We start from the raw sequence: 230,686 nt of genomic DNA, 5'->3' as shown, positions 1-230,686 counted from the left end.
GTACCGCTGATCGTTGCGGTGAACAAGATCGATAAAGAAGATGCTAACCCGGACAACGTGAAGAACGAGCTGGCCCAGTACGACGTGATGCCGGAAGAGTGGGGCGGCGAGAACATGTTTGTTCACATCTCTGCCAAGCAGGGTACGAACATCGATGGTCTGCTGGAAGCGATTCTGCTGCAAGCGGAAGTTCTGGAACTGAAAGCCGTTTCTGAAGGCATGGCGAAAGGCGTAGTGGTTGAATCCCGCCTGGATAAAGGCCGTGGTCCGGTTGCGACTGTGCTGGTTCAGGAAGGTACGCTGCGCAAAGGCGACATCGTACTGTGTGGCCTGGAATATGGTCGCGTTCGTGCGATGCGTGATGAGCTGGGTCGTGACATTGAAGAAGCGGGTCCGTCTATCCCGGTTGAGATTCTGGGTCTGTCTGGTGTACCGTCTTCGGGTGACGAAGCGACTGTGGTCCGTGATGAGCGTAAAGCGCGCGAAGTGGCACTTTACCGTCAGGGTAAGTTCCGCGATGTGAAACTGGCTCGCCAGCAGAAAGCCAAGCTGGAGAACATGTTCTCTAACATGACTGCAGGTGAAGTTGCTGAACTGAATGTTGTACTGAAAGCCGATGTACAGGGTTCAGTGGAAGCGATTGCCGATTCACTGCGTAAGCTGTCAACGGAAGAAGTGAAAGTGAACATCGTCGGTTCCGGCGTAGGTGGTATCACTGAAACTGACGCCGTACTGGCTGCCGCGTCTAACGCGATTCTGCTGGGCTTCAACGTCCGTGCTGATGCGTCTGCCCGTAAGACCATCGAAGCTGAGAACCTGGATCTGCGCTACTATTCCATCATCTATCAGCTGATTGATGAAGTGAAAGCAGCGATGGGCGGCATGCTGTCTCCTGAGTTCAAGCAGGAAATCATCGGTCTGGCTGAAGTACGTGATGTGTTCAAATCACCGAAACTGGGTGCGATTGCAGGTTGTATGGTTACCGAAGGTACCATCAAGCGTAACAACCCGATTCGTGTCCTGCGTGATAACATTGTTATTTACGAAGGTGAACTGGAATCACTGCGTCGCTTTAAAGATGACGTACAAGAAGTGAAGAACGGTTACGAGTGTGGTATCGGCGTGAAGAACTACAATGATGTTCGCGTTGGTGACCAGATTGAAGTTTTCGAAATCGTTGAAATTCAGCGTACGCTGGATTAATCAGGTTGCTCGCTGACCTGGAATGAACACTGGGGAGCTTCGGCTCCCCTTTGTGTCGAGGTAGGCGGCCGACTTTTAGAGAGAGAATCAAATGGCTAAAGAATTCAGCCGTACACAACGTGTTGCTCAGCAGCTGCAAAAAGAGCTGGCAGTGATTCTGCAACGCGAAATTAAAGATCCCCGTATTGGCATGGCGACAATTTCCAGTGTGGAAGTCTCCCGTGATATGGGATACGCCAAAGTTTATGTCACCTTCCTGACTATCGGTGAACAGACACCGGAAGACAGCCTGGAAGCGTTGCGCGAAATGGCGCCTTACATTCGTTCGCTGCTGGGTAAGCAAATCCGTCTGCGAGTGACGCCTGAGCTGAACTTTATTTTTGACCAGTCACTGACTGAAGGCATGCGCATCTCCAACCTGGTCAGCAAGGTTGTTCGTGATGACGAAGCACGCCGCGTTGACGAACCTAAGGACGAAGGTGAGGATAACTGATGGCGCGTCGTCGTAAAGGGCGTCCGGTAGACGGTGTTCTGCTGCTGGATAAGCCGGGCGGCATCACATCAAACGATGCCCTGCAAAAAGTAAAACGTCTCTTTTTTGCGGAAAAAGCCGGTCACACCGGCGCGTTGGATCCGCTTGCGACGGGTATGCTGCCAATCTGCCTGGGAGAAGCGACCAAGTTTTCCCAGTTCCTGCTGGATTCCGATAAGCGTTATCGGGTGATCGCCAAGCTGGGTGAGCGTACCAATACTTCGGATTCCGATGGCGAAGTGGTCGAAACCCGTGAGGTCAAGGTAGATCGTGGTCTGCTGGAGCGTTGTATCGCCAAGTTCCGCGGTACAACCAAGCAAATTCCGTCTATGTTTTCGGCGCTGAAATATCAGGGACGTCCGTTGTACGAATATGCCCGCGAAGGCAAAGAAGTACCCCGTGAGGCCCGCGATATCACAGTGTATGAAATCTCACTGCTGCGCTTTAGCGACAACGAAGTTGAGATGGAAGTCCATTGCTCCAAAGGCACTTATATCCGCACTATCGTTGATGATCTGGGTGAGATGCTGGGCTGCGGAGCGCATGTCACGTATCTGCGCCGCATCGGCGTCTCTAAGTACCCGTTGGACAAAATGGTCACGCTAGAGCAGCTCGAAGCGCTGCTGGAGCAGGCCAAAGAGCAGGATATTCAGCCGAAAGAGCTGCTGGATCCGCTGCTGTTGCCAACCGACTCGGCAGTACAGGACTTACCGGAAGTGAACTTACTGCCGGGTGTCGCCAGTTATGTGCTCAATGGCCAGCCAGTCCAGGCCGGCCGTGTGCCTGATGCCGGTACCTTGGTTCGGCTGACAGCCGGTGAGCAGCGTGATTTCATCGGTGTGGGTGAAATCAATGCCGAAAATATGGTGGCGCCTAAGCGTGTGCTGGCCAACCGGGACAAAGAAGACGAAGAAAAATAAGCCGCTCCAGCGGCCTGTCGGGTGAATCATATTCCGCTTGCGGCCTTCCGGACAGGTGCGTATAATTCGCGGCTCGGGTGTCGGCTGAATCAGAGATTGGCTGGCACAAATTTTACTATTTTGTATTAGGAATGAGTTATGTCTCTGAATGCAGAAACTAAAGCAACTATCGTTGCTGAATACGCGCAAGGCGCAAACGACACGGGTTCACCTGAAGTTCAGGTTGCACTGCTGACTGCACAGATCAACCACCTGCAAGGTCACTTTGCAGAGCACAAAGGCGATCACCACAGCCGTCGTGGTCTGCTGCGCATGGTTTCTCGTCGTCGTAAGCTGCTGGACTACCTGAAAGGCAAAGATCTGGGTCGTTACCAGTCTCTGATCGAGCGTCTGGGTCTGCGTCGCTAAGATTGCTTGGAAGAAAGGAGCCGATTGGCTCCTTTCTTTTTTGCATCTGCCGGTCGGAGATGCCAATCTCTGACGGGAAAGTTGTTTTAAAACGGTACTGAATAGCGTTCACGAGTCGTTTTCGTCGACCCTGAGGTCGCGGCTATTGACAGAGGCTGCCCAAATCGGCTTTTGCCATTAGTCGCGATGCGTGAAATGTGCTTTAAAGTACCCCACTTCACATGACGCTTTTTGCTGTGTCGGATATACTTACAGACGCAAATAGAAAAGCAGATCAATATTTTAAGGAAATTCACGTGAATCCTATCGTTAAAACCTTCCAGTACGGCAACCATACCGTAACGCTGGAAACCGGTGTGATGGCGCGTCAGGCTACTGCCGCTGTAATGGCTAGCATGGATGACACTTCCGTCTTCGTTTCTGTTGTGGGCAAAAAAGAAGCGGTAGAAGGCCAGGACTTTTTCCCTCTGACTGTTAACTACCAGGAGCGTACTTACGCTGCCGGTAAAATCCCGGGTGGTTTCTTCAAACGTGAAGGCCGTCCTTCTGAAAATGAAACCCTGACGGCCCGTCTGGTTGACCGCCCAATCCGTCCGCTGTTCCCTGATGCGTTCAAAAACGAAGTACAGGTGATCGCGACTGTGGTTTCTGTTAACCCGGACGTTAACCCAGACATAGTGACCATGATTGGTACCTCTGCCGCTCTGGCTATCTCAGGTATTCCTTTCAACGGTCCAATCGGTGCAGCCCGTGTGGGTTACATCAATGACCAGCTTGTGCTGAACCCAAGCAACAAAGAACTGGCTGAGAGCCGTTTGGATCTGGTGGTTGCCGGTACAGATAACGCCGTTCTGATGGTTGAATCAGAAGCAGACCGTCTGACTGAAGAGCAAATGCTGCAAGCCGTTGTTTTTGGTCATGACCAGCAACAAACTGTGATCAATGCCATTAAAGAATTCGCTGCAGAAGTGGCAACCCCGGCGTGGGATTGGGTGGCTCCGGCCGTTAACACCGAACTGAAAGCACGCGTGGCTGAAAAAGCAGAAGGTCGTCTGACCGATGCTTACCAAATCACTGAAAAAATGGCGCGTTACGAGAAAGTGGGTGCCATCAAAGCTGACGTGGTCGCTGAACTGCTGGCAGAAGATGCCGCACTGGATGAGCGCGAAATCCGCGACATGCTGGGCTCTCTGGAGAAGAACGTGGTTCGCAGCCGCATCATTGCCGGTAACCCGCGTATTGATGGCCGTGAAAAAGACATGGTTCGTGCTCTGGACGTTCGTACGGGTGTACTGCCACGTACTCACGGTTCATCACTGTTTACCCGTGGTGAAACGCAGGCGCTGGTTTCTGCCACTCTGGGTACCCAGCGTGACGCGCAGATCCTGGATGAGCTGACCGGTGAGCGTAAAGAACACTTCCTGCTGCACTACAACTTCCCTCCATACTGTGTAGGTGAAACCGGCTTTGTGGGTTCGCCGAAGCGTCGTGAAATCGGCCACGGTAAACTGGCTAAGCGTGGTATCAAAGCGGTAATGCCATCGGTTGATGAGTTCCCGTACACTGTACGTGTGGTGTCTGAGATCACTGAATCAAACGGTTCGTCTTCTATGGCGTCTGTATGTGGTACCTCTCTGGCTCTGATGGACGCCGGTGTGCCAATCAAAGCCTCTGTAGCGGGTATCGCTATGGGTCTGGTGAAAGAAGGCGACGATTTCGTGGTTCTGTCTGACATTCTGGGCGATGAAGATCACCTGGGTGACATGGACTTCAAAGTGGCCGGTACTAACGACGGTATTACTGCACTGCAGATGGATATCAAGATCGAAGGTATTACCAAAGAGATCATGCAGATTGCACTGAACCAGGCAAAAGGCGCCCGTATTCACATCCTGGGTGTGATGGATCAGGCTATCAGCACAGCTCGCGATGACATTTCTCAGTTTGCTCCTCGTATTCACACCATGAAGATCAACCCAGAGAAGATCAAAGATGTGATCGGTAAAGGTGGTGCGGTAATTCGTCAGCTGACGGAAGAAACCGGTACAACAATTGAAATCGAAGACGACGGCACAGTGAAAATTGCAGCCACCGAAGGGACTGCTGCGAAAGAAGCGATTCGCCGTATCGAAGAAATCACCGCAGACGTTGAAGTTGGCCGCATCTATACTGGTAAAGTAGTGCGAATTGTTGATTTTGGTGCTTTTGTTTCTGTTATCGGTACAAAAGAAGGTCTGGTACACATTTCTCAAATCGCACAGGAGCGTGTTGAGAAGGTTTCTGATTACCTGCAAATGGGTCAGGAAGTACAGGTCAAAGTACTGGAAATCGACCGCCAGGGCCGTATCCGTCTGAGCATGAAGGAAGCTCAGCCAGAGCAGGCACCAGCCGCTGGTGAAGATGCTTAATCCATCGGAATAAGCTTATCTTTATCTAGTAACAAAAAAGGGGGCTGTTATAGCCCCTTTTTTATACCAATCAACGCTCAGAAGGCGAATCGCGATTTTGGCTCATCGTGTGGTGATGGCAACCGCGGATTCGCACGGGCAGGTTAGGGAGAATGGCATTGTTTGCAAAGAGGTGTAAGTACGTAGCCATTGCGATGGCCGTCATGTTGGCAGGGTGTTCTACGAGTACCTATTCCAGCTGGGAGCAACCGTTGATTGCGGTTCCGCTGCAGCCAACCATACAGCAACAAATCCAGTTAGCACGTATTGATCAGCTGTTGGGACGCAGTGATCTGGATGATGAAACCCGTTCGCAGATCTTCTATGAGCGCGGGTTGCTTCATGATGGTATTGGTCTGCGTGATCTGGCCAGACTGGATTTTAACCAGTCACTGTCTCTGTATCCCGCACAGCCCGATATTTTTAATATTCTTGGGGTGTATTTTACTCAGAGTGCACATTTTGATGCGGCCTACGAGGCGTTTGACTCGGCGCTGGAGCTGGATGTCAGCCACCCGTTTGCACAGCGCAACCGTGGGATCGCACTGTATTATGGCGGTCGGTTTGATTTAGCCAAGCAGGATTTACTGGCGCATTATCATCAGGATCCCAATGATCCTTACCGGGCTATCTGGTTGTATATGGTTGAGCTGGAATCAGAGCCGGCAGACAAAGCCAAACAGAATCTGCAGAACCGTTTTGACCGGGCAGAACGCGAAGACTGGGGCTGGAACATTGCCGGTATGTTGCTTGACGGTCAATCTGAGCAGTTGCTGCTCGACGGCATAGTGAAAGACAGTGAAACCAATGAGCAGATGGCCGAGCGTTTGACCGAGAGCTACTTCTATATGGCCAAGCGCTACCAGCATAACAATCAGTATGCGGAAGCTGTCCAGCTGTATAAGCTGGCTTTAGCTGGCAATGTCTACGAGTTTGTTGAGCACAGGTTTGCTTCTCTGGAGCTCAATCGTTTACTGGCGAACTTACAGGGTGAAGCCGATACCAGTGGCGATGTAGGCGATGAACTTTAAGCCGCTCTGTCGCTGAGTTAAGAAAAACTGACCAGCTGCAATCACTATAGTGTTAGAACAGGTGTTCTGCAGGTGGCGGTTATGTTGAAGCTTTATGTCGCTTTTACACTAATGGCAATGGCGCTGACCAGTGTAGCCAAAGCGCAACAACTGGACTACGTCTATTCGGTATCCACGCCGGGCGAAGGCCGCCTGGTGACTGTCGATAATTACTGGTTGCTGGCATTCAGCCATACCTATGATATTCGGTTACCTGAGCATGTTAGTCAGGGTGACAAAGTGATGATTGAGATTAAACAGGATGACAGCTGGCAGGCAGAAGCATTTACCGTCACAGCGATCAGCATTTTTCAGGATTTGTGTCGATTACACCGCCAGCATCCCAGCCAGGATGGCCGCTTTCCGTCAGATGCCATCTATATTCAACCTTGCCGCAGCGATTAACCGCGTACAATAATTCAGAATACCGGCTAATAACAACGCCCCGCATTATTCGGGGCGTTGTTGCTCCGGGCTTGTCAGACCAGGCCGGTACTGAGATGTACCACTATGACAGTAAAGGCCGCCATCAGCGGGATCGCCATAGTTACCACCGCAATATCACCATAGCTCTGTCTGTGAGTCAGGCGACAAACCGCCAGCAAAGTAATGACAGCACCGCAGTGCGGCAGCGTATCCAGCCCGCCCGCGGCCAGCAAGACCACGCGATGCAGCACTTCAGGGTTAATCCCGGTACTCAGAAAATCATTGCCCAGCAGGGCCAGCACCATCCCAGTTCCGCCTGATGACGAACCAATAATACCGGCAAGACTGGTTGAGGTAAGCGCCACCTTGAACAGGTCCGGAATATCAATGGCGGCAATACCGGCTTTGATAATCACAAAGGCCGACAGGGCAGTAATCACAGCACCATAGCCTACCTCAGAAGCTGTGTTGAAAATGGGCAGCAGAGAGCCTACCGAACCGTCGAAGACGTGTTTGTTGGTATCAAACAGATAGCGGCGATAGCTCACCAGCATGAAGATAATGGCGACAGCCAGCGCGATAATTACCGGCCAGGTGCCGTTGATCCGCGTATCCAGCGTTTCATATTCGGCAATCACAGCAGGTGATTTGAAGTAAATATTGGTCAGTACAAAGTTGATGACGAACACCATCAGAATCGGAACAAGCGCCATCAATACGCTCGGTGTTGCGGTGCTGTCATCCAGATCTTTATCACTTTCATCATGGTCACCGTAATTTTCACCAGCCGCAATGGCCTTTTGGGCCCGGTATTTGATCCACAATACTCCCAGCACCAGCATCATAGTACCGGCCAGTAAGCCCAGCGCCGGCGCTGCGTAAATAGTGGTGCCGAACGGTATGGTTGGCATGGTGTTCAGGTACTGCGGCGTGCCCGGCAATGCCGTCATGGTAAAAGTGAAAGCTCCCAGGGTGATCGCCGCTGGCAGCAGGCGCTTAGGAATACCGGCCGCGCGGAAAGTGGCTGCACCAATCGGATACATGGCAAAGACCACCACAAAGAGTGACACGCCGCCGTATGTCAGCAACGCAGTAGCCAGCACGACAGACAATATCGCGTGTTTGGTCCCCAGATGCTGAATGATAAACCGTGATAAAGCACGGGCAGCCCCCGATGCGCCCATCAGTTTGCCAAAGATTGCCCCGGCGATGAAGATGGGGAAGTACAGTTTGATGTAATTGGCTGCGGCGGGCATGAAGACATTAGACAGCGCATACAAAAAAGGGAAGTCACTGGTCAGCAGTGCAGCAGCCATGGCTAAAATGGGGGCGAGGATCAGCACTGACACGCCTCGGTAGGCAAAGTACATCAAACCCACAAGCGTGAGCAGTATCACGGCAACATCCATATTCTCTCTCCGTTTCATGGTTATGGTTGTAACAGGTCGTTAACATCCTAGACGTCTGAGGAGCGATTGAAAACATCACTGGTCGGTCCAAATTTTTTATTCACCGGTAAAGTGCGAGCGGCATCATGCTATACCAGGAGGAAATCGCATCACTTGCTTTAAGTGATAAGAGTGTTTTTTATTTATTTCAATATGTTACCACGTGTTCGCAGCTGGTTGCGGCCAGTTTCGAAAAACACAATTTCATCTGTAGCTATTAAAGCAAGGGGATGGGATTCATACACTTCAGGCAATTGCACGGTAAAAGGAAGTTGCGCATGGCAGTTACCCAACTTACGGCTGAAGAAGCCGCGGCATGGCTCACCGACGGGCAGTCCGTCATGCTGGGGGGATTTATCGGTTCTGTGGTACCCGAGTCGATCATCAGGGCCTTGGGTGAACGCTACGACACTGAAACTTCGCCCCGTGATCTGACATTGATCTTTGCAGCCGGCCAGGGAGACGGACAAGGACGGGCGGCGAATCATCTGGCCAGACCGGGTATGGTTAAGCGGGTGATTGGCGGCCACTGGGGCCTGGTACCCGACCTGCAGAAACTGGCCCTGAGCAATGAGATTGAAGCGTACAATCTGCCCCAGGGGGTGATTTCACACCTCCTGCGTGATACGGCAGCAGGTAAGCCCGGGACTGTGACAACAACCGGGCTGGGAACCTTTGTCGATCCCCGGTTTGAAGGCGGCAAAATTAATGCGATAACCCGTGATGATCTGGTGTCTGTACTGGAGCTTAATGGCGAAGAATACCTGTTTTACCGGCGCCTGCCGGTGGATGTGGCTATTTTGCGCGGCACAACGGCAGATGAAAACGGCAATATCACGATGGAAGATGAGTGTCTGGTGGTGGAAAATCTGGCTGCAGCGCAGGCGGCCCGCAATCAGGGCGGCAAAGTGGTCGTGCAGGTCAAACGGTTGGTGCCGGCCGGTACACTCGATCCCCACAGCATCAAAATTCCGGGCATTTTTGTTGATGCTGTTGTGCTTTGCCACGATGAAGCGGAACACATGCAGACCTTTGCCACCCGTTTCAATCCCGATTTTGTCGGACGGGCAGGTTCAGGCGAACATCAGGCAGAGCACCGGGATAGTCTGCCGGAACAACTGGATGCCAAAACCCTGATTGCCCGCCGCGCCGTGCAGGAGCTGACGCCCGGCGCTGTGCTGAATCTGGGGATTGGTGTGCCTGAGTATATTGCGATTGTTGCCGGTAAGCTGGGCATCCTTGATACCATGACTCTTACCGTCGAGCCCGGGGCTATCGGCGGTCTGCCGGCCAGCGGACTGGATTTTGGTGCCAGCAGACACCCGCAGGCCATTATTACTCAGGATCAGATGTTCGACTTTTATGACGGCGGCGGGATCGATCAGGCCTTTCTCGGCCTGGCGCAATGCTCTGCCCGCGGCGATATCAATGTGTCCCGCTTTGGCGATAAATTGCCGGGCTGTGGGGGGTTCATTAATATCAGTCAGCATGCTAAATCTTTGTTTTTCTGTGGCACTTTTACTGCCGCCGGACTAGAGATCGCCGTCAGGAACGGCGAGCTGCATATTCTGCAGGAAGGCCGCCAGACTAAGTTTGTTGAGACAGTTGAACAAATTACATTTTCCGCTGCCCGGGCCATCCAGACCAGACAACCGGTGCGCTATATTACTGAGCGTGCCGTGTTCCGGCTTGAACCGCAGGGTCTGGTGCTGGAAGAAATTGCGCCCGGCGTGGATCTTGAGCGTGATATTCTGGCGCATATGTCATTCTCTCCGGTGATTGATCCCGATCTGACTCGGATGTCAGCAGAGATATTCTCTCCTCAGTTTGGGCAGAAATCCGTTTAAATCGCGGGATGCGAGTTATAAGACTGTGAAGCGAGCTGTAAGACGAGGTGCCGGTGTTAGTGCAACCAGAGTTGCACAGGCATTATTGAGGTTCATTAAACCCGGTTCTTACCTGAAAAGCGTGGCCGGGTGAGGGCTCAACCCATAAGGAATCTGCTATGACCCAGTCACTGGTCGGGATCAATCCCCGCCAGCAACAGTTAGATAAAATTGTGTTTTTCTGTTCTGTTATTCAGCATGGTTCGTTTCGCGAAGCTGCGGAAGTGTGGGGCATTTCTGCCGCCGCGGCCAGCCGGTGGGTAAAGGAGCTGGAAGGGCTGATGGCCGTCGAGCTGATCAAGCGCAGTACCCGCCAACTCGTACCGACGGATGCCGGAGAAATGCTGTATCGCCGTTTTTCTTCCCTGTTGCCGGAAATTGATACTATCTGCGCCGAAGTGGGCTGCATGGCAGATGAACAGCGGGGTATTATCAGTATCTCATCGACACCGCTGTACGCCAGCTATTATCTGCGTGAAATCATTGCGGAATACATGGAAATGCATCCCCAGGTGAACTTTCGTTTGTTTATTGAAGCCGGGGACACTGATCCGTTACATGTGGATTTTATTATCCGGGCCAAAGCGACCAACCGGGAAACGGAAGAGAAAGACTCGTTGCTGATCCGCCGGTTGTTGCTCAGTGAACCGTTATACGCCTGCGCGTCGCCAGGCTATCTGGCACGGTGTGGCAGGCCAACGGAACCGGAAGACTTAAGGGAACACCGCTGCCTGTATGCCAGTTCACTGGTTGGAGGCAATCGCTGGTACTTCCGTTTAAATGGCATTAATCGCGCTGTGGCTATCAGCGATGCGCTGGAATGTGATAACAGTGAGATACTGCGCGATATGGCAATCAGAGGCGCCGGTGTGGCCTACTTGCCGCATTCTGTGATTAAGGACGCTCTGGCGTCAGGCGCACTAACTGTGCTGCTGACCGATTATGTTGCCAGCCAGTTTGATATCAATCTGTACTTTCGTCCCAGACATCCAATGCCTGCTCGCTGTCAGGCGTTTAAGGATTACCTGCTGCGCAGGACAGAAGAGATTGTTGCACAGCAGGCCTAAAATCTGCCGCGGAAGTTTTTCATCAGTATGGTTTCCAGATCATGCTTCGGCAGCGGGCGGAAAAAGTGAAAGCCCTGTATGAAATCGCAATTGAGATTGGATAGCAGGGCGGCTTGCTGGCGCGTTTCCACACCTTCTGCGACAACACTCATATTCAGTGACTTACCCAGATTGATAATGTTTTCGATCAGGGTCAGCTGCTTGGGCACGGTTTTCAGATCTTTGATAAATGCCCGGTCGATTTTGAGCTCGTCCAGCGGGAATCGGGCCAGGTAGGACAAAGAGGAGTAACCGGTCCCAAAATCGTCAATCGATAAGGCAAACCCGAGTTTTTTGATGGCGTTCAGCATTTGTATGGTGTGTTCGTTTTCACCCAGCATGGCACTTTCAGTCAGTTCAAACGTGATATCATCCGGGTTGACGCCTGTGGCTCGCTGCAAGTCTGAGACATACTGGATCAGGTTGGGATTACCAAATTGCTGGGGTGACAGGTTGATAGCCACCCGGCCCTGAAGGAGCCCCTGTTTTTTCCAGTGTTTAACTGTGGTGAAGACTTCTTTCATCACCACCTGGCCAAGCTGTTCAATCAGACCTGAGCGTTCAGCCACCGGAATGAACTGGGCCGGACTGATGTAACCTTCTATCGGGTGTTTCCAGCGCACCAGGGCTTCGGCGCCGTGAATGGAGAAATCCCTCGCACTGACTTTGGGCTGATACCAGACTTCCAGCCCTTTGTTTTGTAAAGCTTTCTGCAGTTCTATTTCCAGCCACAGCCGCATTCGTGCTTCTTTGTTCATGGTTTCGTCAAAGGTGACCAGACGGTTACGCCCGCGATTCTTGGCTTCATACATAGCGGTATCGGCATGTTGCAGCAGCAAGCGTGCATCGCTGCCATTGCCAGGGTAGCTGACCATCCCGATCGAACAGGCCAGATGCTTGCTGAAGTGCATCAGATCGAAGGGTTGGTTCACCAGAGCAATAATTTTCTTGGAGACCTGTTCGCCAATTTCAGCATGGATGGGATCGGGCAGCAGAATGCCGAATTCATCGCCCCCCAGATGACCTATCACAGCGTTCTCGGGCAACAGATGGCGCAGACGCTGGGAAATTTCCTGCAGTACCCGGTCGCCAATATGGTGCCCCAGCGAATCGTTGATGTTTTTGAAATTATCTATGTCCAGATACAGCATGACTAACGGGGTCTGCCGGTTGATCATCTGCTCCAGACGACGACTGAATCCGTGGCGGTTATACAAACCTGTCAGCGGGTCGGTATGAATCAGCTGTTCCACCTGTTCGGGCTGGACTTGTTGTGTCTGTGGTTGCTTCAGAACAACCAGACTGGCGGGGGAGCCAACCACTTGCGTGTCTTTCAGGGTCAGTGTCAGTACATTTTCCACCTGACACCGCTGGCTGGTCAGGCAATGGTAGGCTTTGCCGTTGCTCAGCCCGGCCAGTTGCTCACCAAAAGGCCGGTTGTTTCTGCTGTCTATTAACAGCAGCCCTAAATCTTCGCCTGTCATGTCATCCGGTGATGCAAACCCCAGCAGTTGGGCGGCCATCGGGTTGGCGGACAACACTTGATTTCTTTCTATCAGCAGGCAGCCATCAGACATGATCTGGCTGAGCTGATTAAAGTGGTCTTCACGTTCAGCCACGGCATTGGCAAGCTGTAAGCGTTCAGAGGTATCCATCGCATGCAGAGCCAGGCCGGTCACTTCGCCGCTTTCATCGCGCAGTGGCGACACACTGAAATACAGGCAGGTGTGATGCCGGTGTTCATCAAGAATCACATCACCTTCCACGTATTCGCCGTTCAGTGCGCGTTCGTAGTACGGCTGCAGGGTGTGGTAAAAGGTCTCACCGAGTATTTCGCTATCACGCCGGCCCATCAGTTCTTCCCGGCTGAGGCCGCTGAGCTGGCAGTAGTGTTGATTGACTGCGACATAGTGGTGTTGCTTGTCCAGAATGGCGAACAGGAATGGGCTATTGCCTGTCAGTTGAAAAAACCAATTGTTGATGAATTCAGTCGGCATGGCGAAATTGTCTGTTACTGCTGACATCGCTCGGATGTCCCTTTCTGGGTAAGTCGTACCCGTAATATAACGTCAGAAAATGTCTGATTGTCAAAAATTCCTATTTTCATGAGAAAATTTTGATTTGAAATGTAAAAAAATGGATTTATTGACACCGGTTACAAAAAGCCAGCCGGGGTAAACGAGGCGTCTGCATCTAAAATAATGTTTTAAAAGCAGATTATTTCAGCGGTTAATATTTGCATTTGACTGGCGAGAAGAAGAAAAGCCCCGCTGGATCTGTATGTCACTGACTTTTCATCTGCATGTCTGTGACACAAATGTGAACCAGTAAACTCTGGACTGATGTTTATTCAGGCGAACAGCTGTAGTGACAGCAGGGAAGCTATCATCGCTATGAATCTGTGCTGATATCCTTTTTCTGCCCCTGAGCTGTGCCTGGCGAGAAAGAGGTTGTTATCACACTGGCCTGGCCGCAAAATAGGGCCGGATAAATGTGGCGGATACCTGCTGCATCAATGACGGTCTGACGACTGTCTCTTCGAGGATAACTATGCTGATTCGAACTGAAGTGCCGGCAGACATTCTGACTATCGATGCCTTGCTGCGACACACATTTGATACCGAAGCGGAAGCGGATCTGGTCATGACCCTGCGTGAAAATGGCCATATGACCTTATCGCTGGTGGCATGTAATGATGAAGGTGAAGTGGTTGGTCATATCTTGTTCAGTCCGGTGACCGTCGGCGGGCAGGATTTAGGCTGGCAAGGGCTGGCGCCCCTGGCGGTGAAAGCCGGATACCGCGGGCAGGGGATCGGCCAGACACTGATGCGCGAAAGTGCAGAAATACTGGCAGAGCTGGGTTACCCTGTGGTGGTGGTGCTGGGGGATCACAGCTATTACCGTAAAGGCGGTTATGTGACGGCGGCGGAGCATGGCTTGCGCTGTACCTGGCCGGTGCCGGAGGAGGCATTCATGGTTCAGGAACTGCTGCCATCCACCCTGAGCGGTCATCATGGCCTGGTTGAATACAGCGCCCCATTTTCCGCGCTCCCGGCCTAACAGAACATCAAAAGCGGTAAACACATCATGCAACAAAGAGACATGCAGCTATTGCAGGAAATGGGACTGACCAACTGGCAAATCAGAAAACCTGAGTGTTTTCCTGACTGGGTTCAGTCTGTGATTGACTTACCCGAAACCTGTCGATTGCTGTTTGTGACCGCAGATGAGATGGATGAACACGATGGCTGGCTGTTCGGCAATATTCTGCGCAGCATGAAGCTGACCCCGGAGCAGGCATTAACCCTGCCGCCACACGCTTTGTCTGAGCTGGGTGAGCATCATCTGACCTGGTGCTGGTTTGCCGGTTGTCAGGGGGTTGAACCGTCCGACTGCCAGATTCTGCACTCAGCGTCACTGCGTCAGATGCATGATAACCCCGCCAGCAAGAAAGCATTGTGGCAGCAGATCTGTGCCTTCAATGATTGAATTTCTGCCCATGACAGCAGCACACCTTGATGAGGTGTGGGCTATCGAGCAGCGTGCGCACCCGTTTCCCTGGACAGAAAGCCAGATCAGAGAAACGCCGTCCCGTATCGCCCTGAACCTGGTAATGCAGGTTGACGGCAAAGTGGCGGGCTACTGTTTCGGGCAGTCCGTGGCCGGGGAAGTGAGCCTGTTTAATATTGCGGTTGATCCCGGCTGGCAGGGACAAGGGCTGGGCCGTCAGTTGCTGGCGGCGTTTGTGACTGCCGCCCAGGCAGATGGCGGGCAGGACATCTGGCTCGAAGTGCGGGCCGGCAATACCAGGGCCAGTCAGTTATACCTGGCCAGTGGTTTCGAGCTGGTCAGTCGCCGGCAAGACTATTACCGGGCCGACAGCAGTGTCAGTGCTAACGGCCGCGAAGATGCGCTGATCATGAAAGCTCAGATCTGACGTTACAGAGCGGACGGTTCTTTGTGCTCAGACAGGGAGTCTGCCAGGGCAATAAAGGCACTCAGATAATCAATGTCCAGATCTGTTTCCCTGACCCCCAGGTGAATGTGCTTGTGAATGCCACTTTCACCCAAACGCACAGCGACGATCGGCATTTTCTCTTCGTACTCTTTGGCCAGCCATTTGGGTAGTGCTGCGACACCGCGTCCGGCCGCCACCATCTGCAGCATAATATCAGTCGTTTCAATCAGCTTGTGTTTGCGCGGGCTGCATTTGGCGGGTGTCAGAAACTGGCTATACACATCCAGCCGGCTTTGCTCAACCGGGTAGGTGATCAGGGTTTGATCCAACAGCATGTCCGGCGCTATGTATTCCTCGTTAGCCAGCGGGCTTTGCGCGCTGACCACCAGCACCTGCTCATAATCGAACACGGGAATGTAGCGGATGCCGGGCCGGAGTAGCGGGTCGGGCGTGACAAGGACATCGATGTCATACCCGAACAGCGCGCCTAAACCGCCGAACTGGAACTTCTGTTTCACATCCACATCGACATCCGGCCAGCCTTGCAGGTAGGGATGGACCACTTTTAACAGCCACTGATAGCAGGGGTGGCATTCCATACCAATTCGCAGTGTGCCCCGCTGGCCGGAAGAAAACTGCTGCATCTGCTCTTCAGCGTGTTCAAACTGCGGTAACACCCGCTCCGCCAGCCGTAACAGATAAAACCCCGCCTGGGTAAAGTGCAGGTTGCGGCCTGATTTGCTCCAGACAGGCGTACCAATCTGCTGCTCCAGTTTTTTCATGCTGTGGCTCAGTGCCGACTGGCTTAAATACAATGCCTCTGCGGCGGCCGTCAGTGAGCCGAGCCGGTGTACCTCGCGCAATATCGCCAGATGGCTCCTTTCTATCATAGGTGATCCTTAACTTATGATTAGAATTCATTGATTGATGAAATAATGCCATTTTTATTCATCACAATATAGCCATAAGATGTCTTCAACAACTTTGGAGGACGTATAGATGGCTAAAACTCATAACTTAGGTTTCCCGCGCATCGGCGCTAACCGTGAACTGAAATTTGCACTGGAAAAGTACTGGAAAGGCGAAAGCAGCCAACGCGAGCTGACAGAGCTGGCTGCCGGCCTGCGTCAGAAACACTGGCAGCAGCAGTCGGGTCTCGATCTGACTCCGGTCGGCGACTTCTCTTTTTATGATCAGGTGCTGGATACCAGTTTCACACTCGGCAATATCCCGGCCCGCGTCGAAGGTCTGGCCGGTGACGAGCTGGACAACTATTTTCGGGTAGCACGTGGCCGTTCGGCGAACGACAGCGGTTGTCACTGTGTGCATGCCGGTGAGATGACCAAATGGTTTGATACTAATTACCACTATATCGTGCCTGAATTTACCGCCGATACCCGTTTTGAGCTCAACCCAGAGCGCCTGCTGGCACAACTGACGGAAGCCAAAGCCCAGGGCGTCACCGCCAAACCTGTGCTGATTGGCCCTGTGACCTATCTGTGGCTCGGTAAGGAAAAGGACAACTCCAATAAACTGGATCTGCTTGATCTGCTGCTGCCTGTGTACGAGCAGCTGCTGACGCTGCTGGCCGACAACGGGGTTGAATGGGTGCAGATCGATGAGCCGATCCTGGTCACTGAACTGTCTGCAGAATGGCAGCAGGCGCTGAGCAAAGCCTACCAGACGTTGAACAAAGGTCAGGTGAAACTCTTGCTGGCCACTTACTTCGGTGAGCTGAAAGAGAATCTGTCGCTGGCGGTCAATCTGCAGGTTCAGGGCTTACACCTGGATGCGGTGCGTGGCCGCAATGAAGTGGATGCTGTGATTGCCGCCCTGCCGGCTGACAAAGTGCTGTCTCTGGGGGTCATCAATGGCCGTAATATCTGGAAGACTGATCTTAATGCGGTACTGAACTGGCTGGAGCCGATTGCCCGCGATATCGGCGACCGCCTGTGGGTAGCTCCCTCCTGTTCACTGTTGCACGTGCCGGTTGATCTGAACAGCGAGCAGAAACTCGATGCTGAAATTCGGTCATGGCTGGCCTTTGCGCTGCAAAAACTCGACGAGCTGGCTGTGTTGGCCCGCGCCCTGAACCAAGGCCGCGATGCCGTCTCCGCTGAACTGGCCGCCAATCAGGCCGCCATCGACAGCCGTCGTCAGTCCCGCCGGGTGAATAATCCTGACGTGCAGGCCGCCGTTGCGGCGATCACCCCGCAGCTGGGCCAGCGTCAGAATCCGTATGCCGAACGTATTGCTAAGCAAACGGCGCACCTGAACCTGCCGGCGTTCCCGACCACCACTATCGGGTCGTTTCCTCAGACCGCTGACATCCGTCAGGCCCGCCTGAAGTTCAGGAAAGGTGAGCTGGATCAGGCAACCTATGTCAGCCGGATGAAGGAAGAAATTGCCCGCGCGGTGCGTGAGCAGGAAGCACTGGATCTGGATGTGCTGGTTCACGGTGAAGCGGAACGTAACGACATGGTGGAATATTTCGGCGAACAGCTGGACGGTTATGCCTTCAGCCAGTTTGGCTGGGTACAGTCTTACGGTTCGCGTTGTGTCAAGCCGCCTATCCTGTTCGGTGATATCAGCCGTCCGGCTGCCATGACAGTCGCCTGGACCCAGTACGCGCAATCACTGACCGCAAAACCCATGAAAGGCATGCTGACCGGTCCTGTGACTATACTGAACTGGTCTTTTGTCCGCGACGATCAGCCTCGCGCCGTCTCTTGCTACCAGCTGGCACTGGCCATTCGCGCCGAAGTGCTGGATCTGGAAAAAGCCGGGGTGAAAGTGATTCAGATTGATGAAGCCGCACTGCGTGAAGGCTTGCCATTGCGCCGCTCTGAGTGGCAGGACTACCTGAGCTGGGCCGTGGAGTCGTTCCGTATCACGGCGAACGGGGTGGCCGATGAAACCCAGATCCATACCCACATGTGTTATTCCGAGTTTAATGACATTATTGCGTCAATAGCCGAGATGGATGCCGACGTGATCACCATAGAGACTTCCCGTTCCGACATGGAACTGTTGGATGCCTTTGATAACTTCAAGTATCCGAACGAAATTGGCCCGGGTGTCTATGATATTCACTCGCCCAATATTCCCACTGAAGCCCAGATGGTGAAACTGATGCAGCAAGCAGCAAAGCGTATCCCGGCCGAGCGCTTATGGGTGAACCCGGACTGCGGCCTGAAAACCCGCCAGTGGGCAGAAGTGGTGCCTGCACTGCAAAACATGGTGGCAGCGGCCAAGACGCTGCGCGCTGACAGCTAAGCAGGGCCGGAAGCCTTCAGGCCAGAACCCTAAACCTATTGCGTCCAGCCAAGGCTGCTCCTGACAACAGAGCAGCCTTTTTCATTTGAAACATATTCAGCGGATGTGGCCGTATCGACACTATAGTGTATCGGTAGGTGAAATTTTAAGGAGTGGAATATGCCGCTTACGCAACTGGATAGTCGTACTGCATTGATTGTGGTTGATCTGCAAAAAGGCATAGTGGGGCTGCCTCTGGCTCACGATGCAGGTGCTGTCGTGAAACATGCCGCCCGGCTGGCAGAGGCGTTTCGCTACCATCAGTTACCGGTTGTACTGGTGAATGTGGCAGGTGGCGCCCCCGGACGCACAGAGCAGCCCCGTGCCGGAGGCACGCCTGCCAGCGACTGGACGGAGCTGGTACCGGCAATGACGCCGCTGGCGAATGATATCTGTATCACTAAACGGTGCTGGGGGGCGTTCAGCCATACTGGCCTGGAAGACAAGCTCAGTGCTTTGTCCGTGACTCAGGTTGTGGTGGTCGGTATTGCCACCAGTATCGGCGTGGAATCGACCGCCCGTCAGGCGTATGAGCTCGGGCTGAATGTCTCTTTATGCACAGATGCCATGACAGATGTGAATGTGTATGCCCATCATAATTCGCTGGAACGCATTTTCCCCCGTCTGGGCGAGACAGGAACCTGCGAGGAACTGCTGGCCTTGCTGGACAAACGCGACAACATCCAGACGGGCTGATACTGAACAGACAATCTGGATGTTATTGAGTGATTTAAATGGTCTGGGTGTCCAGTCCCGCAAGACGATGCCAGTAACCGTTACAGTGGATGTGATCCGTTACCGGGCTGGTGGTGCCTGTTGATTCGGCCTGCTTGAATGCACTGAGTGTGGCCAGTGTATCGTCAGCGAGCGGACTGATACGGACGACATCGACCAATCCTTTCATGCTGGCGAGATCGTTGATCAGGTTATAGCAATAACCTGATTGCGTCTGAATGCCATTTAATGTGAACAGGCGCTGATTTTCCTGACTGTTTGCTGCCAGCCCCTGAGGATAATGGATGCAGCAGGTCTGACAGTCGTCCTTTACCCTGCCTTCCGCCCGGGCGGTAAAACAGCGGGCGGAGTAGGCCAGCGGCAGAAAGCCGTAACTGAATACTTCGGTTTCGAACTGCTGGCGAATCCCCATGGCCGTACAGTCGTTTAAGGTATGGCTTAACCAGTCTCGCGACAGTTCAACCGGCATGCACCAGCGCACCATTCCCTGTTTCACGAACAGCTGTAAAGTCTGGGCATTGTAACAGTTAACCGCCGGGCCAACCACAAAAGGAACGTTTTGCTGATGAGCAAGACAGATGGCTGACACATCATTGGCTTCTATACTGAATTCGCCGTTAGCAATGTATTTCTTCATCACATTGATTTCGCTGGGCGCTTCCAGCAGAGCCTGAGTCGAAAGCACAACATTTTTGCCGGCTGCCGCCAGCTCCCGGGCCAGTAACAGCCAGTCGGCGGGTTTCATTGTCCGTCGTTTGCCACACACAGTTTCGCCCAGATACACAATATCAGCATCGCTGTCTGTGGCCGCATGATAAAAGGCTTCAATGTCAGTTTTGGGCCAGAAATACAGCAGTGGTCCCAGTGAAAATTTCATGCTTTATCTCCTGTTACTGCCACTGACGCTGGTAGGCGCCCAGTGTGGTTTGTGCACCTTCAGACAGCTTGCCCAATGCCGTATCCCATTCGCTTTTTACCTGATAGTTGCCGGGGGAGGACAGAAAGCTGTCGATGGCTGCACGCCAGGTACGGGTAATCTGTTCTACATAGGCCTGGCTTCGCTGACGGCCTTCAATTTTGACTGAGGCAATACCTGCGTTGAACAACTCAGGCAGCAGGCTGAGGGTGTTGAGGCTGGTCGGCGCTTCCAGCACATGTCCTCGCTGGCTCAGTCCGTTTACTTGTGTATCAAATCGTCCTTTGCATAAGGTGGGATAGCCGGCTTTCTCATTCTGACGGTAACGGTCAATCAAAATACCGTTCAGGCGTGATTCCAGTCCGTCCCCGGTTTCCTGCCAGCGGACAAATTTAGCCGGAGAGCAGGCTCCTGCCGTGTTTGGCGACTCACCGGTCAGGTAAGAGGATAAATAACAGCGGCCTTCAGCCATGATACACAAACTGCCAAAAGCAAAGACTTCCAGCTCGGCCTCGCTATTGCGGGCAAGCTGTTTTACCTGGTGGATGGACAACACGCGAGGCAGCACAACGCGCTTTACGTTGAAGTTGTCACGGTAAAAGGCAATGGCTTCGGTATTGGTGGCGGACGCCTGAACCGACAGGTGCAGTTCCAGCTCAGGATAGCGGCGGGCGGCATAATCCAGGACTGCGATATCAGCCACAATCAGGGCGTCAACACCTAGTGCGGCGGCTTTATCGACAGCCTGCTGCCAGCGGCCGAAACCGTCGGGATGGGCAAAGGTATTGAGGGCAACATGCAGTTTCCGGTTGTGCTGGCGGACATAGTCAGCGGCTTGTTCGAGCCGCCGGCCGTCAAAGTTCAGGCCGGTAAAATGGCGGGCATTGGTGTCATCTTTGAAGCCGATGTAGACCGCATCGGCGCCGTTATCGATGGCGGTCTTGAGTGCGGGCAGATTGCCAGCCGGACAGAGCAGTTCCATACCTGAGCTCCTTGAGTGTCGAAAGAAGGGGACATCATAAAAAGCTGGCGGGAGACGATCTTGATATCACGCAGGTTTTTTCTCGTTTTTAAACGCTATACCCCTTTGGGGTGAACTGCACTTGTCCGGGTTATTGATGTATCGCAGTAAGTGCCGTCTTGATTTCCCGTAAGCTGATGCCATCACAATGATGGAAGAGGGATTCACAGTGCACTTGCAGATCTTGCCGGGCTTACCTGAACTGGCACCGCAGTTGTTGAAATACCATTGCAGGCTGACACCGTTTTTTGTCCATAAGGGACTGATAGAACAGGCACTGGCTGTGGTGTTCAAAGAAGCGTTATCCGACGGTGAGCTGGATTTTCTGGCTGACAAGACGGTGACGATCACGATAATGGATCTGGATTGGTCGTTTACCCTGACACTGAATTCCGGAAGGCTGGTGGTGTTGCCCTGTGTTCCGGCACCAGACGCGCTGATGAAAGCCAGCAGCCAGGATTTGTTGCGTATAGCCGCCCGTAAGGTGGATCCCGATACGCTGTTTTTTCAGCGGCGCCTGACGATGCAAGGGGATACCGAACTTGGCCTGGCGGTAAAAAATCTGCTGGACAGTCTCGATCTGGACAGCCTGCCTAAGTCGTTACACTGGCTGCTGACCAAAGCGGCGTTGGTGTCCGGCGCCGAATAAGCGCTCAAACAGACAGTTCAGCAAGTGTCGAACCCACGGCGACAGGAGGGTTTTACCCGGCTTGTCGCCGATTTTCGTTCAGTTATTTTGCCTGGTTCGCGTATCGGCAGCAGCTTGAGTGGCGAGTGACTGTTTCTTTGCGCAGACTTTGCGTATAATTCTGCCATCATATACCCAAGTCATCCCCTACTGCCTGTTACGGCACAGAAGAGCAAACAGAGGCCAGGATGTAACCACAGGTTAATCAGCCATCACCCGGCTTGTTCCGGGCAAGACTCAACTGACATACCGGGCGCCGCGTTTTAACGTACCTTGCCTGGGCTGACTTAATTCGATAACTGGATCTTCACTGAATATGTCTTTTTTAACTGAAGTGGGTAAACGCCGCACGTTTGCCATCATTTCTCACCCGGATGCGGGTAAAACCACCATTACTGAAAAAGTGCTGCTGTTCGGAAACGCTTTGCAGCGTGCCGGTACGGTCAAAGGCCGTGGCTCTAACCAGCACGCCAAGTCGGACTGGATGGAAATGGAAAAAGAGCGGGGCATCTCGGTTACTACCTCTGTGATGCAGTTCCCGTACAACGAGTGTCTGGTCAACCTGCTCGATACCCCGGGGCACGAAGATTTCTCGGAAGATACCTACCGTACCCTGACCGCCGTGGACTCCTGCCTGATGGTGATTGATGCGGCGAAAGGTGTTGAGGACCGGACCCGTAAGCTGATGGAAGTCACCCGTCTGCGCGACACGCCTATCGTGACCTTTATGAACAAACTTGACCGTGACATCCGCGATCCGATGGAATTGCTGGATGAAGTGGAAAGTGAGCTGAACATTGCCTGTGCGCCGGTCAGCTGGCCGATTAGCTGTGGTAAAGAGTTCAAAGGCGTTTACCACATTCATCGTGACGAAACCATTCTGTACGCTACCGGCCAGGGCCACACCATTCAGGAAGTCCGGATTGTGAAAGGCCTGGACAACCCTGAGCTGGATGCGGCCGTCGGCGAGGATCTGGCCGGTCAGCTGCGTGAAGAGCTGGAACTGGTGCTGGGTGCATCGCACGAATTTGATCGTGAGCTGTTCCTGAAAGGGGAACTGACACCGGTATTCTTCGGTACGGCACTGGGTAACTTTGGTGTTGACCATATGCTTGACGGCCTGACGGAGTGGGCACCTGCGCCGCTGCCGCGTCAGGCGAATGAGCGCGATGTTGAAGCCACGGAAGAGAAGTTCTCCGGCTTCGTGTTCAAGATTCAGGCCAATATGGACCCGAAACACCGCGACCGTATTGCCTTTATGCGCATCGTCTCGGGCACTTATACCCAGGGCATGAAGATGAACCATGTCCGTATCGGCAAGAACATCAGCATTTCGGATGCTGTGACTTTCATGGCCGGTGACCGCTCCCGTGCTGAAACCGCCTATGCCGGTGACATCATTGGTCTGCATAACCACGGGACGATTCAGATCGGCGATACCTTTACCCAAGGGGAAAGCCTGAAATTTGCCGGTATCCCGAACTTTGCTCCCGAGCTGTTCCGCCGTATCCGCCTGCGTGATCCGCTGAAGCAGAAACAATTGCTGAAAGGCCTGGTGCAGCTGTCGGAAGAAGGTGCAGTGCAGGTGTTCCGTCCGTTGCTCAACAATGATTTGATCGTCGGCGCCGTCGGTGTGCTGCAGTTTGACGTAGTCGTGGCCCGTCTGAAAGCGGAATACAATGTCGAAGCCATTTACGAGAGCGTTAACGTGGCAACGGCACGCTGGGTTGAGTGTGCTGACGGCAAGAAATTCGAGGAATTCCGCCGCAAGAACGAAGTGAACCTGGCGCTGGATGGCGGTGATAACCTCACTTACATCGCACCGACTATGGTAAACCTCAATCTGGCGAAAGAGCGTTTCCCAGAGGTGGACTTCCGCGCCACCCGCGAGCATTAATGCCTGTCTGTTGGCTTAAGGCTACGATACAAAAAAGCCCCTGATTTCAGGGGCTTTTTTGTCCGGCCGGCATCATGTCTCTTCGCTTGCTTGCTGTTACGCTGCTCCGGCATGATACTGTTCTGTATTCAAACCATTCCTGACATAATCTGCAGACACTGTCTGAATCTGAACTGCAAGGAGGAGAGCGTTGTGTTAACTCTGATCCGCCGCTGGCTTGTCCGCTATGATGCCTGGTGCGAGCGTATGGGCTTTGTGCCGGAAAACCGGCGCTGCTGTGCGCCCGTCCGCTATGATGAAGACGATGCCCGTCATCCGGCGCAGCGCGCTGCCAGGGCAAGAGCGTGTCAGTCAGTGAATAAGGATACTTCAGGTGCAGCTGATAGATAGTCACTGTCATTTTGATTTTCCGCCGTTTGCCGGTGATCCTGAGCCCTATCTGGTACAGGCCGGGCAGGCAGGCGTCAGCCATATTGTGATCCCATCGGTGGGGGCGCGGAACTGGCAGCAAATTCAGACACTGTGTGCCCGCCCGGCATCCCCTGCACAGCCGGCACTCTATTATGCGCTGGGTATGCACCCGTATTTTGCTTCCGAGCATGATGCCGGCACACTGAGCCAGCTTGAGAGCGGGCTGGAAACGGTCAGCCAGCAGGCGGGCAACCGCTGTGTGGCTGTCGGGGAATGCGGGCTGGACTTTGCTATCCCGAATGCAGACAGACAGCAGCAAATCGGCTGGCTGCTCAGGCAACTGGAATTAGCCAATCAATTTAACCTGCCGGTGATACTTCATTGCCGCAAAGCCTTTCCTGAACTGATGCAATGCCTGAAAAGCTGCCCGCCAATTCGGGGAGGGGTTTATCACGCATTCAGCGGTAGTTTGCAGCAAGCCTCTCAACTTCTTGATCTAGGTATCAAAATTGGTGTAGGTGGTACGATCACCTATCGCAGAGCGAACAAAACCCGAACTACAATGACTCAGTTACCTCTTGATGCAATGTTACTGGAAACCGATGCACCAGATATGCAGTTGGCCGGTTACCAGGGAGAGCCGAATCAGCCGGACAGAGTGGCGTTAGTACTAGCGGCTCTGGCTGAGTTGAGATCAGAATCATTGGCAGTACTTGCTGCTGCTACTAGCAAAAATGCAGAAGTTTTGTTTGCACTGCCTTCTCAAATTTGATGATTCTGACATTTCTCTGGCTTTTCTTTATGCATCAGGTGGTGTTTGTGTGTGAGTTTCGTCACACTTGATATTCAACTTTCACTCGGTTTCCAATCAAAGTGTGATGTGTGCATTACATGCTGTAAGTTGCCATGCGTATAATGCGCCCGACTCTTGAGAGAGCCGAATTGTCGAGACGCCAAAATTTAACTATAGGGATGCCATAAACTATGAGCGTGTTTATGAGCCTGGTTGGGATGGTTGTACTGCTGCTTGTGGCTGTGCTGCTGTCTGATAACCGTAAAGCTATTAACTTACGTACTGTGGGTGGCGCGTTTGCCATTCAATTCTTCTTCGGCGCATTTGTTTTGTATGTGCCTGTAGGCCGTGATGTGCTGTATGGTGCATCTCAAGCAGTTGCTAACGTCATCAGCTACGGCGATCAGGGGATTTCTTTCCTGTTCGGCGGTCTGGTTTCTGGCAAGATGTTTGAAGTTTTCGGTGGCGGCGGTTTCGTCTTCGCCCTGAAAGTGCTGCCGGTTATCGTGTTTTTCTCAGCACTGATCAGCGTATTGTACTACCTGGGTATCATGCAGGTTGTGATTAATATTCTGGGTGGTGGTCTGCAGAAAGCACTGGGTACTTCCCGTGCTGAATCCATGTCTGCAACAGCTAACATTTTCGTTGGTCAGACCGAAGCACCGCTGGTTGTGCGTCCGTTTGTACCTAAGATGACTCAGTCTGAGCTGTTCGCTGTGATGTGTGGTGGTCTGGCATCGGTCGCCGGTGGTGTACTGGCCGGTTATGCCTCTATGGGTGTACCACTGGAATACCTGATTGCAGCCTCTTTCATGGCGGCACCGGGTGGTCTGTTGTTTGCTAAAATCATCAAGCCGGAAACTGAAACCCCTGTTCATCAGATGGGTGGCGACGATGACAACCATGACGATAAGCCAGCTAACGTGATTGACGCGGCAGCAGCCGGTGCGTCTTCTGGTATGCAACTGGCGCTGAACGTGGGCGCGATGCTGCTGGCTTTCATCGGTCTGATTGCCCTGATCAACGGTATGCTGGGTGGTATCGGTGGCTGGTTCGGTATGCCTGAACTGACGCTGGAACTGATCCTGGGTTATGTCTTCAAGCCGCTGGCCTTCCTGATTGGTGTGCCTTGGAATGAAGCACAGGTTGCCGGCTCTTTCATCGGACAGAAACTGGTGGTGAATGAGTTCGTGGCTTACCTGAACTTCACGCCATACCTGAAAGATGTTGCTGATGGCGGCCTGCTGATTGCGGAAACCGGTGCAGTGATGTCTGAGAAGACCAAAGCGATTATCTCTTTCGCACTGTGTGGCTTCGCCAACCTGTCTTCTATCGCTATCCTGCTGGGTGGTCTGGGCGGTCTGGCACCAAGCCGTCGTCACGACATTGCCCGCTTCGGTATGAAAGCCGTTGCCGCAGGTACCCTGTCTAACCTGATGTCTGCAACTATCGCAGGTCTGTTCCTGTCACTGTAATTCAGTCAGAAACTGTTAGGTTGAAAACGCCACAGCTTAGCTGTGGCGTTTTTTTTGCCTCGCATTTTCTTTGCCGCTGACGCTGGCGGTAGTCAACAGAATCAGTAACTATCTGAATCATTTCCGGTAAAAGCCGGTAAAAAGCGCCAATTGACTCTTCCTTCACTCAGGCGGTACGCGCATGCTTAAGGGGTCAGCAGACACTTGGTTTACTGCGGTCTACACTCTGTGAGTATTTCCAAACCGGACTGCTTCGCTCTCCCGGTCTGGTAACAACGACGGGAGTGACAGCATGCATGAAGTGATAGTGGCTTTACTGGCCGGTGTGATAGTCGGGCTGATGTTTTCCGCGCTCAAACTGCCGATTCCGGCTCCGCCTGTGTTATCAGGGGTGATGGGCATTGTCGGTGTGTATCTCGGCGGACAACTGTATCAATGGCTGATTGAACGTTTCTTTTCCTGAGCAAGGGATCCGAAGGGGCCGGGCGGAGAGGGGACGATAGCTGCGTGCTGGGTCAACACATTATCCACTCTGGGAAACGTCTATTGTATGGTTTGCCTCTGAGCTCCTTGGTAAAATGGCGGCGTGGAATCGCAGATTGATGATATCTGCGTGTAAGTATTCTGATAATTTTGTGAATTAGGATACAAAAATGAATGGCTGGCAAGGTGATAGCCACCTTGCGCGGTGAAAAGGACGTCGATCGGGCACGCTGTAAAGGGCCTGAGTCTTCATGGAATCAAGTCCGCTTCTGTTTCTCTGAGGCTACAATCTGCAGAGTTGCCACTGTCTGAGTGGGCAAAGTGAACAGGACACTTGGTAGAACATAATCGACTGGAGAAAGTCATGAGCGATTTAAAAACGGCTGCACTGCGTGCGTTAAAACTGATGGATCTGACCACACTGAACGATGACGATACCGATGCGAAAGTGATCGAACTGTGTAAGAACGCGAAAACCCCTGTCGGCAATACCGCGGCGATTTGTATTTATCCGCGTTTTATTCCGGTTGCCAAAAAGCAACTGCGCGAGCAGGGCACGCCGGATGTCCGTATTGCCACAGTGACCAACTTCCCGCACGGCAACGATGATATTGAGATTGCCGTGGCTGAAACCAAAGCGGCCGTTGCTTACGGTGCGGATGAAGTGGATGTGGTGTTCCCGTACCGCGCTCTGATTGCCGGTAACGAGGACGTGGGTTTTGAGCTGGTTAAACAGTGTAAAGCCGCCTGCGGTGACATTCTGCTGAAAGTGATCATCGAAACCGGTGAGCTCAAAGAGCCGGCACTGATCCGCAAAGCCTCTGAAATTTCTATCAAAGCCGGTGCGGATTTTATCAAGACCTCCACGGGTAAAGTGCCGGTGAACGCAACACCTGAAGCGGCAGAGATTATGTTGACGGTAATCAAAGACATGGGCGTACAGGACAGCGTAGGCTTTAAGCCTGCCGGTGGTGTACGTACTGCCGAAGATGCACAGCAGTTCCTGGCGATGGCTGATCGTATTCTGGGTGCCGACTGGGCAGACAGCGCGCACTATCGTTTTGGTGCATCCAGCTTGCTGGCAAACCTGCTCAATACGCTGGGTGAAGGCGAGAAAGCCGCAGAAGGCGGTTACTGATACCACTGGTATCGGTTGACCGATTCTGAACCTGATCTGTGGCAGCCGGCCCGACTGGCTGCCACAGGAAACTGCCAATAAAGGGAAAGACCGCGCCTGTCGGCACCTGCCGCTGACGCTGCCTGCTCTGCCGGGCGTTATTGTCTCTCCCCAGCCATGCCGAGGCATCCTATGTATTTACCTCAGGAAATTATCCGCAAAAAGCGCGATAACATCGCACTCACCCAAGACGAAATTAACTTCTTTATTCAGGGCATCGCCAAAGACACAGTGTCTGAAGGCCAGATCGCAGCTTTCGCGATGGCGGTGTACTTCAACGACATGACCATGAATGAGCGGGTCGCCCTGACCTGTGCCATGCGCGACTCCGGCATGGTGCTGAACTGGGATCACATGAATTTCGGCGGCCCGATTGTCGACAAACACTCCACCGGCGGTGTGGGTGATGTGACCTCACTGATGCTCGGCCCTATGGTCGCCGCCTGCGGCGGTTTCGTGCCTATGATTTCTGGTCGTGGCCTGGGCCATACCGGCGGCACGCTGGATAAACTGGAATCCATTCCGGGCTATAACATCATGCCGTCGAACGAGGTGTTCGGTCAGGTGACCAAAAGTGCAGGCGTGGCCATTATCGGTCAGACCGGTGATCTTGCACCGGCTGATAAGCGCGTGTATGCCACCCGCGATATTACCGCCACGGTCGATAACATCTCGCTGATCACTGCTTCTATTCTGTCGAAAAAACTGGCGGCAGGTCTGGAATCGCTGGTGATGGACGTCAAAGTCGGTTCAGGTGCGTTCATGCCGACCTATGAGGCCTCGGAAGAGCTGGCGAAATCCATTGTGGCTGTGGCCAACGGCGCCGGCACCACAACCACCGCCTTGCTGACTGACATGAACCAGGTACTGGCCTCCAGTGCCGGTAACGCAGTAGAAGTGCGCGAGGCCGTTCAGTTCCTGACCGGCGAATACCGCAACCCGCGCTTGTTTGAAGTCACTATGGCGCTGTGTACCGACATGCTGCTCAACGCAGGCCTGGCCAGAGAGGAAGGCGAAGCCCGTGCCAAGTTGCAGGCGGTGCTGGACAACGGGGCCGCGGCAGAGCGGTTCGGCAAAATGGTTCACGGCCTAGGCGGCCCGGCGGATTTTGTTGAAAACTATAATAATTATCTGGCGAATGCAGAGATCATCAAACCTGTGTTTGCTGAAACCAGCGGCTTTGCCGGGGCGATGGATACCCGCGCACTGGGCATGGCCGTGGTGAGCATGGGCGGTGGCCGGAAAGTGGCTTCCGACAGCATTGATTATGCGGTGGGCCTGACTGACATGATACGTCTGGGTCAGACGCTGGATAAGCAGACCCCGCTGGCCGTTATCCATGCCCGCAATGAAGCACAATGGCAGGACGCTGCGAATGCTGTTCGTCAGGCTGTCACAGTCACTGAGCAGGCACCGGCGGCGACACCTGAGGTATACCGTCGCATCCGTGCTGAAGATGTCTAAATTGGAGCAATGATGAAAAGAGCAATTATCCTGGTACTCGATTCTTTTGGCTTGGGTGCCACTGAAGATGCGGTCAAATTTGGCGATGTGGGTTCGAACACCATGGGCCATATTGCCAAAGCCTGCGCCGAAGGCCGCGCCGACAATGCCGATCGCAGCGGTTTGCTGAACCTGCCCAACCTGACCCGGCTGGGGCTGGGTAAAGCCGCGGAAGAGTCCTGCGGTGAATTCCCGCAAGGGTTAGATCCTGTGGCTGAGATCACCGGCGCCTACGGTCACGCTGCTGAGCTCTCATCCGGCAAAGACACCCCGTCCGGTCACTGGGAAATCGCCGGGGTGCCGGTATTGTTCGACTGGGGTTACTTCAGCGACACCAGCAACAGCTTCCCGCAGGAGTTGCTGGATCGCATTGTCGAACGCGCACAACTGCCTGGATACCTGGGTAATTGCCATGCTTCCGGTACTCAGGTACTGGACGATCTGGGTGAGGAGCACATGAAAACCGGCAAGCCGATTTTCTATACCTCGGCAGATTCGGTGTTCCAGATTGCCTGCCATGAAGAGACTTACGGCCTCGATAACCTGATGACGCTGTGCGAGATCGTGCGCGAAGAGCTGGAAGACTACAATATCGGCCGCGTGATTGCCCGTCCGTTCATCGGCCCGGCTAAGGGACAGTTCGAACGTACCGGCAACCGCCGTGATTTGTCCCTTGAGCCACCGTCAGCCACTGTGCTGCAAAAACTGGTGGAAGAGAAGCAGGGTGAAGTGGTGTCTGTCGGTAAGATTGCCGATATCTATGCCCATTGCGGTATCACCCAGAAAGTGAAAGCAACTGGCCTGGAAGCCCTGTTTGATGCCACCCTGGCACAAATGGAAAAAGCCGGTGACAACACCATAGTGTTCACTAACTTTGTCGATTTCGATTCCGCCTACGGCCATCGCCGCGATGTGGCCGGTTATGCCGCCGCGCTGGAATATTTTGACCGTCGCCTGCCTGAGCTGCTGTCGCAGCTGAAAGAAGACGATGTGCTGATCATCACAGCCGATCACGGTTGTGACCCAACCTGGCCGGGCACAGACCATACCCGTGAGCACATTCCTGTGCTGGTGAGTGGCCCTAAGATCCCGGCCGGCTCACTGGGCCGTCGCGACACCTTTGCCGATATCGGCCAGAGCCTGGCGAGCTACTTCGGTACCTCGGCAATGGATTACGGCAAATCTTTTCTGTAACCGCACAGCAGTGTGGTGAGGTTTGATGCTGAATGCGTCACAGCCTCGTCCATAATGGATGAGGCACTCAACAAATTTAAGGAGCGAACAGATGGCTACTCCACATATTAACGCTGAAATGGGTGATTTTGCCGACGTGGTTCTGATGCCGGGCGATCCATTGCGTGCCAAGTTCATTGCAGACACTTTCCTGCAAGAGGTGAAAGAAGTCTGTAATGTGCGCAATATGTACGGTTTTACCGGCACATACAAAGGCCGCAAGATCTCTGTGATGGGCCACGGCATGGGCATTCCTTCCTGTTCTATCTATGCTACTGAGCTGGTCAAAGACTTCGGCGTGAAGAAAATCATCCGTGTCGGCAGCTGTGGTGCGGTGCGTGATGACGTCAACCTGCGCGATGTGGTGATCGGCATGGGCGCCTCGACCGACTCTAAAGTGAACCGCATCCGTTTCGGTGGTCACGATTTTGCGGCCATTGCTGATTTTGGCATGGTAAAAAATGCCGTGGATGCTGCCAAAGCCAAAGGGATTGAAGTAAAAGTCGGCAACCTGTTCTCTGCTGATTTGTTCTACAACCCGGATTTCGACTTCTTCAAGACCATGGATAAGTACGGCATTCTGGGTGTGGAAATGGAAGCGGCCGGTATTTACGGTGTGGCGGCGGAATTCGGTGCCAAAGCCCTGACTATCTGTACCGTGTCTGACCACATTCTGCGTGGCGAAGCGACGACCTCTGATGAGCGTCAGACCACGTTTTTAGAGATGATGGAAATCGCCCTGGAATCTGTCCTGCTGGGTGATAAAGACGCCTGAATTTGAGTCTACGCTTGTGGAGACAGGCGGACGCGCAAAAGAGGCTGCTGGCCTCTGACTCAAAGCAAAAGACGACCTGATGGTCGTCTTTTTTTGCTCATACCGCGTGGGACAATGCAGCTCTGCAAGTGCTTTCGCCGCACGGGAGAGAACACCTAATCCTTGGCGTTCGCTGTCAGCAGGAACGGGAAATGCCATACGTCTTTTCGGCGCCCGAAGGTATAAGCCAGAATAAAACCGATCAACAGCGCGACCAGCAACATTCCGCGTACTGTGTTGGTCATACTGTCAATCTGATCGGCAGCGTGCTGGACCAGTTTACCGTGTTCCAGCGTCAGGCGGACAAAGCCGACCACCTGACCCTCATCGGTCATCACAGGCTGAACCAGCTGCTGGCGGCCGATACTGGCAGTAGAAAGAGGGGTGGTCAGACCGGACACCTGCTCAAGCGGCATCGCACCTTCGGTTTGCGCCAGCGGAACCCCTTCAAGATCATAAATGCTGGCGTCCAGTATCAGGGGTTCATCGGAAATACGGTTGACCAGATCCTGCAGCTTATCCTGCTGTTTGTCGAGAATATCGCCAGCTGCTGTGCTGGCAGCCTGACGGGCGATAATGCGAGACAGCGACTGCGTCTGCTCACTCAGCATGTTGAAGTTATTCTGATTCAGCCGGGCGCCGTACTCCAGCATGGTAATCAAGCCGGCAAAACTAACGGCTAATACCAGAAACTGCCAGATACGCTGCATGCGTACAGTTTTGAACTTAAACATAGTCGTGACTTCTTCGATAAGGCTAACTGAGCAATATTGGGACTTGCCCTGACAAATTGCAATAGGGTACTTTGAAGGGAGTTGAATACGCCTTTACAGGGATGTGATATACAGTGCTGACCATAAAAAAACATACTTCGCTTCATACCCGCTTTCCAGACTGTGTTGCCAGCAGTAACCTGGATGTTAAACACGTGGCTTCAGTGATTTACAGTAAATCTCTGACCACAGATCGTATCGATCGCCTTGAGAGCCAGACTGGTGAGAGCCTGTCGCCGGTGGCCGCCTGGAAGGTGGGCGAGTACGACGTACTGCTGCTGACCAACCCCTTGTCCGACACCCTGATCAGTGCGCTGGACGCCGGCAAGATTGATTACGCCCATTATAAAGACTTGCCGGATTTGTCCGAGCCGGGTCTGGTGGTGTTTGATATGGACTCCACGGCGATTCAAATCGAATGCATTGATGAAATTGCCAAACTGACCGGTGTCGGTGAGCAGGTGGCGGAAGTGACAGAGCGAGCCATGCTGGGGGAACTGGATTTTGAACAGAGCCTGCGCCAGCGCGTCGGCACCCTCAAAGGCGCCAGTGCTGAGATTCTGCAGCAGGTCCGCAACCAGTTGCCACTGATGCCGGAAATGCGCGATTTGGTGGTGGCGCTGCACCACTATGGCTGGAAAACCGCGATTGCCTCCGGCGGCTTTACCTATTTCTCTGATTATCTCAAAGACGAGCTGAACCTGACCCACGCCCAGTCCAACCAGCTGGAAATCGTCGACGGTAAACTGACCGGCCAGCTACTCGGCAGCGTGGTCGATGCACAAACCAAAGCCGATATCCTGCGCGAGCTGGCAGAAGAATACGATATTGCCAGGCACAACACGGTAGCGGTCGGTGACGGCGCCAATGATCTGTTGATGATGGCAGCCGCCGGGCTGGGCATCGCTTATCACGCCAAACCCAAAGTAGTAGCAGCCGCACCCGCCGCCGTCCGCTACGCCGATCTCGGCGGCGTGCTGTGTATTCTTTCCGCTTCCCTCTGGCCGCAGAAAATCGGCTGGTAAGGTATTCTGATGCCATAACTACAAGCGAAACCGACCGGTTTCGCTTTTTTTCGGTGAGCAGACAGGCGTGATTTGATGTATCTTGCCAGGGGCTTCTCGTCATTGAATTATCAACTCAGTGCAACGGCGAGATATACGGCAGAGTTACACGGCATTATTTCGTTGAATAAAATACCAGTTTGCGAAAGGCTGGCATTTAACTAACTTAAGCTCGATCTGACATCAGCAATCGTGATGAACAATTTGCTCTCGGAATCCTGAAATGCTCGAAACCCATAACGTTCATAGAAGTGCTTTGCACCGTCTTTGGCGTCAACGATGACCACGGGGAATACCACACTATTAATAGCGGCTAATAGCTTTCGTAGCGCATCAATAAGTAACCACTCTTCGAAGTCATTTCCTTTGTAGCGTTCATCAACAGCTAAACGGGCAATGAGACCGCCGGACGTTGATGATTGGTGCTTTTCTGTAATTTGTCAGGTAAAGCCGCTAAGTCAATGGGTGTCATAGTCAACGTATAGAAGCCGATGACATGTGCGCTATCGTTATCATCTTCTAAAACGAAAGTTCTGGTATTGTCTTTCTTTGCTTGCTGGTTTGCCATTACTTTCAGCTAGTTATTAAGGGGTTCAATGCCGCAGTTGAATCGGTTTCTATCGTGTTTATCTTTATCGAGCAGTACCGTATTCATCATTGTAGTGGTCAACTAATTTACTGTCTGGAATTAGTTGACCACAAAGGAGGGGCGCAATCTCTTCAGCTACATACCACTCGTCAGCAGAAGCACCTCGTTACACTTACACCGACAAATATAACTACTTAAATAAACTGAATTTACCTGTGAACTCCTTGAGTTCACAGGTATCACCGAACATACAAATACCGAAGTACTCTAAGTCTTGCTCTGATTTTTCTGAAGTTGCTTTTATTTGTTCCGCTGATGTTCCAACTATCATTGTGTCAGTAAAATCGGTGAATGGGATATTTCGCTGTAATAGTTCTCCACGAACTTTTCTAATCTTATTGGAATTATCAGCCTTAAGGACGATAAACGGATAGTGCGAAATCGACGGGTGAATCCCCTCTTCCTTGTCTCGATACTGCAAAAAACATAGGCTATCGACATCACCAACTTGAGCTACAAGTCCCGCTGCCATATGACCAAGAGCATTATAGAGCCTTCCGGTCTCAATTTTTCCATTTAATACAGCAATAAATCGATTAGAGTTTTCATCTGGAAAGCTGGATAAATCAAGCATAAAAATCCTTATTTCTTTGAGGTGTGATGCTGTGTTGAGGCTATGGCCAACGGTATAGATTGCTTTCAGCACAGCACTTTTATTACTAAATCAACACTAATCTAGTTCACACTTTTCTGTGAAAATATGCAAGATGTTAATATGCTTGCAATGGCATACATTATCTACTAACATGCGCGCTATCACTTTGGTATGCTATATATTGCAATGCCCATTATTGCTTATTTTGTGACGGAGCACTAGAAGCACTGCTCTGCGATGCATGAGCTGTACGGTACTGTGAACGAAGCTACACTTATTGCTCTTGCCGCGAAATTTGTAGTTCTGATAATCACCATTTAGCCAGATTTGTAATCTTATCAATTAATATGACTGATAAATTTTATTTTTTTCTCTTATGACTTAGTTTTGCTAAATCGAATTTATCTAATGGATGAAGTTCGGATAATAGGTATGCATTACGCATATGAAAATATCTGGTCTACCATATTTCGAAAAGTTTAAAAGCTAATTTATTATTTTTAATAAAATAAAAGTTCACTTGTTAAATAGAGGGATATCTTATTTATATGTTTCAGAGGATTGCAGTGCACGTGAAAAAACATATTTTGTTAATCAGAGAATAAGGTAAATTTCACTATGATTATTGAGAACGAAAATCACACTAATATTTATGATGGCTATAAAGAGTTTGAAAATTCACTTATATGCCGAGTGAACGCATATCAAAAGATGAAAATTATGGGGTTTTGCAGTTTAAACTCGGAGGATTTTAGTCTTACCGATGCACAGAAATTAGATTTAAGTCTTATTCAGAGACATTTTGACTCACTTGCATTGGACCAATACGATGAAAACGCAGGTCGTTATCGACAACACAGTAAATATGTGTATTTACCTTTATTAAATATATTAGTGCCTCAATCTTCTGAAAATACATCTTGTTACAAGCAAGATATTGGTTTTAATGATGAAGTCAGAAATGAAGCGAGGAAATTTCAGCCAGTACCAAACGATATCTTGTTAAATAATCTGATTCGTTCGCTCATTTTTCATGACTTTAAAAACTCGCCGTTATATCAGTATTCCTCGACTGTTCCCATGGAAGTCGGCATTCATTTTATTCGAATGAAAGCGATGGTTGAATCGCCAAGTATTTCTGTACCCAATCGACTCCATAAAGATGGAGAGCCTTGTACATGGATACATTTGATAAACCGTGTTGGAGTATCTGGTGGTGAAAATATCATCACAGACAATACTAAGACTAACATCCTTTGTAATCAAATTATGCATAATCCACTTGATTCGATAGGTATCGTCGATGATTTAGTATGGCATCAAGTGAAACCGATTCATGTTGATGAACACAGTCAGGTTGGTTATCGCGATGTCATATTGATTGACTTCACACCGATGTTGGCAATGCCAAACAGCCCTTCATAATTAAAGAACTATATACCGTGTGGCATCTAATCGATATTACACGGTACCTCCTAATTTTATAAAAAGGTATTAACAGTGCAAGCAAAAGAAACTATTGCAGTTCACCGCGGAACAATAAAAGACGAGATGCATGGTGGAATTCTCTCTCCGCTATTTCCGTCGAGTTCCCACAAACACCTAGATATGGCAGAAGATGTGTATCCAAGACATGCTAATTTAGCCAATCAACGTGCAGTCGCAGAGAAAATGTGTGCACTAGAAAGTGGCGGTGAAGCTGCATTGGTATTCAGTTCTGGTATGGCGGCTTTCTCTACGGCTATGCTGTCTCATTTAAAATCAGGTGATCACATTGTCTTGCAAAATGGTGTTTACTCTGGAGCACTTAAATTTATACAGAATCACTTTTCAAAGTTAGGTATCACTTACAGTGTATCCAAAAGTTGCGATGTAGAGAGCATCATCAAGTGTGTAAATTCGAATACAAGAGCGATATATATCGAAACGCCTACCAATCCATTACTCAAAATTATTGATATTGAGTTATTGGTTAGTTTTGCCAAGAGTAAGGGCTTGTTCACGTTTATTGATAACACTGTGGCAACACCAATTAATCAAAACCCCTTGGAATATGGGGTCGATTTGGTGTTACACAGTGCAACGAAGTTTTTGGGTGGTCATGGCGATGTATCAGGAGGTGTTGCAGTAGGAAGCGAAGAGTCCATCGCTTTAATGACTGACTATATGAATGATTTCGGAGGCTGTTTAAATGCCCAGTCATGCCACCTTCTAGAGAGAAGTTTGCGTACATTGGCGATACGTATGGATAAAATTAATCGCAACGCTATGGAACTTGCTTCTCGCTTAAATGAACATCCAAATGTTACAAAAGTGTACTATCCAGGACTACCAAGCCATCACAATCATAAAGTTGCTGGTGAGCAGATGCGGGGATTTGGCGGGATGGTAAGCTTTGAGATTGCAGAAAGGTTTGACGCGACAAGCTTTCAGAGGAAATTAAACTTAATCATACCTTCAAACAGTTTGGGGGATCTGGAAACAACATTAAATTCTCCTTACCAAGCATCATCATCATTTAGAAGTCTTAGTGCTGAGGAGCAAAAAAAATCAGGTGTTACGACGCAATTAATACGAATGTCAGTCGGCATCTAAGACATTAATGACTTGTATGAAGATTTGCACCAAGCGCTCAAATGAATGATATGGAACTGAAAATGGAATCAAGTTTAACGTTAAATCGCGATGAAGTTAGGCACATTGAATCTCTTTATGGTTTAACTGTAAAAAGCAGTGCTTTCTTGGGTGCGGGTTCAGGCAATACGAATTACTGTATCGAAACTGATATCGGTCGCTGTGTCTTTAGTATCATTGAAGAGCAAAGTCGTGATGAAGTTGAGATCATGGCAAATACGCTTGTGTGGTTGGAAGCGTATCACTATAAGACATCTTTGCTTATCAAACCAAAACAACAGGAAAGCTATTCTATTACATTAAGGGGGAAGCCCTCTCTCTTGAGAACCTACATGGATGGCACAGTATGCCAAGACTTAAGTGAAGATATGCTTAGGCAACTTGGAGCTGCAGTCGCGAAACTACATACCATACCTGTCCCCAATTTTTTAGGAAATTCGATTTTCTATGAGCAGAAGAAGTTTATGGATGCCCTTGAAGCCGATGTCGATCAGGATTATGAGCGCTGGGCAAAGAGTAGGCTTAGGAATCTTGCTGTAGAAAGTATCAGTGGCTTACCTACCTCTGTCATTCACTCTGATCTTTTTTATGACAATATGTTATTTGACGGCGATCAGTTCATCAGCATGATTGATTTCGAATTGACTTGTGTTTACCACTCTGTTTTTGACATCGCAATGGCTATAGTCGGTACTTGTAGCACGGGGGGAGGGTTGTCACTGGAAAAAGCTGGACATCTAATCTCCGGTTACAAATCTTCAAGAGCCATGGAAGAAAGCGAGATAAAAGTTCTCAAAACATATACGGAATACGCCGCTATACTTACTTCACTTTGGCGGTATTGGAGGTATAGAATCTATCAGCCGGGTGATGATAATTCAGAAAAATACCTCGAAATGGTTAAATTGGCAAAAAGTATTGAAAACACCGATTTTACAGAGATTGATGACATTCTTACTGTCAATGTTTAATAGGATGCCGAGTGTAAATACTCGGTATTAAAGTAACCTGTAAACTTTCGGCACATAGCCCATTATTATAGTTTGGAGTAACAAAGCCACATGGAAACCAAGGACTCTAAAAAGATTTTTGTTCTCGTTGATGCCTACTCATCGGGAAATGAATTAGCCGCTGAATTTAATAAGAGAGGAGACAGGTGTGCACATATACAAAGTAGAAGCGATCTACCTCAGAAACTAACAAATAGCTATAGAGCTGGTGACTTTTTTATAAACCTGCAGTATGTGGGAACTGATACCATCAATCGATTGGAACAATATGACATTATTGCGGTGATTGCAGGTTGTGAAACAGGGATTGAACTCGCAGATCATTTGGCCGACGCCTTAGGCGTACTCGGCAATAACAAGCAAACAAGTCGTTTTCGAAGAAACAAATACCTAATGCAGGAGAGCTTGAGAAATAGTAATCTTAGTCATATACCAACTTACAGACTCACGAATCCGACTGAAGCGGTTCACCATGCTACTGATTTATTTGATAAATATCAGAAAGTTGTATTAAAGCCCGTTGATAGTGCAGGCACGGATTCCGTATTTGTTTGTAAAAACATTGAAGAAGTTAGGACTCATTCAAATAGTCTGTTCAATAAAAGTAACCAGCTTAATTTGAAAAATGAAGTCATTATATTACAACCATTCATTGTGGGCGAAGAGTATGTGGTTGATACTGTTAGTTATAATGGATGTCACAAAATCTGTGCGATATGGAAAATGGGTAAAGGCAGCTACAATGGCTCCGATTCAATCTGTGAGTTCACAGAACTAACCTCATTCGACGAGCAAGATCACTCTAAGCTTAAAGACTATGTTTTTAGCTGCCTGAATTCACTTGGGATCAAGTTTGGCGCAGCTCATTCTGAACTGTTTTTAACAGAAGAAGGGTGGAAATTAATTGAAACGGGTGCGAGACCTCACGGTGCCGGTTTCCCTGCATTATCATCCCTTGCATTGAAGCGGACACAAATTGATGAACTCGTACTGAGTATCTGTTCAACTGAAAGTTTTCTGGAATCAATTTCGGAAGAATACATGCCACTAAAATATTTGAAAATTAAAGAGCTGATATCCTTTAGCTCGGGCATTGTAGAGTCAGTCAAGCATATCGATACTATTTCTAACTTGCCATCCTATAAGAAATCGAGTATGCCTAGCATTGATCAGGAAATTAAACTCACTACAGATGTATTCAGCTCACCAGGCTGGATTGCTTTAAGTCATAGTAGTTATGAACAGCTTAATTATGATTATCAGTTAATAGTTGAACTCGAAAGACAGGGAATGTTTGAATTCTATGAAAAGTAAAATCAAGATGTCTGGCCAAAATTATATTCTTGGGTATTGTATTTTGGGGGCTGCAATAGATGTGCTGCTTTCTGGCTTGTTGCAAAGCTTCAACTTGTTTGTGTTATTGTTTTGGACCTTTACATTTACTTGGCTAGGCTTTCTCTTAGTTACACTGGTATTTATCCCTGTGAAATTAAATGTTCTATTCAATAGCTACAAGCTAATTGCATTGTTGAATATATCTACGTTAGGTTCTTGGGTCGGGCTATTCATTGGTTTAAAGTGGACAGAGCCATCATTAATGGTAGCCATAATTTTTGGATTAAGCCCAATTATTTCTGTTTTAATAGAAATGTATAACAAAAACTCAATTGACATAAAAAACATCGTTATAACAGTGCTGTTGGCTTGCACTGTTGCTGTCCTGATGATGCTTGCTGTAGAGGGTCAAAGGTTTAATCCTTTCGATTCAGACTTTATATTTTTTCTGGCGCTTAGTTTGGTTTGTATCGTAACCTCAACATGCCTAGCCATGGGTACATACATAGCAAAAAAATTGTCAAAGAGAGAGTTTAATGCCGTAAATGTACAGTCGTTCAGATTTCCGTTACTCATCTGTGTATGCTATTTACTATTGCCGAGCGAGGGCGCTCTGGCGACGGTGCAATCCAGTTTCTGGGCATACCTACCAATAATAGTGCTATTGGGGAATATGCTGCCGTTGTGGATGCTTCAGAAGGGTATTGAGCTAACAAGCGCACTGACTACCAACATTATTATTAATATCACCCCCTGTATTACTTTGCTGCTGGAGTTTTTTGACCCGTCGATAGAGTACAGTAATACGAAACTGCTAGTGTTGGTTGTGCTTCTGTCCGTAATGCTGATAGCTAATGACGATACTTACAAGTTCATCACAAGCAAAATAAGGCGCAAGTCTGCTAGACTCGCAGACTAAATATATCGAATCTTTTGTCGATTTCGTTATACAGCTTTGTGGTTAGCTTAAATAGGTGTGATGTGATGAACGTTCCTCCCTCGGCGTCAATGCGCCAGAGGTAAGCAGTTAACGCTTAGTTCAAAGTAAAGGAGCGTCCGTCATGGATATTTCAGCCAAGAATATTTTTTCAGGTCAGTGCTTGGAATCAAGATGGCCGTGTCGCCTGGAATCATAAAATCATTCGCAACAGGCTCCTTCATACAATCCGGCAGTTCCTTGAAAAATGTTAATGATCATGGAAGCGCGTGGTACCGCCATGCACTTAAGCAAACGAGAGCACCCTGCTCGTCATCTGTCTGCGTCCCGATCGCCCCAGTGGGATAGGAGCGCCTCGCGAAACACAGTCAGTTTGGCCGAATATTGACGAGATGGCGGGTAGAGTAAAGTCAGTGGCTGAGGAGGCGGTGCATTGTGGCTGAGCACTTCCTGTAAGCGTCCGTCGGCGAGATATGGCCGAACGAAAAAAGTCAGCAGTTGCACAATTCCGGTGCCGGCGACGGCTGCTTCAACCAAAGGGTCGCCATGATCAAGAATGAGATTCCCACTCACATCCATGCTGATGGGTTTACCGTTATCGGTAAACCGCCATGGGTTAATCAGCCCGTTTGAAGATAAACGAACTCTCAGGCAATTATGTTGCGATAACTCCTTGATACAATTTGGGACGCCACGTCTGGCAAGGTATTTGGCAGAGGCCACTGTGACCCAATGGGCTGACGATAAGCGCTTGGCTATCACTCGGGCATCGGCAACGGGGCCGCTGCGAATGACCGCATCAAATCCCTCATCAATAATGTCGACTATTCGATCGGTCAAAACCAGTTCGATGTTTAACTGGGGATGGGATTCCAGTAACTCACTGACGATCGGAATCAGGATAGCCCGTCCAAATGCGGAAGGCGCACTGACTTTCAGCGTGCCTTTGGGAGCATTGCCATGATGCTGCATTTCATGCTGAGCATCAGAAAGTCCGGAGATTAATGGGCGGACGCGAGACAGAAATAATTCACCGTCTGCGGTCAGGCTCAGGCTGCGGGTATTGCGATGTAACAATTTAACACCCAACTGTGCTTCCAGTCTGCTGATAGCCCTGGAAATACCCGATTGCGTGATACCTAGCTGCGTGGCTGCAACGGTGAAGCTTTGATGGTCGGCCACTTTGATGAATTGCCTGATGGCATTGAGATCAGCATCCATGATTTAAGTCATTAGTGAAATGATTTCAAAGTATTTATCGATCATATGTCATAAATGATACTGGGTGAACCTTAAACATCACTTGGAATGAATTTATGCGATCTCCTTTACCTTCAGTGGTTTACCTTCTTAGTCTCGGTATCTTTATCATGATTTCCTGCGAGTTGCAGGTGCTGGGTTTTATGCCTGCGCTGGCAGCCGATCTGGGTGTTTCCATTGCTGAGGTCGGTTATCTGGTCTCAGCCTTTGCTGCCAGTATGGCCATTGGCGGTCCAATCCTCATACTTGCACTTTCTCGCTTTCCACCGCGCACGATTCTGGCTTGCCTGTATAGCATTTTTATTCTGGGTGAGCTCTTTGGTGCTCTGGCACACAGCTATACCCAGCTGATGTTGGCACGTGCTGTTACAGGTATGGTGTCCGGCGCATTCTTTGGGGTATCGATTGGGCTTTGTTCAAGGATGGTCGCCCCCAAAGACACGTTGCGAGCCGTTGCTATGGTGCTGGCGGGTATCATGTTGGGCACCATTATCGGTCTGCCTCTGGCAAAAGTGATTGCAGAATACTGGGGATGGCGTGAAAGCTTTTATGTGGTCGTGGCACTGGCAGTGTTCAGCGCAGCCTTGACGCTGAAGGCGGTCCCGTCCTTGCCAGCAGAAGCTTCGCATCCGTTAAAGCAAGAGCTGAAAGGGGTACTGGATGTGAAGTTATGGTGGGTTTTTGCGACCAGCTTTTGTGTGATTGGTGCGGTTTATGCGCCTTTTAGCTTTATCGTGCCGATTCTGACTGATTTAGCGGCTCTGCCGGAAGGGGCTGTTACCTGGTTACTCTTGGCTTACGGGCTGTGCATGCTGGTTGGAAACTATGTCGTTGCTGGCCTGGCTGTGAAACATGCTAAAGCAACAATCATGGGCGGTCTGGCTATTATGATCACTGTTTTTGTGATGTTTGCGCTGTTTGCCGACATTGGCTGGGTAGCAGTGATTTGTCTGGTACTGTTGGGCTTTTGTGGGGTGAGCCTCAACCCGGCCCTGGTCAGCCGACTGATGTCGTTACCACAGGGGCAACGGGCCTTTATCAATACCTTGCACGCTTCTGTGATTAACGCAGGGATTATGTTCGGCAGCTTTGCGGCAGGTCTGACACTGGATTCAGGCTTCAGTCTGCATGCCACAATATGGCTGGGAGCTGCCATTGCTATCCTTGGTCTGACTGTGCTTGGAATGTCGCCTCAGCTTTGCGTATCGTCTGCCCAAACAGCGTCGCAGTTGCCTCAGACAGATTAGTCCCGTATCCATTTTCGGACAGCAGCAAAGCATTGCTGCCCTTTTAGCATGCTTCTGCTGTCAGATCCTTACCCAGATAAACCTCACCGCGGATATTGAAGCTAAGCTTGGTTAAATCAATATCATAAACCGGCTGTGGCATAGTGAATCAGGCTGGTCAGGTGCGACAAAGCCTGATCAAGCGGGACTCCATGTTACTGGTTGGGCGACTTAACGGGAGAGTTAGACAATGAGCGAGTTGACTATCTGGACGTTAGACTGGGTACCACAAGGCCCGCGCGGCTTTGTGCGTGACTTGCGCTTGCGATGGGCATGCGAGGAAGCAGGGCTGCCATACAAAGTGCAAACGATCCCCTTTGATGGCCGCGAGACTAATCATCTTGTCCGTCAGCCTTTTGGCCAGGTGCCGTTTTTGAGTGACGGTGAACTGCAGTTATTTGAAAGTGGCGCATGCCTTATGCATATTGCGCAGCAATCTGACAAGCTGATGCCGGGCGATGCTGTTGGTCAGGCGCACACGCTGCAATGGGTATTTGCGGCGCTCAATTCTATTGAGATGGTCAGCGTACCCTGGTGGTTTCTGACGATTTCCGGTCATAGCGATAATGCACTGACCGGGTGGGTAGACAAGCGCCTGGCGCAACTTGAGGATGTGCTGAGCAAGCGAGAATGGCTTGCTGGCGATCGGTTCACGGCTGCGGACCTGCTGATGGCTGACGTGCTGCGCATACCGCAAGTGCGCGCTGTCAGTAACCGCCCGGCTTCGGAAGCCTACGTGGTTCGTTTAACCAGCCGTCCGGCCTTTAAGAAAGCTTATGCGGATCAGATAGCGCATTTCGAACTGGCCGACAAGGAGCGGGCTTAACCTGCGTTTCGGCTGTGTGTCAGCCCGGATCTGACCGGCTCCGCCAAAAACACGCTCAAGCCGCTCTCGTTGCGAGGGAGGGGCCGATAGATCAACCTGGCAGTAATGCCAGGTTTTTGTGTTTTCATTCAACCTAATACGCGTTACAGGCCCAGCCTCAGCAGCACTTCATCGGTCACGTCGTAGAACTCACCGAATCCCATCAGCGAGGTAAACTCATTTTCCAGCGCTCTGGCGCGATGCATGGCCACACGGGACAGTTCAGCCAGCTCCCGGCTGATCAGTGCGGTGGTCGGATCCAGCGTAGGGACGGCGGTGATACGTACCGCCAGAAAATGCCCTTGCTCTCTGGCCTGCTGAGCAAAGCGGCGGCGGGTGTCGCCTGTCGGAAAATCACTGAGCAGTTTACTGATCACTTTGGGCTGACCGAGCGGCTGAGGCAGCACCGCCAGGTACATTTCGTGTACATAGGGTTCACTGACGGTTATCGGGCGCATCGGTTCGCTGAGCAGCGTTTTTACCCTGTTCTGAAAAATGGGCGCCAGATTGATCTGCTTGCCATCGCCCAGCTCCATCATCAGTTTACCCAGCGCCGGCAGCGGCTGGTTAGCGCCCAGTGCGCGCACTTTCACCTGATTCTCAATTTTCTCGCAGAAGAAGGGCAAACAGTTGAGCCTTGTCAGCAACATCTGGTGCATGGCCAGTAACAGCGGACCGGCTGGCATAATTTCTTCACTGACAGGCAGCCGCTCTTCGTTGTGCTTGATGAGCCGCCGCAGAAAATGTTCGCTGCGTGTGGCGTCATCACCGCGGCCGGTTTCAAGCTGCACATTACGCCTGTCGGGACTTAAACGGACAACCTGATAAGGAATGCGTTTCAGCGGGGCGTCTTTGGCCATTTTCAGCAGTTCATCGAAAGTGACTTTCAGCACATCGCCCCGCTTGGCATCCAGCGGTTCAGTCAGGCGAATGTTCAGGCCGCGGGTGGAGACATCAATACTGGAGCCGCTGAGAATACGGGCTTCTTTGTCTGCCGCGCCGGGCTGTAACAGGGTGACCGGTGTGCGGAACAGAAAGCGCGATTCGCTGCGCTGCGGCTTGGGATCAAAGTAAATGGCGTGTGAGCCGGAAACGGGATTTCGCGGATGACGGAACGTGTGTAAGTGCTTGCTGGGCAGTGCTGGTTTTTCCGTCAGGCGATAGTCGTGCTGAGCATCCTTGTTGGTTAAATTCTGCAGTACCCCGATATGGGTCAGGGTAGAGAGGGTTTCCAGCAGCTCAGGGGCGATTTCCTGCAGCTGGATTTTGTCATCCTGACTAATAGGATACAGCGTCAGGCGAACAACCCGCCAGCTCTCTCTTGTTGCCCCTATCTGCCAGAACAACTGCCGCTCTTCCACGCTCATTTCGGGCAAGGCGGCGGAATAAAAATAGGCTTTTTCTTCGTGCTGATGGGTAAAGCTGTAAATCAGCGTACTGCATTGGCTCAGGCCTTTGCGGCCCAGCGTGCGGATACGCTCTTCAGACAGCAGATGGTTGATCACCGACAGATTACGTTCGTCATGCCAGTGTTCCCAGAGATGGCGGTTATGCTCTGTCAGCAGACAGTATTTCAGCTCATTGCCGGCAAAAAACAGCGGTATGCTGCTGGTATGTTTGAGGAAGCAGTGTTCATAGCCCCGGGTGCGCGACTGAATAATTTTATCTTCATGGTTCTGGCGCGAGCGGCTGGCCGCCATTTTCTGGCGGGCTTCAATGGCATCTTTCAGAGCGTCACTGGATTCAATCAGCATCAGGCGCAGCCAGGTATAGCTGTCGTTATCTGCATGGGGCGATACCCCCAGAATCCGGTAGCTGATCCCCTGCACCAGCCGTTCGTCTTTGAGTTGCCTGGCCAGTTCGGGGAAGTACGCGGTGACAACCTGCCCGGTATGATAGCGGAAGGCGGACGACACCCGAAAGCGTGCGCCGGAAGGCGAAATATCTGAGGTGGTGCCGTTCACTTCCTGTGAATAGGGCAGAGTCAGCACAACCGGTGTGGTGATCTGGATACGCTGTTCGCTGCGGCTGAGGTGGTAACCAAAGCGCAGCAGCTCGGCCCCAAAAGGCAGCGCTTCGGTCGGCTCCTCTGGCGGCGGAGCCGGTGTGTCCTGTTGCTGCATGACCCGAAAATTATTACGGGTATTCATCAGTGATTCAAACAGGCCGACCCGGTATTGTTCGCCAAAGGTTTTGATCCGGCGGCGATAGACATTCATGGCCACATCATCCAGCCAGTGCGTCATACCGTGCATGTCGTAGGGGCGACACTCGCCACTGACCTTGCCGCGTAAATCAACGGGCTGACGGCAGGGAGCCATCAGGCGGTTGAGTTCCATTTTGATCTGCAAGCGTACCGGGCCGCTGAGATCTGCGGTCAGGTGCTGAAACAAATCATTAAAATCTCCGCTGTCATAAGCCGGGAGCAGTTGTTCTATCAGTCCTTTGTATTCATCCAGCAACATAGTGGTTTTAGCAATAGGTCTCTATCGGGTATGATCCCTATTGTGCAGTAAAACGAAGAATTGTCATAAGCTTGTAGACGGAAAGTCAGGCATGACGCATGTCCTGTCTGTTTCTTAGCCACAGATTGGCTGTCGCCTGCATTGAGTGGCCCTTTCTGGTCACAGCTTGAAGACTCAAAAGGGATACAATGGCGAAAACCAAAAGAGCTTACGTCTGCAGTGATTGCGGCGCCGATTTTCCACGCTGGCAGGGCCAGTGCAGTGCGTGTGCTGCCTGGAATACCATTACTGAATTTACCATCCCCAAAACCAAATCAGCACTCGGCAGTGCAGGTAGCGGTGCGGTCAGCAGTTATGCCGGTTCGTCGACCAAAGTGCAGACCTTGTCGGATGTCGAAAGTAAAGATCTGCCGCGTTTCAGCTCGGGCATTTCAGAGCTTGATCGCGTGCTGGGCGGCGGTATCGTGCCGGGATCTGTGCTCTTGCTCTGCGGTGATCCAGGTGCCGGTAAATCCACCTTGCTGCTGCAAAGCATCGGGGCGGTTGCGGAATCCCGTCAGGCACTGTATGTCTCGGGGGAGGAATCGATTCACCAGATCTCACAGCGTGCCAAACGCCTGGCGACGCCGAACATCGATAAAATACAGGTGGTGGCCGAAACCTCGGTCGAGCAGATCCTCAATCACGTGGTCGAGCAGAAAGTCTCTTTCGTGATTATTGACTCTATCCAGACCATGACGGTGGCGCACAATGAATCGGCGGCGGGCAGCCCGAGTCAGGTCAAAGAGTCGGCGGCGGCACTGACCCGTTTTGCCAAGACCGAAGGCGTGACTTTCATGATTGTCGGCCACATCAATAAAGACTCGAATGTGGCCGGTCCGATGCAGCTGATCCACATAGTCGATGGCTTGTTCGCACTCTCGTCGACCTCGGATGAAAAATTCCGGGTATTGCGCACCTCGAAGAACCGCTTCGGTGCCGATTCTGAATCCTGTTTCTTTGCCATGACAGAAACCGGCATGAAGCAGGTTAAGAACCCGTCTGCGATATTCCTCAGCCGCTCGAACAAAAATCATGCAGGTTCGGTGTGTACCACGCTCTGGGAAGGCACCCGTCCGCTGCTGGTGGAGATTCAGGCACTGTGCAATCAGTCAATGACGGAAGTACCGCGTCGCTTGAGTGTGGGGTATGATTCTAACCGGCTGGCAATGTCAATTGCAGTGCTGGCGCGCCATGGCGGCGTGATGCTGTCGGACATGGACATCTTTGTAAACTGTGTCGGCGGGATCCGGATCGAAGAGACCTCTGCGGACTTGTCTGTGTTGCTGGCGATATTCTCCAGTTTCAAAAACGCCCCGATCCCACAGGATGTACTGGTGTTTGGTGAAATCGGCCTGAACGGTGACATCCGTCCGTCAGCGAACGGGGTCGAACGGATTCGGGAAGCGGCAAAGCAAGGCTTTACCCGTGCGATTATCCCGAAAGCCAATGCAAGCCGCCCGCTTCCCGGCATTGAAATTATGCCGGTTGAAGACTTGCAAGAAGCACTGGCCGCGTTTGAGCGGGTCGCCGTTTAAACCACGAAGGCTTGTTATTCCCCTGTCTGGCCGGTGGTTGTGTAAGGCGAACACAACCACCGGCTTTCGTTGCCGTTAGTCACTGCTATTAACTCCTGTTCAGGGGAATTAAAGGTTTACCGTTTTAAAGCAAATTCACACTTCAGGTGTTAATTTCACACTGAAAAAAGTGAATTGCCCTTTATCTTTAGTCAATATTTTCAATAGCCTTCCAGTAAAATCTTCTTATTACATAGGAGGTAATACATGGCAATTGAATCATTTCTGAGCTGTTCTCAGCTCAGTGATGTATCCAGTTATTATGGTATTAAATTCATTTATTGAATTAAAACTAAAGGTAAAGCATGAATAGTACATTATTAAAGACGTACCTATTGCTTGCATTTTCTGTTTTTCTTGATATGTCAATTCAAATTGTCATGATCTGGAAAATACTTGAAATAACAAGCTCTACTGTTTATATGGGGATGATTGTCAGTATTGGCGCTGTTACGCCTTTTATTCTCAGTAAAATAATTAAAAAGAAAGACATTTTCTACAAGAAATCCACTATCACAACACTCAGGGCTATCTTTTTTGTTTGCATGTCTACCGTCTTGTATTTTAATTCCACTGGCTTGATATACATTATCTTTATGATTGCTGTTTTTTCATCATGTAATATGGTTTGCAGTATTAATACCTTTGAAGTGAAAAACTCCAGTTTTGTGAAAAACAAACTGATTGAAGCCTCAAAGGCGTCCAGGGTGCTGCAAACAACCATTCAGTTTGGTGCTTTCTTTGGCGCGCTGTTTGGGGGTTGGTATCTCAAAGCTATGGGGTTTGAAAACTTCATTTTTTATATAGCCGTGATGTCCATATTATTATCAGTGTCTTATTTGTTTATTTCTGATGTTGATAAAGAAGAGACAGAAACTGAAGCAAGCAATCAGCAAGCACTTTCCGGGAAAAGAGAACGCTTTATTATCCAGGTTGCCTTGTCGGTTTTAACCGGTTTGCACATCGGTGCGTTCAACACTTTCGTACCAGTGTACTATCAGCTATTCAGGGAGTGGGGGCCTGATATCCTGGGTTTTGCATCAGGTTTGGCTGGTATAGGCGCATTATGTGCAGCGCTTCTTCCTCAGAATAAACAGGTTTATTTACTCAGTGCGATGCTGTTACTGGTAGGGGATATCGGGCTTTTCTTGATGGATATGCCTTATTTATCAGTACTTTTCTGTTTCTGCATCGGCTATGCGGTTAACTCAGTGAGAATTACATCAAGAACGGAAATATTGAAGTCTGATGCTGTTCAGAGTGATGTCAATAGTGCTATCAGTCATTCTAATTATCTGTTCTATATTGTATCAGGAACCATTCCAATGCTGGTGACTATGGTGTTGACTTACTTTTCATTCTCAAGTCAAGCCTATGGTATATCACTGATACTGGTCGGTGTTTTCTCCGCTGTTGTCATCATGCTGTTAACCAGAAGCAAAAAAACAATCACATTGGAAGGTGCATATGAAAAGTAAAGTATTGATAGTAAACCCAGCTTCCAGCGGAAAAATGATCCGACCGAAACTGCAAGCAAACAATATTCAATGCGATGTGTATTTTGATTCAGAGCATGATCCGAAAGGCATGCTGGATACGATTAACATCGAAAACTATGATAATAATGTATCCCATCTTGAAATTGATGCATTGCAGAATGAAAAGTACGATGCGGTTATTGCTGGCTCTGAATTAGGTGTTGAACTGGCAGATAAGCTCGCCAGTGAATTAGGTTTACCGGGAAACTCACCTTTGACGACCGGTCTGCGCCGGAATAAAAATGAAATGCAAGATGCATTGAAAAAACATGGATTAGCCTATATTCAGACATTTCTGGTTGATATGGATGGAAAAGGTCTTAATGAGCTTCATGAAATTAAATGCAAAAAGTATATCATCAAGCCAGTTAACTCTGCAGGTTCTGAAAACGTCTACTTCTGCAATAGCAGAGATGACGTAATTAATAAGATATCTTCCCTGCCTTGGGGGAAAATAAACAGTACAGGAAAAATAAATGATCAGTTTCTTGTTCAGGAGTTTATTGAAGGCGAGGAGTATGTTTTAGATCTGATAGTCAATGGGGACCAAATCACTTTAGTGGCTATATGTAAATACGTAAAAGGTCAGTCTGGTAATAATCCATTTGTTTATAATCGACTGGAACTATTGGATCCTTATGACGCCGGGTTGGCAACAATTCGTGAATATGCTGTTGCGGCCACCAGAGCACTCGATATTAGGTATGGGCTTGTGCATATGGAACTGATGCTGAATCCGTCATCAGGCCCGGTCATGATTGAAGCCGCGACACGGATACACGGTGGTGTTGCCCCATCATTATTTGAAAGTTGTTATGCTCCCAGTTTGCTGGATACGATTGCTTCACTGGTGTCAGAACACAGAGTACCGGAACTAGATTCGAAGCTAGTTAAACAGGGGAGAGTGTATTTTCATGTCAATAAACACGCAGCGAAATTTTCAGGTGTCGATGCCATCAGTGACGGTAAGCTAAAACGTATTCCATCCTTGATTGATTATTTTGTCACAGTGAAAGAGGGGCAAGAATTACCGGCCACGGAAGATTTGTTCACTTGCCCGTGTCTTGTGTGGTTAGCCAATGATAATGCCTTTGATTTAGAGTCTGATATTCAGGACGTTGAGCATGTTCTTCATGGTGTATTTAATAAGGAGTTGATCAGTGCCTAAGCTAATTATTAAAGACACAGATGAAACGATAGAAGCAGAAACAGGAGCATCCGTTTCAATATTTTGTTACACCAGCAGATCCCAGTTATACCTTCATTGTTGAGTCAGATTCGCTGGTCAATGTGTTTGAAAGCCTGAACAATGAAATGTACTTTTACGCTAATTAAAGCTAATTAAAGCTAATTAAAGCTAATTAAAGCTAATTAAAGCTAATTAAAGCTAATTAAAGCTAATTAAAGTAGGGGGCTGTTAAGCCCCTTATTCATGTTTAATGTCTAGCACTGGAAGAATATGGATAGATTCAATACCACCCATATCTATGATGAATTTTTTAATTTCATACAATAACGGAAGCCGGGTGCTGTTGACCCTTATCAGGCAGTCGAACTCACCGTATATAGATTCGAATTGAAAATCATAACCGGCACTTTTGAGGTGTTTGAATATCTGTTTACAGTCTACGCTTCCGGATTTGATCAACAGGTAAGAATGGATATCATCAGAAGGGGATAAGCGCTGATCAAAGCAAGTACTGATTGTGAACCCTGTTATGACGTTCTCCTGTATGAGCGATTGTATTCTTTTATCAACGGCACTGCGTGAGAGATTGACTTGTTCTGCAATTTTTTGGATGCTCTCTCTTGAGTTATTTCTCAATAACTCAATGATTTTCATATCCACTTTATCTAAATTCATGATAGTTACTAACTAGCCTAGCCTGGTGAATTTTTGATTCAAAAGAAACAGAAAGTGTTTTTAGTTATATTCTGCTTTGATACCGGTTTTTTCTCTGCTTTGTTTGACAAGCAACCGCATACTTACCATACACCTCAGGTATCTTGTCAATATGAACATTAATGATTATGTGAATAACGTGATAGGAAATGAGCTCAGCGGAGAAACGACTGAAACGGCAGGGCGCTGTCGTGAGAGTGGTTAGGGTCACCTGAAGCCGTAACACATGCGAAACTGGCCCTGAAAAGTAACATTGTGTCCTGTCTGCATCAAGGCTCTTTGCTGGCGCGCTCGCCGGGCAGCATAGGTGAAACGCTGTGGGTTTCAGTCAGCAAGATCGGCAAGGAGTTCCAGTTCACGATAAAGCAGCTCATCGTACCCCACATTAAGTTCAATCAGGCGGCGCAGGTGAGAAATGCTGTCGATATCAATATTCACTATTTTCATCCGTAAACAGTCGCTGTCATGGGCGATCAGTTCAGTGACCATTGTCATGTGAATATCTGTGTCATGCAAGGTGACATCGACTTCAAACGGGGTATTGTCATCCGGCTGCCAGTGTTCAGGCCGGCCGAGCAGAATACCATGCAGCGAGATATCCCGAACATCGGCAGGCCAGTGTGACCGGGCCTGACGTATCATCGCCGGGGCTTGATAAACAATACGGATAAACTGGCGTCTTTCGTTCATAGTCTGTGATTACCTGTATGAGCCTATATTGTCGAGTTTAGGGTCTGCTGGCTTTTTTTGGTTCTGTTTTTTCTATGTTGACGCGATATCTGTTTGCAGCGCTGCAGCTCAGCTCAGGAATCGAGTGGCGATTCATCCTGTGCTGAAACAACCCTGAACCTGATTAAACAGGCGACTTTGATGATTTGCTTATTAAGTAATCACGCAATAAAAAGGCTGCCAAAATAGCAGCCTGAGTTCAGTGATTGCACATCTGTCCGGAGACGGTTATTTGGCAATACGCTTGTACTTAATACGGTGCGGCTCTGCAGCCTGCGCGCCCAGTGTTTTCTTCAGCCAGTCGGTATACTCGCTATAGTTACCTTCGAAGAAATTTACCTGGCCTTCATCACGGTAGTCCAGAATATGGGTCGCGATACGGTCCAGGAACCAGCGGTCGTGCGAGATCACCATGGCGCAGCCAGGGAATTCCAGCAGGGCTTCTTCTAGTGCACGCAGTGTTTCTACGTCCAGGTCGTTGGTGGGTTCATCGAGCAGCAATACGTTGCCGCCGGCTTTCAGCAGTTTCGCCAGGTGGACACGGTTACGTTCACCACCAGACAGCTCGCCAATGCGTTTTTGCTGGTCGCTGCCCCTGAAGTTAAAGCGGGACACGTAAGCACGTGACTGAATCTCAAAGTTGTTGATGCGAATCACATCGTTGCCTTCAGAGATTTCCTGATACACAGTATTGTTATCATCCATGCTGTCGCGGAACTGCTCAACAGAGGCCAGTTTGACGGTGTCGCCCAGCTCGATAGTCCCTGCGTCGGGCTGCTCAGAGCCGCTCAGCATCTTGAACAGGGTCGATTTACCGGCACCGTTCGCACCTATGATGCCCACGATGGCACCTTTTGGCATGCTGAAAGACAGGTTGTCGATCAGCACACGGTCACCATAGGATTTGGTCAGGCCGTTAACTTCGATCACCTTGTCGCCCAAGCGCTCACCCGGCGGGATGAAGAGTTCGTTGGTTTCGTTACGCTTCTGATGATCTGAGGTATTGAGCTCTTCAAAACGGGCCATACGAGCTTTGGATTTGGCCTGACGACCTTTAGGGTTCTGGCGTACCCACTCAAGCTCTTTCTCAATGGTTTTCTGGCGCGCTTTCTCCTGAGAGGCTTCCTGCTTCAGACGGGCGTCTTTCTGCTCCAGCCAGGAGGTATAGTTGCCCTGCCACGGAATGCCTTCACCACGGTCCAGTTCCAGAATCCAGCCGGCGGCGTTATCCAGGAAGTAACGGTCGTGCGTGATCGCCACCACGGTACCGGTGTAATCCACCAAGAAACGCTCCAGCCAGCCCACCGATTCGGCATCCAGGTGGTTGGTGGGTTCGTCGAGCAACAGCATGTCCGGCTGTTCCAGCAGCAGGCGGCAGATCGCCACACGGCGGCGTTCACCACCCGACAGCAGTTTGATCTGCGCGTCCCACTCCGGCAAGCGCAGCGCATCGGCAGCACGCTCCAGCGTGTTGTCCAGATTATGGCCGTCTTTGGCCTGAATCAGCGCTTCCAGCTCACCCTGCTCTTTAGCAAGGGCATCGAAATCCGCATCCGGTTCGGCGTAAGCGGCATACACAGCATCCAGGCGGGTCAGGGCGTTTTTCACATCGGAAACGGCCTCTTCGACCACTTCACGCACTGTCTTGCTTTCGTCCAGTACCGGCTCCTGCGGCAGATAGCCGACATTCAGGCCGGGTTGCGGGCGGGCTTCCCCTTCGATATCGGTATCGATACCTGCCATGATACGCAGCAGAGTGGATTTACCGGAACCGTTCAGGCCCAGTACACCGATTTTGGCGCCAGGGAAGAAACTTAATGAAATATCTTTCATAATCTGTCGCTTAGGTGGCACAACTTTGCTCACTCGCGACATGGTATAGACGTATTCAGCCATTTCCGTAGGTCATCTCTAATGATTGGAGAAAGGGGTATTTTAACCATTCTGGCCCTAAGTTTAACAGCAATGTCTCACAATGACGGTTAAGATGAATACATGCCCGTGTAAGCAGGTTTTCGTTATTGACCTGAGCCTGACTCTGGGCTGACGTTGATGCGGGGATGGGACGCTAGGATACAGTGTTAATTAAACGTGCTGATTTTTAATCTGAGTGAAGCTGGAGCTGGAAAGAGTATATATGCAGTCTGAAGCCGTTATGCACCGTTGTAGCCGTTGGATGCTGGGCCTGGGGGTATGGGTGCTGTTGGGAGGAAGCGTGGCACAGGCCGCCTCGCTTGAAGAGCAGAGAGAATGGTATGAAGCCGCGAAGGATGCGCTGGAACGCAAGGACCAGTCGGCTTATCAGCGTTATCGCACCAGGCTCAATGACTATCCGCTGACCCCTTATCTCGACTATCGCCAGTTTCAGGACAATCTGGATAAGCGCTCCCCGGCCGAAGTGAGTGCATTCATCAAAAAATTTCAGGATCTGCCTTTCACCATCAAGCTGAGTTATGCCTACCAGGATGTGCTGGCAGAGGCTAACCGCTGGCAGGATCTGGTGACCTTTCAGACTGAGCCGCCATACAGGGAAAGTTATCAGTGCCAGTATTATCTGGCGCTCAGTAAAGTGGGCCGCAAGGATGAAGCCTGGCAGGGCGCGCAGTCACTCTGGCTGACCGGCCAGTCTCTCGACGATGATTGCGATCCCATGCTGGATGCCTGGCAAAAAGCCGGAAAACGTACCAATCAGCTGATTCTCGATCGTATGCTGCTGGTGTTTGAAGCCGGTAATCAGGGGCTGCTCAAATATCTCGACAAGCAACTGTCAGGCAGCGCCAGAAAAGTGGGAGACACTCTCCTTTCATTGTTTAGCAAGCCGCAGGGTGTCGCGGACTTCGCCAAAAAAAGCAAAGTGACCGACTATAACCGGCAATTGACCCTCGCGGCCTATAAGCGCCTGGCGCGCACGGATACCAAAGAAGCCCTGAGCCAGTTAGAGCGGGTGGCGGACGGGCAGAAGCTCAATACGGCACAGAAGCAGTCACTGGCGGATTATACGGCGTCACGGCTGATGGATGCCGAAGAGGCCGATCTTGTCCGCTGGCGTGATGCCATGCTGCGTAAAAGCAGTGATGATGATTTGATTGGACGGCGCATCCGTCTTGCCCTTCGTGAAGGCAACTGGACCGAAGCGCAGGCATGGATCCCGCAGTTATCGGCCGAAGAGCAGAACTCGCTGCGGTGGAAATTCTGGCAGGCGCATCTGCTGGCCAAGACTGATCCTGTGGTGGCCAAACCGAAATATCAGGCATTGCTGGGCGAGCGGAATTTTTACAGTGTTGCCGCCGCCACTGTGCTGGGCGAAGAGATCGATTTTCCGGTGCAGTCTTTGAGTGAGGAAGAGCAGGATGTGACCCCTTATCTGCCGGCGTTAAAGCGGATTGAAGAAATGATTGCCCTGGATAAGGTGTTTGATGCCAACCTGGAATGGTGGTATCTGATGAAAGATCTCGATCCGAAAGCAATCTGGCCGCTGGCGGGCTACGCAGGTAAGCAAAACTGGCACCATCTGACGGTGCAGGCCACCATATATGGCCGGATGTGGGAGCACCTGTCGTTACGTTTCCCGCTGGCCTTTGCCGAGACATTCAAGTCATTCGGCCAGCAGCGTGAGCTTTCAGTGACCACTATGATGGCACTGGCGCGTCAGGAAAGCGCGCTGAATCCGCAGGCAATGTCGCCGGTAGGCGCCCGCGGACTAATGCAACTGATGCCCGCTACAGCCAGAGAAACCGCGGGTAAGCTGAATTATAAATATGCAGGCAGCAGCAGTTTGTTTGAGCCAGAGGTGAATATCCGGCTGGGCAGCGGTTACCTGAAAATGATGCTGGAGCGTTACGACAACAACCGGATCTTTGCTTTCTCGGCGTACAACGCCGGCCCGGGCAGAGTCACCGGCTGGCGGAAAATCAGTGATGGCAAACTGGATGCTTTTGCCTTTATGGAAACCATTCCTTTCGGTGAAACGCGCGGTTATGTTCAGAATGTGCTGATGTTTGAGGTCTACTACGACAAGCTGACCAATCAGCCGGTCCAGTTGCTGACCACAGAGGAACTGAACGCTAAGTATTGAGACAAACTGCTGCTGCAGGTTTGGTGGAAGGCTGTGGTTCAGGGTAGAATCCAAACAGAATGAATACGCCTGTGTGGGTTACTAATGGCCAGTGCAGGCAATTTTTGAGGAAAACATGTCAACCAAAGCCGATACGCCGGACTTTTCTGACTGGCAGCAAATAGTCTCTCTGTTTCGTCAGGCCTCTGCTGAAGGCAAAGATGAGTTACTCCTTCGCCTGCTGTTAACACCGGATGAGCGTGAATCGCTGATCGCCCGGGTGAATATCTTCCATGAATTGCTGAATGGTGAGCGTAGCCAGCGTAAAATCAGCGAGTTGCTGGGGGTTGGCGTGGCGACCATCACACGTGGCTCCAACGAACTGAAACACCATGATGCGGAGATCCGCGACTGGTTATCTGATTTGCTGCTCAGGCAGCAGCCCAAAGGCTGAAGTGCCTTGTTACCCCCTCCTGACCTCCCCCTTGAAAAGGGGGAGGGATCGGACAGAGCTCACTGAAACCACGGATATTCCCTCCCCTTGGCAAGGGGAGGGTTAGGGTGGGGTTCGTGACTTGAGCACAGATGCTGAGTCAGTGCCCAGTAACCCCCAGTTAGCCTCCCGCTTGAAAAGCCGAGGGATCGTATAGTCCCGGGTTCATGAAAGGGATCAGGGCCAGTATCAGAGCTTGCTGATACACACTGCTGCGGCTGAGCTTGTGCTCAGTGAGCATAGCGATGGCGCCCCCTTGTTGTTTCACATTCTGCTGCTGAAACATATCATCCATCACATCCCCCAGCTCTTCTCCGTCATGCAGCCGGGCCAGCGCTTTGGGCGGCAGAGGCAGCGAGGCTGAACGGGATTCCCCCCGCTGATTACCGTTATCTATCACCATCCAGGCAAACGTCGCACAGCCATCAAGCCCGGCTTCCAGACTGACGTAATAGTCCGCGCCAGGCTGCAGTTCCCGGGCATGAACTACCCGGTTACGGGCACCGGTCAGGGTTTCTTCGGCACACATAGGCTGTGCTCTTACGCCGCTTTCCACTGCGACACCGCTAATCTGCAGGGCTTGCGCCGGGAAGGCCTGGTGGAAGGCGTTTTCTACCGCCCGGATTTTGGCCGGGTTTGTCGAGGCGACAATAATGCGAATCTGGCTATCTGGTGCTGGATTGGTGGTGTGCATGATGGGCTCCTTCAGTTCACGTCGTTATTGTACGCATTGGAAGGGCGCTGTCACCCCTGACCGGCATCTGCAACAGCATGAGCAAATCAGGGGGGGGGAGGCGGCAGGATAGCCAGCGGGGCAATCAGAGGCGGTCGAATGACCAGTCGGACTGAATAATGTAACCGTGGATCTTGAACTCGTCGTGGTTGACAAACAGGTTCGGAAAATCCGGCTGGGAAGTGGAAAACACCACGCCATCTGCCAGTTGTGTCATGTGGTAGAAATCGGGCTCGCTGCCACGCACCGACGCAAAAACCGGCTGTTTAGGACGATAAGGGGCTTTTCGTGTGGCCAGCGCATAGCTGCCCAGCGGCGCACACTGAGCGATGTTTTCGTTATCTACCAGCAGACCAAGGCAGTCGTCGCGATCTAAATGATGCGGGATCGCCCGCTTACTCAGCACGTCGACTTTGCCGCCATCGCGGTAGGACAGGTAGTCTTTGCGATGAATAATCGGAATGTAGGTCGATGTCGTGTTGTGCCCCGTTTCGTGACTGATGGCCGTTGTTGCCTGAGTGCCTGAATCAATCTGTCCGGTCAGCAAATAGCTGATGGAGGTGTTCAGGGTTTCAGCAATTCTTTCCAGCTCACGTACTTCAATGCCGTACTTGCCTGACAGCTTACGGCTCATGGTGCCTTGTTGTAAGCCCAGAGTTTCACCCAGTTGTTTCTGGCTAATCCCCTGAATCTTGGCCAGGCGCTTAATCCGCTCTAAATATTCCATAAGAATGGCTTCCCGCTCGCAGTAAAAAAAGAATGCGAAAGGCATTCGCAAAAGTCATAAATTATTTTACTGATATCCTTGTCTAAAGGTTTTACTCAAGCTGAAAAGTGCGATGGATTTCGTTAAAGGAATATACATTTGCACTCGGTTGGGTAAAAAAAGGGACAATTTTTTTTCAGTAAAATAAGCCAGTAAGAAAAAACAACGCCAGCTGCTGACAAAAATAACATATCAGTTCCGACCAAGAAATAAGGAAACTGCATGGTAAAGGCGGTTTTATGCCTATTTTATGATATGCAACCCAAGGTTTAGCAGGATTTCTTAAAAATCTGCTGAATGGCAGGAAGGCCTGCAGATTCAGCCTGCAAATGAAATCGATTTCATCTTAAATGTGAATGCATGACAATTATTAATAGATGAAGCGCATATTATGCCAAATTGGAATATTCGATGGATTCCGTCCGCCATCCCGGCAAGGAATCAGTAAAGAGCAAGGGCTGCCGGAATGGACTTTTCCTTAACCGCTGAACGCCTTCTTTTAAATCTGTGTGTGGCGTTTCACCAGCATCGGGCAGGAAAAGGCGGACAAAATGCACCATTGTGGATCGAACGGCACGCTATTGGTGCGCAAGGCTCGGGTGTTACGGACGTACAGCCGAGTACACTATTTTTTGTTATTGATTTTCAATCACTTAGTTTTACGGGCGAATTTAGCAGTTAATAAATCAAATTGGAACAGTTATTGCTTGCCCCTTAATCATGATTGATTCGCCCTAATTTGGGGCTTGTGGTTAATTTTTGCACATATTTTGTGCGCGACTTAGGGAAGAGTTCAATGACTGAATCTATGACACAGGTAACGGGGGCCGTGTAGGCCCTCACGCAAAGTGCGGACACCTTGTTCCTGCTGCTGGGCGCCATCATGGTGTTTCTGATGCATGCCGGTTTTGCATTTCTGGAAGTGGGCACGGTACGGCAGAAAAATCAGGTCAATGCGCTGGTGAAGATACTGGCTGATTTTGGTGTCTCAACCATCGCTTATTTCTTTATCGGCTACTGGCTGGCCTATGGCGTCACCTTTTTTGCTGATGCTGAAACCTTATCGGCCGGTAATGGCTTCGCCTTAGTCAAGTTCTTCTTCCTGCTGACCTTTGCGGCAGCGATCCCGGCGATAGTTTCCGGCGGTATTGCGGAGCGGGCCCGCTTCAACCCTGTGTTGATTTCGACCTTCTTTATTGTGGGCCTGGTGTACCCCTTGTTTGAAGGCATGATCTGGAACGGCAACTTTGGCCTCCAGGCGTGGTTTGAAGGCCGGTTTGGCGCCGCTTTCCATGATTTTGCCGGCTCTGTTGTGGTTCACGCGGTCGGTGGCTGGATTGCGCTGGTGGCTGTAATGCTGCTGGGAATGCGAAAAGGACGTGTCCGGGCAGGCAAACACACTAACTTTGCGCCTTCTAACATTCCGTTTCTGGCGCTGGGGGCATGGATCTTAAGTGTCGGCTGGTTTGGCTTTAACGTGATGTCGGCACAGTCGATCAGCGGTGTCAGCGGACTGGTTGCCGTCAACTCTCTGATGGCGATGGCTGGCGGGATTCTGGCCGCCGTGGTGCTGGGGAAAAATGACCCGGGTTTTATTCATAACGGCCCGCTGGCTGGTCTGGTGGCTGTGTGCGCCGGTTCGGATCTGATGCATCCGTTGGGGGCGCTGATCACCGGCATCGTGGCGGCTGCGATCTTTGTCTGGCTGTTCACTTACCTGCAAAATCACACCAAGATTGATGATGTACTCGGCGTCTGGCCGCTGCATGGCGTGTGCGGAGCCTGGGGCGGTATTGCGGCCGGTATCTTTGGCCTGCAGTCGTTAGGCGGATTAGGCGGAGTAAGCTTTATCGTTCAGTTGCTGGGTACTGTGATAGGAATAGCGATTGCACTGGCAGGCTCGTTTATCGTTTACGGCTTGGTGGATAAGCTGTCAGGCCTGCGCCTGAGCGAAGAAGACGAGTTCAACGGTGCCGATCTGGCAATCCACAAGATCAGTGCCACCAATCTGGAATAAAACGGGCTGATCCCATGCAGTTGCGAATGCCGCCTGGTGCGGCATTTTTTGTGCTTATTTTAAATGCAACGGCTACGGCGGCCTGAATGGTTGTGCCCGGCAACGTTATGCATTTGCTTAACAAAGGATTGTATGACGATAGCGCAATCATAATAATGACAGCCATTGTTCTCTGCTATGGCTTTGCTTTTTATGATGACTCCGTCCGCTTTCTTTCAGCCGCTGCGCTCAGTCACTTTACCCGGATGCGGCACTGAAGTGTTACTGGCCGGGTTTGATCTGCACCATTACTCACCGTCCCTGTTCAACCAGCTTGGCGTCAAGATGCCTGACGCAATAAGCCGGGCGGTGCCCAAGCGGCAGGCGGAATTTCTGGCCGGCCGTTATCTGGCGCTGCAACTGCTGACAGAGCGGGGGATCGCACCGGTCGAGATAGCGGTTGGCGACAACCGTGCACCTGTCTGGCCGCAGGGGCTGACAGGCAGTATCAGCCACCATGATCAGCTGGCAGCCTGCGTGATTTGTCCCCGACACCATGAGCAGGCCGGTGTCGGTTTAGATATTGAGTTACCCGTTAACGCGGATATTGTGCCGGGCATGCAAGGGATGGTCGTCAATGAGCAGGAGCTGGCCAGGCTGGATACCGATGAACACAATGCAATCTGGCTGATGACCCTGATGTTCTCCGCCAAAGAAAGCATTTTTAAAGCCTTATACCCGCAAGTTCAGCGCTATTTCGATTTTCTGGATGTCTCGTTTCTGGGGATGGACGATCAGTGGCTGTACTTTGAGTTGAACACAGAGCTGGCCGGGTCTTTGCCTTCCGGCCGACAGGGAAAGGTGTATTACACCAGAATGGGAGAGTCTGTGCTCACGTTTACCCGTTCTGAGTATTTTACTGATAATAATTATCATTATTGAGTTTGCGCCGGTCGGCAGTTACAATCGCTTTTTTTGTGAATGGATCGTGTCGTCATGGACAGCAACACGCTGAATGCAAAGTCAGTGTTAAGGCTTGCGCTGCTTATTAATATGCTCTCGGTCGGTACCCTGATGATGGTGATGCCGCTGAGGCCCGATTTAGTCCGGGATATTGGTTTGCAAGGTGAGCACATCGGATACATCAGCGGGGGAGCGACGTTCGGCTCCGCAATCATTGGTTTTTTCCTTGCCCCGGTATTGGATCGCTATGACAGACGGGCGGCACTGACACTGTTTCTTCTGCTGCGCTCTGTACTGATTGCGCTGTGCGGGCTGGCAACCACGCCGGAACAACTGCTGCTGATGTTTATTGCCGCAGGCTGTTTCTCCGGCCCGCTCAGTGGATTGATCATGGCATCCGTTCTTGATGTGACCAAAGTGGCGGAGCGGGGCAGGGCGATGGCTTTTGTTGCCAGCGGGTTTTCGCTGGCGGCGATCATTATTGTCCCGGCTTCTTTGCTGCTGGCGCAGTGGCTGAACTGGCAGATGACTTTCTTTTTCTTTGGTGGCATGGGCCTGATACTGGCCGTCGCGGTACGGATTTGTATACCGTCGCTGCTGCCGCAGCAACACATGCCCGGAAGCCCGGTAGCACTATCGGCCGGGTTGTCCGGGATGATCGGGTCAATGCCGTTTCTGCTGGCGATGGCGATGATGGGGAGCAGCCTGTTCGGGCATTTCCTGCTGGTGCCGAACCTGTCGGCTTATTTCCAGTTCAACCTCGGTTTCCCGCGTGACGAAATCAGCTACCTGTACCTGCTGGGCGGGATCATGAGCATACTGGCGATGCGATACAGTGGCAGGATGATGGATAAGGGCTCAGGTCAAACGGCCTTGTTGGGTCTCAGTGCGATTGTGGCGGCTGTGGTGTACTACGGCTTTGTCAGCGACAGTTCGGACAAATGGGTCTATCTGATTTTTATGATTCTGATGGCCTCCAGTTCGGCGCGCAGTGCGGTGCTGGCGGCATTCACCTCCAGAGTACCCCCTCCGCAGTACCGGGCGGCCTTCATGACCTATCAGTCGACTGTGTCTAACCTGGCAGCCGGTGTGGCCAGTATCGTGGGCTCGATATATCTGGTTTCAGGGCCGGAACATCAGTTATTGGGACTGGATACGCTGGCTACCGTCACTATAGTCAGTACTTTCGCCGTACCTCTGCTGGCCTGCTGGTTTATCCCCTTGCTTAAACAGGTTCAGGTTTCACAACAGACTCCGGGTTAATCCCGGAGTTTTTTTATCCCTTTCATCACTGTAATACCACCTGGATTGCACCCGCAGCCAGCCTTTCTATGAGCAATTAGCTTCAGTCTTCAGGTTGCATCGATTCATGAATGCAAAAAAATGCGCAATTCGATTGAACTTTTGTTGACGTTGATAATAACAATAATTATCATTTGCGCCATTGTTATTAATGGAGTGTTGAAATGTTTCAGCAACAAGGAGATAGTGTGATTAAGTTAACTCGTTTGAACCGGGCTTTGTGTGTCGTAGGTATGGTCTCGTCATTCACGGCGATGGCAGAAGTGGCCAACAAAGAAGTGATGGTAGTGACAGCGAGTCAGACTGAACACCCTGAATTAACGGCTCCTGCTTCTGTGTCTTCTATCACGCGTGAAGAACTGGATAATCTGGTAGTGAATGATGTCGCCGAAGCGATTAAAAAGCTGCCGGGTATCAACATCAATCCAGGTACCTCATACGGCCGGAATGAAATCAAAATCCGCGGTCTGGGTGCAGACTACACCTTGCTGCTGATCAATGGTCGTCGCATTAACTCTCGTGACGGTCTGCTCAGCGCCTACGGCAACGACTTTGATCTGTCCAGTATTCCGATGTCAGCGGTTGAGCGTATCGAAGTGATCCGCGGCCCGATGTCATCCCTGTACGGTGCGGATGCACTGGGCGGCGTGGTGAACGTTATCCTGCGCAAACCCACGGAAGAAACGCAGGGCTCTGTCGGTTACCAGTTTGACGGCATCACCGAAGGCTCCGGCGGCGACACCAATAAGCTCAATGCGTATGTCAGTGGCGCCCTGATCCCTGACACCCTGCTGGGTAACCTGATCGTTGAAAAAAGCGATCGTGATGCCTGGCGCACGGATAAGTCTGTTAACCCGGATACCGATGTGCTGGAAGAGCGCGACGAGCTGAACCTGTACTCGAACCTGAAGTGGCTGGTGAACGAACAGCAGGATATCGATCTGGACCTGATCTACAGCAAAGATGACCGTGATGCCGACTGGAACAACTGGGGAACTGCGGCTAACAACGTGCAGGAGATGGAGCGTTATAACATCGCGCTGACCCACTACGGTTACTGGGCCAACTTTGATTCCCGCCTGCGCTACAACCTGGACATGTCTGAGCTGAGGGATGACTCCGAGCTCAACGGCGCGGTCGGTAATATCGATCAAACCAATAATACCGTTGATGGACAACTGTCCGGCTACCTGGGTGATCACTTGCTGACCGGTGGCGCGGAATACCGTGATACCAAGCTGAAGAATAACCTGACACTGAACACAGATTCTGTGAACTACAGTCAGGCAGCGGTTTACCTGCAGGATGAGTTCTCGCTGGGCAATCTGGCCCTGACCCTGAGCGGCCGTTATGACGATCACGAAGTGTACGGCGGTGAGTTCAGCCCGCGTGCCTATGCGGTTTATAAAATCAGCGACAGCTGGGTCGTAAAAGGTGGCGTCGGTAAAGCCTTCAAAGCGCCGAGCCTGAACCAGTACAGTGATTCTTACTCAGTACTGGCCTGCCGTGGTAAATGTAGCGTCGTCGGTAACCCGGATCTGAAAGCAGAAACCTCACTGAGCTATGAGCTGGGTACCAGCTATGAAGCGGATCGCTGGGGCGCTGGTCTGACATTGTTTCAGAACGACATTGACGACATGATTCAGGCCGAAAACTGGGACCGCGTCAGCACTGAGCTGAGCTATTTCAATGTGGCAGAAGCCGAAGTGAAAGGCGTGGAAACCATGGCCTGGGTGGATATCACAGACACTGTGAGCCTGTCGGCGAACTACATGTACACCAGTGCCGAAGATAAAGACACCAAAAAGGATCTGATCCTGTCGCCAAACCATACTGCCAATGTCCAGCTCGACTGGCAGGCGATGGACAACCTGTACGCGTACACTTCGTATCAGTACACAGGTTCTCAGTATGTCCGTTCAGGTCAGAAACTGTCGGCATACGGCACTATGGATCTGGGCGCCCGCTACGAAGCCATTGAGAATCTGAATCTCAAACTGGGTGTCACTAACCTGACCAACGAAGAGCGCGACGAAGCCGCGACAAAACTTGATTACATCCTGAAAGCCCGCAGCGTCTATGCCGGCGTGTCATACGACTTCTGATAACAACATCAGTCAGGACCACCTGACAGCAAAAGAGCCAATGTTCATTGGCTCTTTTTTCCCTGCAAAAGCAATGTGATGTCACTTTCTAACAATTAAAGCCCTAACGAATTAACACTCAATCAGCCAGTTTACGATGCGTCATAAGCTGCACATATTCTTGCGTAAAAAGGGAGTTGTGACATGCAACATACTCAAAGTGAGAATCCAATACTGAATCCGGTATTCTCACCGAATCATGATCTTTTCTTCTCGTCGGTGTACCGGACCGTCAGAGGTAAAGGGATTAGCCAAATTATCACCACACCAGCCATTCACGGTGAAGACAGCCAGAGTGAATTTCAGCAGGTCGTACAACAGAAATTCGCCGCAGAAAAAGCCAAAGGCGTTGACAACCCCATTCTGATCGGCTCGATCCCGTTTGATGTTTCCGAACCCTCCTGCCTGTATATTCCCGAATCTGTCGAAGTGACCGAGCACAAACCGGACACCTTTGGCGAGTTCAGCGGGATGTCAGCCAGCAAGCCTTTGCAGGTGTTAGCCAAGCGCAGTGAACCGGAAGAGTCTGTGTTCAAGCATGCCGTCGCGCAGGCGGTGGAAAAATTTCAGCGCACCCAACTGGAAAAAGCCGTGTTGTCACGGGTGCTCAACATTGAGCTGAGCGATGACATATCAGCCGGTGATATTCTGGCCCGGCTGATCAAGCAAAACCCGACCGGCTTTCATTTCGCCATTCCGCAACAGGATCAGTCGGTGTTACTGGGCGCCAGCCCTGAGCTGCTGATCCGTCAGGAAGGGCGGCATATTCTGTCCAATCCGCTGGCGGGCTCGGCGAAGCGTCAGGCCAGTGCGGACGCCGATCGGCAGGTCAGCGAAGCGCTGCTGCAATCGGTCAAAGACAGGTATGAACACCGTCTGGTGATCGATGAGATTGCCCAGCAACTCAGGCCTTACTGCCGCGAGCTGGATGTACCTGCCGGTCCGTCTTTGATCAACACCCCGACCATGTGGCATCTGTCGACCCGGATCGAAGGCCAGCTCAACACGCCGGAAAATCAAACGGCGCAGTCAGAAACGTCAGCTTATAACGTGCTGCAGCTGGCGTGCCTGCTGCACCCAACCCCTGCGGTCTGCGGCTTTCCGTTCAACCTGTCACGTGATGCAATCAAAGAGCTGGAAGGCTACGAGCGCGGCATGTTTACCGGCATGGTGGGCTGGTGCGATTCTCAGGGCAATGGCGAATGGGCGGTCACTATCCGCTGCGGTAAAGTGCGCGAGAAATCCGTTCGCTTGTTTGCCGGGGCCGGTATTGTCGATGCCTCCTGCCCACAGGCCGAATGGGCGGAAACCGAAGCCAAGCTGGGCACTATGCTCAACGCCTTCGGGCTGGGCGAGCAGGGGGTAGCATGAGTATTGCCTTTACGCCCTGGCCGTCGGCGTTTGCCGACCAGTACCGCCGGAAAGGCTATTGGACCGATGTGCCGATGACCGACATCCTGACGCGCCACCTGGAAGAACGAGGCGATCACCGGGCGCTGATGTGCGGTGAACGCAGCTGGACCTATCGCCAGCTTGAGCAGGATGCCGAGCGGCTGGCGGCATCCCTGCTGCGACTGGGGGTGAAACCCGGTGAGACCGCACTGGTGCATCTGCCCAATGTGGCAGAGTTCTACATTGTTTTCTTTGCTCTGATGAAACTGGGCGTGGTGCCGGTGAATGCCTTGTTCAGCCATAACTGGCATGAACTGACCGCCTATGCCGAGCAGATCCGGCCGACACTGGCGATCGTCTCGGCCCGCCACAGTTTATTTGCGGACGGTGAGTTTGCGCAGGCGCTGAGCCGGCAGGTGCCTTCACTCAGGCACTGGCTGGTCGACGGCGATGCCGGTTTCGGCGACTCGTTAGCCGCGGCTATAGCAGCAGGCACACCGGCGCAGAGCCGCGCTCTTAATGCTCAGGCCGCCGAGGATCTGAGCTGGCCGGATCTGTCGGCCTCTGAGGTGGCTTTTTTTCAGCTGTCCGGCGGCAGTACCGGCACCCCGAAACTGATCCCCCGTACCCATAATGACTATTACTACAGTGTGCGCGCCAGTGCAGAGATCTGCCAGCTGGATAGCGACACCGTCTTCCTGTGCGCGTTACCGGCGCCGCATAACTTTACTCTGAGCTCACCGGGCGCGCTGGGTGTGTTTTACGCCGGTGGTGCTGTGGTGCTGGCGGCAGAGCCCAGCCCGATGACCTGTTTCCCGCTGATCCAGCGCCATCAGGTCACCATGACCTCTCTGGTACCACCGGCTGTCACGCTGTGGCTGCAGGCGGCCGCGGATGATCGCTCGGTGCTGGACAGCCTGCAGTGGCTGCAGGTCGGCGGCGCCCGGCTCGGGGAAAGCCTTGCCCGCCGTATTGGGCCCGAACTGGGCTGCGGCTTGCAGCAGGTGTTCGGCATGGCCGAAGGCCTGGTCAACTACACCCGCTTTGACGACAGCGAGTGGCATGTGCTGAACACCCAGGGACGCCCGATCAGCGACGATGACGAAGTGCGGATCGTGGATGAAGACGGCCAGGATGTCCCGCGCGGCACCCCCGGCGCCCTGCTGACCCGCGGTCCTTATACTTTCCGTGGCTATTACAACAGCCCGGAACACAATCGCGTCGCGTTTGATCAGGACGGTTTCTACCGCTCCGGCGATGTGGTGGTGATGACCGAAGACGGCTACCTGATGGTGGTCGGCCGCGACAAAGATCAGATCAACCGCGGCGGCGAAAAAGTGGCGGCGGAAGAGATTGAAAACCAGCTGCTGGCCCTGCCGGAAATCACGCAGGCGGCGCTGGTTGCCATGCCCGACGACGTGATGGGCGAAAAAAGCTGCGCCTTCATTGTCACCACGAATCCCAAGCTGAAAACCCTCAGTATCCGAAAGCACCTGCGGACGTGCGGCATCGCCGACTACAAGTTGCCGGACCGGATCGAGAAAGTTGACGCCTTACCCATGACGCATGTCGGCAAAATTGACAAAAAAGCCCTGCGTCAGCTTATTGCCAACCAGATTCAAGCCCAGTCACAGCCTCAGCCAGAAAAGGACGTTTTATCATGACTATTCCAGCATTACCGACTTATACCATGCCTGCTGCCGAGGCCTTTCCTGCCAACAAAGTGTCGTGGGCCTTTGAGCCGCAAAAAGCGGCGTTTCTGATCCACGACATGCAGGAATATTTTGTCAGTTTCTATGAGCGTGACAGCGCCCTGATGCAGACCCTGCTCAGCAATCTGGTGGCCCTGAAAGCCTTCTGTAAAGCCAGCGGTATTCCGGTGATCTACACCGCCCAGCCTAAAGAGCAGAACATGGCAGACCGTGCCTTGCTGAACGACATGTGGGGACCGGGCCTGAACAAATCCCCTGAGCTGCAACAAGTGGTTGCGGCGCTGGCACCGGAGGAGGGCGATACCGTGCTCGACAAATGGCGTTATTCGGCGTTTCAGCGCTCGCCGCTGGAACACATGCTCAAAGAGCTGGGCCGTGATCAGCTGTTGATCGGCGGCATTTACGGCCACATTGGCTGCCTGATGACGGCAGTGGACGCCTTTATGCGCGACATCAAGCCTTTCATGATCGGTGATGCGATTGCCGATTTCTCGCTCGAAGAGCATGAAATGGCGCTCAGGTATGTCGCCGGTCGTGCCGGGATGGTGGTATCGACCGCTGCGCTGATCGGCACTGCTCAGCAGGCTGGCTCACAGCACAGCGAGTTGCCGGAAGTGCTGACCCGCAGCGGCCTGCTGGCGCGCATTGCCAGACTGGTCGAAGAAGAGGAAGACGAGTTTGATCCGGAGGAGAACCTGATCGACTACGGCCTGGATTCGGTGCAGATCATGTCATTGATCACCGAATGGCGTAAGCACGGGGTGGTGATGAATTTTGTTCAGCTGGCAGAAACCCCTACTTTCAACCACTGGTGGGGCTTACTGGAACAAGCGCTGGACAATGTGAACAAGGAGGTGCAGGGATGACAGCACTCAATACTGCTCAGCACGGGCTGTGGCTGGGGCACACCCTCAACGAAGACAAGGCACTGTTTAATACCGCCGAATGTATTGTGTTTGACGGCAAAGTGGATGCCGGCAAACTGGAGATTGCTGTGCGCCAGGCGGTGGCGGAAAGCGAGTGCCTGTCCTGTTACTACCGCAGCGAGAACGAGCAGCCTTACCGGGTTGCGGCCGATGAGCCTGTGGCGTTTGCGGTGGTGGATCTCGAACCGTGCGGCGGACAGGACGCCGAGCTCGCGGCAGTGCGCCGCTGGGCCGAACAGGATATGACACTGGCGTTCGATCTTGAACAGCAGTTGCCCGGCCGCTTTGCCCTGCTTCGCGGCGGGCAGCAGGACTATCTCTATAACTGCGTCCACCATATTGCGCTGGATGGCTTCGGCACCACCCTGGTCTTCCAGCGGATCGCCGAGATTTATTCCCTGCTGGTACAGGGTGTGCCGGTCACGCCGTCGCCGTTTGGATCGTTTCAGGCGGTGCTGGATGAAGATCAGCAGCGTCGCGACTCAGGCGCCTATGACAAAGCCCGCCAGTTCTGGCTCGAGACCCTGGCCGGCAATACCGCTCCTTCATCGTACAGCCGCGATGTGGCGCCGATTGCGGCCCGCTTTCACCGCCAGAGCAGCACCTTCAGCGACAGCCTCTGGCAGCAGTGCCAGAGTCTGGCCGAACAGCATCAGCTGACCTGGGTCGATGTTTTCCTCGCTGCGCTCTGCACCCATCTGCGTCACTACAGTGATACCGAGCAGGTGGTGCTGGGGATGATGGTGATGAACCGTCTGGGCTCTAAATCGCTGACCGTACCAAGCATGCAGATGAACATAGTGCCGCTGGTGGTCGAGGTGTGCGGCGGCGACGATCTGCTGAGTGTGGCGCGCAAAGTGGCGGCGCACAAAAAGAAAATGCGCCGTTTCCAGCACTACCGCTATGAAGATCTGCGCCGTGATCTGAACCGGGTCGGCGGCAGTCAGCGTCTGTATGGCGCACTGATCAATATCATGCCGTTCGATCATCCGTTGCAGTACGGTAACCTGGCGGCCAATACCCTGAATCTCAGTGCCGGACCGGTGGAAGATCTGACCATCGAGCTGCACAGTAAATCAGAAGGGCTGCCGGTGGTGGACTTTGATGCCAACCCGGCGGTGTACGAGCAAGGCGAGCTGGCGAATCTGCAACAGGAGCTGCTGAGCCTGCTGGCGAACTGGTTAGCGGCTCCGGGCCAGAGCACAGACACTCTGCTGGGTGGCTTGCATGCCAAGGCGCGACTGAACGCTATGATTCAAGGTGAAAAACACGGGCAGACTGAAGTGACTTCAGTGCTGGCCGCGATCCGTCGCCATGCCGCTCAGCAGCCGGACACGATTGCGCTTGAGCAGGACGGCATGTCGCTGACCTATCAGAGCCTGATAGAAAAAGCCGATGCTGTTGCCAGCGCCTTGCTGGCACAGGGCGTTCAGCCGGGGGAAAAAGTCGGGGTGGCGCTGAGCCGCTCTCTGCCGTGTATCACCACTGTACTGGGTGTGATGCTGAGCGGCGCGGTCTACGTGCCGCTGGATCCTGAGCAGCCGGTTGAGCGTCAGAGCAGCATTGTCAGCCAGGCCGGGATTCGCATCCTGATCACTGAAGCCCAGCACCAGCATCGTCTGTCGGTGCTGCCGGTGACAATTCAGCTGGCCGGTCATCTGCATGCGGCGCCTGTGGCTTTGCCGGATACGACAAGCTCGGATCTGGCCTACATCATGTTCACCTCCGGCTCGACCGGACAGCCAAAAGGCGTGGCTATCAGCCACCATGCGATGAATCACTTCGTGGCCGCCGCTGCCACCCGATATGGCATCAACGCGAGCGATCGGGTGTTGCAGTTTGCGCCGTTTAACTTCGATGCCAGCATTGAAGAAATCTTCGTCACCTTAAGTCAGGGCGCTACGCTGGTACTGCGAACCGACGCCATGCTCGAGTCGATGGCCACCTTCTCTGATTCAGTCGCCGCCGCCGGGATCAGCCTGCTGGATCTGCCGACAGCGTTCTGGAACGAATGGGTGGTCAGCCTGCAGGCGGGCACAGCTACGCTGCCGAACACGCTTAAAGGCGTGATTATCGGCGGTGAAGCCGTGTACCCCGAGCCGCTGGCCCAGTGGCAGAAAGTGGTTGAGCAGGCCGGTATCGCGAACGGCGTGCGTCTGTTTAACACTTATGGCCCGACGGAAACCACAGTGGTGGCTACCTGCAGCGAGTTGCAGGATTTTCACGGTCAGCACAGCCAGTTACCGATTGGCCTGCCGCTGCCCGGGGTTGAAGTTCTGGTGCTGGATGCGCAGTCCCGTCCGGCGAGCACAGGTGAGCTGGTTATTCTGGGCGACACTCTGGCGGACGGTTATCTGGGACAGACCCATCCGGCCTTTACCAGCCTGCAGGTGGGCGATGAACAGCGCCGGGCTTATCGCACCGGCGATCGGGTCACTCTGACAGATGGTCAGCTGATTTATCTGGGACGGATCGATAACGAGTTCAAAATCAGTGGTTACCGCATTCAGCCGGGTGAAGTGGAATCCCATCTGCTGGCTCTGGACGGGGTGGACGAAGCCTGCGTACAGGGCATGGTGTTCGACAACGGTATCCGCCGTCTGGTGGCCTTTGTCGCTGGCGAACAGCACGAAAGTCTTGATGCCCTGAGCATCAAGAAAGTGCTGCAGGCCAGCCTGCCTCCGGCCATGATCCCGACCGATTTCCGCTTTTTTGCCAGCCTGCCGAAAACCGGCAGCAACAAGGTGGATCGCAAAGCCCTGGTGGCCGGTTATCAGAATGACAGCGCTGAGCAGGTGCTGGCGAGCGAAACCGAAAGCCGGGTCGGCACTGTCTGGCAGCAGATCCTCGGGGTCAGCGCGATTCAGTCGCAGGACAATTTCTTTGAGCTAGGCGGACAGTCCTTGCAGACCATTCAGATTGTGAATCGTCTGGGCGCGGAGTTTGACGTCAGCATCAAGGTGTCCGATGTGTTTGACCGCCCGGTGCTGAGTGATTTCTGCCGCTATCTCGATGAGATGCAGCAACAGAGCGAAGACGAAGTGGAGATGGTGTGGTGATGGCAGCGCAGCAGCAAACAGCAATGACCTTCAGCGGCCAGTTCGAGAACAAAGTGGTCTGGGTGACCGGTGCCGCTCGTGGTATCGGGCACGCGGTCGCCATGAGCTTCCACCAGCTGGGCGCTCAGGTTATTGGTCTGGATATAGATTTCAGCGCCGCGCGTGAAGCGGGCACTGAATACCCGTTTGCCACCTATGAGGTGGATATCAGCAACCCGGAGGCGGTCAGGCAGGTGGCACAACGCATTCTGGCTGATGTGCCCGTGATTGATGTGCTGGCGAATGTCGCCGGGATTTTGCGGATGGGCCAGACCGAAGAGCTGTCCGTGGATGACTGGCACACCTGTATCAACGTCAATGCGTCCGGGGTGTTTTACCTGCTGCAGCAGGTGATCCCTGTGTTTAAGCAGCAGCGTCACGGCGCTGTGGTGACGGTCAGCTCTAATGCGGCGCACGTTCCGCGTCAGCACATGACCGCTTATTGCGCGTCCAAGGCGGCGCTGAGCAGCCTGGCCAATTGCGCTGCCCTGGAGCTGGCACCTTATGGCGTGCGCTGCAACCTGGTGTCACCGGGCTCGACCGATACCCAGATGCAGCGTTCACTGTGGCACAGCGAGGATGCCGAGCAGCGCACCATTGCCGGTTTCCCCGAGCAGTTCAAGCTGGGCATTCCGCTCGGCAAAATCGCTCAGCCACAGGAAATCGCTCAGGTTGTGGTGTTCCTGGCCTCCGATCTGGCCAGCCATGTCACCATGCAGGACATAGTGGTGGACGGCGGGGCCATTCTCAACGCCTGAGCAGGCGCCCAACAGTGAAACAGGAAAACACAATGACAGACATGATTTCATTTTTGGCGGATCTTGAGCGCAAAGGCGTCCGGCTGGCACTGAACGAGAAAGGTCAGCTGATTTCTCAGTGCAGCAAGCAGGCACTGACGCCGGAAATCGGACAGCAGATCCGCGACAACAAAGACGCCATCATCCGTTGCCTGAGCGCCCGTCAGGCCTATGAGCAACCCATTCCGGTACAACAGGCGGCCTCCGGGCCGCTTTCTTTCTCGCAAAGCGGCCTGTGGTTCATTGAGCAATACGAAGACAACTCGCATTTGTACAACATGCCGGTGCATTTTCGTCTGACCGGCAAGCTGGATGTCGGCGCGCTGGAATACGCTTTCTCGGCACTGGCGCAAAAACATGCCAGCCTGCGAACCCGCTTTCTGCGCAACAGCCAGGGCAAAGGCGAGCAGCATATTGCGCCGCAGACCGGGCTGACGGTTGTGCACCATGACTTGTCCCATCTCGACAAAGCCGCGCGCGAGCAGGCACTGCTGAAAATGGTCGAGGAAGACATTTACCGGCCGTTTGATCTGGAACAGGGCGGGCTGACCCGGGTTGAACTGGTCAGGCTGGGAGAGGAAGAGCATCTGCTGATGCTGACCCAGCATCACATTATTTCAGATGGCTGGTCGGTAAAAAACATGTTTGCCGATTTCAAGCAGGCGTTTCTGGCCTATCAGAATAATCAGCAGCAGCCGGTGAAACCGACAGCCGTCAACTATATCGATTACGCCCACTGGCTCAACTCCCCGGCTTTTCGTGACTATCATGAAGAGTTTCGTCCGTTCTGGGTTGAGCGCCTGAAAGGCATCCCGGAAGTGCATGCGCTGCCGCTGGATAAACCGCGTCCGGCCAGCCACAACAATGACGGTGCGCTGGTGTTCTCTGCCATCTCCCTGCCGAAGTGGCAGCAGTTCCAGCGTTTGTGTCAGCAGAACAGCTGCTCTTATTTTATCGGCCTGCATGCGGTGTTCTCGCTGCTGATGGCCCGTCTGGGCGGCGATAACGACGTGGTGATCGGGACACCGCTGGCCTACCGTGAGCGCGCCGATATCGAAGATGTGGTGGGCTTTTTCGTCAATACCATAGTGCTGCGCACTCAGCTTGATGAGCACCTGAGCTTTGCCGACTATCTGCGTTACTGCCGTGAGCAGGATCTGGCGGCGTTTGATCATCAGCTGTTCCGCTTTGAATCGCTGAGCGAAGCGATCGGGGCCGATCGGACCACAGCCCTGAACCCGATCTTCCAGATCATGCTGGTCTATCAGGCCAAGGTAGATTTTAACGATCTGATCCCCGGCTGTGGCGCGGTGGAAGAGCCCTCGCCGGTACTGCCGGCAAAAACCGACCTGTCGCTGAAAGTCACCGAGCTGGTGGACGGCGTCCGGCTGGAATGGCTCTACAGCAAAGGGGTGTTTGAACACCAGACCGTGGCCCGCTTTGCAGACATGTTCCTGAAATTGCTGGACGGCATTCTGGCCGCGCCTCTCGCCAATGTGATGCAGTTGCCTGTGGTGGATGAAGCGCATCAGGCCAGCATCGCTCAGGCACTGGCAGGTTTGCCGGCCCGCGCCGATGCCCCGCTGCTGATCCATCAGCAGGTGAGCCGTCATGCGGCAGAGTGTCCGGCTCAGCCGGCCGTGACCGGATTCGACCGGACCCTGAGCTATCAGGAGCTGGAGCAGGCGGCGAACCGGCTGGCGCATTATTTACTGACTCAGCAGTCGCACAGCGAACCTCAGCCCGCGGAGCACAAAATTGGCGTGGTCGCCAGCCGGACCACTCAGTATGCGGTGGCGGCACTGGCGGCCTGGAAAGCCGGTATGAGCTATGTCCCGCTCGATCCTGCCTATCCGACTGCCAGGCTGCAGCACTTGGTCGATGACGCGCAACTGACCCTGATCATTGCCCCGGACGCGCAGTTTGCTGAGTCCCATGGCGCGCTGACAGGGGGCAAAGTGATTAATGTCACAGAGACTTTCATGGCTGAGCAGCTGTCATTGCTGCCCGAGACCCCGCCTGCCGTGACGGTCAGCGCGGACGATCTGGCCTATGTGATTTATACCTCGGGCTCGACCGGTCTGCCGAAAGGGGTGGAAGTCGAGCACGGCGCGTTTGTTAATGTGCTGACCGACCATACTGCCCGCTTGGCGCTGAGCGCAGACAGCGTGATGTTTAACCCTATGTCGCTGGCTTTTGATGCCGGTAACATGACAGCCATTCTGCCCTTGTTTGCCGGATCGCAGCTGGTGCTCGGCGAGCCGGATGACACTTTGCTCGATCAGGCCGAGGCGCACGGCGCCACGCATATGATCAGCTCGACTGCGCTGTTTGCCGCTATGGCACCGCGACCGCTGAGCTCGCTCAACACAGTCGCGTTTGGCGGCGAAGCGTGCCCGGCCACCCTGGCAGCCAGCTGGCAGGGCAGATTGCGTCTGCTCAATATGTATGGCCCGACTGAATTTACCGTCACTGCGCTGGTCAAAGAACTGCAACCGGGTGAACCGGTGACCATCGGCCATCCGGTCGATAATACCCAGGCGCTGATCCTCGATGCGCAGGGCCAGCTGTGCCCTGTGGGGGTTGCGGGTGAGCTGTGTCTGGCTGGTCTGGGTCTGGCCCGGGGCTACCTGAACCAGCCCGAGCTGACGGCCAGCGTCTTTGTGACGCTGGAAATTGCCGGGCAGAGCGTGCGCTGTTATCGCACCGGTGATAAGGCGCGCTGGCTCAATAACGGCGAGGTGGAATACCTGGGACGGATGGATCAGCAGGTCAAACTGCGCGGTTACCGGATTGAGCTGGCCGAGATTGAAAGCCAGATTGCCAAAGTGGCGCCGCAGCTGCATCAGGTGCGGGTGATCGTCGCCGGAGAAGGGGCACAGCGTCAGCTGGTGGCTTATGCCACCGCGGAAACCTCATCTGTGGTGGCTCAGCAGCAGCCGGAGCCGGGCCAGATTTTGTCCGCCGCGGCCCGCATTCTGCCGGAATACATGGTGCCGGCAGAGCTGATTGTGCTCGATGAGCTGCCGCTGACCGTCAACGGTAAGCTGGATATCAGCCGCCTGCCGGCCCGTCAGCGGGTGACGGGGGAAGGTGCTCAGCCGGAAACGGAGACGGAAGCCCAGGTGCTGGCGATCTGGCGCGAGGTGCTCAATACCGAGCTGGGCGTGGAAGATGATTTCTTCCGCCTCGGTGGCGACTCAATCCTGAGTATCCAGCTCAACACCCGTCTGCGTGATGCCGGTTTTGCCTGTACCGTCAAAGATGTGTTTGAAGCCAAGACGGTACGTAAACTGTGCCGCACCCTGGCTGCGCATGCTGAGACGGAGCGGGCGGTCGATGCTGAGCAGGGCCAGTTGTCCGGCACCTTTGATTTGCATCCGATCCAGCGCTGGTTCGATGCCCAGCCTTTCGCCCGCCCGGCGCACTGGAATCAGGCGGTGGTGCTGGCGATTCCGGATCTGGATACGGCCCGCCTGACGGACATTATGAGCCGCTTGCTGGCCCATCATGACGCCCTGCGTCTGCGGGTCACGGAAGAGGATGGCGTGCGCCGTCAGCGTTATCAGGCCTCTGTCACTGTGCCTGAGCTGACAGAGCTGGATGCGGCCGCCATGACGCAAGATGAGCTTTATGATGCCCTGACCGCGCTGCAGTCGCAGTTTGATCTCGAGCACGGGCCGGTCATGGCCTGGGCGCGGATCCGTCATCTGCCGGGTGAAGAGGGCGCGGCGTCTCAGACCGGTCTGTTTGTGGCATTGCACCACTGGGTGGTGGATGCGGTGTCCTGGCGGATCCTGGCTGACGATCTGCAGCGGCTGTCGCAAGGGCTGCCGCTGGCAGATAAAACCTCCAGTTACCGTCAGTGGGGCGAGGCGCTGAAGGACTATGCCGATAATCATCCGGCGCAGTTTGACTACTGGTACAGTCAGCTCGAGAGCGCCCGTAATGGCGCTGGCAGTGCGCTGCCTGCCACCCGCAATACAGACAAAGACGGTAACGTCATTCCGAGTCAGGCCATGCTGCAGCTGGATCAGGCACAGACCGACCGTCTGGTGGGTCCGGCCAATACCGCCTTCAGCACTGAGGTGCGTGACCTGCTGCTGTCGGCCCTGAGCGTGACGCTCAAGGCGCTGGGCTGGGGTGAGCAGTCAACCGTGATGCTCGAAGGCCATGGCCGGGAAGAGATTGGCGAACAGCTGGATGTCAGTCGCACCGTGGGCTGGTTTACCAGTACCTATCCATGCACTGTCGCTGTGCAGCCGTCACTGGCAGAGACCATCAAACAAGCCAAAGAAGCCCTGCGTCAGATCCCGGATAACGGTGTTGGTTTCAATGCCCTGCGCTGCTATCACCCTCAGGGTGAGCAACTGACCTTCTCGCCGGTTGTCTTTAACTATCTCGGCCGTCAGACCCAGAAGCAGGGTCAGCAGGCCGAACTGTGGCATCCTTTGCCTGTGATTCCGGGGCAGACCGCTTCGCCGCTGAACCCGGGCGCGGAGCTGCTCAGTCTGCATGGCGGGATCTACGACGGCCAGCTGACGCTGCGTCAGGTCGGGGTGCTGGATCAGGCATTGAGCGAGCAGTTCATGACGGCGTTCAAAGCCAACCTGCTGACGCTGATCCACTACTGTGAGCAGCAGGCTGAATCGCACGGACGGCAGTCGACGCCATCGGATTATCCGCTGGTGAACCTGACGCAGCCGGAGCTGGACAGGCTGAGCGAGCGGTTTGAGATTGAAGCGCTGCTGCCGGCCTCGTCGCTGCAGCAAAGCATGTTTGCCCATCAGCAGCGTTGCCCGGACGATGAAGCCTATCTGCTGCAGACGCCGATCCGCTACCGTCAGCCGCTGGATCTGGCGCGTTACCAGCAGGCATGGCAAGCGGTTGTGGCCGCTTACCCGGCTTTGCGCACTGTGCTGAGCGGCCCTTATCGTGCCGGTAATCAGCTGATCCAGGTGGTACAGCGCCAGCTGGTACTGCCGTTTGAGGTGGTGGATCTGACCGGCGAGGACGATGCCGAGGCGCTGATCGCCGAATACTGCCAGTATGATCGGCAGCGCGGTATAGCGCTCGATGGCGATGCTTTACTGCGCGTGCGCTGCTTCCGTCTGGCCGACGAGGATGTTCGGGTGATCTTCAGCTGTCACCATGCTGTGATTGACGGCTGGAGCGGTCCGCGCCTGTTTGCGGCGCTGCATCAGGCCTATGAGGCGCTGGCAGATCATAATAGCGACGATCGGGCCGCCTTGCTGCCGGTTGATCAGGCCTATCTGGCCCATGCCGGTTATGCCGCCAGCAGCCAGCCTGAAACTGCTGCCTTCTGGGCAGGCAAAGCGCTGACAAACGTTCAGGCCGACGATTTAACTGTGCTGTTCGGGCCGGATTTCGCTTCATCACCGCTGCAGCAGCAGCCTGAAATCGTGAAAACGGTACTGAGCGCGCAAGCTCAGGCGACGCTGCAGCACTTTGCGCGTCAGGTCGGTGTGACCCACAGTACGGTGGCGCAGTTTGCCTGGCACCGTCTGGTTGCCCGCTTAAGCAGCCTGCCCGCCGGTAAGGCAACCACGATTGTCGGTAACGTGGTGCCGGGGCGTGATGCACCTGTGGCCGGTATTGCCGCCAGTGTCGGGCTGTATATCAACACCTTGCCGCTGATCATCCACTGGCAGAATGAGGCGTCGCTGGCCGAGCAACTGCTCGGGCTGCAGGGCGAGGCCATGGCGCTGAACCAGCATGCGACTCAGTCGCTGATGGCGTTGCAGGCCGGACGGGGCCGCCTGTTTGACAGCGTGTTTGTCTATGAGAACTACCCGCGCGCCGAGGCGGATGCCAATCGCCAGAGCGAGACGGCCGACGGGCGACTGCGTCCGGAGTTTGGCCCGGCGTTTGAAAAAGTGGAGATCCCGCTCAGTCTGGTGGTCAATGAAGTGGGCGGTCAGCTGTCGCTGCGCTTTGAATTTGATGGCGCGCAGGTCGATCCGTCCCGTGCCAGTGAGGTGCTGATGATGTGGCAGGAGGAACTGCTGCAGGTGATCGCCGCCGATCCTCAGCAGGTATTGCCGCTGATGCCGTTCGAAGGAGCGACTCAGACCCAGCCGTATCAGGAGGCGAAAGTCCGGCCTGTGCAAGATCACCCTGAGCGGGGCGTGATTGCAACTGAAATGGCTGAGCTGGTCAGTGAAGTCTGGCAACAGAGTATCCCGCTGCCAGTGACGCCGGATCATGACACCTGGCATCAGCCTTGGTGCGCGCTGGGGATAGATTCTCTGGCGGCCATTACGCTGGTACAGCGCCTGAATCATGCGCTGAATATGCATGATGTGTCGGCGGTAGGCGTCACGCAGCCTGTGACCTTAGCCTTTCTGTATCAGCATGCCACACCGGATGCGATGTGCCGGGCACTGAGTGCTGTCAGTTCAGAGCCGCTGGACCAGCAGTCCGAGCAGGAGGTGGCGGATGTCAGCAACTAATCATCGGGCTAAGCTCCGGGCTAAGTTCCGGGCAGAGACTGCGCCGGACTTAGCGCCTATGCTGGAGGCCGCCCTGATCGGGGCGGCCGAATCCGGTCGGGTGGCGATCGACTTTGGTGAGCAATACATCAGCTATCGTCAATTGCTGGCAGCAGTCAGCCGGGTTCAGCAGCAGATGAATCAGGCGGGGCTGCAGCCGGGCAATCGGGTGGGGATTCATGTCGAGCGCTCACCGGCACTGATCGCAACCTTGCTGGCCTGCCTGTTTTCCGGCGTGGCGTTTGTGCCGCTCGATCCGTTGTTTCCGGCCGGACGGCTGAGAGACATTGCTGATGAAGCGCAGTTGGATGCGGTGCTGGAGACGGGCAGGGATGACTCCGCACCAATCGGTTTTTGCTGCCCGGTGCTGTCTGTGGAACCTGAAGGCGCCGATCAGCCGCAAGCAGGCAATGCAGCGCCAATGAGTACGCTTTCGCTGCATCCGCACACCACGGCCTACATGATGTTCACCTCAGGCTCGACCGGCAAGCCGAAAGGGGTAGTGATCAGCCATCAGGCGCTGTCGACTTTTCTTTGTGCGGCGGTAGCCAGGCTGAATCTGGACGCCGGTTGCCACTGGCTGCTGATCACCACGATCGCCTTTGATATCTCGATGCTGGAGATTTTTGCGCCTTTACTGGTGGGCGGACGTTTGCGGCTGACCAGCAGCGAAGAGCATAAAGATCCCCATGCCGTTGCCGCCATCTTAGCGCGCTATCCCTTGGTCAATACCCTTCAGGCCACGCCGACTTTCTGGCGGATGCTGGTCAATACCGGCTGGCAGGGCCAGACCGGGCTGACCGCACTGACAGGCGGTGAAGCGCTGGATCGCGGACTGGCGCAGCAGTTGTTATCGCGCTGCGCGGTGCTGTGGAACTGCTATGGCCCGACGGAAGCGACTGTCTGGTCACTGATGGCTGAGGTGCAGCCGGATCAGCCGGTCACCATCGGCTGCAGCCTGGCCGGTTATGGGCATCTGGTGCTGGATGACAATGATCAGCCGGTTGCTGTGGGCCAGGAAGGGGAACTGTGTATTTACGGCGATGCGCTCAGTGACGGCTACTGGCAAAGAGTGGATCTGACTGAACGCCAGTTCATCACCCGCAGTGACGGCCTGCGCTATTACCGCACCGGTGATCACGTCCGGCGGCTGGCGGATGACCGCTATCAGTATTTTGGCCGCCTGGACGGTCAGGTCAAACTGCGAGGCTACCGGATCGAGCTGGGAGAAATTGAAGCGCGCCTGCGCGGGTTAGCCGCCGTCAGGGATGCCGCGGTCACACTGGAAGGAGAAGGCGAGCAGGCCATGCTGGTCGCGTATCTGGAACAGGGGGAGCGCAGCGAAGCCACTTCGTCTGAGATGACCCGCCTGCAACTGCGCAAGGCGCTTGCGGCCCATCTGCCCGGTTATATGATTCCGGGGCGTTTTGTCTGGCTGGCCCGCCTGCCGACAACCGCCAGCGGAAAAGTGGATCGCAAGCAGCTCGCTGCCGGTTAGTCCGGTCTGTTGCCACAACGAAAAAACCGCCTGATTGACGTCAGGCGGTTTTTTTTATCGCTGAACTTTTTATAGAAGCCGTTTTTATTGGCTGCGCTGTTTATGACAGCGCTGGCTCTGTGAGCGCTTACTGCGTCAGCGGCTGAGCATCCGGGGTATTAACCAGTCTGGCGATATCATCCATCACTTTCAGCGCCGCCAGCGGGCCGCCGACTGAGGTCCACAGCGAGCCGTCAACCGGGGCGAATCGGCCGGATTCAATGGCGCTCAGCTGGCGAAATGCCGGGGTGTTCTCGGCCTGCTTCATGGCTTCAACCGCTTCCCCTGAGGTGCTGAGGGTGCCGATCACCATCCAGTCGCCGTCCAGCACCGCCAGAGCTTCCAGACTCAGCGACATGGAGTGGGTATGGCCCGGATCCTGCTGATTGGCCGGGCGCTTCATGCCGACATCGGCGATCACCTGGCTGGCAAAGGAGTCACGGAACATGTAAGCCGGGCCTTTCGGGTTCCAGCGCACCACGCTGATGGTCTGGCCCAGCTTGTCACCAATCGCCTGCTTGGTTTGTTCTGCATGGGCCTGATAACGCGCCATAAAGGCATCGGCATCGGCCTGACGGTTCAGGATATTGGCGGTGCGTTTGAACACACTTTTCCAGTTTTCGCCGTAGTTGAAGGTGACCACAGTCGGGGCGATTTCACTCAGCAGTTCAATCACTTCCGGGCGATTGGGCGCGGTCAGGATCAGATCCGGTTCCAGCTCGAGAATGGTTTCCAGATTCGGGCGGGACAGATCGCCGACGACCTGAATATCGCCGTTAATGGCCGGGGTCAGATAACGGGGCAGGGTTTGCTGGCCGCGGCCATTGACTGTGCCGATCGGGGTCATGCCCAGCGCCAGCGCAGTATCCAGATCGATCTCGCTGAGGGTAATCACGCGTTTCGGGTGTGCGGGGACGGTGACTTTCTCACCCAGGGCATCTTCTATGGTGCGGGTATCGGCAGCACTGGCTTGGCTTGCCATGCAGAACAGGGCCAGGGCCGTAAAAAGGCTTCGTAGCAAAATAACGCTCCTTATTATGCATCTCAATGAATTGAAGAAATCTATCCGGATTGTACTTAATAAAGATATTGAGAACTATTTTTATTTAATGCTGTTCTCAGAAATGACGGGTTGATATCATGCTCAGCTTCGTTGTTATACATGGAGTTGCAAGCGTGTCGAAACTTCACCTCGTCTGGTTGGGAGCAGGCGTGTTCAGTGTCTGTTTTTTTTCTGTGATGTCTATGTCGGTCGGTGCCGGGGAGTACGGTGCAGCAGAAGCGCTGGCCTACTATTTCTCTGCCATTGTTCCGTCAGAACACATGACCATGGTGATGGATACCCTGCGCTTGCCGCGCACCCTGTGCGCCCTGATGGTCGGTGTCAGTTTGTCACTGGCCGCTTCCTTATTACAAAGTGCCACCCGTAACCCGCTGGCCGAGCCGGGCTTGCTGGGCGTTAATGCCGGTGCGGTGCTGGGGCTGGTCACCGGCCTGACCTATTTTGGCGTCGAATCCGCCCAGGGCTATCTGGTCTGGTCCGGACTGGGCGCGCTGGCCGGGAATATTGTGGTACTGCTGGTCGGCCATGTGATGGGCAAGTCCAGTCCGCTCAAACTGATTCTGGTCGGGGTAGCGATGAACGCGACCTTCGGCGGTTTATCCAATTATATTTTGCTGTCGAACCAGGTGGTGTTGGATCAGTTCCGCTTCTGGAACCTGGGTTCGCTGGCGGCGGCCGATATGACGGCGATGGCGCTGATATCGCCCTTTATGCTGGCTGCCATAGTGCTGACCTTCCTGCTGGCCCGCCAGCTCACCATGATGCAGCTCGGGGAGCAGCAGGCCCGCTCGCTTGGCATTAATACCCACTGGGTGCGCATCGGCGTGCTGCTGGCCTCGACCCTGTTTACTGCCTGTGCCATTTCTGTTGCCGGGCCGATCAGTTTTGTCGGTTTCCTGGCAGCCTATTGCGCCCGTATGGTCGAGCCGGTACGGCTGTCTCTGCAGGTCATATTTTCGGCGCTGTTCGGCGTCTGTTTTATTCTGATCGCCGATATTCTGGCCCGCTGGATGATCCAGCCTTATGAAATGCCCAACGGGGTATTGCTGGCCATGATAGGGGCGCCTGTGCTGATTGGCGTGGTCCGGCGTGGCGGTTTCCGCTCGCTGCTGGCGGTGAAGTAGGAGCCTGAATGATGGACAAAAGTATGTCGCAGCACATGGCTGCCAGTGAGCGACCAGCAGCCTCGTTACCCTCAGCCCAACCGGCACGGCATATCCCGTACGGCAAGTGGTTGTGGCAGTTCGGCAACAAGACTTTGCTGGTGGAGCGCCGGGCTGTGCTGTTAGGCGCGCTGCTGATGCTGGCGCTGGTGGCGATGAGCCTGCTGGCGGTCAGTATCGGCTCGGCCAAACTGACGCCCTGGCTGGCACTCAAAGCTTTGTTTGGTGAATCGACCCGGATGGTCGAGATCATGGTGTTTAAAATTCGTCTGCCCCGGGTGGTAGCCGTGTTGGTCGCAGGTGCGGCGATGGGGCTGTCGGGGTGTATGATCCAGACGCTGGTGCGCAACCGGCTGGCGACCCCGGATATGGTGGGGGTCAATGAAGGGGCCACGCTGGCTATCACCTTTTTTACCTTATACCTCACGCTGGGTTCCTGGCCCTGGTGGGCGGCGCCGCTGGGCGCGGTGGTGGCGGCTGTGATGCTGTATATGCTGTGCCGCAATCCCGGCGAGCAGGGCTATCTGTTTGTGGTGATAGGTATCGGGGTGTCGGAGCTGATGCGCGCGGTGGGCGAGTTTCTGATGTCGACCGAATCCATTGTTCATGTCAGCAGCGTGTATTTCTGGACCATGGGTAACTTTGTCGGTCAGGGCTACAGCGTCAGTCTGCCGGTGGCCGGGTTGCTGCTGTTACTCAGTCCGGCGGTGATTTACTTCTCCCGCCAGCTGGATGTGCTGAGGCTGGGGCTGCCGACCGCCCAGAGCCTGGGCGTCAACGTCAGCCGGGTGCAGGTGGCGATTCTGATGCTGGCAATTTTGATTGCCGCGCTGGGCACGGCCATTGGCGGCCCTGTGGTGTTTATCGCCATGGCGGCTCCCATTATTGCGACTTTCCTGCTGCGGGGACGTATTGTGCCACTGTGGACCGCCGCCATGCTGGGGGCGCTGTTACTTTTGCTGAGTGATACTCTGGTACGGGTACTGGCCGATCCCCACGAAGTGGCCACCGGGATCATGACCCGCATTCTGGGTGGCATCATGCTATTTATATTTCTACTGCGAGATAAAGGACAGGCAGACTAATGACAGCGTTATCGATGACAGGCGTAGGGTTTTCCTACGAGAGCAAGACCGTCCTCAGGGATGTCTCATTTGGTCTCGGCAAAGGTAAGCTGGTTGGCATAGTCGGCCCGAACGGCGGCGGTAAATCGACGCTGCTCAAGATGATGGCCAAGCAGCTGGCCCCGCAGCAGGGCGAGATCACCCTCAACGGCACATCGCTGGCGGACTACTCCATGAAAGCGCTGGCCAGAGCGCTGGCTTTCCTGCCGCAGCAGCCGATCAGCCCGGCCGGGATCACGGTGGAACAACTGGTGCAGTACGGTCGTCATCCCCATCAGGGCTGGTTCAGCCAGTGGAGTGACGACGATGCCGCTCAGGTCGCCAAAGCCATTCAGTGGATGAAGCTGGGCGATTTGCTGCAGCAACCTGTGGCCAGTTTGTCCGGCGGTCAGCGTCAGCGTGCCTGGCTGGCGATGATCCTGGCGCAGGATACCGATGTGATCCTGTTGGATGAGCCGACCAGCGCGCTGGATATCGGCCATCAGATCGAAGTGATGGAAAGCATCAGCCAGATGGTGGCAATGGGCAAAACCGTGGTGCTGGTGATACACGATCTGGCCGCGGCCGCGCGTTACTGTGATGAACTGGTGGCGATTGGTGAGCAGGGCGTAGTAGCGGCGGGGCCGGTGGCCGAGGTGATTACCAAGCCGATGATCGACAAGCTGTACAATACCCATGTCGATATTCTCAAAGCGCCGTTTGATGATGCGCCTGTGATTGTGCCGCGCCGTCAGGCAGACTGGCAGCAGATCGCGGGCTAGCATCAGCCTGCTGCACAGTCAAAATAGTTACGCAGTCCCAAGAGGTGCGCAGTCTAAAAAGTTGCGCAGTCTAAAAAGAAGCCAGCCTGAAACGGCTGGCTTTTTGCTGTCACCTTCAAACCACCGCCTGTAGCGGATGTGACTGTTCAGATTTACCCTTCATTGGCCGCTAACCGGGTCTGATGTCCCTGACGGCGCTCTTCGACAGCGCCGGCCAGCATCGACAGCAGGGCTTCGGTATCGTCCCAGCCGAGACAGGCATCGGTGATGGACTGACCATAGGTCATGTCATCCGAGATATCCTGCCGACCTTCCACCAGAAAGCTCTCGGCCATGATGGCGGTGATGGCATGATTGCCGTTGCCAATCTGGCGGCACAGCTCTTCGGCCACCAGCAGCTGGCGCCGGAATTGCTTCAGGCTGTTGCCATGGCTGCAGTCGACCATCACCCCAGTGGTGATCCCTTTGGCCTCCAGCTGCTGCAGGGCATGGTGAATATCTGCTTCGCTGTAGTTCGGCGCTTTACCGCCACGCAGGATCAGGTGGCAGTCCGGATTACCTGCACTGTTAACGGCATAAAGCTGCCCGTCCTGACCTGTGGTGGTGTACAGGTGCGGGTGGCGGCTGGCAATGATGGCATCCATCGCCACACTGACATTACCGTCGGTGCCGTTTTTAAACCCGACCGGGCACGGCAGGCCGGAAGTCTGCTGACGGTGCGGCTGCGACTCAGTAGTTCTGGCACCGATGGCGCCCCAGCTCATCAGATCGGCCAGGTAAGTGAAACTGGTGGTATCAAGAAATTCTGTCGCGGCAGGCAGACCCAGTGCGTTAATGCGGATCAGCAACTCTCTGGCCTGCTGCAGGCCTTTGCCTATCTGATCGCTGCCGTCCAGATCCGGGTCAAACAGCATGCCTTTCCAGCCGACTGTGGTGCGCGGCTTTTCAAAATAGGTGCGCATTACCACCACCAGCTGATCCTGATAGCGCTCGGCGTATCGGGCCAGTTGTTCGGCATATTCTATGGCCGCGTCCGGATCATGAATCGAACACGGGCCGATGACGACCAGCAGCCTGTCGTCCTGGCCGTGTAAAATATCTCTGATGGTGCTGCGCGAGTGTGCAATATGCTCGCTCAGTGCGGCCGGGCAGGGGATCGCTGTTGCCAGTGCCGCCGGTGTGGGTAGTGCCTGCCATGAATGGGCGCGGATCACTGAAGGGTCAATAGCCATTGTTGTTTCCTTTGTTGTCATCGGGAGATGACATCACTCTTGTGCTTCAAAGTGCCCATACAGGCAAATGCCGGTTCGGTCTGGATTATTATTAATTATCAACAGCCTGGTGACGACTGGTGTGATAGCTGTCTTCATCAGTACCAAAGCGCCAGTACGGGATGGCATAGACCTGAGTACGCTCGACATTCAGTTCGCGGCGAATAAAGCGGCGCAGGCCAACGACAATCTGCTCTTCACCGCCGAGCCAGAAATAGCTGTCGGCAATCTGTTTGGCAGTCATTTCGGCGCTGAAAAGCTGCTGGCAGAACTGGTCGATCAGCGGCTGCACCTGATCCGGCTGGCCGATAAACCACTGAACCTCAACCCCAGCCGGACAGCGGAGATCCTGAATATCGGTCTCATCACTGACCTGAATCGCCACATAGCCGCGGCTGTCTGCCGGCATCTCTTCCAGCATCGCACTGATCGCCGGCAGGGCTGTCAGATCTCCGGCCAGATAATACTGCGAGGCCGGTTTGAGCATAGGATACGGGCCACCCGGCGGTGAAATCCCCAGCTTATCGCCGGGACGGGCATTGAGCGCAAACCGCGACGCCGGACCCAGATCGCCGTGCAGGGCAAAGTCGATATCCATTTCACCGGTTTCACGGCGCAGTTCGCGGACCGAGAAGGTGCGCAGCAGCGGTTTGTCCTCGGGTGATTCCCATTTCGGCCCGGTTGCCGTCATGGTCGGCAGCACAGGTTCAGACTGTCCGTCCTGGCTCAGCATGATCTTAATGTGCGCACCATTACTGCACGGCGGGTAGTGCGCCAGCGCCGTTGATGTGAAGGTGATACGCCGATAACGCGGGCCCAAATCCTGGACAGATTTCACCGTAAGTAACACCGGCTGACGTTTTTCCCTGCTGTCGGGCACGGACATAATGTTTCCTTAATCAGTAATGATATCTATTCTCGTTTGATTATACATAAACTCATCAGCGATAAAAGCAAAAGCTCACCTAAGCAACTGAAAGGGTATGAGTAATGAGGATGGTTGTGTCTACTTTCCCTTTAGCGAAAGTTGGTGTGGTCGGTGGTTTCTTGGGAGAGTGTTGTGGGTCAACACGGAGAAGACTGACTAGCTAGCCACTACACTATCTGGTCGAGAGTTGAGCGAAGTACTCACTCTGCTGCCCGGATCATTGTTCATTCCCCAATTTTCCCATATTCTCTCACCATCAACTTAGGTGAATTAAACCAACATGAGATAATACTTTGAATGGTAGAACAAATTTTAACCTTGAAAGAGGTGGCCGCTTACCTAAAGTTGGCTGAAAAAACGGCATACCGCCTTGCAAGTGAAGGTAAGTTGCCTGGCTTCAAAGTCGGTGGTTCTTGGCGCTTCAAAAAAGATGACCTAGAAAAGTGGATAGAGCACGCAAAGCGCACTTAATGCCGAATTGACAATATCAAAAACTAGAATTAATTAAGAATTTAAGGAATACCTATGCCAACGTTGGATTTTAAAGGTAAGCAGTTTGTTTATTCACACCACCTGAGTGTGCCGTTTCGTGAACTAAAAGTGGTTGCGGATAAATCGTTACCACAGGAAGGCAAGGCTGCATCATTGGATGACAACCTCATCATTCATGGCGACAACCTTGAAGCTCTCAAGGCGCTACTGCCGACTCATGCTGGTAAAGTAGACTGCATTTTTATCGACCCGCCGTATAACACAGGTAATGAAGGATGGTGTTATAACGACAACGTGCGCTCACCTCTGATGCAGGAGTGGCTTAAAAAGTCAGCCAATCCTGTCGATAAAGAAGATTTGGAACGTCATGACAAATGGCTTTGCATGATGTGGCCCAGAATCAATCTTTTAAAAGAGCTACTCAGCGAAAATGGGACAATATGGATCACATTAGATGACAATGAAGCCCAACGTTTTAAGTTGTTATTAGATGAAGTCTTTGGCGAACACAATTTCATAACTTCATGTATTTGGCACAAAATGGATAGCCCCAAGAACACCGCTATTCATTTTAGTGAAGACCATGACTATGTGCTTGTATACGGCAAAGATGCAAATAATTGGCGTCCCAATCTGCTGAACCGATCAGACGACATGGTCGCCAGATATAAGAACCCTGATAATGATCCTCGCGGACCTTGGCTGTTAAGCGATTTGGCTGCCCGAAATCCATATAATGACGGCCTTTATGAAATAAAAACGCCTTCAGGCCGACTTATTTCGGGTCCTCCGGCCGGTAGCTACTGGCGTATAAGTAAAAAGAAATTTGATGAGTTAGATGCCGATAATCGTATTTGGTGGGGAGAAAAAGGTGATAACCGCCCAGGCATTAAGCGCTTCTTTTCAGAAGTTAAAGATGGCATTGTTCCTCAAACAATATGGCCTTGGAAGGACGTTGGAAGTACGCGAAATTCGAAGCAAGAATTGTCTCAGATTCTGAATGCTATTAGTGGTGGTGATCTATTTATTACTCCTAAGCCAACAAAATTACTAGAGCGAATTATTCATATCGCTACAGACAAAGACTCCATAGTACTTGATTCCTTTGCTGGCTCTGGAACAACAGCTCATGCAGTGCTTGAAGCTAATAAAAAAGACAATGGCAGTCGTAAGTTTATCTTAGTTGAGTGCGAAGAGTACGCCGATACATTAACAGCTGAGCGTGTTCGCCGTGTTATCAATGGTTACCCCTTTAAAGGCAACCAGAAGCAAGAACTGCTTTCTGAAAAAATCACTTGGTCGGTTTTCGAGAAAAAGCACGCAGAGTTATTGGAAAAAATTGCCACAGTTGAAGCAAAACACAGCAAGGATTTCGACAAAATCAAAAAAGAGCTCAAAGACGGTGTGCTTACTGTCACGGGTGAGCGCAAAGTGGATGAGTTTGCCCCAGGCATTGGCGGCAGTTTCACTTATTGTATCTTAGGTGAACCAATTCAAATTGAAAGCTTACTTACCGGCGAAGCAATGCCCTCGTTCGACGCGCTCGCGCGTTATGTGTTTTATACCGCCACTGGTCAGTCGTTAGAAAATGTCGCTAAAGCCTCTGCCGATGGTTTTATCGGTGAAACAGACTTATTCCGTATTCATTTGTTCTATCGCCCAGATAGCGAATGGTTACGCTCAAATGAAGCGGCATTAAACGCGGACAAAGTAGAGGCGATTGCAAAAAACAATGCTACGAAAAAGCGCACGATTGTATTTGCTGTAGCGAAATTTATGAGCCAGAAGGACTTAACTGAAAAACGCATTGAGTTTTGCCAGTTGCCTTACGCTATCCATCGCATTATGGGGGTGTAACATGGAGTTAAAAGACTACCAAAATGGTGTGCTGGATAAGCTGGATTATTACTTAAAAAAGCTGGCCGACACCAAGGAAAATGCGGAAGACTTTGTTGCTTTTCAGAAAATGAAAGGCAAAGAAGCTCGCTTAACCGATTACGCCAAAGATACATGGGAAGCTCTGGTACAGGAGCGCCGTATTGACCTACTTAAAGACAAAAGCGGTCACTTGGTGCCTGCGCCTTATGTCACAAGATTTGACGGCTTAGAGCGGCCAATCCCTAATGTGTGCCTGAAAGTGCCGACGGGTGGTGGTAAAACCTTACTTGGCGTTGCTGCGGTTGAGCGCCTGCAAACTGATTTGTTTACGCAACAGACTGGTATGGTGCTATGGGTGGTGCCGTCGGATGCAATTTACAAACAAACCTGGAAACAGTTGGCCAATCGTGAGCATCCGTATCGGCAAATGCTAGAGCGTGCTTCGGGTGGGCGCGTAAAAATGCTCGAAAAGAACGATGCATTTACCAAACGGGATACCGACGAAAATCTGTGCGTTATGCTGTTGATGCTACAATCCAGTGCGCGTCAATCCAAAGAAACCTTGCGCATGTTCCGTGATAGCGGCCGATTTACCACCTTCTTCCCCATTGAAGATGACACCACAGCCAATGAGGCGCTTCTGAACAGTATTCGCAATTTAGATTGCAACGATCTTTCAGATTACGGTTGGCAAGAAGGCATAGCCCCTGGCTCTGTGTCAGTCAAACAAAGCTTAGGCAATGTGTTACGTATGGTTCGTCCAGTGATTATTGTGGATGAGGGGCATAAAGCCTATAGCGAAACCGCAAGAGAAACCCTGTGTGGATTTAACCCTAAGTTTATTCTAGAGCTCTCTGCCACGCCGAACGCAAACGGTAAGCATCACTCAAATGTGCTGGTGAATGTGTCAGGGCAAGCTTTGAAAGATGAGCAAATGATTAAGTTACCCATCAACTTAATCAACGAAGACAAAAGTGAGTGGAAGCATACCTTGTCGCTTGCGCACGCTAAACTGGCTGAACTTGAACAGGATGCCGGGCAGCTACAAAACGAAACCGGTCGCTACATTCGCCCCATCATGCTGATTCGTGTTGAGCGCACAGGTAAAGACCAGCGTGATTCCGCATTTGTGCATGCGGAAGACGCCCGTGAGTATTTGATGGAAAAATTGGGCGTGAATGAAAATGAAATTCGCCTGAAAACGTCTGACAAAGACGAGTTGGGGGATGATGATTTGCTCAGCGAAATGTGCCCCGTTAAATACATCATCACAAAGGATGCGCTGCGTGAAGGTTGGGATTGCCCCTTTGCTTATGTGTTAACCGTGTTGTCAAAAATGACCGCCAGAACGGCAATCACCCAAATGATTGGCCGGGTACTACGTCAACCACATGCTCGCTTAACACAAAAACCAAGTTTAGATGAGTGTTACGTCTATACCTTTGATCAGGATGTGATGGAAGCCGTCGCCGGTGTTAAGCAAGGTTTAGAAGAAGAAGGTATGGGGGATGTGGCGAATCAGGTTAAAGCCTCGGAAGCCAATAAGCCCGCTACAGTGGTAAGCAAAGAAACGTTATTGCGTAGAGAGCGTTTTCGTACCCTACCGAAAATATTCTTGCCTCGGGTTTTACATCGTGATGCTGGGTACAAAGACGGCTTCCGCTTGTTTGATTATGAACGGGATGTGCTGGGTGACTTAGATTGGGAATCGCTGTCTTATTTGAACGCTGAGAACTTCCAGCTAGTGGACGACAAGTTACAGCGCACGATTGCCCGTATTGACTACAAAATGTCAAAGGATAACCAAGGCGAACTGGACTTGGCCGATCCGATCCACGAAAACATCGATTTTGACCCCAGTGCAGGCCTAGATATCTCGTTTATGGTAAGGCAGCTCACCGATGTTATTCCAAACCCCTGGCAAGCCATGCGGGTGTTAACGCACACGTTAGACATCTTGCGTGGTAATGGCGTTTCTGAGGAGGCCTTGTTTACTAACCGCCTTGAACTACTCAAAGAGATGAAGCGCGACATTAAACAACAGGTCGCGCAATTATCGGAGCAAATCTTCAGATCTAAGTTGGACAACGGTGATATTTCCCTGCGCCTACTCGCTTCAGATAACAAGAAGCTAAATTGGGAACTGGCGCAAACCTTAGAGGTTAATGTTAGTGAGCATGATCAGGTGCTTCGCCGCAAAGATGGATCTGAACTCGAAAAAAGCCTGTTCGAAAAGGTCTATCAAAATGGTCTGAACAATTTAGAGCGTGATACTGCTTGGTATTTGGATAGGCAAGAGTCTGTGTATTGGTGGCATCGTATTGCAGTAAATCAACGCGAGTACAGTCTGCAAGGTTGGCAAAAGCAAAAGGTTTACCCTGACTTGTTGGTGTGCGTCGAACAACCGGATTCTGGCAGTTACCGCTTCTCTGTACTGGAAACCAAGGGTGAGCATTTAAAAGGGAACGATGACACTGAGTACAAACGCCGATTATTTGATCTATTAACTGAACACGTCAAGACGGCCGTAGATGCTGGCGAGCTTACGTTGGAAGCAGCGTCGGGTGGCATGTCGTTCAGAATGCTGATGGAAGACAGTTGGTCACAAGAGATCGTGCCCGAATTGAATTAATGAGTCATTTGTTGGTGTTGTGTTGTCTCCAACCTTGTCGCCCCATCTAAAAAAGGGGCGAAACTCAAAAGGAATATCAAGTTAACGAGGATTTAGATGAGTCAGCCAATACCGACTTCTTATAATCAAATAATTGCGCATACGATTGAACAGGCACTTGCTCTATCGGTTAATGCAAAGAACGAAAAGGCTATTGCTGGCTTTTGCCAGTTGCAAGGCCCAACAGGCGGTGGCAAAAGTAGTTCTCTTTATCGTAGCCCGGACGGGAAAATTCCAGCGAGCCTTGAATTTATAAAATCCAAAGGGTTGCAGGCTATCTTAGTTACCCATCGTTGGAATATCCTGCATGACATTTATGACAGTGCCACGAGTGCAAAAGACAGCTCAGGTAACCCACTGCGAGTTAGCATTCTTTATGCTCAAGATGAAACTGTCGTCAGTGCTGTTTCTCAACGGGCACTGCCACATGAACAAGGCGTTCAAAAATCTGACTTGCCCGATCCTTATAAGGCCATTGAGGATATCTATGGTTTAGGTGCGTTTCGTTCTAATGCCGATAAAGAGGCTCTCGTTCGCACTTGTCATAACGTTGCCGCCATTGCCCGTAACGTTGAGTATAAAAAGAAACACCCTGATTCGATGGGTGTCTTGCTCGAAAGAGAGGAGCAAGAACTAAGAAAACTGTGTGGATTTTTAGAGCGTACGTTACTTGGGTGCATGTCGTCTTTAGAGAAGGCAGTCAAATATTCCAGTAAGCACCATGGCAAGGCGCATGAACTCACGGAGCAAGCAAAAGAAAAACTTCGTTTATTCAGAGAAAATAAATGGGTGCGTCGAATTTTCCCCGCTATTGCCTGGCACGATGATAAGCAACATTTACTGGTGTTAACAACGCAAAAACTGTTTGCTTCCTTTTACGACGGAAAGCAGAAAGTCAGGATGTCGAGCGGGCAACTGGCCGGTAAGGTGGTATTTGTTGATGAGTTTGATTACCAAGCGGACATTTTACAAACATTACTCGCCCAGTCTCAAATGGTGCAAGAGCCGCCTGAGTGTATTGGTCAATTGCTTGAAGGGGGTAAGCGCTTATTAGCACGAATGCAGTTTGTGACTGCACAGCCTATACCTGAGCTTTACAGTGAGCTTAAACAGCTCATTGCTGAGTTAGAGGAGGATCTGATAAGTAAAGGTGTCGATCTCAATCGGTCTAGGGCGCTGGTAATACCTTTAAAGCAGTATGAATCAGGTGTGCCGTTCGAAAAGAAATATCTGTTTCGCTCAGATCACTTAGTGACCAGTGAGCCTTTGAAATTACAGCAAAGGCCTCATGGCTTTGAAGTCAAAAGTTATGGAGAAAGCGATGACATATCGGTTGATGTCGGTGATTTCCTGCGGGTGATGGAGAAATATATCAGACGCTTCAGTTTGTTGTTGTCGCAGTTCGCTAGTGATGAATCTGAAGCCTATGAGTATCTTGTTCGGTTAAACCGGTTGCTGTTTGACCCAGCGAATGACTATCGACCATCATACTACAGCTCGGCGTTACCAAGTTTATCGCTGTTCTCCTTGCCTCGCACTAGCTTACCTGAGTTAGAAGCGCTCAGTAAATCAAACCTATTACCTAATACTCAGACGAATATGTTTGGTCTGACAACTTGGCTGTTAACCACGGATGAAGCTGAAGCGGATATTGACCCGTTGAGGATCAAGATTAAACGAGCACTATTGCCGACAACACCTGAAGGGTTAATGGTTTCGCTATCGAGTAGAAATCTTGTTTTTGCGTTATCCGCAACCTCTTATATTGAAAGGGGGATTGGTCATTTCGATATACGCTGGATTGAAAGCGCTTTGCGTTACGTGGCACAAGCCCGCAATCCACAATGTACCGAGAGTTTTTTGGGCGATAGCTTTGAGCAGCGACCCGAAGATTGGTTTAAGAAGCCGATTCCATATTTACAAACTGACGAGGATAAGCAGCTGCAAATGGCAGTGATCCGCTCGTTGGTTAAAGACAAATCTGAAAAGCGTCGCTCGGCACTTAAAACCACGATTCATGACTTTGATGATGCTACCGATGCGCCAGTTTTTCAGGAGGCAAAGCTGCATTTGAACGCTGCATTTTTTGAGGCTGAGCACTCAGATTACAAGTATGAATACCGGCAGTCTGTGTTGTTTAAATTACTGCACGTTCTGCATTTAGCAGCGAATGAGCCACAACATAAAGGGCACTTGGCCTTTGTTAACTCAGTTAAATACCTCAGGAAGTGGTTGATAAGTGATACCGCAGAAAACAGCAGAATGAGCGCTGATTGGCTTGAAATGGAGCGATCAACCACTGGCGTATTGTCTTCTTTTGACGATGTGTTTATTCCTTTAACGGTCAATGGTAAGCCCATGATGGTTTGCTTGCTCAATGCTGAAGCACAAAAACGAGAAGGATTTGAGCACGCATATCAAGCGGCGTTCGACTCTGGCCGTACCGTGGTGGTAATGACACAAACTGCATCCGCTACCAATGGCATTAATTTGGATTACTCCTTGCCTGAGTCTCAAGGACAAATGGATCTGACGTCGCTGTTTATTATTGAAAGTAAGCACTTTTATTTTTCACCATGGGATAGCAATGACGATGATGATGAAATGTCTCATGCTGGTTTTCAGCTCAGAAACTTAGAAAAATTAGTCAGGCGTTCAGAGTTTTCACGTAAGCAGCAGCGGCAATTTATTATGCCGTTGATGAATAACTCAGTCTCTAAAATCCAGGAGCTAAACAAGCTTTATAAAGGGACTAATGACTATGTTAAGAATCTTGCCGCTGACGTGCAGCAGCAAGTTGGACGTATTGAACGTGCTTGGACGTATGTGCCGCATGTAGCCATTCATTTAAGCGATGATGTAGCAGCTCATCTTCGCAACTACGGCCAACTAACTGTTTGTACTAACAACCGAAATTGGGTTTCAAACCTTAATAACCAGCTTATTGATGATCTTACTCATTCCGAAGATGCATCGGTTTCCAACTTTCTTGCCCTGTTGAAAACGCGATCCCAAGATGGCTCTGCTGCGGTAGATATTATTGATAACAAGTTAGTTTCCGCTATCCGAGATGCACGACAAGGTAAGGGTTGTATTGAAGATATTTCAGGGCTTTGGCATGAACTAGGCCGCGCTGTATTGCAGCATGACCTCCAATGGATGCCGCATAACAATACGTTTGGCATTACTGAGCCTTTGTGTCGTTGGGCGTGCTTTGAACGGCCCGAGGAAACAAAGGTTACTGGTGAAATATGGTACGACCAAAAAAGTTGGCAGTTCTTTGCGAAGCGAGCAGCCGGATTGATTAAATATAACCCACAGACGCTTTATGAGGTTGTTAATCGGCAACCTGCTATTTCGGATTGGTTTAATCGTAAAGGTTTTCGAACGTCGTTTCAGCCGTTTGCCAACGACATGGAAGAGCAATTTGCATTTCATCCCGTCGTGATTCAGCGAATTTTACAAGGGCGTATTGGTGAGGAAGGTATTCGCGCATTGCTGAGTGACAAGCAGCTAGTCACTAAACAAGACGTCTACAACCATGAGCTGTTTGAATTATATGATTTTGAGATAGCAAACGCGGATGTTTTTGTTGATGCTAAATTTTGGTCTATAGCTGCTCTGGAACAGTCGGATGAAGGCTTTGAGCAATGGCTTGCTTCCGGCAAACATCCTGAATTTGCGCCTTTGGGAATAATTAAGAAGCTGGAAAAGATCCGACAAATCCGTGGTGAAAATGCCATTTTGGTAATCGCGAACCTATTGACTGGTGAAGATTGTTCCTTATCGGGCTTTTCTGAAATGTTGGAGCCAGTAAAAGTTGAGAATGCTTCAATCCTGTTTCTACCCGGTTGTTTGGTGAGCGATGGATATCAAATGACGTCTGGCTTTAAGTGGTTTTCGAAAATAGTTTGGCAGCGTATGAGGGAGCAAGGTTAATGGATAAAAATAAAGATTTGAGGAAGTTGCCGCTGTCTCATTTGGTTTATTTAAATAGCGAGGTTGATGCAGATAAAGCCAACAAATTTGTGGTTTATCACTATCCACTTCTCAATAACAACTATCAGTGGAAAGAGAAGAAAGCCTGGGAAGAACGTATTGATGCTGAACTAGACAGTCGGCAGTTTGCCTATTTAATGAAAAAAAATGGTAATCAGTTTGGTCTCTATGTGGCTTTGCAAAGTTCAAGTGATATTCCTCCGTCTATTGTAGACGCTGAGTTGCAACCTATTACTCCGGTTCGCGTTGAATATTCACCGGTGTTAAATCCTGTGTGGATTCGACTAATGATGCGCTCATTGCGGGCTTTTGGTGGTCACTGTAAAGGAGCTTACAGCTTAGGCTGTCCGTTATTGAAAGTAGATAGCTGGGCTGGCGGTGTAAATGCGATCAGCCTAGATTGTAGAACTCAGCAGCTAAAAGATGGCAATACCACTGAGATTGCTCTTTTTTATACCAATGTTCCATTGAGACCGCTATCCAACGACGAAGATATAGATCGTATTAAGAAGCCTGTGTGGGTCTATGACAAAAATAAGGTACTCGTCAGGTGGTATCCAGGCAATGAAAAAAAGCCGAAAGGAACCTTGTTTAAAGAGATCGGCAAGAGTAAAAACTCGCGTAAACAGCGTCCGTTTCTGGATCTTTCTACACCAAAGAGATTTGAGCAAAGTTGGCCTATGGTGTTAAAACCTGTGCAAGATGAGTTTATCCGTTTTGCGCGTGATTATGGTTTTGAACTTGCGGCTAAAACTTTAAATCTTCAACCGTTGACGTTGAAAACTAAACACAAGGCAAATAAGGCTAAGTCGACATTCCCAAGCATTGAGATATCCGGCGAAATCAAGGTCATAGACATAAGAATTAATACTGTAGTTTCTTCTAAAGAAATCTTGGACTTGTTTAAATCCCTAATTTCACAGAAAGGGGTCAGTGTTTCATGGGATCTACTAGATGGCGTTGCACCAAATGACTTTGAACGGATAGAGCTTGAGCGTTCGGATCGTGTTTTGATTCTGTTAGACCAAGAGAAGGGTATCGAAGATGACCGTTACCCACTAACGAAGTATCTAGTTGGGCGGTGCGCAGTTCAACATATCAACGTAAATCCTCATGATGTAACTGGAGACCCTGTTGAAAAAGGGCTGTTAATCGAGTCAAAAAGCGATGAAGACCCAATCAAGCTATATGCTGCACCTGAAGGTGGTTATTACAGCTACAGTGATGACCTTTTGGATAGTAAGACCTACAAAGAAGCGATTATTAGAAAGCTTGAAGTAGTTCTTAAAGAGTTAGAGATTAAACGTTTACTCATTGACGTAGACAGACCCGTTTCGCAGGTTTTGCCATTGCAACGTGCTTGCTTAAACGAATCAACCATAGTTATTACTGATGGCTATTTGTTTACGGTTTCAAACGATAGACCGGTACTAATTCCTTTCGATCCAACAGACTCCGATATGATTTCGAAAGCGAATGATTACTTATCCAGTTTTGAAACATCTGTAGATGACTTACTAAATTTGATGAATGAGAACTGGCCCTATAGTTACCGGCAGAATGTAGTAATGGATTATTATGGCTCGGAAGTTGATAAACAACGTCGGTTTGCGGCAAGGATTACTCTTGTTTTGAGTAAGGTCGAAGGCGCTCAAGTGTCAATCATGATGCAAGATCCCTCATATGACCAAACGAATATACTGCCATTAGGTATGGAAGATGCGTTTTCGGACCTAACAAAGAAGCAGAAGCCTTATCCATTGTTGGATTGGGTGCTTCCTGATATTGAAGTACTGCTCAATATTGTTAAAGAGTTGAGTGATGATGGCGTGTTATCTAGCCAAAAGACAACAATGCGATTTGAACGTGAGTTACCCGAATTAGTTGAATTATGGCAAGAACAATTAGTTTCTCTTAATCAGCAAAATGAAACGAAGGTGACTTACTATCAGGTGAAAAAAGAGGTTATTCAGCGTTGGTTAGATAAGCGAGGTAAGAAAAAAGACACATCAATCAGTGGTAGTTTAGATACCTTGTTATCCCGATACTTCGATAAGCCTTTAAACGACATCAAACGGTGGATGAGCAACATACCGGGTATTCAACGCATATGGTACGACAAAGAAAAGGGATATTTTGTTGTCGGTGGATTAACCTCTCCAAAAGCTCAGTTAATGAGACAGCCCAGCATCCGACAATGGCACACCTTACAAGGTGAATTGGACATCGAATTACTTGCTGATTTGTTAGATGTTGATTGGGTTCGTATGAATCAGCTTGCAGGTAATCCATGTGCGGCAACATTAGTTAAACGATGGAAAGAGATTAACTTTAATATGAACCATGCGCTGTTGATCTCATCGGGAATAAGTTAGTAAATTGATATTTATTCAACGGTTAAGATCGATTGGATAAATATCATAGAGTTACCGGATAACCTCTTTTACATGTCCAGTTTAGACTGTCTCAGGATAGGGGAAGTGGATATTCCTTTATCCTAGGGGTACATTGGCAGTTAAGGGCGATCAGATTATGCTTTAACAAACAAAAAGCCCGCCAGGTCAGGACCTTAGCGGGCTTTGTGACATCCGAAGATGTCTTCGTATACGATTTGGTGGAGCTGGCGGGAGTTGAACCCGCGTCCAAAATCAGTCTAACCAATGGCGCTACATGCTTAGTTTGTCTTTAATCTCGCCAAAGCACTGCGAACAAACACGCTATGCTGAGACACACCTGAATTAAATTTAACGCTTCCGCTCCCAGGTCAAAGCTTCCACGCGATCTCGTTTGGGTTTGACTGCCCTGAATCCCCGTCCTACGAGCTAAGGCTAGGGAGGGCAGGCTCTGAGCAGGTTATTAAGCTGCTAGTGCGTAGTTTTCGTCGTTTGCGACTATTTTTTTGCGGCTTTTTAAAGAGGCAAACCGCACCTCTGCATGCTCCACGGGCCTTCTTGATCCTGTCGAATCCTGAATCAGCCCCAGTGAGGTGTTCAATACTAGCAGAAAATTCTGCCAGGTCAATGACTACCGCGAACTGTGCTTCATGATTCGCGCTTTATCACGCTGCCAGTCGCGGTCTTTGGCGTCTGAACGTTTATCGTGAAGCTTTTTACCTTTCGCGGTACCTAACTTAAGTTTAACCCATGATCCCTTCCAGTACATGGAAAGTGCCACAATGGTTTCACCGTCGCGGTTCACCGCCCCGGTTAAGCGGTCCAGTTCGCGGCGGTTCAGCAGCAGTTTACGCACACGGGTCGGCTCAGCCACCACGTGGGTCGAGGCCGCATTCAGCGGCGTGAAGGTGGCGCCGGAAAGAAACGCCTCGCCGTTCCGGATAAACACGTAGCTTTCGGAAATGTTGGCTTTACCCGCACGCAGGGACTTCACTTCCCAACCCTGGAGCGAAATGCCGGCTTCATATTCATCATGAATTGAAAATTCATGGCGGGCAGACTTATTCAGCGCAATGGTGTTGCTGCCCGGCTTGTTTGGTTTTTTCTTTGCCATAGCTTCTTATTATACGGATTCAAGTTGTTAGGGGAACGTTTTTCCCAGAGGCAGTAGGCCATGGAGACACACTATCACTGAATCTTTGGCAGATCGCCGACTAATGGTATCATTACCAGCGATATTGGGTTAAGGAGAAACTATGCCTCAAATCAGTCGCTCTGCACTGGTCCCGTTCAGTGCCAAGCAAATGTTTGACCTGGTGAACGATGTTGAGTCTTATCCGGCGTTTTTGCCGGGATGCTCTGGCACCAAAATTCTGGAAAGCTCTACTGAACATATGATGGCGGCAGTAGACGTTTCCAAGGCTGGGATCAAAAAAACCTTTGTGACTCGTAATCAGTTAGAAGGCATTCATAAGATCAGCATGCAGCTGGTGGAAGGGCCGTTCCGTAAACTGGTGGGTGGCTGGCACTTTACCGAGCTGGATGTCGATGCCTGTAAAGTGGAGCTGAAGCTGGATTTTGAATTCACCAATGCGCTGGTGGAAGCGGTGTTTGGCAAGGTGTTTCATGAGCTGACCAACAACATGGTCAATGCTTTTACCCAGAGGGCCAGGGAAGTTTATGAGCTCTGAGCAGAATAATCTGATCCATGTTGAGGTGGTGTACGCGTTGCCCAATACCCAGCGGGTGATCAAGCTGGCGATTACCCCGGATACGCCCGTGCAGGAGATCATTGAACGCTCCGGGGTGCTGGAAATGTATCCGGAGATCGACCTGAAAAAGAACAAGGTCGGGGTGTTCAGCCGCACGGTGAAGCTGGACGCACAAGTGCATGAAGGGGATCGGATAGAGATTTATCGCCCCTTGCTGGCCGATCCGAAAGAGATCCGCCGCAAGCGCGCCGAGCAGGCCAAGCAGGAAGCCCTGGCAGCCAAGAAAGCCAAAGGCGACGCTGAGCCAGAATCCGATGCGCCAGATACGTCAGACGCAACAGACGAGTAGGACAGCAGTGCTGAGCCCTGATGTGGCCTCTTAAAAGCGCTTTCTGCGCCGCCACAGTTCAATTTACTGTCGGATTTACAGCCGGATAACAAAAAGAAAAGCTCGCCTTGGCGAGCTTTTTTGTGTTCTGGCGCTGAAGCCGCCGTAGGGTTTAACCGTTTAATTTAACGGGTCGTTGAAATTCGGCCCCGGCTGATAATCCCCTGTCATGCGGGTCAGCAAGCGGTTTTGATCAAAGGTTAAAACCAGATTTTTTTGTTGCGGTTCATCGTGGCCCGGTTTGTGATAGAACACATAATACCAGGTGTTCGGGTATTCAGGCTCTACCAGCATCGGCGAGCCAAGTACATAACGCACCTGTTCCTGATTCATGCCGTATCTGAGGTTATCGATATCTTTTTCATCAAGATAGTTGCCCTGATTGATATCAATACGGTAGACCAAGCGTTCAACCAAAGAGCAGCCGCCCAGCAGGCTGACGCTCAACGCTAACGCGGCAAAAGTTTTCCAGTTCATAGCATCCCGGCAAAATAATCAGTTCTGCTTGTGATGATAAGCAAGTTAGTGGCAGAAGTAAAAGCACTAGGTGGGTAACTCCCGCATAATGCAAAGATTAAGCGGGAGTTCAGACGCTGGAATGTTCAGAAAGTTGCATCAGTGGTGCGATTAACCGGCAACTTTCTGCGCCGGATCATGCTGCTACCAGTAATTCCTTGGCATTGGCCAGCGTGCGCTCTGTGATCTCACTGCCGCCCAGCAGGCGGGCCAGCTCGCTGATCCGTGAGCTTTCATCCAGCGCTTTCATCTGGGTTTCGGTCTGGCCTTTGGCGGTCTTTTTAGCAACAAACATCTGCTGATGCCCGCAACCGGCAACCTGCGGCAAGTGGGTCACACAGATCACCTGTGTCGATGTGCCCAATGTGCGCAGCATACGGCCGACAATGGCAGCTGTCGGGCCACTGATACCGACATCCACTTCATCGAAAATCAGGCTGGGTGTTTCCACTTTCTGGGCTGTGATCACCTGGATGGCCAGAGAGATACGTGACAGCTCACCGCCCGAGGCGACTTTGCCCAGCGGCTGCAGTGGCTGGCCCGGGTTGGTGGAGACCATAAAGGTAATGGTGTCGAAACCCAGCGGGGTCAGCATACGTTCCGGATCGCTGTGGATATCAATCTGGAAAATCGCTTTTTCCATGCTCAGCTCATGCATGCTGTGCGAGATTTTTTTGTTGAGCTCTTTGGCGTAACGCTGGCGGCTTTTGCTCAGCTTTTCCGCGCTGTCGAGAAAGCTCAGGCGTTTGGCTTCAACCGCATCGGCCAGAGCATCGAGTTTTTCGTCGCTGCCGTCCAGGTTGTCAAGCTCCAGCAGCAAATCCTGATGTTTCTGCCACAGTTCCGCAGGCATCACATAGTGTTTACGGGCCAGCGACATAATTTTCGCCAGACGCTCTTCGAGATAGACCAGCCGTTGTGGGTCCATATCCAGATCATCCATATAGCCGCGCAGCTCCTGGCTGGCTTCCTGTACCTGAATAATGGCTTCTTCCAGCATCGGGGCCAAAGTGCTGAGCTTGCTGTCCATTTCACCCAGCTCAAGCACTTGCTGGCTGGCTTGCTGCAGTAACTGCAGCGCATTGACCTCATCTCCTTCGTACAGCAAGGCGAGGGCATGCTGGCTGGTAAGCGCCAGATCGCCGGAATTGGACAGGCGCTTGTGCTCTTCTTCGATCTCAGCAAATTCGTCTTCGCCCAGCGCCAGATCATTAAGCTCTTTAACCTGATACTGGATCAGCTGCTTTTGCGCTTCGTTATCGGCACGGCTCTGGCTCAGACGGTTCAGCTCATTTTTGGCATGCCGCCAGGCCTGATAGTCACTGCTGACTTTTTCCATCAGGGCATGGTGGCCGGCATAGTTGTCCAGCATTTCCTGCTGGTGCTCCGGGCGCATCAGCAACTGGTGTGCATGCTGACCATGGATGTTGATCAGCAGCTGGCCCAGCGCTTTTTGCTGAGAGGCGGGCACCGGGCTGCCATTGATGAAGCCACGGGAGCGGCCTTCTTTGGTCACCACGCGGCGAAGGATACATTCGTCGCCTTCAATCAGCTCGTTGTCTTCCAGCCAGCGGCGGGCCGCCTGATTGTTGCGCAGCGAGAAGGTTGCGTGAATTTCTGCTTTGTCTTCACCGGGGCGGACCATGCTGGCTTCAGCACGATCGCCCAGGCATAAGCCAAGGGCATCAATAGCTATAGATTTACCTGCACCGGTTTCACCTGTGATGGTTGTCATCCCAGATTTCATTTCAAACTCGAGATTTTTGACAATTGCAAAATTAGAGATCGTCATGTGTGCCAGCATCTGTGTTCACCTGTCTAAATCAACACCTGTTTATTTGCACAGTATATACTGTATCTACATACAGTAAAGTGGTGGCAAACGGATTTATGGTGAAAATTGTGATTAAGGTTAAGTTTCTGATGACATGAAAAAAGCCAGCGCAAGGCTGGCTTAACAAAGACATAGGTTTGATTTCAGAACAGCTTGCTCGACCAGCCTAACTTGCCGCGCAGTATGTTGTAGTAGCTGTAGCTTTTCGGGTGGATCAGCTGCAGGTGATCCGGACTCTGGTAGATGTGAATTTCATCACCCGGGCTCACGGGCAGCGACACCTGTCCGTCGCAGCTCACTTCCAGTGTGCGTCCGTCGTCAGGGACAATCAGCTTGATCCTGCGGTTGCCGTCCACCACCAGCGGGCGGCATGACAGCGTATGGGGAAACATAGGCACCAGGGTAATGGCATTAAGGCTCGGCGAGAGAATTGGGCCGCCGCCGGACAGCGAATAGGCGGTGGAACCGGTTGGGGTGGCGATGATCAGGCCGTCGGAGCGCTGCGAAAACGCAAAGCTTTCATCGATATAGACCTCGAACTCAATCATATGGGCGATTTTGTCCGGGTGCAGCACGGCTTCATTGAGTGCGGTATTGCGGCTTTTTATCTGGCCATGACGGTGAACTTCGGCTTCCAGCAGGAAACGCTGTTCGGTGACGAACTCGCCGTCCAGCACCTTTTCCAGCTCCTGCTCGAAGTTGTCCGGATCTAAATCAGTCAGGAAGCCCAGATTACCGCGGTTAACGCCGATCACTGAGATATCAAAGCGCGAGAGTACCCGTGCGGCGCCTAACATGTTACCGTCCCCCCCGACGACAATCGCCAGGCTGGCGCGGTCACCTATGGTGAGCAAATCGCACAGCGCTTCAGCGGGCACATCCAGATCATGGGCAAGACGATGATCAACCAGTACCTGGTAGCCTTTGGCGGTCAGCCAGGTGTAAAGGCTGGTGTGGGTGTGAAGCGCGTCAGGATTTCTCGGCTTGCCAACCAGGGCGATGATTTCAAAAGGGCGCGTCATGTCCTTGATCCAACGGGTAAGAATGGGGCCAGTATAGCCTTAGCCATAAGGAAATGTCGCCCTTTGTCGTCGATATCGGGTTGAATCGTTGAACTTCATCCCCATAATATGCCCATCACGTTTTAATAGTGGCCGGCAAGTTGCGCCTTGCGTAACCTACCGGCCATGCATATCACCCTTTTTGAGCTTAGCGGAGTAGCGAAAGCATGAGCAAGAAAGACGAAGTGTTGAACGAAGAAGAACTGCAGCAGGCGCAGACGGAAGCAGCAGGCGCTGAAGCGGCTGCAGACAGCGCGGAAGAGCTGACGCTGGACGAGTTGGCACTGTCCCGTATTGAAGAACTGGAAGCCGCGCTGGCTGTCAGTGAAGCCAAAGTGAAAGAGCAGCAGGATTCAGTACTGCGTGCCCGCGCGGATATTGAAAATATGCGCCGTCGTACCGAGCAGGAAATCGACAAAGCCCGTAAGTTTGCGCTGGAAAAATTTGCCGGTGAACTGCTGCCTGTGATCGACAACATGGAGCGTGCGCTGGAACTGGCTGATAAAACCGACGAGACATTAAAGCCAATGCTGGAAGGCGTTGAGCTGACCCTGAAAACCATGACGGACACGGTAGAGAAATTCGGTCTGAAAGCCATCAACCCTATGGGTGAAGCGTTCAACCCGGAATTCCACCAGGCGATGTCGATGCAGGAAAGCGCAGAGCATGCGCCTAACACCGTCATGATGGTGCTGCAGAAAGGGTATGAGCTGAACGGCCGTGTGGTTCGTCCGGCTATGGTGATGGTCGCTAAGGCGGCACCAGGCAGCAATGTCGACACTCAGGCCTGATGTGCCTGACGGGCAGGCCGAGTGATGAAAGCCCACTCTGGTGGGTTTTTATTTTTTACATTTTTTTTCGACCTGCCCCTTGAAAAGGTCTCTGATGGCCTTATTTAGTAGTCATACGATAGCGTAATTGAATTAATTGAGGGCCTTGGCCCCCATGCTCGATTCTGCATTACGCAGAACGAAGCCAGTAAACCAACGAATTTCGGAGAAAGCCAGATGGGTAAAATCATTGGTATTGACTTGGGTACAACCAACTCATGTGTAGCTGTACTGGATGGTGATAAGCCACGCGTTATTGAGAACGCAGAGGGTGATCGCACTACGCCTTCTATCATCGCTTATACACAAGATGGCGAAACACTGGTCGGTCAGCCTGCGAAACGTCAGGCGGTGACAAACCCAGAAAATACCCTGTATGCAATCAAGCGTCTGATCGGTCGCCGCTTCGAAGACGAAGAAGTACAGCGCGACATCGAAATCATGCCTTTCAAAATTGTGAAAGCAGACAACGGTGATGCTTGGGTGGAAGCGAAAGGTCAGAAAATGGCCGCGCCTCAGGTTTCAGCAGAAGTGCTGAAGAAAATGAAGAAAACCGCTGAAGACTACCTGGGCGAGAAAGTGACAGGTGCAGTAATCACTGTTCCTGCTTACTTCAACGATGCTCAGCGTCAGGCTACCAAAGATGCCGGCCGCATCGCGGGTCTGGAAGTGAAGCGTATCATCAACGAACCGACTGCTGCTGCTCTGGCTTATGGCCTGGACAAGCAAGGCGGTGACCGCACTATCGCGGTATACGACCTGGGTGGTGGTACTTTTGATATCTCTATCATCGAGATTGATGAAGTTGAAGGCGAGAAGACGTTTGAAGTACTGGCAACCAACGGTGACACACACCTGGGTGGTGAAGACTTTGATAACCGTCTGATCAACTACCTGGTTGACGAATTCAAGAAAGATCAGGCCATCGATCTGCGTAAAGATCCACTGGCGATGCAGCGTCTGAAAGAAGCGGCAGAAAAAGCGAAAATTGAGCTGTCTTCTGCTCAGCAGACTGACGTGAACCTGCCGTACATCACTGCAGATGCGACAGGTCCTAAGCACATGAACATCAAAGTGACCCGTGCCAAGCTGGAGTCACTGGTTGAAGATCTGGTACAGCGTTCTCTGGAGCCAATGAAAGTGGCACTGGCTGACGCCGACCTGTCTGTAGGCGAAATCACTGACGTTATCCTGGTGGGTGGTCAGACGCGTATGCCTATGGTTCAGGCCAAAGTGGCAGAGTTCTTCGGCAAAGAAGCACGTAAAGACGTCAACCCGGACGAAGCCGTTGCCGTAGGTGCTGCGGTTCAGGGTGGTGTACTGGCCGGTGAAGTTAAAGACGTTCTGCTGCTGGACGTGACCCCGCTGTCTCTGGGTATCGAAACCATGGGCGGTGTGATGACCAAGCTGATCGAGAAGAACACCACGATTCCGACCAAAGCGGAGCAAGTGTTCTCGACAGCAGAAGACAACCAGAACGCGGTAACCATCCATGTTCTGCAGGGTGAGCGTAAGCAGGCGAACTTTAACAAGTCCCTGGGTCAGTTCAACCTGGAAGGTATTCAGGCAGCACCTCGCGGTATGCCTCAGATTGAAGTTATCTTTGACCTGGATGCTGACGGTATCCTGCACGTGTCTGCGAAAGACAAGAGCACAGGTAAAGAGCAGAAGATCACTATCCAGGCATCTGGCGGTCTGAGCGACGACGAAATCGAGAAAATGGTTCAGGAAGCAGAAGCTAACAAAGAAGCGGACAAGAAGTTCGAAGAGTTAGTCTCTGCCCGTAACCAGGCTGACCAGCTGGTACACGGTACCCGTAAGCAAATCGAAGAAGCGGGCGACGCACTGCCTGCCGATGAGAAAGAGAAGATCGAAGCCGCGGTGTCTGAATTGGAAGCAGCACGTAAAGGCGAAGATAAAGAAGCGATTGATGCCAAAGTACAGGCACTGATCGCGGCTTCTCAGAAGCTGATGGAAATTGCCCAGCAGCAAGCTCAGGCCCAGCAAGCGGACAGCGGTGAGCAGACTCAGTCGAAAGACGACGATGTTGTAGACGCCGAGTTCGAAGAAGTAAAAGACGATAAAAAATAAGAGTGTGATCTCATAATCTTATTTGGGCACGGGCGTTTGGGGATACTCTTACGCCCGTAGCTGTATAAGCAGGTGACAGTTTAACTATGTCAAAACGTGATTTTTACGAAGTGTTAGGCGTAGGCCGTGACGCCAATGAGCGTGACATCAAAAAGGCCTACAAACGTCTGGCGATGAAGTACCACCCGGACCGTAATCCGGGCGACGACACGGCGGCGGACAAGTTCAAAGAAGTGAAAACCGCTTATGAAATTCTGACCGATCCTCAGAAGAAAGCGGCCTACGACCAGTATGGCCATGCAGCCTTTGAACAAGGCGGTATGGGCGGTGGCGGCGGCTTTGGCGGCGGCGCTGATTTCAGCGACATCTTTGGCGATGTGTTCGGCGATATCTTTGGTGGCGGTGGCCGTCGTGGTGGTGGTCAGCACCGTGCTCAGCGCGGCGCCGACTTACGCTACAACATGGAGCTGACCCTGGAGGAAGCGGTACGCGGCTGCAGCAAGGAAATTCGCGTTCCCACCCTGGTAAACTGTGATACCTGTGAAGGGTCAGGGGCGAAGAAAGGTTCCTCGCCAACGACCTGCGGAACGTGTCACGGTGCCGGCCAGGTGCAGATGCGTCAGGGCTTCTTCGCGGTACAGCAAACCTGTCCTCACTGTCATGGCCGCGGCAAGATCATCTCTGATCCTTGCGGTAAGTGTCATGGCCAGGGCCGGGTTCAGGAAACCAAAACCTTGTCGGTGAAGATTCCTGCCGGTGTGGATACGGGCGATCGTATTCGCCTGACCGGTGAAGGTGAAGCCGGAGAATTCGGTGCGCCAGCCGGGGATCTCTACGTTCAGGTGCACGTACAGAAACACGCTATTTTTGAGCGTGACGGTAACAACCTGTACTGTGAAGTACCGGTCAGCTTTACCATGGCGGCACTGGGCGGTGAAGTGGAAGTCCCGACACTCGATGGTCGTGTCAGCCTGAAAGTACCGACGGAAACCCAGACCGGACGTATGTTCCGTATGCGCGGTAAAGGCGTGAAGTCTGTCCGTGGCGGTGCGGTTGGCGATCTGATCTGCAAGCTGGTGGTTGAAACACCGGTGAACCTGAGCACGCGCCAGAAAGAACTGCTGCAGGAATTTGAGAACACGCTGGCAGGCTCTGATGCCAAAAAGCACAAGCCGCGCTCGGAAGGTTTCTTCGACGGCGTGAAAAAGTTCTTTGATGATCTGACCGGTTAACCTCTGAGTCACTTATATCAAAGGCCAGCATAATGCTGGCCTTTGTCGTTTCTGCTGGTGCCTGTTGGCGCCAGCTGCTTTACCAGCATTCAGGCGGGACAGTGGTGCCATTGTGTAACAGCGCAATAGAGCCGCATTCCTGCTCGCCATCTTTGCTTTCGGCCCACAGCCTGTATGTGCCACTCTCCAGTGCAATCCGGTAAGAATAGAAGGGGTTGTCATAGCGGCAGGCAGGGCAGAGCGCGGCGGACAACTGCGCCGGATATGCCTGGCCCTGAGAGCGCTGCTGTTCAATGGCGAGCTGCAGCATGATGAGATCGGCCTGGGCCTGACGCAGATAGGCTTTTTGCTGGTGTGCCTGATAGGCCGGCAGGGCTGACATCGCCAGTATGCCGGCTATGGTAACGACAATCAGCAGTTCGATCAGTGTCACTCCCTGCTGGCTTCTTGATTTCCTCATCTTTTTTTCCTTTCGATTCATGTCACTAAGTCGCTATTCCGCAACTGCATCTTGCTGTTGTTTTGCCATCCTATTGCGCGGTGAAAAAGGTTCGGGAGCAGGTCAGGTGCGAAGTTGGGAGTCAGCGACAGAAAACATGCCATTCAGGCAAACGCGGTTACATTGTGTTGCGAGCGTCAGAGGGATGACGCTGATTGAAGCCATAGTGGTGTTGTCTGTCATTATGCTGATCGCCACCGTGGCCGCGCCTTCCTTTTCGGAGGTCTTTGCCACTCAGCGTCTGCACCGTCTGGTCAGTGAGCTGGAATGGTTGCTGGTCCAGGCCAAATCGGAAGCTGTGATGCGCGGCGAAGAGGTGTCGATGGGTTTAGAGACCGTTCCGCACCATGCCGTGACGTCGCAGCCCGTAACGGATGACTGGACAATCCTTGCCAGGCTGGCAGATGGCGAGCCGGTAATAAAACCGCTGTCCGCTGCAGATTTTCCGCACCTGACGCTGTCGCGCAGCTTTGCCAGTGATGTTCTGACAGTGGACAGTCTGACAGGACGCCCCCACGCCGCAGGCAGCTTTTTTGTCGGCCGGGATGACAAGCCGCAGGTCAGGATCACTTTCAGCAATGTCACCGGCAGAGTCTATGTCTGCACTCTGAGCGGGGAGGCCGGTTATGCCCGGTGCTGAAACCCTCAGCAGGCAGGGCGGCTTCAGCCTGGTAGAGCTGACGGTCGCGACAGCCTTGAGCCTGATGGTGCTGTCCTTGCTGGTGCATTTGCTGATGGCCGGAAAACAGGCGGCACTGAGCCGTTCGCTGCAGCTGATCCTGGCTCAGGACGTGCAGGATGCGTGGCGCATGTTGTCGGGGGATGTACGTCGGGCCGGTTTTCAGACAGCAGAGCCGGGGATGCCGCTTTTATTGCCGGGGGCGACGCACACAATACATGTTACGGCCGGACATTGTCTGGTGATGCGTTACGAACTGGCTGGCCGCGCTGTGGTAAAGGCCTATTACCGGCAGGACGGTGAGTTGAGAGTACGTTCGTCGCACGACACTTTTTCTAGCCCGGAGCAGGCATGTCAGGGTGGACAGGCACTGCTGGACTCGCGCTGGATGACAGTGACCGGCTGGCAGATTCAGTCTGACACTTACCAGGCTGAAGGCGTCCCGGGCCAGCAGTTGTCTGTCCGTCTTTCTGTCTCATCGCTGGACGGCTCAGCGCAGCTTGATGAAACGATGGCGCTGAGGGTCAGGAATCCGTGATGAAATCTCAGTGTGCCGCTGTCAGGGTCCAGCAAGGCATCAGCACTTTACTGATGAGCAGCCTGACGCTGTCTGTGGCCATGGTGTTTGTGCTGACCAGCTACAGCACCAGCTTTTATCAGGTCAAGCGTGCTCAGAATACCGTGTTTTCACGTCAGGCATTCTGGCTGGCAGAAGGCGCTCTGGCTTGCGGGCTTGGCCTGCTGGCTGAGCATTATCAGCGTCAGCCGGTCAGTACTGATCCACCGGCGTTTTCTGACAGCGGGTCAGACGTTTGCCAGTCAACACAAGGCGACGGGCATATGGCGGTGCAGATTGCGCCTCTGGCGGACGGCCGCTATCAGGTAAGCGCCGAAGCCTGGGTGGCCGGCAAGGCCAGAGTCAGGCTTCAGCACATTGCTGTGGTGAGGGTGTGTAACTCAGGTGCAGAGCCGTTATCGGCCAGCAAAGAGCAGGAACAAGAGTGCGTGGCTCTGGGCTCCTTGCCGCAAGCGCAAGAGCGGCTGGTTTATCAGGTCCGCTGGCTGCGCGGGACCTGGCATGATGTGTAATGTCTTAAAACCGGCAGTGAACAAACAGCAGGGGGCCAGTCTGGTGGAGGTGCTGGTGTCGCTCCTGCTGGTCAGTGTCGGTCTGGCCGGTCTGATGAAGCTGCATGCCTATCTCAGCATACAGGCTGATAATGCCCTGGTCATGCTCACTGCGGTGAATCTGGCGGAATCGCAGCTAGAGAAACTGCACCTGGAGAGCCGGCACCTGAAGAATCAGCATCTGGAGAGCCTGTACTCAGCAAGTCTGCGTGCTGATCCTCAGCCGGGACAGCTTACGCACACCCAGCAGCATGCTTTGCAGAGCGTGACTATCCGTTTGCAGACTGTGGTTGGTCATGACACACAGCCCGGTGGCCTCTCAACGGTGACGGTACAGGCAAGCTGGCAAGATCGCTGGCACCGGGAGCATCAGGTGACTCTGGAGAGCAGAATGCCGCTTGCCCTGCATTAAGTCTCAGCGGTAATTTTCTGCTGTGGGTAAGTCCTGTCAGTGCGGACGGGCAGAATCTGCCGGTACGCGTTAAGGTTATAGAAGGGGAGAATACACAGGGATGAGCTTTTGGGTTGCAATGCTCCAAAAGCTGTACAAGCTGATCATGTATTAAATATCAATGTGTTATCTTTGATTGGTTTGCCGTGATCCTTTTGCATGAAATGCTGTACAAGACAGAGCTGGCTGATAGCTGAAAAGCTGTACATGGTGGGTTGGCGCGTCTGACACTCAGGCGGCTACAGCACGCCAGTCTCAATATTGAACAGCAAATAAAGTCAGTCCCATGGTGTATGCTTATGTGACTATGATCGCAAATTTATGACAAGGTGGCGCCCGGTGCTGAGCGTAAATAGTCAACTAGCCCTCTGGCAGTGTTTGGGTGGTGTACGGCATGCTGTTCTGGCGGCTGACAGGCGAGCGGCTTTGCTCGCCTGCCTGCTGTGCTTTGGTGGCGGACTGGGCCTGAGCACAGAGGTGGCTGCGACGCCCTGGGAGCAGTTTCGTGCCCCGACGGCAGGCAGTCCGCAGTCGATCGGCAGTTACAGCAATGGCTGTCTGGCCGGCGCCAAAGTATTGCCCGCACAGGGGGAAGGCTATCAGAGGGTCAGATCCGAGCGCGGGCGCTTTTACGGTCATGAGAGCATGATTACTTTTCTGGAGCAGTTGTCGGCGAAGGCGAAAAAATTGCAGCTGGGTAATTTGCTGGTCAGTGATATCGCCATGCCGCGCGGCGGTCGGTTTCGCTCAGGGCATGCCAGTCATCAGACCGGGCTGGATGCCGATATCTGGCTGACGACCTTAGACCAACCGGCCTCTCAGCAGGCCCTGCCTGAGCTGCAACCTTTACCTATGGTTGATCTCAAGGCATACCGCATTATCAAAAACAATTGGTCGGCCAGCCAGGCGAACCTGATTCAGCTGGCGGCGTCAGATGCTAACGTGGCGCGCGTATTCGTCCACCCTGTCATTAAAGAACAGCTGTGTGACGCGCAATGGACAGATCGCAGTTGGCTGCGCAAGGTAAGGCCCTGGTGGGGCCATTACTATCATTTTCATGTCCGGCTGCATTGCCCGCAGGGAAGCCAGCAATGCAAGGAACAATTACCGCCGCCTCCGGGCGATGGCTGCGGGGCAGAACTGCTTTCCTGGCAACCCAAACCTGCTGCGGAAAAGAAAACGGCCAGTGCCAAGCCGGTTAAGCAACGGCCTGTGCTGAAACCGCTTCCGCCTGCGGGTTGCATGGCGATGCTGAATGCCCCCGCCCGGGATGCGGACAGAGACAAATACGCCCAAGAGCAGCGTGCGCTCAGGGAGCAGTCTCAGTAACGCAGTTACGCCATTCCCTGCAAGATCACAAACTTCTCAAGCAATTGCTCCTCGGTCTCGACATGTGCGGGATCGAGGATAATGCAGTTATTGATCGGGCAGACTGACTGGCAGGTCGGTTTGTCGTAATGGCCCTGGCATTCGGTGCAGCGGTCAGGATCAATCTCATAGATCTCCGCCCCCATACTGATGGCATCGTTCGGACATTCGGGATCGCACATGTCACAGTTGATGCATTTGTCTGTAATCAATAAAGCCATAATGTTTACGTCCGAGGAAGTTCTTGTCACAGGGTAAAGCGGGTGTGCGATCCATTGCCGGGTAACTGCGCTTTGTGATGTTTCCCCAAAAAATGAAAGGAGTTAAAGCGGCAAAAAGTGTAGCACAGAAGTCAGGAACGCCCAATAACTTGGGGAAAACGGGTGTGTTATCGCCAATAACGGGCTAATTCAGTGATTTAACGTTGTTTCTTCCTCAGCCGCAAATCAATAGTGTTCTGGCAATGTTGGTTTTTTATGCCATGGCTGACAAAGCGGCATCCGACATTATTGTTGAAATTGAGTGCATTATATCAAGGGCCATTGTGATCTGTGGTTCCAGGATGATGCGGGGGAGTGGTAAATGAAGGTGCGATTAGACCCCATAGCGTTGATCGTTGTTTCTATCTTACTGGGTTGGGGATGGACGGAAGTAACGACAGAGCCTGTATGCCAGCAGGAAATGGTACAGCAGGGTGTGCGGTATACTATCCCTATCAAATGCTCAGATATTCCCAATGTGACGGTGAGTAGTTAGTCTGCCACCGTATTGCAGAGGATCAGCAATACGGTGGCGAACAGAAGCCGGTCAGACCGCGTTAGGGTTACGGGTGGTTGCACCGGCATTGAGATTGCGCATCAGTAACGCGAAGGGCAGCGCCAGATCTTCCGGCACAGGAATAAACACGAAATGTCCGCTGCCTTTGGCATCTGCAATGATTTCGGATTTACGGTTTTCCATGTGCTCCAGGGTAAAGGTGACGTTGCCGTTCGGTGTCATCAGCTCCAGGCTGTCACCCACCAGAAATTTATTTCTGACTTCGACTTCCGCCAGCGCACCGCGGCGCTTGCCGGTGAATTCGCCCACGAACTGCTGGTTATCCGAAATAGAGTAACCGTAGTCGTAATTCTGGTAAGCATCATGGGTATGACGACGCAGGAAGCCTTCGGTGTACCCGCGGTGAGCTAGGCTTTCCAGTGTCGACATCAGGCTTTCATCAAACGGCTTACCGGCCGCGGCATCATCGATCGCTTTACGGTACACCTGTGCCGTCCGGGCGCAGTAGTAGAAAGACTTGGTGCGGCCTTCAATTTTCAGCGAATGTACGCCCATTTTGCTCAGGCGCTCAACATGCTGAACCGCGCGAAGATCTTTGGAGTTCATGATATAGGTGCCGTGCTCGTCTTCAAACGCCGCCATTTTTTCATCTGGCTTGTGGGTTTCGCTCAGCAAAATGACCTGATCGGTCGGTTTGCCTTCACCCAGCGTGGGCGCGACGTCCTGCATCTGTACCGCGGAAGCGGCTTGCTGCACTTCTACAATCTGGCCGGCATCGTCTTCTTTGGCGGTTTCCGCCTTGTATTCCCAGCGGCAGGCATTGGTACAGGTGCCCTGATTAGGATCCCGCTTGTTCATATAGCCAGACAGCAGGCAGCGACCTGAGTAGGCCATGCAAAGTGCCCCGTGAACAAAGATTTCCAGCTCGGTTTGCGGGCATTTTTCACGGATTTCTTCGATCTCTTCCAGCGACAGCTCGCGGGATAGAATGACCCGCTCAATCCCTTGCGTTGACCAGAACTTTACCGTCGCCCAGTTTACCGCATTGGCTTGCACCGACAGGTGGATTGGCATGTCAGGGAAGCTTTCTCTTACCATCATGATCAGGCCGGGATCGGACATGATTAAGGCGTCAGGGCCCATGTCGACAATCGGGGTCAGATCGCGGATAAAGGTTTTAAGCTTGGAGTTATGCGGCTGAATGTTGCACACCACGTAGAACTTTTTTCCCTGGGCATGGGCTTCGTCGATACCGATTTTCAGGTTGTCGTGGTTGAATTCATTGTTGCGCACACGCAGGCTGTAACGGGGCTGGCCGGCATACACGGCATCGGCACCGTAGGCGAAGGCATAGCGCATGTTCTTCAGGCTGCCGGCAGGCGATAGCAATTCAGGTTTAAACATAACTCGGGTTTCCCTTTTGGGTCAAAGTCTGATGTCAGATCAGGCCGCACTCCTGCTCACTGTTAAGAGTGAATTCATGGGAGGCGGAAAACAGAGGGCGAATTTTACTGTGAAGGCGGGGAACTGGCAAATATCCTGAATCTTGTTAAGGGTATTTAATGGCACAAAATCTGACAGAAATTTCAGGTTGATGTGAAGTTTGTTCCATAATCTTTGTGTTATCTGTATGAATATTAGGGGTCTTTGCCGTTTACGCTTACTGATGAACGGTTTATTTTTATTGCATTGAGTTGGATATCAAAAATGGATATAGCGTCTGTCATTTCGTCTGTGTTTAGTATTTGGGTGGTAATGGCAATACTGGTTATTGTCATACTGCGCTCTTCTATCAAATTTGTTCCGCAAAATACCGCTGTGGTCGTTGAACGATTCGGTAAATACCACAAGACCATGGAAGCGGGTCTGAATTTTATCGTGCCTATGATTGACCGGGTTGCCTATACGCAGACTCTGAAAGAGCAGGCGTACGATGTGCCGAGCCAGTCGGCCATTACCAAAGATAACATCTCCCTGATTGTTGACGGGGTGCTCTATATCAAGCTGATCGACCCTTACAAAGCCAGTTATGGCGTCGATAACTATATTTTTTCTGTCACTCAGCTGGCGCAGACCACCATGCGCAGCGAAGTGGGGAAAATGGACCTGGATAAGACGTTCGAAGAGCGTGAGAACCTCAATACGGCCATTGTGTCTGCCATCAACGATGCTGCTTTGCCTTGGGGGGTTCAGGTACTGCGATATGAAATCAAAGATATTGAGCCGCCACGTTCAGTACTGGACGCCATGGAGCGCCAGATGAAAGCCGAGCGGGAAAAGCGGGCGGTGATCCTGGAATCTGAAGGTAAGCGCCAGAGCGAGATCAATATCGCCGAAGGTATGAAGCAGGCCCGGGTACTGGCAGCAGAAGCGGAAAGATCCGAGCAGGTTCTCAAAGCCGAAGGTGAAGCGCAGGCGATTCTGGCGGTCTCGAAAGCCGAAGCCGATGCACTGGCGATTATCGGCCGGGTGGCGTCTACCGAAGAAGGGCAGAAGGCGATACAGCTGGATCTGGCAGGTAAAGCCATTCAGGCCAAAGAAGCGATTGCCAAAGAATCCTCTGTTGTTCTGTTGCCTGATGCCTCTTCTTCAGCATCAAACATAGTGGCAGAAGCCATGACTATTATTCACCAGCTCAACCGTCAGCAGGGCAATTCGGCTAAACAGGCCGGAACACAAGAGGAACAGTAATGATGGCGGATTTTTTGGGCCTGAGCCCGGCCCAGCTGACCATAGTGATCGGCCTTATCCTGCTGGCCGTCGAGGTCTGGATGCTGGGGCTGTCGACTATCGTTTTGCTGGCCCTTGGCGTGTCAGCCATCCTGACCGGTATTCTGGCACTGGTGGGTGTGGTGCCGGAAACCCTGACTGCCCTGGTGGCGGTCAGCGGTATCGGCGCGGGCGTACTGACGCTGCTGTTGTGGAAACCGCTGAAACGATCGCAAAAAGCGGAAAAACCGAAACAAAATATCAGCAGTGATTTTATCGGCCTGACGTTCCGGCTTGATGCCGCACTCAGCCATGAGCAGCCGGGCACAGTGAAGTATTCCGGCATCAGCTGGAAACTGATACTCAGCAGCGATTACACCGGTGAGCCGGTGGAAAAAGGGCAGGAAGTGGAAGTGGTGGCGGTGGATGTCGGCCGCTTTACTGTCAAGCCGGTGAATCACGATTAAGCCAGTGCTTGCTGCGATTTCTTTCCTTGAAAAGGGGGAGGGAGTGAACCGAGAGTGCTGGAATCACGAAGATTCCCTCCCCTTGGCAAGGGGAGGGTTAGGGTGGGGTTGGTAACGCGGGCACAGTTTGTGCGTGTGCGCACTGTCATACCGTCCCTCTAATCAGACGCGTTCTTCCATGCCGCCCAGTTCTTCAAACAGGTTGGGCAGTATGGCGGACAGCTCGCCGCACATTAAGGACAGATCAGCATCCAGACGCTGCGCCATGTCTTCACGGTCGATGTCGTCATTTTGCTCTCTGAGCTCATCGGAAAATTTCAGGCGCTTGAGTGACAGATCGTCGCCCAGCACAAAATCGATGCGCTCCTGCCAGTTGATAGCCAGCTTGGTCACCACTTTATCGGCTTCGATATGGGCCAGAATTTCATCACAGCTCAGGTCCTGCTGCTTACAGCGGATCACCCCGCCGTCTTCCAGAATGGCTTTCAGCTCGGCTTCTTCACCTATGGTAAAACCGTTGGGGGACTGGCCGGAGCGTACCCATTCTGTCAGTGTCTGCGCCGCCGGTTTGGCCACAGTCACAGGCACAACCGGCAGGCTGCCGATGGATTTACGTAACAAGCCAAGCAGATCTTCGGCTTTTTTGAAGCTGCCGGCATCAACCAGCAACAATCCCTGCGCCGGCATGATCAGCGCATAGGTGTGGCTCTGACGGCTGAAAGCGCGTGGCAGCAGATCTATCACGATCTCATCTTTCAGGGTGTCTTTTTCATTTTTCTTCAGTTTACGGCCCTGCTCTTTCTCCTGCATCTCCACTTTGGCATTGAGTGATTCTTTGATCACCGAGGCAGGCAGCATTTTTTCTTCTTTGCGGGCACAGATCAGAATGTTGTCCCCGGCAAGATGAGTGAACATATCACCGTGTTTGCCCAGTGCTGAAACCCAGCCGAATTTTTGAATATCCTGGCTGCCACAAGGGGTAAAGCGGAATTCTTCCAGTTGCTTCTCAAGCTCTTCCGGTTTGAAGTCAATCTCGCGACTGAAGCGATAGGTAAGCAGGTTTTTAAACCACAGCATAGTTGTGACTGATCCTAGGTGTGTGCATTGGGCCGACAATCTTATACCCAAGTTGCCTCACTTTGCTAGGTTCAGTGAGGTTTGCAAGCAGCACGGGCTGAGACCACCGCCGGTATCCCCGTGGCCTGGCGGCAGAAAATCGTGTCTGGCTGTCGCAATTTTTTCTGTTGATCTGACCGTGATAGCATCTGGCTGGGGTACAATCGGCCCTTATCTTTTCTCTGGATCTCTCAGTATTTACACTAACGGCATGAAAATACTTCACACCTCAGACTGGCACCTCGGGCATCAATTGCATGGCTATCAGCGCGATTATGAGCACCAGCAGTTTCTCGACTGGCTGGCCGATACGCTGGAACGCGAACAGGTCGATGCCCTGCTGGTGGCCGGCGACATCTTCGACAGCGCCAATCCGCCGGCCAGTGCCTGGCGTATGCTGTACCGTTTTCTGGCCCGGTTAGCGAAAAGCCTGCCGGAGCTGAACGTGGTGATGACAGGCGGCAATCATGATTCGCCCAGTAAGCTGGATGCGCCTCATGAACTGTTAAAAGCCTTTGACCTGCACCTGGTCGGCGGCATCAGCCGTGATGATCAGGGCCGGCTGGAGATGGACAGATTGCTGGTGCCGCTGACCAACCGCAGCGGCGCCACGGCAGCCTGGGTACTGGCGGTGCCGTTTCTGCGCAGCAGTGATCTGCGTACTGACGATCTCAGCGAAGACGATGATCGCCTGATCAAAGGCGTCGAAATACTCTATCAGCAGGTAACCGACGCAGCCCGGGCGGTTCGGCAGCCGGGTCAGGCACTGATTGGCATGGGGCACGTCTACATGGCTTCCGGTCAGTTGTCTGAAATGTCTGAGCGCCGGGTGCTGGGCGGAAACCAGCATGCATTGCCAGCCTCTGTCTTTCCCGATGATCTCTGCTATGCCGCGCTGGGCCATCTCCATCTGGCCCAGCGGGTCGCGAAAAAAGAGCACATCCGCTATTGCGGCTCGCCGCTGCCTTTGTCGATGTCTGAACGCCACTACAAGCATCAGGTGGTGTTACTGACACTTGAGGCTGAAACCCTGTCCGGCATTACCCCGCTTCCTGTGCCCAGAGTGGTGGATATGCTCAGAGTCCCGGCTGAACCTCAGCCGCTGGAGCAGGCTCTGAACGCCCTGAAAGCGTTAGCAACCGGGGATGGCCCGAGGGAAACCCAGCCTTATCTGGAAGTGCCGGTGCTGCTTGATAAGCCTCAGGCGATGCTGCGGGAGAAAGTGCTGCAGGCGCTGGAGGGGAAAGCGGTCCGGCTGGCCAAAATCACCACCCATTATCGTCAGCAGCAAGATGCCCCTTCGCTGGCGCATCAGCGCTTGTCTGAAGTGAGTCCGCAGCAGGTGTTTGCCCTGAGCTGGCAGCAGAAATATGACGGACAGCTACCCAGTGCGATGCGTGAGGCATTCGAGTCATTACTCACGCGCATTGACGATGAAGAAGACAAATAACGGCAGACAGAGACGATGAAAATTCTGGCTTTGAGGGGCGAAAATCTCGCCAGCTTACAAACACAGTTTGAGATTGATTTTGCCACCGGGCGTCTGGGCGAGGCCGGTTTGTTTGCCATTACCGGCAAAACCGGGGCCGGTAAATCCAGCCTGCTGGATGCGATTTGTCTGGCGTTGTACGACCGCATTCCGCGTTTGCAGTCGAATAAAAAAAATGATGCGGAAATCGGACGCGGCGACGACGAGAACCGCATCCGAGCCAACGATGTCCGCAGTATTCTGTCGCGGGGTAAAGCGGAGGCGTTTTCCGAGGTTGATTTTCAGGCCAATGATGGCTCCCGTTGGCGGGCTCGCTGGCAGGTGCGCCGGGCCAGAGGCAATGCGGCAGGCCGCGTGCAGCCTTCTGAGCAGTGGCTGGAAAACCTGGAGTCCGGGCAGCGGTTTGCGGGTAAAAAACAAGAAGTGCAGGTAGAAATCGAGCGTCTGATTGGCCTGACATTTGAGCAGTTCCGCCGGGCCGTGATGTTGCCGCAGGGCGAGTTCGCGGCATTTCTGAAAGCCGCTGCTGATGAGCGCGCGTCTTTGCTTGAGCGCATGACAGGCGGTGAAATTTACGGCCGCCTGTCGGTGGCCGCTTATGAAAGAGCCAGAGAAGAGAAGCTGAAGCTGCACCAGCTGCAGGATAAGCTGGGTGATATTGCATTGCTCAGTGACGATGAAAAACAGGCACTGAACGCGCAGATCGCCGCCCTGAAAACCCAGCTGGCCGAGCTTGATGCGCGGCTGGCGGCGCTGAGCCAGCATCAGCAGACGCTGAGCACAGAGAAAACGCTGCAGGAGCGGGTGGCGCAGAGTCAGCAGGCGCTGACTGAGGCGATCGCACAAAGTACCCAGGCCACTCCCCGCATTGAATACCTGGCTAAGCTTGAGACAGCCCAACCGGCGCGGGCCGATTTTACTCTGCTGACCCAGTCCGTCCAGCAAATCGGCCGTCTGGAGGCCTCACTGAGCGCGGCTCAGCAGGCGCTGGCGCAGGATCAGCAGCAGCGACTGGATGCCGATCAGGCCGTAGTACAAGCCAGGCAGTCACTAGAACAGGCGCAGCAAGACTGGTTGCAGCTGGAACCCAAACTGAAACAGGCGCAGCTGCTGGATCAACAGCGGCAGGGGCTGGAGCAGCAACATCAGCTGCTGGAACAGGATGCTCAGGCGCTGCAACAGCAACTGGATCAGGAAGACAGGGATTATCAGCACCAGCAGAGTGCACAGCAGCAGCTGCAGGCGCAGGGCCGGCAGCTGTCTGAGCAACTGGAAGACAATCGCGCCCTGGCCGCGGTGGCCGAACAGATTCAGCCGGTGCTGGATAACCTGAAACAGTATCTGACCGCTCACCGTTCCTTGTCCCGGCTCAGGAAAGAGTTGCAGCAGGGGCTGCAGGCGCAGCAGGCATACCAGCTCGATGACAGCAAGCTGAAACAAGAGAGTGAGCGCCTGCTGACCCAGCGGCAGCAGCTGGAGAAACAGCGGACGGAGCTCAATGTTGACGAGGTCAGCGCGGCGCAGGAGCAAAGTCAGCAGGCTTACCGCCGCTCTCAGCAACGTCTTGATGATTTGCGTCAGGCGATGGCCGCCACACAGGAATGGTGTGGTTTGCTGGATCACCAAAGCCGGCTGATGCAGGAGCGACAGGAGCTGGAGTCAGCCAGTCAGCAGACAGAGCAGAAATTGCAGGCATTAGTGCCTGAGCTGAATCTGCTCAGCGCACGGGCGGAAGAGTCTGAATATCAGTTTCAGCAAAGCCAGGCTGTGCTGCAACTGAGCGATTACCGCAGCCTGCTGAAACAAGATGAGCCATGCCCCTTGTGCGGCGGGCTGGATCATCCTTATGCGGCCAGTCATCCGGCAGTTGATAGCCTGCTGGAACAGCACAATCAACGCCGGCAGGCACTGGCGAAGCAGTTACAGGCGCTGGAAGGCGAATGCCATCATCTGGCGCAGCTGGTACCGCAATATACGCAACGCCTGGCGGTGATCAACGACGAGCTGGCCAGTATCGCTGTGGTATCTGCAAAGGCGGCGGTTCAGGCGACCGACTGCGCCAGGGCGGTGCATATCGAATTTACTGAGCAGATGCCGCTGGCCTCACTGCGCGAACAGCTGGCTGCCTGGCAGCATGAGACCGGGCAATTATCCCCGCAACTGCGCCAGCTTCAGCAGCAGTATGAAAGCGGCCAGTTGCGCCTGCGGCAGGCCAGAGAGCTGGAACAGCAGTATCAGCAAGCGGTACAGGCTGAAAACAAACTGGCGCATGACATCCATCAGTTAGCTCAGGGAGAAGCGGGCCGGCAGGCCAGACTGACCTCGCTGGAAGAGCAGTGCGCCGAACAGCAAACCCTGCTCAGTCAGCGGGCCGAGACCCTGAACAAACAGTTCGGCAGCGAGGCCTGGCTGGAGGGCTTGCGTCAGCAGGGGGAAGAGCAATATACCCGCCAGTTAACCCGGCAGGCGGAGGATTACCTCAAGTGGCAGCAGGATCTGCTCACCACTGACAAACAACTGAATGCGTTGGCCCCGGAGCTGGCGCAGCGCCAGACCCGCATTCAGAATCTGCAGAAACAGCTGGCAGAAGCGAAGAACAAACAAGCGGCCCTCAAGAGCCAGCTTGAGCAGCTATGGCAGGAAAGAACAGCACTGGTGGGTGAGCAGGCACTCACTCCGTTAGAGTCGCAGCACAAAGCCTTATTAGAGGCGGCCCGTCAGTCGCTCAGCAGCAGCGAGCAGCAGCAGCGACTGGCCGGTGAGCGCCATGCTGCCACTCAGTCGGCCTTGAACAGCACGCAGCAACAATTACAAGAGGCCAAAACGGCGCACAGTGCAGTGCTGCAGCAGTGGCAGGGCTGGCATCAGAAGCTGGGGATGTCGGAGCAGGAACTGATGGCCCTGCTGGGCAAAGATGAGGCCTGGCTGGCGCAGGAAAAAGCGGCGCTGCGGGTGATTGAGCAGGCACAGGCTGACGCCCAGACCCGGTTGTCCGAGCGGGAGCAGTCGCTGAAAGATCATCAGCCCAGTGTGGATGCCGCCAAAGCCTGGCTGACCGCGCAGGGCATGGCACCGGAGACAGAACGCCAGAGTGAGCATCAGGCGCAGTGGCAAGCGGACAAGCAGGCACTGGAAGAGCAGCATTTTACCCAGCGACAGCGTGTGGTGCAGGCGGAGCAGGCCGAACAACTGGCCGGTACCCTGACTCAGCAGCTGCAGCAGCAGCAAGCGAGCACTGATCTCTGGCTGGAGATGAGTGAGCTGATAGGTTCTGCCAACGGGAATAAATTCAGAACCCTGGCGCAGGGACTGACATTGCAGCAACTGGTACTGCTGGCCAATGAGCATTTGCAGGATCTGGCGCCGCGCTATGCCCTTCAGCCTGTGCCGGGCAGCCCGCTGGCGTTGCAGGTTGTCGATCATGATATGGGCGATGAAGTGCGCAGCGTTGAGTCATTATCCGGCGGGGAGAGCTTTCTGGTGTCGCTGGCACTGGCACTGGCGCTGGCTTCACTGGCGGCCGATACCCGCCAGCTGGGTTCGCTGTTTATCGATGAAGGGTTCGGCACCCTGGATCCTGACAGCCTGGAAATGGCACTGGCCTGTCTCGATGCCCTGCAGGCCGATGGCCGCCAGATAGGGGTGATCTCCCATGTCGGCACGCTGGTGGAACGCATTGGTGTCCAGGTGGCGGTCGAAGCGATGGGCGGTGGCCGCAGTCGGGTACGGATCCTGGGCTAAAGCGGAATAAATCGCGGATATCATGACAGTTTGATAGCAATCGGGTGAAGCTTTTCGCCTCCCGGTCACAAAAGTGTCATACTTTATTCGGATAATGGCGCCAGACAGAGAGCTATGACTTAGGTATCGAGACTATGGTTAGACGGATTCTAGTGGTTGAGGATGAAGCACCGATCCGCGAAATGCTGTGCTTTGTGCTGGAACAAAAAGGCTATCAGGCCATTGAAGCAGAAGATTATGACTCCGCGCTGGAGAAGATCTGCGAACCTTTTCCAGAGCTGATCCTGCTTGACTGGATGTTGCCGGGCGGGTCAGGGATCAACCTGATCAAGCATCTCAAGCGCGATGAGGTCACCCGCAGCATTCCTGTTGTGATGCTGACGGCGCGTGGTGAGGAAGAAGATAAAGTACGTGGGCTGGAAGTGGGCGCGGATGATTACATCACCAAGCCTTTCTCGCCCAAAGAGCTGATGGCCCGTCTGAAAGCCGTGATGCGCCGGGTGTCGCCGACGTCACTGGATGATGTGATAGACGTGCAGGGACTGAAACTGGATCCTGTTTCGCACCGTGTGACCTCCAATGATGATCCGCTGGATATGGGGCCGACAGAGTTCAAGATGCTGCATTTCTTTATGACGCATCAGGAGCGGGTATACAGCCGCGAACAATTGCTGAACAATGTCTGGGGCACCAATGTCTATGTTGAAGACAGGACGGTGGATGTGCATATCCGTCGCTTGCGTAAAGCACTGGAGTGCGGCGGACACGATAAAATGGTACAGACGGTGCGTGGTGCCGGATACCGTTTTTCAACAAGGGTGTAATGACCACACAAAAGGATGATGAGTCAGTAGCTGGCTGTACGGCCGGATGAAGCCGCAGTTACTGGCGGGAGAGGTGAATGGTAGAACGCTTGTCATGGAAAAAGCTGGTCCGGGAACTGGCTTTTTTTTATTTCCCCTGGGTTATCCTCGGGCTGATTTTTGGTTACATGCCCTGGTTTTTGCTGGCTGCCAGCTGGATTCTGCTGGGCTGGCACTGTCACCATCAACTTAAAATGTCCCGCTGGCTGTGGACGGATCGCAGTCTGACCCCGCCATCCGGTTCGGGCAGCTGGGAGCCGCTGTTTAACGGTATTTACCGCCTGCAGCAAAGAAACCGTCGCCGCCGCCGCGAACTGGCGACCTTAATCCGCCGTTTCCGCAATGGTGCCGAATCGCTGCCGGATGCGGTGGTGGTCTTTCGCAGCGAGGGCAATATCGTCTGGTGTAACAAACTGGCGCAGAATCTGCTGGGCCTTCGCTGGCCGGACGATGCCGGCCAGCCGGTCAGTAACCTGCTGCGCAGCCCGGATTTTGTCCGCTATCTGGCCAGACAGGATTTTGAAGATCCGCTGGAAATCACCTCGCCGCTCAATTACGACAGGACGCTGGAGTTACGTATCATGCGCTATACCGAAGGTGAATACCTGATGGTGGTGCGTGATATCTCTCAGCTCAAGCAACTGGAAGGGATGCGTCGCAACTTCTTTGCCAATGTTTCGCACGAACTGCGCACCCCTATGACAGTCCTTCAGGGCTATCTGGAAATGTCCCGGGACCCGGATATGCTGGTCGGTCCTATGTGGGAAAAAGCCCACGGTGTAATGACAGAGCAGCTGACGCGGATGAACTCGCTGGTGGAGCAATTGCTGACCCTGTCCAAAATTGAAGCCGCCCCTCATCTGGAGCTGGAAGACAGAGTCGATGTCCCTGCCATGCTGGATGTGCTCGAAAAAGAGGCCATCTCGCTCAGTGGCGATAAAAATCAGATCTTTGAATTTCATGTTGATGAGTCACTTCAGGTCTTTGGCGATGCCGATCAGCTGCGTAGTGCCATTTCGAATCTGGTCTATAACGCTGTCAAGCACACCCCGCCTGAGTGCAAAGTGACGGTACGCTGGTTCCTGTCGCCTAAAGGTCCGCGACTGGAAGTCACAGATACCGGCAGCGGTATTGAGCCGCAGCATATCCACCGGCTGACCGAGCGTTTCTACCGGGTTGATAAAGCGCGCTCGCGTGAAACGGGCGGCAGTGGCCTGGGGCTGGCAATCGTGAAGCACGCATTGAGCCATCATGATGCGTTTCTTGAAATTGAAAGTGTGGTTGACGAGGGGAGTACGTTCTCGTTTACGCTGCCACAACGCCTGATTGCAAAGGCAGCCTGAGTCAGATTGGGATGAGTGACGCCGGGCCTGTGGGCCGGCAGAGGAGAAGAGTGGTAAATGAAACACAAAGGCTGGGTGGCGACATTGAAGTGGGGCTGGTTTGGCGCGTTCAGCCTGCTGAGCGGCGGCCATGCGCTGGCGCAAGGCGCGCCGGCTCCTGCACCTTATCAGAACGTCGAAGGCGTAGCCGGCGTGCTGACGTCTGTCGGCTCCGATACCTTTGCCAACCTGATGACTTACTGGTCGGAAGCGTTTATGCAACGCTATCCCAATGTGAATGTTCAGGTGCAGGCGGCGGGTTCATCCACTGCACCGACCGCACTGATCGAAGCCACAGCCCAGCTTGGCCCGATGAGTCGCCCGATGAAGAGCCGGGAAATGACCGCTTTTGAACAGAATTACGGATATAAGCCTACAGCGGTACGGGTTGCGATTGATGCACTTGCCGTTTTTGTGCATGAAGATAATCCCTTGCAGGGGCTGCGGTACCGGGAGCTGGATGCGGTGTTCTCCCGTACCCTGCGTTGCGGTGCCAATTCGCCAGTCACGCATTGGGGGCAACTGGGATTAACCGGTCGCTGGGCGCAGCGTGATATCCAGCGCTTTGGCCGTAACTCCGTCTCGGGCACTTATGGCTATTTCAAGCAAAAAGCCTTGTGCAACGGCGATTTCCGCAATGATGTTAACGAGCAACCGGGATCGGCCTCTGTGGTGCAGTCGGTATCGACCTCGCTCAATGCCATAGGGTATTCGGGCATCGGTTACCGGACCTCTGGGATCCGGGCATTACCTATCGCTCAGGGGGATGGTCCTTTTATTGCGGCCACCAAAGCCAATGCGGCCAACGGCAGCTACCCGTTAGCGCGTTATCTGCTGATTTACGTCAATAAAGCGCCCGGCAAACCCTTGCCTAAACTGGATGCGGAATTCCTGCAGTTTATTTTATCCAGTGACGGTCAGCAAATGGTGGACAAGGACGGCTACGTGCCTTTACCTGCGGCGGTGATCGCCAGCGAGCTGGCGGCGCTGGGCCTGGCGGATACTGAATAAAACGCTGTTTCTGTGGGCAGCGGTGTGGTCAATAATGCTGCAGGATTGCTGTTTGCGTGGCAATAAAAGCCAACTGTAGAAAAAAATACAACAGCTCAATCACCGCAAAGACGGGTTGAGCTGTGAGTGGCGACTGTGGTTATGGTTGTCGATTGACCTGCCTATTCACTTTCTTCTTCCGGCGAAATAGACAGCTCCCAACCGGTTTTTTGCCAGTAATCCCGTTCTTTTGCCAGATCGGCCGCCAGTAAACGGTTACTGGCTTGCCAGTCATCAGGCAGGGTGAGCTGCCATTTTTCTTTATCGGCGCTCAGGCTAAGTGCGGGCAGCGTTTCATCAGAGCGCTGTCCATGCAGGGCAACGGCCAGTCGCAAGGCGCGGATCATCGGATAGATGTGTTTGCGGTTGTAAATGGTCAGCTCCGGCATTTCATCGAGCTTGAGTGACTTGCGCTGATAGCGCACTAAGGTGGCCAGCACTGTCTGCTGCTCGAGATTGAAGCCCGGCATAGTGCTGTGGCGCAACAAATACGCGGAGTGGCGGTGAAAGCCGGGATAGCTGATACTCAGCCCGACCTCATGCAGCAAAGCCCCCCAGCCGAGCAAGGCAGCCAGCTCAGGGGTGTGACTTTCTGATGGGTCGGCAATCTGGCCGTATAAATGTTCTGCCGTGTTTCTGACCCGAGTGGCCTGATCGATATCCACATTGTACTGCTGTGCTATTGCAGTGGCCGTCCGGCTTCTGATATCACTGTGACGGAACCGGTCTTCCATTTCATACAGCAGTCCTTCACGCAGCGCACCATCGGAAAAAATCATAGTGTCGATTTTCAGCGCGCTGAATACCGCGCTTAAGATGGCGACACCTGCCGCAAAAACCGGTTTGCGATCCTCGGTCAGTCCGGGAAGGTTTAACTCAGAACTCTGTTTGCAGGCGGAAACCTGTTTGACCACCTCGTCCAGCCGCTCTCTGGTGATCACACCGTCGGCATGTCCCTGGGCGATGATCACTTCCCGAATGGCTTTGATGGTACCCGAGGAGCCAATGGCGGTGTCCCAGCCCGTTTTGCGGTACTTGCTGGCGATACTTTCCATTTTCTGCAGCGCCGCCATCTGGGCTTTGGTGATGGCTTTGGCGGAAATCTTGCCGTTGGGAAAGAAGTGCTGGTTGTAACTCACGCAGCCCATGTGTTTGCTGTACTGAAGCTGGGGATCAAAGCCTTCGCCGATAATCAGTTCGGTACTGCCGCCGCCAATATCGACTACCAGTTTGCGGCCCGGTTCGTGCTGAGTATGGGCGACGCCCAGATAAATCAGGCGCGCTTCCTCTGTGCCGGGAATGATTTCAATCGGATAGGGAAGTACACGTTCTGCCCGTTTGAGGAACACATGGGCATTCCTTGCCTGTCTGAGGGTATAGGTTGCCGCGATGCGGACGTTTTCCGGTGCAAACCCCTGCAAGCGTTCGGCAAACATGGCCAGACAACCCAGGCCGCGCTGAATGGCGGCCTGATCCAGATCCATATTGTCGTTGAGTCCTTCAGCCAGATGAACGCGCTGTTTATGCCTGCTGACAATCTGCAGACTATGGCCCACAACCCGGGCGACCACCATATGGAAGCTGTTTGAGCCCATATCTATTGCTGCTATTTCGCGGGGACGATCAATTTCTATCATGCTGCGTTTTCATTATTCTCTTCGGAAGCAACCGTTTCAGCTATCTGGCTGGCTTGTTTCTGCATCTTTTTTTCAGACTGCTTCAGGTAGTCGTAGATGGCAATCTGCGATCTGATTTTTCGCTTGTTACCGCGCGGAACATAATTGTTGCTCATCGACTTATCCAGAATTCTCGCTTTGACAGTGTCTGAAAACTGAATGTTAAGTATGTCGATGATTTTCTGCTTCAGTTCAGGTTGCCTTATCGGGCAGCCGACTTCAATACGGTTGTCGATATTACGTGTCATCCAGTCTGCGGACGAGATGAACACCTCAGGCTCGCCATTGTTCTCGAACACCATGACTCTGGGGTGTTCCAGGAACCTGTCAACAATACTGATGATCCGGATATTGTCGCTGATACCGGTAATACCCGGCACCAGAGAGCACATGCCACGGATGATCATATCAATGCGTACACCGGCGCTGCTGGCCTGATAGAGACGGTTAATCAGTCCCTTATCAACCAGGTTGTTTACCTTGAGTGTAATGGCTGCCGGCAGTTTTTGCTTGGCGTTGGCAATTTCTCTGTCGATGAGTTCATACAAGCGGCTGCGCGAGTTGCGCGGTGAGACAATCAGCTGATTGAATTTTACCGGCCGGTACGGGTTCTGAATAAAGCTAAATACCTGACGCACTTCGTTGGTCAGCTCAGGATCGGCAGTGAACAGCGAGAAATCGGTATAAATCTGGGCGGTTTTCTCGTGGAAGTTGCCTGTACCTATGTGCGCATAGCGGACGATGGCATCGTCTTCCTGGCGGGTGATCAGACACAGTTTCGAGTGAATTTTCAGTCCGGGGACACTGAACACGACGCGCACACCGGATTCGGTCAGGCGTCTGGCCCATTCGATATTGGCCTCTTCGTCAAAACGCGCCTGCAGTTCAACCACCACAGTGACCTGCTTGCCGTTATTGGCGGCATCTATCATGGAATCTATGATGCGCGAGTTTTTGGCGACCCGGTAAATATTGATATGGATGCTGCGGACTTTGGGATCGAACGCGGCCTGGCGGACAAACTCCGTCATGTGGTTGAATTTGTGGTACGGGTAGTACAGCAGGATATCTTGCGCCTTGATGGCTTCAAAGGCGTTTCTGGCGCTGACAAAATGGTAGCTGTCCAGTGCCGGTAAAGGTTTGTTTTCCAGGTAGCTGCGGCCAATGTTCGGAAAACTGATGAAATCTTTGAAGTTGTGATAGCGGCCACCGGGAATAATGCTGTCGTAGCTCGACACTTTCAGCAGGCCGCACAGTTTTTCGATCAGCTCCCCCGGCATATCGCGCTGATAGACAAAACGCACCGGCATAGCCGTCAGGCGCTGATTCAGGCCTTCCGACATCAGCTCTAAGATACCGTGGTCAACCTCCTGGCTGAGATCGTACTCGGCATCCCGGGTCATTTTCATCGAATAGGCCGCCAGGCTGTCATAATCGAAAAAAGCCTTGAAAATATCATCCAGGCACAGGCGGATAATATTATCTAACAGGATCAGTGTTTTTCTGTTTTTACCTTTGGATTCAGGGACTTTAATAAAGCGCGGCAACTGGTCGGTCGGAATTTCCAGCAAGGCATACTGGCTGCTGTCACCCTGTTTCATGTCGATCGCCAGATAGGTATATTCATCCTTGAGAAACTGCAGCAGATCTATGTCTTCAGTCAGTAATATCGGCGTCACGTGAGGCAAAATGGTGTGGCGGAAGTACCGTTTCAGCCACTCGACCTGGTTATCATCGACCTGCTGTTCGTTAATGAGGAAAATATGGCGGCGGGCCATTTCCAGCAGGATCTCGTTATACAGGGTATCGAAGTCCTGGTTCATTTTCAGAACCCGGCTTTGGATCTTGCTCAGCAGGTGCTTGGCATTGATGTCACCGCTCTGCTCCTGGGTGATCAGAATACGCCGCTTTACATCGGCAAAGCGGACTTTATAAAACTCATCGGTATTGCTGGAAAAAATACCCAGGAAACGGACACGCTCAATCAGCGGCACTGATTTGTCAGCCGCTTCCTGAAGGACACGTTCGTTAAAAGACAGCCAGCTAAGTTCTTTGTCAATATACAGCGGTTCAGTACTCATGGTTTTCCTAACATCAGAATCAACAGCAGTAGAGCGGCCTGTCTTTCAGTTTTGAAAGGACAACAGCCTTTTTAGTGCGCTTCACTGCTTTCGGGTTCTTCAAAATCTATGGTCAGATCATCGGCCAGACTTTCCAGCTGCTGCTGTACGGTCGAGACGGCCACTTCTGCCGGAATTTCAAGTTCAAACCAGGCAGTGAATATGGGGTAGCCCCAGTTGGGTGCACTGTGTGTATCTGTTTTGAGTTTGTGAATGTTGATACCCAGCTCGCCAAGACGAGTGGTGACTTCTTTGACGATGCCTGAGCGGTCGTTGCCTGTGACTGTGAGCAGCTGCAGTTGAGCGGGAGGCGCCGTGATATTGGTATCCTCGGCAATATGGATGTTCAGGCCATCAAGCTTGGACATGGCTTGCCGTAAGGGCTTGACGGATTCTTCCGGAATATCGACCTGAAGAATACCGGCAAACTGACCTGCCAGTTTGCTCATACTGCTGCCCAGCCAGTTGCCTTTGTGCTGATAAACAGTATCTGATAATGCCCCCACTAAACCCGGGCGATCCTGACCAATGACTGTAATGACAAGGTGTTTCATGTCGCGTCTCCTTCTGGTAGCGGTTAAATTCATTATCTGACCACGATCAGATTATGTCCAGACAGGATACCTACTGAGTCACCGGAATTCGGCTACCGTCATAAATCATTAAGAATACGGAAATTTTGTTGCAGATTGATGTCAGTCATTCCATCAGTCTCCCACAATAAAAAGGTCAGCAATAAAGCGCAAGTCGCTGTAATATTACTGTCATCTAACAGACATATACTTTGTCAGTTTGTAACTTTTATGGGGTGAGAATGGCAGATGCCGGTGCATTTTTGACTGACAATAACCGTAACCGTCAACGAAAAGACAGGTTTGCGCGTTATGGAGTGATTGCCGGTGGAATATCTGTCCTTCTGACGCTTGTTCTGATCTTTTTCTATCTGCTTTATGTGATAGTGCCTGTGTTCGCACCGGCCAGGATCACCCCTGTTCAGTCATTTTCTATTCCGCTGACACAAACCGCTGCGGTTCGTGTCAATGAGCAGAATACCCATGCTTTTCATTTCTCCTCTGAGGGGCAGATCAGCCTGGTCGCGCTCAGTGCCAGTGAGGGTCAGCAGCCGGTTACGCAGCAGCAGGTGGTGATGGCGAACCCGACCAGCTTCGCGGCGGCTTTGCCTAACGAGCACGTGTTTGCCTATGGTGATCAGTCTGGTGGCGTCACTGTGGTGAAGCCGCTGATCCGGCAGGGCAGGCTGATGATGAGCGAGCCGCTGTCTGCTCCTTATATTCAGCTTGATAGCCAAGGTAAACCTTTGGTCCGGCTGGCGGTGTCAGTGCGCCGCCAGGTCGCGGCTCTGGCTGGCGTCACACAGGATCAGCGCCTTGTCGCCAAGGTATTCCATCGCGGCAGCGGTCTGGATACCGGTGAACAGGCGTGGCAGGAAACCCAACTTGCTATGCCGGCAATCGGCCATCCGATCACGGATATGGTGGTGACGCCGGATGACCGCACTGTGTATGTGCTCAATGGCCGGCAAGTCACTGTGATTGATCTGCAGCGTACTGAAGGGCGGATTCGTCAGCAAACCGATGTCAGTCAGGGGGCGGGGGATCCGATCGCCATGACGGCACTATCCGGTGCCAACTCGCTGCTAATTACTGGTAGCGACGGCAAAGTCACACAATGGTTTGAAGTGGTGAAGGCGGGGCAACGCCAGCTGATACCAGCCCGGACCTTTTCAGCCGATATTTCAGCCGATAAAGGCGCCCTGCATCTGGTGGTGCCTGAGTATTACCGCAAAGGCTTTCTCGCCGTTCAGGAAGACGGCAGGCTGACAGGATATTACATGGCGGATTCCTCTGCCCCTGTACTGGAATCCCGGCTGTTCAGTCAAACGCCCGATCTGATGGCTGTCTCGCCCCGTGCCGACAGGTTGCTGGCGATCTCGGGGCAGCAGTGGCAGTTATTTAAGGTCTCCAATCCTTACCCGGAAGTGAGTTTCAGCAGCCTGTGGCAGAAAGTCTGGTACGAAGGGTATCCGGAACCGGATTATGTCTGGCAGTCCACCTCTGGCACTGATGAAAGTGAGCCTAAGCTGAGTCTGGTCCCTGTTGTTTTCGGTACCCTGAAGGCGGCTTTTTATGCCTTGTGTTTTGCGATTCCTCTGGCCCTGGCTGGCGCTATCTATACCGCCTATTTTATGTCTTCTTCGATGCGTAAAGTGGTGAAACCGACGATAGAGATCATGGAAGCCTTGCCGACTGTCATTCTGGGGTTTCTGGCCGGCATCTGGCTGGCGCCGATCGTTGAGAATCATTTGATTGGCATAGTGCTCAGCGTGCTGGTGCTGCCCCTGGTGATGGTGGCTGTCGGTCTGGGCTGGGCTATGCTGCCTGGCGGCTGGCAGCGCAAAATGCCAACCGGGCTGCACATTTTGTTGCTGATGCCGGCGCTGGTGCTGGCCGGGTATCTCTGTTTCTCGCTAAGCCCGGTGATCGAACAGGCGTACTTTGGCGGGGATATCCGCAGTTATCTGACCAATAACTGGGGGATGGGTTATGATCAGCGCAATGCGCTGGTGGTGGGGATCGCCATGGCCTTTGCGGTGATCCCGACCATTTTCACCATTGCTGAAGATGCGATTTATTCGGTACCGGCGCACCTGAGCAGCGGCTCGCTGGCGCTGGGAGCGACACCCTGGCAGACCCTGACCCGGGTAGTCCTGCTCACCGCCAGCCCGGGGATATTCTCCGCGGTGATGATGGGGCTGGGACGGGCGGTGGGAGAAACCATGATAGTGCTGATGGCCACCGGCAACACGCCCATTATGGACTGGAACATACTGGAAGGCCTGCGTACGCTGTCGGCAACCATTGCCATTGAAATGCCGGAATCGGAAGTCGGCAGTGCACATTACCGTGTCCTGTTTCTGGCGGCATTTGTTCTGTTTGTTTTTACTTTTTTCTTCAATACCCTGGCTGAGATTGTGCGTCAGCGACTGCGTGAAAAATACAAGTCGCTATGATCACCGGGGCAGAGGCTGTGTGACTGATTAGATGTTGAAATGGATGCGTTCCGGCTCCCCCTGGATCTGGCTGACGGCTGGCACTGTCAGCCTGAGTTTGCTGGCGGTGCTGGGTTTGTTACTCATGATAGGCTGGAAGGGGTTGAGTTACTTCTGGCCGGCACAGGTGTACCGGTTTGACGTCAGTCTGGCTGATCATCAGCAAGTGATCGTGGGTGAAATTTATGAAACCCGGCAGGTGCCCCGCCAGCAGTTACTGGAAGCCGGGTATGAGCTGGCGGGCAATGATAATCCGACCATTGCCCGCTATCTGATCAAAACCGGCAACCGTGAATTAGCCGATTTGGATTTTGTGACCCTGCTTGACACACAGATCCGGTCAAAGGAGGTGGCGCATGGGGTTGCCGTGATTGACAGGCTGCGTAACGGCAAGTTTTACGGTTATCCGCAGGCGGTGATGGTGAATGGCAGCCGCCACAGTGCCGATTTATTAGCGGACTGGCTGAGCCAGGCTGAGGCCGCCAAAGAAGCCATACTGGAATTACAGCAAACTCAATATATTCCGCTGAACCGTCAACTGGCGTCGCTGGCAGCCAGCAGTGATGAAACGTCCGAGTCGCGACGGGGGGAGTTGCTGGCTCGTCTGCGTGAGGTGGAGCATGAGCTCGGGCAAATCCGTCAGGTACTGGATGGTCAGTCGCTGCTGATGAAGGACGCGGAAGGGCGCGAGGTACAGATACCGCTGGCGGACATACTGGACGTCTGGTATCCCAACGATATGTCATTCTCCGAAAAAGTGGCACACTGGGGACGCCAGGTCGGTCACTTTGTCACCGATGCGCCTCGCGAAGCGAACACCGAAGGAGGCGTGTTTCCGGCCATTTTCGGCACTGTGTTGATGGTGCTGCTGATGAGCGTGATTGTGACGCCTTTAGGGGTACTGGCCGCGATTTACCTCCATGAATATGCACAGCAGAACCGCTTTACCCGTTTAATTCGCGTGGCGGTGATCAATCTGGCGGGTGTGCCGTCCATCGTGTATGGCGTATTTGGTCTGGGCTTTTTTGTTTATATGGTGGGCGGTACCATCGACGAGCTGTTTTTTTCGGATCAGTTGCCCGCACCGACTTTTGGTACGCCGGGCATTCTCTGGTCGGCGCTGACACTGGCGATTCTGACTTTGCCTGTGGTGATAGTGTCAACCGAAGAGGGCTTGGCACGTATCCCGCCCTCAGTTCGTCACGGCTCGCTGGCATTGGGCGCGACTCAAGCCGAGACCTTATGGCGGATTGTGATCCCCATGGCCAGCCCGGCGATCATGACGGGGTTAATCCTCGCGGTGGCCAGAGCGGCGGGAGAAGTGGCACCACTGATGTTAGTCGGTGTCGTGAAAATGGCGCCATCATTGCCGATAGATGCACAGTTTCCTTACTTGCATTTGGACCGAAAGTTCATGCATCTTGGCTACCATATTTATGATGTCGGCTTTCAGAGCCCGAATGTAGAAGCGGCGCGACCCCTGGTCTATGCGACCTCTTTGCTGCTGGTCACTGTCATTATTGGTCTGAATCTGACCGCCATTGGCATTCGTAATCATTTGCGGGAGAAATTCCGCGATCTGGAACAATAACGAGAAGGATGTAGATGTTTTCATTCAACGCCAGTATGGACTTGCTTAAGCCAGTCGATCTGACCGCACTGCCAGAAGAAAAAACCGCCCTGACGATAGACGGGCTGGATCTGTATTATGGTCAGAAGCAGGCGCTGTTTACTATCAACATGAAGATTGCCAAAGGCCAGGTGACGGCCTTTATCGGTCCGTCCGGTTGCGGGAAATCCACCCTGCTGCGCTGTATTAACCGGATGAACGAGCTGGTGGAAGGCTGTCGGGTTGAAGGACAGATCATGCTGCATGGCAGAAACATCTATGATCAGAATGTGGATGTGGCGGCCCTGCGCCGCCGTGTCGGCATGGTCTTTCAGCGGCCCAACCCGTTTCCTAAATCCATTTATGAAAACGTGGTTTACGGTTTACGTCTGCAAGGGGTGAAAAATACCCGGGTGCTGGATGATGCGGTTGAAAATTCACTGCGCGGCGCGGCGCTGTGGGATGAGGTGAAAGATCGTCTGCACGAGAATGCGTTTGGTTTATCCGGTGGTCAGCAGCAGCGTCTGGTGATTGCCCGTGCCATTGCGATTGAGCCGGAAGTCATCTTGCTTGATGAACCGACCTCGGCGCTGGATCCGATCTCCACCCTGACCATTGAAGAGCTGATTAACGATCTGAAGAAAAAGTATACGGTCATTATTGTTACCCATAATATGCAGCAGGCCGCCCGCGTTTCAGACAATACGGCCTTTATGCACATGGGCGAGCTGGTGGAGTACGCCTCGACCAATGATATTTTCACCACGCCCAAAGAAAAACGCACCGAAGATTACATCACCGGCAGATACGGCTAAGGAGTAGAAGACAATGTTAGACAATATGAGCCTTAGCCGTCATATCTCCGGCCAGTTCAATGCCGAGCTTGAGAGCATACGCACCCATGTCCTTGCCATGGGCGGACTGGTTGAGCAACAGCTGACGGATGCGCTCAAGGCCATGCACAGGCAGGATGTCGATCTGGCCCGCCGGGTCATTAAAGATGATCATAAAGTCAATGCGATGGAAGTGGCGATTGATGAAGCCTGCACCCGGATTATTGCCAAGCGTCAGCCGACCGCCAGTGACTTGCGCCTGGTGATTGCCATTATCAAAACCATTACTGATCTCGAACGTATTGGTGATGTGGCGGAAAGCATTGCCAAAGTGGCGCTGGAAAACTTCACCAATAAGCAATACAACCTGCTGGTGTCGCTGGAAGCCCTTGGTCAGCATGCTGCCCGTATGCTGCATGAAGTGCTGGATGCCTTTGCCCGAATGGATGTCAAAGCGGCGATTCGGGTGTATCAGGAAGACGATCGGATTGACCGAGAATACGAAGCGATCATCCGGCAATTAATGACCTATATGATGGAAGATCCGCGCTCTATTCCTAATGTGCTGCAAGTGATGTGGTCAGCGCGTTCCATTGAACGGGTGGGGGATCGTTGCCAGAATATCTGCGAGTACATTATTTATTTCGTCAAAGGCAAAGATATTCGCCATACCAGTCCGCAGGAAATGGAAATTTTCATGGATAATAACCGCTGAATCATTCGGGGAGCCAAACGGCTCCCCGGCTTGATCTTAATCGTCACCTTTATCAAACCTATCCGGCACAAAGGTTTGTTCGTCCATGGGCGGTCGCGTGTAACCACTCTTGTTGATCTCGGGTAGTATCACTTCCGGGTAGTCGATCTCCTGGTAGGGGATCTGGCTCAGCAGATGCGACATGCAGTTGATTCTGGCCTGCTTCTTATCGTCACTTTCAACCACCCACCACGGGCTCTGTTTAGTGTCTGTGTGGGCAAACATTTTGTCTTTGGCGGCCGAATATTCCGCCCAGCGCGAGCGTGATTCCAGATCCATCGGGCTGAACTTCCACCGCTTGATCGGGGTGTTGATGCGCTCCAGAAAGCGCTTTTCCTGCTCTTCGTCCGACACCGAGAACCAGTATTTGATCAGTATGATGCCGGAGCGTTGCAGCATGCGTTCGAATTCCGGACAGGCCAGCAGAAACTCTTCATATTCTTCTTCGCTGCAAAAGCCCATCACCTTCTCGACCCCGGCCCGGTTGTACCAGCTTCTGTCAAACAGCACGATTTCGCCGGCAGAGGGAAGCTGTTCCACATAGCGCTGAAAATACCACTGGGTTTTCTCTTTCTCTGTCGGTTTTGGCAAAGCAACCACCCGACAGACACGGGGATTGAGCTTCTCGGTGATCCGCTTAATGGTGCCGCCTTTGCCGGCCGCATCCCGGCCTTCAAAAATCACCAGCACTCTCAGGCCTTCCTGTTTGACCCACTCCTGGCATTTCACTAGTTCAGTTTGCAGCCGCTCAAGCTCTTGATCATAGTCTTTCTTTTTGAGTTTGCTCTGTAACTGTTTGTCAGACATAAATAAACCACATTCCTTTTTACTGGGCTCTGCGGTAATAATAGCCTGTTTGACCAGTGGTTTATGTGATCGGTTGAGTATGATGGTGAAATGGCTGAGCCCGCTCCCTGAACAGGAGCGAGCGTGCAATCAGGATTTGAGTGCGGTGATCACCGCGGCGATCTTATCACTGCTGGTCACCGGAATGGCGTAGTCGTCGACGTCTTGACTGCCCATGTGGGCACCTGCGGCGATATGCTCCATCAGGCTTGGCCGCGTTGTCTTGCCCGACAGGTGTAACTCTTTCACGCCGGTTTGCGCGACAATTTTAGCGGCGTTGCTGGCGGTAATCCCTGCGCCGGCCATGATGCTCAGGCGATCGCCGCAATAGCGTACCATGTCTGCCAGTGTCTCAGCCCCTTCCAGTGCCGTGGATTGCAGCCCGGAAGACAGAACGCGTTCGCAACCTGCGCTCATAATGGCATCAAGCGCTTCTGTGTAGTTGTCGCATTGATCAATGGCCCGGTGGAAAGTCACCCCCAGCCCGGTGGCCGCTTTCATCAGCTCGGTCAGCTGTGCAGTGTCCACTTTACCCTGCGCCGTCAGCACACCCATTACTACGCCCTGAAGGCCTATTTGCCTGGCGGCATGTATATCTGCCAGCATGACTTCCATATCTTCGCCGGAGAACAGAAAGTCGCCCTGGCGGGGGCGGATCATGGCATAGACGGGCACCTTAGCGATGCGTGCAGCCTGATGCATTAAACCGACGCTGGGGGTCAGGCCGCCCAGGGCCAGCGATGAGCATAATTCTATACGGCTCGCCCCGCCTTGCTGGGCGGCATGCAGGGATTCAATGTTATCAATACAGACTTCAAGATGAGTCAGGGGAAATGCGGACATGAGGGTGCCTTGTTCAGTAAACCTTGGCAGAGTGTAAACGGAGAGGGGAAGGCTGTCGAAGTGTCTGATCAATCTCAGTGATGAAATTGGGATAAAAATAAGCCCGGCACCATGGCCGGGCTAAGCATTCAGCTCAGGACTATATCATTCAGCTCTGGCTGTGTAATTCAGCGCAAGGCTGTATTACAGGTCTGCAGTGTGCTCAGACAGGTAAGCAGCAACACCTTCTGGAGAACCAGTCATGCCTGCTTTGCCTTCTTCCCACTGTGCCGGGCAAACTTCACCGTTTTTCTGGTGGAAGTTCAGCGCGTCAACCATACGCAGCATCTCGTCGATGTTACGGCCCAGAGGCAGGTCGTTAACCACTTGGTGACGAACAACGCCTTCTTCGTCGATCAGGAAAGAACCACGGAAAGCAACGCCGGCTTCTGGGTGCTCAACGTCGTAAGCTTTACAGATTTCGTGCTTAACGTCAGCAATCAGAGGGTATTTAACCTGGCCGATACCGCCGTTCTCAACAGCAGTGTTACGCCATGCGTTGTGAGAGAACTGAGAATCGATCGATACACCGATAACTTCAACGCCTTTCGCTTGGAAATCAGCAAAACGCTTGTCAAAAGCGATCAGCTCAGATGGGCAAACAAAAGTGAAGTCCAGCGGGTAGAAGAAAACAACCGCTTTTTTGCCTTCAGTGAATTGCTTGAAGTTGAAGTTATCAACGATTTCACCGTTACCCAGAACTGCAGCAGCTGTGAAATCAGGTGCTTGACGACCTACTAGTACCATATTGGTGCTCCTAATATTGGAATGTGTACCACCCCGTAAGGGCAGTTCCTTCATAAATCAGGACACACTATAGCGAAAGTGCTACATTGAAAAAAGTAGAATAAATAGATTATTACAATCGAAAAATACGATGAGCAAATTTCCTTCTCTGAAACAACTCCATTATCTGGTGACACTGTATGAAACCCGCCATTTTGGTGAAGCGGCCAAACAGTGTTTCGTCAGTCAGTCGACATTAAGCTCAGGGATTCAGAATCTTGAGGATCTGGTTGGTTGCCAGCTGATTGAACGGGATAACAAAGCCCTGGTCTTTACCTCCACTGGTGAAGAAGTCGTGGTCCGCAGTCGTGAACTGCTGGCAAGAACGCAGGATATGATGGAGCTGTCGAAAAGCGGCGAGGATCAGATGGCCGGTCAGGTCAGGCTGGGCTGTATTCCGACCATTGCCCCTTTTTTGCTGGGCGATTTAGTGCAGGCGGTGAACCGCAGACATCCGCAGCTCCACCTTTTACTGCGCGAAGATACCACGGACAATCTGCTGAGTGCGTTACGCAATGGTGATATGGATGTGCTGATACTGGCACTCCCGGTTGAAATCAGCGGCATGCACAGCCAGATAGTGGGGCGTGATCCCTTCAAGATGGTGATCAGTAAAAATCAGGCCGCGAAAGTGAATGTTCCGCTGCGCTATGCCGATTTACCGGATGAATCTGTCTTTTTGCTTGAGAAAGAGCATTGCCTCACCGGCCATGCCGTGTCGGCGTGCCAGCTGACCAGTAAAGAAAAGATTAACCCGTTTGCGGCAACCAGCTTACATACTCTGGTCCAGATGGTATCGAATGGCCTTGGCTCTACCTTTATTCCGCAAATGGCGATCAAGCATGGCTTGGTCGATAGCCCGGATCTGGTGATCTTAGATCCGCCAGGACAGGCCGCTTACCGTGAAATAGGCCTGGTCTGGCGACCGACATCCAGCCGTATCCCTACTTTTCAGTGTCTGGCAGAGATAGTCACAGAGCTGCTTTAACGACATTCAGGACGCTCAGCAGACATGTTTTTATTTTTTGGTGAAATATTCTGCTTAGCTGTGATTTGTTTGATACTTTGTTCTGTTTGGGCGTTTTGCCAAGTGCTTAATTTTGTAGGTTTTTTCTGTTTCGTTCTGTAAAACAATTCCCCGCCATGCACGCAAAATTACTCCTCCAATGTATGACTCTGCCAAATCTTGTCTATAAATGTATGTAGATTGAGTGCGTTACAGCCTGTCTCGCTATTTTTGTTTGTTTAAAACGGCATATTTTCAATTGTTAATTTAGTGTTAATTGGTAATTTAATTACGTAATACTTTACACTTTTGGCTGGGAAACAGACTGGAAGTTAAAAACCGAATATATCGCCTTAAAGTGTTTTAATTCAGTGTTTTGAGTAATAGCTCTATTTTTTGTAAACTGTTGATTTTTAATTATTTGTTTTGTTTTTGAGATCCTGTTGCTTTTTGGGTGGGTTTGCCTTTTCCGATTTGTTAAGGCAACGTAATAGCCATGTTGAGGCCGAAAGTGGTCTATGATGGAAATCAGCCGATGCATTGTTTAAGTCGTGATTTAGTTACACTTGGCTGATTTGGGTAAATGGGGAGTCATAAATGGGTATGGAAAATCACCACCAGTTTGGTCAGCTGACGTTGGCCGCACCGCTTTCAGAATCACAGCGAGACATCCTGAGTGATGACGCAATGGCTTTTGTGGAGCAACTGGTCAGTCGATTTGCTTCCCGTGTGCCGGAACTGCTGGCAGCACGTGAAGTTCGTCAGCAGTCTATTGATGCCGGGCAGTTACCTGACTTCCTGCCTGACACCCGGGATATCCGCGAAGGTGACTGGACGATTCAGAATATTCCGTCTGATCTGCAGGATCGCCGTGTGGAAATCACAGGTCCTGTTGATCGCAAAATGGTGATTAATGCACTGAATGCCAATGTAAAAGTATTCATGGCGGATTTCGAGGATTCCTTTGCTCCCGCCTGGAGTGCAGTGATTGACGGCCAGCGCAACCTCCGTGATGCGGTGAACCGCACTATATCCTACACCCACCCTGACACAGGGAAAGTGTATGAATTAAAAGAGGATCCGGCGGTACTGATCTGTCGCGTCCGCGGTTTGCATCTGCCGGAAAAACACCTCTTCTGGAACGGTCAGCCGATTCCGGGCGCGCTGCTGGACTTTGGCCTGTATTTCTTCCACAACCATAAGCAACTGCTGGAAAACGGCAGCGGGCCGTACTTCTATATCCCTAAACTGCAGGCTTATCAGGAAGCGGCCTGGTGGAGCGATGTGTTCAGCTTTGCCGAAGATCAGGCTGGCCTGGCGCGAGGCACGATTAAGGCCACTGTGCTGATTGAAACGCTGCCGGCGGTATTTGAAATGAATGAAATTCTGTTCAGCCTGAAAGAGCACATTGTGGGTCTGAACTGCGGCCGCTGGGATTACATCTTCAGTTATATCAAGACACTGCGTAACCACCCGGATCGTATCTTGCCGGATCGTCAGGTGGTGACCATGGAAAAACCTTTCCTCAACGCTTACTCACGTTTGCTGGTGAGAACCTGTCACCGCCGCGGCGCGTTTGCGATGGGAGGCATGGCAGCCTTTATTCCTTCCAAGGATGCCGAGCGTAATGCCTGGGTACTGGACAAGATCCAGACCGATAAAGCGCTGGAAGCCAACAATGGCCATGACGGTACATGGGTGGCACACCCGGGGCTGGCTGATACCGCCCGCGAAGTCTTTGATAAGTGCCTGGGGTCACGTTCAAACCAGCTGGATGTGACGCGTGACACGGATGCACCGATCACCGCGGCTGAACTGCTGGCACCCTGCGACGGCGAACGGACAGAAGAGGGCATGCGCCATAACATTCGTGTTGCGGTGCAGTACATCGAAGCCTGGATCTCAGGCAACGGATGTGTGCCGATTTACGGCATGATGGAAGATGCCGCTACTGCTGAAATCTCTCGTGCTTCCATCTGGCAATGGATGAAGCACGGAAAAACGCTGAGTAACGGTCAGGTAGTTACCAAAGCACTGTTTGAACAGCTGTTGGACGAAGAAATGCAAGTCCTGGAACAGGAGATCGGTACTGAGCGTTTCAGCAAAGGACAATTTAAGGAAGCGGCTGCCATGATGGCGCGCCTGACCACCAGTGATGAGTTGGTCACCTTCCTGACACTGCCAGGTTATGAATATCTGGAATAACAGTGTAGCAAGCATTCAAACCGGAACTGTAACACACAACAATAAGCACATAGTGCACAAGTACTGCCCGGCTTAATCCGGGCAGAGGAAGCCCAAGAAAACTGAGTAGAACTGAAGCGCAGAACGTTCAGATTTTGCGAAATATCGTCACATAATACGAGGGATTTATTATGACACTGACTCGCCAGCAACAGATCGAAGCCATTGAAAAGGATTGGGCGGAGAACCCACGTTGGAAACATGTTAAGCGTACTTATACTGCGGAAGAAGTGGTTAATCTGCGTGGTTCGGTCGTACCGGCGAACACACTGGCTCAGCGCGGTGCTGATAAGTTGTGGGATTTAGTCAACGGCTCTGCCAAGAAAGGCTATGTGAACTGCCTTGGCGCGCTGACCGGCGGTCAGGCCGTTCAGCAGGCGAAAGCGGGAATTGAAGCGATTTATCTGTCAGGCTGGCAGGTGGCTGCTGATAACAACACGGCATCATCCATGTATCCGGATCAGTCCCTGTACCCGGTCGATTCAGTACCTGCGGTTGTCAAGCGCATCAATAACTCTTTCCGCCGCGCTGATCAGATTCAGTGGGCAAACGGTAAAAGCCCGGAAGAAGGCGGCATTGATTACTTCCTGCCTATCGTTGCAGATGCGGAAGCCGGCTTTGGCGGGGTACTGAATGCTTACGAGCTGATGCGCAGCATGATTGATGCAGGAGCTGCCGGTGTGCACTTCGAAGATCAGCTGGCTTCGGTGAAAAAATGCGGCCACATGGGCGGTAAAGTCCTGGTGCCTACCCAAGAAGCGGTACAAAAACTGATTGCTGCCCGTCTGGCGGCTGACGTTGCCGGCACAACGACGCTGGTGATTGCCCGTACCGATGCCAACGCTGCCGATTTGCTGACCTCCGACTGCGACCCGTACGATGCCGACTTCATTACCGGCGAGCGTACGCAGGAAGGGTTCTACCGCGTTCGTGCCGGTATCGATCAGGCTATCGCCCGTGGTCTGGCGTATGCCCCGTATGCTGACCTGATCTGGTGTGAAACAGCGACGCCTTGTCTGGAAGAAGCGCGCAAGTTTGCAGAAGCTATCCATGCTAAATACCCGGATCAGCTGCTGGCGTACAACTGCTCACCTTCTTTCAACTGGGAGAAGAATCTGGATGCTGAAACGATTGCCAAGTTCCAGCAAGAGCTGTCTGACATGGGCTACAAGTACCAGTTCATCACACTGGCGGGCATTCACAACATGTGGTTCAACATGTTCGAGCTGGCACACGCTTATGCTCAGGGTGAAGGTATGCGCCATTATGTTGAGAAAGTACAGCGTCCTGAGTTTGCGGCGGCAGAGAAGGGTTACACCTTCGTGGCTCACCAGCAGGAAGTGGGCACTGGCTACTTCGACAAGATGACGAACGTCATTCAGGGCGGAAACTCTTCTGTGACTGCGCTGACAGGTTCAACTGAAGAAGATCAATTCTGACTGAATTGACCGGTAATAAGCAATCTATCCTAGTAAGACCGTTTCGCAGCTGTTACCCGTGAGGGGATTGCGATTAACGTTATCGGCTGTAACCAGGCTTGTTCACGTCAAGCCTTAGTCTGATAACGCTTTCACTTAACGAATTGTTATCGCCTTGGGAGCCTCTGGCTCCCCTTTTTCTTTTCTGATATTTCTATTCGGTATTCTCTGCTTACCTTTATTCTGCTGACTCCGGCCCTAGCAACACTGCTTTGTGCGCCCGCCAGAATGCTTGGGATGCATCCATCAGCCTTGGATAGAGAATGAAGAAGCTCTGCTCCAGCTCCTGATAATGCCCGGCCAGAAAAGGCGGACATTCAGCCAGCGAACTCAATTTCGGGCGGCGAATTGCCATGCGTTCCAATGCCTGATGAATACTGGCAACCTGCTGATACTGAATCAGCCATTCTTGCTGCCACATGTGCTGCGTCATTTGCCGGTAATGGTCCGGTTCCTTTCCCGCAAAGCCTTCAACTTCTTTACGCACCTGCTGAACAAATACGGGTAAAGGTAAGTCATGGAAATTGTGCCAGTGGCGGGCGAGGTAATGATCCCAAATCATATCCAGGGCAATGCCGCTTACCCGGCGGATGTCCGGCGGAAACGCCCTGCGCCAGGCTCTGACTTCAGGCTGGCTGTCAATAAAGCCGTCGACAAAGCGATGAAGCTTGATACCCGCAGCTACTTCTGGTGAATATTGCCGGTAGGGATCACCGCGAACAAAATCGGCCAGCAAATTGCCCGCCAGGTGACTGTGGCAATGATCCGCCAAGTGTAGGTGTGCCAGGAAATTCATAGTAGTGAGTTCAACATCTGTTGCCGTGAGATAAGAGCGAGCCAGGCACTGTAACAGCAATGCCGGGGCGCAGCGCAGTGACAGCGTGCAGTATCAGATACAGTGTAGAGTGAAACACAATGATGCAGTCATTTTGAGGCACAGGTAATACTTTTTGAACTCTTTTGTTTATCGCTGACTTTTTGCGCTAAAACGCCAATATCCTTAGAAAGAGCACATTGATTGGTCGCCTTATCTTAGTCGTATGACCTGAGTCATATTAATAGACTCATGCATCCGATGTAACCCTTTTGCTGCGATGCTTTTGCCCAGGGAGTGAGGAAAGATGATGAATGCTTTTTCAGTCATACCGTTAGCCACAGTGCTGGCCTTGTCGCTGACCTCTGGCGCTGTATGGGCCGAACAACAAGGGCCGCAAGCCAGTGCGTCAGCCCGTAATGAACCGATAGCCAGAATCATTGGCGGCAACCCGACATATCAGGAAGACCTTCCGTGGCAGGCACTGGTGTATATAGACACCGGCAACGACGGCCTTGATGTCTTTCAGTGCGGTGGCGTCATCATAGATAAGAATACCGTACTGACCGCCGCACATTGTATTACCGAAGGCTCAGTCACAGCGCAGCAGGATGAGATCTTTGTCTGGGCGGGTATCACCTCGACCGACTCTGTGACTGCTTTCAATGCCCTGCCGGTGACAACTGTTGCGCTGCATCCGGGTTTTAATGAAGAGACTTTTATCAATGATATTGCTGTGCTGCGCCTGGGCAAGGATATTCCGGCAGGTGCCCAGCCCATCCGGCTGGCCACTGAGAGTGAACAGCAGCAGGCCGATATGGCCTTTGACAATACCTTTGTGCCCGACAGCCAACGCGGTCAGAATTTACTGGTATCCGGATGGGGCCTGACCTCAACCGAGCCCGGGGCTACCGTAGCCCGGCAGTTACAGCATGTGTTGCTTGCGGGTGTGCCGGACGATTATTGCGAACAGGTGTGGGGCCCTGTGGTTGAACCGTCCCAGAGCGCGATGTTTGTGTGTGCGATGTCGCCAGATCCTGCGCTTAAGCGTGACACTTGCCAGGGCGATTCCGGTGGCCCGTTAGTGTGGCAGAATCCCCAGGCCAGCGCCGATAGTGATCTGGGTTTTCGGCTGGTGGGCTTAGTCAGCTTTGGGACGGAATGCGGCACGGATTTCCCTGCTGTTTATACTGAGGCTTCCCACTATCGTGATTGGATTGCCCTGACAGCGGGGGACGGTTTTAACTTTTACCCGGACTCTGTTTTCGCATTTAACCCGTTTACTCTCAATGCCGAAAGTCCAGCAGGGACGCCAGAGACAGGCAATGACAGTAACCAAGACGAAGCTATCAGTGCACTGAGCAGCGCGATGGCGAGCCGATCGGGCGGGAGTGTAACGGCAGGAAGCATGATTGCGTTACTGGGGATGCTCTGGTGGCGCAGAAGTCAGGGCAGGGAACGCTGAACCAGGGTTGTTCCGCGCGCTCACTATCTGAGAGGCGTGTAAACAACTGGCTCGTAAAATGGTTTGATTATCAATGGCATTGATTGCTTATCCCTCCGGCGCCTGATGCCGCTCTGTCTGCGATGTCCTCTGCGGTGAACTATCCGTCCAAATTCTCAATAAGTGACAATGGCGCAATAACCGAGAGAATTATAATTAAGCGACTGTAAATCATGAGGGTAGCAGTTATGAAAGCCCCCATAACTAACAGCCTGTTATTGCTGGCTTTCCTGCTTGTTGTGTCAGGGCTGGCGAAGGCACAGACTGATGAGTCGCCTGCCCAGGCAGAGCAATACGAGCCAACAGCCAGAATTGTCGGTGGCATACCCGCCGTGCCGGGCGACATTCCCTGGCAGGCATTTATTAATATTGATTTTTCTGATAACGGCACAGAAGTGTACCTGTGTGGCGGCGTGGTGATTGCTCCGCGCATCATACTGACTGCGGCGCACTGCATTATTAATGGCGGCCGAATTGCGACTCCCTTGGATGTGAAAGTCTGGGCCGGTATTACCTCGGTATTCAGTGCGACAAGCAGAAATGCCACGCCTGTCAGCGCAATTATTGTGCATCCCAGTTATAACAGCAGTAATTTTAACAATGACATAGCCATCATCCGCCTGAGCCTGGATCTGCCGGAAACCGCGATCCCGGTACAGATAGCGTCTGTCTCCACCCAAAACCGGGCGGATGCCGAATTTGCCAATACCTGGGTGGCAAACAGCAACCGGCCAGCCAATTTACTGATTTCGGGGTGGGGCAGTGTGACACCGGATCCGGATGCCGCCGGTTCAACCCAGCTGCAACAAACGGTACTGTCTGGCGTACCCGACCGGGTCTGTGACAATTTGTGGGGAAGCTCGGTGCATCCCGGGGTGTACAGTATTTTTGTCTGCGCCTCCCCCCCGTCGCCTAATTTATCCCGCGACAGCTGCTTTGGTGATTCTGGCGGGCCGCTGGTCTGGCTCGATCCGCAGGCCAGCAGTGATCCGGATTTTGGCCTGCGCCTGGTCGGACTGGTGAGCTTCGGCGAAGGCTGTGCCGGCAATCTGCCTGGTGTCTATACCCAGGTGTCTACCTATCTTGACTGGATAGCTGCTGTCGCTGGCAGCGACTTCACCCCCAATCCGTTTTCTGCGTTCCCGGTTAATCCTTTTCTGAAAGACTACAGCAACGCGGGGCTGGAGCAGTTTCGGGTGGAGAGCAGCGGTAGCGATGACAGCGGGGGAAGCTATTCCCTGGCATGGCTGCTGGGACTCGTCGGCCTGCTTCTGTGGCGTTCGCGCAAGAAAGGCTGATAACAAATCATTTCATAACATTTCTCCGGGCTTGATATTGCAGTGTGGCAGCCTATACTAGCTGCCTGCTGTAAGTTAGGGCCTAAAAAATGCAAGTTTCAGATTTTCACTTTGACCTTCCCGATGAACTGATTGCACGTTATCCGCAGCCGGAGCGTTCATCCAGCCGCCTGTTACAACTGGACGGTAACAGCGGTGATGTGTGGCATAAATCGTTTAGAGATGTGTTGGATCTGGTGCGTCCCGGTGACCTGCTGGTATTTAACAATACCCGGGTGATCCCGGCGCGCATGTTCGGCCGTAAAGCCAGTGGCGGTAAGCTGGAAGTGCTGGTCGAGCGTCTGCTTGATGATAAGAGCATTCTGGCTCATGTCCGGGCTTCTAAAGCACCCAAACCGGGCACCCAACTGCTATTGGGTGAAAACGACGAGTTTGAAGCCGAGATGGTTGCCCGCCATGATGCCCTGTTTGAAATTCGCTTCAACAGTGCGCTGACGGTACTGGAGATTCTGGAGCAGGTTGGCCACATGCCCTTGCCGCCTTATATCGACCGTCCGGACGAAGAAGCAGACAAAGAGCGGTATCAAACGGTTTATAATGCCAAACCGGGCGCTGTGGCAGCTCCGACTGCCGGTTTGCATTTTGATGAGCAGTTACTGGCGGCTATCAAGGCAAAAGGGGCCGAGCTTGCCTTCGTGACCTTGCACGTAGGCGCCGGCACCTTCCAGCCAGTCCGGGTCGATAATATTCATGATCATCATATGCACGCGGAGTACGTCGAAGTCCCGCAAGAGGTGGTTGATGCGATTCAGGCCACCCGCGCCCGTGGCGGCCGGGTGATAGCGGTGGGCACCACCTCTGTTCGCTCGCTGGAAAGTGCGGCTCAGGATGCTCTCAAGAACGGCACCGATCTGGTCCCTTTCTTTGGCGACACCGATATTTTCATCTTCCCCGGCTACGAGTTCCAGCTGGTGGACGTGCTGATCACCAATTTCCACCTGCCGGAATCGACCCTGATCATGCTGGTGAGCGCATTTGCCGGTTATGAAAATACCATGGGCGCTTATCGGCAGGCGGTTGAACACAGTTACCGTTTCTTCAGCTACGGGGATTCTATGTTCATCACCCGGCGTCAGGGCTGAATCTGCTGCGCTGCACTAATATCCGCCTGTGCGCGTGAAATCTGGCGCGGCAGCCTGAATAACTGAACTTTTACTCAATATCACTGTCTGGTCTTGGGCCGGACAGTTCGCGATCCTGATTGGTTGGGGTTGCAGTGCATCAGGCGACGGGCCTTTTGCATCTACTTAACGTCAGATTGTTTCTCTGGCTTTTGGAGGCTTTGTGAAATTTGAATTAGATAAAACCCAGGGACGTGCACGTCGCGGCCGTCTGGTCTTTGAACGCGGTACGGTAGAAACACCGGCATTCATGCCTGTGGGCACGTACGGCACCGTAAAGGGCATGACGCCGGAAGAAGTGAAAGACACAGGTGCACAGATCCTGCTGGGTAATACTTTCCACCTGTGGCTGCGCCCGGGTCAGGAAGTGATGAAGCTGCACGGCGATCTGCATGACTTCATGCAGTGGCAAGGCCCGATTCTGACCGATTCAGGCGGTTTCCAGGTGTTCAGCCTGGGTGATATCCGCAAAATCACCGAAGAAGGGGTGCATTTCCGTAACCCGGTCAACGGTGACAAGATTTTCATGGATGCCGAAAAGTCGATGGAAATTCAGTACGATCTGGGCTCAGACGTGGTAATGATTTTCGACGAATGTACGCCTTATCCGGCCACACATGACGAAGCGAAAACATCAATGGAAATGTCACTGCGCTGGGCAAAACGCAGCCGTAACCACTTCGATAAAATGGGTAATAAGAATGCCCTGTTCGGTATTGTACAGGGCAGTGTCTATGAAGATCTGCGTGATGTATCGGTACAAGGCCTGACCGAGATCGGTTTTGACGGCTACGCTGTGGGCGGTCTGGCCGTTGGCGAACCGAAAGAAGATATGCACCGTGTACTGGAGCATACTTGTCCTAAATTACCGGAAGACAAGCCGCGTTACCTGATGGGTGTCGGCAAACCCGAAGACCTGGTTGAAGGTGTGCGCCGCGGTATCGACATGTTCGACTGCGTGATGCCGACCCGTAATGCCCGTAATGGCCACCTGTTTGTGACCGGCGGTGTGATCAAGATCCGCAATGCGAAACATAAAACGGATACAAGTCCACTGGATCCGCACTGTGACTGTTACACTTGTCGCAATTACTCGAAGGCGTATCTGTATCATCTGGATAAATGTAATGAAATTTTGGGTGCACGCCTTAATACAATCCACAACTTACGCTACTATCAGCGTTTGATGGAAAGCATCCGTCAGGCGATTGAAGAAGATCGTTTCGACGTATTCGTAGAAGAGTTCTACGCGCGCCGGGACCGCGAAGTTCCACCATTAAAAAACGTTTAACTATAACGAGGACGTGAATAAATGAGTCTTTTTATTTCTCAGGCACATGCAGCAGCAGAAGGCGCTCCACAAGGTGGCGGCATGCAGCTGTTTATCATGCTGGCTCTGTTTGCTGTAATTTTCTACTTCATGATCTACCGCCCGCAGGCCAAGCGGGTGAAAGAGCATAAAAACCTGATGTCTTCGATGGGCAAAGGTGATGAAGTGCTGACCAATGGCGGCCTGGTGGGTAAGATCACCAAAGTCTCAGCGGAAAATGACTACATTGTGATCGCACTGAACGACACAACTGAAGTTACCATCAAAAAGGATTTCGTTTCTGCTGTTCTGCCAAAAGGCACAATGAAATCACTGTAATTTATGGCTTTGAAGGATCTTCTCAGTGTTAAACCGGTATCCCTTGTGGAAGAACCTGATGGTGGTGTTCGCACTGCTCGTCGGCTTGCTCTATGCACTTCCCAATGTGTTCGGTGAAGATCCAGCGATTCAAATCTCCGGGGCGCGTGGCGCCTCGGTAGAAATGGCCACGCTGGATAAAGTTACCGAGCAGCTTAATCAAGATAAACTCTCCTACAAATCTGTCGCATTCGAAAACGGGGCTATTCTGGTCCGCTTCAAAGACACTGAGACGCAAATCAGTGCCCGCGATTTAATGAATCAATTTCTTGGCGATAACTATGTTGTTGCTCTGAACCTGGCACCTTCTACTCCTGCCTGGCTGGAAAGCCTGGGCGCCACTCCAATGAAACTCGGCCTGGACCTGCGCGGCGGTGTGCACTTCCTGATGGAAGTGGATATGGATGCTGCGATGGACAAACTGCTGGGTCAGCAAGAAGATACTTTCCGTACTGAGCTGCGTGAAGCCCGTATCCGTTACCGTGCGATTTCGGTGAAAGACGACGGGGTGGAAATCCGGCTTCGTAACGACGAGCAGGTACAGGAAGCCAGACGTACACTGTCGGCTTCGCACCCGGACATGCTGTTCGTTGAAGGCAGTGGCTTTGCACTCACCGCCAGCTTCACTGAAGCGCGGATGCAGGAAATTCGTAACTATGCCGTTGCTCAGAACATCACTATTCTGCGTAACCGGGTTAACGAACTGGGTGTAGCAGAGCCACTGGTTCAGCGTCAGGGCGCTAACCGCATTGTTGTGGAACTGCCGGGCGTACAGGATACGGCACGGGCTAAAGAAATTCTCGGTGCCACCGCAACCCTGGAATTCCGTGAAGTGGATACTAACGTGGATCTGGCAGCCGCCGCTGCAGGACGTGTACCGCCAGGCAGCGAGGTGAAAACCTCCCGTGACGGGAATCCTGTGGTGCTGAAAAAGCGGGTGATCCTTGAAGGTTCACACATTACCGATTCTACATCCAGCAATGACGAATATGGCCGCCCTCAGGTGAACATCAAGCTGGACAGCGAAGGCGGTAATAAAATGACAGCTTTCTCCCGTAATAACGTGGGTAAGCTGATGGCAACGCTGTTCATTGAATATAAAGACAGCGGCAAGCGTTCCCCGGCTGGTAAAGTGATTCTGGAAAAACACGAAGAAGTGATTAACCAGGCAACGATTCAGACCGCGCTGGGACGTGATTTCCGTATTACCGGGATCGACAGCCAGGCTGAAGCGCATAACCTGGCACTGCTGTTGCGTGCCGGTGCACTGATCGCGCCAATTTCCATTGTGGAAGAGCGCACTATCGGTCCTTCTATGGGTCAGCAGAACATCGACATGGGGATCCAGGCCTGTATCTGGGGCATGGTCGCCGTGATGTTGTTCACTTTGCTCTACTACCGCAAGTTCGGTCTGATTGCCAACCTGGCGCTGACGATGAACCTGGTCTTGATCATTGGTGTGATGTCCATGATTCCGGGCGCCACTATGACCTTGCCGGGGATTGCCGGTATCGTACTGACGGTGGGTATGGCGGTGGATGCCAACGTGCTGATCTTCGAGCGGATTCGTGAAGAGCTGCGCGATGGTCGCAGCCCGCAGCAGGCGATTCAGCAAGGTTACGCCAATGCGTTCAGCACTATCGCTGATGCCAATATTACCACGCTGATCACCGCTATCATTCTGTTTGCGGTCGGTACGGGGGCGATTAAAGGCTTCGCGGTGACGCTGTCTATCGGTATTCTGACCTCTATGTTTACGGCTATCGTGGGCACCCGTATGTTGGTGAACCTGCTGTATGGCGGTAAGCGCATCGATAAACTGTCGATCTAAGGAGACGCTGACATGTTTCAGTTAATGAAAGCGGATAAAGTGATCGACTTTATGCGTTGGTCGAAACTGGCCTTTGTATTGTCTGCAGTGATGATCACTGCTTCCATTGCTATTGTTGTCACGAAAGGCATGAACTGGGGGCTGGATTTCACCGGCGGTACCCTGATTGAAGTGGGCTTTGAGCAGCCTGCGGATTTGGGTCAGATTCGTGATTCACTCGAAGCGTCCGGTTTTGGCGATGCTATTGTTCAGAATTTCGGTACGGCCCGTGATGTCATGGTACGTCTCCAGCCGCGTGAAGGTGTGGCAGGTGAAACTCTGGGCAATCAGATCCTGGATGCCCTCCGTGAAGGTACACACCAGAATGTCGAAATGCGCCGGATTGAGTTTGTCGGCCCGAATGTCGGTGACGAGCTGGCAGAAGCGGGCGGTCTGGCTATTCTGGTCTCACTGATCTGTATTCTGCTGTATGTATCCATGCGTTTTGAGTGGCGTCTGGCCGCCGGTGCGGTACTGTCCCTGACTCACGATGTCATCATCACTATTGGTATTTTTTCACTGCTGCAAATCGAGGTTGATCTGACGATTGTTGCCGCGCTGCTGACTGTTGTCGGTTACTCACTCAATGACACCATAGTGGTGTTTGACCGTATCCGTGAGAACTTCCGCAAGATGCGCAAGGGCGGCCCGGCAGAGGTGATGAATAATTCGATTACTCAAACCCTGAGCCGTACCCTGATCACTTCAGGGACCACCTTGTTCGTGGTGATCGCCCTGTTTATGAAAGGCGGCACTATGATTCACGGGTTTGCCACAGCACTGCTGATCGGTATTACCGTCGGTACCTATTCTTCTATCTATGTGGCTTCGGCACTGGCGCTGAAACTGGGTATTACCCGTGAGCACCTGATGCCGCCAAAAGTGGAAAAAGAAGGCGAAGAATTCGACGCCATGCCGTAATGGCGATTGGGGCAGGTTTACTTCTGCCCTTTAACGTTGGCTGAAGACGTAAAAAAGCCCCGGCAATCTGATTGCCGGGGCTTTTTGTATGGCTGCTGAAAACCACCGCACAGGCAGTGGTATTTGTTTCAGTACCGCATTATTTTTTCAGTGCTTCGCTACCGTGTTCACGGATTTTTGCCAGCATAGGCTTCACGACGCGTACATTGCCGGCAACGATGTTGCCAGAGGTCAGGTAATTGGTGTTACCGGTGAAGTCGGTACAGATAGCGCCGGCTTCACGGGCAATCAGCTCACCGGCTGCCATTTCCCAAGGCTTCTGGCTCAGCTTGAACACACCGTCTACACGGCCGGCGGCCAGGTAGCACAGATCCAAAGCGGTACAACCGGACAAACGCATGTCATCACATTCTACAAACATCGCCTGCTGAATTTTGGCGTAGCTTTCAGAGTGTTGTTTGGCAGTGAAAGGCAGGCTGCTTGCCAGAACCGTACCGGCCAGATTACGTGGCTGAGAAGCACGGATGCGCTGGCTGTTCAGCTGGGCGCCAGAACCGCGGGTTGCGGTGAAGAGTTCGTTACGGGCAGGATCGTAAACAGCGGCGACTTCAGTACGGCCGCGCATACGCAGGGCAACAGAAATCGCATAGTGCGGAATACCGCGGGCGAAGTTATTGGTGCCATCCACTGGGTCGATAATCCATTGGCATTCTTTGTCGCGGCCTTCTTTGGTGCCGGACTCTGCACCTACGATGCAGTGATCAGGATAAGACTTCAGAATAGTATCGATGATGATAGCTTCTGCTTCGTGATCGATATTAGTGACAACGTCGTTGCCTTTTTTACTTACTTCAATGCCTTGCGGTTTTTCTAAAGACTTAGCGACATGGTCACCGGCTTTACGGACAGCACGGATCGCGATATTTAGCATCGGATGCATAGGATCTTCCCAACGGATGTTAAAGAACTAAAAAGCGGCGGCGAGTATATCAGAGCCTGAGTAAAAAGGAAGTGGTGATTTTTTATCCAGTCCGGGGCCGGAACTGACTGCCAGGTGTTGCTTACAATGTTTTCCCCACTTTACAGAAGGCTGTGCTAAAATCCCCCGGTTTTGGAATCAGAGTTGGAAAACAGGCCGTCATGTTAGATCAAATCCGCGTGGTGCTGGTGGGCACATCACATTCAGGCAACATAGGCTCAGCGGCACGAGCAATGAAAGTGATGGGGTTGAGCCAGCTTGTTCTGGTCGAGCCCGCTTGTGAAATTGATGGCCAGGCTATCGCGCTGGCTGCCGGCGCGGCAGACATTGTCGAAAACGCCCGTATTGTTAACAGCCTGGATGAAGCCATTGCCGATTGCGGCCTGGTGGTCGGTTCAAGCGCCCGTTCCCGTAGTCTGGAATGGCCGCAGCTCAATCCCCGCGAGTGTGGCATTAAAGCCATTGAGGAAGCGCCGGCTCACCCGGTAGCCTTGCTGTTTGGTCGTGAACGTACTGGTTTGACCAACGAAGAGCTGCAAAAGTGCCACTGCCACGTGTATATTCCCGCTAACCCGGAATACAGCTCGCTGAATCTGGCGATGGCTGTGCAGACGATCAGTTATGAAGTGCGTATGGCTTATCTGGATAAGGAATCTCAAGCGTTTCCTGCCGATGACAGCTTGCCTGAATACCCGCGTACCATGGAACTGGAAAAGTTCTTTGACCATTTGTATGACGTCATGGAGCAGACACAGTTCATCAGCAGCCGCTCCGGCATGGTGATGGCGAAATTACGGCGCCTGTTTGTGCGCGCCAGACCCGAAGAGCAGGAGCTGAATATCCTGCGCGGTGTGCTGTCATCGGTACAAAAATCCCTCGCCGGCCAGAAAAAGTAGTTGTTTAATGTACAGATAATGCCCGACTAAATTAGTCGGGTATATACTTGACCATTTTAGTCGGGTATGCGACACTGCTGCCATAGATTCGAGTAGGTAGCGGTGTGTTATGAGATTGACATCAAAAGGACGGTATGCAGTCACGGCCATGTTGGACGTTGCGCTGCATTCTCAGGAAGGTCCAGTGCCTCTGGCTGATATTTCAGAGCGTCAGGGGATTTCACTGTCTTATTTGGAGCAATTGTTTGCTCGCTTGCGTAAAGCCGGCCTGGTGGCCAGCGTGCGTGGTCCGGGCGGTGGCTACCGACTGGGCGAAGAGGCGCATCAAATTGCTGTCGGCACTGTGATTGCGGCCGTCGACGAATCGGTCGATGCCATGAAGTGCCACGGTAAAGGGGATTGTCAGGGCGGTGTACGCTGTCTGACTCATACCCTGTGGCATGACCTCAGCGCGCGTATCAGTGACTTTCTGAACAATATTACGCTCGGTGAACTGATGCAGGACAACGACGTACTGACAGTGTCAGACCGCCAGGACCAGCGCCTTCAGAAGTCGTCTTTTGGACATAAGAATACACACGACAGCGCCACTATAGGTGTCGATGTTCGCTCCTAGCGCCCAGCGGCCCGTGTTTTTGGAGATGAAGATGAAATTGCCAATATACTTAGATTATTCCGCTACTTGCCCTGTAGACCCCCGCGTTGCCGAGAAAATGGTGCAATGCATGACAATGGACGGTAACTTCGGTAACCCGGCCTCCCGTTCCCACCGTTTTGGCTGGCAGGCTGAAGAAGCGGTTGATAATGCCCGTGAGCAAGTGGCAGACCTGCTGAATGCGGACCCGCGTGAGATCGTGTTCACCTCAGGTGCAACAGAATCTGATAACTTGGCGATCAAAGGTATTGCGCACTTCTACGGCAAAAAAGGTAAGCACATCATTACCTGTAAAACAGAACATAAAGCGGTTCTGGATCCTTGCCGTCAGCTGGAGCGTGAAGGCTACGAAGTGACCTACCTGGAGCCTGAGTCAAACGGTTTGATCGATTTGGCGAAGCTGAGTGACGCCATCCGTGAAGACACCATTCTTGTTTCCATTATGCATGTGAACAACGAAATCGGTGTGATTCAGGATATTACCGCAATTGGTGAAATCTGCCGCGAACGTGGCGTGTTTTTCCATGTTGATGCCGCTCAGTCTGCCGGTAAGCTGCCGATTGATGTACAGGAAATGAAAGTTGATCTGATTTCCCTGTCTGCGCACAAAGTTTACGGTCCTAAAGGTATCGGTGCACTGTATGTGCGTCGTAAACCACGTATCCGCCTGGAAGCACAAATGCACGGTGGCGGTCATGAGCGTGGTATGCGTTCCGGTACTCTGGCTACCCATCAAATCGTCGGTATGGGCGAAGCCTTCCGTATCGCGAAAGAAGAAATGGATCTGGACCGACAGCATGCGCTGGCTCTGCGTAACCGCTTGCTGGACGGTGTAAAAGATATTGAAGCGATGACAGTCAACGGTGATCTGGAGCAGCGTGTTCCTAACAATCTGAACATCAGCTTTGCGTTTGTTGAAGGTGAGTCACTGCTGATGGCACTGAAAGATCTGGCGGTCTCGTCCGGTTCTGCCTGTACATCGGCCAGTCTGGAGCCTTCGTATGTACTGCGTGCTTTGGGCCTGAATGATGAATTGGCTCACAGTTCTATCCGCTTCTCTTTTGGTCGATTCACGACAGAAGAAGAAGTAGACTACGCAATTTCGCAGATCCGTACCGCAGTAGACAAGCTGCGTGAGATGTCACCGCTTTGGGATATGTACAAAGAGGGAATCGACCTGAACACAGTTGAGTGGGCACACCACTAAGTTGCGGTCTTCACGAATTCGAGGAAATTACCATGGCATATAGTGACAAAGTCATTGATCATTACGAGAACCCGCGGAACGTGGGCTCATTTGATAAAGACGATAAAAATATCGGTAGCGGTATGGTTGGCGCGCCAGCGTGTGGCGACGTAATGAAACTGCAAATCAAAGTGTCTGATCAAGGCATTATCGAAGATGCACGTTTTAAAACCTACGGCTGCGGTTCTGCTATCGCATCCAGCTCGCTCATTACTGAGTGGGTCAAAGGCAAGACCTTAGACGAAGCAGCATCGATCAAAAACTCAGCGATTGCAGAAGAACTTGAGCTGCCGCCAGTGAAGGTTCACTGCTCAATTCTGGCTGAAGACGCCATTAAAGCCGCTGTTAGCGATTACAAAAAGAAACATCAAAGCAATTAATGAAATAAGGGTTGTTGTTCATGGCCATTACCATCACTGAAACTGCAGCGAGCCGTGTTGCGGCTTTCCTGGAAAATCGGGGCAAAGGTCTAGGCCTGCGATTGGGTGTCCGAACATCCGGATGCTCTGGTATGGCCTATGTCCTTGAGTTCGTTGATGATATCGACGAGGGCGATGAGGTCTTTGAGCAATTCGGCGTTAAAGTGATCGTCGATGCCAAAAGCCTGGTTTACCTGGAAGGGACAGAGCTGGATTTCGTCAAAGAAGGACTGAATGAAGGTTTCCAATTTAACAACCCTAACGTGTCGAGCGAATGTGGTTGTGGTGAAAGCTTCAACGTTTAATACTCGCTGACGGCGAGACATTGCCTGGGCGCGAGCATTCTGTTTCGCGCCTCTTGCTTGTAAACCGATATCAGACGCCATATGAATCATTTCGAACTATTTGGCCTGCCTTTCCAGTTTGAACTGGACGGCAGCCTTCTTGCCACACGTTTCCGCGACCTGCAGCGACGTTTTCATCCGGATAACTTTGCTACAGCTTCTGAGCGCGATCGACTGATGGCCGTTCAAAAAGCTGCTCACATCAATGACGCATTCCAGACCCTGAAAAACCCGGTGACTCGTGCAGAGTATATGCTGGCAGAAAACGGCGTTGATATTCGCGCCGAACAGCAGACGTTGCAGGATCCTGAATTTCTGATGCAGCAAATGGAACTGCGTGAAGCCCTGGAAGAGATCCCTTCCGCGGAGAACCCTGAGTCAGCGCTGTTTGATTTTGAGCAGCAGGCCGTCAGTTTGCAGAAAGCACAACTCAGTGAATTGAAACAATTGCTGGAAGCCGGCGAGTGGGAACCAGCAGCAGACGCAGTACGTAAACTCAAATTCATCGAAAAGCTGCGAGTCGAGGTCGAACGTCTGGAAGAGACGCTGTTCGACTGATTTTATTTACTTACCAGCTTAAAGCCCACAGGAAGGACAATGGCACTGTTACAGATTGCTGAACCTGGTCAAAGCGCTGCACCGCACGAACACAAACTGGCGGTGGGTATCGACTTGGGAACCACCAACTCTCTCGTTGCTGCTGTGCGTAGTGGCGTGGCCGAGACCCTGCCCGACGAGCAAGGCAAGTCAATTCTACCTTCTGTTGTTCATTATAATGAGCAAAGCATTCTCGTTGGCGACGAAGCCAAAAAACTGGCTCAGCAGGATCCTGCGAATACCATTATTTCCGTTAAACGCATGATGGGACGCTCGCTGACCGATATTGAGCAACGTTACCCTAATTTGCCTTATCAGTTTGAAGCCTCAGAGTCAGGCTTACCGCAACTGCTGACCCGCCGCGGTAAGGTTAATCCGGTTCAGGTCTCTGCGGATATTCTGAAAACCCTGACTGAGCGTGCGAAAGCGACCTTGGGCGGCGAACTGGAAGGCGTTGTGATTACGGTTCCCGCCTATTTTGACGATGCCCAGCGTGCCGGCACCAAAGATGCGGCGTCACTGGCCAATCTCAAAGTATTGCGTTTGCTCAACGAACCTACTGCAGCAGCCATTGCCTACGGTCTGGATTCGGGTCAGGAAGGTGTGATTGCCGTTTATGACCTTGGCGGCGGTACCTTTGATATCTCGATTTTACGTTTGTCTAAAGGTGTATTTGAAGTGCTGGCAACCGGTGGTGATACAGCACTGGGCGGCGATGACTTCGATCATCTGCTGGCGGACTGGATTCTGGCACAAAGCGGCCACAGTGACATTCTGACGGCGTCCGAGCGCCGTGCACTACAAGATGTTGCCACAGACGCCAAAGTGGCTCTGACTGACAGCGACAGTGCGGAGATTGACGTGCTGGGCTGGCAGGGGCAAATCACCCGTACTCAGTTTGAAACCCTGATTCAGCCGCTGGTGAAAAAGACGCTGATGTCTTGCCGCCGGGCGGTGAAAGATGCGGGTATTGAGCTCGATGAAGTGATTGAAACCGTGATGGTCGGCGGCTCAACCCGTGTGCCGTTGGTGCGTGAAATGGTGGGCGGATTCTTTGGCAAAACCCCGCTGACATCGATTGACCCTGATAAAGTGGTCGCTATCGGTGCCGCGATCCAGGCCGATATTCTGGCCGGTAATAAACCCGATGCTGAAATGCTGCTGCTGGATGTGATTCCTTTGTCTCTGGGCATTGAAACCATGGGCGGCATGATCGAAAAGATCATTCCCCGTAACACCACTATTCCGGTTGCCCGGGCGCAGGAATTCACCACCTTTAAAGACGGCCAGACGGCAATGTCTGTGCATGTGGTGCAAGGTGAGCGTGAAATGGTCGCAGACTGCCGTTCACTGGCCCGCTTTACCCTGCGTGGCATCCCTGCGATGGCCGCAGGCGCGGCACATGTGCGCGTGACCTACCAGGTCGATGCGGATGGGCTGCTGTCGGTCACCGCGATGGAAAAAAGCTCTGGTGTGCAATCGTCCATTCAGGTGAAACCGTCTTACGGTTTGACGGATGACGAGATTGCCAACATGATTCGCGATTCGATGACACATGCTCGCGAAGATAAAGATGCCCGTGCACTGGCTGAGCAGCGCGTAGAGGCGGATCGGGTGCTGGAAGGGCTGATTGCGGCCTTGGCTGCCGATGGCGAGACACTGCTGTCGAAACAAGAGCGCGAAGCACTGGAAACCGCCATGATGGAGCTGGTTCAATTGCGTCAGGGGGAAGACCCGCGTGCGATTGAAGCCGGTATTAAGAAAACTGATAAAGCAAGCCAGGAATTTGCCGCACGCCGTATGGATAAATCCATTCGGGAGGCACTGGCCGGTCAATCGATTGATGAGGTTTAGGCATGCCTAAAATTGTTGTATTACCCCACGAAGAACTTTGCCCAGAGGGCGCTGTGCTGGATGCATCTAGTGGCGAAACTGTGCTGGATGTGGCACTGCGAAACGGCATTGGTATTGAGCATGCCTGCGAAAAGTCCTGTGCCTGCACAACCTGTCACGTCATTATCCGTGAAGGGTTTGATTCACTGAACGAAAGTGAAGAGCTGGAAGATGACATGCTGGATAAAGCATGGGGCCTGGAACCTGAGTCTCGTCTGGGCTGTCAGGCCAGAGTGGCAGATGAAGATCTGGTGGTTGAAATTCCTCGTTACACCATCAATCTGGCCAGCGAAAACCATTAATCAGCAAGCCCCGTTACCCTTTGGTGGCGGGCTTGCTACACTCTTAATACTTTCTGTTTGCAACAGGGGCAGGTGAATCATGGGACTGAAGTGGATTGACTCCAGAGACATTGCCATTGCCTTGCTGGAAGAGCATCCGGATGTTGACCCGCAAAGCATTCATTTTGTCGAGTTACGGGACTGGATTCTGGCGCTGGACGAGTTTGATGATGACCCGAACCACTGCGGGGAAAAAGTATTGGAAGCGGTGCAATTGTGCTGGATGGAAGAAAAGGACTGAGTGTAAATTCCTCAATAGTCGATCATTCTCTTAATCTTGTCGCAAATGCCTTGTTTATTTGTTTATTTGACGGCAAGGTAAACCAATCGCTTTGATATGTGAGTGACAGCCAACAAATTGCCTGCACTGACAAAACTAAATGGCGGACCAAAAGGTCCGCTTTGTTGTATTTTCGCATTGCTTAACTTGAAATTACGCATTCATGCACCATAAACACAGTAAATTCAGTGTGACTGGATGCGAGCTATGGCCGATCAGGCACAGACAGCCGAAGGACAGAATCCGGCTTTCTGGAAGTCATAAGCATGCCGCCTGTACGAGCTGCGAGTGCTCGTTGGGCATATACTCAAGGAGTTTTACATGTCTTCTATTATGTCAGTATTTCTGACTCAGGACGCTGCTGCCGAGCAGTGGGGTGAGAATGCACTGGTGTCTTATACCGCTAACGGTGCTCAGATTCATGTGACCAGTGACGATGTACTGAATCTGATCCAGCGTGCCGGCCGGACTCTGGACGGTCAGGGTATCAAGCAAGTTGCTCTGAGCGGTGAAGAATGGGATCTGGAAACCATCTGGTCTTTCATTCAGGGGCACCGCAATGCCAAGCCCGGTAACAGTGTCAGCTGGCCTGAGCTTGATGATGAAGATGAAGCGGAATTGCAGGCGCGCCTGACCGCCACCAACTGGGTTCGCGATATTATCAACCAGAGTGCTGAAGTGGTGAATCCTTCGCATCTGGCGAACCGCGCCGGTGAATTCATCAAATCCCTGGCCCCTGATCATGTCAGTTACAAAGTCATTAAAGGCAACGATCTTCTGGATGAAGGCTGGATCGGTATTCATACCGTTGGCCGTGGTTCAGAGCGCTCTCCTGCGATGCTCATTCTTGATTACAACCCAAGCGGTGACGCTGAAGCACCTGTTGCGGCGTGCCTGGTCGGTAAAGGCATTACCTTCGATTCCGGCGGCTACAGCATAAAACCTTCTGAGGGCATGGCGGCGATGAAAGCCGACATGGGCGGCTCAGCAATGGCCACCGGCGGTCTGGCGCTGGCGATTGCCCGCGGCGTACAAAAGCGCATTAAGCTGATCTTGTGCTGTGCGGAAAACATGGTATCGGGTCGTGCCTTTAAACTGGGCGATATCATCACGTACAAAAATGGCAAGACGGTTGAAATCCTCAACACAGACGCAGAAGGCCGTCTGGTGCTGGCTGATGGTCTGATTTATGCCAGCGCGCAAAAACCGGGCCTGATCATTGACTGTGCGACCCTGACCGGCGCGGCGAAGAATGCTCTGGGTAATGACTACCATGCCTTGTTCAGTTTTGACCACAGCATGGCGCAGAAAGCGCTGATTGCCGCCAGCGAAGAGCACGAAGGTCTGTGGCCTCTGCCTCTGGGCGAGCATCACCGCCGTATGATGCCGTCCAGCTTTGCTGATCTGGCTAATATTTCAACAGGCGATTTCATGCCGGGGGCAAGTACAGCGGCAGCTTTCCTGTCTTACTTTGTTGAAGACTATAAGCACGGCTGGCTGCACTTAGACTGCAGCGGTACCTACCGTAAATCGGCCAGCGACAAATGGGGCGTGGGCGCAACGGGCATGGGTGTGCGCACACTGGCGAACATTCTGGCCCAGGACTAATTTCTCTCTCCGGTCTATTTTTACGCACAACAGTTCACGCTGTTGTGCGTTTTCAACTTAGGGAACACAGATATGCTTACCGTATTACTTTCCGCAGAACCAAGTCAGGGGGCCTGGGGCGATAAAGCGCTGGTCTCCTACCAGCAGGACAGTGTGATCATTCACTATCAGGATGAGTTTGTACTGCGTCGCATTCAGCAGGCGGCTCGTCAGCTTTCTTCTCAGGGGGCGACTCAGGCCAGCCTGAGCGGCGAGGGCTGGAGCTACGAGCGCCAGTGGGCGTTTTATTGTGGCTTTGCCGCAACACGCAAATCGGTGGACGTGCAATGGGCTTCCCAGGATGAAGACGAGCTGGAATTGCTGAACGCACGCCGTCGCAGTGCAGACTGGGTACGTCAGGTTGTCAATGCGACACCGGAAGACATGTACCCGGAAAAACTGGCGCAGGATGCGGTAGCTTTCCTGAAAAGCGTGGCCGGCGATAAAATTACCCACGAGGTGCTGGTTGGTGACGAGCTGCTGACCGAAGGCTGGATTGGTACGCACAGTGTCGGCCGGGCAAGCAGCCGTCCGCCTGTGATGCTGACGCTGGACTTTAACCCTACCGGAGATGCGGATGCGCCTGTGCACGCCTGCCTGGTGGGTAAAGGGATCACATTCGACTCCGGCGGTTACAGCATCAAGTCCAGTGCCGGTATGGTGGCGATGAAATGCGACATGGGCGGGGCGGCCACAGTAACAGCTGCGCTGGCCTATGCCATTGAACAAGGCCTGAAAAAGCGCGTTAAACTGATTTTGTGCTGTGCCGAGAACATGGTCGCCGGTAATGCCTACAAGCTGGGCGATATTCTGACCTATAAGAACGGTCTGACGGTGGAAGTGGTCAATACCGATGCGGAAGGGCGTCTGGTACTGGCAGACGGCCTGATCAAAGCCGGTGAAATGAAGGCGCCGCTGATCATCGATGCCGCGACGCTGACCGGTGCCGCCATGATGGCTGTGGGCCAGGACTATAACGCCATTTTCTCCATGCAGCCTGAACTGCTGCGCAAAGCACAGCAATTGTCTGAGCTGGTTAATGAGCCCGCATGGCCGTTACCGCTGCAAAAATGGCACCAGAATAATTGTCCGTCTGATTACGCTGACACCGCCAACAGCCGCGCTGTGAAAGGTGGCGGTATGGGCGGCGCTTCGAATGCAGCTGCCTTTTTGTCCCGTTTTGTCAGCGATGACTGCCGCTGGGTTCATTTCGACCTGGCTTCCTGCTTCCGTGACGGTGCAGATGCGCGCTGGGCGGCGGGCGCGACGGGTCTTGGGGTGGCAAATATTGCCGCGTTGCTGTTACAGTAAGCGCTATGGGACAGGGAAACCTGCCTGCCAGAAGTGAACTGAGTATAAGGAATATAATAATGACAATTGAACGTACCTTCTCAATTGTAAAACCAGATGCAGTAGGCCGTAATCAGATCGGTGCGATTTATCATCGTTTGGAAAGCGCTGGTCTGACGATTGTGGCGGCGAAAATGCTGCGTTTAACCGAGCAGCAGGCACAGGGATTTTACGCTGAGCACGAAGGCAAGCCATTTTACGCACCGTTGATTGAATTTATGACGTCGGGCCCTGTGATGGTGCAGGTACTGGAAGGCGACAATGCGATTACCCGTTACCGTGAGCTGATGGGGAAAACCAACCCGGAAGAAGCCGCGTGCGGGACACTGCGTGCCGATTACGCAGAAAGCACGCGCCTGAATGCCGTGCACGGCTCTGACAGCCCTGAGTCTGCCGCCCGTGAGATTGCGTATTTCTTTTCCGAGGATGAAATTTGTCCTCGTGACTGATCTATGATCAGAAGGCCGGATACAACGGGAAGCCAAGGCTTCCCGTTTTTTATCTTTTCTATCTATTCAGGTTTGATGGAGGCATTGGCGGCCTTCAGCTAAGCTGTGATCAGCAGCTTGGCTGACATTAGCAGCAAAAGTGGAAACACGCCGATAAAGTCTGTACAATTTCGCGCCTTGAATCTTCCCGCTATTTGGGGCCACCCTGGGTCAGCGTTTCCTGACATGCCGGGTGCATGATCAGTCATTTTTTAGTGAGGCGACAACCGATGACGAATGCCAAAATCAATCTGCTGGATTTCGATCGCGAAGGACTGCGGCAGTATTTTGCCGAAGAGCTGGGCGAAAAAGCCTTCCGCGCGGATCAGATCATGAAGTGGATGTATCATTTCGGTTGCGATGACTTTGATCAAATGACCAATATCAATAAGAAGCTGCGCGAGAAACTGAAAGCCGTGGCTGAGATTCGTGCCCCCTACGTATCTGAAGCGCAATACTCGTCAGACGGCACTATCAAGTGGGCCATGCGTGTCGGTGATCAGGATGTGGAAACTGTGTACATTCCCGATGATGACCGTGCCACCCTATGCGTGTCTTCCCAGGTAGGCTGTGCACTGGACTGTAAATTCTGCTCCACCGCGCAGCAAGGGTTTAACCGTAACCTGAAAGTGTCAGAAATTATCGGTCAGGTATGGCGCGCGGCCAAAGAGATTGGTGTTGAGAAAGAAACTGGCCGCCGTCCTATTACTAACGTGGTCATGATGGGCATGGGTGAGCCATTGCTGAACATGAAAAACCTGATTCCGTCACTGAAAATCATGCTCGATGATCTGGGGTTTGGTCTGTCGAAGCGCCGTGTCACTGTGTCAACGTCAGGCGTAGTATCCGGTCTTGAGCAGATGATAGGTAAGATAGATGTGGCACTGGCGATTTCTCTGCACGCCGGTAATGACCAGTTGCGTTCTGAAATCATGCCAATTAACGACAGGTACAATATCGAGACTTTCCTGGATGTGGTACGTCGCTATATCGCCTCGTCAAATGCCAACCGCGGCAAAGTCACTGTGGAATACATACTGCTGGATCATGTCAACGACGGCATGGAACATGCGCGGGAACTGGCACATACGCTGAAAGATACTCCAGCGAAAATTAACCTGATCCCTTTCAATCCGTATCCGGGCTCACCCTATCGTAAGCCAAGCAATTCACGGATTGACCGCTTTATGAAAACACTGATGGAGTACGACTTCACCGTGACTGTACGTAAAACGCGAGGTGATGATATCGACGCCGCCTGCGGACAATTGGTTGGTGATGTGATTGACCGCACAAAACGTACTCAGGCAAAACAAGCAAAAGGGGAACCAATCCCAGTAAAAGCGGTCTGATAACAATAACATAAAGCTCGAAATGGATGTGAGCAAGGAGTTGTTATGGTACGCTGGACCCTGTATCCGATCACAAGCGGCTTTATTGCCGCTTGTTTGCTTGTGGGCTGTGTAACCGTTGACCCGACAGCAAAGGAACGCAGTGTGGATCCCATTGCGGTGGCGGATGCCAGGATCACACTTGGACTCAGCTATCTTGAGCAAGGTCAGCGGCAGCGAGCACAGCAAAATTTACAGAAAGCCTTAGACGTTGCGCCGGATCACCCCAGAGCACAACTTGCCATGGCACATTATTACCAACAAGTGGGTGAAAACCGTTCAGCTGAAGCGCTCTATGTCCGAGCATTGCAATATTCCCCCAAAAATGGCGATGTGCTTAATAACTATGGTGTATTCTTGTGTAATGAAGCACGGTTTGATGAAGCAGATAACGCCTTTATGCGTGCTGTTTTACAGCCGGATTATTTTCAGGCTTCAGCGACATATGAAAATGCGGCTTTGTGCAGCATAAAACATGGTGATGCGACACAAGCTGCAGATTATTTCAGAAAAGCATTGGATCATGAGCCTTACCGTCCGCTGTCTATGTTGCAGCTGGCAAGACTGGAGTTGACTGGTGGTGATTACCGGCAGGCAGAGGCCAGACTGGATGCATTCAGTCTGCGATACGGAGAGACTGCTGATAGTCTTGTTCTTAAAATTCAGTCGTCACGCCAGAGCGGTCGCCTTGATCGGGTGGAAAAATATGCCGAATTGTTGCGACAACAATTTCCTGATTCTCAGCAATATCAGAATTATCTAGCCAATGAATACTGAACAGAACGAAGAACGAGTAACGGAAGACGTCATTCGTCCCGGAGATATGCTTCGTCAGGCGCGTGAGCAGCTTGGCTATTCTCAAAAGGATGTAGCGAGCCGACTGCGCTTGCGGATGTCTGTAATCGATGACATTGAAAACAACCGCTTTGATGAAGCTCAGATGGCCACTTTTACCCGTGGTTATGTTCGCTCGTATGCGAAATTTGTCGGTCTTGATGTCAACGAAATACTGAGCAAGCTTGAAAGCATTGGGCAGGGCCAGCCACAAGCCCAGACGATGCAAAGCTTTTCCCGTAAAACCAAACGAGATAAACATGATAACCGTGTCATGGGCCTGACCTGGCTTCTGGGGGCCGTGATTGTCGGTATGACAGCGGCCTGGTGGTGGCAGACAGAGCAAAAAACGGAAACACCGGTTATCTCTGAGCAAGTGTCGCAGGGTAACCCGCCACTGGATGAATCACTGGCCGGTACCGTCGATGACATGGCGGGAACGCTGAATACAGACGACGTGAGCGCGATTGCGGAAGGAGCAACGCAAGAAAGTCCCGTTGACGACTCATACAGCGATGCTGCCGGTAGTGATGATTTACCGCTCAACACCTTCGATGAAGCCGCCAACAATACTGCCAGCGAGACTATGCCTGCGGACAGTGTGATTGATGATGAAGGCAATGTGCTCTTTGATGAAGCCAATGACTCACTGATTGCCGGTGCAGCCCCGGTTGCGGAAGAAGCGCCGGCACCTGATCTGCAACTGACCTTTACGGGTGACTGCTGGATTGATATCCGTGATGCCAATGGCAAACAACTTGATACAGGTATCAAATCCAGCGGCGATGTTATCTCTCTTGATGGACAGGCTCCGTTTAAGATAGTGCTCGGTGCGCCGAGTGTTGTTACAATGAGCTTCAAAGGTGAACCAGTTGATCTGAGCGGCTATCCGGCTGGCAGAGTCGCCAGGTTGAAGTTGCCGTTGTAAACAGAGAATGAAAGATGCATAACGAGTCTCCGATCAAACGTCGTCCTTCCACCCGAATTTATGTGGGTAAGGTGCCAATTGGTGATGGTGCACCGATTGCGGTGCAGTCAATGACCAACACCCGTACCACAGATGTGGCAGCGACAGTTGCACAAATCCGCGCACTGGAAAAAGTCGGTGCAGATATTGTCCGTGTTTCCGTACCAACAATGGACGCGGCTGAAGCTTTTAAAGCGATTAAGCAGCAGGTGAATCTGCCTTTGGTGGCCGATATTCATTTTGATTACCGCATTGCGTTGAAAGTGGCGGAATATGGCGTGGACTGTCTGCGCATCAACCCGGGTAATATCGGTCGTGAAGATCGTATCCGTGCTGTGGTGGACTGTGCTCGCGACAACAATATCCCGATCCGAATCGGGGTAAACGGTGGCTCGCTGGAAAAAGATATCCAGCAGAAATACGGTGAGCCGACACCTGATGCGCTGGTGGAATCAGCGATGCGTCATGTTGAGATCCTGGATCGGCTGAATTTTGATCAATTCAAAGTCAGTGTTAAAGCGTCTGACGTATTTCTGGCTGTGGAGTCGTACCGCAGGCTGGCAAAGCAAATCAAACAACCTTTGCATTTGGGTATCACTGAAGCCGGTGGCGCGCGTGCCGGCGCGGTGAAATCTGCTGTTGGCCTGGGCATGCTGCTGGCTGAAGGTATTGGCGATACGCTGCGCATCTCTTTGGCGGCTGACCCCATCGAAGAAATTAAAGTCGGTTTTGATATCCTGAAATCTCTGCGTATCCGTTCCCGCGGCATTAATTTTATTGCCTGCCCAACCTGTTCACGTCAGGAATTTGATGTGATTGGCACAGTCAACGAGCTGGAACAGCGTCTGGAAGATATCACTATCCCCATGGACGTCTCTGTTATTGGTTGTGTGGTTAACGGACCGGGCGAAGCCGAAGTGTCCCATATGGGCATTGCCGGCGGTAACCGCAAGAGCGCCTTCTATGAAGACGGTGTGCGCCAGAAAGAGCGTTTTGATAATGACAATGTGATCGATCAGCTGGAAACCAAGATTCGGGCCAAAGCGTCGATGATGGATCAGCGAAACCGGATTGACATCATCGAAAAGTAAGCTTTTTCTGTCTGACTTACCCCGGATTCCTTCGGGGTAAGGTTCACAACGTCCTGCATAACTTATATATTCAGTTCTATTCATTCGAACTTAATCCCCATCGGTTAATTGAGAATCAACGTGGCGAAACAAATTCAAGCAATTCGAGGCATGAACGATTGCCTCCCAACTCAGTCTCCACTTTGGCAGAAAGTGGAAAATACCGCGAAACAAGTCGTCAGCGCATACGGCTACAGTGAAGTCCGTATGCCGATTGTCGAGATGACGCATTTGTTTAAGCGCGCCATCGGTGAAGTGACCGATGTGGTCGAAAAGGAAATGTATACCTTTGAAGATCGCAACGGTGACAGCCTGACACTGCGTCCTGAAGGGACGGCAGGTTGTGTGCGTGCCGGTATCGAAAACGGCCTGCTGTACAATCAGGAACAGCGTTTATGGTACATGGGCCCCATGTTTCGCCATGAACGTCCGCAGAAAGGCCGTTATCGCCAGTTCCATCAGTTTGGTGTGGAAGTGTTTGGCATTGAAGGGCCGGATGTTGATGCCGAGCTGATCATGATGACGGCACGTTTGTGGCGTGAACTGGGCATTGATAAGCATGTGCGTCTGGAGCTGAACTCTATCGGCTCTTCTGAAGCCCGTGCTGCGTATCGCGATGCTTTGATCGCTTTCCTTGAGCAGCATCTGGATGTGCTCGATGAAGACAGCAAGCGCCGTATGTACACCAATCCTCTGCGAGTGCTGGATACCAAAAATCAGGCCATACAAGCCATTCTGGCTGATGCGCCGAAGTTGTCTGACTATCTGGATGAGGATTCCAAGGCGCATTTTTCAGGTTTGTGTGAACTATTAGACGCTGCGGGTATCGAATACCAGGTAAATGAACGCCTTGTGCGTGGCTTGGATTATTATAACCGCACTGTTTTTGAGTGGATCACCGACAGTCTGGGTGCCCAGGGCACCATATGTGGCGGTGGCCGCTATGACGGTATGGTTGAACAGCTGGGCGGTAAAGCGACGCAAGGCGTGGGCTTTGCTATGGGTCTGGAGCGTCTGGTACTGATGCTGGAAACCCTGGAGCTGACTGACGTTCGCCGCAGTGTGGATGTTTACGTAGTGACTGCCGGTGAAGGTACACTGATGGCAGGTATGAAGCTGGCTGAAACCCTGCGCGAAGCCGTACCTGGACTGAGAGTGATGAACCACTTTGGTGGCGGCAACTTTAAGAAACAGTTTAAGCGTGCAGATAACGTGGGGGCGATTGTTGCTCTGGTTCTGGGCGAGAACGAAATTGCAGAAGGCACTGTAGTCGTTAAGGATCTCCGTGGCGGTGAGCAGCAAACATTGGCTCAGGCAGAGGTTGCCGCAAAGCTGGCAGAATTGATTTAAGAGAGGACAGGACGTGGACGTCAATACCACAGAAGAGCAACAGATTGAATCCATCAAAGCATGGATGAAAGAGAACGGCAAAGCCGTTGTGCTTGGTGCCGTACTTGGCCTGGGCGGCCTGTATGGCTGGCGTTATTATCAGGGAGAGGTGCTGGCTGCTAAGGAACAGGCTTCTGAAGCTTATACTCAGACTGTACAGGCTCTGGCCAGTGGCAGCGACGATGCTATCAGTCAGACTCAGACATTTATCAACGATAACCCAAGCAGTCAGTATGCGGTGCTGGCTGCATTGCAACTGGCCAAAGTGCAGGTTGAGAAAGGTGAGTTGGACGCTGCTGCAGAGCAGTTAAACTGGGCTATCAGTCACACAGAGGATGTCGCTCTGTTGCCTGTGGCCCACACCCGTCTGGCGCGAATTCTGGCGGCTCAGCAGTCTTACGACAATGCATTGGCGGAGCTGGATAAAGTGAAAGCGGAAAGCTGGCAGGGGAAAGTGGCTGAACTGCGCGGTGATATTTTGCTGCAGAAAGGGGATAAATCAGGGGCTCGTGATGCTTATATCAGCGCACAGCAACTGGGTGCATCTCCGGCGCTGCAAATTAAACTTGACGACCTGGCCCAGTAAAGGCGACAGAGTATGCGAAAGCTATTGAAGCAAGCTGTAGCGCTCGCTGTCGCTATTGGTGTACTAAGCGGCTGTGCCAGTGAAGAAGAAGCGGTGCAAATGGCGCCTCTTCCTGCGGTTGAAAACCAGTTCACGCCTGTTCAGGACTGGACACGCAATATTGATGACGGCGTACAGCATTATTACTCGCGTCTGTCGCCGGTGACGGGATACGGGAAGTTGTTTGTTGCCAACCGGGAAGGCAAGGTGGAAGCCTTAGATCCGACAACGGGTAAGATCGTGTGGGAGCACGAGATCACCGGCGGCGGCAATGCTAAGTTGTCTGGCGGCCTGACGGTGGCTTACAACAAAGTCTTTATCGGCAGTGAAAATGCTGAAGTCATTGCGCTGGATGCCGAAACCGGTGAACAAGCCTGGCGTGTCGGTATCGATGGTGAAGTGCTGGCTAAACCACTGGCGGACGAAGGCCTGCTGCTGGTGAACACCAGCCGCGGCATTCTTCAGGCCTTAGATGCAGAAACCGGGGCGTCTAAATGGCAAATCAGCAGCGAAGTGCCATCGTTGACACTGCGGGGTGACAGCTCTCCTGTGTCTATCTCCGGCGGGGTATTCTGGGGGCAGGCCAACGGCCGGCTGGCGGGGGCTTTCATTCGTAACGGTCAGCTATTGTGGCAACAGCCTATTGGCCAGCCCCAGGGAGCGACGGAAATTGATCGCCTGGTCGACGTCGATGCGGCACCTGTGATTGACGGTGACCGCCTGTATGCTGCCGGTTACAACGGCAATCTGGTATCCATTGATCTGCGTAGTGGCCAGCAGGTGTGGAAACGTAACTACTCTTCTGCCACTGACTTTGTGATCGACAGTGGTCTGCTGTTTCTGGTAACGGCAGAGGATCACCTGGTCGCCGTGGATATTCGCAGTGGCACAGAGCTGTGGCAAAATACTGAGCTGGCTCACCGCATCCTCAGTGCACCGTCTGTGATCAATGGGAAGTTAGTACTGGGCGACAGCCTGGGCTATCTGCACTGGCTGGATACCCGCACGGGTGAATTTCTTGCCCAGCAGCAAACGGATGGCAGTGGCATTGCTATTCCGCCTTTAGCGCTGTCAGATGGCTACCTGGTGGTGACCCGAGAAGGCAAATTGAGCAAAATGCATTTGCCTTAGTCACAGGCATATTCTGTGATAAGATTAACGCTTCGGCTCCTGTTTGTATTCACATCAGGGGCCGTTGTTATTCTACCCTTGACGTAGTGATTGTCGTTTGAGACAGACATTACTGTCATTAAGATGATGAAAAAGATAGAGGTAAACTCATTATGATTCCTGTAGTTGCCCTTGTCGGGCGCCCGAATGTGGGTAAATCGACGTTGTTTAACCGTCTTACCCGCACCCGGGATGCGCTGGTCGCTGACTTTCCTGGCCTAACCAGGGATCGTAAGTACGGTCGAGCAGAGCTCGAAGAGAACGAATTCATTGTCATCGACACCGGCGGTATTGATGGTTCCGAGGAAGGTGTAGAGAGCAAAATGGCGGAGCAATCGCTGACCGCCATCGAAGAAGCAGACGTTGTGCTGTTTCTGGTTGATGGCCGTGCAGGCCTTACTGCTTCGGATGAAGCCATTGCCAAGCACCTTCGCAGCCGGCAGAAGCCGACATTTTTGGTCGTGAACAAGATTGACGGTATTGATGCCGACAGCGCCTGTGCGGATTTCTGGCAGCTGGGCGTGGATGACATGTATCAGATCGCTGCAGCGCAGAACCGTGGTGTGACGGCACTGATGGAGCGTGCACTGGCGCCTTTCGTTGAAGAATGGAAAGCACGCCAGGCCGAGGAAGAGGACGGCTTTGTCGATATCGAAAGCCTGGATTCCGCCGATGCCATCGAAAAGGCTAACCTGACAGAAGAAGATGCAGAAGCGGCCTATAAGCGACTGCAGGAGCAACCTATCAAACTGGCGATCATCGGTCGCCCGAATGTGGGTAAATCGACTCTGACTAACCGGATACTCGGTGAAGAGCGTGTTGTTGTTTACGACATGCCCGGCACCACTCGCGACTCCATTTACATTCCGATGGAGCGGGACGGTCAGGAGTACGTGCTGATTGACACCGCAGGTGTGCGTCGCCGTAAGAATATGCATGAAGCGGTAGAGAAATTCTCGGTTATCCAGACACTGAAAGCCGTTGAAGATGCCAACGTGGTACTGCTGATCATTGATGCCCGTGAAAATATTTCGGATCAGGATTTGAGCCTGCTTGGTTTTGCGCTCAATTCCGGCCGTTCGCTGGTTATTGCAGTGAACAAATGGGATGGTCTGGATAACGAAGTCAAAGAGCGGGTGAAATCAGAGCTTGATCGCCGGCTTGGCTTTGTCGATTTTGCCCGAATTCACTTTATTTCTGCCCTGCACGGCACGGGAGTTGGCCACTTGTACGAATCTGTGAAGGAAGCGTACCAGTCGGCGACTAAGCGTATCAGTACCTCCCTGCTGACCCGTATTATGCAAATGGCGCAGGATGACCATCAGCCGCCTATGATCCGCGGCCGCCGGGTGAAACTGAAATATGCTCACGCAGGGGGTTATAATCCGCCCATCGTTGTGGTGCATGGTAACCAGGTCAATGACTTACCGGGTTCCTATAAGCGTTATCTGATGAACTACTTCCGTAAGACACTGGACATGATGGGGACACCGATCCGGATTCATTTCCATAACAGTGATAACCCTTATGGCAATGAAAAACGTCAGAAGCTGACTGTGTCTCAGGAGCGGCAGCGTAAGCGCCTGACCAATGCCCTGAAGAACAGGGACCGCAACCAGTAAACACCCAGACCCGGCTGATAAAGCCGGGTTTTTTTTGATCATAGAAAACCGGCTGAGGATCATAGTGCCGGGGGAAAGGGATCGATGAACGCAGATTATCCTGTTGGCAGACTTGTTTTTGATCGTATCACTATGACGCTAAATACCTGTAAATACAGCACTGACAGGCGAGCAAGCGATCTGATTGTGAATTTCTACATATGCTGGATCTTATCAAAACGGTATACTTATAAAGATTTTTGTTCTGTTTAAAATCCATATACAGAACATGTAACTTATGCTTTCGGGAACTGTATTGATAAATGTTCTTTTTGGAGGTGATCGCTGATCAGCCGGGACTTTGTCGTTGATCAAGCCACTGTTGCCGATCTCTGCTATTGATACACTTAAGCAGATAACACTGATCTGCACACCCAGGAGCGTGCGATATGTCTCAACCACTTTGTCCGGCATGCCGGTTAAATCTTGTCTGGCAGTATCAAGGCTATTTTTGTCCTCACTGCGAACGCCGGGCGATAAAACATGCCACGTGTCATGATTGCGGACACCCGTTAGAAAGGCTCAATGCTTGTGGTGCCGCCAACTATTTCTGCCCGCACTGCAATGAGCTCAAGTCAAAATCCCAAGCCTTGATCACTTTCACCCTGGCAGATAAAACCACGGAATGAGCTGTTACCATCAGTGCGAAAGCCGATCTGTGACGGTTTTTCTCACTTTTTACGGCATGAACCATACTCATCTATAGCCAATTCTACTTCTTTGATTTATTCTCATTTGCTAATAGTTATCATTTGTGAAGATCAGGAAAAGGATTCCGGTATGGATAAGCAGCGTCCGCTGCTGACGGTAGACAAGCTGTCAGTATCATTCACCATGGAGACAGGCATCGTTGATGCGGTAAAGCAAATCAGCTTTAGTGTGGATAAAGGCCAGACCCTGGCACTGGTGGGGGAGTCCGGTTCAGGCAAATCCGTCACCTCTGGCGCTGTCATGGGGCTGCTGCCGAAAAATGCCTGGGTCGATCCCGACAGCCAGATTCATTTTCAGGGAACCGATTTGTTATCGCTGCCGGAAAACGTGCTGCGGGGCTACCGAGGCGGCAAGATAGCCATGATCTTTCAGGAGCCTATGACTTCACTCAATCCCTATATGCCGATTGGGGAGCAAGTGGCTGAAGCGATCCGCTGTCACCGCGATGTCACGCGAAAAGAGGCGATGGAAGAAACGCTGGCGCTCTTTGAGCGGGTACAGCTTCCTGAGCCGCGCAAGCGGCTTCGTCACTATCCTCATGAATTCTCCGGCGGGCAGCTGCAGCGGATCATGATAGCCATGGCACTGGCCAATAAGCCCGACCTGCTGATCGCGGATGAGCCGACCACAGCGCTGGATGTCACAGTACAGGCGGAGGTGCTGTCGTTACTTAAAGAAATCCAGGCTGAGATGGGAATGGCTATTCTGTTCATCACCCATGACCTTGGTGTGGTGCGCCATTTTGCTGATGATGTGGTGGTGATGTGTAAAGGGGAAGTGGTTGAGGCCGGTCATGTTGACAAGGTCTTCCATGCACCAGAGCATCCGTACACCAAAATGCTGCTCGACGCTGAGCCTAAGCCGGGCGAGGTGAGTGATAAGCATCACGCCCCCGTTGTCTTAGACGCCCAGAATATCAAAGTCAGCTATGTGCTGAAGTCGAACTGGCTGGGCCAGCCGATCGAACATCTGGATGCGGTGAAGGGCATCAGTGTGACATTGCGGCAGGGAGAAACGCTGGGAATCGTTGGTGAATCCGGTTCGGGGAAATCCACGCTCGGCCGCGCTCTGATGCAGTTGCTGCCGTTTAGCGGTACTGTCAGCTTTGATGGCAGGAAACTGGGCGAAATGACGGCCAGAGAGCGTTTTGAACTCAAACGTCACATGCAGATGGTCTTTCAGGACCCTTATGGTTCACTGTCACCCCGGATGACCATTGGTGAGATCATCACTGAGCCTCTGACTGTTTTTGCCCAGATGACAAAAAGTGAGCGCGTCCAGAAAGCGCGAAAAGCGCTGGATGAGGTGCGCATGGATCCCGCCAGCATCAATCGCTATCCGCATGAGTTTTCCGGCGGTCAGCGACAGCGGATTGCGATTGCCCGCGCCTTGGTTTCTGAGCCTAAGTTTATTCTGCTGGATGAACCGACATCGGCGTTAGACCGCTCGGTACAGCTTACCGTGCTGGAGCTGCTCAAAGACATTCAGCGTCGCCATAATATCGGTTATGTGTTTATCAGCCATGATCTGGCCGTTGTGCGTGCCATTTCAGACCATGTGATGGTAATGCAGCGTGGTGAGGTGGTCGAGCAGGGCACGTCTGAGCAGATTTTTGACCACCCGCAGCAGGCGTATACCCAACGTCTGATCAGCGCCTGCATGTTGGTGGAAGACGCTGCCTGACAGGATGAGCGGCGACGCTAGTCGCTGACGATGGAGCGTATATTACCATCGGCCAGCGTGGTTTGCAGTGTATCACCGGTGTTAACCTGGCGGGTACTGCGGATCACCTGGCCGCTCTCGTTACGGGTAATGGAATAGCCCCGGGCCAGAGTCGCCAGCGGGCTGACAGCATCGAGTTTTTCAGTTGCCAGAGCAAGCTGGTGACTGGCTTTAACAAGCCGGCGGTCCATGGCATTGAGTAAACGACGCTGGTTGGTGGCAAGCTGAGTACTTAACCGTTCCAGCTGATGGGCCGGTGAATGCAGTGCCAGTTTATAATCACTGCGGTGCAGGTGCTGCTGCCTGTCAGACACTTGCTTGCGCATCGCCCGCTCCAGACGGCTGCGAAGCTCATCCAGGCGTTGGCTTTGCTGGTTAAGCTGTACTTGCGGATGCTGGCGATCCAGCCTGTGCTGCCAGCGAACGAGCTGGCTTTGCCTGACGGACAGATAGTGCCGCATCGCATGCCGCAGCTGTTGCTGGTGCTGATGGATTTTCTGCATCTGTGCGCTGAGATCGCGGCTGACCAGTTCGGCGGCGGCGGAAGGTGTGGGCGCCCGCATGTCGGCGACAAAATCTGCGATAGTGACATCCACTTCATGACCGACCGCACTGATAATGGGGATCTGGCTGGCTGCGATGGTGCGGGCCACAATTTCCTCGTTAAACGCCCATAAATCTTCCAGTGAGCCGCCGCCACGTCCCACAATCAGTACATCACATTCCTGACGTGTGTTGGCGCGGCCTATGGCCTGCGCAATCGAGATAGCGGCGCCTTCGCCCTGCACCATAGTGGGGTAGATAACCACGGGCAGACTGGGATCCCGGCGCTTGAGCACCTGGAGAATATCGTGCAGGGCAGCCCCGGTTTTTGAGGTGATAATGCCCACCCGTTTCGGTTGTTCAGGCAGCGTTTTTTTCAGCGTCTGGGCAAACAATCCTTCTGCTGCCAACTGCATTTTCAGTTTTTCGAACTGCTGTTGCAGCCGGCCATCCCCTTCGGGCTGCATACTGTCGATAATCAGCTGATAATCGCCCCGGGGCTCGTACAGTGACAGCCGGGCTTTCACTAATACCTGGTTGCCGTTCGCCGGGCGAAAGGTGACACGCTGGTTATTGCCGCGGAACATGGCGCATTTAACCTGTGCCCGCGCGTCTTTCAGGGTGAAATACCAGTGACCGGACACCGGCGCTGAAAAGTTAGACAATTCACCGACCAGCCAGACAACCCCCATTTCATTCTCAAGCAAAAGGCGAACCTGAGCATTCAGACTGGACACTGTATAGATACGCGAATTCTGGGATGAGGCAGTACTGTAAAGACTCACGACAAGGAAACCTGTGGTTGCAGGACATTAATTCAGAAGAGGATGGTGCACGATTTTGATAGCAGTATCAAATGAATGTAGCCGCAAGAATGGTTGGAAAGCGTACAGGCGCAGAAAGGCCCTGAACTGCGGCCCGCAGCTTGGTCACTTAAACCGGAATATATTACGTATCAACGGAAAAGTGTCAATAAAAAAGATTTAATTTTTTCTAGCCAAACGTTTGCTTCGTACGTATAATTTGTTCGCAATATTTTATCCCTTCTTTAAAACCATACATGGTGTGAGATATTGCGATGTTACGTATCAAACAAGAAGCTTTGACCTTTGACGATGTCCTGCTAGTTCCGGCACATTCGACTGTTCTTCCTAACACTGCCGATCTGCGCACCCGTCTGACCAAGACCATTACTCTGAATATCCCTATGGTATCTGCCTCCATGGATACAGTAACGGAAGGCCGACTGGCAATTGCGTTGGCCCAGGAAGGGGGAATTGGCTTTATTCACAAGAATATGTCAATTGAGCAACAGGCACGTGAAGTGCGCATGGTGAAGAAATTTGAAGCCGGTGTCGTGCAGGAACCGGTGACGGTGAAGCCTTACCAAACCATTTCTGATGTGAAACGTCTGACGGAAGAAAACGGCTTTGCCGGTTTCCCCGTTGTGGATGACAACCACGCGCTGGTGGGTATTATTACCGGCCGGGATATCCGTTTCGTGACCGATCTGACACAGAAAGTAGAAAGCGTGATGACATCGAAAGAGCGTCTCGCCTCTGTGACGGAAGGTGCTTCCCGTGAAGAAGTTGAAGCCGTGATGCAAGCGCATCGCGTCGAGAAAGTACTGGTTGTCAATGACCAGTTCCAGCTTAAAGGCATGATCACTGCCAAAGACTTCCAGAAAGCCGAACGTAAGCCGAATGCCTGTAAAGATGAGCAGGGCCGTTTGCGTGTGGGTGCTGCTGTTGGCGCAGGTGCCGGTAACGAAGAGCGCGTGAAAGCGCTGGTAGAAGCCGGTGTCGATGTACTGCTGATTGACTCGTCTCACGGTCACTCTGAAGGCGTACTGCAGCGTATCCGCGAAACCCGCGCGGCTTTCCCTGATCTGCCGATTGTCGGCGGTAATGTTGCTACGGCAGAAGGGGCGCGTGCTCTGATCGAAGCCGGTGTCAGTGCAGTGAAAGTGGGTATTGGCCCGGGCTCGATCTGTACAACCCGTATCGTAACCGGCGTGGGTGTACCTCAAATTACGGCAATTGCTGATGCAGCGGCTGTTGCTAATGAATATGATATTCCTGTGATTGCCGACGGCGGTATCCGTTTCTCCGGTGACATGTGTAAAGCCATTGCGGCGGGCGCATCCTGCGTTATGGTCGGCTCTATGTTTGCCGGTACTGATGAAGCGCCGGGTGAAGTCGAGTTGTACCAGGGCCGTGCCTACAAATCATACCGTGGTATGGGCTCTCTGGGTGCGATGTCTAAAGGATCTTCTGATCGTTACTTCCAGACAGACAATGCGGCTGACAAGCTGGTACCTGAAGGTATTGAAGGACGTGTCGCTTATAAAGGTCATCTGAAAGAAATCGTACACCAGCAAATGGGCGGCCTGCGCTCAAGCATGGGCCTGACCGGCTCGCCAACGATTGAAGACCTGCGCACCAAAGCGGAATTTGTCCGCATCTCAGGTGCGGGTATGCAAGAGTCGCACGTTCACGATGTGACTATCACCAAAGAAGCGCCTAACTACCGTATGGGCTCATAACACACGGACTGGACCGGTTGCTGAGGCAGCCGGTCTGCGTTAATCCGACGATTTTTCCTGGGGTGGTGAGCCGCCCCTTTTGATTGCAATTGATATTTGAGACTGCCCGAATGACCACAAATATTCATGATCAACGTATTCTTATCCTGGACTTCGGTTCCCAATATACACAGCTGATCGCGCGTCGTATCCGTGAAATCGGTGTGTACTGCGAACTGTGGAGCTGGGATGTGGAAGAGGCGGATATCCGCGATTTCAATCCTAACGGTATTATCCTGTCTGGTGGTCCGGAGAGTGTTGCGGCAGAGAATTCACCTCGTGCTCCTCAGTATGTGTTTGAAGCCGGTGTGCCTGTTCTGGGTGTGTGTTACGGCATGCAGACCATGGCAGAGCAACTGGGCGGAAAAGTGGCCGGCTCTCACGTGCGTGAGTTTGGTTATGCGCAGGTTGAAGTGATTGAGCCAACGGCGCTGCTGAAAAATATTGAAGACGCTGTGGCAGAAGACGGTAACGCCCTGCTGGACGTCTGGATGAGCCACGGTGACAAAGTAGTCGAAATCCCTGCTGATTTCGTGAAAGTCGCCGCCACTGAAACCTGCCCGTACGCTGCGATGGCGAACGAAGAGAAACACTTCTACGGTGTGCAGTTCCACCCGGAAGTGACGCATACCCGTCAGGGCCTGCGTCTGCTGGAAAACTTTGTTCTCAACATCTGTGGCTGCGAGAAGCTGTGGACGCCTTCCACCATCATTGATGACGCTATTGCCCGCATCAAGGAGCAGGTGGGTGACGATGAAGTGATCCTGGGTCTGTCCGGCGGTGTTGATTCATCGGTTGTGGCTATGCTGATCCACCGTGCCATCGGCGACAAGCTGACCTGTGTGTTTGTCGATAACGGTCTGCTGCGTCTGAACGAAGGTGAGCAGGTGATGGAAATGTTCGGCGATCACTTTGGTCTGAACATTGTCCATGTCAATGCCGAAGAGCGTTTCCTGTCGGCACTGGCCGGCGAAGCGGATCCGGAAGCCAAGCGTAAGATCATCGGTCACGTGTTCGTTGACGTGTTCGATGAAGAATCGAAGAAACTGAAAAACGCCAAGTGGCTGGCACAGGGCACCATTTATCCGGACGTGATCGAATCTGCGGCGTCGAAAACCGGCAAAGCACATGTCATCAAGTCGCACCACAACGTAGGTGGTTTGCCGGAAGATATGGCTATGGGTCTGGTTGAGCCGCTCAAAGAGCTGTTCAAAGACGAAGTCCGTAAAATCGGCCTGGAGCTGGGTCTGCCGTACAACATGCTGTATCGCCACCCGTTCCCGGGACCAGGTCTGGGTGTGCGTGTACTGGGCGAAGTGAAGAAAGAATACTGCGACCTGCTGCGCCGTGCGGATGCTATCTTCATTGAAGAGCTGCACAAAGCGGATCTGTACAACAAAGTCTCTCAGGCCTTTACTGTCTTCCTGCCGGTACGTTCTGTCGGTGTAATGGGCGATGGCCGTAAGTACGACTGGGTGGTATCGCTGCGCGCGGTAGAAACCATCGACTTCATGACCGCACACTGGGCACACCTGCCATACGACTTCCTGGGCAAGGTATCCAACCGCATCATCAACGAAGTGGACGGTATCTCCCGCGTGGTTTACGACATCTCAGGTAAACCACCAGCGACGATTGAGTGGGAATAAGCGCTTTTCGGTTATAGTTAAAGCCCGCATGAGCGGGCTTTTTTGTGTTGAGTGATCTTGCATAAGGGATATATGGTTTCGATCAGTGTGAACGGTGACGACAAAACCAGTCAAATTAGTGATTGGAAGATATGGTGGGGGGAGCATGGGGGAGAGTTGATGTTGACTTGCTACTTTCCATCCGGCAAGTCTTACAGCAGGCCGCTCAGTAATTGCAAAATTGAACCCACAGAGATAGTACAAGGACAGCTCCTCTCTAAAGATGGGGGAAAAAGCTTCAGTGCCGTCGATAGAATGGAAATCTATGGCGGGAAGTATGCGGCCATTCAGTATCGTGGAAGTCAAAAAATCTACGTAATGAACGTAAATGGTATTTCCTTCAGTCCTGAAACGACGATGAAGAATGAGTCAGTATTTAACTATTTTGTCCGCGTGGCAAATTCCCGCGTAGATCGGGCGAAGCCGAAAGACAAGCCGATAGCTGAAAATGTGCTGCGTCAACTGAAAGCTGCACTTCCTCACGAGGACACCGCGCTGCACGCTTACTGCACTGGACAGAACCGTGCGCGGAAGCAGGCAATAAATTTCATTTACCCTTTTGGTGTCAACGAAAGCCAGCTAAAAGCAGTTGAGCAAGCTTTCACCTCGCAAATCAGTCTGATCGAAGGGCCCCCTGGTACGGGTAAGACTCAGACGATATTGAATATCATCGCCAACATTGTGTTGCGTGGAAATACCGTTGCCATTCTGTCTAATAACAACTCCGCAGTGGAAAATGTTTATGAAAAATTAGATAAGGCTGGGCTGGGTTATCTGTTTGCAAAGCTAGGCAGTGCGGATAATAGAGAGGACTTTTTTGGTAATTTACCTGCCATGCCATCAGATCCCCCTGCGCTTGCACCTTCTGTGGAACAAATTCAAGCTGTTCTGCAGACGCTGAAGTTGCATCTTCATGCTCAGAACGAGGTGGCGCGGCTACAGGCCGAGATTGACGAATTGACCATAGAGCATCGCTATCTGCTGCAATGGTACCGCGAAAATATAAAGGTGGGGCCTGTCTCTTTGGATAAGTACAGACTGTCTCCACTAAAATCATTGGACCTGATGGCGTATTTGGCTCATCTTTCCGAGAATCGCATCAGATTCAAAGACAGGATCGAGTTGCTGTTCAACTTCAAGATCCTGCGTACGAATCCGTTCAATGACTGGGAAAAGCGCAAGTCAGTGATCTATGCCTTGCAGCTTCACTATTACGAGAAAGTGCTGCGGGATAAGGAATCAGAGTTAGTCACCTACCGGGAAGTGTTGGAGCATGGTAACTTCAAGGCACAGCTGGATGATCTGGTGGCCGGGTCGATGCTATATCTTAAAAGTTATCTTCATCAGCATCTCCCTGCTCAGAATGCATTCGGTTCGAATAGTTATCGCAATAAATTTGATGAATTTGTACAACGTTTTCCGATTATTGGTAGCAGCACGCACTCCATTATCAACTCAATTGGCAAGGGTGCAATTCTCGACTATGTGATCATTGATGAAGCCTCACAGCAGGACATTGTTCCTGGGGTACTGGCGCTGGGCTGCGCCAGAAACCTGATTATAGTCGGTGACAGAAAGCAACTCCCACACATTCCGACGAAACAGGCTATCGTCCCGCCAGCTGAATTCTACGATTGCGAGAAATACAGTTTGCTTGATTCATGCGTTGGAGTTTTCAATGATTCGATACCGATGACGCTATTGAAAGAGCACTACAGGTGTCACCCCAGAATTATCCAATTCTGCAACCAGCAGTTTTACGACAACCAACTTATTCCGATGACAAAAGACGCTGGTGAAAAATCGTTGAAGCTGTTGGTTACCGCCAAAGGAAACCATACACGAGATAACTCGAATAGGAGAGAGTTGGATTCGTTACTTGAGACACTCAAATGGGATGGAGAAAGTGGTTGGGATGACGAGAATAGTAGGGGATTCATTGCCCCTTATAATGCACAGATCAGGCTTTCTTGCACTCATTTACCAGCTGATTTTGTCAAGGATACTGTGCACAAGTTTCAGGGGAGGGAATGCGATGAGATTGTATTTTCCACTGTGTTGGATAAGAAAGGTAGCCAGAGAAGTTTGAGTTTCGTGGATGATCCCTTCATGGTCAATGTTGCGGTATCGAGGGCCAAGAATACATTCACTCTTGTGACGGGTGATGATGTTTTTTCAGCGAACAACGGGCATATTGCCGCGCTGGTGCGATACATTGAGTACTACGCGGATGAGAAGCAGATCCATCGTGCCCCTGTCGTATCGGCGTTCGATTTACTTTATAAGGAATATGATCAATCACTGGAAAGGCTCAATGCCAGATTGAGGTCAAGCGATTCGCAATACAAATCTGAGCAGATCGTGGCGCAGATATTACGTGATGTACTGTCCCGAGAGGCATATAGGGCGATGACGTTCCACTCACAGATTGCTCTTATCCAATTGGCTTCCTTGGCCAACGAGGCATTGACACCGCGGGAGCGGGACTTTATGAGAAACCGTGCCAGTTGTGATTTTGTGTTCTATTTTAAAGTGGGAAAAATGCCGCTGGCCGTGATTGAGGTTGATGGCGGATATCATGACACAGCGCGGCAGGCCGAGAGGGATGCATTGAAAAATAGCATTCTGAGAAAAAGTGAAATCCCTTTGCTCCGATTACGAACCGTTGAGAGTCATATTGAAGTAAAAGTTGAGGAGTTTTTAGCTCGGTGGGCAAGCGGGGTTTCGTCGTTTGAGGGTAATGGTTGGTGATTTCGCCACAGAAAAATACATGCTGTCAATCCTGGGTGATAATTGAGTGGGAAAATTTTATCGTTCAGCTTGGTAATAATGATTTGATGAAGGTGGCTTTTCTTTTTTCCCCTTTTTGCTATTTCAGATACTGAGAGTGAAACCCGAGGTGTTCATCAATGAAGCTGGCAAGGAAATAATAACTGTGGTCATAACCGAGCTGCATACGTAAATTGATCCGGTAAAGCGCCGGGTTTGAGCTGTTTGCTGAGAAAAAGTAATCGTCGGTGTCTTGATCGTTCAACACCGGCATGGACGGGGCACTTAACGCCAGCAGCTCGCAGGTATCATAGTGCTGCCAGTGCGTTCCGTCGTCAGGGCCAAGATAATTTGCAAACGCTTTTTGTCCCCAGGGACAAGCTGTCTGGTGTCACAATGGCGCTCCCCAGTTCCGCGGCAAGGCGCAGCGCACCTGCTTTTTGCATGAAGTTGTCATCGGTGCAGGTCAGCCCCGACAACCATTACAGCACAGGGACTTGTTCTCCCTCATCAACCTGAGGAGGCAGAAAACAGCAAAACGTATAGTGCAATTCAGAACATCGGAACGATGACACCATTGCTGATGCCAGCCACCAAAACGTTCTTACTGACATTATCCAGCTTCAAGCCATCGTTCCGGTTCAGTAGTGAATCACAGAGCGTATGCTCTTACCCTGATGCATCAGCTCAAAGGCCTGGTTGATATCATCCAGCGGCATGGTATGTGTGATGAAATCGTGCAGCTGAAATTCACCCTGAAGGTAACGCTCTACGATATCGGGCAGCTGGGTACGGCCTTTGACGCCGCCAAAGGCGGTGCCGCGCCAGACCCGTCCTGTGACCAGCTGAAAAGGCCGGGTGGAGATTTCCTGGCCCGCACCGGCAACGCCGATGATAACCGACTCACCCCAGCCCTTGTGGCAGCACTCCAGTGCTGAGCGCATGACGTTGACATTGCCGATACACTCAAAAGAAAAATCGACGCCGCCATCTGTCATCTCAATGATGACCTCCTGGATCGGCTTGTCGTGATCCTTGGGATTCACACAGTCGGTAGCGCCCAGTTTTTTGGCCAGAGCGAACTTATGCTCATTGATATCAATACCAATAATGCGGGATGCCCCGGCCATGGTGGCGCCTATGATGGCGGACAGGCCAATGCCGCCTAAGCCGAAAATGGCGACTGTATTGCCTTTGTGCACTTTCGCTGTATTGAGCACGGCCCCCATCCCGGTTGTGACCCCGCAGCCGAGCAGGCAGATTTCTTCCAGCGGGGCGGCCGGATTCACTTTCGCTACCGAGATTTCAGGCAGCACAGTGTATTCAGAGAAGGTTGAGCAGCCCATGTAGTGATAAATCGGCTCGCCATTTAGGGAGAAACGTGTGGTGCCGTCCGGCATCAGCCCTCTGCCCTGGGTGTCGCGAATTTTCTGGCACAGATTGGTTTTGCCCGACAGACAGAATTTACACTCCCCGCATTCCGGGGTGTAGAGAGGGATAACATGGTCGCCCACTTGTACTGTGGTGACCCCGGCCCCGACTTTCTCAACAATGCCGCCCCCTTCGTGGCCGAGAATGGCGGGAAAGATCCCTTCCGGATCCTCTCCCGACAAGGTGAACGCATCGGTATGGCAGACGCCAGAGGCGACGATACGCACCAGTACCTCACCGGCTTTGGGGAGCTGGACATCGACTTCTTCTATCGTCAGGGGCTGATTCGGTCCCCAGGCGATGGCGGCCCGGGATTTAATAGTGTCCATGATGGTGGTCTCTCAGCAGCGGTAACTATTCCTATAAAGTAGGAGAGATTTAGCCATTGTGCCCACTGCGGGGCGGGTCGCTGTCATCATGACACCGAGGCACTGGAGAGGCGGCGGCGCTTGGCTTATAATCCTCCGCCCAAACCTTGTGAGATCAGAGACCCGTGGTGAGTGACATCAACAGTCAGGATGAATTTTTTATGCGGCGTGCCATTGAACTGGCAAGCCTGGCGGAAGCCGAAGGTGAAGTTCCTGTTGGCGCCGTTGCTGTACTCAATGGCCGGGTGATCGGTGAAGGCTGGAACCGTTCCATCGGCCAGCATGATGCCACGGCACACGCAGAAATCATGGCGCTGCGTCAGGCCGGAAAAGTATGCCGCAATTACCGCCTGCTGGATGTGGTGCTGTATGTCACCCTGGAACCTTGCCCTATGTGCGCCGCGGCCATGGTGCACAGCCGCATCGGCCGGGTCGTGTTCGGTGCGCCGGATCCGAAAACCGGTGCCGCGGGCAGCGTGATGAACCTGCTCAGTTATTCAGGGGTGAATCACCATGTGGCGTTTCAGGGCGGGGTGCTCGATGCCGAATGCCGCCAGCAGCTGCAGGCTTTTTTTAAACGCCGCCGTGCCGAGAAAAAAGCCCTGAGGCAGCAGGCCGCTCAGCCATCCGTCACACAAGACAGCCACAAAAAAGACCAGTAAAAAACGGGTGGCAATGCCTGCTACCCGTTTATTTCATACTGCCACTTGCTGTATCGCAGTGACGCGCCTTCTTCCGCAACGATCAGCCGCTGAAAGGATCAGCGGCTCACGCTTTTGTTGGCTTTGGTCTTATCCAGCACTTCATCCAGCGTCTGTTCGGCGGTGTCGCTAACAGTATTATTTGCCTTGCCTTCCAGCTCGGCCGGCGTAATTGTCTGCCAGTCATCAACCAGACGGATCCCCTCGCTGTTCACCGGCTGGCTGTGTGCCTGCTCGTAGCCTATGATGCTCTGATAGTAGCGGCGGATGTTTTCCACATACAGCAGCGCTTCATCGCCACGGGCATAACCATAGCGGGTTTGCCGGTAGTATTTACGTTGCCGCAACAGCGGCAGACGCTGTTTGACATCACTCCAGGCATCCGGGTTACCGCCCTGCTTTTTGGTCAGGCGGCGGGCATCCATCATATGGCCGAAGCCGACATTGTAAGAGGCCAGGGCAAACCATACCTTTTCATGCTCTTCGATACTGTCGGGCACCCGGGCAACCATTTTTCTCAGATACTCAGTGCCGCCGCGGATACTCTGCTCCGGATCCAGCCGGTTCTGGACCCCGACCGATTTGGCCGTCGGCAGCGTCAGCATCATCATTCCCCGCACCCCTGTGGGTGAAACGGCTCTGGGGTTCCAGTGCGATTCCTGATAAGACAGCGCAGCCAGTAAGCGCCAGTCAAATTCACTGGCGTACTGCTTAAACGTGCCTTCCCAGCGTGGGAGCTTGGTTTCCAGTGCCCTTAAGAACGCGCGTGTATCGACATAGTCGAACTGATCGACATGGCCGAAATATTTTTCTTCCAGTTTGGCGAGTTCGCCGCTTTGTTTCAGTTCGCCGAAAAACTCAATCAGCAGCGCATAAAGGCTATCGTCATTGCTCTGTTCCATGAACCAGCCGATGGGTTCGTCATCGGTCAGCTCAAGGGCCACAGCAATATCGGGATGAATACGCTGGCTGAGAGCAACATCGACTGAATCGGCGACGGTATAATCCAGCTCACCGATGGCGACCTGGCGCAGCAACTCCTCGCTGTCAATTTCATCAATGGCATGCCAGGCCAGGGTCGGGTGGTCTTTTTTGACCATATCCAGTGTCTTCTCATGACTGGAGTCGCGAACGACGGTCAGAGACCCTTTGTTCTGAGACAGATCGGCGAGATCACGTGGCCGCCACTGGCCTTTCTTGTACACCAGGATCTGGCTGGCATAGTAATAGGCCGGCGCCGCCCGGAACGTGCGCACACGCTCCGGTGTCATGGTCAGGCCGGCAGCAAGCAGATCGACATCGCCCCGTTTCAATGCCGGAAACAGGCCGGATAAGGAGAATAAAGGCTGCATTTCCAGCTTTACACCCAGTTTGTCAGCGAAGCGCTGCGCAAGGTCATAATCCAGCCCGGTAGGGCCGTCCGGACCTATATAGTAGGAAATCTGGTTATTCAGTGTGCCAATGCGCAAAACGCCACTGTCGCGTATCCGCTCCAGCTCAGTGCGGGTGTCGCTTTCCCACTGACAGCCAGATAATGTGAATGCTGTCAGTAGAATGGCGACAAAGGCGCGGAGATTAGTGGCAAAAACTACTCGTCTCAATAATGCATGCTCATTTATTCATTCAGTCGTTCTTTATACCAAAGGTCGCATTCAGGACAAAGCCGACCCCCTTTGATCTTATCCGGCGGTCTGGATTTAGGTGAAAAAATGTCCGATTTTGGGCTGGTAGTCAAAGATCGCTGTGGATATCGGCCGGATTGAAAAAAAATAGCGCAAACGGTTGCGTCAGGTGTTACGTCACACTGTGTTTTCCCTTATACTATCGCCCATCGTAATTTTTCCTCCCGGACAAGTGAGAAAAAAGGGCGCTGAACAAGGTGACATTGACGTGATTCCCGGCTGGGGAGCAGGCCAATATCACCTTCATTCAACTGCTAATCGAGAGTCGTACGCACATGGAAATTTTGCGTGGTTCACCCGCACTGTCTGAGTTTCGTGTCAACAAGCTGCTAGCGCGTTGCCAAGAGTCCGGTCTGCCTGTCACCGGCATCTACGCCGAATACATGCACTTTGCTGAGCTGGCAACGCCGCTTAACAGCGAAGCGCTGGGCACGCTGACCAGCCTGCTCACCTATGGCCCTACGATTGCCGAACATGAACCTACGGGTAGCTTGTTCCTGGTCACTCCGCGTCCCGGCACCATTTCTCCCTGGTCTTCCAAAGCAACAGATATCGCCCATAACTGCGGTCTGGAGCAAATCAAACGCCTTGAGCGCGGTACGGCATACTATGTCGAAACCAGTGCTGTGCTGAGCCAAGACCAGCTGTCTGTGCTTAAAGGGCTGCTGCATGATCGTATGATGGAAGTCGTCTTTGACGATGTTGCTCAGGCTGAAGCCCTGTTCCGTCATGCCGAGCCGGCACCGCTGCAGAGCGTGGATATTCTGGCCGGCGGTCGCCGCGCGCTGGAAGAAGCCAATATCGCACTGGGCCTGGCACTGGCCGAGGACGAAATTGATTATCTGGTTGAGAACTTTACCAAGCTGGGTCGCAACCCGAACGACATTGAGCTGATGATGTTTGCCCAGGCAAACTCTGAGCACTGCCGTCATAAAATCTTCAACGCTGACTGGACGATCGACGGTGTCGATCAGGAAAAGTCACTGTTCAAGATGATCAAGAACACCTATGAGCAGAACAGCGAGTATGTGCTGTCGGCCTATAAAGATAACGCTGCTGTGATGACCGGCTCTGAGGTAGGGCGTTTCTTCCCGGATGCGGAAAACCGCCAGTACAACTACCATCAGGAAGCGGCACATATCCTGATGAAAGTGGAAACCCACAACCACCCGACGGCGATTTCACCCTGGCCGGGTGCATCGACCGGCTCCGGCGGTGAAATTCGTGATGAAGGCGCCACAGGGATCGGCGGTAAGCCCAAAGCCGGTCTGGTGGGCTTTACTGTCTCTAACCTGCGTGTGCCGGGTTTTGAGCAGCCGTGGGAAACGGATTTTGGTAAGCCTGGCCGCATCGTGACTGCGCTGGATATCATGCTGGAAGGCCCGCTCGGTGGCGCGGCATTTAATAACGAGTTCGGCCGTCCTAACCTGCTGGGTTACTTCCGGACGTATGAAGAAAAAGTCACTTCCCACAATGGCGAAGAAATTCGCGGTTACCATAAGCCGATCATGATTGCCGGCGGTATGGGCAACATCCGTGAAGATCATGTGCAGAAGAAAGAGATTCCGGTTGGCGCCAAGCTGATCGTGCTGGGTGGCCCGGCAATGAATATCGGTCTGGGCGGCGGCGCGGCTTCTTCTATGGCTTCCGGCCAGTCGGCTGAAAATCTGGATTTTGCCTCGGTACAGCGTGAAAACCCGGAAATGGAACGCCGTTGTCAGGAAGTGATCGACCGCTGCTGGCAGCTGGGTGATGACAACCCGATTGCCTTTATCCACGATGTCGGTGCTGGCGGTATTTCCAATGCCCTGCCTGAGCTGGTGAACGATGGCGAGCGCGGCGGTAAGTTCCAGCTGCGTGATGTTCCTAACGACGAACCTGGTATGAGCCCGCTGGAAATCTGGTGTAATGAATCCCAGGAGCGTTACGTTCTGGCCGTTGCCCCTGAGCATATGGCTGTCTTTGATGCTATCTGTCAGCGTGAGCGTGCACCGTACGCTGTGGTGGGCGAGGCAACGGAAGAGCGTCATCTGACGCTGGATGACAGCCATTTTGATAACACGCCTATTGATATGCCGCTGGACATTCTGCTGGGCAAGCCACCGAAAATGCACCGTGATGTGACCACGCAGAAGGTGCAGGGCAGTGCGATTAACCGTGACGGAATCGAACTGACAGAAGCAAGCCATCGTGTATTGCGTCTGCCAGCCGTTGCCGAGAAAACCTTCCTGATCACCATAGGTGACCGCACGGTGACCGGTCTGGTTGCCCGCGATCAGATGGTCGGTCCCTGGCAGGTACCGGTTGCCAACTGTGCGGTCACCGCAGCCAGTTATGACACCTATCATGGTGAAGCCATGTCTATGGGTGAGCGTACCCCTGTGGCGTTGCTGGACTTTGCCGCTTCTTCCCGTCTGGCTGTCGGTGAAGCGATCACTAACATTGCCAGTGCCGATATCGGCGATCTGAAACGGATTAAACTGTCGGCCAACTGGATGTCACCAGCCGGTCACCCGGGTGAGGATGCCGGTCTGTACGAAGCCGTTAAAGCGGTGGGCGAGGAGTTGTGTCCGGCGCTGGGCCTGACCATTCCGGTGGGTAAAGACTCCATGTCGATGAAGACCAAGTGGCAGGAGAACGGCGAAGAGAAAGAAGTCACTTCTCCGCTGTCTCTGGTGATCACGGCCTTTGGTCGCGTGGAAGATGTACGTAAAACCGTGACCCCTCAGCTGCGTACCGATAAAGGCGACTCCAGCCTGATCCTGATCGATCTCGGCTGCGGTAAGAACCGCCTGGGCGCGACAGCACTGGCACAGGTTTATAAACAGCTGGGTGATAAGCCTGCGGACGTTGACAGCCCTGAACTGCTGAAAGGCTTCTTCCACGCAGTACAAAAACTGGTGCGGGACGAAAAACTGCTGGCTTACCATGACCGTGGTGACGGCGGCCTGTATGTGACGCTGGCTGAAATGGCCTTTGCCGGTCATACCGGTGTTGAAGTGGATATCAACACCACAGACGGCGACAGCTGTGACGATGTACTGGCTATGCTGTTCAACGAAGAGCTGGGTGCTGTGCTGCAAGTGCGGACTGACGATCTGGCACTGGTTGAAAACGAGCTGGCAAAACACGGTCTGGCATCGTGCAGTCATGTGATTGGAACTGTGGTTGACGAAGACGTGGTGCGCATCTGGAACGGGAACGATCTGGTGCTGGATCAAAACCGCACTGAATTGCGTGCTATCTGGGCGGAAACCACCTATCAGATGCAGGCGATGCGTGATAATCCGGCGGGCGCGCTGCAGGAATTTGAGGCCAAGAAAGACAGCCAGGATCCGGGTCTGAGTGCTTCGCTGAGCTTTGATATCAACGAAGATGTGGCCGCGCCATTTATCGCTACCGGGGCCCGTCCTAAGATGGCCATCCTGCGCGAGCAGGGGGTAAACTCCCACGTTGAGATGGCAGCCGCCTTCGATCGTGCTGGTTTTGATGCCCGCGATGTTCACATGAGCGACATTCTGTCCGGTCGTGTGGAACTGGATGGTTTCAATGGTCTGGTGGCCTGCGGCGGTTTCTCGTACGGTGACGTACTGGGTGCCGGTGAAGGCTGGGCCAAGTCAGTGCTGTTTAATAACATGGCCCGTGATCAGTTCGAGCGTTTCTTCCACCGTGACAGCACCTTCGCGCTGGGCGTGTGTAACGGTTGTCAGATGATGTCGAATCTGCGTGACCTGATCCCGGGTGCTGAACTGTGGCCGCGCTTCGTGCGCAACGAATCGGAGCGTTTCGAAGCCCGTTTCAGCCTGGTCGAAGTGCAGCAGAGCGATTCACTGTTCCTGAACGGCATGGCCGGTTCGCGGATGCCAATCGCGGTGTCGCACGGTGAAGGTCGCGTGGAAGTGCGTAATGCGGAGCATCTGTCGGCCATTGAGCAGTCAGGGACGGTTGCGCTGCGTTTCCTTGATAACTACGGCAATGTCACCCAGAACTATCCGGCCAACCCGAATGGTTCCCCTAACGGCATTACCGGCCTGACAACCCAGGACGGCCGGGTGACTATCATGATGCCTCACCCGGAGCGTGTGTTCCGCACTGTGGCGAACTCCTGGCATCCGGATGACTGGAACGAAAACAGCCCTTGGATGCGTATGTTCCGTAATGCGCGTGTCAATCTGGGCTAATCTTTCGCAGTCTGATGTCTGAGTGGCTGAAGATAGGAAAACCGCTGCATGTTGCAGCGGTTTTTTTCTGCGCTGACAGCAGGCGCCGGCGAGTCAGAAAATGGTGTAAGTTTATAGGGAGCCGTTGAGTTTTCTATGAAAAATCGGTGATAATGGGGCCTTTCCGGCGTCGAAAACGGTCCCTGTTTTATCGACCCCCGCTGAGCAAAGGATATTGTGATATGAAAAAAATCGAAGCCATTATAAAGCCATTCAAGTTGGATGATGTGCGTGAGGCCCTGGCAGAGGTGGGGATCACGGGTATGACAGTGTCCGAAGTGAAAGGTTTCGGTCGTCAGAAAGGCCACACTGAACTGTACCGCGGTGCCGAATACATGGTGGACTTTCTGCCTAAAGTGAAACTGGAAATCGTGGTGACCGATGATGTGGCCGAGCAATGTGTCGACACCATTATCGAAACGGCGCAAACCGGTAAAATCGGTGACGGTAAAATCTTCATGTTTGATATTGAGCGTGTTGTCCGTATCCGTACCGGTGAAGAAGACGAAGACGCGATCTGATTACTCTGTAACGAATTGTTTTCGCAAACATTATGCTACTCCTTGCAGCCTCGGCCTCGTGTCGGGGCTGTGCTTTATGGAGCCATCTCTGATTCTCGATCTGATTATTTAATATCCAGTTTTCCCTGCCGCATTGATGCCTTAGCCAATCTGACTTTGCCTGTTTGCTGACGTTGCCTGTGTCTGACGTTGAAAACAGTCTGGTCGTCCTTCTGTTTCAGTGTCTTCAAGGAGAGTCATCATGAAGCACGTGTCTTTGTCCACTTGTGGCGGGCTTGCCATCTCTGTACTGACGACGGCAGTCGCGGTACTGATCGCATCACCACTACTGACGAATAATCTGAGTGTTAACCCCAACGGGATGGTTGCTGTCATTATCAAAGAGCACCGGGAGATCCTGTCACTCTGGCCCTGGGCAGCTGCGGCTGCTGTGCTGGTTCAGGGCGTGAGCCTCTGGTTACTGACCCGAAGCCCGCTCACCGGCAAATGCCTGAGTTTGCTGACAACCTTCGTCCTGTTTCCCTTTGGCCTGTATTTCCATATTTGTTATCTGGCAGACTGTAAGCGCTGGGAGCTGCGGATGTTGCAGGAAGTCAAACCCGAGCTGAAACCTGAGTACCCGCAGTTTGGTTTTTGCGATGAAGATCCGCTGGCTTTCGGTTTGTGCGGTATTGGTATCCTGACCATGATAGTCGGCATTCCCTTTGGCGGACTGGCTGTGGTGGCGGGGGTGGTGATTTTTGTCCGTAATCTGGCCGGTAAAAAGAAAACCGCCCTGATGGTGACCCCTCAGGCTTTATTCATCACACCTAACCCCTGGCTGGGCTGCTACCGGGTGCCTTACACCCAGGTGTCTGCCGTGGCGGTAGTGAAAAATCAGCTCAGGATTCAGATCGATATTGACGCCGGGAAGACAATTACGGTGCCGGTGAACATCAACGTGCTGGACCGGGATTTACGCCGCCAGGCGAGGGGAATATTGCTCGATAAACTGGCCCATGCCGGACTGTTGCATGAGCCAGTTGCTGTGTGATCAGTCTGCGGTTTCAGCCACGGCCTTGCCGTCATTGTAGCGGCCAGGTTTGTGGTTCATGGCCAGTACCAGATTGAGCATCACGGCACCAAGCAGTGACAGCATCAGTATAGTGGGTGTCATCAGGACATAGGAACAGATCAGAATACTGATATCGATACCCATCTGAAGCTTACCGGCTGACACCCCGAATTTCTCCTGCAGATACAGCACCAGTACGTTAAAACCACCCAGGCTGGTGTTATGCCTGAACAGGATCAGCATCCCCAGTCCCATCAGCATCCCTCCCATCACGGCGCAGTACACAGGATCGAACTGACTGATCTCAACAAAGTGATGCAGGTTATCTGTGATCACAGACACTAACGCGCCGCAGCAAATACTGGACAGCGCGAAACGGCGGTTCATCCGGCACCAGGCCATAATGTAAAACGGAATATTCATGACGAAATACAGCTGGCCAAAACTGAAATCAACAAAATGGGTAAGCAAAAGTGCTAAGCCAGTTGTACCACCTGTCAGTAAGTGGGCTTGCTGTAAGAAAAAAACGCCTTGCGCGACGATGAATGTACCAGTAAGAATAGCGATTAGGTTTTCTTTGCGAGAGTGACCGCGGTGTTTCAATCTGTACCTCCAAAATGGTTCCTTTACAGCCTGCCAGTCGGGGTGGCCTTGATGCTGAAAGGTAATGCGCGCGATATGATATAGAGTGAAATTAAAAAATGAATAGTGTGATCTAACTTAAAGAAAAACCGCCTGTAATGAATTCTTTACTGTTTTGTAAATCATTATTTTCGCTTCATGGTTGCATTCACGGTTTCTCTGTCACGTTTTTAATGGAAACTGGCAGCAACGTGAAAAAAATTCATCTGCCAAATGAAAAAATCGAACAAAAAAACCGGTTAAAAAACCAGAAAAGGGCTACCTGTGGGGGAGCAAATTCGCTAAAATGCGGCTTAATCTTTCGGTGTGACGAAAACGTTTGCGTTGCCGTGGTTACTGGGGTTGTGTTTTTTGTCTGAATGAGGAAAAATGCCAATTATCCCGCGTTGACCTAAGTGTCTGGCCTTGTCTGATACTTAGGTCAACGAATTTGAGAACTATCTGAGTCAGGAGAGACTGATGCTAAAGCGTGACATGAATATTGCTGATTATGACGCAGAACTATTTGCGGCCATCCAGGAAGAGACTGCCCGTCAGGAAGAGCACATTGAGCTGATTGCTTCTGAAAACTACACCAGTCCGCGTGTAATGGAAGCGCAGGGTTCACAGCTGACTAACAAGTATGCAGAAGGCTACCCGGGCAAGCGCTATTACGGCGGCTGTGAGTATGTCGATAAAGCCGAGCAACTGGCTATTGACCGTGCCTGCCAGCTGTTTGGTGCCGAGTATGCCAACGTTCAGCCGCATTCAGGCTCTCAGGCCAACAGTGCTGTATACATGGCACTGCTCAATGCCGGCGATACCGTTCTGGGCATGAGCCTGGCGCACGGCGGTCACCTGACTCACGGTTCACCGGTTAACTTCTCCGGTAAGCTGTACAACGTAATTCCTTACGGCATTGATGAAGCCGGCCAGATTGACTACGCAGAAGTCGAAGCGCTGGCACTGGAGCACAAGCCGAAAATGATCATCGGTGGTTTCTCCGCCTATTCGCAAATCGTTGACTGGAAGCGGATGCGTGAAATCGCAGACAAAGTCGGGGCTTACTTCTTCGTGGATATGGCGCACGTAGCCGGTCTGATTGCAGCAGGTGTTTACCCTAACCCTGTGCCGCACGCGCACGTGGTCACCACCACAACCCACAAAACACTGGCCGGTCCTCGCGGCGGTCTGATCCTGTCGAACGCGGGTGAAGATCTGTATAAGAAACTGAACTCTGCGGTATTCCCTGGTGGTCAGGGCGGTCCTCTGATGCACGTGATTGCAGCCAAAGCCGTGGCATTCAAAGAAGCCATGGAGCCTGAGTTCCAGGCGTATCAGCAACGTGTGGTGGATAACGCGAAAGCCATGGTCAGTCAGTTCCTGGAGCGCGGTTACAAAATCGTTTCCGGCGGCACTGAAAACCACCTGTTCCTGGTTGATCTGATTGACAAGAACATCACAGGTAAAGAAGCCGATGCAGCGCTGGGTGCGGCCAACATTACGGTCAACAAGAACAGTGTGCCGAACGACCCGCGCAGCCCGTTTGTGACTTCCGGTATCCGTATCGGTACACCGGCGATTACCCGCCGCGGTTTCAACACCGAAGATGCCAAAGAACTGGCGAACTGGATTTGTGACGTGCTGGACAATATCGGCAACCCGGCCGTTATCGAAGCGACCAAAGCCAAAGTACTGGAAATCTGCCAGCGCCTGCCGGTTTACGCGTAAGTCAGCATCATGGGTGCCAGTAAGCACCATTAAAGACGGACCGGCTCTTTGGTCTATCTTGTTAAACGGCATCCCTGGGATGCCGTTTTTGCAGATAAAAATAATGGGCTAAGTCCTCGCATAGCGGTTGATTTGGGGTACACTGAGGCGACGAAATTGAGGAGGCAAGATGCATTGTCCGTTTTGTGGTGCTAATGACACCAAAGTAATCGATTCCCGTCTGGTCGCTGATGGACATCAGGTTCGCCGACGTCGTCAGTGTCTGGCGTGCAGTGAACGTTATACGACCTTCGAAACCGCTGAGCTGGTGATGCCGCATGTCATCAAAACCAATGGCAGCCGCGAGCCGTTCAACGAAGAGAAACTGCGCGGCGGTATAGAACGTGCGCTTGAAAAGCGGCCTGTCAGCGCTGATGACATTGAACGCGCCATCAACACTATCAAATCTCGTCTGCGTGCAACGGGTGAGCGGGAAGTGAAATCAGACATGATTGGTAATCTGGTCATGGATGCCCTGATTGAGCTGGATAAAGTGGCTTACATCCGGTTTGCTTCTGTCTACCGTTCATTTGACGATCTCCGCGAGTTTGGCGAAGCCATAGCTAAACTGGAAAAATAAACCAAGATGTTTACGCCTACTGATCACGCCATGATGCGCCGAGCCGTTAGCCTTGCCCGGCGCGGCCGTTTCACGACCGCCCCGAATCCGAATGTGGGCTGCGTCATCGCCAAAGATAACGCCATTATTGGCGAAGGTTACCATTACCGCGCGGGCCAGCCGCATGCCGAAGTGTTTGCCTTGCGTGCCGCCGGCGAGCAGGCTAAAGGGGCGACGGCCTATGTCACCCTCGAACCCTGTTCCCATTACGGCCGTACACCGCCCTGTGCCGAAGCCCTGATAGCAGCGGGCGTTTCCCGGGTTGTCTGCGCCATGGTTGACCCTAATCCGCAAGTGGCAGGACGCGGTGTTGAGATGCTCAAACAGGCGGGCATTGCCGTTGAAACGGGTCTGCTTGAAGCCGATGCACTGTCATTGAATCCCGGTTTTATCAAGCGAATGAAAACCGGCCTGCCTTATGTTCAGCTAAAGCTGGCGGCCAGCCTGGATGGTAAAACTGCGCTGGCCAACGGTGTCAGCCAGTGGATAACCGGCCCTCAGGCCCGTGCCGATGTGCAGCGTTTTCGCGCCCAGGCGGGGGCGATCCTGTCAACCAGCGCAACGGTGCTCGCCGATGACCCGTCCTTGAATGTGCGCTGGCAGGAATTAGGGGCCGCCACCCAGTCTGACTATCCGGAATCTGAGTTACGTCAGCCGGTGCGGGTGATCATTGACAGCCAGAACCGCTTGTTGCCGTCACAGCGTTTATTCGCGTTACCGGGCAAAGTGCTGCTGGCCAGAACCCAGGCTGATCAGGCGCTATGGCCGGAACAGGTGCGGCAGTTACTGGTCCCTGCTCAGCCGGACGGTCAGCTAGACTTAACGGCACTGATGAAAGCCCTGGCGGCGCAAGACATTAACCATCTCTGGGTAGAGGCGGGTGCGAGTCTGGCCGGCGCGTTGCTCAATGCCGGGCTGGTGGATGAGTTTATTCTTTATCAGGCACCCAAACTCATGGGCAGCCATGGCCGCAGTCTGCTGGATCTGGCAGAATTCACGACTATGTCTCAGGTACCGGATGTGACGCTGAGCGATGTGCGTATGGTCGGGACTGATATTCGGATCCGTGGCACGATAGATCACTCTGCGTAACAGAATACGTCTGTGTATGGCATCGACAGGTGCCGGTAAGGAAAAATTAGAATGTTTACAGGTATTATTGAAGCCGTAGGTACGATTACGGCCATCACGCCAACCGGACAAGATGTGTCCGTGACTGTCGACAGCGGCAAGCTGGATTTATCGGATGTCAAACTGGGCGACAGCATAGCGACCAATGGTGTGTGTCTGACCGTGGTGAAACTGACCGGCAAAGGCTATGTCGCCGATCTGTCGCTGGAAACCCTGAACCGTACCGCATTTACCGATTACAGCCCGGGTCAGCTGGTCAATCTGGAAAAAGCCATGTTGCCGACCACCCGCTTTGGCGGTCATATGGTTTCCGGCCACGTTGATAATGTCGGGGAGATCATTTCCCGCAGCCAGACCGGACGGGCGATTGAGTTCTGGATCAAAGCACCGGATACCCTGGACCGTTACATTGCCGAGAAAGGATCGGTGGCGATTGACGGGATCAGCCTGACGGTGAACGCTGTCCGGGGGGCGACATTCAAACTGACGATTGTGCCCCACACGGCATCGGAAACCACGATGGATCACTTTAAGCCGGGCCGTAAAGTGAATCTTGAAGTGGACGTAATTGCCCGTTATCTGGAGCGTCTGATGCTGGGTGATAAAGCGGCTGAGTCTGAGCCATCGTCTGAGCTCAGTATGGCGCTGCTGGCCCGTAGCGGGTTTCTGGGCTGATGATGCAGCCTGAGCAGGATTAAGTACTACGACAATCATTTGGGTAGAGGGAATACAACATGGCGTTGAGTAGCGCGAAGGACATCATTGAAGACATACGTCAGGGTAAACTGGTTATCCTGATGGATGACGAAGACAGGGAAAATGAAGGCGATCTGATCATTGCCGCGGAAAAAATCACCCCTGAAGCGATCAACTTTATGGCCACCCACGGCCGTGGCCTGATCTGTCTGACACTGACACAGGCCCGTTGTCAGCAACTGAAACTGCCACTGATGGTGCAGGACAATGCGGAACAGTTCAGCACCAATTTCACTGTGTCGATTGAAGCCGCCAGTGGCGTGACCACAGGGATCTCCGCCGCGGATCGTGCCCGTACGGTACAGGCGGCGGTGGCGAAAGATGCGTCTCCTGCCGATATTGTCATGCCTGGTCATATTTTCCCTCTGATGGCACAGGAAGGCGGGGTGCTTGCCCGCGCCGGTCATACTGAAGCGGGTTGCGACATTGCCCGTCTGGCAGGTCTTGAACCATCCAGTGTGATTGTTGAGATCCTCAATCCGGATGGCACCATGGCACGACGCCCGGATCTGGAAGTGTTTGCCGCCGAGCACGGTCTCAAGCTGGGTACGATCGCAGATTTAATCGAATACCGTAACAATAACGAGACCACGATTGAGCGTGTGGCAGAATGCTGTCTGCCAACGGAATTTGGTGATTTCGATCTGATCACCTATCGCGATACCATAGACAACCAAATTCACCATGCCCTGCGTAAAGGGGACGTGAGCCCATCGAATCCGACGCTGGTCCGGGTTCACCTGCAAGATACCTTCAAAGATATTCTGCACTCGGGGGCGTCGCAGTGGACTTTGCCGATGGCTATGCAGCGTATCGCAGAGGAAGGCGGTGTAATGGTGATTCTCAATCGTCATGAAACCCAGGAAGGCATTATCACCAAAGTGAAGAATCTGGCAGCCCAGGCCGATGGTCAGCCTGGCGTGAAACTGAATCCGAAGAACCCGTCGCGTCAGGTGGGAGTCGGCTCGCAGATCCTGGCGGATTTAGGTGTGGGCAAAATGCGCCTGCTGTCGTCCAGCAATCAGCGATATCACTCACTGTCCGGTTTCGGACTGGAAGTGGTGGAATATATTTGCGATTAAGGTTTTTTGACCCTAACGCACTGTTTTTATTAATCCCTAATCCGGAATAGAGATCGCATAACACTACCGGGAGTGCCTTGACAGTGAAGTCAATTGGTATCAGGTATAAATTGTGATAGACTCCCGCGGTTTCTCAATCCGGAAAGAAAAGACATAGTCACAGGAAGGCCCATGAAGGTAATCGAAGGCGCCATTGCGGCACCCAACGCAAAAATTGCTATTGTTATCAGTCGCTTCAACAGTTTCATCAATGACAGCCTGCTGGCGGGTGCGCTGGACGCACTCAAACGTCAGGGACAGGTAAGCGACGACAACATTACCGTTGTTCGTTGTCCTGGTGCTTATGAGCTGCCTCTGGTCGCCCAGCAAGTTGCTAAAAGCGATCGCTACGATGCTATCGTGGCACTGGGTTCTGTGATCCGCGGCGGTACTCCGCATTTCGAGTATGTTGCCGGTGAATGTAATAAAGGTCTGGCTCAGGTGGCTCTGGAGTACAATACTCCGGTTTCATTTGGTGTTCTGACTGTAGACACAATTGAACAAGCCATCGAGCGTGCCGGTACCAAGGCTGGTAATAAAGGGGCAGAGGCTGCACTCAGCGCGCTTGAGATGGTAAATGTCCTGTCCCAAATTGAATCCTAATGGGGGTTAGAGTGAAACCAGCCGCACGTCGTAACGCACGACACTTTGCCGTCCAGGCCATTTATTCCTGGCAAATCACCAAAGAAAATGCTGCCGATATCGAGCTGCATTTTCTGTCTGGCGAACAGTTTGAAGAAGAAGCTCATCGGGCTGATGCACCTGTACTGGCAGCACCGCACACTGATGTTGAGTACTTCCGTGACTTGTTCACCGGTGTGGTGCTGAATCATCAGGAACTGGACAGCAAGATGCGTCCCTATCTGTCACGTCCTTTGCAGGATCTGGACCAGATGGAACTGGCGCTACTGCGTCTGGCCTTGTACGAAATCATGAAGCGTGAAGACGTACCGTACAAAGTTGTGATTAATGAAGCGATTGAGCTGGCGAAAATCTTCGGTGCCGAAGACAGCCATAAATTCGTAAACGGTGTGCTGGATAAGCTGGCCCCGGTGTTACGTAAAAAAGCATAATCGCTTTGATGCGAACTGAGGCCAGCTCTGCTGGCCTTTTTTCTGAGTTTCAGCAACCGACTTGACCTCCTATGGCTAGTAATGAATTTGATTTGATAGCCCGTTATTTTGCCCGCCAGCCGGTCCAGCGCCGGGATGTGACGCTGGCCATCGGTGACGACTGCGCCTTGCTTGAGGTACCTGCGGGTAGCCACCTTGCGGTCAGCACCGACTCACTGGTTTGCGGTAACCATTTCCTGCCCGGTATGGATCCCGCGCTGCTGGCTAAAAAAGCCCTGGCTGCGAACTTAAGTGATTTAGCAGCCATGGGCGCCACACCTGCCTGGGTATCCCTGGCGCTGACCCTGCCGGAAGCCGATGAAGCCTGGCTAGCCCGGTTCTGTGATGGCTTTTTTGAGATGGCCGATTACTATCAGGTACAGCTGATTGGCGGGGATACCACCAAAGGCCCGTTGAGCCTGACACTGACCGTTCAGGGCTTTGTGCCTCACGGACAGGCGCTGACGCGGCACGGGGCAGGCTCCGGGGACGGGATTTATGTCACTGGCTGTCTGGGCGACAGTGCGGCAGGACTGGCGGTGTTGCTGGAGCAGGCAAAGCATATTGATGCTGCACTGGCTGAACATCTTCTTAATCGCCACTATCAGCCTCAGCCGCGGGTACTGGCCGGTCAGGCATTGCGGGGTATTGCGTCGTCGGCACTGGATATATCCGATGGTCTGATTGCTGATCTTGGTCATATCCTGACCCGCTCTCAGGTGGGAGCAGTCATTGATGCAGACAGCCTGCCACTGTCGCCTGAACTGGTGGCATTTTGTGGCGGAGACAGGGACGCAGCCATCAAGATGGCGCTGACAAGCGGCGAGGAGTACGAGCTGTGCTTCACTGTACCGGCCCATAATCGTGGTACTTTGGATGTCGCTCTGTCTCATGCCGGAGTGAAAGCGACCTGTATCGGCCAGATCCGGCCCGGCAGCAGTGTTGTGCTTGAGCGAAACGGGCTGCAACTGGACTGGCAGCTGCGTGGATACGATCATTTTTCGGGGTAAGTAGTGCGAGATCCCAAACTTTATATCAAATTGAGTAATCCCTGGCATTTTCTGGCCACGGGATTTGGCAGCGGTTTGTCTCCGGTGGTGCCGGGAACTGTCGGTACACTGGCATCTGTCCCGCTCTATTACCTGCTGGCCCAGCTGCCTTATGCGGCTTATATCGGTATTACGCTGGTGGCGGCTGTGATTGGGGTGCTGATTTGCCGTAATACCGCCCAGGATATGGGCGTGCACGATCATGGCAGCATTGTCTGGGATGAGTTTGTCGGTTTCTGGATCACCATGGCTGTTGCCCCGCCAATGAGTCTGCCCTGGGTCATCAGCGGTTTTATCTTATTTCGCTTCTTCGACATGGTAAAACCCTGGCCGATCAGCTGGCTGGATAAGCATGTCCACGGCGGGCTGGGTATCATGATCGATGATATCCTTGCTGGCTTTATGGCCATGATCACCCTGTGGGGCGTGGGCCACTGGATGGGCTGGTAATCGCGAATTCCAGCAGATAAAACACCCAAACCGTGCAAGTAGCACGGTTTTTTTGTCCAATTTTTAACCCAACTTCACAACGCGATTCACACTATTCTTAAGCTGAACCGGGGAAGTCTCCAGGGAGAATGAGATGCAGAGTGTGAAGCTGATCCTTGTCTTTGTACTGATGCTGGCCGGTGCAGCCCGCGCGCAGGTGTACCCGTCGACAGGCAGTGCCTGGGTGACACCGGGTGGATGGGAAGAGCCGCTGGCGACCTCGCGGTTTGATTCTGCTGAAGCGGTAACGCGCTGGGAGTTACGCCATGCCGATCTGGTGCTGGGCAACTGGCAGTCGGCCGCGCTGAATGAAGCCAGCACAGTACTGCTCCCTTTTCGTGCCCAAAGCCTGTCCTGTGAGCCTGATGAGCAGCAGCGCTGGCTGGCGCAGCAGGCCAGTGCTAATGGTCAGGATCCGGAAAATGTATTCCTGCATTTTGCGCAAGATACCCGGCTGTCACTCAGTGCGGCACAGCTGCAATCGGACAGCCTGCCGGAAGCCAAACCCTGGCTGAGCCGGACAGCGGATACCCTGACTATTCCGGGCTGGGATCCGGTGAACGACAGAGACGGTGACGGGCAGCTCAGTGATACCGAATATCAGCAGCGGCTGAACCCCTTGGCCAGTGCCCGGTTTGCGTATCAGGCCCGGGTCTTGCTGGCGGGGCAGCAGCCGGGTGGCGACTGTGTCTACCGTACCAATCTCTCTGACCCCGCCGTGCGAGCCCTGCTGATCAACTGGTATCGCTATCACTGGCAGCAGATGGCGGCCACCGGCGGTTATACTCCCCGTCTGAGACCCTTGCTCGGGCCGGATATTCTGCCGGTAGTGAGTGGTGGCCAGATCCTTGAATTGTCATTACAGGCCGGCACCCCGGAAGCAGAAGCACGTTATCTGGCACAACTGGTTGATTTTCTCGGCCAGTTAAAGCAACAGCTCGACCCCGCGCTTCTGGCCGTTTCTGCTTCCGGACTGGCGTTATGGCCCGATGAGGCGGTTTCCGCGCCATTGCGCTCCCAGGTTGATCTCTGGGTTCGAGCTCGCTTTATCACACCGGCGATGGGGCTGGCCCGTATTCAGCAAAGCTGGCAACATTTTGCGCTGAGTGCCGAAGGAGCCAGCAGTGTGCTGATGGTGTCGATGCGTGATGGCCACAGTTATCTTCATCCGGGAGATGAAAGGGCCTGGCATCAGGATGTCGAAACCGGGCTTGCGCTTTATTACCTGTTTAATTTGCCGGACCGGACTTACTATCATAACTGGGGCGACAGCCTGAGCATTGACAGTACCAACACCAGCATGCGGGACTGGTACCGGCCAGGGTTGCCCAAAAACTGGGTGTATCAGCCAACGGCTATGCTCAGGGTGGATCTCGGCGAGCCGGTATCCGCACCCAAAGGGTATAAGCCTGTCTGGTGGCAGGCTGAGCCGCTCAGTGGTGACAGTCGCGGTTCTGTGCTGGGCAGCTACAAGGTCGCGCCTGCCCACTGGTTCTGGCTGTACCGCACTGGCTGGTTTGGCAAACAGCCCTCAGAAGGGGTGATTGCCCGCCGCTATGAGCATGGTCTGGTACTGTACCGGGCGGTTCAGCAAGCGGGCCAGAGCCGTTTTCTGGAAGCGAAGCCGATGCGCATTTCCCTGCCTGGCACCTATATCCGGATCTTTTACGACGGTACTACCAGCGAGCCGATGAATTACATTGAGCTTGGGGGCTATGAAGGGGCGGTATTACAAAAAGCAGCATCAGAGCAATAAAAAAGAGAGTAATAAAAAAGGCGGGATGCTCCGCCTTTTGCAGGTCTCATTGAAAATTAGGTATCGGGATCAGTTCAGCAGCAGACTGTCATCGGCCAGCTCTTCACCACGTACTTTACTGAACATGTCGAGCAGGTGTTTCACGTCCATGTCGGCACGTTCCTGACCAGCTACATCCAGCACGATATTGCCCTGGTGCAGCATCACGGTACGATCGCCGTATGCCAGCGCATCTTTCATTGAGTGGGTGACCATCAGGACGGTCAGGTCGAATTCTTCGACCACCCGTTTGGTCAGCTCCAGCACGAAAGCGGCCATACGCGGATCGAGCGCGGCGGTATGCTCGTCCAGCAGCAAGAGTTTACTGTCTGCCAGCGTTGCCATGACCAGACTGACAGCCTGACGCTGGCCGCCGGACAGCAAACCAATGCTGTCGCTCAGCCGATCTTCCAGTCCCAGTCCCAGAATGCTGATGCGTTCCTGAAACAGCTTACGGCGCTGGGAAGATAATGCCAGCTTCCAGGTGCGGCGGCTGCCACGCTGGACGGCTAACGCCATGTTCTCTTCAATGGTGAGCGAAGCACAGGTGCCGGCCAGCGGATCCTGAAACACCCGGGCAGCATATTGCGCCCGTTCGTGCACGGCTTTGCTGGTCACGTCGACACCATTAATGACCACCTTGCCGTCAGACATAGGCGTTTCACCGCTGACGGCACCGAGCAGGGTTGATTTACCGGCACCGTTTGAGCCGATAACAGTGACAAACTGGCGCTCCGGCACTGTCAGGTTAACCCCGCGCAGGGCCTGATTTTCCAAAATGGTGCCTTCATTGAAGGTAACGCGGATATTACTGAGTTCAATCATAGTGTTACTACCTTCTTTTCCGGCTTACGCGAGCTTCTTTGCTGCGACGGTTTGCTTCTTTTTTCGCTGAAAATTGCGTTTCATCTTAGGCGCAATCAGGGCAAGGGCCACCAGTACCGCAGTGATCAGATTCAGATCCGAAGCCTGCAGACCAAACATGCCGCTGCTCAGGGCAAACGCAACGGCCAGCCGGTAAAGCACTGAACCAAGAATCACAGCCACAACGGCCACCCAGATCTTGCGGCCCGGGATCAGTGTCTGACCCAGAATAACGGCAGCCAGACCCACCACGATAGTGCCCACACCCGAGGTGACATCGGCAAAGTTATTGGTTTGCGCGAACAGAGCGCCGGAGAAGCCGACAAAGGCATTCGACAGCGCCAGGCCAAAATAGGTATACAGTGCTGTACTGCCGCCTTGTGCGCTCACCATACGGCTGTTTACGCCGGTAGCGCGCAGGCCGAGGCCGAAGTCACTGGCCAGCAGTCGGGTCACGAACCAGCCGCTGAATATCACTAGAGCCAGAATGACAGCCAGACGCACCAGACCCGCATCCAGGCCGCTTTCGAAGGCAATATTTTCGAATGGGGTCAGGATAGTATCGTCACCCAGCAAGGCCAGGTTTGGCCGGCCCATAATGCGGATATTGATAGAAAAAGCCGCAATCATGGTCAGAATACTGGCCAGTAAGTGCAAAATACCGCAACGTACTGCCAGAAAAGCTGTCACCAGGCCACACATACCACCGGCCAGAATCGCCAGCATGGTTGCCAGCCATGGATTCACACCAGCTACTATGGCTGTTGCTGCAACGGCGGCCCCCATTGGAAAACTGCCATCGACAGACAGATCAGGAAAATCCAGCACCCGAAACGTCAGGTAAACCCCCAGAGCAACCAAGCCGTAAACCAAGCCGATTTCTAAGGTACCGATCAAAGCAAAGAAAGACATCTACAACTCCTTATTCCTTGCTGGCACCGGCCGGAACGCCGGTGCCCGATAGAGAGGTAAGGTTACTTGGCGATTGAGGTCGCGCGATCAACCAGAGCCTGAGGGAAGGTGATGTTCAGTTTGGTGGCAACTTTCTGGTTCAGAGCCAGATCTGAACCTAACGCAACTTTGACCGGCAGTTCAGAGACTTTCTTGCCTTTGAGCAGCGCATCCACATAGTCAGCGGTCTGCACGCCAACCTGATAATAGTCAAAGCCCAGTGCGGCCAGCGCACCACTTTCAATGTAGGTCGTAGAGGCGCCGATGACAGGAATACCCGCCTGGTTACCAGCATTGACTAAGCCTTCAACGGCACTGGCCACTGTGTTATCTGTGGGGGCGTAGAGCGCGTCTGCTTTTGAGGCGACGATTTGTGCTGCTGACTGCACATCAGCACTCTTCAGGGCCGTCCCTTCTACCACTTCCATGCCTTGTTCTCTGGCGGCTTTGCGCAGTAAATCAACCAGTGCGACGGCATTGGCTTCGCCCGGGTTGTAAACGACACCAATACGTTTGGCATCAGGCAGAATTTCTTTCACCAGTGCGACGTGCTGTGCGACAGGGGATAAATCCGACAGGCCGGTGACGTTGCGCTCGGGTTGATCAACATTACGCACCAGTTTGGCACCAACAGGATCGGTGACTGCAGTAAAAACGACGGGAATAGAACGGGTGGCTGCAGCCAGTGCCTGTGCGGTTGGCGTCGCGATGCCCACCAGGACATCCGGTTGTTCACCGACAAACTGTTTGGCGATTTGCACTGCAATCGCAGGGTTACCCTGAGCGGTCTGATAGGAGAATTCCAGATTCTTGCCTTCTTCATAGCCTTTCGCTTTCAGGCCATCAAGCAGGCCCTGGCGAGTGGCGTCCAGCGCCGGGTGTTCAACGATCTGAGACACCGCAACTTTGGCCATTTCGGCTAAGGCTGGTGTCGCCGTTAGGGCTAACGCCGCAGCAATGCAGGCTGCCGAAAGCAATTTGTTTCCCTTCATAGTATGCAATCCTTGTACTGGTGTGATGACAGAGATGGGCTGGCGAACTGTGTGCCATCAGGAACACCCATCATTGGCATAATGTTTTAGCGCAATGAGAAAAGAAAGAACATCCAAAAATTAACAACACTGTAACATTGGAAGGGGTGAAGTGCCTGTAAATCACCATTTCATTGAAACATTACGTTGCGTTTCCTGTGTTGTTCAGGTTGAAAACTGTACAATTGAGAGTAAAATCAGAGTCATCTTTTTTATTGGTATTTTTGTGAGCATGATGAGCTATGACTCAGCAGGAGCGAATTCGGCTGTGCTGTTGGATGAATTATGAACAATTCTCTGGTGGGGGAGGGAGCTGAACCTGTTAAGGACAAGCAGGACCTGTTAAGGACAAGCAGGACAAAGGCAGTCAGCGCAGACTGCCTTGACAGGAAAAGGTGTTATTCACCAATACATTGAAGTGTATCGTTGCGCTTGCCGATATGAGCAAAAGCCGCTTTCATGTTGGCTTGCTGAATATAACGGGGTGGCAGAGGCATGACTTCAACCTGAAAATCCGGTGCATCGGCGGCGACAGGGTTGTCGGCGGTGACCGGGGTGACCATCACCACTTTCAATGCCGGGTTACGCGACAAGATACGGGATGCTGTCCCCAGTCCTTCTGCGGTGTGAAAGCGCCCGGCGACGTGCATGATCTGGTGACCGGGATGGGCTCGCAGGTAGTTAACCATGCTTTCGGCCATGGTGTCGTCCCAGCTGGTCTGGGCGGCAAATTGCCGTTCAGACTGGGCAGGATCACCATGATGCATAGATTCAGTGAATTTTTCTTTGTACCTGTCATTTTTCAGCGTAAGTGACTGGGCTACCCACTTGCGCTCGGCGGCAGGAAGCCGATTCAGGTAATCGGCCCCGTAACGGCCGACACAGCGAACGATAGATTTCGGCGCATTGGCGGCGATCACATCAAGTTGCTGCTGGCGCGCAAAGTCAACAAGGGGCCGGTAATCGGATTCATAATTCGGCCAGGCGTTGCCCTGCTTAATCAATACCTGCTCACCGATCTCACCGTGAAGAAACTGGTCGACGACCTGCTGTTTGTCGCGGGTAAACTGCTCCATCGACAAAGCCAGTCTGGGGTTATTGGCATACAGTGCCGCCAGCAGCCGGGCTTGCAGCAGGTGAGTGCCCGGATGACTGTGCCATTCTCCTACCAGTACGATATCCGCATCGGACAGCGTATTCGCCAGGGCTTGTTCTGTCAGTTCAGCCCCGGACGGAGAACGAATGGTGTAATCGTATAAGGTTGGGGGAGCTGCAGCAGCTGTCGTGCCTGACGTTGGCTGTGTGGCGCAGCCACTCAGCAGGGCGGCGAATACCATAGCGTAGCCAGTCTTCATGTGTATCATCCTTTGTCTGAAGCATGTTTTACTGAGCTTGTATTAAGAATCAGTATGATAGCTTCAGGGGGTTATGTCATGGGCCGTATGATAATGAAGACTGGCAACAGACTCAATAGAAATGAGAATTAGTTGCAACTATCCGGCTCTGAATCATTCTCCGCGGCGGATTGCTGGTAAACACGCAGGGTGAAATCGGCCTCGCAGCTGAATGCCTGTTGCTGCGCCAGATGCTGCCAGACCGTCTCACTGGTCTTCCACGCAAAGGGGGTCATCTGCATCAGTGCCGTCGCTTCGCTGCCACTTAAGCTCATGGTGTAATGCAGCTGTTCTTCCTGTACCAAGGACATACCCGGCAGACTTTCAGGCTGAGTATCATGAAGCCTGACATCGTCATAAATGAGCGCTTTCAGTTGATACAAGTGCCGCGGAGCGGGTGTCACTGTTAATAAAATCGCACCGGGTTTCAGCGTACGGACAATTTCTTCTGCTTTGCATGGCGCATAAATGCGCACCATGGCATCCAGACTCTGGTCGGCGAACGGCAGTCTGTGACTGGATGCCACGCAGAAGTGACAATCCGGATAGCGTTTGGCGGCATAACGAACGGCCACTTTGGAAATGTCCAGTCCGTGCACTTCCAGCTGAGGGTGGCTGGCGCTCAGAGTCGTAAAGGATGAGGTGTAATAGCCTTCACCACACCCGATATCCAGTATTTTCTGGCTGTTCTCCGGGAGATGCGCAGCCAGAAGTTTAACTGTGTTTTCTCTCATCAACTGATAGTGGCCGGCTTCAAGAAATTGCCTTCTTGCCTGCATCATCTCTTTGTTATCACCAGGATTTTTTGAGCTTTTATGATGAACAGGCATTAAGTTCACATATCCTTCCTTAGCCTGATCAAACTGATGGTTATTTTGGCAGCGCCATTGCTGTTGCTGAAGAGGCTGATGGCATAAAGGACATTGATAGGACATAAGAAAGCACCAACGCTGAAAACAAAGGATTGTAACCTGTTTGGGTATGGCATAGAAGCGCAGGGAAAGATCCGGCGATCCTGGTAATAAGCCCAATAGTTAAAGAGAAAAGGTGATCTTTCTCGCAGAAAAATATCCTAATTAATCAATAACCCATATACACAGTTTTATTAAGGGCTTATTCAGGGAGAAAGGATACTCTGGTTGCGCATAAAGTGAACCTCTGCTCTATGCTTGGATTGGGTTGTGAAATTTTTATGACGCCGGCAACAGGCTTTGACTGCCTTTTTGCTGTTTCTGGCGGAGCAACCTAGCTTGCTTTTTGCGCTTATGAGTGCCATCAGCGTTGTGGCCACTCAGAACACATACTCAAGGAAACAAAGATGAAAAAAACACTAGCAGCGGCAATTATCTCCAGCGTGTTTGCCAGTGGCGCAAGCTACGCGGCGAATATCTATCAAGGCGAAGATGGCAGTGAAGTGAACCTTTACGGCCGTCTTGGCTACAACATTACAGACAAAGCAACTGATGATGGCGACACCAACGGTGAATTTGATGCGCGTCTTGGCCTGGGTGGCTCTCAGCCAATCAATGATCAGTTTTCCGTGATTGGCTGGGCCGAGTACCAGGTCAATGCCGCAGAAGCTGAAAACTCTGGCGATGACAGCCTGTCCCCTCGTTATGTCTGGGCCGGTATCGACGGTAAAGAAATGGGTAAAGTAACGGGCGGCCGTGTGGCTTCCGGTCTGATCATGTTTACCGACATCGTTGACGTGTTTGCCTTGTCTGACATCGCTGCAGCCCGTCAGGCAGAGCTGGTTGATGGTACTGCCGTCCAGGTGTTCCGTCAGGATGCGACGCTGCAATATCAGAACAGTATCAATGGCTTAGACTTCTCTCTTGGCTATATCTTTGGTAACAACGATAAAAACGCGTTCGGTAATTCACTGGATAACGGTATGAATGCCGCACTGCGCTATACGCTGGATCTGGGTCAGGGCGGACGCCTGGCGCCTGTACTGGCGTATCAGTACAGCGAAGATAAAGACGGCAACGAATATAATTTCTGGGGTGTGGGTGCGACCTATAGCATCAACGCTTTCACTTTAGGCGCACAATACTCTGAGGACGAAGTGGATGCCGGCGCTCCCAGCAAGAGTAAAGATGAAGTGTGGGAAGTGGTTGCCATCTATGATCTGAACACCGACTGGACACTGCGTGCAGGTTACCGCAACCTGGAAAACACCGACGGTGACGAGTTAGAGCTGAAAGACACCACGCTGGAAGCTCAGTATCACCTGACCAGCCGTTCTTCTCTGTTCACCAGCTATGTCTTCCGTGACGGTACAAACGGCGTTCTAGGCGGATTCGGCGGCGATGCCGACGAAGACTTCTACCAACTGGGTATTCGTTACGAGTTCTAAGCAGCTCGCAACAAGTGACAATGCAAGGCCGGAGCACGCTCCGGCCTTTGTTGTTTCAGCGCCGGGGTATTTTAGCCCGCCTTGTAATCGGCTTTATCCAGATTGTGCTTTTTCATTCTCAGATAGAGCTTTTTACGCGGGATCTGCAGGTAAGTGGATACTTCATTAATTCTGCCGCCGAAAAGGTACAGGGCATCTTCAATCACCTGCTTTTCATAGTCGTCAATCAGATCATCCAGCGGGCTGCTCATTTGCTCCAGCGACTGGGTTCGCTCCTGTCCGGTCAGTTTGACGATACCGATCGCGTATAGCTCTGCCACGTTGCGTAATTCCAGCACGTTACCTGCCCAGGTGTGCCGGTTGAGCGTATTGATATAGGCTTTATCGACCACAGGGACGGGCTTGTTCAGTTTCTGGCAACTGGCCTCCAGAAAGTATCTGAACAGCAGTGTAATATCGCTTGCCCGTTGCCTTAATGGCGGCATGACAAACCGTACCTGACTGAGAAAGTAAAACAGCTCGGGCACCAAGGTTTCTGTTTCGACCGCTTGTTCAGCCGTTCCTTCAATGATCGCCAATACCCGCACTTCCCTTTTCGCCAGGCGTTCCTGCTCGAGGAGAAAACGGCATAACCAGTGTTGTGCCTCGGTCGGCATAGCGGGCAGATTATTAATGCAGAGACTGCCTTCACGGGCGTTGAGCATTGCCCGTTGCAAATCGGAGGTACGCGCTACCTTACTGCCGCATAATTTAATGAACGGCCCTTTGCCCATATTCGTGTGGGCATGAAGCAAACGGGCAAGGGTATGGCGCCCTGTTCCGGCTTCTCCTTCAATCAGGACATCTTTATCATTGTTGTCCGTTGCTGCAATCTGATCACGGAGTTTGACTATCAACGGGCTGTCTCCCAGCAGCACATCGCTGGCTGTCTGCCGGAGGCTTTTACGGTGTTCAATCAGCTGCTTTCGCTTCGGCAGGTGTTTGTCCAGCAGTGTGATCAGCGCTGCGGGCTGTAAGGGTTTTTGCAGAAAGTCGGCCGCCCCGTTTTGCAAGGCGTCCACCGCCATTGGAATATCACCATGACCGGTGATTAATATCACAGGCAGGGCGTTATCCAGCGATTTAATCCGGTGCAACACCTCTTTTCCATTCATACCAGGCATATACATGTCGGTAATCACCACGCCGGGCCATTCTTTGTGCAGTAAGGTCAGGGCCTGCAACGGATCGGTAGCTGTCCGGGTCTGATAGCCCGCGACTTCCAGCAGGTGCTGGTAAGCATCGGCAACATCCTGATCGTCATCAATGATCAGTACTTCAATGTTATCGCTCATCGTCATCTTTCTTTAACTCCAAAACAACCATTGCGCCTCCTTGCAAGGTGGAAGCAAGGAAAATATCGCCGTTCAAGCGGTTCATGATGGAACGGCAAATGTTCAGTCCCAGCCCCAGGCCCACGTCTTTAGTGGTGGTAAAGGGGGTGAACAGTTTTTCAATAATGTCTCTTGCAAAACCCGGGCCCGTATCACAAATGGCCAAACTGAAGGTCCGGGGGGCTGCTGAGTGATGCAGCAGTTCTACGTAAATCTCTCTGGTATCACTGCCTGCCACCGCATCACAGCTGTTGATAAACAGGTTCACCAGCACTTGTTCCAGCTGAACAGGATCGGCCATGACCTGAAACGGGCTGTTTATTCTGCTGATCAGCTTGGTCTGCTGAACTTTCAGCCTGCTTTCTATCAGTTGCCGGGCATGATTGATCGACTCTTGAATATCAACGGCCTGAAGCATTCTGTTGGCCGATTGTTTTTTCGCGAAATTGCGCAGGCTGGTAATGATGCGGGCCATGCGTTCAGTCAGACTGTCCATTTTGTCCAGACTGGCTGCAAGCTGAGTGAGGTTGTTTTTATCCACGGCCATCCGTGTGGCAAAGATATGGGTTGTCATGGCCGACAGCGGCTGGTTCAGCTCGTGCGCCAGCGAGGTCATGGTTTGTCCGACCACCGCCATTTTGGCCGCCTGGATCAGTTCATCCTGTGTGGCCCGTAAATCTTCCTCAATGCGCTTTCTGTCTTCGATTTCGGCTTTCAGCTGCCGGTTTCGCTTGGTCAGTGACTCGGTTTTTTCCTGCACCATGTTTTCCAGCCAGCGGGCCGCGCTTTCCTGTTCGGTAATGTCTGTCACAGTGATGATGACTTTGGTTTCCCGTCCCTGCTTGAACTGGCGAAAATCCAGACGAAGATAGCGCGGTTCGCCTGAGTGTGTCTGTTTGATGGTGAGGTTACAGGCGCCATTGGACTGTAAAGGGCTGCTGGGCAGAAACAGGCGTTTCAGACGGGGCTCCATTGCACGGTTAAACAGCGCCCAGATAGTCTGATTGTCAGGGATAGCGTCGGCACCAAACAGCGATAACGCACTGGGATTAACCGATTCGACGATGCCGGATAAATCACAGGTGATGATACTGGCCTGGGTATTATTGATCAGGTTCAGGGCATTGGCGCGCTGCATTGCCAGCATTTGCTGGCGGAATTGACGCAGACTGTCGCCCAGCAGGCCAATTTCATCATCACCATCAACCTGAATTCTGGCATTGAGATCGCCGTGCGCGACGGCATACAGATCCTGGCTGAGTTGATTCAGGCGTGCGACAATCCCACGGCTGACCAGATAGACAGACAGAAAGACGGACAGGGTAATGGCCAGCACTACCACGCCAAGCAGAATGTAGCTGCTGATGATGACAGACTGGCGGGTGTGATCGTTGAGAGCGAGCAGTGATGAATCCGCCTGGCCAACCATGGTCTGGATCAGCTCTTCCTGATAAATCAGACGGTTGTTGATGCGTTTGTCATAACTTCGGATTGTTTTCTCCAGCGCAGACAACACGCTCAGTTGCCTTGCCACCGGGCCATTGGGCTCAACCTGGCTGATCATGTCGTCGAGCTGCTGCCGGAACGCCAGTGTCGAGGGGTAGTGGCTGAGGTAGTCACTTGTGGCCTTCAGCTGCTCGGTTTTATAACCTATGTAGTGAAAAGCGTTGGTGATGTCCCGGTTATCACCCTGATGAAACATTTCCTGTACCAGATGGAACAGCTCACTTTCTTTTACTGTGATGGACTGAATGAGAGAAAACTCGTTCACCGTTGCCCGGATGGTGTCACTGTCCAGGTGATTGGGGGCGGTACGTGTTAACTGCCACTCCACTTCCTGGCGGATGGGAGCAAGCTCATCCACCACTTTTTGGTGCAGCCAGCTTATCTGGTTTTCCGATTGCGCCAATGCCAGCAGCAAGGTCGATCGCTGACTCAGTAAATGACTGTAGGTGTCTATATCTTTGAGCAAACCTGCGTGTTCAATTTTCAGCGCCGGGTAGGAGGACAGGCTGGCTGTGCTGGCAATGGAGTGGGTGATCTTTTCGGCTTCGGTCTGAATGTGCTGTTTCAGCTCTGCGTGACGGGCCGGATCTTTATTGAAACCGATTTTATGCAGACTGTCTTTCAGCGCCGCGGTGCTGCGTTCCAGATGATAGCTGGCTCTGAGTGTCGGCAGGTTTTTGCTGACAATCGCATCGATCTGTTCCTCCAGGTTGTCCCATGTCATCAGCGCGATGAGGCTGACACCTATACTCAGGAACGCCATCAGGCTGATGGCGCTTATCAGACGATTGCCGATCGTTTTGCGCTTTAGCATCACCGCTCCTGTCGATAAGACATGAGTATGCCTTGCGATAAACGGATGGATTGCTGTAACTGCCGGCTCATTTGTGCTTGCCAGAGCCCGACTAAACGCTCAGAAGCCGGGTGGCGAACAGGGTCCTGCAGCGATAAAAAATCCGCTGTCCCGGCTTGCTCGGCGCTGATCACTGTGGTTGAAGCCAGCGTAACGGCCAGTTCCAGTTGCTCGGTTTGCTGAGGCGTCAGGGCCGGCAGCTGCCGGATGTTATGGATCAACTGCCAGGCATAGTTCAGCAAGGGCTGTTGCTGGCTGATGCTGATATCGAAGAGTTGCTGTACAGCGACCGCCCGCTTTTCCATTAACCCGGTATCGACAGTGAAAGTCGCAGTGTCTATGGCCGGTGTATCCGCTCGGCGATATTTGTAAATGGGGGATTGCTCGATACGCGCCTGCGAGGAGGCAGACAGCATAAACCGCACGAACTCAATACCCATCAGGCGGGACGGCTTCCTGTCCAGTGCGGCAATATAACTCGGCAGAACAATACTGTCGGGCTGATACTGAAAATGAATGAATGGGAAATGATCTTGCTGTTCTCTGGCATAACTGTCGATAACCAAACCGATACCAGACTGCCCGCGGGCAACGAGATCGGTGGCGCGCTGGTTGCTGGCCGAAATGGCATTCAGGTTGCCCCCCAGCTGTAAAAGCAATCGCCAGCCTTGTTGCCAGCCATAACGCTGGAGCAGGCTTTCCACTATCAGGTAGGTGGTCGCAGAACGGGAGGGGCTGCTCATCACCAGATGGTCATGATAGACAGGGGCAATGAGTGACTCCCAGCGCGACGGGACAGGCAGCGCATACCTGTCGATATAACGCTGATTCCATATGATGCCGCAGCCCGAGTATCCCAGAACGGCAATGTAGTCTGAATCGAGTTGGCTGTGTTCACTGCTCAGTTCGGAAACCGGCACCAGAGAATGGCTGTCTGCCAGTGGCTGAAACAGGCGCCGGGAAGAGGACAGCACCACATTCACGCCATGATCAGGTCTTGCCAGCAGTGCCAGCCCTTCATTTTCCCGGCGCGGCAGAATAAGGACATCCCAACCGGGATGCTGCTGCTCAAAAACCTCAATACTGCTGCTCAGCAGGGCAGGGTTGAAGGTGGTCAGAATCACCAGCTGCTTGTTTTCACTGGCGTGCAGAGGGAAAGTCGCCAGTAATAATACGATCACAAGGCGGTATAACATGACAAAGAATCCTTCCTTACGTAGCCTGACTCATTTCCTGGTTCCCACCGTTACTCACTGTTTGCAAAGGCAGACAGAAGAGGTCGTGCGTTACGCGCTTATATACAAGTAAGAGTCACTGGGGAACAGTAAAAAGTGGATTATCATGGCTGAAGTTATGGTCGGCCAGCTCTTTTGGTACGCCCTGTGCGACAAAATGCGCCAATCGTGACCCAATTATCAGTAAATTTGCGATAATTCACTCAAATCTATCAGAACATCGGATTTCGCCAATAGGTACATTGTCAAAAAGAGATGCCGGTAATATGACGGCTTGCTGTTAAGTCAGGCGGATTCAGGGATCGATCAGGCGGGGAAGGCGGCCCGAATCATGTCGAGGCCGCGATGCGGGAGACATTTCTCGTCACCCAGACTCATCAGTCAGGCGCTGAGTATTTGCTGTATCTCGGTGGCGGAAAGATGATATTGGCGAGGGCACTGTTGCCACACATTCAGCATGCGGCGATATTTACTCTGCATCGGCACATGACTGTTAAAATTGTGCTCTGAAGGCAGGAAATGCGGATACAGATTTTCTACCGCTGTCAGGAAGCGAACATAATGCATCTGCTGGGGTTCACTGGCGGCATCAAACCCCAGAAATGTCAGGCGGCGGGTATCAATCCGGGCCTGCTCGGCTTGGTTTAACTGTTTGCAGGATTCTTGCATGGCATGGTGCATTTCCATCACTTGCAGGATTTCTTTGCATTCATCTTCTGAGAGCGCTCCGAAGTGTTTATTCAGTTCCCTCAGCTGCAGCCCGTACCCGCGCTCTACTATGGTTTGCAGACGCTGAAACTTACCGGCATGCTCGGGATCGAGCTGCGCCATCAGGCGATATTGATTGGACAAAATGAGACGTTGTGCATGTGTCATTTCCATAGTGATATCCTGCAATGATTTTACTGGTTACAGCATAGCAGCAAGTCACTGAGCGGCTTTGATCTGAGCCGGGTTTGCGGCCGAGTTTACAGAAAAACCGACGGTATTTGCGTTACACTGGCCGGAATGAAGTGTGATTCAACTGGGTGATTACAATGCAAGGATGCTGGCAATGACAATGCTTCCCTGGGCGGGCTGGGCCGTATGGCTGGCTGTGCTGTTCTTCTCTTATCCGCGTGAATTCTATCCTAAGTTCAAACACCAGAAAGACTATCAGCACCTGGTGTCCGGGACTGTGGTGGTACTCTTTCTGTTGTGGAGTTTAAGGGCCGGACTGGTCGACGGGCTGAAAGTCCATTTTCTGGCCTTGACCGTACTGACCCTGACCCATGGCTGGCGAATCGCCATTTGGATAGCGGCGGTGCCTGGTTTGCTGTTGGCGGCCTTCGGCATTCAGGACTGGCAGGATCTGGGGCTGGTCAATCTGACCAGCGTGGTGGTGCCCGTACTGATCAGTTATTGGGTTTTCTTGCTGAGTTACCGTTACCTGGCCCGGCATCTCTTTATTTATATTTTTGTCGCGGCATTTTTTAACGGCGCCCTGTCACAGGTGGTCCATATGCTGCTGACAGGCAGCTGGATCTGGCTCGAAGGAGAGTACAGCTGGCAATATATCGTTGATAACTACTTATTGCTCATTCCCTTGCTGCTGTTTCCCGAAGCGCTGCTCAACGGTATGTCGACCACCTTGCTGGTGGTGTACAAACCCGAGTGGGTGAGAACCTTTTATGAACGGGACTATATTTACCAGCGGGATAAGTAGACCTGCACGGGCATCCAACTGGCCGGGATCCTGGAGGGATCAATACATCACATTGGGATGATATTGCGACAGGATGGCTTTTACCCTGTCCATCACCGCTTTTGACGGCGGTTTGACCCCTTCCAGCGGATAGTCATACCCCATCGCTTCCCATTTGTGCGCGCCTAGCTGGTGGTAGGGGAGCAGTTCGATTTTCTCGATATTGTCCATATCCTTGATGAATGCTCCCAACTGATGGGCAGAGGTGTCATTGTCGGTAAAACCGGGTACCACGACATGACGAATCCAGGTTTTCTGCCCTGTCTTGTGCAGATAACGGGCGAAGTCGAGAATGCGCTTATTGGGCACGCCCACCAAATCATGGTGGATCTCATCGTCAATTTGCTTGAGATCCAGCATCACAAGATCCGTTGCTTCCAGCAGCTCATCAATCACAGGGGTATGTTTGCGGACATAACCGTTGGTATCGAGACAGGTATGGATGTTCTCGGCTTTGGCCGCCCGGAAAAAGTCGCGAATGAATTCTGGCTGTAATATCGCCTCACCGCCGGATGCGGTGACACCGCCACCTGAGGCTGTCATGAAATGGCGGTAAGAGAGGGCTTCTTTGATCAGCTCATCCACGGTCATTTCACGTCCACCTTCCAGATCCCAGGTATCACGGTTGTGGCAGTACTGGCAACGCAGCAGGCAACCTTGCATAAACACAATAAAGCGTATGCCCGGGCCATCTACAGTACCGCAGGATTCAAAGGAGTGAATACGGCCTTTTGCTGTCATAACGTGGCGCTCCCGGATAAAAAATGGCATGGCTGTTTAAGTATAATCCCCGCGACTCTTGCAAGCCGCGGGGAAAGTGCAGTGCCGGGCAGCTGATGCCCGGCAAGGGTTTACAGCGACTCAGTAAAGGTACGTGCAATCACGTCCTGCTGCTGTTCAGTCGTCAGTGAGTTGAAGCGTACCGCATAACCGGACACCCGTATGGTGAGCTGCGGGTATTTCTCCGGATGCTTCACGGCATCTTCCAGTGTTTCACGGTTCAGCACATTGACGTTCAGGTGCTGGCCGCCTTCAATACCGGCATCGTGGTGGAAATAACCGTCCATCAGACCGGCCAGATTAGCACGGCGGCTATCGTCCGATTTGCCCAGCGCATTGGGCACGATAGAGAAGGTATAAGAAATACCGTCTTTGGCGTGCGCAAACGGCAGTTTACCCACGGAGGTCAGCGAGGCTACTGCGCCTTTTTCATCGCGACCGTGCATAGGGTTGGCACCCGGTGCGAAGGGCTGACCGGCACGGCGACCGTCCGGGGTATTACCGGTTTTCTTACCGTACACCACGTTGGAGGTGATGGTCAGAATAGACTGAGTCGGAATGGCATCGCGATAGGTTTTCAGCTTACGGATCTTATTCATAAAGCGTTCGACCAGATCGCAGGCGATGTCATCGACACGGGCATCGTTATTACCGAATTTCGGATAGTCGCCGTCGATGTCAAAGTCAGTGGCAATGCCGTCTGCATCGCGCACCGGTTTCACTGTGGCGTACTTGATGGCAGACAGGGAGTCCGCCGCCACCGACAGGCCGGCAATACCACAGGCCATGGTGCGACGCACGTCTCTGTCGTGCAGTGCCATCAATGCCGCTTCGTAGCTGTATTTGTCATGCATAAAGTGAATGGCGTTCAGCGCGGTGACATACTGTGTCGCCAGCCAGTCCATCAAAGAATCCAGACTGGCCATCACTTTGTCATAGTCCAGCACCTCATCCGTCATCGGGGCCGCTTTCGGGCCGACCTGCAGTTTCAGTTTTTCATCCACACCGCCGTTGATGGAGTACAACAGGGTTTTTGCCAGGTTGGCCCGGGCGCCGAAGAACTGCATATGCTTACCGACCACCATAGGCGAGACACAGCAGGCAATGGCGTAATCGTCTGAATTGAAATCCGGGCGCATCAGATCATCGTTCTCATACTGGATAGACGAGGTATCGATAGACACTTTGGCGCAGAATTTCTTAAAGCCTTCCGGCAGGCGTTCAGACCAGAGCACTGTGATGTTCGGCTCCGGGCTTGGCCCCATGGTGTACAGGGTATTGAGGAAGCGGAAGCTGGTTTTCGATACCAGTGTCCGGCCGTCAACCCCCATACCGCCAATGGACTCTGTCGCCCAGATCGGGTCGCCGGAGAAGAGTTCATCGTACTCAGGGGTGCGCAGGAAACGCACCATACGCAGTTTCATCACGAAGTGGTCAATCATTTCCTGTGCCTGCTCTTCGCTGATCTTACCGGCTGCCAGATCCCGCTCCATGTAGATATCCAGGAAGGTCGAGGTGCGACCCAGTGACATCGCCGCCCCGTTTTGCGATTTCACCGCCGCCAGATAGCCGAAGTAAGTCCACTGAATGGCTTCTTGCGCGGTTTCGGCCGGACGCGAAATGTCGTAACCGTATTTGGCGGCCATTTCTTTCATCTGTGCCAGCGCATGGTGCTGATCAGCAATTTCCTCGCGCAGCTGCATGGTCATCTGCAGATCTTCGCCTTTCTCGAAACGCGCTTGCAGCGAGGTAAACTGAGCCAGTTTGTCCTGCATCAGATAGTCAATACCGTACAGGGCGACACGGCGGTAGTCGCCTATGATGCGGCCACGGCCGTAGGCATCGGGCAGACCTGTCAGCACCCCTGACTTACGGCATTTCATGATGTCAGGGGTATAAATATCGAACACCCCCTGGTTATGGGTCTTGCGGTACTCAGTGAAGATTTTCTTCACCTGAGGATCCAGCTCGCGGTCGTAAGCTTTACAGGAGCTCTCAACCATGCGGATGCCGCCGTTAGGAATGATAGCCCGTTTCAGCGGGGCGTCCGTTTGCAGACCGACGATAGTTTCCAGTGTCTTGTCGATATAGCCCGCATCGTGTGCGGTGATGGTAGAAATGATGGACGTATCGAAATCAACAGGAGAGTGTGTGGCGTTTTCCTGTTTGATGCCTTCCATCACTTTAGCCCAGAGCTTCTGGGTTGCCGCTGTGCCCTCACTGACCAGAAAGTCTTCATTGCCCTCGTAAGGGGTGTAGTTTTTCTGGATGAAGTCACGGACGTTGACTTCGCTTTGCCATTCACCGGCCCTGAAGCCTTCCCAAGCCGTAGCAAATTGATCTGCCATATTTTACCTACCTGTTTTCGTCAGTAGAAAATGTCTGCAAGTGCTGCCATTAGCCCGCAGCCTGTGCAATTTGTATCATCTCTGTCAGTGCGGCTTTTTGATTTACCGCACTGACAGGTCGGAACGTTTTGTTTTTCCGTTTATCCCAGAAGGGCGGGGATACCAGGGATCATGCCAACTGCCAGCATGGCTCCCAGGCACACCAGTAGTGTCAGGCCCGGGATGATGATGCGGTCAGCCAGTGTCAGGTGATTCGGGCGCTCTTTGTCACCAATAAGACCGTTGTTATCCAGCAGCATAGTGACAGCCCATCCGAACACCGGGTTCACTGCCATGGAGGCGAAAATGCAGATCCCCGCCGACTGGCTGGACCTGGCATCTTTTACCATCTGCATACCGGCTTCCAGCAGCGGCAGGAACACACCGGCCAGCAGGGCAATCGTCATCACCGGCGGCCAGATCGCAATATCCATAGGGTAGCCGATAATAGCCACAATGATGCATATGCTGCCCAGTAAAATGGCACCGGCCGGAATCGGGCGTTTGGCGATGGCGGCCGGGATCATATATGTCCCCCAGGACGAGGTGACATTACCGCCGCCAAATGCCGCGCCGACTATCTGACGAACCGAGCAACCTGTCATGGTGTCATCGACATCCATCAGGGCTTTCTCGGTTTTTTCAGGGTAGTTCATTTCCTGAAAAATGCGGTGACCAAGAAAGTCGGGCGACCACATGGCAACGGCCAGCAGGGCAAACGGCAGCGAGGCAATGAAGTGCGCCATGGTCGGCATGCCCAGTTTCCAGCCTGTTTCTGTCGATCCCCACCAATAGGCCGGGTTCAGATTGGGCAAACCGGGTGTGGTATGGAACTCGAACGGGGCGCCCATGATGGCGGCGATGATGCCGCCAGTCACTGCGCAGACAGGAATCGCCAGCCAGCGCTTGCCGATACGGGCCAGAAAGGCATACAGCACAATAGAGACAAAGAGGATGAAAGTGGCGATATAGCCCATATTGATGTCGCTGCCCCAGCTCAGCAGGCTTTTTATCTGGCCGCTGGAGCCGACAAAACCCAAGAAGATCAGCAGCCCGCCAGCCACGCCGTCACTGGTGAGTTTGACCAGCCGGGAGCCGCCTTTACACAGGCTGAGCGCCAGGCCGAAACCGCCCAGTAAAATAGCCAGCGCCAGCGGGTGGCCGCCGGCGGCGGCAATCATGCCTATCATGGGGATCATCGGGCCATGATTACCCGCCAGATTGGCGCGCGGGTTCAGAAAACCGGATACCAGAATACAAAACAGCGATGCCGATACCAGCATCTCTACCCTGACGTTCTCAACCACGAAATCCGGGCCAAGCCCGTAAGCTGCGGCATAAGAGGACATCACGGCCGAATACATCGCAATAATGCCGATAGTACCGGCTACCGCGGGCACCAGATCTTCCCACTCAAAACGGAAATCACGGCCGGGCAGGTTCAGAGCCCACCGGCGCGGATTCAGGATCTGAAGCTCATGGTCAAGATACCGGGAGCGGCTGGAAAAGTGGCTGGCGGGTCTGTGATGGGCCGAATAACGCTCGGGATCCACCTCGGTTTGGACGTCACCGAATTGAAGGTTTGATGACATAAGGGCCTCGTTCTACAAGTTTATAATTCTTGTGTTCTGCACCGGAGGGATGGCCTTAATCCAGTGCAGATATATGTTCTGGTATCAATTACTGATAATGCAGACAGTGTACTCCCCGGGATCCCACGAAAAGTTGATCCTGATCATCCAAGTCTTTTGTTTGAAGGAATACTACGGAAATACCCGTATTTGGTGAGGCGAAACGGGGCGTTTTGGGATTGTGTGTAATTTTTTTACGTAACTTTCAGTCTTACTAAGCAGAAGAAAGGGGGAGCGGACAGAATACGGCGCAGAAAAACGCACTGTTTGTGTCCTCTGCGACCATTTTCGCGTGAGGAGCAAATTCAATTTCTGCAAGCCTCGTCATGTTATGACGAATTTTATATTTAGCGTAAAGCACATTATCAGTTACTCATTCTGCATGTTTGCCCACTTTCATTTTGCTGAGGCAAACAGAAGGAATGATTGGCTGCGGGAGGATTGTTATTCTCTTCATGGCCCGAGATCGATTACATCCTGGCGTAATCAAAGCCGTTGTCTTTTTCACCCGTAAATTCAGAAGACTCCCTGTTGTGCTTTTATTTATCGGCCTCTGATGTTTATTCTTTTTATCGCTCGCAGCGGATAATCCGGCCTGATGTATGAAACTGATTTTTTATACTAAAATAGTGAGAATCTATTGCGCTTATTAAATAATCGCTCGCCGTGGTTTATTGATTAAATATGCGATTTTTCCATCTTATAATGCTAAAATCCGAAAGTTAACAAAATGTTGTCAAGCAAAGTTCGTGGTGATACCTTCGTCAAAGGGCTGCGAAAACAGACTATCTCACTGTCGGATTACCGAGAGGAGCAGGATGAATGGTAGCGTCACTAACTGGCTTGATAAAAAGATAAAGTTATCCGTGGCGTGTATTAGTGATGAGTTACCAGCAATAACAATGGGTAACTAATATCGTTCTGCTAATGTTGGTGTAGTGTTAATAGTGATGTGATGCGAACTTTCACTATCATGCATAAAGACGTTAGCCGACAGTATTCAGCGCATTCAGCCACATTTGCATCATTCGTTTCAGGTGCAGTATTTGGGTTTGACAAGCAACAGGAGACAAAGCGCATGACAGAAGCAGTAGCGCTTGAAGTAAAGGATTTACATAAATCTTTTGGCCAGAATGAAGTATTGAAAGGGATATCGCTCACTGCGCATTGCGGGGATGTTATCTCTATCATTGGCTCTTCTGGTTCAGGTAAAAGTACATTTCTTCGCTGTATTAACCTGTTGGAAACGCCAACTCAGGGTGAAATCTGGGTCAATGGCGAACTGATCAAAATGAAGAACAATCGCCGGGGCGAATTCCTGCCTGTCGATGATCGTCAGGTGCAGCGCATTCGCTCCCGTCTGGCCATGGTCTTTCAAGGCTTTAACCTCTGGTCACACATGACTGTACTGGGAAATGTCATCGAAGCACCTGTTCATGTCCTCGGTGTACCTAAAGCGGAAGCCATCGAAAAAGCCGAAGCCTTGCTGAAGAAAGTGGGTCTGTATGAAAGACGCCATTATTACCCGGGTCATCTCTCCGGCGGTCAGCAGCAACGGGCTGCCATTGCACGTGCACTGGCGGTAGACCCCGAAGTGATGCTGTTTGACGAACCTACCTCCGCCCTTGACCCTGAACTGGTCGGTGAAGTATTGGGCGTCATGCAGGATCTGGCCCAGGAAGGACGCACCATGCTGGTGGTGACACACGAAATGGCGTTTGCCCGCGATGTGTCCAATCAGGTGATGTTCTTACACCAGGGGCTGGTTGAAGAGCAGGGACACCCTGAAAAGCTGTTCCAGAATCCGGATTCAGATAGATTAAAACAATTTATTTCCTCCATTTACTAAAATAGGGATGTGAGTTTTACTCAGACCCGATAATTAACAACTTCGCTGTTTCAGCGGTTTACAACCATCCCTCGCTCACAAACGGGATGGATGCAAATACAACAGGAGTAAGACAATGAAAAAATGGATTTTGGCTGCCGCCGTCGTTTCTGCTCTGGGGGCCACCTCAGTTCAAGCGAAAGAGTGGAAAGAAATTCGTTTCGGTATCGAAGGCGCCTATCCTCCATTCAGCTGGACCGAGCCAAGCGGTGAACTGAAAGGTTTTGACGTCGACATGGCCAATGCGCTGTGTGAAGAGCTGCAAGCAAAATGTAAGATCGTCGCTCAGGACTGGGACGGTATTATCCCGTCTCTGCTGGCGCGTAAATACGATGCCATCATTGCTGCGATGTCGATCACTGAAGAGCGTAAAAAGAAAGTTGATTTCACCGGTAAATACGCTTTGATCCCTAACAAATATGTGGCCAAGAAAGGCACACAGATTGACTTCAGCAAAGAAGGCCTGAAAGGCGTGAAAATTGGTGTTCAGCGTGCAACGACGCACGACAAATACCTGACCGACAACTACGGTGATTCTGTTGAGATCGTCCGCTACGGCTCTTTTGATGACGCTTACCTGGATCTGAAAGCCGGCCGTATCGCCACCGTACTGGGTGATGCTTCAGCGCTGGAAGAAGGTCTGCTGAACAAAGAGGGCGGCGAAGAGTTTGAGTTCATCGGCCCTTCTCTGACTGATCCTAAGTGGTTCGGTGAAGGCTTCGGGATTGCAACCCGTAAGCAGGATAAAGATCTGACCGAACAGTTGGATAAAGCCATCCTGTCGCTGCGCGAAAAAGGCGTCTATCAGCAACTGGCATCTAAGTACTTCTCTTACGACGTATACGGTGACTGATCGCTGACAATGGACTCAGAGACATAACATTTGTCTCCCGGTGTACGAGCGATGTGATGAAGCGAATGAGTGCCGGGTCGAGGGTGGCTCGGCATTTTTACTATCTGTCGCTGACTCTTTGCAGTTTAAAGGAGTGACCCCTTGTTAGATTTAAAAGGATACGAATGGTCGTTGATCGAAGGCGCATGGGTGACCTTGCAGGTTGCTTTGCTGTCTTTGGTGCTGGCGATGGTATTGGGCATGATGGGCGCGCTGGCAAAATTGTCACGATATCGCCTGGCCCGGTTAACGGCGACCACATACACCACAGTCATCCGCGGTATTCCTGATCTGGTACTCATGATGCTGATCTTCTTTGGCGGTCAGGTACTGCTGAACAACAGTTTGTATGGCATCAATGAGTGGCTGAACAATTATTTTGCGTCGTCAGATCCCAGCCATGAATGGACGGCTTATCTGCCTGACTATATCGAAGTCAGTCCTTTCGTCGCGGGTATACTGACCATTGGCTTTATCTTTGGCGCCTACATGGCGGAAACCTTCCGCGGTGCCATTATGGCGGTGGATAAAGGCGAGCTGGAAGCCGCGAAAGCTTACGGCATGAGCAGTGCGATGTCGTTCCGCCGTGTCCTGTTACCGCAAATGATCCGCCATGCCTTACCGGGCTTTGGCAATAACTGGCTGGTATTGCTGAAAACCACAGCACTGGTCTCTATCATTGGCCTGGATGACATGGTGCGTAAGGGGGCGCTGGCCGCCGGTACGACTCAGATGCCTTTTACCTTCTATCTGGCAATTGCCGTGTTGTTTCTTGTATTTACCTCGCTTTCCACTTCGGTACTGAAGTGGGCAGAGCGTCGGTTCAGTATCCATACGAGGTAAGAGATGGACTTTAGTATTCTGACTAATAGCTGGCCGCTGTATCTGCAAGGTTTTTACACCACACTGTGGATGGTGGCGCTGGCACTTGCCATTGGTCTGGTGATTGCCATTCCTATCGGTGTGGCACGAAACAGCAAGAACCCGCTGATTTCAGGGCCGGCCTGGGCGTACATCTACTTCTTCCGTGGCACGCCACTGCTGGTGCAGCTGTATCTGATTTATTACGGCATGAGTCAGCTGCTCAATGTGCAAGGCACGCTCTGGGAAGATGCCTGGTTTTGTGCCCTGGTCTCCTTTGTGCTCAATACTGCCGCTTATACTGCAGAAATCGTGCGGGGCTCCATCAACAGTATGCCGAAAGGGGAAGTGGAAGCGGCGAAAGCCTACGGTATGAGTCACTGGCAGGCTTTCAGCCGGATTATACTGCCAAGCTCGCTGCGCCGCGCCTTACCGGCTTACAGTAATGAAGTGATCTTCATGATCCACGGCTCGGCGGTCGCCGGTATCGTGACCATTGTCGATTTGACCGGTGCGGCACGGATAGTGAACTCCCGCTATTACGCGCCATTTGAATCCTACCTGTTTGCAGGGCTGTGTTACATGGTGCTGACCTTCGCTGTGATCTGGGCTTTCCGCAAGCTTGAAGGGCGATTCCTGCGCCACATGAAAGCGCTGAGCTGATACGATTCCTCACGCATCAAACAATAAGCCAAGGCACCTGCCTTGGCTTAGTTGTTTTATGGCATCTTATCGCATGGTGAAATCAGCGATTACACTGCGACCTACACCGCCACTGCATCGTACAGGCTGATGCCCGTCAGCGCGGCCACTTGATCAAGGTACTGGCGCACCCGGGAAGGGAACGTCAGCCCTTTGACCACAGTCAGGTTTCTTAAGGTCGGGAACAGATTGACATCGTCATAGCTAAGCACATTCTCACGCTCGGAAGGCAGGGTCAGCCAGTCGAGCTGAGCAAGTACTTCTTCCATACCACTGAGGTACTGCGCTGTCTGCGCAAAGGCGTCATCAAAGCTTTGTTCGATCATGGCTGACTTATTGCTTTCAAACCAGTCTTTGGCTTCCTGGCACTGAAACTCAGGCAGGTCAATCATCAGCCAGCGCGGATACACTAAACGGCTGCTGAAAGGCCGGGCAGCGTCGTACCACTCGGCAATGCGTGCCTCATGGCGGGATTCAGCCAGCAGAGGCTGACCGTCCTGCCCGTCAAGATAGCGGGCAATATCCAGGCTTTCAGCCATATAGCTGCCGTCAGGTTTTTGCAGAATAGGCACCATGTTGGCACCCACTTTATCAATGCGCGCCTGCACATCATGGTTTTGCAAGAAAACCAGCTCAACACCGGCTTTTTTCAGCCCGGCCACCATCATGGCTTTAATGCAATACGGGCAGTGATCGAAAACAAAGAGTTTCATTTATTCAAACCTCGTCAAACCCAGCCCCGGATGAAGGGGGCCGGCAGTGGATTTATGGCGCTGATTAGTTGAAAACAGACCAGATAGGTGCGTGATCAGACGGCTTTTCGATACCGCGCAGTTCGTAATCAATACCGGCTTCCTGGCAACGGGCCGCCAGCGACGGGGTCGCCAGAACCACATCAATGCGCAGGCCGCGGTTGTCGTCAAAACCTTTAGAGCGGTAGTCAAACCACGAGAATTTGTCATCCGCGGTGGGATGAAGCTGACGGAAGGTATCGACAAATCCCCAGTCCATCAGGGTTTTCAGCCATTCGCGCTCAATCGGCTGGAAGGAGCATTTACCGGTTTGCAGCCAGCGCTTGGCGTTCTGCGGGCCAATGCCGATGTCCAGATCAATGGGGCTGATATTGATATCGCCCATGACCACCAGCTCTTCATCATTGCTGTGATGGGTATTGAGGTAGGTCATCAGATCGGCATAAAACTTTTCTTTGGCCGGAAACTTGGTTTCGTGATTGATGTTTTCACCCTGAGGGAAGTAACCGTTCAGCACAGTCACGGTTTTACCGTCTGCCTGCTCAAAGGTGGCCATGATCATCCGGCGCTGGGCTTCATCATCGTCGGTGGGAAACCCTTTACGGACATGAACCGGTTCCTGCTTGCACAGCAGCGCAACACCGTAATGGGCTTTCTGGCCGTGGTGGTAGACTTTGTAGCCCATGGCTTCTACCTCTTCCAGCGGAAAAGCGTCGTCATGTACTTTGATTTCCTGCAGGCCGATCACATCCGGCTGGTGTTTATCGATCACCGCTTGCAGTTGATGGAGTCTTGCTCTTAATCCGTTGATATTAAAAGAAATAACTTTCATTTTATGCGTCTGTATTGTCAGGGTTTAGAATGAAGCCATCCTAGCACAGTTGCTTGTCATCGCGTAAGGCCGGCGCTGATCTGTTCGAATATCTTGATGATCTTTACCGGATTTTCTGCGCCGACTGCTGACCCTGCCTTACCTATAATCAAGGCAAGTGAAATCAACGGTGAGGCGAGTATGGGTAAACTGATCAAAGGTGTGTGGCACGATGTGTGGTACGACACAGATAAAAGCGACGGCGAATTCGTGCGTGAAGATGCCGGCTTTCGCCACTGGTTAACGGCGGACGGCAGTCAGGGACCACAGGGCCAGCAAGGCTTTAAGGCGGAATCCGGCCGTTATCATCTTTATGTCTCGCTGGCTTGCCCCTGGGCGCACCGGACCTTGATATTCCGTACCCTGAAAGGACTGGAGCCGCATATCGGGGTCACTGTAGTCAGCCCGGACATGCTGGAACATGGCTGGGAGTTTGCGCAGCCGGAACCTCTGTACGGTTTTGACTTTATGCACCAGCTGTACGCCAAAGCCAAACCCGATTATACCGGCCGGGTGACAGTGCCTGTGTTGTGGGACAAAGAAACCCACACCATAGTCAGCAATGAATCCTCCGAAATTATCCGCATGCTGAACAGCGCCTTCAACGAAATCACCGGTAACCAGGATGATTACTATCCCCGGTCGGTTCAGGCCGAAATCGATTTGTGGAACGCGTTTATTTATCCGTCGATCAATAACGGTGTGTACCGGTGCGGCTTCGCCACCACTCAGGAGGCTTACAGCACGGCATATTCTGAGTTGTTTACAGCGTTGGATAAAGTCGATGCGCATCTCGCCAATCACAGGTATTTAACCGGTAATCAGCTGACAGAGGCCGACTGGCGGTTGTTTACCACGCTGATCCGCTTTGATGCCGTGTACGTGGGCCATTTTAAGTGCAATAAGCAGCGCATTGCCGATTATCCGAATTTACAGGGTTATCTGAAGGAGCTGTATCAGGTGCCGGGCGTGGCTGAAACGGTCGATTTTTACCACATCAAGCGCCATTACTATTTCAGCCATCAGATGATCAATCCAACCGGCGTGGTGCCTCTGGGGCCAGAGCTGGATCTGGATTCGCCGCACGACAGGGGCAGATTCAAGCTGACGTCCTGATGCAGACCCCATGCAGGCCTAATGCAACCTCCTAATGGAGCAGTGGCGCCCAGATTTCAATGCGGACCGGCGGCAAGTCCCGGTTCACTGAGTAAGGCAGTGGCACAGACAAACCGCCTGTCGCAGGATCGGATTGTCTGCTGGCGCGCATTCGGCCCAGTATCTCGCTGCGCCACTGAGCCAGCGCATCAGGCAGAGGCATCATGCTGACGGCAAGCAGGCTGGAACGCACACGGGTTGCCAGACCAGGCTCTTGCAGCCTGAGCAGGCAATCCAGACGTCCCAGATGCGCTTCGCTGCAGAGCGGATAGTCGTGAATGATGGCATCAAAATGAAACAGCGCCTGGGATGGTTGCGAGTGGCGAATGGCCTGCGCGTGCTTGAAGGTGGACTCCAGCCAGCGCAATGCGTCAAAGGCATGGCTGTTTTCCCGCAATGCCTGCAGCCTTAACTGGCTGTGACCGTCAAAGCTGTCTCTGTGTTTGAGTACCTGACAGATATCCGCAATCAAACGGGTTTCGCCGAGTTGTAACAGCAGCGGCAGCGCATCGGCCAGAATCACCGACGGCAGCTTATTGAGGCGTTCAAAATAGCCGGATAAGCCGAGCAGCAGACGGCGCTTGGCTTTCAGCGTTTTGCCTTGTGCCAGCAGCAATCGGGCATTCAGTAACTGCTTGAAGCAATAAAGAAAAGGGCGCTGTGCAGGCAGTAATCTGTGATGGGCGCGCTGGGCTATCTGGGTCAGAGTCCGGTGGAGCTGACGGCGGGCGCGCTGATCATCCAGACTGAAATACAATTGCTCGAAGCTGGCACTGAATTCGGCCAGGCAGATAATCCAGCCAACATCAATAATGGGTAAATGGGTGGCCAGCGAGAGCCCGGCCTGAGCGAATGCGTCCGGTTGCCGGCACTTTGCGGCCAGCTGCGCGACTTGCAGGGCTCTGTGACTGGCAGAGGGAGACAGTTTCAGTGCCCGCTGGGCTGTGGCCAGTGCCTGTAGCGGTTGCCCTTGCCCGGCCTGATAGTTCGCCAGCAAATCCATCGCCTCAAGGCACAGAGGGTGTTTCCCGATCAGGTATGTCAGCAGCTGCTGGGCTTTGGCTGAATCACCACACTGGTGCTCAACTCTGGCTTCAGCCAGCGTGACTTTGATTGAGGGATGATAGCTCTGAAACAGCCTGATATAACGCCGGGCCAGCGCCCAGTCTTTTTTCTCCATCAGCATATCGAGCAGCAGAGCTTCCAGCTGGTAATCCGGGCCGTGCTGCAGCAGTTGCTGTTTACAGTGCTGGATCCCCTGATCCAGACCATGTTCACTCAATTGCTGATACACAGGCAGCCGGGCCTGACTGTTGCGCCATGCGTGGCCCAGCTTTTGCTGCAGTGTGTTGAGCGGCAGCGGTAAAGTGACAAAGGCATCCGGTTCGACCGCCAGCGCATTGAGCACCACTCGTGCACTGGTGTCTGCCGAAAAAATTACAATCCCGCAATCGGCGCTGAGCAGCTGTTTTTTCCGCAGCAGGGTCAGCAATTCGCTGCCTGTCAGGGTGTTATCCAAATGAAAATCGACCAGCAGCAGATGATAGGCCGAGCGCTGGCAATGGCTGATGGCTTCGCGATAGTTGGCAGCGGTGTCAATGTGACGCAGGCCAATCTGCACTAACACCCCTTTCATCAGGCTTTGGGCGCTGGGCTGATCGTCGACCAGCAGGACTTTCAGCTTATGCCAGGGCGGGGGAGCTAGGCTCATGGTGTGCAATCGGGTAGCCATCCTGTGTCCTCAGAGCAACCAGAATGCAACTGCATGCAAATGTGGCGGCAGTCACACTTTCAGATAGACTGAGTGTAGTCGGTTTTTGTGTTGAAAAATTGCGCTATGTGGCGATCAGAGGGCAAGAAATCATAAAGTCGCAGAAGTGAGAATTGAAGAATAGTGGCTGGATGGTCACAAAGAGGAATAAAAAAAGCCAGCGTGATGCGCTGGCTTGAAAGATGGTGGAGGGAGAAGGATTCGAACCTTCGAAGGCGGAGCCGTCAGATTTACAGTCTGATCCCTTTGGCCACTCGGGAATCCCTCCACGGG

At 52.6% G+C, this 230,686-nt stretch carries 186 protein-coding genes, 1 tRNA gene, 1 other RNA gene and 3 pseudogenes (1 of these 191 only partly in view); 135 read left to right on the top strand and 56 right to left on the bottom strand.

Annotated elements, in window-relative coordinates:
- From infB to H511_RS0115160, 7 genes are all read left to right on the top strand, one after another.
- Nucleotides 1-1,203 carry the end of a translation initiation factor IF-2 gene (infB, locus tag H511_RS0115190; protein ID WP_027253068.1) on the top strand. The gene continues 1,515 nt to the left of window position 1, outside the view, so only the last 1,203 of its 2,718 coding nucleotides appear in the window; its start codon lies beyond the left edge, outside the window; its stop codon occupies nt 1,201-1,203.
- Between the two features lie 91 nt (nt 1,204-1,294).
- Nucleotides 1,295-1,696 carry a 30S ribosome-binding factor RbfA gene (rbfA, locus tag H511_RS0115185; RefSeq protein WP_027253067.1) on the top strand — a complete coding sequence of 134 codons (402 nt, stop codon included), beginning with the start codon at nt 1,295-1,297 and terminating at the stop codon, nt 1,694-1,696.
- On the top strand, nt 1,696-2,655 hold the full coding sequence (truB, locus tag H511_RS0115180; RefSeq protein WP_027253066.1) for a tRNA pseudouridine(55) synthase TruB: 960 nt from the start codon (nt 1,696-1,698) through the stop codon (nt 2,653-2,655). Before rbfA ends, truB begins: the two co-directional genes overlap by 1 nt.
- 138 nt (nt 2,656-2,793) lie before the next feature.
- Nucleotides 2,794-3,063 carry a 30S ribosomal protein S15 gene (gene rpsO / locus H511_RS0115175; protein WP_027253065.1) on the top strand — a complete coding sequence of 90 codons (270 nt, stop codon included), beginning with the start codon at nt 2,794-2,796 and terminating at the stop codon, nt 3,061-3,063.
- 296 nt (nt 3,064-3,359) lie between these two features.
- Nucleotides 3,360-5,471 carry a polyribonucleotide nucleotidyltransferase gene (gene pnp, locus H511_RS0115170; protein WP_027253064.1) on the top strand — a complete coding sequence of 704 codons (2,112 nt, stop codon included), beginning with the start codon at nt 3,360-3,362 and terminating at the stop codon, nt 5,469-5,471.
- 152 nt (nt 5,472-5,623) lie between these two features.
- Nucleotides 5,624-6,541, top strand: a complete 918-nt coding sequence (gene nlpI, locus H511_RS0115165) for a lipoprotein NlpI (protein ID WP_036759726.1) — start codon at nt 5,624-5,626, stop codon at nt 6,539-6,541.
- Between the two features lie 81 nt (nt 6,542-6,622).
- Nucleotides 6,623-6,985, top strand: coding sequence for a hypothetical protein (locus H511_RS0115160; protein ID WP_027253062.1), 363 nt, complete (start codon nt 6,623-6,625; stop codon nt 6,983-6,985).
- Between the two features lie 74 nt (nt 6,986-7,059).
- Here H511_RS0115160 and H511_RS0115155 read toward each other — a convergent pair whose 3' ends face one another.
- Nucleotides 7,060-8,415, bottom strand: a complete 1,356-nt coding sequence (locus tag H511_RS0115155) for a GntP family permease (RefSeq protein WP_027253061.1) — start codon at nt 8,413-8,415, stop codon at nt 7,060-7,062.
- Nucleotides 8,416-8,732: 317 nt separating this feature from the next.
- On the opposite strand from H511_RS0115155, the gene H511_RS0115150 reads away from it, so the two are divergent.
- Both H511_RS0115150 and H511_RS0115145 read left to right on the top strand, forming a co-directional pair.
- On the top strand, nt 8,733-10,301 hold the full coding sequence (locus H511_RS0115150; protein WP_027253060.1) for an acyl CoA:acetate/3-ketoacid CoA transferase: 1,569 nt from the start codon (nt 8,733-8,735) through the stop codon (nt 10,299-10,301).
- A gap of 158 nt (nt 10,302-10,459) precedes the next feature.
- On the top strand, nt 10,460-11,407 hold the full coding sequence (locus H511_RS0115145; protein WP_027253059.1) for a LysR family transcriptional regulator: 948 nt from the start codon (nt 10,460-10,462) through the stop codon (nt 11,405-11,407).
- Here the strand turns inward: H511_RS0115145 and H511_RS0115140 are convergent.
- A complete protein-coding gene (locus tag H511_RS0115140) occupies nt 11,404-13,443 on the bottom strand; it encodes a putative bifunctional diguanylate cyclase/phosphodiesterase (protein WP_027253058.1) in 2,040 nt (679 codons plus the stop codon). The genes H511_RS0115145 and H511_RS0115140 overlap by 4 nt on opposite strands.
- A gap of 553 nt (nt 13,444-13,996) precedes the next feature.
- Here H511_RS0115140 and H511_RS0115135 point away from each other — a divergent pair.
- From H511_RS0115135 to rimI, 3 genes are read left to right on the top strand one after another with little or no spacing between them, the layout of a single operon-like run.
- Entirely contained in the window at nt 13,997-14,506 is a 510-nt protein-coding gene (locus H511_RS0115135) for a GNAT family N-acetyltransferase (protein WP_027253057.1), read from the top strand.
- A gap of 27 nt (nt 14,507-14,533) precedes the next feature.
- Entirely contained in the window at nt 14,534-14,935 is a 402-nt protein-coding gene (locus H511_RS0115130; protein ID WP_027253056.1) for a DNA polymerase III subunit psi, read from the top strand.
- Nucleotides 14,936-14,945: 10 nt separating this feature from the next.
- Nucleotides 14,946-15,383 carry a ribosomal protein S18-alanine N-acetyltransferase gene (gene rimI, locus H511_RS0115125; RefSeq protein ID WP_237583007.1) on the top strand — a complete coding sequence of 146 codons (438 nt, stop codon included), beginning with the start codon at nt 14,946-14,948 and terminating at the stop codon, nt 15,381-15,383.
- A gap of 2 nt (nt 15,384-15,385) precedes the next feature.
- Here rimI and H511_RS0115120 read toward each other — a convergent pair whose 3' ends face one another.
- A complete protein-coding gene (locus H511_RS0115120; protein WP_027253054.1) occupies nt 15,386-16,294 on the bottom strand; it encodes a LysR family transcriptional regulator in 909 nt (302 codons plus the stop codon).
- A gap of 109 nt (nt 16,295-16,403) precedes the next feature.
- Between H511_RS0115120 and metE the strand changes: the two genes are divergently transcribed.
- Together metE and H511_RS0115110 are read left to right on the top strand one after the other, a co-directional pair.
- Nucleotides 16,404-18,680 (top strand): 5-methyltetrahydropteroyltriglutamate--homocysteine S-methyltransferase, encoded by a 2,277-nt coding sequence (metE, locus tag H511_RS0115115; RefSeq protein WP_027253053.1) that lies wholly within the window; start codon nt 16,404-16,406, stop codon nt 18,678-18,680.
- 159 nt (nt 18,681-18,839) lie between these two features.
- A complete protein-coding gene (locus tag H511_RS0115110) occupies nt 18,840-19,415 on the top strand; it encodes an isochorismatase family protein (protein WP_027253052.1) in 576 nt (191 codons plus the stop codon).
- 34 nt (nt 19,416-19,449) lie between these two features.
- Here H511_RS0115110 and H511_RS0115105 read toward each other — a convergent pair whose 3' ends face one another.
- Both H511_RS0115105 and ubiU read right to left on the bottom strand, forming a co-directional pair.
- Nucleotides 19,450-20,331: a U32 family peptidase gene (locus H511_RS0115105; protein WP_027253051.1), complete on the bottom strand. Its 882-nt coding sequence runs from the start codon at nt 20,329-20,331 to the stop codon at nt 19,450-19,452.
- Between the two features lie 13 nt (nt 20,332-20,344).
- On the bottom strand, nt 20,345-21,352 hold the full coding sequence (gene ubiU / locus H511_RS0115100) for a ubiquinone anaerobic biosynthesis protein UbiU (RefSeq protein WP_027253050.1): 1,008 nt from the start codon (nt 21,350-21,352) through the stop codon (nt 20,345-20,347).
- A gap of 208 nt (nt 21,353-21,560) precedes the next feature.
- Here ubiU and ubiT point away from each other — a divergent pair, with 208 nt between their 5' ends.
- The 10 genes from ubiT (at nt 21,561) to deoD (ending at nt 31,826) form a co-directional block, all read left to right on the top strand.
- Nucleotides 21,561-22,040, top strand: a complete 480-nt coding sequence (gene ubiT, locus H511_RS23590; RefSeq protein WP_162144619.1) for a ubiquinone anaerobic biosynthesis accessory factor UbiT — start codon at nt 21,561-21,563, stop codon at nt 22,038-22,040.
- A 355-nt stretch (nt 22,041-22,395) separates the two neighbouring features.
- Nucleotides 22,396-23,976 carry a peptide chain release factor 3 gene (prfC, locus tag H511_RS0115090; RefSeq protein WP_027253049.1) on the top strand — a complete coding sequence of 527 codons (1,581 nt, stop codon included), beginning with the start codon at nt 22,396-22,398 and terminating at the stop codon, nt 23,974-23,976.
- Between the two features lie 192 nt (nt 23,977-24,168).
- Complete coding sequence (locus H511_RS0115080; RefSeq protein ID WP_027253048.1) at nt 24,169-24,366, top strand: hypothetical protein; 198 nt, start codon at nt 24,169-24,171, stop codon at nt 24,364-24,366.
- The gene (locus tag H511_RS0115075) at nt 24,350-25,159 is read left to right on the top strand and encodes a TatD family hydrolase (protein WP_338091552.1); all 810 of its coding nucleotides are present in this window, start codon (nt 24,350-24,352) and stop codon (nt 25,157-25,159) included. The genes H511_RS0115080 and H511_RS0115075 overlap by 17 nt, the downstream gene beginning before the upstream one ends.
- A gap of 212 nt (nt 25,160-25,371) precedes the next feature.
- A complete protein-coding gene (locus tag H511_RS0115070) occupies nt 25,372-26,655 on the top strand; it encodes a NupC/NupG family nucleoside CNT transporter (protein ID WP_027253046.1) in 1,284 nt (427 codons plus the stop codon).
- 292 nt (nt 26,656-26,947) lie between these two features.
- Nucleotides 26,948-27,118, top strand: coding sequence for a XapX domain-containing protein (locus H511_RS23585; protein WP_036759722.1), 171 nt, complete (start codon nt 26,948-26,950; stop codon nt 27,116-27,118).
- Between the two features lie 384 nt (nt 27,119-27,502).
- Nucleotides 27,503-28,276, top strand: a complete 774-nt coding sequence (gene deoC / locus H511_RS0115060) for a deoxyribose-phosphate aldolase (RefSeq protein ID WP_027253045.1) — start codon at nt 27,503-27,505, stop codon at nt 28,274-28,276.
- 171 nt (nt 28,277-28,447) lie between these two features.
- Nucleotides 28,448-29,779 carry a thymidine phosphorylase gene (deoA, locus tag H511_RS0115055; RefSeq protein ID WP_027253044.1) on the top strand — a complete coding sequence of 444 codons (1,332 nt, stop codon included), beginning with the start codon at nt 28,448-28,450 and terminating at the stop codon, nt 29,777-29,779.
- A gap of 12 nt (nt 29,780-29,791) precedes the next feature.
- Nucleotides 29,792-31,012, top strand: coding sequence for a phosphopentomutase (gene deoB, locus H511_RS0115050; RefSeq protein ID WP_027253043.1), 1,221 nt, complete (start codon nt 29,792-29,794; stop codon nt 31,010-31,012).
- A gap of 91 nt (nt 31,013-31,103) precedes the next feature.
- Nucleotides 31,104-31,826, top strand: coding sequence for a purine-nucleoside phosphorylase (deoD, locus tag H511_RS0115045; protein WP_027253042.1), 723 nt, complete (start codon nt 31,104-31,106; stop codon nt 31,824-31,826).
- Nucleotides 31,827-31,981: 155 nt separating this feature from the next.
- Here deoD and H511_RS0115040 read toward each other — a convergent pair whose 3' ends face one another.
- Nucleotides 31,982-32,599 carry a YtjB family periplasmic protein gene (locus tag H511_RS0115040; RefSeq protein ID WP_027253041.1) on the bottom strand — a complete coding sequence of 206 codons (618 nt, stop codon included), beginning with the start codon at nt 32,597-32,599 and terminating at the stop codon, nt 31,982-31,984.
- A 113-nt stretch (nt 32,600-32,712) separates the two neighbouring features.
- Here H511_RS0115040 and serB point away from each other — a divergent pair, with 113 nt between their 5' ends.
- On the top strand, nt 32,713-33,663 hold the full coding sequence (serB, locus tag H511_RS0115035) for a phosphoserine phosphatase (RefSeq protein ID WP_027253040.1): 951 nt from the start codon (nt 32,713-32,715) through the stop codon (nt 33,661-33,663).
- 200 nt (nt 33,664-33,863) lie between these two features.
- Here the strand turns inward: serB and H511_RS23580 are convergent.
- Both H511_RS23580 and H511_RS0115025 read right to left on the bottom strand, forming a co-directional pair.
- Nucleotides 33,864-34,360: pseudogene (locus H511_RS23580) on the bottom strand (GNAT family N-acetyltransferase).
- A gap of 121 nt (nt 34,361-34,481) precedes the next feature.
- Nucleotides 34,482-34,925: a DUF2000 domain-containing protein gene (locus H511_RS0115025; protein ID WP_027253038.1), complete on the bottom strand. Its 444-nt coding sequence runs from the start codon at nt 34,923-34,925 to the stop codon at nt 34,482-34,484.
- Nucleotides 34,926-35,564: 639 nt separating this feature from the next.
- On the opposite strand from H511_RS0115025, the gene H511_RS0115020 reads away from it, so the two are divergent.
- From H511_RS0115020 to H511_RS0115000, 5 genes are all read left to right on the top strand, one after another.
- The gene (locus tag H511_RS0115020; RefSeq protein WP_027253037.1) at nt 35,565-36,371 is read left to right on the top strand and encodes a 2OG-Fe dioxygenase family protein; all 807 of its coding nucleotides are present in this window, start codon (nt 35,565-35,567) and stop codon (nt 36,369-36,371) included.
- A gap of 75 nt (nt 36,372-36,446) precedes the next feature.
- Nucleotides 36,447-37,541 (top strand): trans-sulfuration enzyme family protein, encoded by a 1,095-nt coding sequence (locus H511_RS23575; RefSeq protein WP_051288238.1) that lies wholly within the window; start codon nt 36,447-36,449, stop codon nt 37,539-37,541.
- A 62-nt stretch (nt 37,542-37,603) separates the two neighbouring features.
- Nucleotides 37,604-38,551 (top strand): phosphotransferase, encoded by a 948-nt coding sequence (locus H511_RS24170; protein ID WP_051288236.1) that lies wholly within the window; start codon nt 37,604-37,606, stop codon nt 38,549-38,551.
- 90 nt (nt 38,552-38,641) lie between these two features.
- Nucleotides 38,642-39,904 carry an ATP-grasp domain-containing protein gene (locus tag H511_RS0115005; RefSeq protein ID WP_027253036.1) on the top strand — a complete coding sequence of 421 codons (1,263 nt, stop codon included), beginning with the start codon at nt 38,642-38,644 and terminating at the stop codon, nt 39,902-39,904.
- A complete protein-coding gene (locus tag H511_RS0115000) occupies nt 39,894-40,844 on the top strand; it encodes a hypothetical protein (RefSeq protein WP_027253035.1) in 951 nt (316 codons plus the stop codon). Before H511_RS0115005 ends, H511_RS0115000 begins: the two co-directional genes overlap by 11 nt.
- A 330-nt stretch (nt 40,845-41,174) precedes the next feature.
- On the opposite strand, the gene H511_RS0114990 is transcribed toward H511_RS0115000, so the two are convergent.
- Nucleotides 41,175-42,083, bottom strand: a complete 909-nt coding sequence (locus tag H511_RS0114990; protein WP_027253034.1) for a LysR family transcriptional regulator — start codon at nt 42,081-42,083, stop codon at nt 41,175-41,177.
- 95 nt (nt 42,084-42,178) lie between these two features.
- Between H511_RS0114990 and H511_RS0114985 the strand changes: the two genes are divergently transcribed.
- Together H511_RS0114985 and H511_RS0114975 are read left to right on the top strand one after the other, a co-directional pair.
- Entirely contained in the window at nt 42,179-43,369 is a 1,191-nt protein-coding gene (locus tag H511_RS0114985) for an MFS transporter (RefSeq protein ID WP_027253033.1), read from the top strand.
- Nucleotides 43,370-43,598: 229 nt separating this feature from the next.
- Nucleotides 43,599-44,234 (top strand): glutathione S-transferase family protein, encoded by a 636-nt coding sequence (locus tag H511_RS0114975; protein WP_027253032.1) that lies wholly within the window; start codon nt 43,599-43,601, stop codon nt 44,232-44,234.
- A 143-nt stretch (nt 44,235-44,377) separates the two neighbouring features.
- Here H511_RS0114975 and H511_RS0114970 read toward each other — a convergent pair whose 3' ends face one another.
- Nucleotides 44,378-46,738, bottom strand: a complete 2,361-nt coding sequence (locus H511_RS0114970; RefSeq protein ID WP_027253031.1) for a PilZ domain-containing protein — start codon at nt 46,736-46,738, stop codon at nt 44,378-44,380.
- A 188-nt stretch (nt 46,739-46,926) separates the two neighbouring features.
- Here H511_RS0114970 and radA point away from each other — a divergent pair, with 188 nt between their 5' ends.
- The 3 genes from radA (at nt 46,927) to H511_RS0114955 (ending at nt 51,060) form a co-directional block, all read left to right on the top strand.
- Nucleotides 46,927-48,315 (top strand): DNA repair protein RadA, encoded by a 1,389-nt coding sequence (gene radA / locus H511_RS0114965; protein ID WP_027253030.1) that lies wholly within the window; start codon nt 46,927-46,929, stop codon nt 48,313-48,315.
- A 344-nt stretch (nt 48,316-48,659) separates the two neighbouring features.
- The gene (locus H511_RS0114960) at nt 48,660-49,832 is read left to right on the top strand and encodes an MFS transporter (RefSeq protein ID WP_155804898.1); all 1,173 of its coding nucleotides are present in this window, start codon (nt 48,660-48,662) and stop codon (nt 49,830-49,832) included.
- Nucleotides 49,822-51,060 (top strand): ATP-grasp domain-containing protein, encoded by a 1,239-nt coding sequence (locus tag H511_RS0114955; protein WP_027253028.1) that lies wholly within the window; start codon nt 49,822-49,824, stop codon nt 51,058-51,060. Before H511_RS0114960 ends, H511_RS0114955 begins: the two co-directional genes overlap by 11 nt.
- A 258-nt stretch (nt 51,061-51,318) precedes the next feature.
- Here H511_RS0114955 and H511_RS24165 read toward each other — a convergent pair whose 3' ends face one another.
- The 3 genes from H511_RS24165 to ettA all read right to left on the bottom strand — a co-directional run bounded on the left by H511_RS24165 (nt 51,319) and on the right by ettA (nt 54,420).
- Nucleotides 51,319-51,756, bottom strand: a complete 438-nt coding sequence (locus tag H511_RS24165; protein ID WP_051288234.1) for an Lrp/AsnC family transcriptional regulator — start codon at nt 51,754-51,756, stop codon at nt 51,319-51,321.
- 363 nt (nt 51,757-52,119) lie between these two features.
- Nucleotides 52,120-52,485, bottom strand: a complete 366-nt coding sequence (locus H511_RS0114945; protein ID WP_027253027.1) for a PilZ domain-containing protein — start codon at nt 52,483-52,485, stop codon at nt 52,120-52,122.
- 267 nt (nt 52,486-52,752) lie between these two features.
- Nucleotides 52,753-54,420 carry an energy-dependent translational throttle protein EttA gene (gene ettA, locus H511_RS0114940; protein ID WP_027253026.1) on the bottom strand — a complete coding sequence of 556 codons (1,668 nt, stop codon included), beginning with the start codon at nt 54,418-54,420 and terminating at the stop codon, nt 52,753-52,755.
- Between the two features lie 241 nt (nt 54,421-54,661).
- On the opposite strand from ettA, the gene sltY reads away from it, so the two are divergent.
- Together sltY and trpR are read left to right on the top strand one after the other, a co-directional pair.
- The gene (gene sltY / locus H511_RS0114935; protein WP_155804896.1) at nt 54,662-56,599 is read left to right on the top strand and encodes a murein transglycosylase; all 1,938 of its coding nucleotides are present in this window, start codon (nt 54,662-54,664) and stop codon (nt 56,597-56,599) included.
- 115 nt (nt 56,600-56,714) lie between these two features.
- Complete coding sequence (trpR, locus tag H511_RS0114930) at nt 56,715-57,032, top strand: trp operon repressor (protein ID WP_027253024.1); 318 nt, start codon at nt 56,715-56,717, stop codon at nt 57,030-57,032.
- 160 nt (nt 57,033-57,192) lie between these two features.
- On the opposite strand, the gene yjjX is transcribed toward trpR, so the two are convergent.
- Nucleotides 57,193-57,765, bottom strand: coding sequence for an inosine/xanthosine triphosphatase (gene yjjX / locus H511_RS0114925; protein WP_051288232.1), 573 nt, complete (start codon nt 57,763-57,765; stop codon nt 57,193-57,195).
- A gap of 124 nt (nt 57,766-57,889) precedes the next feature.
- A complete protein-coding gene (locus H511_RS0114920; protein ID WP_027253022.1) occupies nt 57,890-58,531 on the bottom strand; it encodes a helix-turn-helix domain-containing protein in 642 nt (213 codons plus the stop codon).
- 505 nt (nt 58,532-59,036) lie between these two features.
- On the opposite strand from H511_RS0114920, the gene H511_RS0114915 reads away from it, so the two are divergent.
- The 12 genes and pseudogenes from H511_RS0114915 to H511_RS23540 all read left to right on the top strand — a co-directional run bounded on the left by H511_RS0114915 (nt 59,037) and on the right by H511_RS23540 (nt 80,910).
- Nucleotides 59,037-59,252: a hypothetical protein gene (locus tag H511_RS0114915; protein WP_027253021.1), complete on the top strand. Its 216-nt coding sequence runs from the start codon at nt 59,037-59,039 to the stop codon at nt 59,250-59,252.
- 114 nt (nt 59,253-59,366) lie between these two features.
- A pseudogene (locus H511_RS23560) lies at nt 59,367-60,587 on the top strand (ammonium transporter).
- A 192-nt stretch (nt 60,588-60,779) separates the two neighbouring features.
- Entirely contained in the window at nt 60,780-61,508 is a 729-nt protein-coding gene (locus H511_RS23555) for a 4'-phosphopantetheinyl transferase family protein (protein WP_162144618.1), read from the top strand.
- Between the two features lie 54 nt (nt 61,509-61,562).
- The gene (locus H511_RS0114900; protein WP_036759719.1) at nt 61,563-62,792 is read left to right on the top strand and encodes an MFS transporter; all 1,230 of its coding nucleotides are present in this window, start codon (nt 61,563-61,565) and stop codon (nt 62,790-62,792) included.
- A gap of 227 nt (nt 62,793-63,019) precedes the next feature.
- On the top strand, nt 63,020-64,936 hold the full coding sequence (locus H511_RS0114895) for a TonB-dependent receptor domain-containing protein (protein ID WP_248616606.1): 1,917 nt from the start codon (nt 63,020-63,022) through the stop codon (nt 64,934-64,936).
- 183 nt (nt 64,937-65,119) lie between these two features.
- On the top strand, nt 65,120-66,346 hold the full coding sequence (locus H511_RS0114890) for an isochorismate synthase (protein ID WP_027253018.1): 1,227 nt from the start codon (nt 65,120-65,122) through the stop codon (nt 66,344-66,346).
- Complete coding sequence (locus tag H511_RS0114885; RefSeq protein ID WP_027253017.1) at nt 66,343-68,031, top strand: (2,3-dihydroxybenzoyl)adenylate synthase; 1,689 nt, start codon at nt 66,343-66,345, stop codon at nt 68,029-68,031. The genes H511_RS0114890 and H511_RS0114885 overlap by 4 nt, the downstream gene beginning before the upstream one ends.
- On the top strand, nt 68,028-68,945 hold the full coding sequence (locus tag H511_RS23550) for an isochorismatase (RefSeq protein ID WP_051288228.1): 918 nt from the start codon (nt 68,028-68,030) through the stop codon (nt 68,943-68,945). The genes H511_RS0114885 and H511_RS23550 overlap by 4 nt, the downstream gene beginning before the upstream one ends.
- Nucleotides 68,942-72,064: a non-ribosomal peptide synthetase gene (locus tag H511_RS0114875; RefSeq protein ID WP_027253016.1), complete on the top strand. Its 3,123-nt coding sequence runs from the start codon at nt 68,942-68,944 to the stop codon at nt 72,062-72,064. Before H511_RS23550 ends, H511_RS0114875 begins: the two co-directional genes overlap by 4 nt.
- Entirely contained in the window at nt 72,064-72,861 is a 798-nt protein-coding gene (gene dhbA / locus H511_RS0114870; protein ID WP_276324931.1) for a 2,3-dihydro-2,3-dihydroxybenzoate dehydrogenase, read from the top strand. Before H511_RS0114875 ends, dhbA begins: the two co-directional genes overlap by 1 nt.
- 32 nt (nt 72,862-72,893) lie before the next feature.
- Entirely contained in the window at nt 72,894-79,373 is a 6,480-nt protein-coding gene (locus H511_RS23545; protein ID WP_081669293.1) for a non-ribosomal peptide synthetase, read from the top strand.
- Nucleotides 79,360-80,910 carry an amino acid adenylation domain-containing protein gene (locus H511_RS23540; protein ID WP_051288226.1) on the top strand — a complete coding sequence of 517 codons (1,551 nt, stop codon included), beginning with the start codon at nt 79,360-79,362 and terminating at the stop codon, nt 80,908-80,910. The genes H511_RS23545 and H511_RS23540 overlap by 14 nt, the downstream gene beginning before the upstream one ends.
- A 127-nt stretch (nt 80,911-81,037) precedes the next feature.
- Here the strand turns inward: H511_RS23540 and H511_RS0114855 are convergent, their stop codons facing one another.
- Nucleotides 81,038-81,970: an ABC transporter substrate-binding protein gene (locus H511_RS0114855; RefSeq protein WP_027253014.1), complete on the bottom strand. Its 933-nt coding sequence runs from the start codon at nt 81,968-81,970 to the stop codon at nt 81,038-81,040.
- Between the two features lie 155 nt (nt 81,971-82,125).
- Between H511_RS0114855 and H511_RS0114850 the strand changes: the two genes are divergently transcribed.
- The 3 genes from H511_RS0114850 to H511_RS0114840 are packed head-to-tail and all read left to right on the top strand — an operon-like array spanning nt 82,126 to nt 85,060.
- Nucleotides 82,126-83,136 (top strand): FecCD family ABC transporter permease, encoded by a 1,011-nt coding sequence (locus H511_RS0114850; RefSeq protein ID WP_027253013.1) that lies wholly within the window; start codon nt 82,126-82,128, stop codon nt 83,134-83,136.
- Nucleotides 83,137-83,144: 8 nt separating this feature from the next.
- Nucleotides 83,145-84,260 carry a FecCD family ABC transporter permease gene (locus H511_RS0114845; RefSeq protein ID WP_248616605.1) on the top strand — a complete coding sequence of 372 codons (1,116 nt, stop codon included), beginning with the start codon at nt 83,145-83,147 and terminating at the stop codon, nt 84,258-84,260.
- Nucleotides 84,260-85,060 carry an ABC transporter ATP-binding protein gene (locus H511_RS0114840; protein ID WP_027253011.1) on the top strand — a complete coding sequence of 267 codons (801 nt, stop codon included), beginning with the start codon at nt 84,260-84,262 and terminating at the stop codon, nt 85,058-85,060. The genes H511_RS0114845 and H511_RS0114840 overlap by 1 nt, the downstream gene beginning before the upstream one ends.
- A gap of 152 nt (nt 85,061-85,212) precedes the next feature.
- Here the strand turns inward: H511_RS0114840 and H511_RS0114835 are convergent, their stop codons facing one another.
- Nucleotides 85,213-86,292, bottom strand: a complete 1,080-nt coding sequence (locus H511_RS0114835) for a 3-deoxy-7-phosphoheptulonate synthase (RefSeq protein ID WP_027253010.1) — start codon at nt 86,290-86,292, stop codon at nt 85,213-85,215.
- A 91-nt stretch (nt 86,293-86,383) separates the two neighbouring features.
- Complete coding sequence (locus H511_RS0114830) at nt 86,384-87,217, bottom strand: siderophore-interacting protein (RefSeq protein ID WP_027253009.1); 834 nt, start codon at nt 87,215-87,217, stop codon at nt 86,384-86,386.
- A 339-nt stretch (nt 87,218-87,556) separates the two neighbouring features.
- Between H511_RS0114830 and mads1 the strand changes: the two genes are divergently transcribed.
- The 5 genes from mads1 (at nt 87,557) to H511_RS0114805 (ending at nt 98,674) form a co-directional block, all read left to right on the top strand.
- Entirely contained in the window at nt 87,557-87,730 is a 174-nt protein-coding gene (gene mads1, locus H511_RS0114825; RefSeq protein WP_027253008.1) for a methylation-associated defense system helix-turn-helix domain-containing protein MAD1, read from the top strand.
- A 54-nt stretch (nt 87,731-87,784) separates the two neighbouring features.
- Complete coding sequence (locus H511_RS0114820; RefSeq protein ID WP_027253007.1) at nt 87,785-89,608, top strand: site-specific DNA-methyltransferase; 1,824 nt, start codon at nt 87,785-87,787, stop codon at nt 89,606-89,608.
- Nucleotide 89,609: 1 nt separating this feature from the next.
- On the top strand, nt 89,610-92,261 hold the full coding sequence (locus H511_RS0114815; RefSeq protein WP_027253006.1) for a DEAD/DEAH box helicase: 2,652 nt from the start codon (nt 89,610-89,612) through the stop codon (nt 92,259-92,261).
- A gap of 96 nt (nt 92,262-92,357) precedes the next feature.
- The gene (locus H511_RS0114810) at nt 92,358-96,239 is read left to right on the top strand and encodes a hypothetical protein (RefSeq protein WP_027253005.1); all 3,882 of its coding nucleotides are present in this window, start codon (nt 92,358-92,360) and stop codon (nt 96,237-96,239) included.
- Nucleotides 96,239-98,674: a hypothetical protein gene (locus H511_RS0114805; protein WP_027253004.1), complete on the top strand. Its 2,436-nt coding sequence runs from the start codon at nt 96,239-96,241 to the stop codon at nt 98,672-98,674. Before H511_RS0114810 ends, H511_RS0114805 begins: the two co-directional genes overlap by 1 nt.
- A gap of 237 nt (nt 98,675-98,911) precedes the next feature.
- Here the strand turns inward: H511_RS0114805 and ssrA are convergent.
- Together ssrA and smpB are read right to left on the bottom strand one after the other, a co-directional pair.
- Nucleotides 98,912-99,279, bottom strand: a transfer-messenger RNA (tmRNA) gene (ssrA, locus tag H511_RS24465).
- A gap of 44 nt (nt 99,280-99,323) precedes the next feature.
- Nucleotides 99,324-99,806 (bottom strand): SsrA-binding protein SmpB, encoded by a 483-nt coding sequence (gene smpB / locus H511_RS0114800; RefSeq protein ID WP_027253003.1) that lies wholly within the window; start codon nt 99,804-99,806, stop codon nt 99,324-99,326.
- Nucleotides 99,807-99,948: 142 nt separating this feature from the next.
- Here smpB and H511_RS0114795 point away from each other — a divergent pair, with 142 nt between their 5' ends.
- On the top strand, nt 99,949-100,383 hold the full coding sequence (locus H511_RS0114795; protein ID WP_027253002.1) for an SRPBCC family protein: 435 nt from the start codon (nt 99,949-99,951) through the stop codon (nt 100,381-100,383).
- A complete protein-coding gene (locus H511_RS23535) occupies nt 100,373-100,753 on the top strand; it encodes an RnfH family protein (protein WP_051288220.1) in 381 nt (126 codons plus the stop codon). Before H511_RS0114795 ends, H511_RS23535 begins: the two co-directional genes overlap by 11 nt.
- 159 nt (nt 100,754-100,912) lie before the next feature.
- Here the strand turns inward: H511_RS23535 and bamE are convergent, their stop codons facing one another.
- The 3 genes from bamE to nadK form a co-directional block, all read right to left on the bottom strand.
- Nucleotides 100,913-101,269: an outer membrane protein assembly factor BamE gene (gene bamE / locus H511_RS0114785; RefSeq protein WP_027253001.1), complete on the bottom strand. Its 357-nt coding sequence runs from the start codon at nt 101,267-101,269 to the stop codon at nt 100,913-100,915.
- 175 nt (nt 101,270-101,444) lie between these two features.
- Nucleotides 101,445-103,112 carry a DNA repair protein RecN gene (gene recN, locus H511_RS0114780; RefSeq protein WP_027253000.1) on the bottom strand — a complete coding sequence of 556 codons (1,668 nt, stop codon included), beginning with the start codon at nt 103,110-103,112 and terminating at the stop codon, nt 101,445-101,447.
- Between the two features lie 173 nt (nt 103,113-103,285).
- Complete coding sequence (nadK, locus tag H511_RS0114775; protein WP_027252999.1) at nt 103,286-104,164, bottom strand: NAD(+) kinase; 879 nt, start codon at nt 104,162-104,164, stop codon at nt 103,286-103,288.
- A 206-nt stretch (nt 104,165-104,370) separates the two neighbouring features.
- On the opposite strand from nadK, the gene grpE reads away from it, so the two are divergent.
- The 3 genes from grpE (at nt 104,371) to dnaJ (ending at nt 108,356) form a co-directional block, all read left to right on the top strand.
- On the top strand, nt 104,371-104,994 hold the full coding sequence (grpE, locus tag H511_RS0114770) for a nucleotide exchange factor GrpE (RefSeq protein ID WP_027252998.1): 624 nt from the start codon (nt 104,371-104,373) through the stop codon (nt 104,992-104,994).
- A gap of 216 nt (nt 104,995-105,210) precedes the next feature.
- Nucleotides 105,211-107,124 carry a molecular chaperone DnaK gene (gene dnaK, locus H511_RS0114765; RefSeq protein WP_027252997.1) on the top strand — a complete coding sequence of 638 codons (1,914 nt, stop codon included), beginning with the start codon at nt 105,211-105,213 and terminating at the stop codon, nt 107,122-107,124.
- Nucleotides 107,125-107,210: 86 nt separating this feature from the next.
- Nucleotides 107,211-108,356, top strand: coding sequence for a molecular chaperone DnaJ (dnaJ, locus tag H511_RS0114760; RefSeq protein WP_027252996.1), 1,146 nt, complete (start codon nt 107,211-107,213; stop codon nt 108,354-108,356).
- A 79-nt stretch (nt 108,357-108,435) separates the two neighbouring features.
- Here the strand turns inward: dnaJ and H511_RS25120 are convergent, their stop codons facing one another.
- Nucleotides 108,436-108,816, bottom strand: a complete 381-nt coding sequence (locus H511_RS25120) for a type IV pilin protein (protein WP_051288218.1) — start codon at nt 108,814-108,816, stop codon at nt 108,436-108,438.
- A 106-nt stretch (nt 108,817-108,922) separates the two neighbouring features.
- Here H511_RS25120 and H511_RS24155 point away from each other — a divergent pair, with 106 nt between their 5' ends.
- The 5 genes from H511_RS24155 to mepA all read left to right on the top strand — a co-directional run bounded on the left by H511_RS24155 (nt 108,923) and on the right by mepA (nt 112,442).
- Nucleotides 108,923-109,495 (top strand): pilus assembly FimT family protein, encoded by a 573-nt coding sequence (locus tag H511_RS24155; RefSeq protein ID WP_155804894.1) that lies wholly within the window; start codon nt 108,923-108,925, stop codon nt 109,493-109,495.
- Complete coding sequence (locus H511_RS0114745; protein ID WP_027252995.1) at nt 109,482-110,072, top strand: ferredoxin reductase domain-containing protein; 591 nt, start codon at nt 109,482-109,484, stop codon at nt 110,070-110,072. The genes H511_RS24155 and H511_RS0114745 overlap by 14 nt, the downstream gene beginning before the upstream one ends.
- Entirely contained in the window at nt 110,072-110,623 is a 552-nt protein-coding gene (locus tag H511_RS0114740; protein ID WP_027252994.1) for a hypothetical protein, read from the top strand. Before H511_RS0114745 ends, H511_RS0114740 begins: the two co-directional genes overlap by 1 nt.
- Nucleotides 110,613-111,074: a prepilin-type N-terminal cleavage/methylation domain-containing protein gene (locus H511_RS24150; RefSeq protein ID WP_051288214.1), complete on the top strand. Its 462-nt coding sequence runs from the start codon at nt 110,613-110,615 to the stop codon at nt 111,072-111,074. Before H511_RS0114740 ends, H511_RS24150 begins: the two co-directional genes overlap by 11 nt.
- Before the next feature lie 378 nt (nt 111,075-111,452).
- Entirely contained in the window at nt 111,453-112,442 is a 990-nt protein-coding gene (gene mepA, locus H511_RS23515; protein WP_338091550.1) for a penicillin-insensitive murein endopeptidase, read from the top strand.
- A gap of 5 nt (nt 112,443-112,447) precedes the next feature.
- Here the strand turns inward: mepA and H511_RS0114725 are convergent, their stop codons facing one another.
- Nucleotides 112,448-112,702 (bottom strand): YfhL family 4Fe-4S dicluster ferredoxin, encoded by a 255-nt coding sequence (locus H511_RS0114725; RefSeq protein WP_027252993.1) that lies wholly within the window; start codon nt 112,700-112,702, stop codon nt 112,448-112,450.
- 361 nt (nt 112,703-113,063) lie between these two features.
- Between H511_RS0114725 and H511_RS24675 the strand changes: the two genes are divergently transcribed.
- Complete coding sequence (locus tag H511_RS24675) at nt 113,064-113,237, top strand: hypothetical protein (RefSeq protein ID WP_155804892.1); 174 nt, start codon at nt 113,064-113,066, stop codon at nt 113,235-113,237.
- Nucleotides 113,238-113,288: 51 nt separating this feature from the next.
- Here H511_RS24675 and trhP read toward each other — a convergent pair whose 3' ends face one another.
- The gene (gene trhP, locus H511_RS0114720) at nt 113,289-114,662 is read right to left on the bottom strand and encodes a prephenate-dependent tRNA uridine(34) hydroxylase TrhP (protein ID WP_027252992.1); all 1,374 of its coding nucleotides are present in this window, start codon (nt 114,660-114,662) and stop codon (nt 113,289-113,291) included.
- A gap of 303 nt (nt 114,663-114,965) precedes the next feature.
- Between trhP and H511_RS23510 the strand changes: the two genes are divergently transcribed.
- Both H511_RS23510 and H511_RS0114710 read left to right on the top strand, forming a co-directional pair.
- Nucleotides 114,966-115,949 (top strand): SPFH domain-containing protein, encoded by a 984-nt coding sequence (locus tag H511_RS23510; RefSeq protein ID WP_051288211.1) that lies wholly within the window; start codon nt 114,966-114,968, stop codon nt 115,947-115,949.
- Nucleotides 115,949-116,434 (top strand): NfeD family protein, encoded by a 486-nt coding sequence (locus H511_RS0114710; RefSeq protein ID WP_027252991.1) that lies wholly within the window; start codon nt 115,949-115,951, stop codon nt 116,432-116,434. Before H511_RS23510 ends, H511_RS0114710 begins: the two co-directional genes overlap by 1 nt.
- Before the next feature lie 162 nt (nt 116,435-116,596).
- Here H511_RS0114710 and rdgC read toward each other — a convergent pair whose 3' ends face one another.
- A complete protein-coding gene (gene rdgC / locus H511_RS0114705) occupies nt 116,597-117,508 on the bottom strand; it encodes a recombination-associated protein RdgC (protein WP_027252990.1) in 912 nt (303 codons plus the stop codon).
- A 253-nt stretch (nt 117,509-117,761) separates the two neighbouring features.
- Between rdgC and H511_RS0114700 the strand changes: the two genes are divergently transcribed.
- From H511_RS0114700 to H511_RS23505, 5 genes are all read left to right on the top strand, one after another.
- Nucleotides 117,762-119,000, top strand: coding sequence for an exonuclease SbcCD subunit D C-terminal domain-containing protein (locus H511_RS0114700; RefSeq protein ID WP_027252989.1), 1,239 nt, complete (start codon nt 117,762-117,764; stop codon nt 118,998-119,000).
- Between the two features lie 15 nt (nt 119,001-119,015).
- Nucleotides 119,016-122,780, top strand: coding sequence for an AAA family ATPase (locus H511_RS0114695; RefSeq protein WP_027252988.1), 3,765 nt, complete (start codon nt 119,016-119,018; stop codon nt 122,778-122,780).
- A 134-nt stretch (nt 122,781-122,914) separates the two neighbouring features.
- Complete coding sequence (phoB, locus tag H511_RS0114690; RefSeq protein WP_027252987.1) at nt 122,915-123,604, top strand: phosphate regulon transcriptional regulator PhoB; 690 nt, start codon at nt 122,915-122,917, stop codon at nt 123,602-123,604.
- A 77-nt stretch (nt 123,605-123,681) separates the two neighbouring features.
- On the top strand, nt 123,682-124,986 hold the full coding sequence (gene phoR, locus H511_RS0114685) for a phosphate regulon sensor histidine kinase PhoR (RefSeq protein WP_027252986.1): 1,305 nt from the start codon (nt 123,682-123,684) through the stop codon (nt 124,984-124,986).
- 57 nt (nt 124,987-125,043) lie between these two features.
- Nucleotides 125,044-126,036: a PstS family phosphate ABC transporter substrate-binding protein gene (locus H511_RS23505; RefSeq protein WP_081669291.1), complete on the top strand. Its 993-nt coding sequence runs from the start codon at nt 125,044-125,046 to the stop codon at nt 126,034-126,036.
- 161 nt (nt 126,037-126,197) lie between these two features.
- Here H511_RS23505 and ppx read toward each other — a convergent pair whose 3' ends face one another.
- The 3 genes from ppx to H511_RS0114665 all read right to left on the bottom strand — a co-directional run bounded on the left by ppx (nt 126,198) and on the right by H511_RS0114665 (nt 130,425).
- Nucleotides 126,198-127,712, bottom strand: coding sequence for an exopolyphosphatase (gene ppx / locus H511_RS0114675; protein ID WP_027252985.1), 1,515 nt, complete (start codon nt 127,710-127,712; stop codon nt 126,198-126,200).
- Nucleotides 127,709-129,832: a polyphosphate kinase 1 gene (gene ppk1, locus H511_RS0114670; RefSeq protein ID WP_027252984.1), complete on the bottom strand. Its 2,124-nt coding sequence runs from the start codon at nt 129,830-129,832 to the stop codon at nt 127,709-127,711. Before ppk1 ends, ppx begins: the two co-directional genes overlap by 4 nt.
- A 71-nt stretch (nt 129,833-129,903) precedes the next feature.
- The gene (locus H511_RS0114665; protein ID WP_027252983.1) at nt 129,904-130,425 is read right to left on the bottom strand and encodes a glycine cleavage system transcriptional repressor; all 522 of its coding nucleotides are present in this window, start codon (nt 130,423-130,425) and stop codon (nt 129,904-129,906) included.
- 260 nt (nt 130,426-130,685) lie between these two features.
- Here H511_RS0114665 and H511_RS0114660 point away from each other — a divergent pair, with 260 nt between their 5' ends.
- Genes H511_RS0114660 through phoU form a run of 4 tightly spaced genes read left to right on the top strand, consistent with a single transcriptional unit; the run spans nt 130,686 to nt 136,098 of the window.
- Complete coding sequence (locus H511_RS0114660; RefSeq protein WP_027252982.1) at nt 130,686-132,902, top strand: ABC transporter permease subunit; 2,217 nt, start codon at nt 130,686-130,688, stop codon at nt 132,900-132,902.
- A 31-nt stretch (nt 132,903-132,933) separates the two neighbouring features.
- Entirely contained in the window at nt 132,934-134,532 is a 1,599-nt protein-coding gene (gene pstA, locus H511_RS0114655) for a phosphate ABC transporter permease PstA (RefSeq protein ID WP_027252981.1), read from the top strand.
- A gap of 14 nt (nt 134,533-134,546) precedes the next feature.
- The gene (gene pstB / locus H511_RS0114650; protein ID WP_027252980.1) at nt 134,547-135,365 is read left to right on the top strand and encodes a phosphate ABC transporter ATP-binding protein PstB; all 819 of its coding nucleotides are present in this window, start codon (nt 134,547-134,549) and stop codon (nt 135,363-135,365) included.
- 13 nt (nt 135,366-135,378) lie between these two features.
- Nucleotides 135,379-136,098, top strand: a complete 720-nt coding sequence (gene phoU / locus H511_RS0114645; RefSeq protein WP_027252979.1) for a phosphate signaling complex protein PhoU — start codon at nt 135,379-135,381, stop codon at nt 136,096-136,098.
- Nucleotides 136,099-136,134: 36 nt separating this feature from the next.
- Here the strand turns inward: phoU and ppk2 are convergent, their stop codons facing one another.
- The 3 genes from ppk2 to H511_RS0114630 all read right to left on the bottom strand — a co-directional run bounded on the left by ppk2 (nt 136,135) and on the right by H511_RS0114630 (nt 138,612).
- The gene (ppk2, locus tag H511_RS0114640) at nt 136,135-136,944 is read right to left on the bottom strand and encodes a polyphosphate kinase 2 (protein ID WP_027252978.1); all 810 of its coding nucleotides are present in this window, start codon (nt 136,942-136,944) and stop codon (nt 136,135-136,137) included.
- A 129-nt stretch (nt 136,945-137,073) separates the two neighbouring features.
- Nucleotides 137,074-137,826, bottom strand: a complete 753-nt coding sequence (locus H511_RS0114635; RefSeq protein WP_036759712.1) for a copper homeostasis protein CutC — start codon at nt 137,824-137,826, stop codon at nt 137,074-137,076.
- Between the two features lie 183 nt (nt 137,827-138,009).
- The gene (locus tag H511_RS0114630) at nt 138,010-138,612 is read right to left on the bottom strand and encodes a peroxiredoxin C (protein ID WP_027252976.1); all 603 of its coding nucleotides are present in this window, start codon (nt 138,610-138,612) and stop codon (nt 138,010-138,012) included.
- A 130-nt stretch (nt 138,613-138,742) separates the two neighbouring features.
- On the opposite strand from H511_RS0114630, the gene H511_RS0114625 reads away from it, so the two are divergent.
- The 3 genes from H511_RS0114625 (at nt 138,743) to aceA (ending at nt 143,340) form a co-directional block, all read left to right on the top strand.
- A complete protein-coding gene (locus H511_RS0114625) occupies nt 138,743-139,639 on the top strand; it encodes a hydrogen peroxide-inducible genes activator (RefSeq protein ID WP_027252975.1) in 897 nt (298 codons plus the stop codon).
- A gap of 621 nt (nt 139,640-140,260) precedes the next feature.
- Nucleotides 140,261-141,862 (top strand): malate synthase A, encoded by a 1,602-nt coding sequence (aceB, locus tag H511_RS0114620; protein ID WP_420835036.1) that lies wholly within the window; start codon nt 140,261-140,263, stop codon nt 141,860-141,862.
- Nucleotides 141,863-142,032: 170 nt separating this feature from the next.
- The gene (aceA, locus tag H511_RS0114615) at nt 142,033-143,340 is read left to right on the top strand and encodes an isocitrate lyase (protein ID WP_027252973.1); all 1,308 of its coding nucleotides are present in this window, start codon (nt 142,033-142,035) and stop codon (nt 143,338-143,340) included.
- A gap of 217 nt (nt 143,341-143,557) precedes the next feature.
- On the opposite strand, the gene H511_RS0114610 is transcribed toward aceA, so the two are convergent.
- Complete coding sequence (locus H511_RS0114610; protein WP_027252972.1) at nt 143,558-144,175, bottom strand: acyl carrier protein phosphodiesterase; 618 nt, start codon at nt 144,173-144,175, stop codon at nt 143,558-143,560.
- 325 nt (nt 144,176-144,500) lie between these two features.
- Here H511_RS0114610 and H511_RS23500 point away from each other — a divergent pair, with 325 nt between their 5' ends.
- The 7 genes from H511_RS23500 (at nt 144,501) to secF (ending at nt 152,654) form a co-directional block, all read left to right on the top strand.
- Nucleotides 144,501-145,658, top strand: coding sequence for a S1 family serine peptidase (locus H511_RS23500; protein ID WP_081669290.1), 1,158 nt, complete (start codon nt 144,501-144,503; stop codon nt 145,656-145,658).
- A 227-nt stretch (nt 145,659-145,885) separates the two neighbouring features.
- Complete coding sequence (locus H511_RS23495; RefSeq protein WP_051288207.1) at nt 145,886-146,995, top strand: S1 family serine peptidase; 1,110 nt, start codon at nt 145,886-145,888, stop codon at nt 146,993-146,995.
- A gap of 89 nt (nt 146,996-147,084) precedes the next feature.
- Complete coding sequence (gene queA / locus H511_RS0114595; RefSeq protein ID WP_027252971.1) at nt 147,085-148,137, top strand: tRNA preQ1(34) S-adenosylmethionine ribosyltransferase-isomerase QueA; 1,053 nt, start codon at nt 147,085-147,087, stop codon at nt 148,135-148,137.
- A gap of 202 nt (nt 148,138-148,339) precedes the next feature.
- Nucleotides 148,340-149,467 (top strand): tRNA guanosine(34) transglycosylase Tgt, encoded by a 1,128-nt coding sequence (gene tgt / locus H511_RS0114590; RefSeq protein WP_027252970.1) that lies wholly within the window; start codon nt 148,340-148,342, stop codon nt 149,465-149,467.
- A gap of 21 nt (nt 149,468-149,488) precedes the next feature.
- The gene (gene yajC, locus H511_RS0114585) at nt 149,489-149,824 is read left to right on the top strand and encodes a preprotein translocase subunit YajC (protein WP_027252969.1); all 336 of its coding nucleotides are present in this window, start codon (nt 149,489-149,491) and stop codon (nt 149,822-149,824) included.
- 25 nt (nt 149,825-149,849) lie between these two features.
- Nucleotides 149,850-151,694, top strand: a complete 1,845-nt coding sequence (gene secD / locus H511_RS0114580; RefSeq protein ID WP_036759710.1) for a protein translocase subunit SecD — start codon at nt 149,850-149,852, stop codon at nt 151,692-151,694.
- A gap of 12 nt (nt 151,695-151,706) precedes the next feature.
- Nucleotides 151,707-152,654 (top strand): protein translocase subunit SecF, encoded by a 948-nt coding sequence (secF, locus tag H511_RS0114575; RefSeq protein ID WP_027252967.1) that lies wholly within the window; start codon nt 151,707-151,709, stop codon nt 152,652-152,654.
- 139 nt (nt 152,655-152,793) lie between these two features.
- Here the strand turns inward: secF and suhB are convergent, their stop codons facing one another.
- A complete protein-coding gene (gene suhB, locus H511_RS0114570; RefSeq protein WP_027252966.1) occupies nt 152,794-153,594 on the bottom strand; it encodes an inositol-1-monophosphatase in 801 nt (266 codons plus the stop codon).
- Nucleotides 153,595-153,794: 200 nt separating this feature from the next.
- Between suhB and trmJ the strand changes: the two genes are divergently transcribed.
- The 22 genes from trmJ (at nt 153,795) to H511_RS0114460 (ending at nt 175,350) form a co-directional block, all read left to right on the top strand.
- Nucleotides 153,795-154,529, top strand: a complete 735-nt coding sequence (gene trmJ / locus H511_RS0114565) for a tRNA (cytosine(32)/uridine(32)-2'-O)-methyltransferase TrmJ (protein WP_027252965.1) — start codon at nt 153,795-153,797, stop codon at nt 154,527-154,529.
- A 109-nt stretch (nt 154,530-154,638) separates the two neighbouring features.
- Complete coding sequence (gene iscR, locus H511_RS0114560) at nt 154,639-155,145, top strand: Fe-S cluster assembly transcriptional regulator IscR (protein WP_027252964.1); 507 nt, start codon at nt 154,639-154,641, stop codon at nt 155,143-155,145.
- Between the two features lie 31 nt (nt 155,146-155,176).
- Nucleotides 155,177-156,391, top strand: coding sequence for an IscS subfamily cysteine desulfurase (locus H511_RS0114555; RefSeq protein WP_027252963.1), 1,215 nt, complete (start codon nt 155,177-155,179; stop codon nt 156,389-156,391).
- 32 nt (nt 156,392-156,423) lie between these two features.
- The gene (iscU, locus tag H511_RS0114550; RefSeq protein WP_027252962.1) at nt 156,424-156,810 is read left to right on the top strand and encodes a Fe-S cluster assembly scaffold IscU; all 387 of its coding nucleotides are present in this window, start codon (nt 156,424-156,426) and stop codon (nt 156,808-156,810) included.
- Nucleotides 156,811-156,830: 20 nt separating this feature from the next.
- A complete protein-coding gene (gene iscA, locus H511_RS0114545; RefSeq protein WP_027252961.1) occupies nt 156,831-157,154 on the top strand; it encodes an iron-sulfur cluster assembly protein IscA in 324 nt (107 codons plus the stop codon).
- A gap of 81 nt (nt 157,155-157,235) precedes the next feature.
- On the top strand, nt 157,236-157,751 hold the full coding sequence (hscB, locus tag H511_RS0114540) for a co-chaperone HscB (protein WP_027252960.1): 516 nt from the start codon (nt 157,236-157,238) through the stop codon (nt 157,749-157,751).
- Between the two features lie 39 nt (nt 157,752-157,790).
- The gene (hscA, locus tag H511_RS0114535; RefSeq protein WP_027252959.1) at nt 157,791-159,644 is read left to right on the top strand and encodes a Fe-S protein assembly chaperone HscA; all 1,854 of its coding nucleotides are present in this window, start codon (nt 157,791-157,793) and stop codon (nt 159,642-159,644) included.
- 2 nt (nt 159,645-159,646) lie between these two features.
- Nucleotides 159,647-159,985, top strand: coding sequence for an ISC system 2Fe-2S type ferredoxin (gene fdx / locus H511_RS0114530; protein ID WP_027252958.1), 339 nt, complete (start codon nt 159,647-159,649; stop codon nt 159,983-159,985).
- Nucleotides 159,986-160,064: 79 nt separating this feature from the next.
- The gene (gene iscX / locus H511_RS0114525) at nt 160,065-160,265 is read left to right on the top strand and encodes a Fe-S cluster assembly protein IscX (RefSeq protein WP_027252957.1); all 201 of its coding nucleotides are present in this window, start codon (nt 160,065-160,067) and stop codon (nt 160,263-160,265) included.
- 360 nt (nt 160,266-160,625) lie between these two features.
- A complete protein-coding gene (gene pepB, locus H511_RS0114520) occupies nt 160,626-161,912 on the top strand; it encodes an aminopeptidase PepB (RefSeq protein WP_027252956.1) in 1,287 nt (428 codons plus the stop codon).
- A gap of 72 nt (nt 161,913-161,984) precedes the next feature.
- Entirely contained in the window at nt 161,985-163,262 is a 1,278-nt protein-coding gene (gene pepB / locus H511_RS0114515; protein ID WP_027252955.1) for an aminopeptidase PepB, read from the top strand.
- 59 nt (nt 163,263-163,321) lie between these two features.
- Nucleotides 163,322-163,750, top strand: a complete 429-nt coding sequence (ndk, locus tag H511_RS0114510) for a nucleoside-diphosphate kinase (RefSeq protein WP_027252954.1) — start codon at nt 163,322-163,324, stop codon at nt 163,748-163,750.
- Between the two features lie 269 nt (nt 163,751-164,019).
- Nucleotides 164,020-165,141, top strand: a complete 1,122-nt coding sequence (gene rlmN, locus H511_RS0114505) for a dual-specificity RNA methyltransferase RlmN (protein ID WP_027252953.1) — start codon at nt 164,020-164,022, stop codon at nt 165,139-165,141.
- A gap of 45 nt (nt 165,142-165,186) precedes the next feature.
- Nucleotides 165,187-165,957, top strand: a complete 771-nt coding sequence (gene pilW / locus H511_RS0114500; RefSeq protein WP_051288204.1) for a type IV pilus biogenesis/stability protein PilW — start codon at nt 165,187-165,189, stop codon at nt 165,955-165,957.
- Complete coding sequence (gene rodZ, locus H511_RS0114495; protein ID WP_027252951.1) at nt 165,947-166,942, top strand: cytoskeleton protein RodZ; 996 nt, start codon at nt 165,947-165,949, stop codon at nt 166,940-166,942. Before pilW ends, rodZ begins: the two co-directional genes overlap by 11 nt.
- Nucleotides 166,943-166,956: 14 nt before the next feature.
- Nucleotides 166,957-168,072 carry a flavodoxin-dependent (E)-4-hydroxy-3-methylbut-2-enyl-diphosphate synthase gene (gene ispG / locus H511_RS0114490; protein WP_027252950.1) on the top strand — a complete coding sequence of 372 codons (1,116 nt, stop codon included), beginning with the start codon at nt 166,957-166,959 and terminating at the stop codon, nt 168,070-168,072.
- A 120-nt stretch (nt 168,073-168,192) separates the two neighbouring features.
- Nucleotides 168,193-169,461: a histidine--tRNA ligase gene (gene hisS, locus H511_RS0114485; protein ID WP_027252949.1), complete on the top strand. Its 1,269-nt coding sequence runs from the start codon at nt 168,193-168,195 to the stop codon at nt 169,459-169,461.
- Nucleotides 169,462-169,474: 13 nt separating this feature from the next.
- Nucleotides 169,475-170,086: a YfgM family protein gene (locus H511_RS0114480; protein ID WP_027252948.1), complete on the top strand. Its 612-nt coding sequence runs from the start codon at nt 169,475-169,477 to the stop codon at nt 170,084-170,086.
- A 12-nt stretch (nt 170,087-170,098) separates the two neighbouring features.
- A complete protein-coding gene (bamB, locus tag H511_RS0114475; RefSeq protein ID WP_027252947.1) occupies nt 170,099-171,256 on the top strand; it encodes an outer membrane protein assembly factor BamB in 1,158 nt (385 codons plus the stop codon).
- A gap of 152 nt (nt 171,257-171,408) precedes the next feature.
- Entirely contained in the window at nt 171,409-172,917 is a 1,509-nt protein-coding gene (gene der, locus H511_RS0114470) for a ribosome biogenesis GTPase Der (protein ID WP_027252946.1), read from the top strand.
- 428 nt (nt 172,918-173,345) lie between these two features.
- Entirely contained in the window at nt 173,346-173,585 is a 240-nt protein-coding gene (locus tag H511_RS24460; RefSeq protein WP_081669288.1) for a zinc ribbon domain-containing protein, read from the top strand.
- Between the two features lie 151 nt (nt 173,586-173,736).
- Nucleotides 173,737-175,350 (top strand): ABC transporter ATP-binding protein, encoded by a 1,614-nt coding sequence (locus H511_RS0114460; RefSeq protein WP_027252945.1) that lies wholly within the window; start codon nt 173,737-173,739, stop codon nt 175,348-175,350.
- A 17-nt stretch (nt 175,351-175,367) separates the two neighbouring features.
- Here H511_RS0114460 and xseA read toward each other — a convergent pair whose 3' ends face one another.
- Nucleotides 175,368-176,717, bottom strand: coding sequence for an exodeoxyribonuclease VII large subunit (xseA, locus tag H511_RS0114455; protein WP_036759707.1), 1,350 nt, complete (start codon nt 176,715-176,717; stop codon nt 175,368-175,370).
- Between the two features lie 293 nt (nt 176,718-177,010).
- Between xseA and guaB the strand changes: the two genes are divergently transcribed.
- From guaB to H511_RS0114440, 3 genes are all read left to right on the top strand, one after another.
- Nucleotides 177,011-178,477, top strand: a complete 1,467-nt coding sequence (gene guaB, locus H511_RS0114450; protein WP_027252943.1) for an IMP dehydrogenase — start codon at nt 177,011-177,013, stop codon at nt 178,475-178,477.
- 110 nt (nt 178,478-178,587) lie between these two features.
- On the top strand, nt 178,588-180,165 hold the full coding sequence (gene guaA / locus H511_RS0114445; protein ID WP_027252942.1) for a glutamine-hydrolyzing GMP synthase: 1,578 nt from the start codon (nt 178,588-178,590) through the stop codon (nt 180,163-180,165).
- A 72-nt stretch (nt 180,166-180,237) separates the two neighbouring features.
- Nucleotides 180,238-182,955 carry an AAA domain-containing protein gene (locus tag H511_RS0114440; RefSeq protein ID WP_027252941.1) on the top strand — a complete coding sequence of 906 codons (2,718 nt, stop codon included), beginning with the start codon at nt 180,238-180,240 and terminating at the stop codon, nt 182,953-182,955.
- 118 nt (nt 182,956-183,073) lie between these two features.
- On the opposite strand, the pseudogene H511_RS24455 reads toward H511_RS0114440, so the two are convergent.
- Both H511_RS24455 and H511_RS0114430 read right to left on the bottom strand, forming a co-directional pair.
- Nucleotides 183,074-183,571, bottom strand: a pseudogene (locus H511_RS24455) (alpha/beta hydrolase-fold protein); the annotation flags it as partial.
- A 43-nt stretch (nt 183,572-183,614) separates the two neighbouring features.
- A complete protein-coding gene (locus tag H511_RS0114430) occupies nt 183,615-184,733 on the bottom strand; it encodes an S-(hydroxymethyl)glutathione dehydrogenase/class III alcohol dehydrogenase (RefSeq protein WP_036759705.1) in 1,119 nt (372 codons plus the stop codon).
- Between the two features lie 167 nt (nt 184,734-184,900).
- Between H511_RS0114430 and tadA the strand changes: the two genes are divergently transcribed.
- Nucleotides 184,901-185,434, top strand: coding sequence for a tRNA adenosine(34) deaminase TadA (gene tadA / locus H511_RS0114425; protein WP_027252939.1), 534 nt, complete (start codon nt 184,901-184,903; stop codon nt 185,432-185,434).
- 98 nt (nt 185,435-185,532) lie between these two features.
- On the opposite strand, the gene mltF is transcribed toward tadA, so the two are convergent.
- Nucleotides 185,533-187,074: a membrane-bound lytic murein transglycosylase MltF gene (gene mltF, locus H511_RS23490; protein ID WP_081669287.1), complete on the bottom strand. Its 1,542-nt coding sequence runs from the start codon at nt 187,072-187,074 to the stop codon at nt 185,533-185,535.
- Between the two features lie 356 nt (nt 187,075-187,430).
- Between mltF and purL the strand changes: the two genes are divergently transcribed.
- From purL to H511_RS0114405, 3 genes are all read left to right on the top strand, one after another.
- Nucleotides 187,431-191,336 carry a phosphoribosylformylglycinamidine synthase gene (purL, locus tag H511_RS0114415; protein ID WP_027252938.1) on the top strand — a complete coding sequence of 1,302 codons (3,906 nt, stop codon included), beginning with the start codon at nt 187,431-187,433 and terminating at the stop codon, nt 191,334-191,336.
- 221 nt (nt 191,337-191,557) lie between these two features.
- Nucleotides 191,558-191,896: a nitrogen regulatory protein P-II gene (gene glnB / locus H511_RS0114410; protein WP_027252937.1), complete on the top strand. Its 339-nt coding sequence runs from the start codon at nt 191,558-191,560 to the stop codon at nt 191,894-191,896.
- A gap of 241 nt (nt 191,897-192,137) precedes the next feature.
- On the top strand, nt 192,138-192,929 hold the full coding sequence (locus H511_RS0114405; protein WP_027252936.1) for a hypothetical protein: 792 nt from the start codon (nt 192,138-192,140) through the stop codon (nt 192,927-192,929).
- Here the strand turns inward: H511_RS0114405 and H511_RS0114400 are convergent, their stop codons facing one another.
- Nucleotides 192,930-193,553, bottom strand: coding sequence for a YitT family protein (locus H511_RS0114400; RefSeq protein WP_027252935.1), 624 nt, complete (start codon nt 193,551-193,553; stop codon nt 192,930-192,932).
- 498 nt (nt 193,554-194,051) lie between these two features.
- Between H511_RS0114400 and glyA the strand changes: the two genes are divergently transcribed.
- The 10 genes from glyA to H511_RS0114350 all read left to right on the top strand — a co-directional run bounded on the left by glyA (nt 194,052) and on the right by H511_RS0114350 (nt 203,374).
- Complete coding sequence (glyA, locus tag H511_RS0114395) at nt 194,052-195,302, top strand: serine hydroxymethyltransferase (RefSeq protein ID WP_027252934.1); 1,251 nt, start codon at nt 194,052-194,054, stop codon at nt 195,300-195,302.
- A gap of 169 nt (nt 195,303-195,471) precedes the next feature.
- Nucleotides 195,472-195,921, top strand: a complete 450-nt coding sequence (gene nrdR / locus H511_RS0114390; protein WP_027252933.1) for a transcriptional regulator NrdR — start codon at nt 195,472-195,474, stop codon at nt 195,919-195,921.
- A 6-nt stretch (nt 195,922-195,927) separates the two neighbouring features.
- A complete protein-coding gene (ribD, locus tag H511_RS0114385) occupies nt 195,928-197,052 on the top strand; it encodes a bifunctional diaminohydroxyphosphoribosylaminopyrimidine deaminase/5-amino-6-(5-phosphoribosylamino)uracil reductase RibD (protein ID WP_027252932.1) in 1,125 nt (374 codons plus the stop codon).
- A gap of 51 nt (nt 197,053-197,103) precedes the next feature.
- Entirely contained in the window at nt 197,104-197,766 is a 663-nt protein-coding gene (locus H511_RS0114380) for a riboflavin synthase (RefSeq protein ID WP_027252931.1), read from the top strand.
- Between the two features lie 59 nt (nt 197,767-197,825).
- A complete protein-coding gene (gene ribBA / locus H511_RS0114375; protein ID WP_027252930.1) occupies nt 197,826-198,929 on the top strand; it encodes a bifunctional 3,4-dihydroxy-2-butanone-4-phosphate synthase/GTP cyclohydrolase II in 1,104 nt (367 codons plus the stop codon).
- A 171-nt stretch (nt 198,930-199,100) separates the two neighbouring features.
- The gene (ribH, locus tag H511_RS0114370) at nt 199,101-199,571 is read left to right on the top strand and encodes a 6,7-dimethyl-8-ribityllumazine synthase (RefSeq protein WP_027252929.1); all 471 of its coding nucleotides are present in this window, start codon (nt 199,101-199,103) and stop codon (nt 199,569-199,571) included.
- Nucleotides 199,571-200,041 carry a transcription antitermination factor NusB gene (gene nusB / locus H511_RS0114365; protein WP_027252928.1) on the top strand — a complete coding sequence of 157 codons (471 nt, stop codon included), beginning with the start codon at nt 199,571-199,573 and terminating at the stop codon, nt 200,039-200,041. Before ribH ends, nusB begins: the two co-directional genes overlap by 1 nt.
- A 71-nt stretch (nt 200,042-200,112) precedes the next feature.
- Nucleotides 200,113-201,090, top strand: a complete 978-nt coding sequence (gene thiL / locus H511_RS0114360) for a thiamine-phosphate kinase (protein WP_027252927.1) — start codon at nt 200,113-200,115, stop codon at nt 201,088-201,090.
- Between the two features lie 3 nt (nt 201,091-201,093).
- Nucleotides 201,094-201,579 (top strand): phosphatidylglycerophosphatase A, encoded by a 486-nt coding sequence (pgpA, locus tag H511_RS0114355; RefSeq protein WP_027252926.1) that lies wholly within the window; start codon nt 201,094-201,096, stop codon nt 201,577-201,579.
- A 133-nt stretch (nt 201,580-201,712) separates the two neighbouring features.
- Complete coding sequence (locus H511_RS0114350) at nt 201,713-203,374, top strand: hypothetical protein (RefSeq protein WP_027252925.1); 1,662 nt, start codon at nt 201,713-201,715, stop codon at nt 203,372-203,374.
- 69 nt (nt 203,375-203,443) lie between these two features.
- Here the strand turns inward: H511_RS0114350 and H511_RS0114345 are convergent, their stop codons facing one another.
- The 5 genes from H511_RS0114345 to rlmA form a co-directional block, all read right to left on the bottom strand.
- A complete protein-coding gene (locus H511_RS0114345) occupies nt 203,444-204,238 on the bottom strand; it encodes an ABC transporter ATP-binding protein (RefSeq protein WP_027252924.1) in 795 nt (264 codons plus the stop codon).
- A gap of 24 nt (nt 204,239-204,262) precedes the next feature.
- Nucleotides 204,263-205,189: an ABC transporter permease gene (locus H511_RS0114340; RefSeq protein WP_027252923.1), complete on the bottom strand. Its 927-nt coding sequence runs from the start codon at nt 205,187-205,189 to the stop codon at nt 204,263-204,265.
- Nucleotides 205,190-205,251: 62 nt separating this feature from the next.
- On the bottom strand, nt 205,252-206,220 hold the full coding sequence (locus H511_RS0114335; protein WP_027252922.1) for an ABC transporter substrate-binding protein: 969 nt from the start codon (nt 206,218-206,220) through the stop codon (nt 205,252-205,254).
- 437 nt (nt 206,221-206,657) lie between these two features.
- On the bottom strand, nt 206,658-207,614 hold the full coding sequence (locus tag H511_RS0114325) for a ChaN family lipoprotein (protein ID WP_027252921.1): 957 nt from the start codon (nt 207,612-207,614) through the stop codon (nt 206,658-206,660).
- A gap of 128 nt (nt 207,615-207,742) precedes the next feature.
- Nucleotides 207,743-208,588: a 23S rRNA (guanine(745)-N(1))-methyltransferase gene (gene rlmA / locus H511_RS23485; protein WP_036759702.1), complete on the bottom strand. Its 846-nt coding sequence runs from the start codon at nt 208,586-208,588 to the stop codon at nt 207,743-207,745.
- Between the two features lie 383 nt (nt 208,589-208,971).
- Between rlmA and H511_RS0114315 the strand changes: the two genes are divergently transcribed.
- The gene (locus tag H511_RS0114315; protein WP_027252920.1) at nt 208,972-210,012 is read left to right on the top strand and encodes a porin; all 1,041 of its coding nucleotides are present in this window, start codon (nt 208,972-208,974) and stop codon (nt 210,010-210,012) included.
- 71 nt (nt 210,013-210,083) lie between these two features.
- Here H511_RS0114315 and H511_RS0114310 read toward each other — a convergent pair whose 3' ends face one another.
- From H511_RS0114310 to H511_RS0114295, 4 genes are all read right to left on the bottom strand, one after another.
- A complete protein-coding gene (locus tag H511_RS0114310) occupies nt 210,084-211,352 on the bottom strand; it encodes a sigma-54-dependent transcriptional regulator (RefSeq protein ID WP_027252919.1) in 1,269 nt (422 codons plus the stop codon).
- Nucleotides 211,336-213,705 carry an ATP-binding protein gene (locus H511_RS0114305; protein ID WP_027252918.1) on the bottom strand — a complete coding sequence of 790 codons (2,370 nt, stop codon included), beginning with the start codon at nt 213,703-213,705 and terminating at the stop codon, nt 211,336-211,338. Before H511_RS0114305 ends, H511_RS0114310 begins: the two co-directional genes overlap by 17 nt.
- Entirely contained in the window at nt 213,705-214,940 is a 1,236-nt protein-coding gene (locus H511_RS0114300; protein WP_027252917.1) for an ABC transporter substrate-binding protein, read from the bottom strand. Before H511_RS0114300 ends, H511_RS0114305 begins: the two co-directional genes overlap by 1 nt.
- A 420-nt stretch (nt 214,941-215,360) precedes the next feature.
- Nucleotides 215,361-215,861: a YfbU family protein gene (locus H511_RS0114295; protein ID WP_027252916.1), complete on the bottom strand. Its 501-nt coding sequence runs from the start codon at nt 215,859-215,861 to the stop codon at nt 215,361-215,363.
- 172 nt (nt 215,862-216,033) lie between these two features.
- On the opposite strand from H511_RS0114295, the gene H511_RS0114290 reads away from it, so the two are divergent.
- Nucleotides 216,034-216,684 carry an energy-coupling factor ABC transporter permease gene (locus tag H511_RS0114290; protein WP_338091547.1) on the top strand — a complete coding sequence of 217 codons (651 nt, stop codon included), beginning with the start codon at nt 216,034-216,036 and terminating at the stop codon, nt 216,682-216,684.
- Nucleotides 216,685-216,723: 39 nt separating this feature from the next.
- On the opposite strand, the gene pflA is transcribed toward H511_RS0114290, so the two are convergent.
- The 3 genes from pflA to H511_RS0114275 form a co-directional block, all read right to left on the bottom strand.
- Nucleotides 216,724-217,464, bottom strand: coding sequence for a pyruvate formate lyase 1-activating protein (gene pflA, locus H511_RS0114285; protein WP_027252914.1), 741 nt, complete (start codon nt 217,462-217,464; stop codon nt 216,724-216,726).
- Nucleotides 217,465-217,574: 110 nt separating this feature from the next.
- Nucleotides 217,575-219,851 (bottom strand): formate C-acetyltransferase, encoded by a 2,277-nt coding sequence (pflB, locus tag H511_RS0114280; protein WP_027252913.1) that lies wholly within the window; start codon nt 219,849-219,851, stop codon nt 217,575-217,577.
- Nucleotides 219,852-219,991: 140 nt separating this feature from the next.
- Nucleotides 219,992-221,482: a DUF3360 family protein gene (locus H511_RS0114275; protein WP_027252912.1), complete on the bottom strand. Its 1,491-nt coding sequence runs from the start codon at nt 221,480-221,482 to the stop codon at nt 219,992-219,994.
- Between the two features lie 1,117 nt (nt 221,483-222,599).
- On the opposite strand from H511_RS0114275, the gene H511_RS0114270 reads away from it, so the two are divergent.
- The 4 genes from H511_RS0114270 to H511_RS0114255 all read left to right on the top strand — a co-directional run bounded on the left by H511_RS0114270 (nt 222,600) and on the right by H511_RS0114255 (nt 225,825).
- Entirely contained in the window at nt 222,600-223,370 is a 771-nt protein-coding gene (locus H511_RS0114270; RefSeq protein WP_027252911.1) for an ABC transporter ATP-binding protein, read from the top strand.
- 115 nt (nt 223,371-223,485) lie between these two features.
- On the top strand, nt 223,486-224,262 hold the full coding sequence (locus H511_RS0114265) for an ABC transporter substrate-binding protein (RefSeq protein ID WP_027252910.1): 777 nt from the start codon (nt 223,486-223,488) through the stop codon (nt 224,260-224,262).
- A 141-nt stretch (nt 224,263-224,403) separates the two neighbouring features.
- The gene (locus tag H511_RS0114260; RefSeq protein ID WP_027252909.1) at nt 224,404-225,144 is read left to right on the top strand and encodes an ABC transporter permease; all 741 of its coding nucleotides are present in this window, start codon (nt 224,404-224,406) and stop codon (nt 225,142-225,144) included.
- Nucleotides 225,145-225,147: 3 nt separating this feature from the next.
- On the top strand, nt 225,148-225,825 hold the full coding sequence (locus H511_RS0114255) for an ABC transporter permease (protein ID WP_027252908.1): 678 nt from the start codon (nt 225,148-225,150) through the stop codon (nt 225,823-225,825).
- A gap of 101 nt (nt 225,826-225,926) precedes the next feature.
- Here H511_RS0114255 and grxB read toward each other — a convergent pair whose 3' ends face one another.
- Nucleotides 225,927-226,577, bottom strand: coding sequence for a glutaredoxin 2 (gene grxB, locus H511_RS0114250; RefSeq protein WP_027252907.1), 651 nt, complete (start codon nt 226,575-226,577; stop codon nt 225,927-225,929).
- 64 nt (nt 226,578-226,641) lie between these two features.
- On the bottom strand, nt 226,642-227,448 hold the full coding sequence (gene xthA / locus H511_RS0114245) for an exodeoxyribonuclease III (RefSeq protein ID WP_027252906.1): 807 nt from the start codon (nt 227,446-227,448) through the stop codon (nt 226,642-226,644).
- Nucleotides 227,449-227,628: 180 nt separating this feature from the next.
- Between xthA and H511_RS0114240 the strand changes: the two genes are divergently transcribed.
- Entirely contained in the window at nt 227,629-228,603 is a 975-nt protein-coding gene (locus tag H511_RS0114240) for a glutathione S-transferase family protein (RefSeq protein WP_027252905.1), read from the top strand.
- Nucleotides 228,604-228,634: 31 nt separating this feature from the next.
- Here the strand turns inward: H511_RS0114240 and H511_RS23480 are convergent, their stop codons facing one another.
- Together H511_RS23480 and H511_RS0114230 are read right to left on the bottom strand one after the other, a co-directional pair.
- On the bottom strand, nt 228,635-230,374 hold the full coding sequence (locus H511_RS23480) for a response regulator (protein ID WP_081669286.1): 1,740 nt from the start codon (nt 230,372-230,374) through the stop codon (nt 228,635-228,637).
- A gap of 222 nt (nt 230,375-230,596) precedes the next feature.
- Nucleotides 230,597-230,681 (bottom strand) — tRNA-Tyr (locus H511_RS0114230).
- Nucleotides 230,682-230,686 lie beyond the last annotated feature (5 nt).

Origin of the sequence: Photobacterium halotolerans DSM 18316 (genome assembly GCF_000425165.1) — a bacterium.
In the GTDB taxonomy this organism is placed as follows: Bacteria; Pseudomonadota; Gammaproteobacteria; order Enterobacterales; family Vibrionaceae; genus Photobacterium; species Photobacterium halotolerans.
This window is presented reverse-complemented; position numbering and strand designations above follow the sequence as displayed.

What these genes read in the sequence shown, in the direction of transcription:
- rbfA (WP_027253067.1), top strand. Translation starts at nt 1,295, where the DNA reads ATGGCTAAAGAATTCAGCCGTACACAACGTGTTGCTCAGCAGCTGCAA.
- truB (WP_027253066.1), top strand. Translation starts at nt 1,696, where the DNA reads ATGGCGCGTCGTCGTAAAGGGCGTCCGGTAGACGGTGTTCTGCTGCTG.
- rpsO (WP_027253065.1), top strand. Translation starts at nt 2,794, where the DNA reads ATGTCTCTGAATGCAGAAACTAAAGCAACTATCGTTGCTGAATACGCG.
- nlpI (WP_036759726.1), top strand. Translation starts at nt 5,624, where the DNA reads ATGGCATTGTTTGCAAAGAGGTGTAAGTACGTAGCCATTGCGATGGCC.
- H511_RS0115160 (WP_027253062.1), top strand. Translation starts at nt 6,623, where the DNA reads ATGTTGAAGCTTTATGTCGCTTTTACACTAATGGCAATGGCGCTGACC.
- H511_RS0115155 (WP_027253061.1), bottom strand. Translation starts at nt 8,415, where the DNA reads ATGGATGTTGCCGTGATACTGCTCACGCTTGTGGGTTTGATGTACTTT.
- H511_RS0115150 (WP_027253060.1), top strand. Translation starts at nt 8,733, where the DNA reads ATGGCAGTTACCCAACTTACGGCTGAAGAAGCCGCGGCATGGCTCACC.
- H511_RS0115145 (WP_027253059.1), top strand. Translation starts at nt 10,460, where the DNA reads ATGACCCAGTCACTGGTCGGGATCAATCCCCGCCAGCAACAGTTAGAT.
- H511_RS0115140 (WP_027253058.1), bottom strand. Translation starts at nt 13,443, where the DNA reads ATGCCGACTGAATTCATCAACAATTGGTTTTTTCAACTGACAGGCAAT.
- H511_RS0115135 (WP_027253057.1), top strand. Translation starts at nt 13,997, where the DNA reads ATGCTGATTCGAACTGAAGTGCCGGCAGACATTCTGACTATCGATGCC.
- H511_RS0115130 (WP_027253056.1), top strand. Translation starts at nt 14,534, where the DNA reads ATGCAACAAAGAGACATGCAGCTATTGCAGGAAATGGGACTGACCAAC.
- rimI (WP_237583007.1), top strand. Translation starts at nt 14,946, where the DNA reads ATGACAGCAGCACACCTTGATGAGGTGTGGGCTATCGAGCAGCGTGCG.
- H511_RS0115120 (WP_027253054.1), bottom strand. Translation starts at nt 16,294, where the DNA reads ATGATAGAAAGGAGCCATCTGGCGATATTGCGCGAGGTACACCGGCTC.
- metE (WP_027253053.1), top strand. Translation starts at nt 16,404, where the DNA reads ATGGCTAAAACTCATAACTTAGGTTTCCCGCGCATCGGCGCTAACCGT.
- H511_RS0115110 (WP_027253052.1), top strand. Translation starts at nt 18,840, where the DNA reads ATGCCGCTTACGCAACTGGATAGTCGTACTGCATTGATTGTGGTTGAT.
- H511_RS0115105 (WP_027253051.1), bottom strand. Translation starts at nt 20,331, where the DNA reads ATGAAATTTTCACTGGGACCACTGCTGTATTTCTGGCCCAAAACTGAC.
- ubiU (WP_027253050.1), bottom strand. Translation starts at nt 21,352, where the DNA reads ATGGAACTGCTCTGTCCGGCTGGCAATCTGCCCGCACTCAAGACCGCC.
- prfC (WP_027253049.1), top strand. Translation starts at nt 22,396, where the DNA reads ATGTCTTTTTTAACTGAAGTGGGTAAACGCCGCACGTTTGCCATCATT.
- H511_RS0115070 (WP_027253046.1), top strand. Translation starts at nt 25,372, where the DNA reads ATGAGCGTGTTTATGAGCCTGGTTGGGATGGTTGTACTGCTGCTTGTG.
- H511_RS23585 (WP_036759722.1), top strand. Translation starts at nt 26,948, where the DNA reads ATGCATGAAGTGATAGTGGCTTTACTGGCCGGTGTGATAGTCGGGCTG.
- deoC (WP_027253045.1), top strand. Translation starts at nt 27,503, where the DNA reads ATGAGCGATTTAAAAACGGCTGCACTGCGTGCGTTAAAACTGATGGAT.
- deoA (WP_027253044.1), top strand. Translation starts at nt 28,448, where the DNA reads ATGTATTTACCTCAGGAAATTATCCGCAAAAAGCGCGATAACATCGCA.
- deoB (WP_027253043.1), top strand. Translation starts at nt 29,792, where the DNA reads ATGAAAAGAGCAATTATCCTGGTACTCGATTCTTTTGGCTTGGGTGCC.
- deoD (WP_027253042.1), top strand. Translation starts at nt 31,104, where the DNA reads ATGGCTACTCCACATATTAACGCTGAAATGGGTGATTTTGCCGACGTG.
- H511_RS0115040 (WP_027253041.1), bottom strand. Translation starts at nt 32,599, where the DNA reads ATGTTTAAGTTCAAAACTGTACGCATGCAGCGTATCTGGCAGTTTCTG.
- H511_RS0115025 (WP_027253038.1), bottom strand. Translation starts at nt 34,925, where the DNA reads ATGCTTGATTTATCCAGCTTTCCAGATGAAAACTCTAATCGATTTATT.
- H511_RS0115020 (WP_027253037.1), top strand. Translation starts at nt 35,565, where the DNA reads ATGATTATTGAGAACGAAAATCACACTAATATTTATGATGGCTATAAA.
- H511_RS24170 (WP_051288236.1), top strand. Translation starts at nt 37,604, where the DNA reads ATGGAATCAAGTTTAACGTTAAATCGCGATGAAGTTAGGCACATTGAA.
- H511_RS0115005 (WP_027253036.1), top strand. Translation starts at nt 38,642, where the DNA reads ATGGAAACCAAGGACTCTAAAAAGATTTTTGTTCTCGTTGATGCCTAC.
- H511_RS0115000 (WP_027253035.1), top strand. Translation starts at nt 39,894, where the DNA reads ATGAAAAGTAAAATCAAGATGTCTGGCCAAAATTATATTCTTGGGTAT.
- H511_RS0114990 (WP_027253034.1), bottom strand. Translation starts at nt 42,083, where the DNA reads ATGGATGCTGATCTCAATGCCATCAGGCAATTCATCAAAGTGGCCGAC.
- H511_RS0114985 (WP_027253033.1), top strand. Translation starts at nt 42,179, where the DNA reads ATGCGATCTCCTTTACCTTCAGTGGTTTACCTTCTTAGTCTCGGTATC.
- H511_RS0114975 (WP_027253032.1), top strand. Translation starts at nt 43,599, where the DNA reads ATGAGCGAGTTGACTATCTGGACGTTAGACTGGGTACCACAAGGCCCG.
- H511_RS0114970 (WP_027253031.1), bottom strand. Translation starts at nt 46,738, where the DNA reads ATGTTGCTGGATGAATACAAAGGACTGATAGAACAACTGCTCCCGGCT.
- radA (WP_027253030.1), top strand. Translation starts at nt 46,927, where the DNA reads ATGGCGAAAACCAAAAGAGCTTACGTCTGCAGTGATTGCGGCGCCGAT.
- H511_RS0114960 (WP_155804898.1), top strand. Translation starts at nt 48,660, where the DNA reads ATGAATAGTACATTATTAAAGACGTACCTATTGCTTGCATTTTCTGTT.
- H511_RS0114955 (WP_027253028.1), top strand. Translation starts at nt 49,822, where the DNA reads ATGAAAAGTAAAGTATTGATAGTAAACCCAGCTTCCAGCGGAAAAATG.
- H511_RS24165 (WP_051288234.1), bottom strand. Translation starts at nt 51,756, where the DNA reads ATGAATTTAGATAAAGTGGATATGAAAATCATTGAGTTATTGAGAAAT.
- H511_RS0114945 (WP_027253027.1), bottom strand. Translation starts at nt 52,485, where the DNA reads ATGAACGAAAGACGCCAGTTTATCCGTATTGTTTATCAAGCCCCGGCG.
- ettA (WP_027253026.1), bottom strand. Translation starts at nt 54,420, where the DNA reads ATGGCTGAATACGTCTATACCATGTCGCGAGTGAGCAAAGTTGTGCCA.
- sltY (WP_155804896.1), top strand. Translation starts at nt 54,662, where the DNA reads ATGCAGTCTGAAGCCGTTATGCACCGTTGTAGCCGTTGGATGCTGGGC.
- trpR (WP_027253024.1), top strand. Translation starts at nt 56,715, where the DNA reads ATGTCAACCAAAGCCGATACGCCGGACTTTTCTGACTGGCAGCAAATA.
- yjjX (WP_051288232.1), bottom strand. Translation starts at nt 57,765, where the DNA reads ATGCACACCACCAATCCAGCACCAGATAGCCAGATTCGCATTATTGTC.
- H511_RS0114920 (WP_027253022.1), bottom strand. Translation starts at nt 58,531, where the DNA reads ATGGAATATTTAGAGCGGATTAAGCGCCTGGCCAAGATTCAGGGGATT.
- H511_RS0114915 (WP_027253021.1), top strand. Translation starts at nt 59,037, where the DNA reads ATGGACTTTTCCTTAACCGCTGAACGCCTTCTTTTAAATCTGTGTGTG.
- H511_RS23555 (WP_162144618.1), top strand. Translation starts at nt 60,780, where the DNA reads ATGATGACTCCGTCCGCTTTCTTTCAGCCGCTGCGCTCAGTCACTTTA.
- H511_RS0114900 (WP_036759719.1), top strand. Translation starts at nt 61,563, where the DNA reads ATGGACAGCAACACGCTGAATGCAAAGTCAGTGTTAAGGCTTGCGCTG.
- H511_RS0114890 (WP_027253018.1), top strand. Translation starts at nt 65,120, where the DNA reads ATGCAACATACTCAAAGTGAGAATCCAATACTGAATCCGGTATTCTCA.
- H511_RS0114885 (WP_027253017.1), top strand. Translation starts at nt 66,343, where the DNA reads ATGAGTATTGCCTTTACGCCCTGGCCGTCGGCGTTTGCCGACCAGTAC.
- H511_RS23550 (WP_051288228.1), top strand. Translation starts at nt 68,028, where the DNA reads ATGACTATTCCAGCATTACCGACTTATACCATGCCTGCTGCCGAGGCC.
- H511_RS0114875 (WP_027253016.1), top strand. Translation starts at nt 68,942, where the DNA reads ATGACAGCACTCAATACTGCTCAGCACGGGCTGTGGCTGGGGCACACC.
- dhbA (WP_276324931.1), top strand. Translation starts at nt 72,064, where the DNA reads ATGGCAGCGCAGCAGCAAACAGCAATGACCTTCAGCGGCCAGTTCGAG.
- H511_RS23545 (WP_081669293.1), top strand. Translation starts at nt 72,894, where the DNA reads ATGACAGACATGATTTCATTTTTGGCGGATCTTGAGCGCAAAGGCGTC.
- H511_RS23540 (WP_051288226.1), top strand. Translation starts at nt 79,360, where the DNA reads ATGTCAGCAACTAATCATCGGGCTAAGCTCCGGGCTAAGTTCCGGGCA.
- H511_RS0114845 (WP_248616605.1), top strand. Translation starts at nt 83,145, where the DNA reads ATGATGGACAAAAGTATGTCGCAGCACATGGCTGCCAGTGAGCGACCA.
- H511_RS0114840 (WP_027253011.1), top strand. Translation starts at nt 84,260, where the DNA reads ATGACAGCGTTATCGATGACAGGCGTAGGGTTTTCCTACGAGAGCAAG.
- H511_RS0114835 (WP_027253010.1), bottom strand. Translation starts at nt 86,292, where the DNA reads ATGGCTATTGACCCTTCAGTGATCCGCGCCCATTCATGGCAGGCACTA.
- H511_RS0114830 (WP_027253009.1), bottom strand. Translation starts at nt 87,217, where the DNA reads ATGTCCGTGCCCGACAGCAGGGAAAAACGTCAGCCGGTGTTACTTACG.
- mads1 (WP_027253008.1), top strand. Translation starts at nt 87,557, where the DNA reads ATGGTAGAACAAATTTTAACCTTGAAAGAGGTGGCCGCTTACCTAAAG.
- H511_RS0114820 (WP_027253007.1), top strand. Translation starts at nt 87,785, where the DNA reads ATGCCAACGTTGGATTTTAAAGGTAAGCAGTTTGTTTATTCACACCAC.
- H511_RS0114815 (WP_027253006.1), top strand. Translation starts at nt 89,610, where the DNA reads ATGGAGTTAAAAGACTACCAAAATGGTGTGCTGGATAAGCTGGATTAT.
- H511_RS0114810 (WP_027253005.1), top strand. Translation starts at nt 92,358, where the DNA reads ATGAGTCAGCCAATACCGACTTCTTATAATCAAATAATTGCGCATACG.
- H511_RS0114805 (WP_027253004.1), top strand. Translation starts at nt 96,239, where the DNA reads ATGGATAAAAATAAAGATTTGAGGAAGTTGCCGCTGTCTCATTTGGTT.
- smpB (WP_027253003.1), bottom strand. Translation starts at nt 99,806, where the DNA reads ATGGCAAAGAAAAAACCAAACAAGCCGGGCAGCAACACCATTGCGCTG.
- H511_RS0114795 (WP_027253002.1), top strand. Translation starts at nt 99,949, where the DNA reads ATGCCTCAAATCAGTCGCTCTGCACTGGTCCCGTTCAGTGCCAAGCAA.
- H511_RS23535 (WP_051288220.1), top strand. Translation starts at nt 100,373, where the DNA reads ATGAGCTCTGAGCAGAATAATCTGATCCATGTTGAGGTGGTGTACGCG.
- bamE (WP_027253001.1), bottom strand. Translation starts at nt 101,269, where the DNA reads ATGAACTGGAAAACTTTTGCCGCGTTAGCGTTGAGCGTCAGCCTGCTG.
- recN (WP_027253000.1), bottom strand. Translation starts at nt 103,112, where the DNA reads ATGCTGGCACACATGACGATCTCTAATTTTGCAATTGTCAAAAATCTC.
- nadK (WP_027252999.1), bottom strand. Translation starts at nt 104,164, where the DNA reads ATGACGCGCCCTTTTGAAATCATCGCCCTGGTTGGCAAGCCGAGAAAT.
- grpE (WP_027252998.1), top strand. Translation starts at nt 104,371, where the DNA reads ATGAGCAAGAAAGACGAAGTGTTGAACGAAGAAGAACTGCAGCAGGCG.
- dnaK (WP_027252997.1), top strand. Translation starts at nt 105,211, where the DNA reads ATGGGTAAAATCATTGGTATTGACTTGGGTACAACCAACTCATGTGTA.
- dnaJ (WP_027252996.1), top strand. Translation starts at nt 107,211, where the DNA reads ATGTCAAAACGTGATTTTTACGAAGTGTTAGGCGTAGGCCGTGACGCC.
- H511_RS25120 (WP_051288218.1), bottom strand. Translation starts at nt 108,816, where the DNA reads ATGAGGAAATCAAGAAGCCAGCAGGGAGTGACACTGATCGAACTGCTG.
- H511_RS0114745 (WP_027252995.1), top strand. Translation starts at nt 109,482, where the DNA reads ATGCCCGGTGCTGAAACCCTCAGCAGGCAGGGCGGCTTCAGCCTGGTA.
- H511_RS0114740 (WP_027252994.1), top strand. Translation starts at nt 110,072, where the DNA reads ATGAAATCTCAGTGTGCCGCTGTCAGGGTCCAGCAAGGCATCAGCACT.
- H511_RS24150 (WP_051288214.1), top strand. Translation starts at nt 110,613, where the DNA reads ATGATGTGTAATGTCTTAAAACCGGCAGTGAACAAACAGCAGGGGGCC.
- H511_RS0114725 (WP_027252993.1), bottom strand. Translation starts at nt 112,702, where the DNA reads ATGGCTTTATTGATTACAGACAAATGCATCAACTGTGACATGTGCGAT.
- H511_RS24675 (WP_155804892.1), top strand. Translation starts at nt 113,064, where the DNA reads ATGAAGGTGCGATTAGACCCCATAGCGTTGATCGTTGTTTCTATCTTA.
- trhP (WP_027252992.1), bottom strand. Translation starts at nt 114,662, where the DNA reads ATGTTTAAACCTGAATTGCTATCGCCTGCCGGCAGCCTGAAGAACATG.
- H511_RS23510 (WP_051288211.1), top strand. Translation starts at nt 114,966, where the DNA reads ATGGATATAGCGTCTGTCATTTCGTCTGTGTTTAGTATTTGGGTGGTA.
- H511_RS0114710 (WP_027252991.1), top strand. Translation starts at nt 115,949, where the DNA reads ATGATGGCGGATTTTTTGGGCCTGAGCCCGGCCCAGCTGACCATAGTG.
- H511_RS0114700 (WP_027252989.1), top strand. Translation starts at nt 117,762, where the DNA reads ATGAAAATACTTCACACCTCAGACTGGCACCTCGGGCATCAATTGCAT.
- H511_RS0114695 (WP_027252988.1), top strand. Translation starts at nt 119,016, where the DNA reads ATGAAAATTCTGGCTTTGAGGGGCGAAAATCTCGCCAGCTTACAAACA.
- phoB (WP_027252987.1), top strand. Translation starts at nt 122,915, where the DNA reads ATGGTTAGACGGATTCTAGTGGTTGAGGATGAAGCACCGATCCGCGAA.
- phoR (WP_027252986.1), top strand. Translation starts at nt 123,682, where the DNA reads ATGGTAGAACGCTTGTCATGGAAAAAGCTGGTCCGGGAACTGGCTTTT.
- H511_RS23505 (WP_081669291.1), top strand. Translation starts at nt 125,044, where the DNA reads ATGAAACACAAAGGCTGGGTGGCGACATTGAAGTGGGGCTGGTTTGGC.
- ppx (WP_027252985.1), bottom strand. Translation starts at nt 127,712, where the DNA reads ATGATAGAAATTGATCGTCCCCGCGAAATAGCAGCAATAGATATGGGC.
- ppk1 (WP_027252984.1), bottom strand. Translation starts at nt 129,832, where the DNA reads ATGAGTACTGAACCGCTGTATATTGACAAAGAACTTAGCTGGCTGTCT.
- H511_RS0114665 (WP_027252983.1), bottom strand. Translation starts at nt 130,425, where the DNA reads ATGAAACACCTTGTCATTACAGTCATTGGTCAGGATCGCCCGGGTTTA.
- H511_RS0114660 (WP_027252982.1), top strand. Translation starts at nt 130,686, where the DNA reads ATGGCAGATGCCGGTGCATTTTTGACTGACAATAACCGTAACCGTCAA.
- pstA (WP_027252981.1), top strand. Translation starts at nt 132,934, where the DNA reads ATGTTGAAATGGATGCGTTCCGGCTCCCCCTGGATCTGGCTGACGGCT.
- pstB (WP_027252980.1), top strand. Translation starts at nt 134,547, where the DNA reads ATGTTTTCATTCAACGCCAGTATGGACTTGCTTAAGCCAGTCGATCTG.
- phoU (WP_027252979.1), top strand. Translation starts at nt 135,379, where the DNA reads ATGTTAGACAATATGAGCCTTAGCCGTCATATCTCCGGCCAGTTCAAT.
- ppk2 (WP_027252978.1), bottom strand. Translation starts at nt 136,944, where the DNA reads ATGTCTGACAAACAGTTACAGAGCAAACTCAAAAAGAAAGACTATGAT.
- H511_RS0114635 (WP_036759712.1), bottom strand. Translation starts at nt 137,826, where the DNA reads ATGTCCGCATTTCCCCTGACTCATCTTGAAGTCTGTATTGATAACATT.
- H511_RS0114630 (WP_027252976.1), bottom strand. Translation starts at nt 138,612, where the DNA reads ATGGTACTAGTAGGTCGTCAAGCACCTGATTTCACAGCTGCTGCAGTT.
- H511_RS0114625 (WP_027252975.1), top strand. Translation starts at nt 138,743, where the DNA reads ATGAGCAAATTTCCTTCTCTGAAACAACTCCATTATCTGGTGACACTG.
- aceB (WP_420835036.1), top strand. Translation starts at nt 140,261, where the DNA reads ATGGAAAATCACCACCAGTTTGGTCAGCTGACGTTGGCCGCACCGCTT.
- aceA (WP_027252973.1), top strand. Translation starts at nt 142,033, where the DNA reads ATGACACTGACTCGCCAGCAACAGATCGAAGCCATTGAAAAGGATTGG.
- H511_RS0114610 (WP_027252972.1), bottom strand. Translation starts at nt 144,175, where the DNA reads ATGAATTTCCTGGCACACCTACACTTGGCGGATCATTGCCACAGTCAC.
- H511_RS23500 (WP_081669290.1), top strand. Translation starts at nt 144,501, where the DNA reads ATGATGAATGCTTTTTCAGTCATACCGTTAGCCACAGTGCTGGCCTTG.
- H511_RS23495 (WP_051288207.1), top strand. Translation starts at nt 145,886, where the DNA reads ATGAAAGCCCCCATAACTAACAGCCTGTTATTGCTGGCTTTCCTGCTT.
- queA (WP_027252971.1), top strand. Translation starts at nt 147,085, where the DNA reads ATGCAAGTTTCAGATTTTCACTTTGACCTTCCCGATGAACTGATTGCA.
- yajC (WP_027252969.1), top strand. Translation starts at nt 149,489, where the DNA reads ATGAGTCTTTTTATTTCTCAGGCACATGCAGCAGCAGAAGGCGCTCCA.
- secF (WP_027252967.1), top strand. Translation starts at nt 151,707, where the DNA reads ATGTTTCAGTTAATGAAAGCGGATAAAGTGATCGACTTTATGCGTTGG.
- suhB (WP_027252966.1), bottom strand. Translation starts at nt 153,594, where the DNA reads ATGCATCCGATGCTAAATATCGCGATCCGTGCTGTCCGTAAAGCCGGT.
- trmJ (WP_027252965.1), top strand. Translation starts at nt 153,795, where the DNA reads ATGTTAGATCAAATCCGCGTGGTGCTGGTGGGCACATCACATTCAGGC.
- iscR (WP_027252964.1), top strand. Translation starts at nt 154,639, where the DNA reads ATGAGATTGACATCAAAAGGACGGTATGCAGTCACGGCCATGTTGGAC.
- H511_RS0114555 (WP_027252963.1), top strand. Translation starts at nt 155,177, where the DNA reads ATGAAATTGCCAATATACTTAGATTATTCCGCTACTTGCCCTGTAGAC.
- iscU (WP_027252962.1), top strand. Translation starts at nt 156,424, where the DNA reads ATGGCATATAGTGACAAAGTCATTGATCATTACGAGAACCCGCGGAAC.
- iscA (WP_027252961.1), top strand. Translation starts at nt 156,831, where the DNA reads ATGGCCATTACCATCACTGAAACTGCAGCGAGCCGTGTTGCGGCTTTC.
- hscB (WP_027252960.1), top strand. Translation starts at nt 157,236, where the DNA reads ATGAATCATTTCGAACTATTTGGCCTGCCTTTCCAGTTTGAACTGGAC.
- hscA (WP_027252959.1), top strand. Translation starts at nt 157,791, where the DNA reads ATGGCACTGTTACAGATTGCTGAACCTGGTCAAAGCGCTGCACCGCAC.
- fdx (WP_027252958.1), top strand. Translation starts at nt 159,647, where the DNA reads ATGCCTAAAATTGTTGTATTACCCCACGAAGAACTTTGCCCAGAGGGC.
- iscX (WP_027252957.1), top strand. Translation starts at nt 160,065, where the DNA reads ATGGGACTGAAGTGGATTGACTCCAGAGACATTGCCATTGCCTTGCTG.
- pepB (WP_027252956.1), top strand. Translation starts at nt 160,626, where the DNA reads ATGTCTTCTATTATGTCAGTATTTCTGACTCAGGACGCTGCTGCCGAG.
- pepB (WP_027252955.1), top strand. Translation starts at nt 161,985, where the DNA reads ATGCTTACCGTATTACTTTCCGCAGAACCAAGTCAGGGGGCCTGGGGC.
- ndk (WP_027252954.1), top strand. Translation starts at nt 163,322, where the DNA reads ATGACAATTGAACGTACCTTCTCAATTGTAAAACCAGATGCAGTAGGC.
- rlmN (WP_027252953.1), top strand. Translation starts at nt 164,020, where the DNA reads ATGACGAATGCCAAAATCAATCTGCTGGATTTCGATCGCGAAGGACTG.
- pilW (WP_051288204.1), top strand. Translation starts at nt 165,187, where the DNA reads ATGGTACGCTGGACCCTGTATCCGATCACAAGCGGCTTTATTGCCGCT.
- rodZ (WP_027252951.1), top strand. Translation starts at nt 165,947, where the DNA reads ATGAATACTGAACAGAACGAAGAACGAGTAACGGAAGACGTCATTCGT.
- ispG (WP_027252950.1), top strand. Translation starts at nt 166,957, where the DNA reads ATGCATAACGAGTCTCCGATCAAACGTCGTCCTTCCACCCGAATTTAT.
- bamB (WP_027252947.1), top strand. Translation starts at nt 170,099, where the DNA reads ATGCGAAAGCTATTGAAGCAAGCTGTAGCGCTCGCTGTCGCTATTGGT.
- der (WP_027252946.1), top strand. Translation starts at nt 171,409, where the DNA reads ATGATTCCTGTAGTTGCCCTTGTCGGGCGCCCGAATGTGGGTAAATCG.
- H511_RS24460 (WP_081669288.1), top strand. Translation starts at nt 173,346, where the DNA reads ATGTCTCAACCACTTTGTCCGGCATGCCGGTTAAATCTTGTCTGGCAG.
- H511_RS0114460 (WP_027252945.1), top strand. Translation starts at nt 173,737, where the DNA reads ATGGATAAGCAGCGTCCGCTGCTGACGGTAGACAAGCTGTCAGTATCA.
- guaB (WP_027252943.1), top strand. Translation starts at nt 177,011, where the DNA reads ATGTTACGTATCAAACAAGAAGCTTTGACCTTTGACGATGTCCTGCTA.
- guaA (WP_027252942.1), top strand. Translation starts at nt 178,588, where the DNA reads ATGACCACAAATATTCATGATCAACGTATTCTTATCCTGGACTTCGGT.
- H511_RS0114440 (WP_027252941.1), top strand. Translation starts at nt 180,238, where the DNA reads ATGGTTTCGATCAGTGTGAACGGTGACGACAAAACCAGTCAAATTAGT.
- H511_RS0114430 (WP_036759705.1), bottom strand. Translation starts at nt 184,733, where the DNA reads ATGGACACTATTAAATCCCGGGCCGCCATCGCCTGGGGACCGAATCAG.
- purL (WP_027252938.1), top strand. Translation starts at nt 187,431, where the DNA reads ATGGAAATTTTGCGTGGTTCACCCGCACTGTCTGAGTTTCGTGTCAAC.
- glnB (WP_027252937.1), top strand. Translation starts at nt 191,558, where the DNA reads ATGAAAAAAATCGAAGCCATTATAAAGCCATTCAAGTTGGATGATGTG.
- H511_RS0114405 (WP_027252936.1), top strand. Translation starts at nt 192,138, where the DNA reads ATGAAGCACGTGTCTTTGTCCACTTGTGGCGGGCTTGCCATCTCTGTA.
- glyA (WP_027252934.1), top strand. Translation starts at nt 194,052, where the DNA reads ATGCTAAAGCGTGACATGAATATTGCTGATTATGACGCAGAACTATTT.
- nrdR (WP_027252933.1), top strand. Translation starts at nt 195,472, where the DNA reads ATGCATTGTCCGTTTTGTGGTGCTAATGACACCAAAGTAATCGATTCC.
- ribD (WP_027252932.1), top strand. Translation starts at nt 195,928, where the DNA reads ATGTTTACGCCTACTGATCACGCCATGATGCGCCGAGCCGTTAGCCTT.
- H511_RS0114380 (WP_027252931.1), top strand. Translation starts at nt 197,104, where the DNA reads ATGTTTACAGGTATTATTGAAGCCGTAGGTACGATTACGGCCATCACG.
- ribBA (WP_027252930.1), top strand. Translation starts at nt 197,826, where the DNA reads ATGGCGTTGAGTAGCGCGAAGGACATCATTGAAGACATACGTCAGGGT.
- ribH (WP_027252929.1), top strand. Translation starts at nt 199,101, where the DNA reads ATGAAGGTAATCGAAGGCGCCATTGCGGCACCCAACGCAAAAATTGCT.
- nusB (WP_027252928.1), top strand. Translation starts at nt 199,571, where the DNA reads ATGGGGGTTAGAGTGAAACCAGCCGCACGTCGTAACGCACGACACTTT.
- thiL (WP_027252927.1), top strand. Translation starts at nt 200,113, where the DNA reads ATGGCTAGTAATGAATTTGATTTGATAGCCCGTTATTTTGCCCGCCAG.
- H511_RS0114350 (WP_027252925.1), top strand. Translation starts at nt 201,713, where the DNA reads ATGCAGAGTGTGAAGCTGATCCTTGTCTTTGTACTGATGCTGGCCGGT.
- H511_RS0114345 (WP_027252924.1), bottom strand. Translation starts at nt 204,238, where the DNA reads ATGATTGAACTCAGTAATATCCGCGTTACCTTCAATGAAGGCACCATT.
- H511_RS0114340 (WP_027252923.1), bottom strand. Translation starts at nt 205,189, where the DNA reads ATGTCTTTCTTTGCTTTGATCGGTACCTTAGAAATCGGCTTGGTTTAC.
- H511_RS0114335 (WP_027252922.1), bottom strand. Translation starts at nt 206,220, where the DNA reads ATGAAGGGAAACAAATTGCTTTCGGCAGCCTGCATTGCTGCGGCGTTA.
- H511_RS0114325 (WP_027252921.1), bottom strand. Translation starts at nt 207,614, where the DNA reads ATGAAGACTGGCTACGCTATGGTATTCGCCGCCCTGCTGAGTGGCTGC.
- rlmA (WP_036759702.1), bottom strand. Translation starts at nt 208,588, where the DNA reads ATGTCCTATCAATGTCCTTTATGCCATCAGCCTCTTCAGCAACAGCAA.
- H511_RS0114315 (WP_027252920.1), top strand. Translation starts at nt 208,972, where the DNA reads ATGAAAAAAACACTAGCAGCGGCAATTATCTCCAGCGTGTTTGCCAGT.
- H511_RS0114310 (WP_027252919.1), bottom strand. Translation starts at nt 211,352, where the DNA reads ATGACGATGAGCGATAACATTGAAGTACTGATCATTGATGACGATCAG.
- H511_RS0114305 (WP_027252918.1), bottom strand. Translation starts at nt 213,705, where the DNA reads ATGCTAAAGCGCAAAACGATCGGCAATCGTCTGATAAGCGCCATCAGC.
- H511_RS0114300 (WP_027252917.1), bottom strand. Translation starts at nt 214,940, where the DNA reads ATGTTATACCGCCTTGTGATCGTATTATTACTGGCGACTTTCCCTCTG.
- H511_RS0114295 (WP_027252916.1), bottom strand. Translation starts at nt 215,861, where the DNA reads ATGGAAATGACACATGCACAACGTCTCATTTTGTCCAATCAATATCGC.
- H511_RS0114290 (WP_338091547.1), top strand. Translation starts at nt 216,034, where the DNA reads ATGACAATGCTTCCCTGGGCGGGCTGGGCCGTATGGCTGGCTGTGCTG.
- pflA (WP_027252914.1), bottom strand. Translation starts at nt 217,464, where the DNA reads ATGACAGCAAAAGGCCGTATTCACTCCTTTGAATCCTGCGGTACTGTA.
- pflB (WP_027252913.1), bottom strand. Translation starts at nt 219,851, where the DNA reads ATGGCAGATCAATTTGCTACGGCTTGGGAAGGCTTCAGGGCCGGTGAA.
- H511_RS0114275 (WP_027252912.1), bottom strand. Translation starts at nt 221,482, where the DNA reads ATGTCATCAAACCTTCAATTCGGTGACGTCCAAACCGAGGTGGATCCC.
- H511_RS0114270 (WP_027252911.1), top strand. Translation starts at nt 222,600, where the DNA reads ATGACAGAAGCAGTAGCGCTTGAAGTAAAGGATTTACATAAATCTTTT.
- H511_RS0114265 (WP_027252910.1), top strand. Translation starts at nt 223,486, where the DNA reads ATGAAAAAATGGATTTTGGCTGCCGCCGTCGTTTCTGCTCTGGGGGCC.
- H511_RS0114255 (WP_027252908.1), top strand. Translation starts at nt 225,148, where the DNA reads ATGGACTTTAGTATTCTGACTAATAGCTGGCCGCTGTATCTGCAAGGT.
- grxB (WP_027252907.1), bottom strand. Translation starts at nt 226,577, where the DNA reads ATGAAACTCTTTGTTTTCGATCACTGCCCGTATTGCATTAAAGCCATG.
- xthA (WP_027252906.1), bottom strand. Translation starts at nt 227,448, where the DNA reads ATGAAAGTTATTTCTTTTAATATCAACGGATTAAGAGCAAGACTCCAT.
- H511_RS0114240 (WP_027252905.1), top strand. Translation starts at nt 227,629, where the DNA reads ATGGGTAAACTGATCAAAGGTGTGTGGCACGATGTGTGGTACGACACA.
- H511_RS23480 (WP_081669286.1), bottom strand. Translation starts at nt 230,374, where the DNA reads ATGGCTACCCGATTGCACACCATGAGCCTAGCTCCCCCGCCCTGGCAT.